This window comes from Sphingomonas sp. PvP055 (assembly GCF_040546365.1).
In the GTDB taxonomy this organism is placed as follows: domain Bacteria; phylum Pseudomonadota; class Alphaproteobacteria; order Sphingomonadales; family Sphingomonadaceae; genus Sphingomonas; species Sphingomonas echinoides_A.
Genome location: NZ_JBEPNS010000001.1, coordinates 2,746,506 through 2,972,871, shown reverse-complemented (window position 1 = coordinate 2,972,871; position 226,366 = coordinate 2,746,506). Strand labels below are relative to the sequence as shown.

Annotated in this window: 202 protein-coding genes, 3 tRNA genes and 8 pseudogenes (2 of these 213 only partly in view); 109 read left to right on the top strand and 104 right to left on the bottom strand. The window is 65.1% G+C overall.

Going from position 1 to position 226,366, the window contains the following annotated elements:
* Positions 1-1,575: the 5' portion of an alkaline phosphatase family protein gene (locus ABIC16_RS13990; protein WP_502958349.1), read on the bottom strand. 78 nt of this gene lie to the left of the window's left edge; only the first 1,575 of its 1,653 coding nucleotides appear in the window; the start codon lies at positions 1,573-1,575; its stop codon lies beyond the left edge, outside the window.
* A gap of 96 nt (positions 1,576-1,671) precedes the next feature.
* On the opposite strand from ABIC16_RS13990, the gene ABIC16_RS13985 reads away from it, so the two are divergent.
* From ABIC16_RS13985 to ABIC16_RS13965, 5 genes are all read left to right on the top strand, one after another.
* Positions 1,672-3,744, top strand: a complete 2,073-nt coding sequence (locus ABIC16_RS13985; RefSeq protein WP_354291559.1) for a protein-disulfide reductase DsbD family protein — start codon at positions 1,672-1,674, stop codon at positions 3,742-3,744.
* The gene (gene bla / locus ABIC16_RS13980) at positions 3,741-4,592 is read left to right on the top strand and encodes a subclass B3 metallo-beta-lactamase (RefSeq protein WP_354291558.1); all 852 of its coding nucleotides are present in this window, start codon (positions 3,741-3,743) and stop codon (positions 4,590-4,592) included. The genes ABIC16_RS13985 and bla overlap by 4 nt, the downstream gene beginning before the upstream one ends.
* A 109-nt stretch (positions 4,593-4,701) precedes the next feature.
* Positions 4,702-6,204: a circularly permuted type 2 ATP-grasp protein gene (locus tag ABIC16_RS13975; protein WP_354291557.1), complete on the top strand. Its 1,503-nt coding sequence runs from the start codon at positions 4,702-4,704 to the stop codon at positions 6,202-6,204.
* Positions 6,204-7,139 carry an alpha-E domain-containing protein gene (locus ABIC16_RS13970; RefSeq protein WP_277968549.1) on the top strand — a complete coding sequence of 312 codons (936 nt, stop codon included), beginning with the start codon at positions 6,204-6,206 and terminating at the stop codon, positions 7,137-7,139. The genes ABIC16_RS13975 and ABIC16_RS13970 overlap by 1 nt, the downstream gene beginning before the upstream one ends.
* Complete coding sequence (locus ABIC16_RS13965; protein WP_277968548.1) at positions 7,139-7,948, top strand: transglutaminase family protein; 810 nt, start codon at positions 7,139-7,141, stop codon at positions 7,946-7,948. Before ABIC16_RS13970 ends, ABIC16_RS13965 begins: the two co-directional genes overlap by 1 nt.
* A 16-nt stretch (positions 7,949-7,964) precedes the next feature.
* On the opposite strand, the gene ABIC16_RS13960 is transcribed toward ABIC16_RS13965, so the two are convergent.
* Positions 7,965-8,768 carry an arginyltransferase gene (locus ABIC16_RS13960; RefSeq protein WP_354291556.1) on the bottom strand — a complete coding sequence of 268 codons (804 nt, stop codon included), beginning with the start codon at positions 8,766-8,768 and terminating at the stop codon, positions 7,965-7,967.
* 178 nt (positions 8,769-8,946) lie between these two features.
* Positions 8,947-10,194, bottom strand: coding sequence for a threonine ammonia-lyase (locus tag ABIC16_RS13955; RefSeq protein ID WP_277968546.1), 1,248 nt, complete (start codon positions 10,192-10,194; stop codon positions 8,947-8,949).
* 149 nt (positions 10,195-10,343) lie between these two features.
* On the opposite strand from ABIC16_RS13955, the gene ABIC16_RS13950 reads away from it, so the two are divergent.
* Positions 10,344-12,020, top strand: a complete 1,677-nt coding sequence (locus ABIC16_RS13950; protein ID WP_354291555.1) for an amidohydrolase — start codon at positions 10,344-10,346, stop codon at positions 12,018-12,020.
* A gap of 16 nt (positions 12,021-12,036) precedes the next feature.
* Here ABIC16_RS13950 and ABIC16_RS13945 read toward each other — a convergent pair whose 3' ends face one another.
* The 4 genes and pseudogenes from ABIC16_RS13945 to ABIC16_RS13930 all read right to left on the bottom strand — a co-directional run bounded on the left by ABIC16_RS13945 (position 12,037) and on the right by ABIC16_RS13930 (position 16,879).
* Positions 12,037-12,714 carry a hypothetical protein gene (locus ABIC16_RS13945; protein WP_354291554.1) on the bottom strand — a complete coding sequence of 226 codons (678 nt, stop codon included), beginning with the start codon at positions 12,712-12,714 and terminating at the stop codon, positions 12,037-12,039.
* Positions 12,714-14,888 carry an alkaline phosphatase family protein gene (locus ABIC16_RS13940; protein WP_354291553.1) on the bottom strand — a complete coding sequence of 725 codons (2,175 nt, stop codon included), beginning with the start codon at positions 14,886-14,888 and terminating at the stop codon, positions 12,714-12,716. The genes ABIC16_RS13945 and ABIC16_RS13940 overlap by 1 nt, the downstream gene beginning before the upstream one ends.
* A gap of 238 nt (positions 14,889-15,126) precedes the next feature.
* Positions 15,127-15,831, bottom strand: coding sequence for a response regulator transcription factor CtrA (ctrA, locus tag ABIC16_RS13935; RefSeq protein WP_277968542.1), 705 nt, complete (start codon positions 15,829-15,831; stop codon positions 15,127-15,129).
* A gap of 146 nt (positions 15,832-15,977) precedes the next feature.
* Positions 15,978-16,879, bottom strand: a pseudogene (locus tag ABIC16_RS13930) (LysR family transcriptional regulator).
* 132 nt (positions 16,880-17,011) lie between these two features.
* Between ABIC16_RS13930 and ABIC16_RS13925 the strand changes: the two are divergent.
* Both ABIC16_RS13925 and wrbA read left to right on the top strand, forming a co-directional pair.
* Entirely contained in the window at positions 17,012-17,710 is a 699-nt protein-coding gene (locus tag ABIC16_RS13925; protein WP_354291552.1) for a pirin family protein, read from the top strand.
* A 40-nt stretch (positions 17,711-17,750) separates the two neighbouring features.
* Positions 17,751-18,353: an NAD(P)H:quinone oxidoreductase gene (gene wrbA / locus ABIC16_RS13920; RefSeq protein WP_354291551.1), complete on the top strand. Its 603-nt coding sequence runs from the start codon at positions 17,751-17,753 to the stop codon at positions 18,351-18,353.
* Positions 18,354-18,443: 90 nt separating this feature from the next.
* Here wrbA and moaC read toward each other — a convergent pair whose 3' ends face one another.
* The 4 genes and pseudogenes from moaC to ABIC16_RS13900 form a co-directional block, all read right to left on the bottom strand.
* Positions 18,444-18,911 (bottom strand): cyclic pyranopterin monophosphate synthase MoaC, encoded by a 468-nt coding sequence (gene moaC, locus ABIC16_RS13915; RefSeq protein WP_354291550.1) that lies wholly within the window; start codon positions 18,909-18,911, stop codon positions 18,444-18,446.
* Positions 18,908-19,693 carry an indole-3-glycerol phosphate synthase TrpC gene (trpC, locus tag ABIC16_RS13910; RefSeq protein WP_354291549.1) on the bottom strand — a complete coding sequence of 262 codons (786 nt, stop codon included), beginning with the start codon at positions 19,691-19,693 and terminating at the stop codon, positions 18,908-18,910. The genes moaC and trpC overlap by 4 nt, the downstream gene beginning before the upstream one ends.
* Positions 19,690-20,687, bottom strand: a pseudogene (gene trpD / locus ABIC16_RS13905) (anthranilate phosphoribosyltransferase). Before trpD ends, trpC begins: the two are co-directional and overlap by 4 nt.
* On the bottom strand, positions 20,684-21,268 hold the full coding sequence (locus ABIC16_RS13900) for an anthranilate synthase component II (protein ID WP_354291548.1): 585 nt from the start codon (positions 21,266-21,268) through the stop codon (positions 20,684-20,686). Before ABIC16_RS13900 ends, trpD begins: the two are co-directional and overlap by 4 nt.
* Positions 21,269-21,391: 123 nt before the next feature.
* On the opposite strand from ABIC16_RS13900, the gene ABIC16_RS13895 reads away from it, so the two are divergent.
* Positions 21,392-21,829 (top strand): hypothetical protein, encoded by a 438-nt coding sequence (locus ABIC16_RS13895; RefSeq protein WP_354292334.1) that lies wholly within the window; start codon positions 21,392-21,394, stop codon positions 21,827-21,829.
* A 57-nt stretch (positions 21,830-21,886) separates the two neighbouring features.
* Here the strand turns inward: ABIC16_RS13895 and ABIC16_RS13890 are convergent, their stop codons facing one another.
* Both ABIC16_RS13890 and ABIC16_RS13885 read right to left on the bottom strand, forming a co-directional pair.
* Positions 21,887-23,410: an anthranilate synthase component I family protein gene (locus ABIC16_RS13890; protein ID WP_354291547.1), complete on the bottom strand. Its 1,524-nt coding sequence runs from the start codon at positions 23,408-23,410 to the stop codon at positions 21,887-21,889.
* A complete protein-coding gene (locus ABIC16_RS13885; protein ID WP_354291546.1) occupies positions 23,394-25,343 on the bottom strand; it encodes a peptidylprolyl isomerase in 1,950 nt (649 codons plus the stop codon). Before ABIC16_RS13885 ends, ABIC16_RS13890 begins: the two co-directional genes overlap by 17 nt.
* A 135-nt stretch (positions 25,344-25,478) precedes the next feature.
* Here ABIC16_RS13885 and tpiA point away from each other — a divergent pair, with 135 nt between their 5' ends.
* Positions 25,479-26,216, top strand: coding sequence for a triose-phosphate isomerase (gene tpiA / locus ABIC16_RS13880; protein ID WP_354291545.1), 738 nt, complete (start codon positions 25,479-25,481; stop codon positions 26,214-26,216).
* 16 nt (positions 26,217-26,232) lie between these two features.
* Positions 26,233-26,871, top strand: a complete 639-nt coding sequence (locus tag ABIC16_RS13875; protein ID WP_354291544.1) for a GNAT family N-acetyltransferase — start codon at positions 26,233-26,235, stop codon at positions 26,869-26,871.
* 10 nt (positions 26,872-26,881) lie between these two features.
* On the opposite strand, the gene ABIC16_RS13870 is transcribed toward ABIC16_RS13875, so the two are convergent.
* The 5 genes from ABIC16_RS13870 to ABIC16_RS13850 form a co-directional block, all read right to left on the bottom strand.
* A complete protein-coding gene (locus ABIC16_RS13870) occupies positions 26,882-27,307 on the bottom strand; it encodes a hypothetical protein (RefSeq protein WP_354291543.1) in 426 nt (141 codons plus the stop codon).
* A complete protein-coding gene (locus ABIC16_RS13865) occupies positions 27,271-28,662 on the bottom strand; it encodes a leucyl aminopeptidase family protein (protein WP_354291542.1) in 1,392 nt (463 codons plus the stop codon). The genes ABIC16_RS13870 and ABIC16_RS13865 overlap by 37 nt, the downstream gene beginning before the upstream one ends.
* Positions 28,659-30,056: a serine hydrolase domain-containing protein gene (locus ABIC16_RS13860; protein ID WP_354291541.1), complete on the bottom strand. Its 1,398-nt coding sequence runs from the start codon at positions 30,054-30,056 to the stop codon at positions 28,659-28,661. The genes ABIC16_RS13865 and ABIC16_RS13860 overlap by 4 nt, the downstream gene beginning before the upstream one ends.
* 72 nt (positions 30,057-30,128) lie before the next feature.
* Positions 30,129-31,460, bottom strand: coding sequence for a 30S ribosomal protein S12 methylthiotransferase RimO (rimO, locus tag ABIC16_RS13855; protein ID WP_354291540.1), 1,332 nt, complete (start codon positions 31,458-31,460; stop codon positions 30,129-30,131).
* A 117-nt stretch (positions 31,461-31,577) separates the two neighbouring features.
* The gene (locus ABIC16_RS13850; RefSeq protein WP_354291539.1) at positions 31,578-33,641 is read right to left on the bottom strand and encodes a M13 family metallopeptidase; all 2,064 of its coding nucleotides are present in this window, start codon (positions 33,639-33,641) and stop codon (positions 31,578-31,580) included.
* A gap of 136 nt (positions 33,642-33,777) precedes the next feature.
* Between ABIC16_RS13850 and ABIC16_RS13845 the strand changes: the two genes are divergently transcribed.
* A complete protein-coding gene (locus ABIC16_RS13845) occupies positions 33,778-35,379 on the top strand; it encodes a carboxyl transferase domain-containing protein (RefSeq protein ID WP_354291538.1) in 1,602 nt (533 codons plus the stop codon).
* A gap of 182 nt (positions 35,380-35,561) precedes the next feature.
* On the opposite strand, the gene ABIC16_RS13840 is transcribed toward ABIC16_RS13845, so the two are convergent.
* A complete protein-coding gene (locus ABIC16_RS13840; RefSeq protein WP_354291537.1) occupies positions 35,562-35,978 on the bottom strand; it encodes an endonuclease domain-containing protein in 417 nt (138 codons plus the stop codon).
* 101 nt (positions 35,979-36,079) lie between these two features.
* Here ABIC16_RS13840 and ABIC16_RS13835 point away from each other — a divergent pair, with 101 nt between their 5' ends.
* The 3 genes from ABIC16_RS13835 (at position 36,080) to ABIC16_RS13825 (ending at position 41,301) form a co-directional block, all read left to right on the top strand.
* The gene (locus ABIC16_RS13835) at positions 36,080-36,568 is read left to right on the top strand and encodes a nuclear transport factor 2 family protein (RefSeq protein ID WP_354291536.1); all 489 of its coding nucleotides are present in this window, start codon (positions 36,080-36,082) and stop codon (positions 36,566-36,568) included.
* A gap of 1 nt (position 36,569) precedes the next feature.
* Complete coding sequence (locus tag ABIC16_RS13830; RefSeq protein WP_354291535.1) at positions 36,570-38,426, top strand: acetyl/propionyl/methylcrotonyl-CoA carboxylase subunit alpha; 1,857 nt, start codon at positions 36,570-36,572, stop codon at positions 38,424-38,426.
* Between the two features lie 148 nt (positions 38,427-38,574).
* On the top strand, positions 38,575-41,301 hold the full coding sequence (locus tag ABIC16_RS13825) for a TonB-dependent receptor (protein ID WP_354291534.1): 2,727 nt from the start codon (positions 38,575-38,577) through the stop codon (positions 41,299-41,301).
* Positions 41,302-41,314: 13 nt separating this feature from the next.
* On the opposite strand, the gene ABIC16_RS13820 is transcribed toward ABIC16_RS13825, so the two are convergent.
* The 3 genes from ABIC16_RS13820 to ABIC16_RS13810 all read right to left on the bottom strand — a co-directional run bounded on the left by ABIC16_RS13820 (position 41,315) and on the right by ABIC16_RS13810 (position 44,900).
* Positions 41,315-42,001 (bottom strand): NAD(P)H-dependent oxidoreductase, encoded by a 687-nt coding sequence (locus ABIC16_RS13820; RefSeq protein WP_354291533.1) that lies wholly within the window; start codon positions 41,999-42,001, stop codon positions 41,315-41,317.
* Positions 42,002-42,080: 79 nt separating this feature from the next.
* A complete protein-coding gene (locus ABIC16_RS13815; RefSeq protein WP_354291532.1) occupies positions 42,081-44,477 on the bottom strand; it encodes a TonB-dependent receptor in 2,397 nt (798 codons plus the stop codon).
* Positions 44,478-44,672: 195 nt separating this feature from the next.
* On the bottom strand, positions 44,673-44,900 hold the full coding sequence (locus ABIC16_RS13810) for a hypothetical protein (protein ID WP_354291531.1): 228 nt from the start codon (positions 44,898-44,900) through the stop codon (positions 44,673-44,675).
* A 215-nt stretch (positions 44,901-45,115) separates the two neighbouring features.
* On the opposite strand from ABIC16_RS13810, the gene ABIC16_RS13805 reads away from it, so the two are divergent.
* From ABIC16_RS13805 to ABIC16_RS13780, 6 genes are all read left to right on the top strand, one after another.
* On the top strand, positions 45,116-45,829 hold the full coding sequence (locus tag ABIC16_RS13805; protein WP_277968516.1) for a response regulator: 714 nt from the start codon (positions 45,116-45,118) through the stop codon (positions 45,827-45,829).
* Entirely contained in the window at positions 45,829-47,136 is a 1,308-nt protein-coding gene (locus ABIC16_RS13800; protein ID WP_354291530.1) for an ATP-binding protein, read from the top strand. Before ABIC16_RS13805 ends, ABIC16_RS13800 begins: the two co-directional genes overlap by 1 nt.
* A gap of 142 nt (positions 47,137-47,278) precedes the next feature.
* Positions 47,279-47,974: a carbonic anhydrase gene (locus ABIC16_RS13795; RefSeq protein ID WP_354291529.1), complete on the top strand. Its 696-nt coding sequence runs from the start codon at positions 47,279-47,281 to the stop codon at positions 47,972-47,974.
* Positions 47,971-49,500, top strand: a complete 1,530-nt coding sequence (locus ABIC16_RS13790; RefSeq protein WP_354291528.1) for a SulP family inorganic anion transporter — start codon at positions 47,971-47,973, stop codon at positions 49,498-49,500. The genes ABIC16_RS13795 and ABIC16_RS13790 overlap by 4 nt, the downstream gene beginning before the upstream one ends.
* A gap of 171 nt (positions 49,501-49,671) precedes the next feature.
* Entirely contained in the window at positions 49,672-50,481 is an 810-nt protein-coding gene (locus tag ABIC16_RS13785) for a TorF family putative porin (protein ID WP_277968512.1), read from the top strand.
* A gap of 103 nt (positions 50,482-50,584) precedes the next feature.
* The gene (locus ABIC16_RS13780) at positions 50,585-51,175 is read left to right on the top strand and encodes an NADPH-dependent FMN reductase (RefSeq protein ID WP_277968511.1); all 591 of its coding nucleotides are present in this window, start codon (positions 50,585-50,587) and stop codon (positions 51,173-51,175) included.
* 9 nt (positions 51,176-51,184) lie between these two features.
* Here the strand turns inward: ABIC16_RS13780 and ABIC16_RS13775 are convergent.
* The 10 genes and pseudogenes from ABIC16_RS13775 to cyoA form a co-directional block, all read right to left on the bottom strand.
* Positions 51,185-52,484 (bottom strand): annotated as a pseudogene (locus tag ABIC16_RS13775) (Hsp70 family protein).
* A gap of 90 nt (positions 52,485-52,574) precedes the next feature.
* Positions 52,575-53,204, bottom strand: a complete 630-nt coding sequence (locus tag ABIC16_RS13770; protein WP_354291527.1) for a glutathione S-transferase — start codon at positions 53,202-53,204, stop codon at positions 52,575-52,577.
* Positions 53,201-53,581 (bottom strand): ribonuclease H family protein, encoded by a 381-nt coding sequence (locus tag ABIC16_RS13765; protein ID WP_354291526.1) that lies wholly within the window; start codon positions 53,579-53,581, stop codon positions 53,201-53,203. Before ABIC16_RS13765 ends, ABIC16_RS13770 begins: the two co-directional genes overlap by 4 nt.
* A gap of 73 nt (positions 53,582-53,654) precedes the next feature.
* Positions 53,655-54,188: a response regulator transcription factor gene (locus ABIC16_RS13760; protein ID WP_354292333.1), complete on the bottom strand. Its 534-nt coding sequence runs from the start codon at positions 54,186-54,188 to the stop codon at positions 53,655-53,657.
* Complete coding sequence (locus ABIC16_RS13755; RefSeq protein WP_354291525.1) at positions 54,178-55,491, bottom strand: ATP-binding protein; 1,314 nt, start codon at positions 55,489-55,491, stop codon at positions 54,178-54,180. Before ABIC16_RS13755 ends, ABIC16_RS13760 begins: the two co-directional genes overlap by 11 nt.
* Positions 55,488-56,189: an SURF1 family protein gene (locus ABIC16_RS13750; protein WP_354291524.1), complete on the bottom strand. Its 702-nt coding sequence runs from the start codon at positions 56,187-56,189 to the stop codon at positions 55,488-55,490. The genes ABIC16_RS13755 and ABIC16_RS13750 overlap by 4 nt, the downstream gene beginning before the upstream one ends.
* Positions 56,186-56,588 (bottom strand): annotated as a pseudogene (gene cyoD / locus ABIC16_RS13745) (cytochrome o ubiquinol oxidase subunit IV). The gene ABIC16_RS13750 and the pseudogene cyoD overlap by 4 nt, the downstream one beginning before the upstream one ends.
* The gene (cyoC, locus tag ABIC16_RS13740; protein WP_277968503.1) at positions 56,585-57,208 is read right to left on the bottom strand and encodes a cytochrome o ubiquinol oxidase subunit III; all 624 of its coding nucleotides are present in this window, start codon (positions 57,206-57,208) and stop codon (positions 56,585-56,587) included. Before cyoC ends, cyoD begins: the two are co-directional and overlap by 4 nt.
* A complete protein-coding gene (cyoB, locus tag ABIC16_RS13735; RefSeq protein ID WP_277968502.1) occupies positions 57,205-59,208 on the bottom strand; it encodes a cytochrome o ubiquinol oxidase subunit I in 2,004 nt (667 codons plus the stop codon). The genes cyoC and cyoB overlap by 4 nt, the downstream gene beginning before the upstream one ends.
* Positions 59,209-59,220: 12 nt before the next feature.
* Positions 59,221-60,279 carry a ubiquinol oxidase subunit II gene (gene cyoA / locus ABIC16_RS13730; RefSeq protein WP_277968501.1) on the bottom strand — a complete coding sequence of 353 codons (1,059 nt, stop codon included), beginning with the start codon at positions 60,277-60,279 and terminating at the stop codon, positions 59,221-59,223.
* Between the two features lie 184 nt (positions 60,280-60,463).
* Between cyoA and ABIC16_RS13725 the strand changes: the two genes are divergently transcribed.
* Entirely contained in the window at positions 60,464-61,798 is a 1,335-nt protein-coding gene (locus tag ABIC16_RS13725) for an MFS transporter (protein ID WP_277968500.1), read from the top strand.
* A gap of 92 nt (positions 61,799-61,890) precedes the next feature.
* On the opposite strand, the gene ABIC16_RS13720 is transcribed toward ABIC16_RS13725, so the two are convergent.
* The 6 genes from ABIC16_RS13720 to ABIC16_RS13695 all read right to left on the bottom strand — a co-directional run bounded on the left by ABIC16_RS13720 (position 61,891) and on the right by ABIC16_RS13695 (position 69,135).
* Positions 61,891-65,004, bottom strand: a complete 3,114-nt coding sequence (locus tag ABIC16_RS13720; protein WP_354291523.1) for a helicase-related protein — start codon at positions 65,002-65,004, stop codon at positions 61,891-61,893.
* 210 nt (positions 65,005-65,214) lie between these two features.
* Positions 65,215-66,087 carry a LysR substrate-binding domain-containing protein gene (locus ABIC16_RS13715; RefSeq protein ID WP_354291522.1) on the bottom strand — a complete coding sequence of 291 codons (873 nt, stop codon included), beginning with the start codon at positions 66,085-66,087 and terminating at the stop codon, positions 65,215-65,217.
* 156 nt (positions 66,088-66,243) lie between these two features.
* Positions 66,244-66,690 (bottom strand): hypothetical protein, encoded by a 447-nt coding sequence (locus tag ABIC16_RS13710; protein WP_354291521.1) that lies wholly within the window; start codon positions 66,688-66,690, stop codon positions 66,244-66,246.
* A 59-nt stretch (positions 66,691-66,749) separates the two neighbouring features.
* Complete coding sequence (locus ABIC16_RS13705) at positions 66,750-68,207, bottom strand: AMP nucleosidase (RefSeq protein WP_354291520.1); 1,458 nt, start codon at positions 68,205-68,207, stop codon at positions 66,750-66,752.
* A gap of 85 nt (positions 68,208-68,292) precedes the next feature.
* A complete protein-coding gene (locus ABIC16_RS13700; protein ID WP_354291519.1) occupies positions 68,293-68,565 on the bottom strand; it encodes a hypothetical protein in 273 nt (90 codons plus the stop codon).
* 90 nt (positions 68,566-68,655) lie between these two features.
* Positions 68,656-69,135, bottom strand: a complete 480-nt coding sequence (locus tag ABIC16_RS13695) for a peroxiredoxin (protein ID WP_354291518.1) — start codon at positions 69,133-69,135, stop codon at positions 68,656-68,658.
* 123 nt (positions 69,136-69,258) lie between these two features.
* Between ABIC16_RS13695 and ABIC16_RS13690 the strand changes: the two genes are divergently transcribed.
* The 11 genes from ABIC16_RS13690 (at position 69,259) to trxA (ending at position 83,621) form a co-directional block, all read left to right on the top strand.
* Entirely contained in the window at positions 69,259-69,819 is a 561-nt protein-coding gene (locus tag ABIC16_RS13690; RefSeq protein WP_354292331.1) for a YqgE/AlgH family protein, read from the top strand.
* Between the two features lie 142 nt (positions 69,820-69,961).
* Positions 69,962-71,377, top strand: coding sequence for an adenosylhomocysteinase (gene ahcY / locus ABIC16_RS13685; protein WP_354291517.1), 1,416 nt, complete (start codon positions 69,962-69,964; stop codon positions 71,375-71,377).
* Positions 71,378-71,543: 166 nt separating this feature from the next.
* Complete coding sequence (locus ABIC16_RS13680) at positions 71,544-73,898, top strand: sensor histidine kinase (RefSeq protein WP_354291516.1); 2,355 nt, start codon at positions 71,544-71,546, stop codon at positions 73,896-73,898.
* A gap of 52 nt (positions 73,899-73,950) precedes the next feature.
* The gene (locus ABIC16_RS13675; RefSeq protein ID WP_277968490.1) at positions 73,951-74,199 is read left to right on the top strand and encodes a type II toxin-antitoxin system CcdA family antitoxin; all 249 of its coding nucleotides are present in this window, start codon (positions 73,951-73,953) and stop codon (positions 74,197-74,199) included.
* Positions 74,199-74,498 (top strand): CcdB family protein, encoded by a 300-nt coding sequence (locus tag ABIC16_RS13670; RefSeq protein ID WP_354291515.1) that lies wholly within the window; start codon positions 74,199-74,201, stop codon positions 74,496-74,498. Before ABIC16_RS13675 ends, ABIC16_RS13670 begins: the two co-directional genes overlap by 1 nt.
* A 1-nt stretch (position 74,499) precedes the next feature.
* The gene (tsaE, locus tag ABIC16_RS13665; protein ID WP_277968488.1) at positions 74,500-74,940 is read left to right on the top strand and encodes a tRNA (adenosine(37)-N6)-threonylcarbamoyltransferase complex ATPase subunit type 1 TsaE; all 441 of its coding nucleotides are present in this window, start codon (positions 74,500-74,502) and stop codon (positions 74,938-74,940) included.
* The gene (locus tag ABIC16_RS13660) at positions 74,937-75,905 is read left to right on the top strand and encodes an aminoglycoside phosphotransferase family protein (RefSeq protein WP_354292330.1); all 969 of its coding nucleotides are present in this window, start codon (positions 74,937-74,939) and stop codon (positions 75,903-75,905) included. Before tsaE ends, ABIC16_RS13660 begins: the two co-directional genes overlap by 4 nt.
* Positions 75,902-76,666 (top strand): nucleotidyltransferase family protein, encoded by a 765-nt coding sequence (locus ABIC16_RS13655; protein ID WP_354291514.1) that lies wholly within the window; start codon positions 75,902-75,904, stop codon positions 76,664-76,666. Before ABIC16_RS13660 ends, ABIC16_RS13655 begins: the two co-directional genes overlap by 4 nt.
* On the top strand, positions 76,659-79,616 hold the full coding sequence (gene addB, locus ABIC16_RS13650; protein ID WP_354291513.1) for a double-strand break repair protein AddB: 2,958 nt from the start codon (positions 76,659-76,661) through the stop codon (positions 79,614-79,616). Before ABIC16_RS13655 ends, addB begins: the two co-directional genes overlap by 8 nt.
* A 171-nt stretch (positions 79,617-79,787) precedes the next feature.
* Entirely contained in the window at positions 79,788-83,234 is a 3,447-nt protein-coding gene (addA, locus tag ABIC16_RS13645; protein ID WP_354291512.1) for a double-strand break repair helicase AddA, read from the top strand.
* 63 nt (positions 83,235-83,297) lie between these two features.
* Complete coding sequence (trxA, locus tag ABIC16_RS13640) at positions 83,298-83,621, top strand: thioredoxin TrxA (protein ID WP_277968484.1); 324 nt, start codon at positions 83,298-83,300, stop codon at positions 83,619-83,621.
* A gap of 220 nt (positions 83,622-83,841) precedes the next feature.
* Here the strand turns inward: trxA and argJ are convergent, their stop codons facing one another.
* Positions 83,842-85,062, bottom strand: a complete 1,221-nt coding sequence (argJ, locus tag ABIC16_RS13635; protein ID WP_354291511.1) for a bifunctional glutamate N-acetyltransferase/amino-acid acetyltransferase ArgJ — start codon at positions 85,060-85,062, stop codon at positions 83,842-83,844.
* A 356-nt stretch (positions 85,063-85,418) separates the two neighbouring features.
* Here argJ and ABIC16_RS13630 point away from each other — a divergent pair, with 356 nt between their 5' ends.
* Together ABIC16_RS13630 and secA are read left to right on the top strand one after the other, a co-directional pair.
* Positions 85,419-85,682, top strand: coding sequence for a hypothetical protein (locus ABIC16_RS13630; RefSeq protein WP_354291510.1), 264 nt, complete (start codon positions 85,419-85,421; stop codon positions 85,680-85,682).
* A 96-nt stretch (positions 85,683-85,778) separates the two neighbouring features.
* Positions 85,779-88,511, top strand: a complete 2,733-nt coding sequence (gene secA, locus ABIC16_RS13625; RefSeq protein ID WP_354291509.1) for a preprotein translocase subunit SecA — start codon at positions 85,779-85,781, stop codon at positions 88,509-88,511.
* Between the two features lie 139 nt (positions 88,512-88,650).
* On the opposite strand, the gene ABIC16_RS13620 is transcribed toward secA, so the two are convergent.
* On the bottom strand, positions 88,651-89,286 hold the full coding sequence (locus tag ABIC16_RS13620; RefSeq protein WP_277968467.1) for a CC0125/CC1285 family lipoprotein: 636 nt from the start codon (positions 89,284-89,286) through the stop codon (positions 88,651-88,653).
* A gap of 278 nt (positions 89,287-89,564) precedes the next feature.
* Between ABIC16_RS13620 and ABIC16_RS13615 the strand changes: the two genes are divergently transcribed.
* Together ABIC16_RS13615 and ABIC16_RS13610 are read left to right on the top strand one after the other, a co-directional pair.
* Positions 89,565-90,155 (top strand): hypothetical protein, encoded by a 591-nt coding sequence (locus ABIC16_RS13615; RefSeq protein ID WP_354291508.1) that lies wholly within the window; start codon positions 89,565-89,567, stop codon positions 90,153-90,155.
* Positions 90,156-90,297: 142 nt separating this feature from the next.
* Positions 90,298-90,372: transfer RNA gene (locus ABIC16_RS13610), tRNA-Asn, on the top strand.
* Positions 90,373-90,538: 166 nt separating this feature from the next.
* Here ABIC16_RS13610 and ABIC16_RS13605 read toward each other — a convergent pair.
* The 5 genes and pseudogenes from ABIC16_RS13605 to ABIC16_RS13585 form a co-directional block, all read right to left on the bottom strand.
* Positions 90,539-91,178 (bottom strand): annotated as a pseudogene (locus ABIC16_RS13605) (phosphoribosylanthranilate isomerase).
* Between the two features lie 102 nt (positions 91,179-91,280).
* Positions 91,281-91,955: an orotidine-5'-phosphate decarboxylase gene (gene pyrF, locus ABIC16_RS13600; RefSeq protein ID WP_354291507.1), complete on the bottom strand. Its 675-nt coding sequence runs from the start codon at positions 91,953-91,955 to the stop codon at positions 91,281-91,283.
* Positions 91,952-92,329 carry a hypothetical protein gene (locus ABIC16_RS13595; RefSeq protein WP_502958315.1) on the bottom strand — a complete coding sequence of 126 codons (378 nt, stop codon included), beginning with the start codon at positions 92,327-92,329 and terminating at the stop codon, positions 91,952-91,954. The genes pyrF and ABIC16_RS13595 overlap by 4 nt, the downstream gene beginning before the upstream one ends.
* Before the next feature lie 21 nt (positions 92,330-92,350).
* Complete coding sequence (locus ABIC16_RS13590) at positions 92,351-94,654, bottom strand: patatin-like protein (protein ID WP_354291506.1); 2,304 nt, start codon at positions 94,652-94,654, stop codon at positions 92,351-92,353.
* Positions 94,651-95,340 (bottom strand): endonuclease/exonuclease/phosphatase family protein, encoded by a 690-nt coding sequence (locus tag ABIC16_RS13585; RefSeq protein ID WP_277968461.1) that lies wholly within the window; start codon positions 95,338-95,340, stop codon positions 94,651-94,653. Before ABIC16_RS13585 ends, ABIC16_RS13590 begins: the two co-directional genes overlap by 4 nt.
* Before the next feature lie 295 nt (positions 95,341-95,635).
* Here ABIC16_RS13585 and ABIC16_RS13580 point away from each other — a divergent pair, with 295 nt between their 5' ends.
* Positions 95,636-96,562 (top strand): alpha/beta hydrolase, encoded by a 927-nt coding sequence (locus tag ABIC16_RS13580; protein WP_354291505.1) that lies wholly within the window; start codon positions 95,636-95,638, stop codon positions 96,560-96,562.
* A 146-nt stretch (positions 96,563-96,708) separates the two neighbouring features.
* On the top strand, positions 96,709-98,781 hold the full coding sequence (locus tag ABIC16_RS13575) for a prolyl oligopeptidase family serine peptidase (protein WP_354291504.1): 2,073 nt from the start codon (positions 96,709-96,711) through the stop codon (positions 98,779-98,781).
* Here the strand turns inward: ABIC16_RS13575 and ABIC16_RS13570 are convergent.
* From ABIC16_RS13570 to ABIC16_RS13555, 4 genes are read right to left on the bottom strand one after another with little or no spacing between them, the layout of a single operon-like run.
* Positions 98,717-99,079, bottom strand: a complete 363-nt coding sequence (locus ABIC16_RS13570) for a DUF3325 domain-containing protein (protein WP_354291503.1) — start codon at positions 99,077-99,079, stop codon at positions 98,717-98,719. The two genes, ABIC16_RS13575 and ABIC16_RS13570, sit on opposite strands and share 65 nt — an antisense overlap.
* Positions 99,076-100,647 carry a PepSY-associated TM helix domain-containing protein gene (locus tag ABIC16_RS13565; protein ID WP_354291502.1) on the bottom strand — a complete coding sequence of 524 codons (1,572 nt, stop codon included), beginning with the start codon at positions 100,645-100,647 and terminating at the stop codon, positions 99,076-99,078. Before ABIC16_RS13565 ends, ABIC16_RS13570 begins: the two co-directional genes overlap by 4 nt.
* Complete coding sequence (locus ABIC16_RS13560; protein WP_354291501.1) at positions 100,644-100,958, bottom strand: hypothetical protein; 315 nt, start codon at positions 100,956-100,958, stop codon at positions 100,644-100,646. The genes ABIC16_RS13565 and ABIC16_RS13560 overlap by 4 nt, the downstream gene beginning before the upstream one ends.
* A gap of 1 nt (position 100,959) precedes the next feature.
* On the bottom strand, positions 100,960-103,122 hold the full coding sequence (locus tag ABIC16_RS13555; RefSeq protein ID WP_354291500.1) for a TonB-dependent siderophore receptor: 2,163 nt from the start codon (positions 103,120-103,122) through the stop codon (positions 100,960-100,962).
* A gap of 102 nt (positions 103,123-103,224) precedes the next feature.
* Here ABIC16_RS13555 and ABIC16_RS13550 point away from each other — a divergent pair, with 102 nt between their 5' ends.
* Positions 103,225-105,357, top strand: coding sequence for a TonB-dependent siderophore receptor (locus ABIC16_RS13550; protein WP_354291499.1), 2,133 nt, complete (start codon positions 103,225-103,227; stop codon positions 105,355-105,357).
* A 165-nt stretch (positions 105,358-105,522) separates the two neighbouring features.
* Here ABIC16_RS13550 and ABIC16_RS13545 read toward each other — a convergent pair whose 3' ends face one another.
* Both ABIC16_RS13545 and ABIC16_RS13540 read right to left on the bottom strand, forming a co-directional pair.
* The gene (locus ABIC16_RS13545; protein WP_277968453.1) at positions 105,523-107,850 is read right to left on the bottom strand and encodes a TonB-dependent receptor; all 2,328 of its coding nucleotides are present in this window, start codon (positions 107,848-107,850) and stop codon (positions 105,523-105,525) included.
* A 457-nt stretch (positions 107,851-108,307) separates the two neighbouring features.
* On the bottom strand, positions 108,308-109,465 hold the full coding sequence (locus tag ABIC16_RS13540; RefSeq protein ID WP_354291498.1) for an FAD-dependent monooxygenase: 1,158 nt from the start codon (positions 109,463-109,465) through the stop codon (positions 108,308-108,310).
* Positions 109,466-109,662: 197 nt separating this feature from the next.
* Between ABIC16_RS13540 and ABIC16_RS13535 the strand changes: the two genes are divergently transcribed.
* The 4 genes from ABIC16_RS13535 to ABIC16_RS13520 are packed head-to-tail and all read left to right on the top strand — an operon-like array spanning position 109,663 to position 114,473.
* The gene (locus ABIC16_RS13535) at positions 109,663-111,324 is read left to right on the top strand and encodes a thiamine pyrophosphate-binding protein (protein WP_354291497.1); all 1,662 of its coding nucleotides are present in this window, start codon (positions 109,663-109,665) and stop codon (positions 111,322-111,324) included.
* A gap of 2 nt (positions 111,325-111,326) precedes the next feature.
* Positions 111,327-112,127, top strand: a complete 801-nt coding sequence (locus ABIC16_RS13530; protein WP_354291496.1) for an aspartate dehydrogenase — start codon at positions 111,327-111,329, stop codon at positions 112,125-112,127.
* A 12-nt stretch (positions 112,128-112,139) separates the two neighbouring features.
* Positions 112,140-113,603, top strand: coding sequence for an aldehyde dehydrogenase (locus ABIC16_RS13525; protein WP_354291495.1), 1,464 nt, complete (start codon positions 112,140-112,142; stop codon positions 113,601-113,603).
* Positions 113,604-113,663: 60 nt separating this feature from the next.
* On the top strand, positions 113,664-114,473 hold the full coding sequence (locus ABIC16_RS13520) for an IclR family transcriptional regulator (protein ID WP_277968448.1): 810 nt from the start codon (positions 113,664-113,666) through the stop codon (positions 114,471-114,473).
* 3 nt (positions 114,474-114,476) lie between these two features.
* Here ABIC16_RS13520 and ABIC16_RS13515 read toward each other — a convergent pair whose 3' ends face one another.
* From ABIC16_RS13515 to ABIC16_RS13480, 8 genes are all read right to left on the bottom strand, one after another.
* On the bottom strand, positions 114,477-115,286 hold the full coding sequence (locus ABIC16_RS13515; RefSeq protein ID WP_277968447.1) for an SIR2 family NAD-dependent protein deacylase: 810 nt from the start codon (positions 115,284-115,286) through the stop codon (positions 114,477-114,479).
* Between the two features lie 276 nt (positions 115,287-115,562).
* Complete coding sequence (locus ABIC16_RS13510) at positions 115,563-116,339, bottom strand: alpha/beta fold hydrolase (RefSeq protein WP_354291494.1); 777 nt, start codon at positions 116,337-116,339, stop codon at positions 115,563-115,565.
* A 100-nt stretch (positions 116,340-116,439) separates the two neighbouring features.
* The gene (locus ABIC16_RS13505) at positions 116,440-117,327 is read right to left on the bottom strand and encodes a VOC family protein (protein ID WP_354291493.1); all 888 of its coding nucleotides are present in this window, start codon (positions 117,325-117,327) and stop codon (positions 116,440-116,442) included.
* A gap of 43 nt (positions 117,328-117,370) precedes the next feature.
* The gene (gene hcaB / locus ABIC16_RS13500) at positions 117,371-118,192 is read right to left on the bottom strand and encodes a 3-(cis-5,6-dihydroxycyclohexa-1,3-dien-1-yl)propanoate dehydrogenase (RefSeq protein ID WP_354291492.1); all 822 of its coding nucleotides are present in this window, start codon (positions 118,190-118,192) and stop codon (positions 117,371-117,373) included.
* A complete protein-coding gene (locus tag ABIC16_RS13495) occupies positions 118,179-119,408 on the bottom strand; it encodes an NAD(P)/FAD-dependent oxidoreductase (RefSeq protein ID WP_354291491.1) in 1,230 nt (409 codons plus the stop codon). Before ABIC16_RS13495 ends, hcaB begins: the two co-directional genes overlap by 14 nt.
* Complete coding sequence (locus ABIC16_RS13490) at positions 119,405-119,728, bottom strand: non-heme iron oxygenase ferredoxin subunit (protein WP_277968482.1); 324 nt, start codon at positions 119,726-119,728, stop codon at positions 119,405-119,407. Before ABIC16_RS13490 ends, ABIC16_RS13495 begins: the two co-directional genes overlap by 4 nt.
* 22 nt (positions 119,729-119,750) lie before the next feature.
* On the bottom strand, positions 119,751-120,305 hold the full coding sequence (locus tag ABIC16_RS13485; RefSeq protein WP_354291490.1) for an aromatic-ring-hydroxylating dioxygenase subunit beta: 555 nt from the start codon (positions 120,303-120,305) through the stop codon (positions 119,751-119,753).
* Positions 120,295-121,488: an aromatic ring-hydroxylating oxygenase subunit alpha gene (locus ABIC16_RS13480; protein WP_277968481.1), complete on the bottom strand. Its 1,194-nt coding sequence runs from the start codon at positions 121,486-121,488 to the stop codon at positions 120,295-120,297. Before ABIC16_RS13480 ends, ABIC16_RS13485 begins: the two co-directional genes overlap by 11 nt.
* A 452-nt stretch (positions 121,489-121,940) precedes the next feature.
* Between ABIC16_RS13480 and ABIC16_RS13475 the strand changes: the two genes are divergently transcribed.
* The 10 genes from ABIC16_RS13475 (at position 121,941) to ABIC16_RS13430 (ending at position 131,008) form a co-directional block, all read left to right on the top strand.
* Positions 121,941-122,888: a helix-turn-helix domain-containing protein gene (locus ABIC16_RS13475; protein ID WP_354291489.1), complete on the top strand. Its 948-nt coding sequence runs from the start codon at positions 121,941-121,943 to the stop codon at positions 122,886-122,888.
* 380 nt (positions 122,889-123,268) lie between these two features.
* Complete coding sequence (locus ABIC16_RS13470; RefSeq protein WP_354291488.1) at positions 123,269-124,471, top strand: MFS transporter; 1,203 nt, start codon at positions 123,269-123,271, stop codon at positions 124,469-124,471.
* A 482-nt stretch (positions 124,472-124,953) separates the two neighbouring features.
* A complete protein-coding gene (locus ABIC16_RS13465; RefSeq protein WP_354291487.1) occupies positions 124,954-125,283 on the top strand; it encodes a recombinase-like helix-turn-helix domain-containing protein in 330 nt (109 codons plus the stop codon).
* Positions 125,280-126,314 carry a Rieske 2Fe-2S domain-containing protein gene (locus ABIC16_RS13460; RefSeq protein ID WP_354291486.1) on the top strand — a complete coding sequence of 345 codons (1,035 nt, stop codon included), beginning with the start codon at positions 125,280-125,282 and terminating at the stop codon, positions 126,312-126,314. The genes ABIC16_RS13465 and ABIC16_RS13460 overlap by 4 nt, the downstream gene beginning before the upstream one ends.
* Before the next feature lies 1 nt (position 126,315).
* Entirely contained in the window at positions 126,316-127,089 is a 774-nt protein-coding gene (locus tag ABIC16_RS13455) for an IclR family transcriptional regulator (protein WP_354291485.1), read from the top strand.
* A 20-nt stretch (positions 127,090-127,109) separates the two neighbouring features.
* A complete protein-coding gene (locus ABIC16_RS13450; RefSeq protein WP_354291484.1) occupies positions 127,110-127,982 on the top strand; it encodes a VOC family protein in 873 nt (290 codons plus the stop codon).
* Between the two features lie 30 nt (positions 127,983-128,012).
* Positions 128,013-128,555, top strand: a complete 543-nt coding sequence (locus ABIC16_RS13445) for a cupin domain-containing protein (protein WP_277968436.1) — start codon at positions 128,013-128,015, stop codon at positions 128,553-128,555.
* A gap of 4 nt (positions 128,556-128,559) precedes the next feature.
* Entirely contained in the window at positions 128,560-129,396 is an 837-nt protein-coding gene (locus tag ABIC16_RS13440) for an alpha/beta fold hydrolase (protein ID WP_354291483.1), read from the top strand.
* 12 nt (positions 129,397-129,408) lie between these two features.
* Complete coding sequence (locus ABIC16_RS13435; protein ID WP_277968434.1) at positions 129,409-130,203, top strand: SDR family oxidoreductase; 795 nt, start codon at positions 129,409-129,411, stop codon at positions 130,201-130,203.
* Between the two features lie 28 nt (positions 130,204-130,231).
* Positions 130,232-131,008 (top strand): SDR family oxidoreductase, encoded by a 777-nt coding sequence (locus ABIC16_RS13430; protein WP_354291482.1) that lies wholly within the window; start codon positions 130,232-130,234, stop codon positions 131,006-131,008.
* A gap of 274 nt (positions 131,009-131,282) precedes the next feature.
* On the opposite strand, the gene ABIC16_RS13425 is transcribed toward ABIC16_RS13430, so the two are convergent.
* The 3 genes from ABIC16_RS13425 to ABIC16_RS13415 form a co-directional block, all read right to left on the bottom strand.
* Positions 131,283-131,358, bottom strand: a tRNA-Thr gene (locus ABIC16_RS13425).
* 34 nt (positions 131,359-131,392) lie between these two features.
* On the bottom strand, positions 131,393-132,277 hold the full coding sequence (locus tag ABIC16_RS13420) for a hypothetical protein (protein WP_277968432.1): 885 nt from the start codon (positions 132,275-132,277) through the stop codon (positions 131,393-131,395).
* Positions 132,274-132,882 (bottom strand): TetR/AcrR family transcriptional regulator, encoded by a 609-nt coding sequence (locus ABIC16_RS13415; protein WP_354291481.1) that lies wholly within the window; start codon positions 132,880-132,882, stop codon positions 132,274-132,276. Before ABIC16_RS13415 ends, ABIC16_RS13420 begins: the two co-directional genes overlap by 4 nt.
* A gap of 105 nt (positions 132,883-132,987) precedes the next feature.
* Here ABIC16_RS13415 and ABIC16_RS13410 point away from each other — a divergent pair, with 105 nt between their 5' ends.
* Positions 132,988-134,190, top strand: coding sequence for an MFS transporter (locus tag ABIC16_RS13410; RefSeq protein ID WP_354291480.1), 1,203 nt, complete (start codon positions 132,988-132,990; stop codon positions 134,188-134,190).
* A gap of 35 nt (positions 134,191-134,225) precedes the next feature.
* Complete coding sequence (locus tag ABIC16_RS13405) at positions 134,226-135,239, top strand: zinc-dependent alcohol dehydrogenase family protein (RefSeq protein ID WP_354292328.1); 1,014 nt, start codon at positions 134,226-134,228, stop codon at positions 135,237-135,239.
* A gap of 83 nt (positions 135,240-135,322) precedes the next feature.
* Here the strand turns inward: ABIC16_RS13405 and ABIC16_RS13400 are convergent, their stop codons facing one another.
* The 5 genes and pseudogenes from ABIC16_RS13400 to ABIC16_RS13380 all read right to left on the bottom strand — a co-directional run.
* Positions 135,323-136,249, bottom strand: coding sequence for a LysR family transcriptional regulator (locus tag ABIC16_RS13400; protein WP_354291479.1), 927 nt, complete (start codon positions 136,247-136,249; stop codon positions 135,323-135,325).
* 68 nt (positions 136,250-136,317) lie between these two features.
* On the bottom strand, positions 136,318-137,082 hold the full coding sequence (locus ABIC16_RS13395; protein WP_354291478.1) for a substrate-binding domain-containing protein: 765 nt from the start codon (positions 137,080-137,082) through the stop codon (positions 136,318-136,320).
* Entirely contained in the window at positions 137,079-138,941 is a 1,863-nt protein-coding gene (locus ABIC16_RS13390; protein WP_354291477.1) for a CocE/NonD family hydrolase, read from the bottom strand. The genes ABIC16_RS13395 and ABIC16_RS13390 overlap by 4 nt, the downstream gene beginning before the upstream one ends.
* Positions 138,942-138,962: 21 nt before the next feature.
* Positions 138,963-139,832: a TonB-dependent receptor domain-containing protein gene (locus ABIC16_RS13385; protein ID WP_354292327.1), complete on the bottom strand. Its 870-nt coding sequence runs from the start codon at positions 139,830-139,832 to the stop codon at positions 138,963-138,965.
* Positions 139,833-141,288: 1,456 nt separating this feature from the next.
* Positions 141,289-141,855, bottom strand: a pseudogene (locus ABIC16_RS13380) (TonB-dependent receptor plug domain-containing protein); the annotation flags it as partial.
* A gap of 323 nt (positions 141,856-142,178) precedes the next feature.
* Here ABIC16_RS13380 and ABIC16_RS13375 point away from each other — a divergent pair.
* The 7 genes from ABIC16_RS13375 (at position 142,179) to ABIC16_RS13345 (ending at position 148,651) form a co-directional block, all read left to right on the top strand.
* Entirely contained in the window at positions 142,179-143,498 is a 1,320-nt protein-coding gene (locus ABIC16_RS13375) for a cation:dicarboxylate symporter family transporter (RefSeq protein WP_502958314.1), read from the top strand.
* The gene (locus ABIC16_RS13370; RefSeq protein ID WP_354291475.1) at positions 143,495-144,055 is read left to right on the top strand and encodes a carboxymuconolactone decarboxylase family protein; all 561 of its coding nucleotides are present in this window, start codon (positions 143,495-143,497) and stop codon (positions 144,053-144,055) included. The genes ABIC16_RS13375 and ABIC16_RS13370 overlap by 4 nt, the downstream gene beginning before the upstream one ends.
* A gap of 28 nt (positions 144,056-144,083) precedes the next feature.
* Positions 144,084-144,902 carry an SDR family NAD(P)-dependent oxidoreductase gene (locus ABIC16_RS13365; protein ID WP_277968422.1) on the top strand — a complete coding sequence of 273 codons (819 nt, stop codon included), beginning with the start codon at positions 144,084-144,086 and terminating at the stop codon, positions 144,900-144,902.
* A gap of 111 nt (positions 144,903-145,013) precedes the next feature.
* Positions 145,014-145,136: a hypothetical protein gene (locus ABIC16_RS13360; RefSeq protein WP_354291474.1), complete on the top strand. Its 123-nt coding sequence runs from the start codon at positions 145,014-145,016 to the stop codon at positions 145,134-145,136.
* Between the two features lie 35 nt (positions 145,137-145,171).
* Positions 145,172-146,107, top strand: coding sequence for an SMP-30/gluconolactonase/LRE family protein (locus ABIC16_RS13355; RefSeq protein WP_354291473.1), 936 nt, complete (start codon positions 145,172-145,174; stop codon positions 146,105-146,107).
* Entirely contained in the window at positions 146,104-146,895 is a 792-nt protein-coding gene (locus ABIC16_RS13350; RefSeq protein WP_277968421.1) for a molybdate ABC transporter substrate-binding protein, read from the top strand. Before ABIC16_RS13355 ends, ABIC16_RS13350 begins: the two co-directional genes overlap by 4 nt.
* 220 nt (positions 146,896-147,115) lie before the next feature.
* Positions 147,116-148,651 carry an OprO/OprP family phosphate-selective porin gene (locus ABIC16_RS13345; RefSeq protein WP_354291472.1) on the top strand — a complete coding sequence of 512 codons (1,536 nt, stop codon included), beginning with the start codon at positions 147,116-147,118 and terminating at the stop codon, positions 148,649-148,651.
* 12 nt (positions 148,652-148,663) lie between these two features.
* On the opposite strand, the gene ABIC16_RS13340 is transcribed toward ABIC16_RS13345, so the two are convergent.
* From ABIC16_RS13340 to ABIC16_RS13305, 8 genes are read right to left on the bottom strand one after another with little or no spacing between them, the layout of a single operon-like run.
* Entirely contained in the window at positions 148,664-149,509 is an 846-nt protein-coding gene (locus ABIC16_RS13340; RefSeq protein WP_354291471.1) for a Pnap_2097 family protein, read from the bottom strand.
* Positions 149,506-150,789: an MSMEG_0569 family flavin-dependent oxidoreductase gene (locus ABIC16_RS13335; protein WP_354291470.1), complete on the bottom strand. Its 1,284-nt coding sequence runs from the start codon at positions 150,787-150,789 to the stop codon at positions 149,506-149,508. The genes ABIC16_RS13340 and ABIC16_RS13335 overlap by 4 nt, the downstream gene beginning before the upstream one ends.
* A gap of 13 nt (positions 150,790-150,802) precedes the next feature.
* Positions 150,803-151,081 (bottom strand): MSMEG_0570 family nitrogen starvation response protein, encoded by a 279-nt coding sequence (locus tag ABIC16_RS13330; protein WP_354291469.1) that lies wholly within the window; start codon positions 151,079-151,081, stop codon positions 150,803-150,805.
* 1 nt (position 151,082) lies between these two features.
* Positions 151,083-152,069, bottom strand: coding sequence for a sll0787 family AIR synthase-like protein (locus ABIC16_RS13325; protein ID WP_354291468.1), 987 nt, complete (start codon positions 152,067-152,069; stop codon positions 151,083-151,085).
* Positions 152,066-152,605: an MSMEG_0567/Sll0786 family nitrogen starvation N-acetyltransferase gene (locus tag ABIC16_RS13320; protein WP_354291467.1), complete on the bottom strand. Its 540-nt coding sequence runs from the start codon at positions 152,603-152,605 to the stop codon at positions 152,066-152,068. The genes ABIC16_RS13325 and ABIC16_RS13320 overlap by 4 nt, the downstream gene beginning before the upstream one ends.
* On the bottom strand, positions 152,605-153,735 hold the full coding sequence (locus tag ABIC16_RS13315; RefSeq protein WP_354291466.1) for an MSMEG_0568 family radical SAM protein: 1,131 nt from the start codon (positions 153,733-153,735) through the stop codon (positions 152,605-152,607). The genes ABIC16_RS13320 and ABIC16_RS13315 overlap by 1 nt, the downstream gene beginning before the upstream one ends.
* On the bottom strand, positions 153,662-154,711 hold the full coding sequence (locus ABIC16_RS13310; protein WP_354291465.1) for a Nit6803 family nitrilase: 1,050 nt from the start codon (positions 154,709-154,711) through the stop codon (positions 153,662-153,664). Before ABIC16_RS13310 ends, ABIC16_RS13315 begins: the two co-directional genes overlap by 74 nt.
* A 2-nt stretch (positions 154,712-154,713) precedes the next feature.
* On the bottom strand, positions 154,714-155,196 hold the full coding sequence (locus ABIC16_RS13305; RefSeq protein ID WP_277968412.1) for an MSMEG_0572/Sll0783 family nitrogen starvation response protein: 483 nt from the start codon (positions 155,194-155,196) through the stop codon (positions 154,714-154,716).
* Positions 155,197-155,524: 328 nt separating this feature from the next.
* Between ABIC16_RS13305 and ABIC16_RS13300 the strand changes: the two genes are divergently transcribed.
* From ABIC16_RS13300 to ABIC16_RS13275, 6 genes are all read left to right on the top strand, one after another.
* Positions 155,525-156,907 carry an aminotransferase-like domain-containing protein gene (locus ABIC16_RS13300; RefSeq protein WP_354291464.1) on the top strand — a complete coding sequence of 461 codons (1,383 nt, stop codon included), beginning with the start codon at positions 155,525-155,527 and terminating at the stop codon, positions 156,905-156,907.
* A gap of 122 nt (positions 156,908-157,029) precedes the next feature.
* Positions 157,030-157,458 carry a DUF983 domain-containing protein gene (locus tag ABIC16_RS13295; protein WP_277968410.1) on the top strand — a complete coding sequence of 143 codons (429 nt, stop codon included), beginning with the start codon at positions 157,030-157,032 and terminating at the stop codon, positions 157,456-157,458.
* On the top strand, positions 157,442-157,774 hold the full coding sequence (locus ABIC16_RS13290; protein ID WP_354291463.1) for a hypothetical protein: 333 nt from the start codon (positions 157,442-157,444) through the stop codon (positions 157,772-157,774). The genes ABIC16_RS13295 and ABIC16_RS13290 overlap by 17 nt, the downstream gene beginning before the upstream one ends.
* Positions 157,775-157,835: 61 nt before the next feature.
* Positions 157,836-159,215, top strand: a complete 1,380-nt coding sequence (locus ABIC16_RS13285) for an aminotransferase-like domain-containing protein (protein WP_354291462.1) — start codon at positions 157,836-157,838, stop codon at positions 159,213-159,215.
* 328 nt (positions 159,216-159,543) lie between these two features.
* Complete coding sequence (locus ABIC16_RS13280) at positions 159,544-159,978, top strand: cupin domain-containing protein (RefSeq protein WP_277968407.1); 435 nt, start codon at positions 159,544-159,546, stop codon at positions 159,976-159,978.
* Positions 159,979-160,183: 205 nt separating this feature from the next.
* A complete protein-coding gene (locus ABIC16_RS13275) occupies positions 160,184-162,565 on the top strand; it encodes a TonB-dependent receptor (protein WP_354291461.1) in 2,382 nt (793 codons plus the stop codon).
* Here the strand turns inward: ABIC16_RS13275 and ABIC16_RS13270 are convergent.
* The gene (locus tag ABIC16_RS13270; protein ID WP_354291460.1) at positions 162,532-162,840 is read right to left on the bottom strand and encodes a hypothetical protein; all 309 of its coding nucleotides are present in this window, start codon (positions 162,838-162,840) and stop codon (positions 162,532-162,534) included. The two genes, ABIC16_RS13275 and ABIC16_RS13270, sit on opposite strands and share 34 nt — an antisense overlap.
* Positions 162,841-162,874: 34 nt before the next feature.
* Here ABIC16_RS13270 and ABIC16_RS13265 point away from each other — a divergent pair, with 34 nt between their 5' ends.
* Together ABIC16_RS13265 and ABIC16_RS13260 are read left to right on the top strand one after the other, a co-directional pair.
* A complete protein-coding gene (locus ABIC16_RS13265) occupies positions 162,875-164,569 on the top strand; it encodes a glycoside hydrolase family 3 protein (protein ID WP_354291459.1) in 1,695 nt (564 codons plus the stop codon).
* Positions 164,566-165,687 carry an alpha/beta hydrolase gene (locus ABIC16_RS13260; protein WP_354291458.1) on the top strand — a complete coding sequence of 374 codons (1,122 nt, stop codon included), beginning with the start codon at positions 164,566-164,568 and terminating at the stop codon, positions 165,685-165,687. Before ABIC16_RS13265 ends, ABIC16_RS13260 begins: the two co-directional genes overlap by 4 nt.
* A 36-nt stretch (positions 165,688-165,723) precedes the next feature.
* Here ABIC16_RS13260 and ABIC16_RS13255 read toward each other — a convergent pair.
* Positions 165,724-167,035, bottom strand: a pseudogene (locus ABIC16_RS13255) (replication-associated recombination protein A).
* 368 nt (positions 167,036-167,403) lie between these two features.
* Here ABIC16_RS13255 and ABIC16_RS13250 point away from each other — a divergent pair.
* On the top strand, positions 167,404-167,940 hold the full coding sequence (locus ABIC16_RS13250) for a PadR family transcriptional regulator (protein ID WP_277968478.1): 537 nt from the start codon (positions 167,404-167,406) through the stop codon (positions 167,938-167,940).
* Complete coding sequence (locus ABIC16_RS13245; protein WP_354291457.1) at positions 167,940-168,254, top strand: DUF2218 domain-containing protein; 315 nt, start codon at positions 167,940-167,942, stop codon at positions 168,252-168,254. Before ABIC16_RS13250 ends, ABIC16_RS13245 begins: the two co-directional genes overlap by 1 nt.
* 196 nt (positions 168,255-168,450) lie before the next feature.
* Here the strand turns inward: ABIC16_RS13245 and ABIC16_RS13240 are convergent, their stop codons facing one another.
* The gene (locus tag ABIC16_RS13240; RefSeq protein WP_354291456.1) at positions 168,451-169,602 is read right to left on the bottom strand and encodes a glycosyltransferase family 4 protein; all 1,152 of its coding nucleotides are present in this window, start codon (positions 169,600-169,602) and stop codon (positions 168,451-168,453) included.
* A gap of 73 nt (positions 169,603-169,675) precedes the next feature.
* Between ABIC16_RS13240 and ABIC16_RS13235 the strand changes: the two genes are divergently transcribed.
* The gene (locus ABIC16_RS13235; RefSeq protein ID WP_354291455.1) at positions 169,676-170,380 is read left to right on the top strand and encodes a glutathione binding-like protein; all 705 of its coding nucleotides are present in this window, start codon (positions 169,676-169,678) and stop codon (positions 170,378-170,380) included.
* Here ABIC16_RS13235 and ABIC16_RS13230 read toward each other — a convergent pair.
* Positions 170,377-170,814 carry a GAF domain-containing protein gene (locus ABIC16_RS13230; RefSeq protein ID WP_354291454.1) on the bottom strand — a complete coding sequence of 146 codons (438 nt, stop codon included), beginning with the start codon at positions 170,812-170,814 and terminating at the stop codon, positions 170,377-170,379. The genes ABIC16_RS13235 and ABIC16_RS13230 overlap by 4 nt on opposite strands.
* 102 nt (positions 170,815-170,916) lie before the next feature.
* Entirely contained in the window at positions 170,917-171,333 is a 417-nt protein-coding gene (locus tag ABIC16_RS13225) for a BLUF domain-containing protein (RefSeq protein WP_354291453.1), read from the bottom strand.
* Positions 171,334-171,496: 163 nt separating this feature from the next.
* Between ABIC16_RS13225 and radA the strand changes: the two genes are divergently transcribed.
* The 5 genes from radA to ABIC16_RS13200 all read left to right on the top strand — a co-directional run bounded on the left by radA (position 171,497) and on the right by ABIC16_RS13200 (position 176,067).
* Positions 171,497-172,867 carry a DNA repair protein RadA gene (gene radA, locus ABIC16_RS13220; RefSeq protein WP_354291452.1) on the top strand — a complete coding sequence of 457 codons (1,371 nt, stop codon included), beginning with the start codon at positions 171,497-171,499 and terminating at the stop codon, positions 172,865-172,867.
* A gap of 70 nt (positions 172,868-172,937) precedes the next feature.
* Positions 172,938-173,513: a CvpA family protein gene (locus ABIC16_RS13215; protein ID WP_354292326.1), complete on the top strand. Its 576-nt coding sequence runs from the start codon at positions 172,938-172,940 to the stop codon at positions 173,511-173,513.
* Between the two features lie 27 nt (positions 173,514-173,540).
* Positions 173,541-173,975, top strand: coding sequence for an iron-sulfur cluster assembly scaffold protein (locus tag ABIC16_RS13210; RefSeq protein ID WP_354291451.1), 435 nt, complete (start codon positions 173,541-173,543; stop codon positions 173,973-173,975).
* Complete coding sequence (locus ABIC16_RS13205; RefSeq protein ID WP_354291450.1) at positions 173,972-175,732, top strand: cation:proton antiporter domain-containing protein; 1,761 nt, start codon at positions 173,972-173,974, stop codon at positions 175,730-175,732. Before ABIC16_RS13210 ends, ABIC16_RS13205 begins: the two co-directional genes overlap by 4 nt.
* Positions 175,729-176,067: a DUF423 domain-containing protein gene (locus ABIC16_RS13200; protein ID WP_354291449.1), complete on the top strand. Its 339-nt coding sequence runs from the start codon at positions 175,729-175,731 to the stop codon at positions 176,065-176,067. Before ABIC16_RS13205 ends, ABIC16_RS13200 begins: the two co-directional genes overlap by 4 nt.
* Before the next feature lie 32 nt (positions 176,068-176,099).
* Here ABIC16_RS13200 and ABIC16_RS13195 read toward each other — a convergent pair whose 3' ends face one another.
* Genes ABIC16_RS13195 through ABIC16_RS13185 form a run of 3 tightly spaced genes read right to left on the bottom strand, consistent with a single transcriptional unit; the run spans position 176,100 to position 177,897 of the window.
* Positions 176,100-176,243, bottom strand: a complete 144-nt coding sequence (locus ABIC16_RS13195) for a DUF2256 domain-containing protein (protein ID WP_277968393.1) — start codon at positions 176,241-176,243, stop codon at positions 176,100-176,102.
* Positions 176,243-177,334, bottom strand: coding sequence for a 3-dehydroquinate synthase (aroB, locus tag ABIC16_RS13190; protein WP_354291448.1), 1,092 nt, complete (start codon positions 177,332-177,334; stop codon positions 176,243-176,245). Before aroB ends, ABIC16_RS13195 begins: the two co-directional genes overlap by 1 nt.
* Complete coding sequence (locus ABIC16_RS13185; protein ID WP_277968391.1) at positions 177,331-177,897, bottom strand: shikimate kinase; 567 nt, start codon at positions 177,895-177,897, stop codon at positions 177,331-177,333. The genes aroB and ABIC16_RS13185 overlap by 4 nt, the downstream gene beginning before the upstream one ends.
* An 89-nt stretch (positions 177,898-177,986) precedes the next feature.
* On the opposite strand from ABIC16_RS13185, the gene ABIC16_RS13180 reads away from it, so the two are divergent.
* The 4 genes from ABIC16_RS13180 to ABIC16_RS13165 are packed head-to-tail and all read left to right on the top strand — an operon-like array spanning position 177,987 to position 181,892.
* Positions 177,987-178,124, top strand: coding sequence for a hypothetical protein (locus ABIC16_RS13180; protein ID WP_277968390.1), 138 nt, complete (start codon positions 177,987-177,989; stop codon positions 178,122-178,124).
* Complete coding sequence (locus ABIC16_RS13175) at positions 178,105-179,997, top strand: hypothetical protein (RefSeq protein WP_354291447.1); 1,893 nt, start codon at positions 178,105-178,107, stop codon at positions 179,995-179,997. Before ABIC16_RS13180 ends, ABIC16_RS13175 begins: the two co-directional genes overlap by 20 nt.
* Positions 179,994-180,932, top strand: coding sequence for a tyrosine-type recombinase/integrase (locus tag ABIC16_RS13170; protein ID WP_354291446.1), 939 nt, complete (start codon positions 179,994-179,996; stop codon positions 180,930-180,932). The genes ABIC16_RS13175 and ABIC16_RS13170 overlap by 4 nt, the downstream gene beginning before the upstream one ends.
* A 12-nt stretch (positions 180,933-180,944) precedes the next feature.
* The gene (locus ABIC16_RS13165; RefSeq protein WP_354291445.1) at positions 180,945-181,892 is read left to right on the top strand and encodes an acetyl-CoA carboxylase carboxyltransferase subunit alpha; all 948 of its coding nucleotides are present in this window, start codon (positions 180,945-180,947) and stop codon (positions 181,890-181,892) included.
* Between the two features lie 102 nt (positions 181,893-181,994).
* Here the strand turns inward: ABIC16_RS13165 and ABIC16_RS13160 are convergent, their stop codons facing one another.
* Together ABIC16_RS13160 and ABIC16_RS13155 are read right to left on the bottom strand one after the other, a co-directional pair.
* Complete coding sequence (locus ABIC16_RS13160; protein WP_354291444.1) at positions 181,995-182,156, bottom strand: Flp family type IVb pilin; 162 nt, start codon at positions 182,154-182,156, stop codon at positions 181,995-181,997.
* Positions 182,157-182,284: 128 nt separating this feature from the next.
* Entirely contained in the window at positions 182,285-182,467 is a 183-nt protein-coding gene (locus tag ABIC16_RS13155; protein WP_277968385.1) for a Flp family type IVb pilin, read from the bottom strand.
* An 87-nt stretch (positions 182,468-182,554) separates the two neighbouring features.
* Here ABIC16_RS13155 and ABIC16_RS13150 point away from each other — a divergent pair, with 87 nt between their 5' ends.
* Complete coding sequence (locus ABIC16_RS13150; RefSeq protein WP_502958313.1) at positions 182,555-182,956, top strand: (deoxy)nucleoside triphosphate pyrophosphohydrolase; 402 nt, start codon at positions 182,555-182,557, stop codon at positions 182,954-182,956.
* Between the two features lie 39 nt (positions 182,957-182,995).
* Here the strand turns inward: ABIC16_RS13150 and ABIC16_RS13145 are convergent.
* Positions 182,996-183,069: transfer RNA gene (locus ABIC16_RS13145), tRNA-Cys, on the bottom strand.
* 212 nt (positions 183,070-183,281) lie between these two features.
* On the opposite strand from ABIC16_RS13145, the gene ABIC16_RS13140 reads away from it, so the two are divergent.
* The 8 genes from ABIC16_RS13140 (at position 183,282) to ABIC16_RS13105 (ending at position 194,473) form a co-directional block, all read left to right on the top strand.
* Entirely contained in the window at positions 183,282-183,947 is a 666-nt protein-coding gene (locus ABIC16_RS13140) for a protein-L-isoaspartate O-methyltransferase family protein (RefSeq protein ID WP_354291443.1), read from the top strand.
* A gap of 21 nt (positions 183,948-183,968) precedes the next feature.
* Positions 183,969-185,483 (top strand): TolC family outer membrane protein, encoded by a 1,515-nt coding sequence (locus ABIC16_RS13135; RefSeq protein WP_354291442.1) that lies wholly within the window; start codon positions 183,969-183,971, stop codon positions 185,481-185,483.
* A gap of 59 nt (positions 185,484-185,542) precedes the next feature.
* Entirely contained in the window at positions 185,543-186,070 is a 528-nt protein-coding gene (locus tag ABIC16_RS13130; protein ID WP_277968382.1) for a DUF2497 domain-containing protein, read from the top strand.
* Positions 186,071-186,199: 129 nt separating this feature from the next.
* Positions 186,200-189,070 carry a valine--tRNA ligase gene (locus tag ABIC16_RS13125; RefSeq protein ID WP_354291441.1) on the top strand — a complete coding sequence of 957 codons (2,871 nt, stop codon included), beginning with the start codon at positions 186,200-186,202 and terminating at the stop codon, positions 189,068-189,070.
* Positions 189,071-189,138: 68 nt separating this feature from the next.
* Complete coding sequence (locus ABIC16_RS13120; protein ID WP_354291440.1) at positions 189,139-190,629, top strand: MATE family efflux transporter; 1,491 nt, start codon at positions 189,139-189,141, stop codon at positions 190,627-190,629.
* A 93-nt stretch (positions 190,630-190,722) separates the two neighbouring features.
* The gene (hemB, locus tag ABIC16_RS13115; protein WP_354291439.1) at positions 190,723-191,715 is read left to right on the top strand and encodes a porphobilinogen synthase; all 993 of its coding nucleotides are present in this window, start codon (positions 190,723-190,725) and stop codon (positions 191,713-191,715) included.
* Between the two features lie 10 nt (positions 191,716-191,725).
* Positions 191,726-192,256: a GNAT family N-acetyltransferase gene (locus ABIC16_RS13110; RefSeq protein ID WP_354291438.1), complete on the top strand. Its 531-nt coding sequence runs from the start codon at positions 191,726-191,728 to the stop codon at positions 192,254-192,256.
* The gene (locus ABIC16_RS13105) at positions 192,257-194,473 is read left to right on the top strand and encodes a fused MFS/spermidine synthase (protein ID WP_354291437.1); all 2,217 of its coding nucleotides are present in this window, start codon (positions 192,257-192,259) and stop codon (positions 194,471-194,473) included. It begins immediately after the preceding gene.
* Positions 194,474-194,485: 12 nt separating this feature from the next.
* Here the strand turns inward: ABIC16_RS13105 and moaB are convergent, their stop codons facing one another.
* From moaB to ABIC16_RS13090, 3 genes are read right to left on the bottom strand one after another with little or no spacing between them, the layout of a single operon-like run.
* On the bottom strand, positions 194,486-195,013 hold the full coding sequence (gene moaB / locus ABIC16_RS13100) for a molybdenum cofactor biosynthesis protein B (protein WP_354291436.1): 528 nt from the start codon (positions 195,011-195,013) through the stop codon (positions 194,486-194,488).
* Positions 195,003-196,793, bottom strand: coding sequence for a lytic transglycosylase domain-containing protein (locus ABIC16_RS13095; protein ID WP_354291435.1), 1,791 nt, complete (start codon positions 196,791-196,793; stop codon positions 195,003-195,005). Before ABIC16_RS13095 ends, moaB begins: the two co-directional genes overlap by 11 nt.
* Entirely contained in the window at positions 196,790-197,359 is a 570-nt protein-coding gene (locus tag ABIC16_RS13090; protein WP_354291434.1) for a uracil-DNA glycosylase, read from the bottom strand. The genes ABIC16_RS13095 and ABIC16_RS13090 overlap by 4 nt, the downstream gene beginning before the upstream one ends.
* 342 nt (positions 197,360-197,701) lie before the next feature.
* Between ABIC16_RS13090 and ABIC16_RS13085 the strand changes: the two genes are divergently transcribed.
* From ABIC16_RS13085 to ABIC16_RS13055, 7 genes are all read left to right on the top strand, one after another.
* Positions 197,702-199,345 (top strand): electron transfer flavoprotein-ubiquinone oxidoreductase, encoded by a 1,644-nt coding sequence (locus ABIC16_RS13085; protein ID WP_354292324.1) that lies wholly within the window; start codon positions 197,702-197,704, stop codon positions 199,343-199,345.
* Positions 199,346-199,357: 12 nt separating this feature from the next.
* A complete protein-coding gene (locus ABIC16_RS13080) occupies positions 199,358-200,182 on the top strand; it encodes a 4-(cytidine 5'-diphospho)-2-C-methyl-D-erythritol kinase (protein WP_354291433.1) in 825 nt (274 codons plus the stop codon).
* 202 nt (positions 200,183-200,384) lie between these two features.
* Positions 200,385-201,119: an N-formylglutamate amidohydrolase gene (locus ABIC16_RS13075; protein WP_354291432.1), complete on the top strand. Its 735-nt coding sequence runs from the start codon at positions 200,385-200,387 to the stop codon at positions 201,117-201,119.
* An 8-nt stretch (positions 201,120-201,127) separates the two neighbouring features.
* Positions 201,128-202,849 carry a dihydroxy-acid dehydratase gene (gene ilvD / locus ABIC16_RS13070; RefSeq protein ID WP_354291431.1) on the top strand — a complete coding sequence of 574 codons (1,722 nt, stop codon included), beginning with the start codon at positions 201,128-201,130 and terminating at the stop codon, positions 202,847-202,849.
* A gap of 19 nt (positions 202,850-202,868) precedes the next feature.
* Positions 202,869-203,213, top strand: a complete 345-nt coding sequence (locus tag ABIC16_RS13065) for a hypothetical protein (RefSeq protein WP_354291430.1) — start codon at positions 202,869-202,871, stop codon at positions 203,211-203,213.
* Positions 203,210-204,619 carry an NAD(P)H-hydrate dehydratase gene (locus ABIC16_RS13060; protein ID WP_354291429.1) on the top strand — a complete coding sequence of 470 codons (1,410 nt, stop codon included), beginning with the start codon at positions 203,210-203,212 and terminating at the stop codon, positions 204,617-204,619. The genes ABIC16_RS13065 and ABIC16_RS13060 overlap by 4 nt, the downstream gene beginning before the upstream one ends.
* A complete protein-coding gene (locus ABIC16_RS13055; RefSeq protein ID WP_277968368.1) occupies positions 204,616-205,797 on the top strand; it encodes a class I SAM-dependent RNA methyltransferase in 1,182 nt (393 codons plus the stop codon). The genes ABIC16_RS13060 and ABIC16_RS13055 overlap by 4 nt, the downstream gene beginning before the upstream one ends.
* Positions 205,798-205,804: 7 nt before the next feature.
* Here ABIC16_RS13055 and ABIC16_RS13050 read toward each other — a convergent pair whose 3' ends face one another.
* The gene (locus ABIC16_RS13050) at positions 205,805-206,380 is read right to left on the bottom strand and encodes a class I SAM-dependent methyltransferase (RefSeq protein ID WP_354291428.1); all 576 of its coding nucleotides are present in this window, start codon (positions 206,378-206,380) and stop codon (positions 205,805-205,807) included.
* Positions 206,381-206,452: 72 nt separating this feature from the next.
* Here ABIC16_RS13050 and ABIC16_RS13045 point away from each other — a divergent pair, with 72 nt between their 5' ends.
* Entirely contained in the window at positions 206,453-206,623 is a 171-nt protein-coding gene (locus ABIC16_RS13045; protein ID WP_277968366.1) for a CsbD family protein, read from the top strand.
* A gap of 57 nt (positions 206,624-206,680) precedes the next feature.
* On the opposite strand, the gene ABIC16_RS13040 is transcribed toward ABIC16_RS13045, so the two are convergent.
* From ABIC16_RS13040 to ABIC16_RS13025, 4 genes are all read right to left on the bottom strand, one after another.
* Entirely contained in the window at positions 206,681-208,312 is a 1,632-nt protein-coding gene (locus tag ABIC16_RS13040; RefSeq protein ID WP_354291427.1) for a thiamine pyrophosphate-binding protein, read from the bottom strand.
* A gap of 202 nt (positions 208,313-208,514) precedes the next feature.
* Positions 208,515-208,847, bottom strand: coding sequence for a Grx4 family monothiol glutaredoxin (gene grxD / locus ABIC16_RS13035; RefSeq protein ID WP_277968364.1), 333 nt, complete (start codon positions 208,845-208,847; stop codon positions 208,515-208,517).
* Positions 208,848-208,852: 5 nt separating this feature from the next.
* The gene (locus ABIC16_RS13030) at positions 208,853-209,092 is read right to left on the bottom strand and encodes a BolA/IbaG family iron-sulfur metabolism protein (RefSeq protein ID WP_354291426.1); all 240 of its coding nucleotides are present in this window, start codon (positions 209,090-209,092) and stop codon (positions 208,853-208,855) included.
* Positions 209,092-209,415 carry a DUF1476 domain-containing protein gene (locus ABIC16_RS13025; RefSeq protein ID WP_277968362.1) on the bottom strand — a complete coding sequence of 108 codons (324 nt, stop codon included), beginning with the start codon at positions 209,413-209,415 and terminating at the stop codon, positions 209,092-209,094. The genes ABIC16_RS13030 and ABIC16_RS13025 overlap by 1 nt, the downstream gene beginning before the upstream one ends.
* 144 nt (positions 209,416-209,559) lie before the next feature.
* Between ABIC16_RS13025 and ABIC16_RS13020 the strand changes: the two are divergent.
* A pseudogene (locus ABIC16_RS13020) lies at positions 209,560-210,994 on the top strand (Nramp family divalent metal transporter).
* 80 nt (positions 210,995-211,074) lie between these two features.
* On the opposite strand, the gene ABIC16_RS13015 reads toward ABIC16_RS13020, so the two are convergent.
* The 7 genes from ABIC16_RS13015 to ABIC16_RS12985 form a co-directional block, all read right to left on the bottom strand.
* The gene (locus ABIC16_RS13015; protein WP_354291425.1) at positions 211,075-212,073 is read right to left on the bottom strand and encodes an NADPH:quinone oxidoreductase family protein; all 999 of its coding nucleotides are present in this window, start codon (positions 212,071-212,073) and stop codon (positions 211,075-211,077) included.
* Positions 212,036-212,665, bottom strand: coding sequence for a 3-isopropylmalate dehydratase small subunit (gene leuD / locus ABIC16_RS13010; RefSeq protein ID WP_277968359.1), 630 nt, complete (start codon positions 212,663-212,665; stop codon positions 212,036-212,038). Before leuD ends, ABIC16_RS13015 begins: the two co-directional genes overlap by 38 nt.
* Before the next feature lie 201 nt (positions 212,666-212,866).
* Complete coding sequence (leuC, locus tag ABIC16_RS13005) at positions 212,867-214,300, bottom strand: 3-isopropylmalate dehydratase large subunit (RefSeq protein WP_354291424.1); 1,434 nt, start codon at positions 214,298-214,300, stop codon at positions 212,867-212,869.
* Positions 214,301-214,417: 117 nt separating this feature from the next.
* On the bottom strand, positions 214,418-215,068 hold the full coding sequence (locus tag ABIC16_RS13000; RefSeq protein WP_354291423.1) for a CoA transferase subunit B: 651 nt from the start codon (positions 215,066-215,068) through the stop codon (positions 214,418-214,420).
* The gene (locus ABIC16_RS12995) at positions 215,068-215,919 is read right to left on the bottom strand and encodes an HAD family acid phosphatase (RefSeq protein ID WP_354291422.1); all 852 of its coding nucleotides are present in this window, start codon (positions 215,917-215,919) and stop codon (positions 215,068-215,070) included. Before ABIC16_RS12995 ends, ABIC16_RS13000 begins: the two co-directional genes overlap by 1 nt.
* A 176-nt stretch (positions 215,920-216,095) precedes the next feature.
* Positions 216,096-216,797, bottom strand: coding sequence for a CoA transferase subunit A (locus ABIC16_RS12990; protein WP_354291421.1), 702 nt, complete (start codon positions 216,795-216,797; stop codon positions 216,096-216,098).
* Positions 216,798-216,867: 70 nt separating this feature from the next.
* Positions 216,868-217,560 (bottom strand): VIT1/CCC1 transporter family protein, encoded by a 693-nt coding sequence (locus tag ABIC16_RS12985; protein ID WP_354291420.1) that lies wholly within the window; start codon positions 217,558-217,560, stop codon positions 216,868-216,870.
* Between the two features lie 159 nt (positions 217,561-217,719).
* Here ABIC16_RS12985 and ABIC16_RS12980 point away from each other — a divergent pair, with 159 nt between their 5' ends.
* The 5 genes from ABIC16_RS12980 (at position 217,720) to nadA (ending at position 222,812) form a co-directional block, all read left to right on the top strand.
* Positions 217,720-218,088 (top strand): BlaI/MecI/CopY family transcriptional regulator, encoded by a 369-nt coding sequence (locus ABIC16_RS12980; RefSeq protein WP_277968353.1) that lies wholly within the window; start codon positions 217,720-217,722, stop codon positions 218,086-218,088.
* Entirely contained in the window at positions 218,085-219,821 is a 1,737-nt protein-coding gene (locus ABIC16_RS12975) for a M56 family metallopeptidase (RefSeq protein WP_354291419.1), read from the top strand. Before ABIC16_RS12980 ends, ABIC16_RS12975 begins: the two co-directional genes overlap by 4 nt.
* A gap of 365 nt (positions 219,822-220,186) precedes the next feature.
* A complete protein-coding gene (locus ABIC16_RS12970) occupies positions 220,187-221,044 on the top strand; it encodes an MBL fold metallo-hydrolase (RefSeq protein ID WP_354291418.1) in 858 nt (285 codons plus the stop codon).
* Positions 221,041-221,724, top strand: coding sequence for a DUF4230 domain-containing protein (locus ABIC16_RS12965; protein WP_354291417.1), 684 nt, complete (start codon positions 221,041-221,043; stop codon positions 221,722-221,724). Before ABIC16_RS12970 ends, ABIC16_RS12965 begins: the two co-directional genes overlap by 4 nt.
* A 77-nt stretch (positions 221,725-221,801) precedes the next feature.
* A complete protein-coding gene (gene nadA / locus ABIC16_RS12960; protein ID WP_354292323.1) occupies positions 221,802-222,812 on the top strand; it encodes a quinolinate synthase NadA in 1,011 nt (336 codons plus the stop codon).
* Between the two features lie 27 nt (positions 222,813-222,839).
* On the opposite strand, the gene ABIC16_RS12955 is transcribed toward nadA, so the two are convergent.
* The gene (locus tag ABIC16_RS12955; protein WP_354291416.1) at positions 222,840-223,568 is read right to left on the bottom strand and encodes a Crp/Fnr family transcriptional regulator; all 729 of its coding nucleotides are present in this window, start codon (positions 223,566-223,568) and stop codon (positions 222,840-222,842) included.
* Positions 223,569-223,837: 269 nt separating this feature from the next.
* Here ABIC16_RS12955 and nadC point away from each other — a divergent pair, with 269 nt between their 5' ends.
* The 3 genes from nadC (at position 223,838) to ABIC16_RS12940 (ending at position 225,886) form a co-directional block, all read left to right on the top strand.
* Complete coding sequence (gene nadC / locus ABIC16_RS12950) at positions 223,838-224,695, top strand: carboxylating nicotinate-nucleotide diphosphorylase (protein WP_354291415.1); 858 nt, start codon at positions 223,838-223,840, stop codon at positions 224,693-224,695.
* Positions 224,696-224,756: 61 nt separating this feature from the next.
* On the top strand, positions 224,757-225,182 hold the full coding sequence (locus ABIC16_RS12945) for a hypothetical protein (RefSeq protein ID WP_277968347.1): 426 nt from the start codon (positions 224,757-224,759) through the stop codon (positions 225,180-225,182).
* Positions 225,179-225,886: a ribonuclease T2 family protein gene (locus ABIC16_RS12940; protein ID WP_354291414.1), complete on the top strand. Its 708-nt coding sequence runs from the start codon at positions 225,179-225,181 to the stop codon at positions 225,884-225,886. Before ABIC16_RS12945 ends, ABIC16_RS12940 begins: the two co-directional genes overlap by 4 nt.
* 13 nt (positions 225,887-225,899) lie before the next feature.
* Here ABIC16_RS12940 and ABIC16_RS12935 read toward each other — a convergent pair whose 3' ends face one another.
* Positions 225,900-226,313: a DUF4112 domain-containing protein gene (locus ABIC16_RS12935; RefSeq protein WP_277968345.1), complete on the bottom strand. Its 414-nt coding sequence runs from the start codon at positions 226,311-226,313 to the stop codon at positions 225,900-225,902.
* Between the two features lie 27 nt (positions 226,314-226,340).
* Positions 226,341-226,366 carry the end of an ABC transporter substrate-binding protein gene (locus ABIC16_RS12930; RefSeq protein ID WP_354291413.1) on the bottom strand. Its footprint extends 1,456 nt past the window's final position, so only the last 26 of its 1,482 coding nucleotides appear in the window; its start codon lies beyond the right edge, outside the window — the gene reads right to left on this strand; it ends in the stop codon at positions 226,341-226,343.

The window sequence follows — 226,366 nt, the reverse complement described above, 5'->3', positions numbered from 1 at the left end:
CTGATTAGCAAGCGTCGGTGCAATATCCACCGTCTCGATCCCGGCGGGATGTTCGAACCCGGTCATTCCCTTGCGCCAGAACAGGATCGGTACGCGGCGATCATAGTCATACGGGCTGCCGTGGGTCGCAACATAGCCCTTGGTCGGATCGGGGATCGGCGTGACGCGCGGCTTGAGCAGGACGAGCAATTCGCCCGAGCGACCGGCTCGGTAAGATGCGCGTGCACGCTGCAACAGGGTCCAGCGCTCCGGCGGTCCTTTCGGTGTCGGGGTGGCCGCAATTTGTGCCGCAGTGAAGACCTCGGCAACTTGCGGATCAGCCTTGTAATAGGCGATTGCCGCGTCCTGTACCGCCTTGCGCTGGGCAGGGGTGAGGTCGCGCGCGATGTAGACGTCGCCGTTGGGAATGTCGCCGAACAGCACGGGCTTTCCGATCCCGAGCTTCGCCGCAATCGCCTTGCCAGCCACCGCGGGCGCGAGGGCGACCCGCGCACGCTGCGCTTCCGGCAAGCCGGCATTGATTTCGCGTTCGGGGATGTCGTTGCCGCCATGATCCGCGGTCAACACAACTTCATAATCGACGCCGGTGGAATCGAGCACGTCGAAAAACGAACCAAGCGTGGCGTCGAGTTGCTGGAGCTGGATGCACATCTCCGCGCCTTCGGTGCCAAAGGTGTGGCCGACATAATCGGTGGCGGAAGCGCCTACGTCGATAATGTCGGTGGTGTCGCCCTGGCCGAGCTTCATGTCTTGCACCAAGCCAGCCGCCAGCGCGACGATCGCGCCGTCGAACGCGGGCGAGGCACGGAAGGCGCTGGCGTTGCCGGCTTCCCGCGCGAAATGGCCTGCGCCCACCGTCTTGCCGGCGCCGATCGGGATGGCGACGTCGTGCGCCTTGCACTGTTGCGGTACCTCGAGCGCGGCTTGCGGCGCGGCGATGCGGGCGGCGATCGCAGCGTTGGCGCGCGCGACGACGGGCGGGGTTGCGCGCCCGGCGTAGCTGACCATCGCCTTGCCGTTCCACCACCAGAGCTCGTCGACATTGTGGCCGCCCATCATAACCGCCGCACGGTCCTTGCCCGCGACCGACACGACTCGCACTTTAGGGTTGGCGGCCTTCATCCGTTCGCCAAGCGTGGGTACGAGCAAATGCTTGTCTGAGACGGTGTAGGTGCCGGTGTGGTCGGTGCCGGGAACGGTTTCGTCTTCCGCGCAGTAGACCTGCTTGTCCTCGCGTGCGACGCCGAGGTCGGTCCAGGTGTTCGCGATGATGCCAGTATGTTCGGGGCGGAAGCCGGTCAGGATCGTCGAGTGACCCGGGCACGTCTCGGTCGCGGCATGGCTTTGATAGCCGCTGGGGAACACTGCGCCCTTCTGCAGCCGTGCAAGACCGCCGGTGAAGCTGCCGCGATACTCGCCGAACAGGTCGGCGGAGAATTGATCGACCGAGATCGCGACGATCAGCTTGGGCGGCGTGTTCGGAGCGGGAGTCGCGGCTGCGGCTGTCTGCGGGGCGGGGGCTGGCGCGGTCTTCGCGGCGATCGGAACACTGGCCAGGCTGAAAGCGATCGCCAGGATGGACGCGTAGCGGTTCAAACGAATTCTCCGAGTTGGACGGCGGGCCGATTTCGCCGCTATGGCCCGAGGGTTCGAGCTCGACAAGGATGTGCGATGCGCTGGTTTCATGACGTCGTTGTTACGCTGCTTGCGCTGCTTGTTTTTAGCAGTAGCGCGCAAGCCAGTGCGGCGACGCTCGATCCGATTGGATCCGGTGCGCATCTGAAGATCACGCTGGTCGCGGAAAGTCGCACGCCGGCCCCTGGGCAGACCGTCACGCTCGCGCTGGAGAGCGTGCCCGCGCCCGGGTGGCATGGATATTGGCAGAATCCGGGCGATGCGGGCTTTCCCGCGAAGCTCGACTGGACGCTGCCGAAGGGCGTGGTTGCGAGCGAGCCCGCCTATCCGGTGCCGGGGCGGCTGATCGTCGCGGACTTGATGAATTACGTCTTCGAAAAGCCCTATGCGCCGCTCGTGACGCTCAGGGTCCCGGCCGGATTGGCGGCCGGCACGGCGTTGCCGGTTCGGTTGAAGACCAACTACCTCGTCTGCTCGGCGGAAGTCTGCGTTCCCGAATCGGCGGAACTTGCGATCGATTTGGTCGTCGGCGACGGCACGATCGCGCCGGATACGCGCGCGCGGTTCGATGCGTGGCGCCGGGCGGTGCCCAAGCCGCTCGATGCAAAAGCGATGTTCCAGTTGAGCAACGGGCGCGTTCGGATCGCGATCCCCTATCCGGCCGGAGCGGCATTGGGGCAGGCGTATTTCTACCCGATCACGACGGGGGTGATGGATTACGCCGCCCCACAGACGGTCACGCAGGACGGCGACCGCATCGTGATCGAGACCAAGGCGGCGGCGAGCCCGGCGGCGAGTACGGGACCATTTCAGGGGGTATTGCAGATCGGCGCCCAACAGGGGTTGGTCGTAACGGCTGGCGCGGGGACGGTTGCCGCCTCCGCAGGGACGCCCGCCACGGCGGCGGGCCTCGGTGGGGCAAGCGTCGTGAGCGCGACGCTGATCGCCTTTGCCGGCGCGATGCTAGGCGGGTTGATTCTCAACATCATGCCCTGTGTCTTCCCGATTTTGAGCCTTAAGGCGCTGAGCCTCGCGCGCGGGCACCTCGACGAGCGGCACGCGCGGCAGGAAGCGCTGGCTTACGCTGCTGGCGTTGTTTCGGTGTGCGTCGGGCTGGGCGGCGTGATCCTCGCGCTGCGCGCCGGGGGGACGGCGGTTGGCTGGGCCTTCCAGTTGCAGGATCCCCGGGCGATCGTCGTACTGTTGCTGTTGACGGTGGCTTTGTCGCTCAACCTCAGCGGATTGTTCGAGATTCCGACGCCTGCCTTCGTTAACCGTAGCGGCGGCGCGGGCGGTGCGTTCGCAACCGGGGCGCTGGCGGCGTTCATCGCGACGCCGTGCACCGGGCCGTTCATGGGCGCTGCGCTGGGGGCGGCACTGGTGCTGCCATGGGGCGCGGCGCTGGCGGTGTTTGCTGGGTTGGGGATCGGACTTGCATTGCCGTTTCTTGCGCTTGGCTTCGTGCCGGCGCTACGGCGGCGCTTGCCCAAGCCGGGCCTATGGATGGAGACGTTCCGCCGAATTCTCGCGATCCCGATGTGGTTGACTGCGATCGCGCTGGCGTGGGTGCTGGGGCATGAGGCGGGCGTTGACGGGATGGCGATCGGTCTGGTGGTCGCGCTGCTGTTCGCTGTGTTGCTGTGGGTTGGCGGTGCGCGGCAGAAGAAGGGGCGGGCGATCGGCGCGGTGATCGGCGTGCTGCTGTTGGCGACGGTTGCCGCTAGCGTCTGGCTGATCGGCGGGCGACGTCCCGATACGGTGGCGTCGGCGACGGTTCCGGGGGGGGCGGAACCCTTCACGGAGGCGCGGCTGGCGGCGCTGCGGCAGGCGGGGCGACCGGTGTTCGTTTACTTCACCGCGGACTGGTGCCTGACGTGCAAGGTCAACGAGAAAGCAGCGATCGAGACCGATGCGACGCGCAAGGCGTTCTCCGATCACAAGGTTGCGGTGCTGATCGGCGACTGGACCAATGGCGATCCGGTGATGGGGCGTTTTATCGAAACGCATAATCGCGCCGGGGTGCCGTTGTATCTCTATTACGCGCCAAATGCTGCCGAACCGCGCGTATTGCCGCAGGTGTTGACGTCTGCGATGCTCGCCGGGCTATGAAACGCCGTCTTCTGTCCGCACTCGTCGCGCCGGTGTTGCTGCTGACCGGCGGCGCGATTGAGTCGCCACCGTCCTGGTCGCAACCGATCAAGCCGTTCCATGTCGCGGGGCCGGTGTGGTACGTCGGCACACGCGGGCTCGCGGTCTATGCGATCGTCTCGCGCGAGGGGACGATCCTTGTTAGCGGGCCGATGGCGGGAGACGCGGGGCAGGTCGAACGCAACCTCGCGACGATCGGGGTGCGGCCGCGGCAAGTGACGTGGATCCTCAACTCGCACGCGCACTTCGACCATGCGGCCGGCTTCGCTGAACTCCGGCGGTGGAGCGGCGCGAAGCTCGTCGCCTCGGCGGGCGATGCGAGCGCGCTGCGCCGCGGGCGGCATGAGGCGGACAATGACAACGGGTACACCCGCTTTCCGCCCGTTCCGGTCGACCGCGTGATCCGCGATGGGGAACAGGTCCGCACCGGGGATGTCAGCGTGACGGCGATGCTGACACCGGGACATACCGCCGGCTGTACGACTTGGCTCTTGCCGATCGTCGACGGACGACGGACGCTTCGCGTGGTGTTTCCCTGCAGCATCACGGTGGCGGGGAACCATTTGTACGGCAACCGGGCCTATCCGACGATCGATTCGGATTATCGCCGAAGCTTTGCGCGGTTGTCCGCAGTCAAGGCTGACATCGTACTGCCGATGCATCCGGAGATCGCCGAAGTCGTTGAGCGGGCCCAACGCCGGGACGCGGGGCAGGCGGACGCGTTCGTCGACCCAACGGTACTTCCGCGAATCGTCGCGTCGGCCAAGGCGGACTATGCCGTTGCCCGCGGGGCGCAACGAAAGCACTGATTGCGCGCCCAGCGCGGTTGAACGCTCTTTCAGACGTAATATCCCCTTGTGCGACGCAACAATCCATCGCAGCATGGAACCGGCACGCAGTTGGAGGCTTTATCGTCAAATGGGGATAAGGCGGGCGTTCGACGAAATCATGGGCAAAAGCGGGAGCATGATCCCGCGATCGGAGCTTGCCGCACTCGGCGAGTGGATCGAGAGCACGCCTTCCAATGAATTGCGCCGTCGACAGCAGTCGGCCGAGGCGACATTCCGCCAGCTCGGGATCACGTTCGCCGTGTATGGCGAGAGCGATGCGAGCGAGCGGATCATTCCGTTCGACATTGTCCCGCGGATCTTTTTGGCCAACGAATGGAACCGGTTGTCCGAGGGTCTTGTCCAGCGGGTCGAAGCGATCAACGCTTTTCTCCACGACATTTACGGCGAGCGGCGGATCCTTGCAGAAGGTGTGCTGCCCGCCGACCTGATCTTCGGTAACCCGCAGTTTCGGCCTGAAATTGCAGGGATTCGGCCACCGCACGACATCTGGGCGCATATCTGCGGGATCGATCTGGTGCGGACCGGACCCGATGACTTTTACGTGCTCGAGGACAATGCCCGGACTCCTTCGGGCGTGAGCTACATGCTCGAAAACCGTGAGGCGATGCTGCGGCTTTGTCCCGAGCTTTTCCGCTCCTTCCGCGTGGCCGCGGTCGACTCGTACCCGGACAAGTTGCTGGAAACGATGAAATCGGTCGCGCCGATCGGGGTTGCCTCGCCGGTGTGCGTCGTGCTGACCCCGGGGCATTACAACTCGGCCTATTACGAGCATAGTTTCCTGGCCGATTCCATGGGCGTAGAGCTCGTCGAGGCGGCGGATCTGGTGGTCGACGACGACATCGTCTGGATGCGGACGATCGCCGGGCTGGTGAAGGTCGATGTCATTTATCGGCGGATCGACGACGATTATCTCGACCCATTGGTGTTCCGGCCGGATTCGATGCTGGGCGTGCCCGGCCTGATCGCGGCCTATGCGGCGGGGAACGTCGCGTTGCTCAACGCGCCGGGGAACGGCATCGCGGACGACAAGGCAATCTACTCGTACATGCCTGAAATCGTTAAGTTCTATTCGGGTGGCGAACCGAAATTGCCCAACGTCGAGACGTGGCGCTGCCGGGAACCGCAGGCGTTGAAGTACGTGCTCGACAATCTGAAGGACGTGGTGGTCAAGCTGGTCGATGGATCGGGCGGATACGGGATGCTGGTCGGCCCGACCGCGACCAAGGCGGAAATCGAGACGTTCCGCGCCGCGCTGATTGCCGAACCGCACCGCTATATCGCGCAACCTACCCTCGCTTTGTCGACGGTTCCGACACTGGCTGACGCCGGTTTAGCGCCACGGCACGTCGATTTCAGGCCGTTTGTGCTGACAGGATCCAAGGGTGTGCAAGTCGTCCCCGGGGGCCTGACGCGTGTCGCGCTCAAGGAAGGATCGCTCGTCGTGAATTCGTCGCAGGGCGGCGGGACGAAGGACAGTTTCGTGCTGATGGACAATGGGGCGGGCGAGCAAGCGCAGGTCTCCGATGCGTTCGGCCAGGCGCAGGTCCAGACGATGGGGCAGCCGCTCTGATGCTCAGCCGGACCGCATCCTCGCTCTACTGGCTCGGGCGTTATGTCGAGCGTGCCGATTTCATCGCCCGACTGGTCGAGGCGACCGTCCGGCTCGACGTCCTGTCGCCGCGTCCGGCGGGGGAGGCCGCCTGGGCCTCCGCGCTGGCGGTGACCGAAACCGACGCGGCGTTCGCCAAGACCGGCCAGTCGATCACCAAGACCAACGTCGCGCGGTTCCTGACCCTCGACGCGAGCCACCCGGGGTCGATCGTCCGCGCGCTCGACATGGCGCGGAACAACGCGAAGGCCGTTCGGACCGCGCTGACGCGAGAAGCGTGGACGGCGATCAATGGCGCGTGGCTGGTGTTCGATCGCCGCGCGAGCGCAGGTAATGCGACCGCGACGCTGAACCTCGTGGAGTCGGTGAAGGCCGAGACGCGCGGTTTTGAAGGCGCGATCCACCGGATGCTGCGCAACCAGACGACCTGGTTCATCCGGCTCGGCCAGGCGATCGAGCGGGCGGACAACACCGCACGGTTGCTCGACGTGAAATACCATATTCTGCTCCCTGAAGGCGAGCGGGTCGGCGGCGTGGTCGATCGCGACCAGTGGACGACGATCCTGCAGACGGTGTCCGCCGTGACGGCCTATCGCTGGTTGTATTCGGAAGGGTTGCGCCCCGCCAATGTGATCGACCTGCTGATCGCGCGGTCGGAACTGCCGCGCAGCCTGGCGGCGTCGGTCGAGGAGGCGGTCGACATCCTGAACTTGCTCGCCAAGCGCACCGGGCTCCACGGCGAAGCGGACCGGATGGCGCGCGCACGCCATGCGCGGATTGCACGAACCCGATCGGGCCAGGTCATCGCCGGGGGGCTGCACCAGTATCTCCAGGGCTTCATCGGCGAAAACGACCAGCTTCACGAAGCGGTCGGTCGCCAGTTCAAGTTCAGTTGATGCGCCTATCCGTCGATCATCGCACGACCTACCATTTCTCCGCGCCGCAAGCGCGATTGACCCAGATGCTGCGCCTCATTCCCGAGGACACGCATGACCAGTCGGTGACGGGGTGGAACCTGCACGTCGATTGCGATGCGCGGATGCGCCACGGACGCGACGGCTTCGGTAATCGCGTCACGATGCTGTATGTCGCCGGTCCGATTTCTGACATCGAGATCGCGGTTTCGGGCGAAGTGCTGACGCATCCGTCGAACGGGATCGTCCACGGTGGGCAGGAGCCGCTTCCGCCAGCGCTGTTCCTTCGCGATACGCCGCTGACGCGGGCCGATGCCGATATTGCCGAATTTGCCATGGCGATTGGCGAAAGCGATCCGGTCGCTTGGCTCCACGCGCTCAACATCGCGATCAACCGGCGGTTCGCGCTGGACCATGGCCGACCGATCGCCGGTCGAACCGCGATTGAGGCGTTTGCGGAAGGATCGGTCAGTTCGCGCGACATGGCGCAAGTCTTCATCGCGTCTGCGCGGGCGACGGGCGTCGCGGCGCGCTATGTCTCGGGCTACAGCCCGGTATGCCAAGCGGAGGCGGATGGCCGGCCAGCGCCGCATGGCTGGGCGGAGGCGTATGTCGAGCGGCTCGGATGGGTCGCATTTGACCCTTCTACTGGCCTTAGTGCGGACACGGCCTATGTCCGCGTCGCGGTCGCGCTGGATTCGGCGGGGGCTGCGCCGGTCGCCGGATCACGGCTGGGGGAGGGTTTTGAGACTCTCGACGTCGATCTGCACGTCGAGCGCGACGGACAATAGCCCCGCGCCTGACGACCTATCGGGTTTCGAGCAGTTGCCCTGCCATCGCCGCATATTTTTCGGTAGGCGGCGCGAACTTGGCGTCTTCGTCGACGAGCAGGTTCCAGCCGGTTGGCCCGAGCGCCTCGATCGGGCGATAGCGGACCTTGTATTGCATCCGGGGCGAGCCCTTCACCCAATAGCCCAGATAGACGTAGGGAAGCCCGACCGCGCGCGAGCGGAGGATATGGTCGAGGATGATGAAATTCCCGAGGCCGCCGCGCGTGGCATGTTCGGTGTCGAAGAACGAATAGATCATCGAAAGGCCATCCGCCTGCTGGTCGGTCAGGCAAGCGCCGACCAGCCGACCGCGCTCCCCATGGCGGGCGGGCTCGCGATATTCGACGATGAAGCTGTTGACCGGCGAATGTTCGACCATGTCGGCATAGTCGCTCTCGTCCATCTCGGCCATGCCGCCGCCGGGATGGCGCGACCCGAGGTAGCGGCTGAGCAGCTGGAACTGCTCGTCGGTCGCCCATGGCCGGCACGCGGTAACTTCGAGATCGCGGTTGCGGCGCAGTTGCTTGCGCTGCGTGGCATTCGCTTCGAAATCAGCCGAGACGACGCGCACCGACACGCAGGCGGTGCACCCCGCGCAGCTCGGGCGATAGGCAACGGACTGGCTGCGCCGGAAACCGATCCGGCCGAGCGCATCGTTGAGGTCGCTCGCCTGTTCTCCGCGCAACTCGGTGAACACCTTGCGCTCCAGCCGATCCGGCAGATACGGGCAAGGCGCCGGGCTGGTCACGAAAAATCGCGGGAAACGAAAAGGCGCAGTCACCGGCGGAAGTCCTCTGCGGCAGGAAGGTGCGGTCTGCATTTCCGGCCTGGCATCGCGTTATGCTTTGTCCCCGTCAGGTTGGAAAGGACGTTTGCCAAGTTTTCCGTCCCATCCCGAGCGACCGACATCATCCGGTGTTAGCCGCATATTCCCCTCAATCCGGTTAACGACCCACGGCTCAGGCGAGTTCTACCGTGGACACGGTATAGCCTGCGACTTGCAGCGCATCGGTCAGCCGGTCGAGATGCGCGCGGTCACGCGTCTCGCACTCCACGTCGAGGAACAGACCCTTGGCCGGAAGCTTCGTGAAGATCCGCTGATGCGACAGTTCGAGAATGTTGACCCGCTGGGCATCGAAGATCCGTGCGACGTTGAACAGCGCGCCGGGCTGATCTTGCAACCGAATCCGGAGCCGCGCGAGCCGTCCGGACCGGGCCAGATCGCGCAACAGCACGTTGGCGAGCAGCCGGGTATCGATGTTGCCGCCGCACAGGACGACTCCGACGGTACGACCGGCGAAGCGTTCGGGATGCTGGAGCAATGCCGCGAGGCCCGCCGCGCCGGCGCCCTCGACCACGGTCTTCTCGATCTGCAGCAGCAGGCTGACGGCCTGTTCGAGACTGCGTTCGTTGACCAGCACGATGTCGTCGACCAGCGCCTCGACCATGTGTGACGTGATCGCGCCGGGTTCCTTGACCGCGATGCCTTCTGCAAGCGTATCGCCGGCGCACGGCATCGTCGTGCCGTTGATGCGGTTGTACATCGATGGGAACAGCTCGGCCTCGACCCCGACGACTTCAATGCGGTGCCCACCGGGCTTGCGGCTGGCCGCCTCGGCGACGACCGCCATGCCGGAGATCAGGCCACCCCCGCCGATCGGCGTCAGGAACGTGTCGATCTGCGGCACGTCCTCGAGCATTTCGAGCGCGACCGTTCCCTGGCCCGCGATGACGCGCGTGTCGTCGAACGGATGGACGAACGTCAGGCCGCATTCCGCCTCGAGTTCGCGGGCATGGGCGTAGGCGGCGTCGAACGTGTCACCGAACAGGACGACCGTCGCGCCGTGGCCTTCGGTCTGCGTGACCTTCACGATCGGGGTGTTGGTCGGCATCACGATCGTCGCGGGGATGCCCAGCCGGTTGGCGTGGTACGCGAGGCCCTGGGCGTGGTTGCCCGCCGACGCGGCGATGACGCCGGCGGTCTCGGGCGGGAGCTGGAGCAGCGTGTTGAGCGCGCCGCGCTCCTTATAAGCTGCGGTGAACTGGAGATTTTCGAACTTGAGATAGACGGTCGCGCCGGTGAGTTGCGACAGCGTGCGGCTGATGAAGCAAGGCGTGCGGACGATCTTGTCCGAAATCCGCATATGCGCCGCCTGGACGTCGGCCAGCAGGACGGGGAGGGGTTCGGACTTCGCTTGCGTCGCCATCGTTCACTTCCGTTCGCCCCCGAGCCTGAGGGGACAGCCTTGCGTTCCCTCGCCTGGAGTGGGCGGTGCGTCGATAGGCTCGGCACGCGGGTGCGTCCGTCGCCTAGACCATCTGGCGCGATGAAGGAACAAGCCTTATCGCGGGGCCTATGCTCACTGTATCCTGCGCTCGCCTTGCCACGTCGCTGCTGTCCGCCGTCGCGCTTTCCAGTTTGATCGTGCCCTGCGCGGCCTGGGCCGACGCGCTGATCGACAACGTCAACGGGATTACGCTCGACAAGGACGGGAAGGTGGTTCGCTTTACCGGCTTGTTGATGTCGCCCGATGGCAAGGTCGTCAAACTGCTGGCGGAGAACGAAAAGCGCCCGGTGAAGCTCGACTGGCGCGCGGATGAGCATGGCAAGGTATTGCTGCCGGGGTTCATCGATGCGCACGGGCACGTGATGGAGCTGGGGTTTCGCGCGCTTGAACTCGACCTGTCGGGCGCGACCTCGCTAGACGACGCCAAGGCGCGGATCGCGGCGTATGCGGCGGCGAACCCGGATCGCAAGTGGATCGTCGGGGGCGGTTGGAACCAAGAGGCGTGGGCGCTCGGGCGGTTCCCGACCGCGGCGGATCTCGACGCGGTGGTCAGCGACCGTCCGGTCTGGTTGCAACGCGCCGACGGCCATGCCGCCTGGGCGAACAGCGGGGCGATGAAGGTCGCCGGGGTCACCGCCAAGACGGTCTCGCCCGCGGGCGGTCGGATCGAGAAGACGGGGACGCTGCCCAGCGGCGTGTTCGTCGATTCCGCGCGCGACCTGATCGAAAAGGCAGCGCCGCAACCGCTCCCCAAGGAGCGCGACTTCGCTTTTCTCAAGGCGCAGGAGGCGCTGCTCAGCCACGGCATTACCGCGACCAGCGACATGGGCAGTTCGCTGGACGACTGGCTCAGCTATCGCCGCGCGGGGGATGTCGGGGCGCTGCGGGTGCGGATCATGAGTTACGCCGCCGGTGTCGAGACCGCAGTAAGGGTCGGCGGTTCCGGCCCGACTCCGTGGTTGTATGCCGACAAGCTGCGGATGGGGGGCGTGAAGCTGTATGCCGATGGCGCGCTCGGGTCGCGCGGGGCGTGGCTCAAGGCGCCGTATAGCGATGCGCCGGGGCAGACCGGGGCGGGGTTCCTGTCCGACGACGTGCTGCGCAACCTGATGAGCCGTGCGGCGGTCGACCATTATCAGGTCGCGGTCCATGCGATCGGCGACCGTGCCAATGCCGAGGTGCTCGGCGCGATCGACGATATGGTCGATACGTACAAGGGCGATCGGCGCTGGCGGATCGAGCATGCGCAGATCGTCGATCCGGTCGATCTTCCGCGCTTCGGCAAGAACGGCATCATCGCCTCGATGCAACCGACGCACGCGACGAGCGACCGGACGATGGCGGAAGCGCGCCTGGGGCCGACGCGGCTTGCGGGGGCCTATGCCTGGGCGTCGATGCTGCGCAACGGCGCGACGCTGGCGTTCGGGTCGGACTATCCGGTCGAGAAACCCGATGCGTTCGCGGGCTGGGCCGCGGCGTTCACGCGACAAGGAGCGGACGGGCAGCCCTACGGCGGCTGGCGTCCCGAGGAGCGGGTGACGCGGGAACAGGCGTGGTGGGCGTTTACCGGGGCGGCGGCCTATGCCGGGTTCGCCGAGGAGAAGTTCGGGCGCCTTGCGGTCGGCCAGCGCGCAGACTTCATCATCGTCGACCGCGATCCGCTGTTGGCGAGCCCGACCGATCTGCGCGCGACCAAGGTGGAACAGACGTGGGTCGGCGGGGAAAAGGTGTTCGTGCGCCCCTAGTTCCGGACCGCGCCGGTCAGTCCGCCTCGATGTCGCGGTTGGCGTCGTTCTTGATGAAGCCGCGATCGTCAGGGACGAACGTCGCGGACGGGATGGTGCGCTGATCGACCGCCGTGACGCGCCACACCGGTGGGCCGCTGGCGGGGGCGATGAGCAGCGGTAGCTTGACCGTATCGTCCCAGCAGATGTGCGTGGTCCGCGCGCCCTCGATCAGATCGTACCAGCGGCATGCCCGTCCGATCCGCGGCATGCCCGCGGGCGGGGTCCGCGCCGCGACCAGGCGATAGGGGCCCTTGGGGTGGCGCAGGCCGTGCCCCAGATCGTACCAGTCGGTGAACTGCCCGATCCGGTACAGGTTGGTCCGCTCGATCACCGTGCTGATCCGGCGCTTCAGGTCGAGCACCTTGAGCGTATAGCCGACTTCCCCGGCCTTGCGCGTCGCGTAGGTCGCCAGCGCGGCATCGGTGACGCGCTTGATCCTGCGATCATGGTCGCGCCACAGTTCCAGCCGGTGGATCGCTCCGTTGGAGGCGTAGAGGATCTGCACGTGGAGGAAGGCGGGTTCGCCGGTCGCCGCGAAAACGGTGTCGAACGTTCCCGCGCGGGGTGCCGTTGCTGCCAGCCCGGGCGCAGCCGCCAGGGCGAGCAGCGGTAGCGCGAGACGCACCGACACGGTCGATTTGCGCATACGCATTACTGGCGAATGGCCTTGGCGTGATCAAAGTAGCGGTAGGTCTTCCCGTCGATCGTCAGATCCTTCACCTGCAGCGTGATGGTGTAGGTGCCGAGCGGGAGCGAGGTGTCGCGTGTCCGGCCGGTCGGATCCAGCGGGGTCTCGAACGCGAGCCCGGTCGCGGGCGCCGTGGGGGAGATGGACGATGCCGCCACCGTTGGGGTCGATCCGCTCGCCGGCGTGGCCAGCGCCTCGTTGATGATACGGCCATCGGCTTGCGGCATCGCCAGGCGCAGCAGATAGGCGACGGTCGGGGCGACATCGACGTTGCCGGTCGGCGTCGTCACGGTCGCGCCCTTGCGGAACGACGGACCCGACGCGATCAGCGTGTTGTGGACGTCGACCGGGCTGAAACTGCCGTGCATCCCGCGCTGCCCGCCCGCGCTTTCGAACTCGATCCCGGCCTTGCCCTGGACGGTTGCCTGATCGTCCCAGTTGAACGACACCACCACATCGGGCTGGCCGTTGCCGCTGCGGGTGGCGTTTTCCAGGTTGACCTGGTTCATCTGCAACGTGCCCGGCAGCGCGCCGTACCGGCTGTCGACGAAGATCGCGCCATATTCCTCGCGCTGCTGGAGGAAGGTGACGAGGTTGCGGATCGTCGTCACGTCGTGGCTGGGGACGTAGAAATAGTCCGACCCCCCGTTCGCCGCGACGACGATGCCGTTGGTCGGCAGGCTGCCGGGGGCGGGAACGCGGAACGTGCCGGTCGCGCTGATCGCCTGATACTTCGTGTTCGCCGCGCCGCAGACCGAGCCGGTCGTGTCCAGACGGACGGGGATGGTCGCAGTCCCCGTTGCCGAGATGCCGTACATCGCGCTGGTCGAGCAGCCCGCACCATCATAGGCGCGGAAACCGCGATAGGTCAGCAGATCGGCCGAGCGGACGTCGCCCGAGAAGGAATAACCCGACGGATTGACCCCGCCGAGGCTCGCCGCACTCGTGCCGCTGGTGGCGCCATTGATCGTGGGACCGTTCGGCGCGGAAGCCGACGGGTTGATCGTCCGCAGCGGATACAGGTTGAGCGGTCCGGAGACGCTGGAATGCGCATGATCGGACACGACGACGACGTTGGTCGTGCTATCCAGACCCTGCGCCTTGAGCGCGGCCATCAACTCGCCCAGCCGCGCGTCCTGCGATTGCAGCCCGGCCTTGGCGTTCGCGCTGCCCGGTCCGTAGCCATGCTCGACGTTGTCGGGGGTACGGAACCAGATGACCGACAGCATCGGCTTCTTCTGGGGCAGGATGTAGGACGTGAAGACGTTCAACATGTACTTGTTGGACGCATCCTCGGGAGCACCCTGCGTTTCGTCGCTGGAGTCGCGCGCAGCGACCGTGATCGTGCCGTTCGGATCGTAGGCGGTGGTGTCGAACGTCACATAGCCGGCACGGGCGGTCGGGGTGCCGTTCGTGCCTGCGAGCGTGACCGCTTCGCCCGCGGTATAATTGTTGACGACGTTCGTCGGGAGCGGAATGTTCGCGGCTTGCAGTTCGGTGACGAGGCTGCGCGGCTGGACGGTGTTCTCGTCGAGGAACACGCCGCCCTTGCCGAGATCCTGGATGAACGCCGCGCCCGACTTGCCGATCGCGGCGGTGGTGAGCCCAGCGGCCTGCGCGGTCGCGAACAGGCTCTTCACCAGCAGCAACTGGCCGCCGTAATAGTCGTTCAGCGTGCTCAGGACCTGATAATCCTCGGTAAAGACCGGGTCGGTGTAGCTTTGGGTGCCGCCCGCGGCGGTCTTGCCCGCCGGGATCGTGTTGCCGGTGCCCTGCGGCGGGGTCCAGAAGGTGTTGCCGTAGAAGCCCGACGTCTTCGGGAAGGACCCGGTCGCAAAGCTCGATCCGTTCATCATCGTGAACGTCGGATAGGTCGAGTGATTGTCCTGGAAATTGACGCCGGCTTGCTGGAGCGCAAACAGGTTGGGCGTATCGGTCGCGTTGACGTCGTCCGGACGCAGACCATCCCACACCATCACGATCGTCCGGACCGCCGGGGCCGAAGGGGTCGGGGTCGGTGAAGGCGTCGGGGAGGGCGCGGGGGTCGGCGCGGTTTGTGTTCCACCACCACCGCCACTGCAGCCGGAGAGGACGAGACTGGTCGCACACAGGGCTGCCAGCGCGGATTGCATCTTCATAGATTTGCCCCAGGACATTGGACTGGCCAGACCGCCGAAGCGCCCGCCGAAACTGGGCGCTAACTGACGATCGTGACGGAAACGTGACTTATGGTAAACGAAATGTCACGCAAATAGTTGTTTTGGCGTCATTAAATTGCGTGCTGTTGCGCGAAATCACAGGCGCGCACGAAGCCGCCGCCGGCGATGATGCGATCACCACCCGGCCAGCCGTACTGCACAGGATCAACGGAACGGGTTAGGCGACTTCCACCGAACCGAGCATGTCTTCGGGTTCGCGCAGCACGTAGCCGCGGCCCCAGACGGTCTCGATATAGTTTTCGCCCTCGCATGCCATGCTGAGCTTCTTGCGAAGCTTGCAGATGAACACGTCGATGATCTTGAGCTCGGGTTCGTCCATCCCGCCGTACAGGTGGTTGAGGAACATTTCCTTGGTCAGGGTAGTGCCCTTGCGCAGCGACAGCAGCTCGAGCATCGCATATTCCTTGCCGGTCAGATGCACGCGCGCGCCATCGACCTCGACCGTCTTGGCGTCGAGGTTGACCGCGAGCTTGCCGGTCCGGATCACGGACTGGCTGTGCCCCTTCGACCGGCGGACAACCGCATGGATGCGCGCGGTGAGTTCTTCACGGTGGAACGGCTTGGTCACGTAATCGTCTGCGCCGAAGCCGAACGAGCGGACCTTCGAGTCCATCTCGTTGATCCCCGAGAGGATCAGCACCGGGGTCTGGACGCGGGCGACGCGGAGTCGCTTGAGAACGTCATAGCCGTGCATGTCGGGCAAGTTGAGGTCGAGCAGGATGATGTCATAATCATACAGCTTGCCGAGATCGAGGCCTTCTTCGCCAAGATCTGTCGTGTAGACGTTGAAACCTTCAGCCGACAGCATGAGCTCAATCGCTTTTGCAGTCGTCGGCTCGTCTTCGATCAGCAGCACCCGCATCTTGCTGTTCCCCGTTTCAAGGGGCCAGTACCTCCCGTGGCCTGACCAACCCTTGTGGTAACTATTAACCTCAACAGTGATGAAGGCAAAAGGTTAATTTGCGATTAAGCCGTGGAAACAACGCGGTAGGGGAGGCAGGAAAAAGGTCATGGCAGGACGCAAATCTGTTTTAGACGATCAGTCAGAAATGCGATGAGACCTTCGACTCGCGCGGGGCGCAACGTACCGGGTGGCGTCATCAGGTGGAGCGCCCCGGTGTGGGGCGCCCAGTCTCCCAGAATCGTTTCGATCCGGCCCGCCTTCAAATCCTCCGCGACGATGAATTCGGGCAGCATCGCGATGCCGAGCCCGCGGCGCAGCGCCGGCAGCATCGCCTCTCCACTATTGGTTGCCAGCGGACCGTTGAGCCGGACCGACACTTCCGTCCCGTCGGCCCCGACGAAGCGCCACGGCGTGGTGACGTTGGTATAGGCGAAGCAACGATGCTCGCCGAGTTGACCGGGATGGGTCGGGCGCCCGTGAAGCGCGAGATAGGCGGGTGCCGCGACCACGTGCATCCGCATGTCGGCGAGCTTGCGCGAGCGCAGCGAACTGTCGGGAAGCGTCGCGATCCGCAGCGCGATGTCGAATCCTTCCGCGACGATATCGACTCGGGCGTCGGACAGGTGGAGGTCGATCTCGATCCCCGGATTGAGCACCAGAAAGTCTGCGATGACGGGCGCGATCGCCAGCAGCCCGAGCGACATCGGCGCGGCGACCCGGACGAGGCCAGTCGGTGCGTTGGCGGCATCGAGCGCGGCTTCCTCGGCGGCGTTGGCCTCGGCGAGGATCCGGGCAGCATGTTCCGCCAGCCCCTTGCCGTTTTCGGTCAGCGTCAGGCGTCGCGACGTCCGGTGGAACAGCGACTGGCCGAGATGCGCTTCGAGCCGGGTGACCGCCTTGGACACGGTCGCCTTCGAAACGCGATCGCTTCCGCCGCGCCGCTGAACGAGCGGTGTTCCACCACGCTTGCGAAGATGGCCCAGGCTTCGAGATCGGGCAGGCGCATCGTTTGTCCCTTCGCGACAGAGAGAGCCGTTTAGCCATGGAAACGATCGGTTTCCAGTGTTTCCATTTACGACGTGATTGAAACGCCTATCATGCACTCAACGGAACGACTGGTTCCTTCTGGAGACATGTCATGATCGAGAAACGGTCTTTCGAAAGCCTTGGGCATGCCAATCACGGCTGGTTGAACGCGCGTCACCACTTTTCCTTCGCCAATTACCACGAGCCGGCCCGGATGGGATGGGGTGCGATCCGCGTATGGAATGACGACGAGATCGCTGCCAACAGCGGTTTCCCGCCGCATCCGCATCGCGACATGGAGATCATCACCTATGTCCGCAAAGGCGCGATCACGCACAAGGACTCGCTCGGCAACGAAGGGCGGACGGGCGCTGGCGATGTTCAGGTGATGAGCGCCGGGTCTGGCGTGCGGCATGCCGAATATAATCTGGAAGCCGAACAGACGACGATCTTCCAGATCTGGATCGAACCGAGCCGTACCGGCGGGTCGCCGTCGTGGGGCGCGAAGCCTTTTCCGAAGGACGATCGCTCGGGTCAGTTCGTCACGTTGGCGAGCGGTTTCGTGGAGGACAGCGATGCGTTGCCGATCCGCGCCGAAGCCCGCGTGCTGGCGGCAATGGTGCGCGCCGGGGAGACGATCACGCATGAAGTGCTGCCGGGGCGGCACGCGTATCTCGTGCCGGCGACGGGCGTGATCGAAATCGCTGGTGAGACGTTCAAGGCGCGCGATGGCGCGGCGATGGACGGCGGCCAGACCGTGACGATCACCGCGATCGAGGATGCCGAACTGGTTCTCGTCGACTCTCAATAAACGTTCACAACCCTATGTTTCCAAACCGAAGGAAGTCATGATGTCTAAAGTTCTCGTGCTCTATTACTCGTCTTATGGTCACATCGAGCAGATGGCCGATGCCGTCGCCGAGGGCGCACGCTCGGGGGGTGCAGAGGTCGACATCCGCCGCGTTGCCGAAACCGCGCCCAAGGACGTGGTCGAGGCCGCGCACTTCAAGACCGATACCGCGCACCCGCTGATCGAAGGCCCCGACGCGCTCGCCAACTATGACGCGATCATCGTCGGTGCGCCGACGCGCTACGGTCGGATGCCCGCGCAGATGGCGTCGTTCTGGGATACGACCGGTGGCTTGTGGTTCCAGGGCAAGCTGATCGGCAAGGTCGGCGGTGCGTTCACCTCGACCGCCAGTCAGCATGGCGGCCAAGAGACGACGCTGTTTTCGATCATCACCAACCTGCTGCACCACGGCATGACGATCGTCGGCCTCGATTATGGCTTCAAGGGCCAGATGGGCGTCGACAAGGTCCTTGGTGGCACGCCGTATGGCGCGACGACAATCGCAGATGGCGACGGCAGCCGTCAGCCCGCGCAGGAAGAACTGGATGGCGCCCGCTACCAGGGCAAGCGCATTGCCGAGACGGCGGCGAAGCTGTTCGGGTAACGAATACGGGGGAGGCTACGAAAGCGGCCTCTCCCATCCGTCGTCGCGGAAGCGGTAGGGGCTAACCCCGCCGCAGGCCGGCACCAGGGTTCAGCGCGCCCAGTCGCCCGACTTGCCGCCGACCTTGGTCAGCAATTGGATGTCGCGGATCGTCATCGTCTTGTCGATCGCCTTGGCCATGTCGTAGATCGTCAACAACGCCACCGTCACCGCAGTCAGCGCTTCCATTTCCACCCCGGTCTTGCCCTCGGTCGCCGCGGTCGCGGTTGCGGCGACCCCGGCCTCATCGATTGCAAGGTCGATCGCGACGCGCGTGAGCGGCAAGGGGTGGCACAGCGGAATCAAATCGCTCGTCTTCTTCGCCCCCATGATCCCCGCGACGCGGGCGACCGCGAGGACGTCGCCCTTGATCGCGCTGCCGTCGCGGATTGCGCGGACGGCCTCGGGCACCATGTCGATCCGGCCACTGGCGACCGCCTCGCGGCGCGTCGGGGCCTTCCCCCCGACATCGACCATATGCGCCGCGCCCGCCGCATCGAGGTGCGTCAGGCCGCTCATCCGACGAGCGCGCGCGTCGCGGCCTCGACGTCGGGCTGCCGCATGAGCGCTTCCCCAATCAGGAAGCAGCGGATGTCCTGTTCCGCCATCGCATCGAGATCGGCGCGCGTCGTCAGTCCGCTTTCGGCGACGAACGTGCAGTCCTTGGGCGCCTTCGACACGAGCTCGCGCGTCCGCGCGAAATCCACGGTAAAGGTGCGCAGGTCACGGTTGTTGACACCGATCAGCCGCGATTTGAGCTTCATCGCGCGTTCCATCTCGCTTTCCGAATGGACCTCGACCAGCACGTCCATCCCGCATTCCAGCGCGCTCGCCTCGATCTCGGCAAGCAAGGTGTCGTCAAGCGCCGCCATGATGAGCAGGATCGCGTCCGCGCCGATCCCGCGCGACTCCGGGACCTGCCACGGGTCGACCATGAAATCCTTGCGGAGCACCGGCAAATTGCACGCCGCGCGCGCCGCGACCAGAAACGCGTCCGACCCCTTGAACCACGCTTCGTCGGTCAGCACCGACAGGCAGGCGGCGCCCCCCGCGGCATAAGCGGTGGCATGCGCCGGGGGATCGAAATCCTCGCGGATCAGGCCCTTCGACGGGCTCGCCTTCTTGATCTCGGCAATGAGCGCGAAGCCCGTCTTCGCACGCGCGTCGAGCGCGGCGCGGAACCCGCGCGGCTTGGTCTGCGTGGAGATGCGCGCATCGAGTTCGGACATCGGGATCGTCGCCTTGCGCGCGGCGACATCGGCGCGCTTGGTTTCGAGGATGCGGTTGAGAATATCGGTCATGAATAAGCGATCCAGCGATCGAGCAGGGCGTTTGCAGCACCGGAATCCAGTGCTTCGGCGGCGATGTCTACACCTTGCGGCAGGGTTTGCGCGGTTCCGGCGACGATCAGCGCGGCTGCCGCGTTGAGCAGCACCGCATCGCGATACGCGCCTCTCTCTCCCTGCAACAGACGGCGCAGCGCGGCGGCGTTATACGCGGGGTCGCCGCCGACGATCGCGCTGATCGGGTGACGCGGCAGGCCGGCATCCTCAGGCGTGATCCGCTCGGGCAGGGTGGTGTTTCCGATGCTGACCGCACGCGACGGGCCAGCGCACGAGATTTCGTCCAGCCCTTCCTCGCCTGACACGACCACCGCGGCTTCGGTGCCGAGCTGTTCGAGCGCGGCAGCATAGGTTGCCGCGTAATCCGGCCTGGCGATACCGATCAGCTGGCGCGTCACACCGGCCGGGTTGGCGAGCGGACCCATCAGGTTGAAGATCGTGCGGCGCCCGATCCGCTGCCGGATCGGGGTGATCCGGCGCATCGCGGGGTGATGATTGGCCGCAAACAGGAAGGCGATGCCAATCTCGTGGAGGCTCGCCTCCGCGTTCGCGCCTGCACGCTCCATGTCGAGGCCGAGGATCTCGAGCGTGTCGGCGGCGCCCGCCTTGGAGGAGGCCGCGCGGTTGCCATGCTTGGCAACGGGAGAACGCCGGTACTCGCTACGACGAGCGAGACCGCGGTCGAGACGTTGAGCGTATGATGCCCGTCGCCGCCGGTTCCGCAGACGTCGATCGCCCCGGCGGGCGCGGAGATCGGGATCAGCCGGTTGCGGAGCGCGCGGGCCGCTTCCGCGATTTCGATGCTCGTCTCGCCCCGCTCCGCCAGGGCGGTCAGGAACGCCGCGATCGCGTCGTCGGAGGCATGGCCGTCCAGCACGTCGACGAACGCCTGCGCCGCGGTTTCGCGGCTGAGTGGGGTGCTCGGGTCCGGGAGCAGCGTAAGGGTGCTCATGCGGCGCCCTTGCGGACGATGCCGGCATCCGACAGGAAATTCGCCAGCAGCGCATGGCCGTGTTCGGTGGCGATGCTTTCCGGATGGAACTGCACTCCGTGGATCGGCAGCGTGCGGTGGCGGACCCCCATCACCGACCCGTCGTCCGCGTGCGCGTTGGCGACGAGCGTGTCGGGCATGTCCTCGACGATCAGTGAATGATAGCGGGTCGCGGTGAACGGCGAGGGCAAGCCGGCGAACACGCCGCTGCCGTCATGCGTGACGGGGGACGTCTTGCCGTGCATCAGACCGCCGCGCACGACCGAACCCCCGAAATGCTGGCCGATTGCCTGATGGCCGAGACACACGCCGAGCAGCGGTCGACCCGCCTCCGCGCACGCTGCAACGAGATCGAGCGAAACGCCCGCTTCGGTCGGGGTCTTCGGGCCGGGCGAAATGAGGAACCCCTGCGCGTTGCTCGCCATGGCGTCGGCGGCGGTCAGCGCATCGTTTCGGACGACCTTCACTTCCGCGCCCAACTCCATCAGATAATGGACGAGGTTCCAGGTGAAGCTGTCGTAATTGTCGATGACGAGGATCATCCTCGCGCCGCTACCGTGTTTGGCGATATACCACAACGGTTACGCGGTCGGACGATCACACGAGCGGTTCAGGGTGGATCAACCTTGCCCCCCGCACGTTGATGAACCTCAGGAGAAATGAACATGTTGCGCACTTTAGCCGTGATTGGATTGCTGGCCGCGCTGCCCGCCACGGCCTTGGCTCAAACGGCCGCGTCCGGCCCTCAGCAACAGGCCGAGTCGGGGAAGCCGCCGCAGCGGATCCGATCGGTGACGATCACGGGGAATCAGGCTTGCCCCAAGTCGAGCGACCCCGATGCCGAGATCGTCGTGTGCGCTCGAGTCGGCGAGCCCTACCGTATTCCGAAGGAGTTGCGTGACGACAAGCCGATTGCCGCGCAAAACCAGAGCTGGGTCAATCGCACGGCCGTGGCGGATGAGGCCGGGCGGCGCGCTGGCGGCTTGCCTGATACGTGTTCGCCCGTGGGATCGGGTGGTCAGACCGGATGCGGCAAACTTCGCGCCGAGCAGTTCGCGGCCGAGCGGGCCGAGGCACGCCGTCAGGCCGAGATCATTCCCTGAGCTCAACGTTCCCCCCGGCTTCGGTCGGGGGGACCGGGCATTCCGCGGGGTAAGACGTTACTGGCCGTACGTGCTCCTTGCAGCGCTTGCGATCGCCTCGCGCGCGGCGGCGAGCAAGGCGCCGGCCTTGGCTTCGCATTCGCGCTGTTCGTACACCGCCTCGCTGTCCGCGACGATGCCTGCGCCGGCCTGAACGTGCATGACGCCGTCCTTGACGACCGCGGTGCGCAAAACGATGCACGAATCCATCGACCCGTCCGGCGAGAAATAGCCGACGCCGCCCGCATAGGCACCCCGAACCGCATCCTCCAGTTCGGCGATGATCTCGCACGCGCGGACCTTGGGCGCACCGGAGACGGTCCCCGCGGGGAACCCGGCAAACAGCGCGTCCAGCGCGTCCTTGTCCGGCGCGAGCCGACCGACGACGTTCGACACGATGTGCATGACGTGGCTGTAGAATTCGGTCGTGTAGCTCGCGGTCACCGTGACGCTGCCAGCCTCCGCAACCCGCCCGACGTCGTTGCGTCCGAGATCGAGCAGCATCAGATGTTCGGCACGCTCCTTTGGATCTGCGAGCAGGCTGGTGCGATTGGATTCGTCTTCCGCCGCAGTCTTGCCGCGCGGTCGCGTTCCGGCGATCGGGCGGATCGTCACTTCGCCGTCGCGCACGCGCACCAGAATTTCGGGGGATGAGCCGGTCAACGCGAATCCCGGCAAATCGAGGTGGTACAGGAACGGCGACGGATTGATTCGCCGCAACGCGCGATACAGTTCGAACGCGGGAAGCGGGAACGGCGCGGTGAAGCGCTGCGCAAGCACGACCTGAAAGATATCGCCTGCGACGATATAGTCCTTCGCGCGCGCCACCATCTCCGCATAGCGACCGGGCGCGAGCGTCGAGGTCAGCGCGATCTCAGCGGCGGTTTCGGTCCGCACCGGGGCGGGGAGCGTCGCCGTCGCCAGACGGGCAGCGACGGCATCGATCCGGTCGAGTCCTTGAGCGACGATTGCGTCTGGATCGCGAGTCGCATCGGGCCAGACCGGCGCCACCATGAACAACGCATCGGCGAGCCGATCGAAGATCAGGATCACGGTCGGGCGCACGAAAATCATGTCGGGCAGGCCGAGCGCGTCGTTGGTCGGACGTGGCAAGCGTTCTACCAGGCCGATCGTCTCATAGCCGAAATAGCCGACCAGGCACGCCAGCGCGCGGGGGAGTTCGGCAGGAACGTCCATCCGGCACGACGCGACCAGCGTGCGCAGCGCGTCGAGCGTCGGTTCGCTGCACGGCGCGAAGGCCTCGCGATCGGTCAGCCACGCGGGGTTGATCTCGGCGGCCGCGCCGTGCGCGCGGAACAGCAGATCCGGCGCTAGGCCGATCAGGCTATGGCGACCGCGCGTCTCGCCGCCTTGGACCGACTCGAGCAGGAAGTCCCCGCGCCCCGGCTCGATCAGCTTGAGCGCGGCAGCGACGGGCGTTTCGGTATCGGCGATCTGGCGCTGCCACAGCAGCGCGGGACGTCCGCTCCCGAGCGCGAGCCGTGCCGCCGCCGCGTCCGGACGATCAGGGCTGGTCGGCACTGGCGACGCCCAGGAGTTCGGCCTTCAAGGATGCGATGGCATTCGCGTTGCGCGATGTGCCGATCGCATTCTGCACGGCCTTGCCGAACTGCGAAACATATTCGCGCCCGACGACGTTGCCGATGTCGCTTTGCGTTCCGGCGATCACCTTGGCGTTGCCTTGCGCGTTGCCGGGCGTGATCGTGTCGAGGTGGACGATGACCCAGCCGGACTTGTCAGGCGCTTCCAGCAGCTTCGTCGTCTTCGCGGGCATGGCGAACATCAGCGCGAGCGGCGGGGGCACGCGCTGCGGGTTGCCGATCAGCGCGGCGCGCGGCCCCGTGACGGGCTGTAGCGGCGGGAGCTTGAGGCCCGTCGCGGCCAGCGCCTGAGGCAACGGCGTTCCCTTGTTGGCGGTGGCGACAACCTTTGCGGCAACCTCGCGCGCGGCGCGTTGCGCGCGGTCGAGCTGGTAGTCCCGAACGACCGTCTCGCGGATCTGCGCGAGCGGACGCGGCGCGGCGGCGATCACCTTGTCCAGCGTCACCAGCGCGAAGCTGCCGTCCTGGCCGAGCGGTACCGTCTGCGGCTGGTCTCCGGGCGATGCGGCGAACGCGGCGGCGAGGATCGGGGTCAGCGCGGGATCGGGCTTGGCGGTCGGCGTATCGATGTTCTGGCCGCTCGCGGTCAGCGCTGGCGTGGTCTGCGCGGTGAGCTGGTTCTTGGTAACCAGTCCGTCGAAGCTCGTCTTGCCGAGCGCATCGTCGAACGCGGCGCGCTTTTCGGTCAGCAGCGCGGTCGTCTTTTGCGGGGCAAGCGACGCCTTTAACTCGGGGGTCGCCTCGGCAAGCGACTTGGCGGCTTGCGTGCGGACCGACGCGACCTTCGCGACGACGAAGCCGAGCGGTGCGCGCAACGGCCCGACGACGTCGCCGGTCTTGGCGGCAAACACCGCATTGGCGATCTCGGGCGAGGACTGGCCGGCGAACGCGGCCTTCTGCGTATCCTTGACCGTGGCGGGCTCGAGACCAGCGGCACGGGCGACTTGTTCGATCGACGCGCCACCGCGCACCTTGGCGGCAAGCGCCGTCGCGGACGCCTTGTCGCCGACGACGACCTGGATGATCGTGCGGAGTTCGGCAGCCGCGTACTTCTGGGCCTGTGCCTTATAGGCGGCGGCGATTTCGGCGTCGCTCGGCGCGGCCTGCGCGGCGAGTGATGCGGGGGTCAGTGTCGCATACCGGACGATACGGCGCTCGGGCAGGCGATATTTGCCGCTGTTGCGCGCATAATAGGTCGTCAGCTCGGCGTCGGTCGGCGCCGGCCCGGCGGGCATGGCTGCTGCGGGGATGAAGCCGATCTGGCCGCTGCGCTTTTCCAGCAGAAGGTTGGCGTAGGGCATGGCGAGACCGACCGGCACCTGCTTCGCCTGGATCGGCGACAGCAGCAACTGCCGAGTCAGCACTTGGTCGGTGGTCTGGAGCCGGACTTCCGCATCGGTCATCCCGATCTGGCGCAGCACCTGCTCGTACTTTTCCTGGCTGAACTTGCCGTCCAGCCCGGCGAGTCCGGGCTGGCTCGCGATCAGGCCGTCCACGGCGCGCTTGCTGACGACCATGCCCTGCTTCTGCGCGAACTGCCGGAAGGCGGTCGAGTCGATCAGCCGTTCCAGCGTCGCTTCATAGCCACCGCCCGCAACGAACTGCTGCGTGTCGAGCGTCGGCTGCTGCTGACGATAGGTGTCGACATCGCGGGCGACGGCGGCGCGCAGTTCGCTGATCGTGATCGTCTTGTTGCCGACCTTGACCGCGACATCGGCCGCATTGACCGTCGTACCGGTCGCCGTGCCGCTGTGGTCCGACAAGACGAAGGCCAGGCCGAGCAAGGCGACGAAGCCGAGCGCAACGGCCCCGCCGAGCGGGTGACGGATCATTCGACGGAAGAAACTGAGCATGGTCGGGGTCGGCCGATCTGTCGTGTAAAAGGAGCGAAGAGCGGTTGCTTTACGGGCAGGGCGGTGTTGCATCAAGCTTGTGCAGCACGCCCGTGGCGCTATCGCTGTCCGCAAGAGCAAACGGAGAGACGCAGAATGATGCGACGCAAGCTGGTGGCGGGCAACTGGAAGATGAACGGCAGCCATGCCGCGCTTTCCGAACTGACGGCGATTGCTGAGGCGGCGAGCGCCGCGAATGCGGTCGATGTGGCGATTGCGATGCCGGCGACGCTGATCGCGCCCGCCGTGGCGTTCGCGCCGGGCTTTGCGTTCGGCGGACAGGACGTCCATTCCGCGGAAAGCGGCGCCCACACGGGATGCCTGTCCGCCGGGATGCTGGTCGAGGCCGGCGCGCGGTTCACGATCGTCGGGCATAGCGAGCGCCGCGCGGATCAGGGCGAGACGAGCCAGGACGCGTGGGCGAAAGCGAGCGCGGCGCATCGCCATGGGCTTTCGGTCATCCTCTGCGTCGGCGAAACCGATGCCGAACGGGATGCCGGGCGCGCTGCGCGGGTCGTTCAGGCGCAGATCGAGAAATCGGTGCCGGACCTTGCGAACGGCGATTGGCTGACGATCGCCTACGAACCGCGCTGGGCGATCGGCACCGGCCGCACCCCGACGCTCGACGAAATCGCCGAGGTGCATTCGATCGCGCGTGCCAAGCTGCGGACGCTGGTCGGGGATGCGGCGGACGGGATCCGCATCATCTATGGCGGGTCGGTGACGGGCGCGAATGCTGCCGCCATCCTAGAGACCGAAGACGTCGACGGCGCGCTGGTCGGCGGCGCGAGTTTGACCGCCGCGAAGTTCGTACCGATCATCGAGGCGGCATGACCCGGCTGGCGCAGGGATGACGGTTGCGTTGACGCCGAACCTGCTCGCGGGCTGGCTGTCGGCACGGTCGATCGCGCGCGGGGTTCCAGCGCCGGTCGAGGATGGTGATGGGTGGCGCGTCGATACCGCGAGCGCGGCGGAGCGCTGTCGGTACGTGTTCCTCGACGCTGACGACGGGTTCCGTGCCCTGGCCGACGCGATCGATACGCCGCGCGTGTTCCTGAAGGCGTGTGCGCCCCCAACGGACGTGTTGACGATCGTTCCGCCACGCTGGACGCTGCAGTCGGTCGCGTGGATGATGCTGCAGGTGCCGCAAGCCACCGATCCTGCGGCGCGGCTACCGAACGGCTATAGGCTTGACCTAACGACGCAAGACGAGGTCCTGTGCGCCGTCGTGCTGGACGCGGCAGGAAATCCGGCGGCGAGCGGCTATTCAGCGTCGGCGGGCGGTGTCTTTTGTTACGACCGGATCGTGACCCAGCCGGATCATTACCGTCGGGGCCTGGGACGGGCGATCATGGTGGCGCTGGGGCAGCATCAACCGGCCGGGACGCAGCGCGTCCTCGCGGCCACCGATGCCGGGCGTGCGTTGTACGCAACGCTGGGGTGGCAGGTCGTTGCGCCGTATACGACGATTGAGATCGCCCAGCCCTGATCGTCGGCGGTCAGGCTGGAGGCGGCGCCAGCCCGATCAGTTTCATCGCGACCGCCTGCGCCACCATCGTCACCAGCCAGAACAGGCTGTCGCGGACGATCTGCCCGGCGCGGGCACCACGATAGCTCTGCGTGATCGCGACGACCGGCAGGACGAACCCGATCCAGATCACCACCGCGCTGCCGACCGCCATGATCCATGGCGCTGCCTTGGGCGGTGCGAGGATCAGCGCGCCCGCGAGGATCGAGGCGAACCAGAATAGGCCGAGTGTGCCGATCACCAGCGTCGACATCCGCAACCGGGGCGCACCCCGGTCGAAGGTCCCGCGATACGCTGCGCCCAACAGCATCCCGATCCCCGTCGCGACGAGGATCGGCGCGAGGTTGAGCAGGATATAGATCACGCCGCCGGATACCGCGCCTTGAGCATCGCCCACGCCGCGCGCAGCCCGAGCGCCTCGCCGCCTTTGGGGCGACCCGGCTTGGCGGACGGCCGCCACGCGAAGGTGTCGAAATGCGCCCAAGGCGTGTTCGCGGGAATGAACTTGCGCAGGAACAGCGCTGCGGTCACCGACCCGGCAAAGCCGCCATCGGGCGCGTTGACCATGTCCGCGATGTCGGAGGCGAGCATCTCGTCATACCCGTCCCACAACGGCAACCGCCACAGCGGATCGCCGGTCGCGGTCCCGGCGGCGAGCAGCGCCTCGGCCAAGGCGTCGTCGTTGGCGAAGGTTGCGGGCAGATCCGGGCCGAGCGCCACGCGCGCCGCACCAGTCAGCGTCGCGAAATCGAGGATCAGCGTGGGGGCGTCCTCTCCCGCGCGCGTGATCGCGTCGGCGAGGACGAGGCGCCCCTCCGCGTCGGTGTTGGTGTTCTCGACGGTCACGCCCTTGCGGGTCGCGAGCACGTCGCCCGGGCGGAAGGCGTTGCCCGAAATGCTGTTCTCGACCGCCGGGATCAGCAGATGCAGCCGAACGGGCAAACGCGCGCCCATGATCAGCGACGCCAGCGACAGCGCATGTGCCGCACCGCCCATGTCCTTCTTCATCAGGCGCATCCCCGACGACGGCTTGATATCGAGCCCGCCCGAATCGAAGCACACACCCTTGCCGATCACGGCGATCCGCGGATGCGCGGGGTTGCCCCATTCGACTTCGATCAGCCGGGGTTCGCGCCCCTTTGCCGCAGCCTGGCCGACCGCGTGGATCATCGGATAGCCCTTCACCAGCGCGTCGTCCCGCGTGACGCTCAGCGTGCCGCCGTGCGCCTGCGCGAGCGCGGCGGCTTCCGCCTCCAGTTCTGCCGGGCCCATGTCGGCGGCGGGGGTGTTGACGAGATCGCGAACTTTGGCGACCGCCTGTGCGATCTGGAGGGTTTCCGCGATCCGCGCGGGCTCGCCCGTCAGCAGGACGCGCGGGCCGTCCGCCGCGTCATCCTTGCGGTAGCGGTGGAAGCCATGCTGTGCGAGCACCCAGCCGAGCATCGCGGCGCCGGGTTCGCCATTGGCAAGGCGGTAGGTGCCGGCGGGAAGCTGCGCGCCGAGCGAGGCGATCCGCCACGGCGAATCGAGGCTTTCGTTGCAGACCAGCAGCATCGACCAGTCGTCCGCGCCATCACCCGGCAACACCGCACGATTGCCGGGCTTCCCGGTCACGCGGTGCGCCGCCACGGTGCTGCGCACGCGCGGCGGTTGCGCGGTCAGCCACGTTTCCCACGCATCCGGGTGGACAACGTGGATCGTGCGCGCGGGTTGGCCGCGATCGGGTTGGAGCAGGGGGGCGAAATCGGTCATTGCGTTGGGGCCACGATGAATTGCTCCAGCTTTCCGTTGGTGCCGGGCTCGGCATAGGTGCTGATCGACAGGGTCGCGTCGGCATAGCGCACCCGGTACGACCGGTTGACGAAGCCGCCGCGCAACCGGGACTTGCCGGTCTGGACGATCGCGACGGGCGCGCCGAGCGGGGCGAGGCTTGCGCGGTAATCGCCCAGGGTGGTCGGGGTGAAATAGAAGTTCGCGTTCTCGGTCAGCATCGTGCGATCGAGCGACCCGTCGCGTAGCTGATCGAACACACGACGCACCCGCGCCAGCGCGGTAGCGTCGGCGGGATCGGTCGCAGACGGGCTTAGTACGATCCCGGCGAGCTTCTGCGCTATCGTCTGATACGCATTGCTCGACCAGCTGTTGGTCAGCACGACAATCGCGGCTTTCTGGTCGGGATAGACGATGTTTTCCGACAGAAAGCCGACCGCCTCGCCACTATGTTCGATGGTCCGTCGTCCGTCCGAAGTGCCCACAGAGACACCGAGGCCGTAGCCGCTAGTGCTTCCATCGGCGAGCTTGACCGGGGTTTCCTGTGTCGCCCAGTCCTCGGGCGCGAGCACGGTGTGGTCGAGCCGCGCCACATCCCATGTCGCCAGCGCGCGCGCGCTCATCGCGAGTTCGCCGGCGGCATAGAGCCACCCACGCGCGGGTGGCTGGACCGGGCGGACCGGTCCGAGCGCTGCGCGGCCATAGCCTTGCGGGAAGCCCGGGCCGACCGCCAGATCCTGATCGTAAACGGTCACGCCGAGTGGCTTGAAGATCCGGGCCTTGAGAAACTCGAGCAGCGGCTGTCCCGACACCTTCTCGACGATCATGCCTGCGACGACATAGCCGGTATTGGAATATTGCCACTGCGTGCCGGGTGTGAAATCGAGCGGCGTCTTCGCCCAGCGATCGACGATCTGCTGCGGCGTGACCGGGGTCGCCATCGCCTTGAAGCTGTAATCCTGCGGCCAGTAATCGCGCAATCCCGACGTGTGGCTGAGCAACTGGCGGATCGTGATCGTGTCGCCGTCGGTGATGCCGGAAACGTATTTCGAGACGTGATCGTTCAGGCTCAGCTTGCCCTCGCGCTGGAGCAGCAGGATCGCGGCGGCGGTGAACTGCTTCGAAACAGATGCGATCTGGTACGGTGCCTCGTCGCGCGTCGTGCCGGTCTCGGCCTGCTTGCCATAGGCTTTGGCGTAAACGATTTGCCCGCCGCGCACGATCGCGACCGACGCCGAGGGAATGCCTGATTTGGCGAGCGTCGCGGTGACGGCCTGGTCGACCTGGGCGGTTTCCGCCGGGGTCAGCGACTGCGCTGCGGCGGGGGCAGCGACCAGCAGAAGGCCGGTCGCCAGCCAGGAAGGAGCGAGCTTCACGGGAGCGGGATCCTCAACGAGACACGGGCCGATATGTCACCGTCCCGCCCCCAAAGGGAAGAGGTGCCCGCGTCAAACGGTCGGGACGCCGTAAAGATCATGCTCGTCGGCATCTTCGATCGAAACCGCCACGATATCGCCGACGCTCAGATGCCCGGCGTCCCGCAGGAACACCTCGCCGTCGATCTCGGGCGCGTCGGCCTTCGATCGGCCGGTTGCGCCGCCCTCGTCATCGACCGCGTCGATGATGACGTCGAGCGTGCGGCCGACCTTCGCTTGGAGCTTGTCCGCCGAGATGCGTGCGGTCAGTTCCATCAGGCGAGCGTAGCGCTCCTCCTTGATCTCCTCGGGCACGTGGTTGGGCAGGTCGTTCGCCGCAGCGCCTTCGACCGGCTCGAACCGGAACGCGCCGACGCGGTCGAGCTGCGCTTCTTCCAGCCAGTCCATCAGATAGGCGAAATCGTCCTCGGTCTCGCCGGGGAAGCCGACGACGAAGGTCGAGCGGATCGCGATATCGGGCGCGATCGTCCGCCAGGTCTTGATACGTTCGAGCACCTTGGTCTCGTTCGCGGGGCGCTTCATCAGCTTGAGCACGTTGCGGCTGGCATGCTGGAACGGGATGTCGAGATAGGGGAGGATCAGCCCCTCGGCCATCAACGGGATGACCTGATCGACGTGCGGATACGGATAGACGTAGTGGAGCCGCACCCACGCGCCGAGCTTGCCGAGCTCGCGCGACAGGTCGGTCATGTGCGCGCGGACTTCGTTACCGTGCCACATCCGCGGCTGATGCCGGATGTCGACGCCGTAGGCCGAGGTATCCTGGCTGATGACGAGCAGCTCGCGCGTGCCCGCTTCGATCAGCTTTTCAGCTTCGCGCAGGATCGCGTCGGGACGGCGGCTGACGAGGTCGCCGCGCAGACTGGGGATGATGCAGAAGGCGCAGCGGTGGTTGCAGCCTTCGGAAATCTTGAGATAGCTGTAGTGCCGCGGGGTGAGCTTGAGTCCGCTTTCGGGGACGAGATTGAGGAACGCGCTCGGCGGCATCGGGGCGGCGGTGTGGACCGCGCCAACGACTTCCTCATATTGATGCGCGCCGGTGACCGCGAGGATGCCGGGGAACTTGGCGCGGATCATCTCCGCTTCCTTGCCCATGCAGCCGGTGACGATGACGCGACCGTTCTCCGCGATCGCTTCGCCGATCGCCTCAAGCGATTCTTCCTTCGCGGAATCGAGGAAGCCGCAGGTGTTGACCAGCACGACGTCCGCCCCCGCATAATCGGGCGACATGGCATAGCCATCGGAGCGCAGCTTGGTCAGGATCCGCTCGCTATCGACCAGATTCTTGGGACAGCCGAGCGAGACCATGCCGATTTTCGGCGGGGAGGGGAGTATTGTTGCCATGGGAATGGCGGCATGTACGCGCGTTCGCGGGAATTTTCTAGCCAGTTGCGTCAGCGCGTCGATCGCGGCCGACGCGACGACCCCCCGGCCTGAACCTGGGAACCGTCGCGGCGGGCTTTACCAGACGTGGACCCGGTCGGCCGGCGCGAGATACAGCTTGTCGCCGGGCTGGACCTTGTAGGCGGGATACCAGGCATCGAGGTTGCGGACCGTTAGGACGCGGAACATCGCTGGGGCGTGGACGTCGGTGGCGATGCGGGCGCGGAGCGCCTTGTCGCGCATCTTGGTGCGCCAGCTCTGCGCGAACGCGAGGAAGAAGCGCTGGTCGCCGGTCATGCCGTCGATCACCGGTGGTTCCTTGCCGCCATAGGATGCGCGATACGCCTCGTAAGCGGCTGTAAGACCAGCGGTATCCGCGATATTCTCGCCGAGTTCCTGGCGGCCCTTGAGCTTGAGGCCCGGGAGCGCTTCGTAGGCGTCATATTGCGCGATCAGCGCCGAGCCTGCCTGTTCGAACCGCTTCAAGTCGGCGGGCGTCCACCAGTTGCGATACTTGCCGGTCGAGTCGAAATCAGCGCCGAGATTGTCGAAACTGTGGCTGATTTCGTGCCCGATTACCGCACCTATAGCGCCATAATTAGCAGCCGAGTCGTATTTTGCGTCGAAATACGGCGCCTGCAAAATCGCCGCGGGGAAGTTGAGTGCGTTCTGGAGCGGCAAATTGACCGCATTGACGGTTTGCGGAGTCATCCACCATTCGGTCCGGTCGGGGGCCTTGCCGAGCTTGCCCACCTGATAGCGATAGATCGCTAGATCGGCGCGTTCGAGATTGCCGATCGGGTCCTTCGCATCGACCGCGAACTTCGGGAAGGCGCGCCAGTGATCGGGGTAGCCGACGCCGACGTACAGCACCGAAAGCTTGCGACGTGCCTCGGCCTTGGTCGCGGGGGCCATCCAGTCGAGCTTGCTGATCCGCTGATCGAACGCTCCGACGATGTTCTTGACCATCGTCTGGATCTCGGCCTTCGACTGCGCCGAGAAATAACGCGCCGCATACAGCCGACCGACTTCATCGCCGAGCGCTGCGTTGACCGCCGCGATGCTGCGCTTGTCGCGGGTTTGCTGTGCCGGGGTGCCGTTCAACTGCTTGCCGTAGAAGGCGAAGCGCGCGTCGTCGAACGCCTTTGGCAGGACCGACGCGACCGCAGAGATGCGATGCGCGGTCAGCCAGTCCTGCCACGCGTCGAGCGGTTCGCTGGCGACGAGCGCGGAGAGCTTGGTGATCGCTTCGGGCTGCCACGCGATGAAGTCCTGCTGGCCGGCGGGGATTCCCGCGGCGGTCCAGTAGGTCGCCCAGTCGATCCCCGGGGCTTTCCGCGCGAAATCGGCGCGGGTCCACGGGTTGTCGCCCTTGCTGGCGTCCTGACTTGCCTCGATGTCGGTCTGTGCGGCGGCGATCTTCATTTCCAGCGCGAAGACGCGCGCCGCGCGGGCGGCGGGGTCGCTCAGCCCGGCGAGGCCGAAGATCTGTGCAAGATACGCCTTATAGCCCTCGCGGAGTTCCGTCATCTGCGGGCTTGGCGACAGGTAATACTCGCGGTCCGCGAGGCCGAGGCCGCCCTGCATCAGATAGGGCACGTTGCGCTTGGGCTGGTTGAGATCCTGCGAAACGAACAGGCCGAACAGGTTGGTCGTGCTCGCGTAATTGTTGTTGTTGAACGGGTCGGTGTCGGCGCGCATCTGCGCGCCCATCACCTTCGCCAGCGCAGCCTTGTCGCGTAGCGCGTAATAAGGCGCGATCAGCGTCTTGAGCGGAGCAAGCCCACGCGCTTCGATCGCGGCGGCGTCGTGATAGCCAGCGTAATAATCCGCGATCAGCCGCTGGCTGCTGCCCGGGGCGGCGTTCGCCTTGGCGGCATCCTCGATGATCGTCGCGTTGCGCATCTCGGCGACCTTCGAGACTTCGACGCCGACACCGGTCGAGGAGCGCGCGGGCTCGATCTCGGCGGTCTTGCGCCAGGTGCCGTTGGCATAGTCGTCGAAATTGTCACCCGGCTTGACGCTTTGGTCGATCAACGCCTTGTCGACGCCCGATTGCGTGCCGACCGCCTGCGCTGCGAGCCCGGTGCCGATCGCCGAGGTCGCGAGCAGCGCGATGGAAAAGACGGTCAGGCGTTTCATGGACAAGTATCCTCGGTAACTATCACGTTGGGCGGCGATAGACCCGCGCCACGGTTCTGCCAATCGGCTTTCCTTCGCCCGCCGGGGTCGCTAGGCAGTTTCAAATGCAACGGATACTGCAAGCAGGAAACCGCCCTTGAGTGCCCCCGTCCTAGACTCCAAGATCAGCGTCGACAGCGACACTTTCAACGCCAATGCCGCCCATAATCGCGCGCTTGTAGAGCGGCTGGCGGCGGACGTCGCGACCGCCGCGCTGGGGGGCAATGCCAAGAGCCGAGAGCGCCATACCGCGCGCGGCAAATTGCTTCCGCGTGAGCGGGTCGAGCGGCTGCTCGATCCGGGGTCGCCGTTCCTCGAGATCGGCCAGCTTGCGGCGAACGGCCTGTATGATGACGAGGTGCCGGGCGCGGGCGTGATCGCGGGGATCGGGCGCGTGTCGGGGCGGCAGTGCATGATCCTGTGCAACGATGCGACCGTGAAGGGCGGGACCTATTATCCGCTGACCGTGAAGAAGCATCTGCGCGCGCAGGAGATCGCCGAGGCGAATCATCTACCGTGCATCTATCTGGTCGACAGCGGCGGCGCGAACTTGCCGCATCAGGCGGAGGTGTTCCCGGATCGCGATCATTTCGGGCGGATCTTCTTCAACCAGGCGAACATGTCGGCGAAGGGCATTCCGCAGATCGCCTGCGTGATGGGAAGCTGTACTGCGGGCGGGGCGTATGTGCCCGCGATGTCGGACGAGACGATCATCGTGCGCGGGCAGGGGACGATCTTCCTCGCCGGGCCGCCGCTGGTTAAGGCCGCGACGGGCGAGGTGATTTCGGCCGAGGAGCTCGGCGGCGCGGATACGCATGGGCGGAAGTCGGGGGTGGTCGATCATGTCGCGGAGGATGACGATCATGCTTTGACGATCGTGCGCGACATCGTCTCGATGTTGCCGCCGCAGACTGAGGGTGCGGTCAATTACGTCGAACCGCGGTTGCCGAAGTTTGCTGCCGAGGAATTGTACGGGATCGTGCCTGCAGATGTGCGTGCGCCGTATGACGTGCACGAGATCATCGCGCGGCTGGTCGACGGGTCGGAGTTCCACGAGTTCAAAGCGTTGTACGGGACGTCGCTGGTGTGCGGGTTTGCGCATATCTGGGGAATTCCGGTCGCGATCCTCGCCAACAACGGCGTGCTGTTTTCGGAGAGCGCGCAGAAGGGCGCGCATTTTATCGAGCTGGCGTGCCAGCGGAAGATTCCGCTGTTGTTCCTGCAGAACATCTCGGGGTTCATGGTTGGCGGGCGATATGAGGCGGAGGGGATCGCCAAGCATGGCGCGAAGCTGGTTACCGCCGTTGCGACCGCTACGGTGCCCAAGATTACCGTGCTGATTGGGGGGAGCTTCGGGGCGGGGAATTACGGGATGTGTGGGCGGGCGTATTCGCCGCGGTTCCTGTTCAGCTGGCCCAACAGCCGGATCTCGGTGATGGGGGGCGAGCAGGCGGCTTCGGTGCTGGCGACGGTGCACCGCAATGCGGAGGGCTGGTCTCCGGATGAGGCGGAGGCGTTCAAGGCACCGATCCGGCAGAAATATGAGGATGAGGGCAATCCCTGGTATGCGACCGCGCGATTGTGGGATGATGGGATCATCGATCCGGCGCAGACGCGCGACGTGCTGGGGTTGGCGTTCGCGGTGACGCTGAATGCGCCGATCCCGGAGCGGCCGGCGTTTGGCGTGTTCCGGATGTGATGGGGGTGCACGCTTTTCAATCCTCCCCCAACGGGGGAGGGGGACCGCCAGTCTTCTTCAGACTGGTGGTGGAGGGGTTTGCGCGACCGCAGACGTCGCACCCGGCATCCACCCCTCCACCGTTCGCTGAATGCTCACGGTCCCCCTCCCCGAGCAGAGCTCGGGGAGGATTTAGGAGAGAATCATTCCTTCCCGAGCTCGTTTCGGGGAGGGGGACCGCCCGGCGCAGCCGGGGGGTGGAGTGGTGTGCGCTCCGTAGCGTGCGCAACGATGGCCCGCAGGACTGCATCGAGGTCGCGCAGGATGTCGATTGCCGGGATTCGCAGCGTGACGATCCCCTGTGCTTCGAGCCAGGCGTCCCGTCTGGCATCGCGTTGCGGCCGGTCGCCGCGATTGTGTGCCTCGCCGTCAACCTCGATGCAAAGCCGCGCAGCATGGCAATAGAAATCGAGCGAGTAGTCGCCTGCGGGATGTTGCCGCCGCCATTTGTGCCCCGTGCCGCGTTTGCGCAACTGCTGCCACAGCAAGACCTCGGGCAAGGTCATCTCGCGCCGCGACGCGCGCGAGCGGCGAAACGCGTCGGCTGTGCCCCTGATCATGCTGCTCGCTCCCCCAAGCGTCGCGCCAACCCCTCCACCATGCTTCGCATGGTCCCCCTCCCCGAGACAAGCTCGGGGGGGAATTTGCCGGAGTCTTTGCCATGTCGATGATTTTCGCCCTTCTCGCCGCGCAAATGTCGTCGCAAGTGACGCCGGTGCAGCCGATACTCAAGGGCACCGGCCTGCCGCCCCCTGCGACCGAGGAAGGACAGGTCCTCGCCCCCGTCACCGCGCTGCTCGCCGGGATCGGCGCGCGCGATGCTGTGCGGATCGGCGAGGTGATGCGCCCGGATGCGACCGCCACCGCAGCGACGGAAAACGCCGACGGCACGCGCACCGTAAAGCACATGACTCGCGCCGAGCTGCTCGCGCGTTTCGCCCCCGGCGCGGAGCGGTATGAGGAGAAAATCGCCACCCCCGCGATCGAGATCGACGGCGACATCGCGATGGTGTGGGCACCCTATACCTTCAGCATCAACGGCGTGCGCCACCATTGCGGCTACGATCATTTCGATCTGGTCCGCGAGAATGGCCGCTGGCTGGTCCAGAACATCACCTGGTCGTCGCGGACGACGGGTTGCGAGAACTGACGTGATCCAGTCGCTGCTCATCGCCAATCGCGGCGAGATCGCTTGCCGCATCATCCGCACCGCACGCCACATGGGGGTGCGGACGATCGCGGTCTATTCGGATGCGGATGCAAACGCGCTGCACGTGCGCGAGGCGGACGTGGCGGTCCACATCGGGCCGAGCCCGGCGCGCGAAAGCTATCTGGTCGGCGACAAGATCATCGCGGCGGCACGCCAGACCGGCGCGGAGGCGATTCACCCGGGCTACGGCTTCCTCTCGGAGAATGCTGATTTCGCGCAGAGCGTGATCGACGCGGGGCTGATCTGGGTCGGACCTAATCCCGACAGCATCCGCGCGATGGGGCTGAAGGATGCCGCCAAGGCACGGATGATCGAAGCGGGTGTCCCGGTGACGCCGGGCTATCTTGGCGAGGACCAGTCGCCCGAACGGCTTCGCGCCGAGGCGGATGCGATCGGCTATCCGGTGCTGATCAAGGCGGTCGCAGGCGGTGGCGGCAAGGGGATGCGACGCGTCGAAAGCGCAGCCGATTTCGCCGACGGGCTGCTGTCGTGCCAGCGCGAGGCGGCGTCGTCGTTCGGCGATGCGCGCGTGCTGATCGAGAAGTACATCCTGTCGCCGCGGCATCTCGAGGTGCAGGTGTTCGGCGATACACAGGGCAACGTCGTCCATTTGTTCGAGCGCGACTGTTCGCTCCAGCGCCGCCACCAGAAGGTGATCGAGGAAGCGCCGGCCCCCGGCATGACGCCCGCAACGCGTGACGCGATCTGCGCGGCGGCGGTGCGGGCGGCGAAGGCGGTCGATTATGTCGGCGCAGGCACGATCGAGTTCATCGCGGACGCGAGCGAGGGGCTTCGCGCCGACCGCATCTGGTTCATGGAAATGAACACGCGGCTGCAGGTCGAGCATCCCGTTACTGAGGAAATCACCGGGGTCGATCTGGTCGAGTGGCAGCTTCTCGTCGCCAGTGGCGAGCCGTTGCCGCGGCAGCAGAACGAGCTCAGCATCAACGGCTGGGCGATGGAAGCGCGGCTCTATGCCGAGAATCCGTCGACCGGCTTCCTGCCCTCGACCGGGCCGCTCGATCATCTCGTCCTGCCCGAGGACGCGCGGGTCGAGACCGGGGTCGAGCAGGGGGGCGCGGTGTCGCCCTTCTACGATCCGATGATCGCCAAGCTGATCGTCCACGCGCCCACGCGCGTCGCCGCGATCGACCGGCTGTGGGACGCGACCACCGATGTCGAGGTGTGGCCGGTCCAGACCAACGCGGGGTTCCTCGGGCGGTTGTGCAGCGATCCCGATTTCCGGTCGGGCGCGGTCGACACCGGGCTGATCGCGCGGCGCGGGGATGCGCTGACGCAACCGCCGGAGACCGAGCCTGCGGCGTTGCACGCGGTCGCTGCCGCGCTGGTGTGCGCGGACGAGAGCGCGCCGTGGACGGCGGGTAGCGGGTTCCGGCTGAATGGCGCGCCACGCCGGACCGTGCGGATCGTCGATCAGGCGGGGACGGTCCATGCGATCGAAAACGTGATCCCGGACGACGATCTGGCGGAGGACGAAATCACGCTGTTCGCGCTCGGCGAGGCGCGGTCGTATCGGTTGTGGCGGCCGTACGGCACCGCGTCCGGGCCGGCGGCGGATGGCGCGATCCTGTCGCCGATGCCGGGGCGGATCATCGCGGTCGATGTCGCGGCAGGGGATGTCGTGACCAAGGGGCAGAAGCTCGTCACGCTCGAGGCGATGAAGATGGAGCACAGCCTGACCGCGCCGTTCGACGGCACCGTCGCCGAGCTGTCGGCGGCGAGCGGCGGGCAAGTGAGCGAGGGTACGGTGCTGGTGCGGATCGCGCGGGCGGACTGAGGGGCAGTTCTCCACCTTCGTCATCCGCGCTTACCGCCGGGATGACGGCGCAATTGTTTCGCCCGGCGCAATCCCCGGCACAATCTTGCGACACTTGCGCCGTACCGGGGGCATGCACCCTGCGCCACTGCACTACACCGGAACCCCAATGACGCGATCGACTGTCCTGCTTACGCTCGCGCTTGCGGCGACCCCAAGCTTCGCCCTGGCGCAACAGGCGACCGTGCCCGCGCAGGCCGCCCCGCCCGTTACCGAGGCAGGCGAGGGTGGCACCGATGCGGGCGAGGACGGCCCCGATATCGTCGTGCAGGGCGCGCGTCCGCCTGGATCGGTGGTCGGCGACATTCCGCCCGAACAGCAATTGAGCCCGGCCGACATCCGCTCCTACGGCGTCGGGTCGGTGACCGAATTGCTCGCTGAGCTTTCCCCGCAGATCCGCAGCGATCGGGGCAGCGGCGGCGCGCCGGTGGTGCTGATCGACGGCAAGCGCATTTCGGGGTTCCAGGAGATCCGCGACCTACCGACCGAGGCGATCCAGCGCGTCGATATCTTGCCTGAGGAAGTCGCGCTCAAATACGGTTATCGCGCCGATCAGAAAGTGGTGAACTTCGTCCTGCGCAAGCGGTTTCGCGCGACGACGGTTGAACTGGCCGACCGGCTGGCGACCGCGGGCGGTCGGAATGCGCCGCAAGCCGAGCTCGACCTGCTCAAGATCGCACGGACCGGCCGCCTCAACCTCCACCTCGAATATCAGGGCGCGAATGCGCTGACCGAGGACGAGCGCGGAATCGTCCGCACGCCGACACCGTTCGCGCTCGGCGGCAATGTCGTCGGGCTTGGCGGCGCGGCGATCGATCCGGCGCTTGGCACCGCGACGATCGCCGGCGTGCCCGGCACGACCCCGACGCTCGCGGACTTCGCGGGCACCGCCGGGCGCCCGAACAGCACCGACGTGACGCGGTATCGCACGCTGTTGCCCGAGACGCAGACGTTCAACGCCAACGCCACCTACGCCCGGTCGATCGGCAAGGTGTCCGCGACGATCAACGGCACGCTGGGGACGACGACCAGCGATTCGTTGCTCGGGCTGCCAACGGTCGCGTTGACCTTGCCGGCGGGGAATCCGTTTTCGCCGTTCGCCAACACGGTGATGGTCGATCGCGCGCTGAGCGGGGACTATCTGCCGCTCAGCCAGCATGCGTCGACCGTCGCGGCACACTTCGGGACGGTGCTCAACGGGACGGTCGGGTCGTGGCAATGGTCGGTCACCGGGGGTTATGACCATAGCGAGGCCAAGACCTTCACCAATACCGGGCTCGACGCGAGCGGGTTCCAGGCCCGCCTCTCGGCCAATGACCCGAGCGCTAATCCGTTCGGGTTGCTGACCCCCGGCATGATCGGTCCGCTGCCGTCCAATTTCGGCTATTCGGTATCAAACGATACGCAAGTCGATGCGCTGTTCACCGGCAGCCTGTTCAAGCTGCCCGCAGGCGACGTGACCACCAGTATCCACGTCGGCGGCGACATCACCGATTTCAGCAGTCGTTCGTTGCATGCCGGGCTGACCTCGACCGGGGCGGTTTCGCGCAAGACCGGGAGCGGGCAGCTCAACCTCGACGTGCCGATCGCCAGCCGGGCAAAGGACGTGCTCGGCGCAATCGGGAGCCTGTCGGTCAACGGCAATTTTGCGCTGGACGAGCTTTCCGACTTCGGGACGCTCAAGACGATTGGCTATGGCCTCAATTGGTCGCCGGTGGTGCCGCTGCGGATCATCGCGTCGGTGACCGATCAGGACGGCGCGCCGACCCCGCAGCAACTCGGCAACCCGCAGATCACCACGCCGAACGTGGCGGTGTTCGATTACGTGCTTGGGCAGAATGCGGTGGTCATGACCTTGTCGGGTGGCAACCCCAATTTGCGCGCGAGCAACAGCCATACGGTCAAGGTCGGTGCGACCTTGAAGCCGTGGAGCACGAAGCAACTCACGCTGTCGGCCAATTACGTTCAGGCGCGGGTCGAAAATCCGATCGTGGCTTTCCCGACCGCGACCGCAGCGATCGAGGAGGCGTTTCCGGATCGCTTCCTGCGCGACACGAGCGGTGTGCTGCAACGCCTTGATACGAGGCCGATAAACTTTGCCGAGACGAGCCGGTCCGAGTTGCGCTGGGGAGTCAATTTCTCCGCGCCGCTCAAGTCCAAACTTCAGAAACAGATCGAGGCCTTCCGGGCCGGGACCGGGCCGAACCCGTTCGCGGGGATGCGTCGCCCCGGTGGCGGCGCGGGCGCGGGCGAGGGTCCTGGGGCGGGTCGTGGTCCTGGTGGTCCTGGTGGTCCAGGTGGCGGCGGTGGTGGTCGGGGCTTTGGCGGCGGCGGACGCGGCAATGCCGGGGGGCGGTTGCAGTTCGCGCTGTATCACACCTGGCACTTCACCAATCGCGTGCTGGTTCAGCAAGGCGGCCCCGCGCTCGACCTGCTCAACGGCGATGCGATCGGCGCGAGCGGCGGGCAGCCGCGGCACGAGCTCGAAGGGCAGGCGGGGTATAACAACAACGGTCTCGGGGTGCGCATGTCGGCCAATTGGCAAAGCGCGACCGACGTCAACGGCGGGACGATCGGGAACCCGCAAAACCTGCGGTTCTCGGGGCTCGGCACGGTCGGCGTGCGGTTTTTCGGCGATCTCGGGCAGCGGCTCGATCTCGTCAAGGCGCACCCGTGGATGCGGGGCATGCGCGTGGCGGTGTCGGTCGACAACCTGTTCGACACGCGCCAGCGCGTGACCGACGCCAATGGCACCACACCGGTTGCCTATCAGCCCGGCTATCTCAACCCGCTCGGACGGACGGTGCGTCTCTCGATCCGGAAACTGTTTCTCTAACGAGGCCGCCCGGTCACTCCGCGATCGCGAACGTTCCGATCGCACGTTGCGCGCCGATGGCGTGACGTGCGGCGGCGAGCGTGCTGCAAAGCTTGCGCGCGTTGTGCTCGACGGTCTCGAGCATTTCGCGCGCATATTGCGGGTTGAGATTTTCGACGACCGCCTCGAAATGCGTGTGCCCGCCATCGGCCATGGCGAAGATCGACAACAGATAGCGGTCGAACGCCTGATGGAGCGATTGCCACTGGCCCTGTTCTTCCAGCCAGGCGCGCGTCGTGGCGGAGGTCGAGAAGGTCGCGAAGGTTCGACCATTCAGCACCGCATCCGGAACGTTGTGCACGATCGCATCCGGGGTCAGCGCCGCGCCGAGGACACGGTCGACATAGCCCTTGATGATCGCGGGCGGCATGCCGAACCACAAGGGATAGACGAAGACCACGACGTCCGCTTCCCGCAACAGCCCGAGTTCGCGCGAGACATCCGACGACAGATGGTTGCTGACCGATCCGGGGCGATGTTCCGCGCGAAGGCGCGGGTCGAAATCGAGCGCGTACAGGTCGCGCAGAACGACTTCCTGTCCGCACGCGCGAACCGTTTCGCAATAGCGTTCGGCAATGGCGTGGTTGAAGCTGTCGGGTGACGGGTGGCCAAGCACGACGACGTGGCGAAGCGACTGCGCTCTACTGGTACCATGCGCCACGACTGATCTCCGATAAGGGACGTTCGGGGCAGTGTGCTGTCGGCGTCCGGTGTGCGCCATCCGTAGTGTTACGCAGCCCTTATTGCCGCGCGCGCCATGTTATGCCGATCACGCGCGGTTCGCTTGGCGTGCCAAGAATGAGCCCGGAGTTGCCGGCCTGGATCGTCACGTTCTGGATGTAGTTCGCGTTGAACAGGTTGCGTGCAAATAGAAAGACTTCCAGTCCCTTTGCGGCACGGAATCCGAGGCTTGCGTTGGTCTGGTTATAGCCTTGGATCAGGGTGAAGCGGGACAAGGTCGGATCGCCGTAATAGCGCGACCGGAAGTTGGAATCGGCGTGAAGCACGATCGTGCCAGACCCCAGGGGAAGCGCATAATCGACGCCGATCGTCTCCGACCATTTCGACAGCCCCGCCAGCGGTCGCCCGGTGAGGTCGCACGCGGTGGTCGCGTTGGTTTGTCGCTCCAGCGGGCAGGGGCCGGCGGGATAGGCGCTGTAGCGCCCGTCCGCAAAGGCAAGGTTTGCCCGGAAGTGAAACGCAGGCGTCACTTGCGCGGTGAGATCGGCCTCGACCCCCTTGACCGTCACTTTCGGAATGTTCGACAGATATCCCCGAAGCGCGACGGTCTGCGAACTGTCGACCAGCGTTGCCTGGAAATCCCGAACGTCCGTCAGATAGGCAGCCAGGTTCGCGGTCAGGCGCCGATCGAAAACCTGCGATTTCAGCCCGGCTTCGTAAGTCTGGTTGCGTTCCGGGCGGATGACGGCGGTGGTCAGCACGGGCCGATTCTGCGCGTCGAGCGGCAAGCCGGACAGGTTGATCCCGCCCGATTTGAACCCCCGCGCGTAACTTGCGTAGGCGAGCACCTGATCGGTGACTGTCCACGCGAGGTTCACGCGGCCCGAGGTATTGCTCTCGGCGTTGTGCGCATCGTAGCTTTGTGGGCGCAGTACCCCGAGTTTGGCGTTGAGCAGCGCCGCGTTGGTCGTCTGCAATCCGCCGAAGACGAAGCTTGCGTAGCTGCCGTCCTTGATCTCACGCGTGTAGCGCACGCCGCCGGTGAGCGTGACTCGTGGGACGATCCGGGCATTGACCTCGGCAAAGGCGGCGTAGCTGTCCTGCGTAAGTTGGGTCTTGCCATCGGTGCCGTACCCGTCGAGCAAATTCACAGGCACCCGCACGGTATTCGTGCCGGTTCCGGTGGTCGGCCCGATCAGCCAATAAGCGGCCTGCGACCCGTAGACACTGTTGGGCCGGCCGACGATCTTCTGATCGAAGACATACAGGCCAGCGACATAGTCCAACCGGTGATGGCCGTTGGAGGCGAGCCGCAGCTCCTGGCTGAACTGGTCCTGCCGTGACGGGATGTGCTGAATCAGCTGGATCGGAATGCCAGTGTAATCGCGATCGTTGGCCGCATCCCAGTTCCAGAAGCGCCAGGCACTGACCGACGTCAGCGTCGCGAACCCGAGGCTCCAGTCCACGATCGCGGAGACGCCGCCTTCGCTGGTGTCGACGGACAGGGGTGCATCGATGTTGGTCAGCCGGTCGTATGGGTTGGTACTGGGCGGCGCGTAGTGGAGCCCCGCCGCGAGCGCTGGATATTGCCGTGCGGCGGGTCGCAAGCTCTGCCCGAAGCGCAAATAGACCTGGGTGCAGCATTCACTTTCAAAGTTCGAAAAATCGGCGGTTAGCCGCACCGAGAGATCGGTGGTCGGCCGGAACAGCAACTGGCCGCGGATCGCCTGATTGTCGATGCCATTCTGGCGCGCGCCGGTCGCGACGTTGCGGATATAGCCGTCGCGCCGCGTAACCACACCTGACACCCGGAAGGCGAGCGTGTCGCCAATCAGTGGTCCGGACGCTGCGGCCTTGGCCTGGACGAAACCGCTGCTGCCGACCGACAGTTCCTCGCTGGCCTCCGGGGTGAAGGTGGGTGCGCGAGTCACGATGTTGATGGCGCCCGCGGTGGTGTTCTTGCCGAACACGGTGCCTTGCGGCCCGCGCAGGACTTCGATCCGTTCGATATCCGAGAAATCGAACGCGGCGGTTGCCGGGCGCGCGTGATAGACCTGGTCGACGTAGAAGCCGACACCCGGTTCGAGCCCATCGTTTGCCTGACTGACTGCGACGACGCTGCTGCCCAGCCCGCGGATCGTGAAGGCGGTGTTGCGCGGATTGGCCGAACTGTAGGTCAGGCTCGGCACCAGCAGCGCCAGTTGCTGCGTGTTGACCGTGTAGGACCGGTCGATCAGCGCCTCGCTAACGACGGATACGGCAAGGGGAACGGTCTGGGCATTCTCGCTGCGTTGCCGCGCCGTGACGACGATTTCTCCATCGGGCGATGCGCTATCGGGTTCGGTCGCCCCTGTGCGGTCGGATGGTGTCTCACGGGCGGCAGCGGATGTGGGAGTGGCAACTATCGCAATCAGTGCTGCCGTCAATGTCGTCGCGGCGCATGTTCTGGTTGGCATGACGTCCCCGTGATCTCGCCATCAAACTGGCGACTCGCTATATTCTGCCAGATATAGCGGGGGACGTTTTGTGTCTCGACGAAAAAGCCGCCGGACAAAAAAGAAGCCCCGGTTTCCCGGGGCTTCCAAGTCTGTTCTGAACCGTCGAGGATCAGGGTGGGGGGAACGACGGTCCCTCGGGTCGCTGAGGCTGCCTCAGTCGAGCCCAACTCCGCGCGAAGCCAGGGGAAGCTTCGGCGAAAGATTGGCAGTCTCGACACGGGCGATCTGGCGGCAATTCTGCGGCTGGAAGATCAAGCCCTTGCCCGACTGCATATGGGGTTGGCGAAGTTGGCACCGCGCGAAGGCGGTTTGTTCGGCCTTGCTCATCGACGATGTACCCTCCGCGACGGCGGGGGCGGCTGCGATGAGGAGTGCCGGCATGGCGGCGACCGTTAATGCAAGGCGAAGCATGATGCAGTCTCCGAAGAAATGGACTGCTCAGGATATATGGGGGGCGATTGTCTCGCCCTTCGCTCCACTGTGATGAAACGTTGCTCTTCAAACCCCCTTGCGGCAGGCTACGGTGCCGCGTTGACCGCGCTGGTCGCCGTCCGTACCGAAGCCCCTCCAACCCTCAACGGTTAGACGTGACGCTTATGACAACTCCCCCCACGATCGTGCTTGTCGAGGACGACCCAGCATTGCGCACGCTCACCACGCGAGCGTTGCAGGAACACGGCTACCTCGTCCGCCCCGCCGCCTCGGCGCCGGAGATGTGGCTGGCGATGGAGGCGGGGCCGGTCGATCTGGTCCTGCTCGACATCATGCTGCCCGGGACCGACGGGATCGAATTGTGCCGCAAGTTGCGCCAGCAGAGCAACGTGCCGATCATTTTCGTCAGCGCGCGCGGCAGTGAAACCGATCGCGTGGTGGGCCTGGAACTGGGTGCGGACGATTATCTGGCGAAGCCGTTCGGGACGCGCGAGCTGACGGCGCGGATCCGTGCGGTCCTGCGCCGCGTCGATGCGCCGCGCGAGACCAAGGATCGCGAGCAAGGGCTGATCACCTTCGACGGCTGGACGGTGAACTTGCCCAGACGCGAATTGCGCGCGCCGAGCGGTGCCGTGGTCGATCTGACCGGCGCGGAGTTCGACCTGTTGACGAGCCTGCTCGATCACGCGGGGCGGGTGATTGCGCGTGAACGGCTGATCGAATTGTCGCGGACGCGGATGGGCGACAGTACCGATCGCAGCGTCGACGTGCTCATCAGCCGACTTCGGCGCAAGCTTTCGATCGACGACGGCCCGCCGCCAATCGTGACCGTCCGCGGCGTAGGCTATATGTTCAACGCGACCGTCGAGCGGTCGTAATGCCGATCCCATCGCCCTCGCTCGGACTGATCGGGCGAGTGGTCGCGATCCTGCTGTTCGCCACGCTGGTCGAATTCGGCATGAGTACAGTGCTGTACGAGCGTGCGAGCCAGTTTTCGGTGCGCGACGACGAAGGGCGGCGGCTGGCCGAGCATCTGGTCATCGCGAGGCGCCTGATGGCGGAGCACCCGCGCGAGGGACGCGAAGCGATGGCGCGCTCGGTCTCCACCGCGCATTACGCGATGGCGTGGCATACCGTTGCGCCACCCCCGAGTGATCCCGCGCTGTCGGAAATGCGCGCGAAGGTGCTCGCTTGGGAACCCGTGCTGCAATCCTCCCCACTCCGGATGCGGCTCGAACCTGCGACGACCGGCTCCTACGTGTCTGGCGCCGCGCAGTTGCCGGATGGCAGCTGGCTGTATTTTCGGACCGCCGAGGCGATCGACAGCCTGGATCAGTCCCGCAACCGGATCCTGATCGCCTTGGGGATTGCGGGCGTCGTGATGACGCTCGGCGGCGGGTTGATCGGTCGAGCCTTGCGGCCGATGCGCCTGCTCGCCAGTGCCGCGGACCGGTTCGGAACGGCCGAAGCCGCGCCGCTGGCGGAGGAGGGGCCGACCGAAGTCCGGCGCGTGATCACCGCGTTCAACCGGATGCAGGCGCGGATCCAGCAGCTCATCACCGATCGCACGCAGGCGCTGGCGGCGGTCGGGCATGATATTCGCACGCCCCTCGCGCGGTTGCGGTTGCGCGCGGAAAGCATCGCGACCGAACCGGTCCGGGACGAAATCCTGGAGGACGTCGCCGAGATGGACGCGATGGTGGGATCGTTGCTGGCGTTCCTCGGCGGCGAGGATGATCCGGAAAAGCCCGTGCTGGCGGATCTTGCGGTCCTTTGCGCGACACTGGCCGACGATGCCGCCGATCATGGGCGCGCGGTCACGTATGTCGGGCCCGATCATCTGGAACACGTGTTCCGCCAGCTTGGCGTTAAGCGCGCGGTTTCGAACCTGGTTGAGAACGGCCTGCATCACGGCGAGCACGTCATCCTAGGGCTGTGCCGTGAACCGGACTGCGTGATCGTGCGTGTCGAGGATGATGGTCCGGGAATTCCCGAAGACTTGCTGCAGAGCGTGCTCGAGCCGTTCGTTCGGCTCGATACGGCGCGACGGCGCGATACGCTTGGGCTCGGGTTAGGGCTCGCGATCGTGTGCCGTGCGGTCGAGCTCGAGAAAGGCAAATTGACGCTCAGCAACCGCCCGGAAGGTGGCTTGTGCGCGGAGATTCGGTTGCCGCGACCCGACTGACCGACAGTGCCGTGACGCCGGTTTGCCCCTGACCGGCAATTCTTTTTTACAATGCTGCCGCATCGCAGCAAGCCCCGCCGTGTATTCGGTCCTGTGAAATCCGCGAGTTCCATAAGCGGAAGCAACAGCAGGAGCATAGTGCATGAACGAGCTCATCGGTCGGGTCTTCGACTTCCAGAAGAACGTCTTTCCCCAGAAGAGCGCGCTCTATCAGAACCTGGCCGCCAACGGGCAGAGCCCGAAGGCGCTGATCATTTCCTGCTCGGATTCGCGAGTCGTCCCCGAGGAAATCCTCCAGGCGAACCCAGGCGATCTGTTCGTTTGCCGCAACGCCGGCAACATCGTCCCGCCGTTCAGCAACGCAAATGGCGGTGTTACGTCGACGGTCGAGTTCGCCGTGATGGTGCTCGGTGTGCGCGACATCATCATCTGCGGCCATTCCGACTGCGGCGCGATGAAGGCGCTGATGAAGCCGGGTTCGCTGGCGAGCATGCCCAACGTTGCCGCGTGGCTGCGCCACAGCGATGCCGCGTTCAGCGTCGTGCGGGACGGTTATCCCGAGCTGTCCGGGCCTGAGCAGGCGCGCGCGGCAGCGCTCGAGAACGTCGTCGTGCAGCTTGCGCACCTGCGCACGCACCCGTCGGTTGCCTCGGGCATCGCGCGTGGTGAGATCGCACTCCACGGCTGGTTCTTCGACATCCACCACGGCGTCGTGCTTGCGCTGGACGGCGCGAGTGGCCGGTTCGAGGAAATCGACGCGAGCCGCCCGATGCCGGTCGCGTTGGCCGCACAGAAGCGGTTCGCTGCCGGTGAACCTCTCCTGGAGGCTGCGGAATGACCAAATTCGGTGTGAAGCTCCCCACGATGGCCGTGGCAACGCGTGACTTCACGGCGTCGATCGTCGTGTTTCTCGTCGCGATGCCGTTGTGCATGGGCATTGCGGTCGCGTCCGGCGTTCCGCCGGAAAAGGGGCTGATCACCGGTATCATCGGCGGCATTGTCGTCGGTGCGTTTTCAGGTTCCCCGTTGCAGGTCTCCGGACCGGCGGCGGGGCTTGCCGTCGTCGTGTTCGAACTCGTTCGCGACAAGGGTCTCTCGGCGCTCGGGCCGATCCTCATTCTCGCCGGGCTGATCCAGCTCATTGCGGGCATTGCGAGGCTTGGTGGATGGTTCCGGGCAATCTCGCCGGCGGTCGTTCACGGGATGCTGGCCGGGATCGGTGTGCTGATCGTCGTCGGCCAGTTCCATGTGCTGTTCGATGCGCGCCCCTTGCCGAGCGGGTTGCAGAATCTGGTCGCGGCGCCCGAACGGTTGATGGGCCTGTCCCCGCTCAACGTCAGCAACGTCGAGCATGCGTTCATGATCGGTGTCCTGACGATCCTGGTGATGCTGGGCTGGGAACGCTTCCGTCCCGCCGCGCTCAAGCAGGTTCCTGCCGCACTGATTGGCGTGCTGGTCGGAACGCTCACGGCGTTTGCGCTGGGGCTTCAGATCAATCGCGTCGACGTCCCGCAATCGATCGTCTCGGCAATCGCGCTGCCGGGGCCAGAGTTCCTCGCGAAGTGGGTCGATCCGTCGATCATCGTCGCGGCGATCGCGATCGCGTTCATTGCGAGCGCGGAGACGTTGCTGTCGGCGGCAGCGGTCGACCGGATGCACGATGGCGTCCGGACTGATTACAACAAGGAGCTTCGCGCGCAGGGCATCGGCAATCTGCTGTGCGGCGTTGCCGGAGCGTTGCCGATGACCGGCGTCATCGTCCGCAGTTCGGCGAACGTCCAGGCAGGCGCGACATCGCGGATGTCGACGATGCTCCACGGCGTCTGGATCCTCGGCTTCGTTGCGCTGCTGCCATGGCTACTGCGCGAGATTCCGATGGCGGCGCTCGGTGCGGTACTCGTCATCACGGGCGTGCGGTTGGTAAGCCTCGCGCACGTCAAGCACCTGTTCCACAGCTATGGGATTCTCCCGGCGTTGATCTGGTTCGTGACGCTCGTCACGGTGGTGACGCAGGATCTGCTGACCGGCGTGCTGGTCGGGATCGCGCTTTCAGTGCTGGAACTGGTCCCGCACGCCCGGCGGTTGGGTCTCAAGGTGGATCGGGACCATGTCGCCGCCGGGACGGACATGGCCCTGTCGGGCAGCGCGACCTTCGTGACGCTGCCCAAGCTCTCGGACACGCTGGAATCGCTTCCGTTGCGCGGGACCGACCACCGCACGGTGCGGATGGATGTCTCCGGGCTGACCAAGGTCGATCACACCTGTGCCGAACTGCTCAAGGAGTTCCTCGTGCGTCGTCGCGCAGGCGGCAATCCGATCGAGGTCACCGGCGCTTCCCCAAAATTGGCGGCAATGATTGCCTGACGAACTCCGGCATCAGCAATGTTTTGTTACGAAGTAGCAAGGTAGCGGTGATGTCCGGTTGGTAGAGGATGCGGGTTCGAGTGGACCGCCCACCGTTGCTCTTTGGGGCAGTGAGATGCGCGGCAACTCGGCCCCAGGCGGGAACCTTTCCTTGGATCAGAAGGGTATCCCATGTATCGCTACTATATTGCATCGACCCTTTGCCTCGTCGCCGTTCCGGCGACCGCACAGGAAACCGCACCACCGCCACCGGTGACGGTCACCGGCAACGTTGCGCTCGTTTCGGATTATCGTTTCCGAGGCGTTTCCCAATCCGATGAAGAAATCGCCGTCCAGGGTGGCGTGACGATCACGCACGAAAGCGGCCTTTACGGCGGCTTCTGGGGATCGAACCTTGCCGGTTGGGGGACGTTCGGCGGCGCAAACATCGAACTCGACGTGATCGGCGGCTACAAGCGCACGATTGGCAACGGCACGGTCGACGTCGGCCTGACCTGGTACATGTATCCGGGCGGCGCGGCGCTTACCGACTTTGCCGAGCCCTACGCCAAGGTGAGCGGCACGCTCGGGCCAGCGACCTTGCTTGCCGGCGTTGCCTATGCGCCCAAGCAACGTGCGCTCGGCAATTTCTCGAACACCCCTGAAAGCCGCGGGCAGAGCCAGGACAATCTGTATCTGTGGGGCGACACGAGCGTGGGCATTCCGTCCACCAAGATGACCGCGAAGGCGCATATCGGCTATTCTAAGGGTAATCCGGGCCTCGGTCCCAACGGGACGAGCGTCGCTCCGACCGGGAAATATTGGGATTGGCTGATCGGCCTCGATTATGTCGTCGGTCCGCTAACCTTTGGTGCTGCTTATGTCGATACCGACATCAGCCGGGCGGAGGCGGCATATTTGCAGCCCAACTTCTCGCGTACCAAGAACGGGGAATCGATCGCGAACGGGAAGGTCCTGTTCTCGATCACGGCAGCGTTCTGACGCACGGGCGGCAGGACGGCTGAAGCCGGGACACGGACGCGTGCGGTGTGATAGCACCGCCGCGTTCCGCATCGGTGTTGGACCGTGGCTGTTGGAGTGACGCATGAGCGACCGTATCCTGATTTTCTACGGCTCCTACCGATCGGACCGGTTGGGCATTCGTCTCGCCCAATATCTCGTGACCGCGTTCGCCGAGCGTGGGGCCGCCCCCGAACTGATCGACGCAAAGGCCATCGGCCTTCCGATGCTCGATCGCATGTACAAGGAATATCCCGCGGGTACCGCCCCGGCGGCGCTGGAAACGCTCGCGGGCAAGATCAAGGCGGCGGACGCGTTCGTGTTCGTCGCGGGCGAGTATAATTGGAGCGTCCAGCCCGGGCTCAAGAACCTTACCGACCATTTCCTCGAGGAATGGTTTTGGCGTCCCGCGGCGATCGCTAGCTATTCCGCGGGACGTCTGGCCGGCGTGCGCTCGGCGACCGCATGGCATCCGATCCTGTCGGAAATGGGCATGGTGATCAGTCCTACGCCGCTGTCGGTCGGCGGAATCGGTAAGGCGTTCGATGCCGAGAACACCCCGGTCGGAGACGGGGGCGCGGCGGTCGTCAAGGCGTTCCCGCGCTTTGCCGACGATCTCGCGTGGTGGACCGAAGCCGCGCGTGCACAACGCGACCGGCGCGACCCGCCGTACTGAGCGCCTGCGTTACGCTGCCCAGGCGGCGAGGTCGTCCTGCTCGCCGATGAGGGCGAGCCCATGCGCGATGGACGTCAGTTCGCCCCCCGTCGCGATGCGATCGTCACCGAACCGGTCGGTGAACATCCGGCGGACGCGCGGCGTCAGCGACGATCCGCCCGTCAGGAACACGCGGTCGATGCTCGTCGCAGGTGTTGCCGAAACCTCGAGCACGCGATCGACCGCAGCTTCGATCCGCGCAATGTCGGGGGCGATCCACGTTTCGAAGGCGGCGCGCGTGACATCAGCCTCGATCGACAGGCCACCGCCTTCGAAGCGGAAGGTTGCCTGTTCCGCAGCGGACAGGTCGCGTTTTACCCGACCGACCGCTTCGTGCAGCTGGAAGCCGAGTTCTTCCTCGATCACCGCGATCATCCGGCCGATCGCATCCGGATCGAGCGCCGATTTGCGCAGCTTCTCGAGTTCCGCGATCGTCCTGCGGTTGCGCATCAGCGCGAGCCGCGACCAGTCCGCAAAATCGGCGAAATAGCCGCGCGGAATTTCGAGGATCTTGTCGAACGAGCGATACGACCCGCCCTTGCCGAGCAGGGGCATGACGAGCTGGTCGACAATCCGCGCATCGAACCGGTCGCCCGCGATGCCGACCCCGGCGTGGCCGAGCGGAACGCACCGCCGCGCGGCGCCCGGCGCCTCGATCCGCACCACCCGAAAAGTCGCTCGTTCCGCCCCCGAAATCGGCAACGAGGATGGTCGCGGGGTCGCTGATCCGCGAGGCGTAGCTGAACGCCGCGCCAAGCGGTTCGTAGACGTAATGGACCTCCGCGCCGAGCTTGGCGAACATCAGGTCGTAGCGTTGCCGCGCCAGCGCGTCGTCCGGGCGATATCCGGCGTATTCCACCGGACGCCCGACGACGATCCGCGCGGCCCGGTCGAGCATGCCGCCCGATCGCGCCGCCATCTTGGCGAGGAAGGTCTGGCCGAGATCCTCGAACCGATAGCGTCGCTCGAAGATCGTTGCGTGTTCGAACGCGGCGTTGGCGGCGACCGACTTAAACGACTGAAGGAAGCGGCTGCCTTGCGGATATTCTAGATATTCGGCGATCGCCCATGGCCCGGCCTCCGCTGCGATGCCGCCTTTGACCGAATCCTCCTCCCAGAAGCACAGGGCGGACCGGAACGCGGCGTCGGGCCCACTGGGGGATTCGAGCGCGAGCAAATCCGACGTCCCGTTCCGCGCGACTGCGGCGACCGAGTTGGTGGTCCCGAAATCGAGACCGAGCGTGAACGGAGCGGAGCGCGGATCAGACATGCGCATTGCCGCTACACAGGACGGTGCATGAGCGCAAAGCCGTTCGGGCCGGATCGTGGTGGCTTCGTCGCGGATTGCGCCTTGTCGACTTCAAGTTGGCCAAAGGACCGTTGCGGAGTCCGGCTCCCACGGTGCGTACCGCGCCATGACTACCGCGAAGAGTGGCGATCGAATGTGGCGTTCGAGCCATGTCTGGACCCGCGGCAAGGGTTCAGCGGCGAACCAAGCTGGATCGATCGCGGCAAACTGGCGGACGAACGGAAAGATTGCGGCATCGGCCAGCCCACGCGCCGGACGGCAGAGGTTGTCGTGCCGGTTCAGACGCTCCTCCAGGTGCCCGAGCCACTCCAACCCCGCTGCGCGGTGTACGGTCGGGTCGGAGGCGTGGCGTTCGGGATATTTGGTCCGGTCGAGGTGGAATTTGAAGTGGTCGTCGCAACTGGCGATCAGGGCAGGGTCGTCCCCGTCCAGCCACGCTTCCGGATCGTACTGCGCCAGCGCCCAGCGCATGATGTCGAGGCTTTGATCGATTACGACGCCGTTGGGCGGGATCAGCACGGGCACCGTGCCCTTTGGGGAGGCCACAAGCATCGCGGCGGGTTTGGTGCGGAGCACCACCTCGCGCAGTTCGACGGAGACGCCGGCCACGGCAAGCGCGAGGCGGGCGCGCATCGCATAGGGACAGCGCCGGAAGCTGTAGAGGACTGCAGGCGCGGTCACCGGCCCGCCCGCCGCGCCAGCGCGATCCCGGCAAGATTTTGCGATCGCTTGATGTAGCGGATCGGCGGAGCGACCCCGCCTGTCATTTCGTGGAGCACCGCAAGATGCGCCGCACCCGATCCGCGACAGCGATGCCCGCCGGTCGCTTGCGCAATCACCGCCGCCGCATCGCCGAGCAGGACGTATGTGCTGGATGCAAGGCCCAAATCGCTGGCAACGCGCTGGGCGGCGACGAGCGCATGCCATTCGGCGTCCATGCTCGCCCCTTCGCCGAGATCGAAGATCCGCACCTTGCCCTGAACGACGACCGCGACTTCCATGCGACCGGGGTTAGGGCGACACCCGCCGTCGAAGTAAATTTTGATCCGCGATCCCATCGGCCTCGGTTACGCGCAACGCGCCAGGTGCGCGAGTCCGTCCTGCGTGCGGTTGGTGCCAACTATCGTCTGATCAGCTGATCCGCCGTTTCTCGAGTTTTCGCGCGAGCGTGCGGCGGTGCATGCCTAAACGCCGTGCGGTTTCCGAGACGTTGAAGCCGGTTGCCTCGAGCGTTTCGTTGATTCGCTCCCACTCGATCGTCTTGATCGATGTCTGGCGATCGCCGATCGGGACGTCCGCGTCGCCCAGCGTCATGCCGAACGCGCGTTCGATATCGTCGGTGTTGGCGGGCTTGGCCAAATAGGAGGTGGCTCCGAGCTTGATCGCCTGCACGGCGGTTGAAATGCTGGCATATCCCGTAAGGACCACGATGACGGTGTCAGGGTCGTGCGCGCGCAGGGTCTCAACGCAGGCCAGGCCGGAACTTCCGGCGAGCTTGAGGTCCACCACAGCATAATCCGGCGTGCGTAGCGCGAGCAGGGCGGGCAACTCGCCAGGGCCTTCGGCCAGCACGACCTCGTAGTCACGACGCTGGAACGAGCGTTGCAGGGTCCGCGCGAAGGCCGCGTCGTCCTCGATGATCAGCAGCACGGGATTAGTCGACATCATCGTCTCCACCCAGCGCGATCGCAGCCAGCGGAAGGCGAAAGGTCACTTCGGCACCGCTGCCGGGCTGGTTACGCGCGGTCAACGCGCCATCGAGTTTACGGGCCACGTTGCTCGCGAGGAACAGGCCCATGCCGCGACCGAGCTCATGCCTGGTGCTGTTGTACGGCTTGCCGATGTTCGCAAGCTGCTCCGCGGCGAAGCCGGGGCCGGTATCTCGGACGATCAACATCATCGCCTCCGCCTCTCGGGCCAACGTGATGCTGATCCGCTGCGGGGAGTATTCGGCGGCATTGTCCAGCATGTTGAAGACGGCTTGCTGGAGGACGACGTCGGAAACGATCGGCAGGTCCTCCCCGAAACGATCCTCATAAGTCGCGTTGGCAAAGCCGCGCGCGGCGATCCAGTCCGCCACGACTCGGTCTACGAAAGCGCGCACTGTCGTTGCAGCTGAATTCTCCCCACGGGCATCACCCGAGGAGAGCAGGATGCTGGTGACGATCGCCTTGCAACGGTGGACCTCCGCCTGCATTTCCTCGATGTCGCGCATCAGTTCCGCGTCGCGCGCGACGGTCGGGTTGCGGCGCCAGTCCCCGAGAATGACCGACAGCGACGACAAGGGGGTGCCCAGTTCATGCGCCGCGCCGGACGCGAGCATCCCGATCCGGACGATGTGCTCCTCCTCGACCGCATGGCGCTCGATATCCGCGAGGCGCATGTCCTGTGTGCGGAGGTTGATGTTGATCCGGCCGACGAATGCCACGAGCAGCACGGCGACCAGCGCAAAGCAGACCCACATCCCCTGGACGTGCAGCGCGAACAACGATCGGTCGAAGCCCGGGGGCAGGATGATCGGGCGGTAGAAGGCGGTGAGGATCACGAACGACAGACTGGTCGCACCAACGATCGTCCAGGCCGACCAGCTCGCCAGCAGTACTGACCCGAGTACGACCTGCAGCAGGAAAAGCGAGACGAACGGGTTGGTCGCGCCCCCGCTGAAATAGAGTTGCGCGCTGAGCGCGAGCACGTCGAGCAGCAAGCCGCCGAACAGCGTCTTGTTGGTGATCGGCGATTCCAGCCGAAGCCGCAGCAGGCTCGCGGCGTTGAGCACGACCAAGCCGGTCAGCACGCTCAACATCGGCATCATCGGCAAGCGGATGCCGAACACGACGTGTGTCAGCAGGATCGTCCCGAGCTGCCCCGCTACCGCCATCCAGCGCAGTTCGACGAGTTGCAGCATGTTGGCATGGCCCGCGGTCTGCGAGACCGGGACACCACGCCAATTCGCCACCCGCGGACTCATGCCGGGCGGTCGGGGCGTTGCCGTTCCTGACGGAGCCAATACGCGAATCCGGCGGTGCTCATGAGCGCGAGAATGTACCATGTGACCGCATACGCAAGATGGCTGTTGGGGAAGTGGATCACCGTCAGGCCGCCAACCGGTGCACCCGCGCGCGTGTCGCTCGCATCGGCATCGACGAAATAGGGCAGGGCGGGGGAAAGACCGCGGCGCTTGGCGATCGCGCCGACGTCGCGCGAATACCAGCGTTCGTCCGCCGGTGCATTGTTGCGCAAGAACCCGCCGCGTGGCTCGTCAAGCCGAAGCAGGCCGGTCACCGTGACCGCTCCCGGAATTGGTGACACCGCGGCGCGCGTGGGGACGTACCCGCGATTGATCAGGAGGATCGAGCCGTCGTCCCGCCGCAGCGGGGTCATCGCCCAGAAGCCCGGTCCGCGCACGGTCGATGCCTGGACGAAGGTTTCCCGGCCGGGGAGATAATACCCGGTCGCCCGGACCCGGCGATAGGCATCGTCGGTACCGGCAGTGGCGGGCGCGGGGACCGGCGTGGCGTGAACGCGCGCGTCGACGCGCGCGATGAGGTCCAGCTTCCACGCCCGCCGCTGGACCTGCCAAGTGCCGAGACCGAGCAGCGCGACGATGACAAACAGCCACGCAACCGCGACCGCGCCCCGCCGTACGCGCCGACCCGTGTTGCTCACCCCATCTGGCTCATGTCTTGGGTCGGCATCATGTTCGCGTTCATGTGGTACATCACCCACAGTGATCCGCTCAGCGCGATCCCGACGATGACGATCGTGAAGATCAGCGCCATCATCGACCAGCCGCCTTCCGCACGACGGTTCATGTGCAGGAAGAAGATCATGTGGACGACCATTTGCACCGCGGCGAACGCCCATGATGATCAGCGCGGTCGCCTGGTTGGTCAGCGTCCGCGTCATCACCAGCCAAAAGGGAATGGCGGTAAGGATGACCGACAGGCCGAATCCGATCGCGTAGCTCTTGTACGAACCGTGCGACTCTTCGTGCAGATGCGCGTCGTGATCGTCATGGCCGTGGCCGGCATGATCGTGCGCGGCGTGGTGGAGGTCAGCGCTCATCGCAGCATTCCCAGCAGATAGACAAAGGTGAAGACGCCGATCCAGATGACGTCGAGGAAGTGCCAGAACAGGCTGAGGCACATCAGGCGGCGCTGGTTGGCGGGGATCAGGCCCTTGACCTGGATCTGCACCATCAGCGTGAACAGCCAGATCAGCCCGAAGGTGACGTGGAGCCCGTGCGTCGCGACCAGCGTGAAGAAGGACGACAGGAACGCACTCTTCTGCGGGGTCGCACCTTCATGGATCAGGTTGGCGAACTCGTAGAGTTCGATGCTGATGAAGGCCATGCCGAACAGCGCGGTGACGAACAGCCACAGCTGGGTCTGGCGCACCTTGCCGTTGGTCATCGCGAGCATCGCGAAGCCATAGGTGATCGACGAAAACAGCAGCATCGCCGTGTTGACCGCGACCAGCGGCAGCTCGAACAGCTGCTTGGGGCCGGGGCCCCCCGCATAGCTCGTGCCGAGCACGCCGTAGGTCGCGAACAGCATCGCGAAGATCAGGCAGTCGCTCATCAGGTAGAGCCAGAAGCCGAGCATCGTGCTCGACCCCTCTGCGTGATGCGGCTCCTCGGCGAGGTGGAACGTGTCGATATCGTAATCGGACGTGGACGCGCTCATGCCTTTGCCTCCGCGAGGGCCGCCGTGCGGGCGTCCTCCTTTGCGGCGACGGTCGCCTTGGGGATGTAATAGTCACGCTTGTAGATGAACGTGTGACCGATCGAGACGCCGAGGATGGCGACGAAGCTGACCGCGGCAAGCCACCAGACGTACCAGATCATGCCGACGCCGAAGGCGACGCACAGACCGGCGAGGATGACACCCGATCCGGTGTTCGAGGGCATGTGGATGTCCTTGAAGCCAGTCGTCGGACGCTCGTAGCCGCGCGTCTTCATGTCCGCCCACGCATCGCCCTGATGGATGACCGGGGTGAACGCGAAGTTATAGTCTGGCGGCGGCGACGAGGTTGCCCACTCAAGCGTACGACCGTTCCACGGATCGCCGGTGGTATCGCGCAGCTTCTCACGATCGCGGATGCTGACCGCGAACTGAAGGAGCATTGCACCGATGCCTGCGGCGATCAGCAACGCACCGATCCCGGCGATGATGAACCAGATCTGCAGGCTCGGGTCATCGAAGGTGCGCAGACGACGCGTAACGCCCATCAGGCCGAGTACGTAGAGCGGCATGAATGCGAGGTAGAAGCCCACGACCCAGCACCAGAACGACACCTTGCCCCAGAAGTCGTTCAGGCGGAACCCGAATGCCTTCGGCCACCAGTAGTTGATGCCGGCGAAGGCACCGAACACCACGCCGCCGATGATGACGTTGTGGAAGTGGGCAACGAGGAACAGCGAGTTGTGGAGCACGAAGTCGGCTGGCGGCACCGCGAGCAGGACGCCGGTCATGCCGCCGATCGTGAAGGTGATCATGAACGCGATCGTCCACATCATCGGCAGTTCGAAGCGCACCCGGCCACGGTACATCGTGAACAGCCAGTTGAAGATCTTCGCGCCCGTCGGGATCGAGATGATCATCGTGGTGATGCCGAAGAACGAGTTGACGCTCGCGCCCGACCCCATGGTGAAGAAGTGGTGAAGCCAGACGAGGTAGGCGAGCAAGGTGATGACCATGGTCGCATACACCATCGAGGTGTAGCCGAAGATGCGCTTGCCCGAGAAGGTCGAGGTCACCTCGCTGAACACGCCGAACATCGGGAGAATCAGGATGTAGACTTCCGGGTGGCCCCAGATCCAGATCAGATTGACGTACATCATCGGGTTGCCGCCGAGCGTGTTCGTGAAGAACGCGGTGTCGACGTACCGATCGAGGCTGAGCAGTGCGAGCACCGCGGTCAGGACCGGGAATGCTGCGACGATCAGGATGTTGGTGCAGAGTGCGGTCCAGCAGAAGATCGGCATCTTCATCATGGTCATGCCCGGCGCGCGCATCTTGACGATGGTGGCGATCAGGTTGACGCCCGACAGAAGCGTGCCGACACCCGCAATCTGGAGCGACCAGATGTAATAGTCGACACCGACGCCGGGGCTGTAGCCGATCCCCGACAGCGGCGGCATGGCGAGCCAGCCGGTCTGTGCGAACTCACCGACGAACAGGCTCATCATGATGATCACCGCGCCTGCGGTCGTCATCCAGAAGCTGAAGTTGTTGAGGAAGGGGAAGGACACGTCGCGCGCACCGATCTGGAGCGGGACGACGTAGTTCATCAGGCCCGTCACGAACGGCATCGCGACGAAGAAGATCATGATGACACCGTGCGCGGTGAACACCTGGTCATAGTGGTGTGCGTTGAGATAGCCTTCGTTTCCGAACGCCATCGCCTGTTGTGCACGCATCATGATCGCGTCGGAGAACCCGCGCAGCAGCATGACGATGCCGAGGATCATGTACATGATCCCGATCTTCTTGTGATCGACGCTGGTGAACCACTCCTTCCAGAGGTAGCCCCACAGTTTGAAGTAGGTGAGGGCCGACAGCAGCGCGATCCCGCCGAGTGCGACGCCACAGAAGGTGGCGACGACGATCGGTTCATGGAGCGGCAGCGACTCAAGCGTAAAGCGGCCGAGGATCGGACTGACGTTGAGGGGTGAAGCTTGCATGGTACTGGCCATTTAGAGGGGGCGCTGCTTGGGCGTGTTGGACTCTTCGGGAGTCGAAGGTCCGCGTTGCGGTACGTCGGACGGGCTTTTCGGCGGTGCCTGTCCGGCGCTGCGCGTTGTCAGCGGGGACGAAGAGCGTTTGCCTTCAGCGTTGCCGCTGTTGGGCATGCCTTCCATCGCCGCGCTGTCCTGCATATCCTTCTTCATCATGTCGCTCATGCACGTCGTACCGGGGCGGATGCACTGGTTGACGACGGCGCTGTAGATCGTCGGATCGACGTTGGCGAAGCGCATCACCGGAACCTTCTCCGACGGCTTTTCGAGCTTGAGATAGTCAGCGCGGGTCAGATTTCCACCCGCCGCTTTGTTCCGGGCAACCCAGGCGTTGAAGTCGCCTTCGGTCATTCCGTGGAAACGGAACTTCATGTCCGAGAAGCCCGCGCCCGAATAGTTGGACGAAAAGCCCTCGTAATTGCCGGGCTTGTTGATGACTGCGTTGAGCTGCGTTTCCATCGACGGCATCGCGTAGATCATGCCGGCGAGCGTCGGGATGTAGAACGCGTTCATGACCGACGACGATGTCAGACGGAAATGGATCGGCCGGTCGACCGGCGCCGCGAGCTCGTTGACGGTTGCGAAGCCGTATTGGGGATAGACGAACATCCACTTCCAATCGAGCGCGATCACTTCGACCTCGAGCGGCTTGACGTTGGCTACCAGCGGCTTGCCCGCCGCAACGCGCCCGATCGGACGATAGGGGTCGAGCAGATGGGTCGCGGTCCAGGTCACCGCGCCGAGGCAGATGACGATCAGCAGCGGTGCCGCCCAGATCAGCAACTCGAGCTGCGACGAGTGATCCCAGTCAGGATCGTAATCGGTCGTCTCGTTGCTGGCCCGGTATTTCCAGGAGAACAGGCAGATCAGACCGATGACGGGCAGCACGATCACCAGCATCAGCGCGGTCGAGAAGACGACGAGGTCGCGTTGTTGCAGGGCGATGTCGCCGGCGGGGTTCATGACGACCATGTTGCAACCCCCCAGCAGCATCGCGAGCATGCCAGCGGCAGCCAGTTTGCGAATCGGGCGGCGGAGAATCGGGGTGTGACGGAGGGAGGACATACCGGCGCGCTATACACAGATGCTGCGGTGCGACATTGGACATTTTGTCCAATCCCATTGGGTCATGTTATGCGGCATACCGCCCGTAATGATTGCACCAATGACCGATCGTTCCCGGTCCAGGAAAACGCCAACGATGACTGTACAAACTGCATCCCATAACGCCGAGCGCGATGCACGTGCGATCAACGCGCGCCACGCGCATGGCGATGGCCATGTCGACCCGAACGAAATAGCGATCGGCGTGGTCATTGGCCGCACGTCCGAGTTCTTCGACTTTTTCGTTTACGCGATCGCATCGGTGCTGGTGTTCCCGGCGCTGATCTTTCCGTTCGTGGATCGGTTGACGGGCACGCTTTACTCGTTCGGCATCTTCGCGCTGGCGTTCATTGCCCGCCCGATCGGTTCGCTGATCTTCCTCTCGGTCGATCAGGTGCTCGGACGTGGAACGAAGCTGACAATCGCCTTGTTCCTGCTCGGCGGGTCGACCGCGGCGGTCGCGTTCCTGCCGGGTTACGAGACGATCGGCGCCTGGGCGATCGTGCTGCTCGCGCTGTTCCGAATCGGCCAGGGGATCGCGCTCGGCGGGGCATGGGATGGCCTTGCATCGCTGCTCGCGCTCAACGCACCCGAGAATAAGCGCGGCTGGTATGCGATGATCCCGCAGCTAGGCGCGCCGCTCGGTCTCATCGTGGCAAGCGCTTTGTTCGCGTTCTTCCTGAGCACCTTGTCGCCGGCGGACTTCCTCGATTGGGGCTGGCGCTATCCGTTCTTCGTGGCGTTCGCGATCAACGTGGTGGCACTGTTCGCCCGGCTTCGCATGGTTTCGACGCCGCATTACGCCGCGATGTTCGAAAGCCGTGAGCTGGAGCCGTCGCACGTCTTGGAGACGATCAAGAGCGACTGGCGCAACATCATCATCGGCGCGTTCGCGCCGCTTGCCAGCTTTGCACTGTTCCACATGGTCACGGTGTTCCCGCTGTCGTGGGTCCACCTCTTTACCGACCAGAGCCCTGAGCGTTTCCTGTCGATCGAGATTTTCGGCGGTATCGTCGGCGTGATCGGCGTGATCGCGTCGGGCCTGATCGCGGATCGGGTCGGTCGTCGCTACCTGTTGGGCGTCACGGCTGCCGGAATCGCGGCATTCAGCGGCTTCGCGCCGCAGTTGCTCAGCGCTGGATACACCGGCGAGTTGACGTTCGTGCTCGTCGGCTTCGCGCTGCTTGGTGTGGCGTTCGGTCAGTCGTCGGGTGCGGTCGCCGCAAACTTCGGCAGCACGCGCCGCTACACGGGTGCTGCGCTCACGTCGGATCTGGCATGGCTGGTCGGCGCCGGGTTCGCACCGCTGGTCGGCCTGCTCCTCGCGAGCAACTTCGGCTTGATCGCCGCCGGTGGGTATCTGCTGTCGGGCGCGCTTGCCACGCTGATCGCGCTGGGCGTCAACAAGGAACTGGGTCGACGGATCTCGTAACCATCCGAAGAAACGCCCCCCGGCATCCGTGCCGGGGGGCGTTTTTGATTCCTGAGGGTAGGGGGTTGTGGCGGAAGGGACGTAAAGCCGTGTCAGCCGACCAATTCCTCCAGTAGCGCCTGAACCCTGGCGGTTCGAGCCGCATCGTCGGTAGGTTCTGCGAGCAGATACCGACCGTTCTTCTCGGTGAGCCCGGCGTCTGCGACGTCCGCGTCGAAATCGCGGCGTGGTGTCAGCGCGATCGCCGCAGCGCCCGCATCGATCCGCTCCACCCGTGCCGACCGCGCGAGCAATCGAACCCGGGCACGCATGAGCAGCGCGGCAGCATCGTCCGGCAGGGCGCCGAAGCGATCGACCAGTTCGTCCTCGAACGCATCGAGCGCTGCATCGTCCGTCACGCGACTGAGCCGGATGTACAGCGACAGCCGCACGTCCTCTTCCGGTATCCAGTCGGCGGGGAGACCGCCGCCCGCGCCCAGATTCAGTTCGGGAGTCCAGCGTTCGACGTCCTCGCCACGCGCCTGCCGCAATGCACCACCAAGCAGATGCTGGTACAGATCGATCCCGATCAGCTTGGTGTGCCCCGCCTGAGTTTCCCCAAGCAGGTCGCCGGCACCGCGCATATCGAGATCCTGCGCGCTGATATCGAACCCGGCGCCCAGCCGGTCGAACGTCGCGAGCGTCCGCAACCGCTTGATCGTGCGGTCCGCGATGGCATCCTCCGAGTCCGTCAGCAGAATGACCTGGCCGCGCCGGTTTCCACGGCCTACGCGCCCGCGCAGCTGGTGCATCTGCGCCAACCCGAACCGATCCGCGCGCCAGACGATCATCGTGTTTGCACGCGGCACGTCGAGCCCCGCCTCGATGATATTGGTCGCAAGTAAGACGTCGCCTTTGCCGTCCGAAAAAGCGACCATGACGTCGTCGATCTCCGAAGCCGGCATCTTTCCGTGCGCTTCGACGATCGTCAGGTCCGGAACGGCTCGGCGCAGCTTCGCTCCCACGCCAGCCATGTCCTCGATCCGCGGCACGACCACGAAGCTTTGCCCACCGCGCCCTTTTTCGCGCAGCAGGGCCGTCCGGACCCGCGCTTCGTCATATTGGTCCAGGCTGGTCCGGGTCGGTTGGCGACGCGCGGGCGGGGTGGCGATGATCGATATCTGCTGCAACCCGACCAACGCCATCTGCAGCGTTCGAGGGATCGGCGTCGCGCTGAGCGTCAGCAGGTGCACGTTCCCCGATCCGCGCAGCCGCGCCTTGTCCGCAGCACCGAAGCGCTGTTCCTCGTCGATGATGACCAGACCGAGGTTGGCATAGCGAACCCCCTTGGCCATCACCGCGCCAGTCCCGATCACGATCCGGATCGATCCGTCGGCAAGGCCTGCCTTTGTCGCCTTCTTGTCCGCTGCGCTCGACAGCCGTGACAACCCGGCAACCTTGATCCCGGCGGCTTCGAACCTTCGTCGGAAGCTGTCGAGATGCTGGCGGACAAGCACGGTCGTCGGCGCGGCGATGACGACCTGATAGCCGGCGAGTGCCGCAATCCCCGCCGCCCGCATCGCAACTTCGGTCTTGCCGTACCCGACGTCGCCCACGACGAGACGATCCATCGGTCGCCCGCGCGCAAGATCATCGCGGACTGCGTGGATCGCGCGCGCCTGATCGGCGGTTTCGTTGAACGCAAATCCGTTGGCGAAGCGCTCATATGCCGCCGGGTCGGGGGCGAGCACTGGCGCCTCGAGCGTCTCGCGTGCCTTCGCCAGTTCGGTCAGGCCACGCGCGCTTTCCGCGATCGCGGCGTCGATGTCGCCGCGGCGTTTCTGCCACGATGAGCCGTCGAGTTTGTCGAGCGTGACTGCGTCGGCATCCGCACCATACCTCCAGATGCGATCGGCGTCGTCGATCTCGACCAATCGCCGCGCCCCCCCGGCGTATTCGAGGGCGATCATTTCGCCCGAAGTGGTTTCAGCGCCCGGTGCCGGCTGGAGGCCGAGCACGCAACCGATGCCATGATCTTCGTGCACCACGACATCGCCGACGCGCACTTCGGTGGTCCCGGCGAGCGGGTTGGCAATGTCGGGCTGGACGTTACCGAGCAGTGCGCGACTGCCAAGCAGATCCGATGCGGCGATCACAAGCATCTTGTCGTCGACGAACCCAGCATCGACGGGCATTTCAACAATGGCGGCCTGGCCTGCGGGAAGATCGCGGAGGGCCTCCCAATCCGGCACCGTGGAGAAGGTTACGTCGAGCCTTTTCGCAACTCGACCGCGGAGGAAACGCAGGTCACGGCGGCTTCCGGCCAATACCAGCGCATGGTCGGCAAGCAACGGCTTCGCAAACCGGACCAGCTTTGCAAGTGGCGCCTTGACCTCGGCAAAGCGCGGAACTTCGGCTGCCGCACCACCCAGATCGGTCGTCTCCCAACCCTGCAGCGCGCGCTGCCATTGCTTGTCTTCGATCGCATCGATCTTGCCGGTCCCACGATTGGCGACGTCGCTCGCCAATTGAAGAAAGCGCAGGCGACGCTGATCGGCTTTGGCTGAGAACGCGACCTTACCGGGGACGAGGTGATCGAGAATGGCCACCGGGTCCGTCATCGCAGGTTCCGACGCACGGCCGATTTCCAGCGTGTCGAGCGTATCCAGGGTGCGCTGCGACGCTGGATCGAAACAGCGGACCGCGGAGATGCGACCCTCTACTACGTCGATGCGAGCGGGACGGGTCGCATCGGCGGGGAAAATGTCGACTACCTCTCCACGCACCGCAACCTCGCCCGGTTCGTCGACGCGGTCGTCCGCGACATAGCCGAGTTCCTCGACCATCGGTGCGAAGGCTTCCAGATCGATTGCGTCGCCAGTCCGCAACGCGGGCGGCGCGCGATCGAAGGATGCGGGGGAAGGGTATCGTCGAGCGGCGGCCTCCCCACTGAGGATCAGCGCTATTCGGTCACGATCGGCCTTTGCCTGAGCGAGACGCAGCGCGTGCAGCGTCGCCACCCGCCGCCCGGCGTTCGCCGGAGACGCAGGCGCAATATCGCCGGGTAACGTATCGCTGGACGGCAAGAAGAAGACCCGTGATCGCGCCGTGATCGCCTCCAGCGCACAGGTGATTGCCTCGGCTTGCTGGTCGTCGTCAGCGAGGAAGATAAGGTCGTCCGTCCGCAGCGCTTCGGCGATGCGGGTTGCGATATGCGCGATATTCATGCCGCGCGGCACCAGTAGGGGCTTTGGCGAGCATAGGGTCCAGCAGGCGGGAGCATTCCAGAGCGGTCGATCATCGTAGCGGCAAGCGCGATCGGTTCGGCGATGTGTTCCAGCTGCGTATCCTTCGCAATTCTAACCCTTGAAGGCAGAACGCGCCGTCGCTTTATCGTTTCATGGTTCCGGGGGAATTATCGGCCTGATCCAGAGCAACTACTGGCGGGCGGAGAATTGGGCGATCAGCCAGCTACGGACGAGGCTGATCGTCGGATCGGCAAGGTCGTCGGGGCGTAGTTTGAGGTAATAGCCGAAGCCGTCGTCAATTGCCGCATCATAGGGAACGACCAGTTGGCCCCCAGCAATTTCGGGGGCGAACATTGCCAGATCGGCGAGTGCGACACCCCCCGATTGCATCGCGTAATGCACTGCGAGCGACAGCGTATCAAATGCGTGGCCACGGTTCGTGTCGATCGCGACACCGGTCGTTCGCGCAAACGTGCTCCACAGGAGTCCGCGTTCCTCGCCTTCCAGCGTAACGTGAAGCAAGTCATTGTCGGACAGGAAATCTTCGATCGACTTGCCAGCGTGGCGTTCTGCCAGTGTGGGAGAACAGACCGGAGAAACGCGGACCATCCACAACAGATCGGTAATGCGATCATCGATGTTGGGCCGGTCGAACACAATCGCCATGTCAGTCTCGGTATTCGGCAATCCCGTTACTGGCGCGCTGGACACATCGATCCGGACATTCGGATGGGTTTGGTGGAACGTGCGGAGCATTGGCATGACGACTTGCTGCAACAGCGACGGCGGGATGTGGATACGGATCGGTCGGCCATTCAGCGGATCCTGGCTGACCGCTGTCATCGTCTGCTCCAGCAGATCGAACGCGCGGCGGACTTCCGGCAGCAGTGCCGCGCCGGCCGCGGTCAGGACGAGGCGCTGACCAGAACGATCGAACAGTTTCTGTCCGAGCGCTTCCTCGAGGCTGATGACGTGCCGGCTGACCGCGCTTTGAGAAACCTCGAGCGCTTGTGCGCCCGCGGTGAAACTCATGCGTTGGCCCACCGCATCGAAGGCGCGCAAAGCGTTGAGCGGGAGCCAGCGACGGCTGATGATCTTCGACGAAGCGATCGCCTGTACTCCGGAAGCGTGCGGGCCATGAGTGCCCCGCTCGCTTCAATCCGCTTTTCTTGCCAAACGCAATCCGCTCCGCCGACCGGCAACGCCTTCGTCGCTTGCTTACTCCGGGATCGTCCCCTCATCGGCGATGCCGGCTTCGAACGAAGCGCTCGAATTCTTGCCGTCTGCCTGATGCGCGCGCTTGCCGCGGTTGGGTTTGGCAATGTCCGGCGTGCTTCCACGCAGCGCGAGCAGCGCGGCGACGGTAGCGCCGACTGCGGCAATTCCACCGACGACGGCGGCTGCACCCCAGCGCTTTCCGGTAGGAACGGGGTGAGGCGCCGGGGTGGCGGGCTTGACGATAGGCTTGCCGGGATTGACCGGCCGTCCGGACGCGGCGCTGCGCGGTTTGGCGGGCTTGCGAGGCGCAGGCACCTTGCCTGCGGTCGCTGCCTTTTCGCTAGCGGGTTTTCCCAGTTTTGGTGGCTTAGGCGGCTTCGGCGAGGCGGTCGCTTCGGTTTCCGTGTCGGTATCGGTATCGGTCGGCTTTTTCGGTGGCATGGCCATCGTATCATCCTTGAATTGGTAGCGACCTCAACGCGTGACGCGGCGCCGGTTTCCGTGCCTTACCGGAATGGCGGCTCATTGAATGCACGCAATTTGCGCGAATGGAGTTTGTTGCCTTCCCGGCGCAGTTCCTCGCACGCTTCGATTCCGATCCGCATATGCTCGCTGATCGCGCGTTCGTAGAAGCGGTTGGCTTGGCCGGGGAGCTTGAGCTCGCCGTGTAGCGGCTTGTCCGATACGCAGAGCAAGGTCCCGTAGGGGACGCGGAAACGGTAGCCTTGTGCCGCAATCGTTGCCGATTCCATGTCGATTCCGACCGCTCGAGACAACGAAAAGCGCAGAGCGGAGCGGGAATACTGCAGTTCCCAATTGCGGTCGTCGGTCGTCACGATCGTGCCCGTGCGCAAGCGGCGCTTGAGCTCGTCGCCGGTCTGGCCCGAGACCGTTTCGGCAGCACGCGCGAGCGCGAGCTGGACCTCGGCGATCGCTGGAACCGGGATCTCGGGCGGGAGCACGTCGTCGAGGATGTGGTCGTCGCGCAGATACGCATGCGCCAACACATAGTCGCCGATCCGCTGGCTCGGGCGGAGCCCGCCGCAATGGCCGATCATTAGCCATGCCTCTGGGCGCAACACCGCGAGATGGTCGCAGATCGTCTTGGCGTTGGAGGGGCCGACGCCGATGTTGACCAGCGTGATCCCGGTGCCGTCCTCCGCCATCAGGTGATAGGCGGGCATCTGGTGCCGCCGCCATGCGCTTGTGTCGGCGAGCATCGCCTCGACATCGTCGCCTGCGCGCATCATCACGCCGCCTGCGCCCGAGACGCCGACGTAGCGGCTCGGCGTGCCGTCCGCCTGCGGTTCGAGTTGCGCGCACGCCCAGCGGACGAATTCGTCGACATAGCGGTGGTAGTTGGTGAACAGCACGTAGCGCTGGACATGCTCTGGCGGCGTGCCCGTGTAGTGCCGCAGCCGCGCGAGCGAGAAGTCCGTGCGCAGGCCGTCGAACAAAGCGAGCGGACGTGGCCCGCCGTTGAGAACGGCGTAACGGCCGTCCGCGATCTCGTCGCCGATGTGCGCGAGTTCGGTCGCGGGGAAGTGTCGCGACAGATCGACTGCCGAGACCGCATCGAGGCTGAGCGCGTGGCCCGGATCGATCACATAGGGGAACGGTATTTCCTGCCGCCCCGGAACCGCCTCGACCGTGACGTCGTAATCCTCGATCAGCAACGTAAGCTGTTCGGTCAGATAGTCGGCGAAGATCGCGGGCTTGGTAACGCTGATCGCATAGGCGCCCTCGCTGACGAGGCGTCCGAACGAGCGCGCGGGAACGGGTCGATCCTCGCCGCCGCGATACTGCAGCCGGATTTCGGGATAAGCGAAACTGCCATCCTTCCGACTCTCGGGGGCGGGGGGCTGGCCGCTGGTGATATAGGTCGTGAGCGCGGCCTGGAGCCGCTCAACCGAAGCGCGATAGAGACGATCGAGTTCGGCGACGATGTCGGATGCTTGCGTCATGCACAGCGGCTAATGCGGTATCGTTACACGCGCAAGACCGGGCAGGGATTGGGGCACGCGCCGCGGTGGCGCGTGCCCGATCGCATTACTCCTTGAGCGCCGGAATGACGTCTTCGCCTTCGCGGAGCTTCTTGACGCCGTAAACCGTGCCGGCCACTGCGGCCGCCGCACCGGTTGCAATCGCCGCCGCCGCGACCGGATGTTCCTTTACGGCTTCGACGGTTGCGTTGAAGGCGTCGGTGACTGCCTCCTGCGCTTGCGTAAGAATCGAGGGGTCGACCACTTTCTTCACTTCGCTCGCAGCCTTGTTGCCAAGGTCCTGCGCGGTGTCGGTGGCCTGCTTGATCGTATCCGTCATGATGATCTCCCTTCGCATAACGACGTGTTACGGGAAGGAAACGAAGTGCGGCCACGGCTGGTTCCGTCGCCGCACTCGTTTCGTCGTACGTTAGATTTCGCTCAACAGATGTTCTGCCGACGAAACCTTGAATTCGCCGGGGGCCTCGACGTTGAGCTGCTCGACGACGCCGTCATTGACGAGCATCGAATAGCGCTGGCTACGCTCACCCATGCCGAACTTCGATCCGTCGAAGGTCAGGCCGACCGCCTTGGCGAACTCTGCATTGCCGTCCGCCAGCATCGTGATGTCGCCCGCGTCGCTAGCCTTGCCCCATGCGCCCATCACGAACGCGTCGTTGACCGAGGTGAAAGCGATCTCGTCGATGCCCTTGGCCTTCAAGTCGGCCGCCTTGTCGACGAAGCCGGGGAGGTGGCGCGCCGAGCAGGTCGGCGTGAAAGCACCAGGGACCGCGACGAGCGCGACCTTGCGGCCCTTGAAGAAATCGTCCGAGCTGACCTGATCCGGGCCATCGGGCGTGACCTTGGTGAGCATGGTGGTAGGGACGCGGTCGCCGACGTTGATCGTCATGGGGAATCTCCTGATGCCGCCGCTCCGACACGGGATTGGGGAGCAGCGTAGCGCTACGTCGGCCAGCCACGGCCAAATTTCAAGCGTGGCGAGGCTTGGTTCGCGCGCCTATGATGCGGGATGATGGAGTCGACGACATATCTTACCGGCCAGTTCCTACTGGCGATGCCCGGGATCGGCGATCCCCGCTTCGACCGTGCGATCATCGCGATGTGCGCGCACGACGCGGAAGGCGCGCTTGGGATCGGCATCGGCGACACGATTCCGGGCGTCGGTCTGCATGCGGTGCTCGGCCAGCTTGATATCGATCCCGGCGTGGCACCGGATGCACCGGTCCATATCGGCGGTCCAGTCGAGCCGCAGCGCGGGTTCGTGGTGCACAGCCAGGATTGGGGCGGGCAGGATACGGTGAGTGTCGCGAACCGCTGGGCGTTGTCCGGCACGACCGACGTGCTCCGCGCGATCGCCACGGGGACCGGGCCGTCACGCTGGATCGTCGCGCTCGGCTACGCTGGATGGGGGCCGGGGCAAGTGGATTCGGAGATGACGCGGCACGGCTGGTTCAGCACGCCTGCCGATCTCGAGCTTCTCTATGACACAGACGCCGATCTTCGTTGGGAGAGTGCATTCAGCGCCGCGGGAATCGATTCGCGATTGCTGGTGAGTGGTGCCGGGAATGCATGACGGGTCGCGACCGATTACGAATGGACGCTTGCCGGATGCCACGGATGTCCGCTGACGGACCGTCATATAAAGACATCTTTATATTTGATCCGGGCAGCATTCGCGACTAAAGGCGCGGCATCAACTTTTCCGGAGAAGCCCCGTGGCCACCGTTCTCGACAAGCCGACCGACTATGTCGTCGCAGACATTACCCTCGCCGATTTTGGTCGCGCGGAGATCAACATTGCCGAGACCGAGATGCCCGGCCTGATGGCGCTGCGCGAGGAATTCGGCACGGCCAAGCCGCTCAAGGGCGCGCGCATCACCGGTTCGCTCCACATGACGATTCAGACCGCCGTTCTCATCGAGACGCTGACCGCGCTCGGCGCCGACGTCCGCTGGGCGACGTGCAACATCTATTCGACGCAGGACCATGCCGCTGCCGCGATCGCCGCGTCGGGCGTGCCGGTGTTCGCGATCAAGGGCGAGAGCCTTGCGGACTATTGGGACTATGTCGGCAACATCTTCGACTGGGACAATGGCGATGGCCAGACCTGCAACATGATCCTCGACGATGGCGGCGATGCGACGATGTTCGCGCTCTGGGGCGCCAAGCTCGAAGCCGGCCATTCGTTCGGCGAGCCCGAGAATGAGGAAGAAGTCGAGATGCAGCGCGCCGTGAAGGCGTTCATCGCGAAGAAGCCCGGCTACCTCACCGAGACCGTCAAGAACATCAAGGGCGTGTCGGAAGAGACCACGACCGGCGTTCACCGCCTGTACGCGATCGCCAAGAAGGGCGAGCTGCCGTTCCCCGCGATCAACGTCAACGACAGCGTGACCAAGTCGAAGTTCGACAACCTCTACGGCTGCAAGGAGTCGCTGGTCGACGCGATCCGTCGCGGCACCGACGTGATGCTCGCGGGCAAGGTTGCCACGGTTGCCGGCTTCGGTGACGTTGGCAAGGGTTCGGCGCAGTCGCTCCGCAACGGCGGCGCCCGCGTGCTCGTGACCGAAGTCGATCCGATCTGCGCGCTGCAGGCGGCGATGGAGGGCTTCGAGGTCGTGACGATGGAAGAGGCGGTAACCCGCGCAGACATCTTCGTGACCGCGACCGGCAATGCCGACGTGATAACCGCCGACCACATGCGCGCGATGAAGAACATGGCGATCGTCTGCAACATCGGCCACTTCGACTCCGAGATCCAGATCTCGGCGCTGTCGAACTACAAGTGGACCGAAGTGAAGCCGCAGGTCGATCTCGTCGAGTTCGACGACGGCAAGCAGATCATCATCCTGTCCAAGGGCCGCCTGGTGAACCTCGGCAACGCGACCGGCCACCCGTCCTTCGTGATGTCGGCAAGCTTCACCAACCAAACGCTGGCGCAGATCGAACTGTTCACCAACCCCGAGCAGTATAAGAACGACGTCTACGTCCTGCCGAAGCACCTCGACGAGAAGGTCGCAGCGCTGCACCTCGAAAAGCTCGGCGTGAAGATGACCCAGCTGACCAAGAAGCAGGCCGACTACATCGGCGTGCCGGTCGAGGGTCCGTTCAAGCCGGATCACTACCGCTACTGATTTCACTGCGACAAACGGTGTGCAGGAAAGGCGGCGAGCATTGGCTCGCCGCCTTTTTTGTTGATCTCTGCGATGGATCGGTCGCACGCTCTGTCAACGTGGTGGTACCAGTGGTAGCGCTGCGGGGAGCGGGGGTACGGACGATGCGCCGTCGCAAAGGGTTGGAATGATCGGTCTGGTGCAGAGCTCGCTGCTGCTGAGCGGGGTAGGGTTGGCGGTTCTGCTGACGGGCGCTTCGGTGATCCTGTACGGCGGCCTGCGCGCGCGGCGTGAGGCTTCCGCGACGTTTGCCGAGAATGCGCGCCTGTCCGCAACGCTCGCATCTGCACCGGCCTTGGCGATGATCGTCCGGGCGGATGGCCGAGTCGATTGTTCCGAACGTCTCGCCGACTGGTTCGGGCTGACCACGCCGCCGCGCTATCTCAACGACCTGGCGGTCCCCGACGCAGGGTTGTCGCCCGAGGACTTCACCGTGCTGGCCGCGGAAGTCACCGCCGCCCAGAAATCGGGCCGGGCGTTCTCGCTTGCGGTGCGGGCGATGGGATCGTCGCGGGCGCTGATGATCCGCGGCAGCCGCGCGGCGCGCGACGTACGCGTTCCGGGCGGAGTGATCGTGTGGGTGTTCGACGCGACCGACAGCGAAGCCGAGATCGCGCAACTGCGCGCGGCGGTCGACGAAGCGACGACGCACTATGATGAATTGAGCGGCATCATCCAGGCGGCGCCAATGCCGATGTGGTACCGCGGTGCGGATCTTCGGTTGGCAATGGTCAACTCGCATTATGTCGATGCGGTCGAAGGGGCTTCCCCGCAGGACGTCGTCGAGCGCGGGCTGGAACTGGTCGAGGGGTCCGGCGTCGGTGGCCCGCTGGCGAGCGCGGTGATGGCGCGCGACGCGAAGGCGATCCAGACACAGACGCTGCCCGCGACGATCCGCGGCGAAAGGCGGATGCTGCGCGTATACGACGCGCCGCTGTCGGCGGGCGGAGTCGCAGGGTTCGCGATCGATATCGAGGATCTCGAGCAGGCGCGCGCGCAGCTCAAGCGGTTCGACGATGCGCAACGCGCGATGCTCGATCGCGTCTCGGCGGCAGTCGTGCAGTTTGGCCCCGACCGCGCGCTGGTCTTCTGCAACCAGCCGTTTCGGCGGATCTTCGCGATGAAGCCCGAATGGCTCGCCGATCGTCCCGAGTTCGACCGTGTGCTGGAACGGATGCGCGAGGCGTCACGCTTGCCCGAGGTGCGCGACTTTCCGGGATGGAAGAACGAGCGGCGCGAATGGTTTCTCGCAGCGGACGGCGCGATCGAGGAGGAATGGCATCTGCCGGGCGGGGTCCATCTCCGCGTGGTTGCACAGCCTTTGCCCGATGGCGGATTGCTGTTGATCTTTGAGGATCGGACCGAACAGGTCCAGCTCGCCAGCGCGCGCGATACGCTGCTGCGGGTCCGCACCGCGACGTTCGACAATCTGTACGAAGCGCTGGGGGTGTTCGCCGCGGATGGGCGGCTGCAACTGTGGAACAACAAGTTCCGGACGCTGTGGGGCTTCGAGGAGGCGTTCCTTGCGACGCACCCGCGTGTCGACGTGCTTGCGGAGGCTGCGGCGAAGCAGCTCGCCAACCCCGCGCGCGCCAGTTTGATCGGCGATCTCGTGCGGGCGGCGACGGTGGAGCGTCAGCAACGGGCCGGACGCGTCGCCTTCGCCGACGGTCGCCATTATGAATTCGCCGCGGTGCCGCTGCCGGACGGCAATGGGCTGTTCACGATGCTCGACATCTCCGACAGTCGCCGGATCGAACGCGCGCTGCGCGACCGCAACGAGGCGCTGGAGGCTGCCGATCGCGTCAAGACCGCGTTCGTCGCGACGATGAGCTATGAGCTTCGGACGCCGCTCACTTCAATCAGCGGGTTCGCGGAAATGCTCAACGAAGGTTATGCGGGCGCGCTGAGCAAGGCCGCGGAAGGCTATGTCGAGGCGATTCTCGAATCGGTCGATCGGCTGGGAATGCTCGTCGACGAAGTGCTTGATCTGACCCAGGCGGAAGGCGGTACGGTTACGCTCGACAAGCGCGACGTCGATCTGGTTGTGACGGCGCAGGCGGCGGCGGCGTCCGTTTCGCCGCTGGCGGCAAAGCGCAAACTCGATTTCGTGGCGGACCTGCAGCCGTCGACCGGGCACGTCCTGGGCGATGCTCGCCGGCTCCAGCAGATGATCGAGCATTTGTTGCGTCACGCGATCGCAGGGACGCGCGAGGGCGGGCGGATCGTGCTGCGAGTCGACGGCACGGCGGCGGCGGTCCGCCTGATCGTCTCGGACGACGGGATCGGAATGACCCGGCAAATGGTCGAACGCGCGTTCGATCGGTTCGGCCAGCCTGGGATCACCCGCAACGGCGAGCGGGCGCTCGGGCTGGGGCTGCCGCTTGCACGGCAATTCGTCGAGGCGCATGGCGGGGAAATCGAGCTGATGTCCGAACCTGGTCGAGGGACGGTCATCACGGTGCGCCTGCCACGACGCTGACTTGCGGCGGCAGATCTATGCGCATAGGTTCTGCGCATATCGGGAGGAAGCGATGGGACGTGTTCGGGAGGATCGGACCGCATTTCGTCGGCCGACCAATGTGACGCTGGACGAGCAGCTCGTCGCGTCGGCGAAGGAACTCGGCATCAACGTATCGCGCGCTTGCGAACAGGGCTTGAGCGACGCGGTCAGTGCCGAGCGGAAGCGCCGGTGGCAGGAGGACAATCGCGCGGCGCTGGAGGCATCCAACGCCTACGTTGCCGAACACGGGTTGCCGCTTGCCAAATATCGTCCGTTTTGATGGCGCGGTTCGATGTGTATCGCGGCGCGCCGGGGCAGGGCTATCTGCTCGATTGCCAGACGGACTCTCTCTCCGGCCTCAATACCCGGCTGACGGTGCCGCTGTTCCTGCGGGACAGTTTCCCGCACTACGCGGCACGTCTCAATCCGGTGTTCCAGGTCGAGGGGAATGCCGTCGTCATGCTCACGCAATATGCATCGGCGATCGAGACGCGCCATCTTGGCGAGCACGTCACGTCGCTTGCGGATCAACAGGATGCGATCATGAACGCGCTCGACATGCTGCTGACGGGATATTGAGATGATCCTTGCCGATCCCGCCGCGACCGAGGCGCTGGGCGCGCGGCTGGCGGGCCTTGCCCGACCCGGCGATGTCATCACGCTGGAAGGGCCGCTCGGCGCGGGCAAGACGAGCATTGCGCGCGGGTTGCTCGCGGCTCTTGGGCTGGTGGGCGAAGCACCGTCGCCGAGCTTCGCGATCGTCCAGCCCTATGCGCCGCCCGAGGTGCGCTTTCCGGTGTTGCACGTCGATCTCTACCGGATCGACGACGCGGACGAGATTGCCGAACTGGGTCTGGACGAAGCCGAAAGCGATTCGCTGCTGCTGATCGAATGGCCCGAACGCGCGCCCGGTTACTGGCCCGATGCGCTGATGCTGACGCTGGCGATCGAAGAAGACGGGCAGCGTCGCTTGACAGCCGCCGTCCCGCCGGGCTGGAGAGAGCGATGGCAGCAGATATGACCCCACCCGCCGCCGCCGCGGCATTCCTCGCGGCGCACGGCTGGTCCGACGCGACGATCGATCCGGTTGCGGGCGATGCGTCGTTCCGGCGATATTTTCGTGTGCGCGCGGGGGATCGCAGCGCGATCCTGATGGATGCGCCGCCGCCCGAGGAGGATCCGCAGCCGTTCATCGATATCGCACGCTGGCTCACCGAGCGCGGGTTCGCCGCGCCCGCGATCCACGCGACCGATCTGGCGACGGGGCTGGTCCTGCTCGAGGATTTCGGCGACGTGCGGATGCGCGAGACGATCGATGCGGATCCTGCGCGCGAAGCGGGGCTGTACCGGTCGGCGATCGATACGCTGGTCAGGTTGCAGCGCGAGGACGCGGCACCCGTGCCGCGCTACGATCTCGCGGTGCTCCACCGCGAGGCCAATCTGATGACCGAATGGTATTGTCCCGCGATCGGCGTAACGCCGGATCAGGCGGCGTATGATCAGGCGTGGGATGCTGTGCTGGGCACGACGCTCCACGGCACGATGGTGACGGTGCTGCGCGATTACCACGCCGAAAACCTGATGCTGCTGGGCGACGGCGATGCGCTCGGGCTGCTCGATTTCCAGGACGCGCTGGCGGGGCATCCCGCCTATGATCTGGTGTCGTTGCTCCAGGATGCGCGTCGCGATGTCGCCCCGCCGGTCGAGACCGAGATGCTCGCTTATTACCGTGCCGCGTCCGGCGCTGGCGAGGATTTCGATACCGCTTATGCCGTGCTCGGCGCGCAGCGGAACGCGAAGATCGTCGGCATCTTCACGCGGCTGTGGCAGCGCGACGGCAAGCCGCGTTACGCCGCTTTGTGCCCGCGGGTGTGGGCCTATCTCGACCGCGATCTCGCGCATCCTGCGCTCGCGCCGGTCAAGGAATGGTTCGACGCGACGATCCCGCCTGAGCTGCGCGGCAACCCGATGGAGCTGTCGGCGTGATTGGACCCAAGCGGACGTTGCACATCCGGCCCGATCCGGGGGGCAAGGTGCCGAAGACCGCGATGGTGATGGCGGCGGGGCTCGGCAAGCGGATGCGCCCGCTCACCGCGACGCGGCCCAAGCCGCTGGTGGTGGTCAACGGTCGTGCGCTGATCGATCATGTGTTCGACCGGCTCCGCGCGGGCGGGGTCGAGCGCGCCGTCGTCAACGTGCATTATCTCGCGGACACGCTGGAAGCGCATCTCCACAACCGCGTCGCGGGGATCGACGTGGTCGTCTCCGACGAACGCAAGCAGCTGATGGAGACGGGCGGGGGGATCGTCCAGGCGCGCGCGCTGATCGGCGACGATCCGTTCCTCGTCGTCAACAGCGACAATCTGTGGGTCGATGGCCCGAGCGACGCGATCCGCATGCTCGCCGCGCGGTGGGACGACGCCAAGATGGACGCGCTGCTGCTGATGGTGCCGCTCGCGCGCGCCAATCATCATGCCGGGCAGGGTGACTTCCGGCTTGCCGCCGATGGCAAGATCATCGGGCGGCGGCAGCCGGGCAAGCTCGCGCCGTTCGTCTATACCGGCGTCCAGATCCTGTCGCCGCGCGTGATTGCGGACTGGCCCGAGGGCCCGTTCTCGACGATGCTGTTCTGGGAACGCGCGATCGCGGCGGGGCGTGCGTACGGGCTGGTGCACCAGGGCCTGTGGTTCGACGTCGGCACGCCAGCGGCGGTCGGCAAGACCGAGGTCATGCTCGCGGATGGCTGAGCCCGTCCGGCCAAAAGTCTTCACGATCCCCGCGCACCGCGCCTTTGCCGATGCGCTGGCGGCGGGGCTGATCCGTCAATTCGGGCCAGATGCCAAGGGCGATGATCTCGGGCTCGCGCGCGGGTTGGTGCTGCTCCCCAACAATCGCGCCAAGCGCGCGCTGACCGAGGCGTTCGTCCGCGCGAGCGACAACGGCTTGCTGCTCCCGCGGATGGTCGCGATCGGCGATCCGGCGCTCGACGAAGGCGTGGGCGCGGCGCTCGATCCGGCGGATAGCGCGGAGCCGATCCCGCCTGCGGTCGAGCCGCTCGAACGGCGGATGATCCTCGCGCGGCTGATCGGCGAGGAACGCCAGCGCGGCGGGCAGCCGATCGATGCGGCGGAAGCGGTGCGGCTGGCGGGCGATCTCGCGCGCACGCTCGACCAGTTGCTGGTCGAGGACGTTGCGCCGATCCGGTTGCGCCAGATCGAGCTCAACGAAGCGATGTCGGCGCATTGGGAACGCGCGCTCGCGCTGTTCGAGATCGTGCTCGACCGTTGGCCGGGCGAACTCGCGCGGATCGGGCGGATCGATCTGGCGGACCGGCGTGCGCGGTTGCTGCGGCGGCTGGCGGAGCGGTGGGACGCGGTGCCGCCACCGGGGTTTGTCTGCGCGGCGGGGATCACCGACAGCGCGCCCGCGGTGGCGCGGCTGCTGCGCTCCGTGGCTGACAGCCCGCGCGGGATGGTCGTGATGGCGGATCTCGCGATCGGGATGGACGAGGGCGAATGGCAGGCGCTCGGGCCGCACCGGTTCGATCCCGACACCGGCAGCACGCGCCGCTCGATCGAGACGCATCCGCAATTCCATCTCAAGCTGCTGCTCGAGCGGATGAGCGTCAACCGCACCGAAGTCCGCCAGTGGCGCGACGGCAGCGACCATGACGCGACGGTCGCGCGCGGCAAGGCGGTGGCGAATGCTTTGGCGGCGGCGGAGGCGACCGCCAAATGGACGTCGCTGCCTGCCGAACAGCGGCGATTGAGCGGGATCACCGCCGCCGAACTCGCGACGCCGGGGGAAGAGGCGCAGGCGATCGCGCTCGCCTTGCGCGAAGTGGTCGAGATGCCGGGCCGCACCGCCGCGCTGGTGACGCCCGATCGCGGGCTGGCGCGGCGCGTGGCGGCACATTGCAAGCGGTGGAACATCACCGTGGACGATTCGGCGGGGCGGCCCTTGTCGATCCTGCCGCCGGGGACGTTGCTGACCGCGCTGGCGGAGGCGGCAACTCAGCGGTTCGCGCCGCTCGCCTTGCTCACGTTGCTCAAGCATCCGCTGGTGCGCTCGGGGCCGGAGCGGACGGCTTGGCTGGACGGGGTGCGTTCGCTCGACCGCGTTCTGCGCGGGCCGCGTCCGGCGGCGGGGCTGGCCGGGATCGACGCACATCTACGACAGGCACGGCGCGCTGGTGACGCGACCGCGTGGTGGCCCGAGGCGCGCGCCTTGCTCGAGCCGCTCGAACCGTTGTTCGCACGCGCGGCCCCGCTGGCGGCGCTGGTCGCTGGGTTGCGCGAGACCGCGCAGATGCTGTGCGGGGATGCGCTCTGGGCTGGCCCCAACGGTCGTGCTGCGGCGGAATTGCTGCGCGGGATCGAGGATCACGCGGGCGAGGGGCCGGCAATGGTCGACCCGGCCAGCCTTGCGCCGTTGCTCGCGACGTTGATGGACGAAGTCGCGGTGCGTGCGCAGCAGGGCGGGCACCCACGTATCGCGATCTATGGATTGATCGAAGCGCGGTTGCAGACCGCCGACGTGATGATTCTCGGCGGGCTCAACGAGGGGACTTGGCCGGGCCTGCCCGCGCCCGATCCGTGGCTTGCGCCGCGCATACGAATCGAACTGGGGCTTCCCGGGCTGGATCGTGGTGTCGGGATGGCGGCGCATGATCTCGCGCAGGCGTTGGGCGCGCCGAGCGCGCTGATCACGCGCGCGCGGCGTGGGGGCACGCAACCCGCGATCGCGTCGCGTTTCTGGCTGCGCTTGCAGGCGCTGGCGGGCGAGCGGTTCGAGCGGGCTGCCGCGCTGGAGGGTTGGGCGCGCGCGCTCGATGATCCGCGCGAGCATCTGCCGGCCACGCGCCCGGTGCCCGTGCCGCCCGCGGAGCGCCGCCCGACGACGATCGCGGTGACCGATGTCGACCGGCTCAAGGCCGACCCTTACGCTTTTTACGCCAAGCGCATCCTGGGGCTGGTGCCGCTCGATCCGGTCGATGCCGATCCGAGTGCGGCGTGGCGCGGCACCGCGGTCCACGCGATCCTCGAGCAATGGGCGCGCGAGGATGCGTGCGCGCTCGATACGCTGCATGGCCGCGCGCTCGCGATGTTCGACGGCGCGCATCCGATGCAGCGCGCTTTGTGGCGACCGCGGCTGATGGAGGCGATCAACTGGATCGTCGCGGAAATGGGCAAGCAGGCGGATGCGGGGCGGAGCGTGCTCGCGGTCGAGCAGTCGGGCAAGGTCGCGATCGCGGGTGTCACGCTGACCGGCAAGTTCGACCGGATCGACCGCAACCCGGACGGGACGCTCGCGATCATCGATTACAAGACCGGCAAGGCCCCCTCGGCGGCGGCGGTGCGCGAGGGGTTCAGTCTGCAGCTCGGGCTGCTTGGGCTGATCGCGGAGCGCGGAGGGTTTGAGGATATCGCGGGGATCGCGCGCGGGTTCGAATATTGGTCGCTGACCAAGAATGGCGATGCGTTCGGCAAGGTCTCGTCCCCGGTCGATCCGGCGGGCAAGCTCGACAAGGTGCTGCCCGAGGATTTCGTGACTCTCGCCGCGCGGCACTTCAGCGATGCGGCGGGGGAATGGCTGACGGGGATGCGCGGGTTCGAGGCAAAGCTGCACCCGGATTATGCGCCGTTTGCGGAGTATGATCAGCTGATGCGCCGGGATGAATGGTATGGGCGTGAGTAGTGGCGTGGGGCATTACAGCAGCTTCTCAACTTTGACCGCTTCCCCGGCGAAGGCCGGGGCCCAGTCGTGCTGGCTGAGGGCTGGCAACGCTGCGCTATCAAATTTCTCGCTCACTACTGGGCCCCGGCCTTCGCCGGGGAAGCGCAGTGATGTAGTTGGAAGCCACGCCCGATGAGCGAACCCAAAGGCCACCGCCCACTCCCGATCCTCAAGGACGCCCAAGCCCGCGCCAGTGACCCCGGTGGGCACGTCTGGCTGTCCGCCTCGGCGGGCACGGGCAAGACGCAGGTGCTCACCGCGCGCGTCTATCGTTTGCTCCTGCGCGGGGTCGATCCGGCGGCGATCCTGTGCCTGACCTTCACCAAGGCGGGCGCTGCCGAAATGGCGGGGCGGATCGGCGAGCGGCTCGCGGCGTGGGTGCGGATGGCCGAGCCCGATCTCGCGCGCGACCTCCATGCGCTGGGCGAAGACCCGTCGCCCGAGCTCAAGCAGCGTGCGCGGACGTTGTTCGCGCGTGTGCTCGATTCGCCCGGCGGCGGAATCCGGATCCAGACGATCCACGGTTTCTGCCAGAGCCTGCTGTCGGGCTTCCCGGTCGAGGCAGGCCTCGTTCCCGGTTTCCGCCCGATCGAGGCGCGCGAGGAAGCGGTGATGGCGCGCGACGCGCTCGCCGAGATGCTCGTCGCCGCCGAGACCGAGGGCCGCGAGAAACCGATCACCACCGTCGGCGCGCTGAGCCTGCGGCTGGGCGAGGGCGAGGCGGAACGCTATCTGCTCGCCTGCGCGCGTGCGCCCGCCGCCATGGCGGAGCTGCCGATGGGCGATGGCGTCCAGCCCTTCATCCGCCGCGCGCTCGACTTGCCGACCGGCGATATCGAGGCGGTGTTATGCGCGGCGTGCGACGACAGCGAGTTCGACGTCGACAGCGTCGCGCGGCTCGCGGCGGCGAACCGCGCGTGGGGCACCGCGACCGGCGGCAACCATGCCGATATCGCCGAATGCTGGGTCGAGGCGACGCCCGAAATGCGCGTGCGGATGCTCGGTGACCTGATCGGCGTGCCGTTCACTGCCAAGCGCGAACCGCGCAAATATTCGCCCAAGCTGATCGCGGCGGACGAGGACTATGCCGGCATCGCGATCGAGGTCGGCGAAGCCTGCGCGACGCTTCTGGGTCTGCGCGAGCGTGCGGCTTATGCCGATCTGCTCGCCGATGCGCTGATGGTCGGGCGCGATTACGCTGCGACCTATGACCGCGCGAAACACCGGCTCGGCGCGGTCGACTTCGACGATCTGATCCGCGCGACGATCGCGTTGCTGCAACAGCCGGGCATGGGCGAATGGGTCCGCTACAAGCTCGACCAGGCGACCGAACACGTGCTGATCGACGAGGCGCAGGACACCAACCCCGAGCAATGGGCGATTATCCGCGCGCTCGCCGAGGAATTCTTCGCGGGCGACGGCAGCCACGGCGAGCGCGTCCGCACCTTGTTCACGGTCGGCGATTTCAAACAGGCGATCTTCGGCTTCCAGGGGACCGACCCGCGCTACTTCGGTGCGGCGGAACTCAGTTTCGGGCGGCTGGCGGAGGCGGCGTGGGACTCCGACAGCGCGGAACGTGCGCGCACTGGCGAAATGCGCGCGCGGCCGTGGCATCGGCTGTCGCTGACCCAATCGTTTCGCTCGACCCGGCCAGTGCTCGAATTCGTCGATTCCGCGCTCGAACTGCTGCCCGAACCCGGCATGGGGCTGATCGCCGACCGCGAGCGGCACGCGAGCGAAGTCCCGGGGCCGGGGACGGTCAGCTTGTGGCCGCTGGTGATCGCAGGCGCGGGCGACGAGGACGAAGAGGGCTGGATCGGCGACGCGACCCGCGCGCTTGCTGGGCAGATCGCGCGGACGATCAAGGGCTGGGTCGGCACGCTGATGCTCGAGAGCAAGGGGCGCACGCTCCAGCCCGAGGATATCATGATCCTCGTCAAGCGGCGTGGCGACCTCGCGTCGCTGATCGTCGCGCGGCTGTATGCCGAGGGCGTGCCCGTCGCGGGGGTCGACCGGCTGCGGCTCAACGCGCCGCTGTCGGTGCAGGATCTGCTGTCCGCGATCCGCTTCGTGTTGCAGCCGGAGGATGATCTGTCGCTGGCGTCGCTGCTGGTGTCGCCGTTGATCGGGTGGAGCCAGGACCAGTTGATGGATGCCGCGCCCAAGCGCGCGGTCAGCCTGTGGCGGCATATCAGCAAGACCATGCCGCGCGCCGATCTCGTGCCGGTCTATGCGATGCTCGATCGCGCCGATTTCGCGACGCCGTATCAGTTCCTCGAGGAACTGTTGTCGGGGCCGCTCGGCGGGCGGCGCAAGCTGCTGCGGCGGCTTGGGCAGGAAGCGCGCGATCCGATCGAGGAATTGCTCAGCGCCGCCCTCGATTTCGAGTCGCTGGGCACGCCGTCGCTGCAACGCTTCCTCGACTGGTTCGATCGCGGCGAGGTCGAGATCAAGCGCGATCCCTCCACGCCGCATGATTCGGTTCGCGTGATGACCGCGCATGGCGCGAAGGGGTTGCAGGCCCCGCTGGTGATCCTCGCGGACGCTGCGGTCGATCCGACGCGCTCGCCGCGCTCGACGCTCAAATGGACCGCGGGCGACATGGCGGCGATCCCGATCATCCGCCCGCGCAAGGGCGAGGCGACCGGGCCGCTCGCGGAGCTCGTCGACGACGCCGCCGCGCGCGACCTGGAGGAGCATTGGCGGCTGTTCTATGTCGCTGCGACCCGCGCCGAGGAACGGCTGGTGATCGCCGGATCGGTCGGGCCGAGCGCGAAAAGCGTCGCCCCCGAGGCGAGCTGGTACGCTGCCGCCGACCGCGCGATGACCGCGCTCGGGTTGCCCGCAGAGACCGCGCCGCGCGATTTCATCGGCCATGCGCCGCAAAAGCCCGTGCCGCTGGTGCGCGCGAAAAGCGGCGAGGGGCGCGATCCGGTCACGGTGCCCGACTGGGCACTGCGCGACGCGTCGGTCGAATCGCGCCCGCCGCGGCCGCTCGCGCCGTCGTCGCTGGGCGATGACGTCGTGTCGGACGCGCCGCCGACTCCTGCAATGCGTGACGCCGCTGAGCGCGGGCGGCTGATCCACGCGCTGTTCGAACGGTTGCCGCCGGTTGCGCCCGAAGAGCGCGCGGTGGCGGCGGATCGCTGGCTCGAGCGGAGCGGGGCGGTGGCCGATCCTGCGGTGCGCGCGGCGATTGCCGACCCGGTGTTGACGGTGCTCGACGATCCGCGCTTTGCCGAGGCGTTCGGGGAGCGGTCGCTCGCCGAGGCACCGATCGCGGCGGTGCTGCCCGACGGGTTCGTCGTGTCGGGGACGGTCGATCGCCTGCTGGTCGAGCCCGAGCGGATCCGGATCGTCGATTTCAAGACCGGGCGCAGCGTGCCCGGCAGCGATGCCGAGATCCCGCCCTATCATATCAAGCAGATGGCGGCCTATGCCGCGGCGCTGCGGGTGATCTTCCCGGGGCGGGCGGTGGAGGCGGCGCTGCTCTATACCAGCGGGCCTACGCTGTACCTGCTGTCGCCCGAGGCGCTCGCCACGCACAAGCCCGGCTTTGCGAGCGCGGAGCAAAGCTAGGCTTCGTGCGCTTGAGGTGCGAGGGCGACGACCTTACGTTCAGCCCAACACAAGGAGACAGACATGCCGACCAAGAAGATCACCGACGCAAGCTGGGATGCCGACGTCACCAATGCGCAGGGCGCGGTGCTGGTCGATTTCTGGGCGGAATGGTGCGGCCCGTGCAAGATGATCGGGCCGAGCCTCGAAGAGATTTCCGAGGAATTGGGTGAGCAGGTGACGATCGCCAAGCTTAATATCGACGAGAACCCCGATGCGCCGGGCAAGTATGGCGTGCGCGGGATTCCGACGATGATCCTGTTCAAGAACGGGCAGCCGGCGGCGACCAAGGTCGGGGCTGAGCCGAAGAGCAAGTTGAAGTCGTGGCTCGAGGGTGAGCTGGCGTAACGGTGTGGGCCTCCGGATCGAATGACCCGGGGGCCTTTTTACGGGATAGCGCATCCAAACCGAGCCGCTTCCCCGGCGAAGGCCGGGGCCCAGTAGTGAGGCCTGAGTAATTGAGCGCTTTGCCCAGTTGGAAAAACCTCCGCTACTGGGCCCCGGCCTTCGCCGGGGAAGAAAAAGTTTTGGCAGTGCTCGCGTTGAGAAGCGCCAGCAGCAACCTCCCTCAACTCCGATAATCCGCGTTGATCGAAATATACCCGTGCGTCAGGTCGCACGTCCACACCGTCGCCGCGCCGTCGCCAAGCCCGAGATCGACCCCGATCTCGATGTCCTGGCCCTTGAGATGCGCCGCGACCGGCGTTTCGTCATACCCCGTCACCGCCAGCCCCTCGCGCGCCACCTGCGTGTCGCCAAAGCGGATCGCGAGCAGGTCGCGCTCGGCAGGTTCGCCCGCCTTGCCGACCGCCATCACGACGCGGCCCCAATTCGCATCCTCGCCCGCGATCGCGGTCTTGACGAGCGGGGAGTTGGCGATGCTCAGCGCGATGCGGTGTGCGCTGCGGTCGCTCTCCGCGCCGGTCACCGCGACTTCGATGAACTTGGTCGCGCCTTCGCCATCACGCACCACCAGATGCGCGAGCTGGCGGCACAGGTCGCCGAGCGCCGCACGGAACGCGTCTGCGCCGTCGTCCTCGGCGGCGGTGAGCGGCGGATTGCCCGCCTTGCCGGTCGCGAAGGCGAGCACGCTGTCGCTGGTCGAGGTGTCGCTGTCGACCGTGATGCACGAGAAGGTCGCACGATTGGCTTCGGTCAGCGTCGCCTGGAGGAACTCGGCGGAGACCGCCGCGTCGGTAAAGATATAGCCGAGCATCGTCGCCATGTCGGGCGCGATCATCCCCGAACCCTTGATGATCCCCACCAGCGTTACCGTGCGCCCGCCGACCATCGCGGTCGTCATCGCGCCCTTGGCGAAGGTGTCGGTCGTGCCGATCGTGTTGGTGGCGTCCTCCCAAGAACAGGGCGCGGCGGCGAAGGCCGCGTCGAGCCCGGCTTCGGCCTTGTCGATCGGCAACGGCACACCGATCACCCCGGTCGACGAAACGAACACGTCGGACGGCTTGCACGCCAGCGCGCCCGCCACCTTGGCGGCGATCGCCTCGACCGCGGCGCGCCCGCGCCCGCCGGTGAAGGCGTTGGCGTTACCCGCATTGACGACGACCGCGCGCGCTTCGCCGAGGACGAGCACCGAGCGGCACCATTCGACTTCGGGCGAGGGGCATTTGCTTTGCGTCAGCACGCCCGCGACGGTGGTGCCAGGGTCGAGCGTGATGAAGGTGAGGTCGTTGCGCTCCCATGGCTTGTACCCGGCGCGCGCGACACGCGGCGTGACACCTGCGATCGCGGGCAGAGCGGGGAAGGGGCGAGCGAGCGGGGAGCGGTCCATGGTGGGGCTGTAGCAGATCGCTACCGTGTCTCAAGCGGTGGTGCCGGTTGCTCTCCCCTCCCTAGAAGGAAGGGGAGCGCGCGGTTTCGGGCGTCTCGCTTGGGGCGGTGCTTCGACTTCGCTCAGCACGAACGGACTCTTTCGTTCAGCACGAACGGACTCTTTCGTTCAGCACGAACTGAATTCAGCGCAGTTCCTTCTGTCGACCTTTCGGGCGCGGGTTGCTCGTCGGAACCATCCTCCTCCGTTCGCACTGAGCGAAGTCGAAGGGCCCTCTCCGCACGAACAGCCCCCCACGACGAGCGGTGTTTGCCGATAGACGAAGTGCGTCGCAGCCATTACATGCCGGGGTACCCATGGAATGGCTGTTGTTCTTTTCTGCGATCCTCTCCGCGCTGACCGGCGTGGTGACGGGCGTCCGCGCGCCGGACGTGCAGGTCGAATGCCAGTCGGTCGCGGCGGCTCGTGCGCAGATCGCGCTCCCGGCGCGGGTCCTGCGGATTGCGGGCCATCTGCATCTCGCCGGCGGCTTCATGGAAACGCCGGTCTTCTCGGTCAGCAGTCTTACCCTGCCGGTGATTGCAGCGCCTCGCCTGTACCTGGATCGCCCGCGGGCTTGATCCGGTGGCGCCTGCCGCGCTGCCCTTCTTAACGACATCTTTCGGTGGCCGCGTGTAGCGCGCCGCTCATCCCCTTTGAAAATACAGGAATTGCCCATGTTCGGCGGCATTGCCAAATCGCTTTTCGGCTCGTCCAACGACCGCTACGTCAAGTCGCTCGGCGCGGTCGTGACGAAGATCAACGCGTTCGAACCGACCATCTCCGCCATGTCCGACGGGGAGCTGTCGGGCCAGACCGCGCGCTTCCGCGAGCGGCTGACGGCGGGCGAAGACCTCGACGCGCTGCTGCCAGAAGCGTTCGCCACCGTGCGCGAAGCCGCCAAGCGCGCGCTCGGGCAACGGCATTACGACGTCCAGCTGATCGGCGGCATCGTGCTCCACCGCGGCGAGATCGCCGAAATGCGTACGGGCGAGGGCAAGACGCTCGTCGCGACGCTCGCCACTTATCTCAACGCGCTGCCGGGCAAGGGCGTCCACGTCATCACCGTCAACGACTATCTGGCGGCGCGCGACGCGGGTTGGATGGCGCAGGTCTACAACTTCCTCGGCATGACGGTCGGGGTGATCATCCCCAACTTGTCGGACCAGCAGCGGCTCGACGCCTATGCGGCCGACATCACCTACGGCACGAACAACGAGTTCGGGTTCGATTACCTGCGCGACAACATGAAGTATGAGCGCGAAACGATGGTCCAGCGCCCGTTCGCGATGGCGATCGTCGACGAGGTCGATTCGGTGTTGATCGACGAGGCCCGCACGCCGTTGATCATTTCCGGTCCGACCGACGACAAGTCCGACCTGTATCGCTCGGTCGACCTGATCGTGAAGCAGCTCCAGCCGACCGATTACGAGAAGGACGAAAAGCAGAAATCGATCATCCTGACCGAGGACGGCACCGAGAATATCGAGCGGCTGCTCGAGACCGCGGGGCTGCTCGAGGGTGCGAACCTGTACGATTTCGAGAACACGCAGGTGGTGCACCACACCAACCAGGCGCTGCGCGCGAACATGATGTTCCGGGCGGACATCGACTACATCGTCAAGGACGGCAAGGTGATCATCATCGATGAGTTCACCGGCCGCATGATGGACGGCCGCCGCTGGTCGGACGGTCTGCACCAGGCGATCGAGGCCAAGGAAGGCGTTGAGATCGAGCCCGAGAACCAGACGATGGCGTCGATCACCTTCCAGAACTATTTCCGCATGTATCCGAAGCTTGCGGGCATGACCGGGACGGCAGCGACCGAGGCGGCGGAATTCTACGACATCTACAAGATGAATGTCGTGACGATTCCGACGCACGTGCCGGTCCAGCGCGTCGACGAGGAAGACGAATTCTACAAGGACACCGCGGACAAATTCCGCGCGATCGCCAAGAAGATCAAGCATCACGCCGATCTCGGCCAGCCGGTGCTGGTCGGCACCGTATCGATCGAGAAGTCCGAATTGCTCAGCGAATTCCTGGTGCAGGAAGGCGTCAAGCATGAGGTGCTCAACGCACGTCAGCATGAGCGCGAGGCGCACATTGTCGCGCAGGCGGGGCGCAAGAGCGTGGTGACGATCGCGACCAACATGGCGGGCCGCGGCACCGACATTCAGCTCGGCGGCAACCTCGAATTCCGCGTCAACGACGAGCTGTCGGCAATGGCCGAGGGGCCGGAGCGCGAGGCGGCGGTCGCTCGGATCAAGCAGGAAATCGCGGTCGAGAAGGCCGAAGTGCTCGCGGCGGGCGGGCTGTTCGTGCTCGGCACCGAGCGGCACGAGAGCCGTCGGATCGACAACCAGCTGCGCGGGCGTTCGGGGCGTCAGGGCGATCCAGGTCTGAGCCGCTTCTACCTCAGCCTCGACGATGATCTGCTGCGCATCTTCGGGCCGGACACTTTGTTCGCCAAGATGATGCGTTCGAACATCGGCGACGGCGAGGCGATTGGCAGCAAGTGGCTGTCCAAGGCGATCGAGACCGCGCAGAAGAAGGTCGAGGCGCGCAACTACGACATACGCAAGCAGGTCGTCGAATATGACGACGTGATGAACGACCAGCGCAAGGTCATCTACGAGCAGCGCAGCGACATCATGGACGCGTCGACCGTTGGCGACGTGGTCGAGGACATGCGGTCGGAAACGGTCAACGGCATCGTCGGCGCGGCGTGCCCTCCCGGCACCTATCCCGAGCAGTGGGACATCGCGGGGATGAAGGAGCAGTTGGCGACGACGCTCAACCTCGATCCGCAGATCGAGGCATGGCTCGAGGAAGAGGCGATCGATCCCGAGATCATCGAGGAACGCGTCCGCACGCAGGCCGATGATCTGGTCCGTGAAAAGGCCGAGTCGCTCGATCCGGAGACGTGGGTGCGGGTCGAAAAATCGATCCTGCTGCAGAACCTTGATCATCACTGGAAGGAGCATCTCGCGACGCTCGACGCGCTCCGCCAGGTCGTCCACCTGCGCGCCTATGCGCAGAAGACGCCGATCAACGAGTATAAGCAGGAGGCGTTCTCGCTGTTCGAGCGCATGCTCGGGAGCATCCGCGAGGACGTGACACGGACGATCGCGTTCGCGCAGTTCAACGTCGAGCCAGCGCCGTCGCTGCCGACGTTGCCCGACTTCATCACCAACCATTTCGACCCGTTCACTGGCGACGACGATACCTACGATCAGGACGGCGCGAGCGGCTTGATCACCACGCGTCTGCCGCCGCTGTCGATCCCGCGACCGGAAGGTCAGGAGCTTGGACAGGATCCGGCCGATTGGGTCGGGAACGTCAGTCGGAATGCGCCTTGCCCGTGCGGGTCGGGGAACAAGTACAAGCACTGCCACGGCGCGGTCTGACGACCGCTTCTGGCGTCATCTCGCGCAGGCGGGGTGACGATCAGTGGGCAAGTTCTGCCCTTTGGTCCGAGCGCAGATCGCAGACAAAAAAAAGCCCCCCTTCCGACCAGCGGAAGGGGGGCTTTTCTGTACCGCGAGCTTATTTGGGCGTGACGATACTCGGCCCGAGGTTGCGCAGAACCTCGCGTGCATCGAACGCACGGATGTTGTCCTTCGGCTTGGGGCCCTTGCCAACAACGATCTCGGCGTTGGCCTCGTACTTGTCGATCGTGTTGATATCGATCCCGCGGTCGAAGAATGGATCGCCGATGAAGGGATCCCACGAACGCCAGCCGAAGCCGCGACCGCGATAGCGCCAGCTGGGGCCCCAATAGCCGCCGCCGAAGCCGCCGCCATAACCAAAGCCGCCGCCATAGCCCAAACCGCCATACCCCCCGCCAAAGCCACCCAGACCGGGCGTGGCGTACGTACGCGTGCTCTTGTCGACGTTACGGTCAGCAAAGACGAAGTAGTCGAAGCCACGTTGAACGGTCAATTCCGCGGCGCGGAACAAAAGATACTTCTCTACCGTGTCGCGCGACGTGTAGCTATTGCCCGAGAAACTGACCTGGAAGCGGTTGTCCTCGATCTGGCGATCGCTGTAGCCGGATCGCGAGAAGCCGTTGCCAACGGCGGGGCGATAGGTCGATTCGGATGCGCAGGCCGTTAGTAGGGTCGATGCCGCAAGCGCCACAACAAGCGCAGATCGGCGGAAATTCGGCGGGAACTTGGGCATTTCGGTCTCCAGTGAACTGGTCTGTGCGGCGAGCCGTGCCGTCGAGGCCATGAAGCGCAGAACGATCGATCCGGTGCAAGGCTCCGGTGTTCGGTCAGAACTACGACCTTGTAAACCGTTGGAGATGAACGGAGACTGACGCGCGACGAGCCGTGCCAATTTAGGCCTCCAAATCTATTTCTCTTTAAGATCGATATGCGACACATTGTAACTGTCGAGGTGCCCGATTTGCGCTTATGTTGCGGCGGGGCGAGTGGCGACGCACAAAGGGGGCGTTAATGCGGATCATTGGGGGGATTGCTGCAGGTCTGATCGCCGCCGCGACGCTGTCCAGCGTCGTTCACGCGGATCCGGGTGTCTTATCGCGCGAATCGGCGGCCAAGATGGTCGGAAAACTGACGCCTGTGGAGGCGCGGGTGACACCGGATTTTCGCATTCGTCTCGCAATGGTCACGACCCCCATGGAGGCCGATCAGCTGATTGATCCGGACGGAGCGATGAAACACCGCTTTGCCAGTTCAATGATCGACTATTACCCGTTCAATGGCAGCGGCCTCCATCTGTCGGGCGGAATGAAGTTCTTCTCGGTCGCCAATTTTGTGCGGGACGCCGAGAAGGCCACCGGCGGGTTGCTGTACATACCGCGCCTGCCGGGTGCCGGCACCGGGGTGCGGACCGGTTTCAACCGTCGTACGCCCGCAGCGACGGTAGGATACAGTGGGCAGTATAAGAACGCGTTGTTCGGGGTCGAGTTGGGCACGCTCGTCGGCTCGGCCAATGCGGATCTACCGCGCTCCTATCGTGCGTTGGGCGAACGACGCGGGGGATTGAACCCGATTGCGAATCTCGTTGTCGGCATGAAGTTCTGAAACGCCGCACCCAAACAAGGCGATCTCGATCGATGTCGTAGAAACCGCAGAAAACCGCCGTTTTCTCAGTAATATAAAAAACCTGCGACACAGCGCTTGCATTGCCGCGCAACCCGTTGCTATAGGCGCGCCTCCGCGATGTTCCCTGATAGCTCAGCGGTAGAGCTCTCGACTGTTAATCGAGCGGCCGTAGGTTCGAATCCTACTCAGGGAGCCACTTTTCGCAGGACGATACGACCCCGGCGGGGCGTATCTTACGAACCCCAAAATGACAGGCGCCGTGGTGCCATTGTGAAATGTCCATCCCCATGGGGTGCGACGACGCGCACCTCGACGCTTATAAGGGTCTGCGGGGCGGAGCCGGGTCTATCGACCCGGTCCTATCAGTATGATGCTACGGCGTGCAGGAACGCGGAGATCCGCGTCGGGTCCTTGATCCCCGGGGCGCTTTCTAGCCCCGACGACACGTCCACCAGCGTCGCGCCGGTTATCCGGATCGCCTCTGCCACGTTGTGCGCATCCAGGCCGCCTGACAGCGCCCAGGGCTGCACGTGACGGACACCCTGAAGGAGCGTCCAGTCGAAGCGTACGCCCATCCCACCGGGCATCGCTGCACCAGGGGGTGTCTTCGCGTCGTACAGGATGCGGTCCGCGAGGCCGTGATACGGCAGAGCGTCAGCGAGATCGGCGCGAGTCCGTACCGCGACGGCACTCCAGAGCTCCAGGCCCGGTTCGCGCCTTGATCGCCGCGGTGCGCGCTGGCGGCGTTTGATGCAGTTGCAGAACACTGAGCCGCCCAACCGCGATCGCCGCGTCCAGCGTGGCGTCGTCCGGGTCCACGAACACCCCCACGCGTGCCACATGATCGGGGACACGCGCCGCGAGCTGCTCGGCTCGGTCGCGTCCGACGTGGCGGGGCGATGGTGGGAAAAACACTAGCCCAACGTGGCTTGCGCCCCCGGCGATCGCACAGTCGAGCGTTTCCGGTGTGGAAAGTCCACAGATCTTGGCGGTAACGGGCATGCAGAAGTCCTTGGCGGTCGTCGTGATGCGCGCAAGCGGTAGCACGAAGGGCTTAACTTCAGCCGAACGAAGAGGTGCACCACGCTGCGGTGACTGGCTCGATTACAGCGTGGCTTCGATTGCGCGGGCAGCCTCGTTTGGATCAGCCGCCTGGGTGATCGGGCGGCCGATCACAAGGACCGATGCGCCCGCGTCGATCGCAGCACGGGGCGTGACGACGCGTTTCTGATCGCCAAGCGCGCCGTCCGCCGGCCGAACACCGGGCACGACGAAAAACCCTTTCGGCCACAGCGCATGAGCCGCTGCCACCTCGGCCCCCGAGCAGACGATCCCGTCGATTCCAGACTCTTTGGCCAGTTCGGTCAATCGCAAGACCTGGTCCTGTGGAGACCCGGGAACACCAATGGATGCAAGGTCCTCTGCGTCGAGGCTGGTCAGCGTCGTCACCGCGACGACTTTCGTCCCGGTGGGGGCCGCTGCCTTGGCGTCTTCCAGCATTGCGCGGCCACCCGCTGCGTGCACGGTCAGAATGGCGGGATCGATCCCGTGCAACGTCATGATGGCTTTGGCGACTGTGTTGGGGATATCGTGGAGTTTTAGATCGAGGAAGATCGGCAAGCCAACGTTGGCCATGCTGCGAATTCCAGCCTGCCCGTTAGCGAGGAAGAACTCGAGACCGAGCTTGATGCCGCCGACATGATGGCGAACGCGCTCCGCCATTGCATGCGCCTTGGCCAGATCGGGTGTGTCGAGCGCAACATATAGACGGTTGCTCACAAAATCGCTCCACTGGCTGAGGATGCCTGCGCGGAGGCAGAGATCGTTCCTGGTGGATCGGCTGGAAGCGGGGCGGGTGGTGCCGCCGCAATCTGCGGAGACATTGCTGCACGCATGTCGGCCAACGTCCGTTCTGCATTCGCCAACCGCGCGCGCAGGCGCCAGCGCAACGTCGAATGCCATGCGAGAGTCGGCAGAAGCCCCGCCAGGAAAGTCACGAGCAGGAGCAACGGCAGATTCACCAGCGCTTCCATCCCGCCCCACAGGCGGATCGCGACACTTGTCCAGTTGGCGACGGTGAACACTGCGGCGATGAACGCTAGCAGGCACCAGAACAGGATCTTGAGGAATTGCATGACGGTGAGGCTACTCAAAACCGTGCGGCTTGACCAGTGTCAGCCAATCTCGCGGCGCAGCGTCTCGAACAGGCCTGGAATTGCGGAAAGCCGGCCGGCTTCCTCGTCTAGAATAGCGAGGAACGCGGCGCGCTTGATCGCGGCGGTTCTGCCGGGTTTGAGCCGCTGGTCCCCCTCCAGCACCGACAGCACGATGTCGATCATCCGCTCCGCGCCGTGGAGGCGCCCCCACAGATAGTCGTTCTCGCGGTAGGCCCGGCTGAAGAACGCGCCGAAACTGTTGAACTGTATGCCTTTCAACGTGGCCTCGGCACCGCCGGAACGAATCGACGTCGCATCGTCGGGCGCGATCCGATCGACCTTGATCGAGTCGAACTCGTCGAGTCCTTCGCCTTGCAGCAAGGGCAGGGTGGCGACGTCATAATAGGGGAAACCCAGATAGGTCAGCAGGATCGGTCGCTTTACGTCGCGCGACAGATGGGTGAGCGCGGTTGCCAGGCGCGTGTCGGTCGCGGTGTCCAGGTCCCGCAGCGCCATAGCAGTTCCAAGGCTGTCGAGCAGGGCGGCGGCGTCCCCGTCCGGTGCGCGCACATCCGGGCAGAGCCCCGCGTACAGATCGGTGCGCTTGCATTCCAGATAGTCGGCCAAGCTTGCATAGACCGCCTCCCGGATTGGACCGAGTTCGCTTTCCGGGTGATCACCTTCCATTTCGGCGATGCGCCGCGCCACGAGACGCAACCGGCGCAACCGGAACCCAAGATCGAACGTGCGTAGGAAAACGATCATAGGCTGTCCGGCACCGCCTACGAAGCCCGTCCGGGGTTCGCCAAAGCCTTGAGAGGCAACCGCCTTTTCGACACGTTGCCGAATTGGGGCAATGCTGTGGGGGCGCGCATCGCCGCCCACCCCGTCCAGCAGCGCGACGATTGCGTCGATCACACCGGTCAGCTTGAGATGCCCATAGGCGGTATAGGCGTAGCCCGAACTTTTCGCCGCCGCGATCTGTGCGCGCTGGCGCCACGCGGCGAGGCGCGACGGGGTCGGTGAATCGAGAAACAGGGTATAGCCGAACAACGCCTCGACCTGCTTTTCGACTTCCGGACGGATTCCGGCGATAATCGTTCGCATCCGCTCGATTCGGCGCGATCGTTCGGCGATGTCGTCCAGATTGTCGCGGATCGGTTGCTGGCGCGGCAATTCCGACATCGCGCCGATGATCGTCTGGAAAAAGCCGGGGGGTTTGTCGCCGCCGCCGACCAAACCGAAGCTGCCGCGCGGATGCGGGTCGATATAGACGAACCGGCGGTCGATCTGGCGTTGCGCAGGACGCTCGCGCAATGCGTCGATTGCGGGACGGAATGGTGCGTTGTTGAGCACGGATCCGTCGATCAGGACGGCGCTTTCGGCAGCATTGACGGCGTATTGCCGCGGCAAAATCCGCGCGAGAAAGGCGTCGCGTCCGCGCCATGCCGCAGATCGGGACTCAAGAACCCGGTCGAGTTCGCCGACCATGAACGGCGGGAACGCGCCCGGGAAGCACGAGGTCGCGCGCGCCGCGAACGCCAGCTCCGCGGGATCGGCGAGCGTCTCGCACGCGACGCCGTGATCGCTGAACGGAACCACGACGCGGTGTTCCGTCTCGACCACTTCCGGGGGCGAATGGAGCGTCAGGCGTTCCGGATGCCCCCGGAAATCGGTGACGGTGACGAACAGATCGAGCGGCTGGCCGGGGGGAAGCAGCCGCGGGGTGCGGGGCGCGGCGGCCATCGCCTCCAGCGCATCGAGGATCAGCCCGGTGAACCGTTCGCCCCCGAACGGCGGTTCGAACCAACGGGACCGGATGAAATGCGACAGCTTGGCGCGCACTTCGTCACGCGCGTCAGAATCGACGGTCGCGTCGACGCCGTCGGCACTCCGTGCCGCGACCCAGGCCAGCGGAAGCGCCCACGCCTTCGAAAAGCGCGTCGTCGGTGCTTGTCGTTCGTCGATCAGCGCTTCGACATCGGCCGACTCGAGCCACAATTTGGTGAGGGGTTCAAGGCTTTGCCCGCTGCTGATCGCTTGCCCGAGGAAAACGCCGTTGATGCCGCCCGCGCTGGCGCCAGCGATGATGTCGACCAGAACGCGCAGGCGCACCCCGGTCTCCGTTTCGATCTCGTCGAGCAGGGCCCGGTAAATGCCAGCGCTTCCGGTTTCGGCGTCCGGTCGAGGTGCGCCGCCATGGAACGCCTGGCTCGCGCACGCAAGCCGCCAGATCTCCTTGGTAATTCCGTGCATGTAGACGGCAAGGCTGATGCCGCCGTAGCACACCAGGGCCAGGCGCAACTCCTTGTCGTGCGTCATTGCGGTTCGATCAGCGCCCAGATCGGCAAGTGGTCCGAGGCCTTGCGTGCGAGCGTGCTCGTATGGACTCCGCAGTCCGCCACTCGAAAACCGCGCGTCATGATCCGGTCGAGCCGCCCGATTGCGCGGCGCGCGTGAAAGCTCGGGCCAGTCGGCGCGATATCGAACGTGTGGCGGAAATCATGCAGGCAGCCGCCATTGGGGGTCCATTCGTTGAGATCCCCCATCATCACCGTCGGCATTGGAGGCGCGCAGTCCTCGACGTGCGTCAGGATGGCGCGCGCCTGGCGGCGTCGCCACAGTCCAGACAAGTCGAGGTGCATTCCGAGGACGCGGACCGGCTGCGAGTCGATCGCCACGTCGACCCGGATCGCGCCCCGGGGTTCCAGCGCTGGGATGTGGAGCGCGGTCGAGCGCAGCACGTCGCAATCCTTGCGGACGAGCAAGGCATTGCCATGCCAGCCCATGCTCAATCGGTCATGAAGCGGCACCGCACGCCACGGGGTGTGCTCCTCCAGCAGGCGATGCGGGATGATCGCCGCGCGCGTGCCGTGGCGCAGGTCCGCCTCCTGCAACGCGATGACGTCTCCGTCGATTTCGCACAGCACGTCGAGGATCCGACGCGGGTCGCGGCGACGGTCTAGCCCGACTCCCTTGTGCATGTTGTAGCTGACAACCTTGATCACCCCTGCGCTATCGGGCGGATCGCTTCGTCATGCAATCGTACGGATTGATCATGCGTCCGACGCGAGCGAAATTTGCGTCCGGCTGCGGCTTGCCAAAACCGGCTCGGGATCTGCAGAATTTCGGCTTTGTCCGATCGCATAGCGCTACCATTTGAAGGCGTAAACTACGCGAAATGAACTTTCTGAGCTGCCCGTATTGCACCATGGTAACGGTACCGATAGGCTTGCTCGAAAGAACGATAAACACGGGAGAGCGATGATGAAATCTGCACAAGGTATTCTTGCGTCACATTGGTTGGGCAGGCCGGTTCGCAGCTGTCTTGCGACGTGCAGCATCGCGGCCGCGGTTGCGCTGGCAGCGCCGCTGCAGGCGCAATCCGACAAGATGGCCGGCATCCCGATCCCAGCCCAGCCGTCCGCGATCGAATTGGGGACCGGGACCTTGCCGAACGCCAAGGCGCCGGAAGCCTGGCACAGCCAATATGGCAGCGTGTTCGCGCGGAACGTGACCGTGGCGACGCTCACCCCGTTCCTGCCCGATCCCTCCAAGGCGACCGGGGCGGCGGTAATCGTGGCGCCGGGTGGTGGCTTCCAGACCTTGTCGATGGAGAATGAGGGCTGGGATGTCGCGCGTGCGCTTGCGGCCAAGGGCGTTGCCGCGTTCGTGCTGAAATATCGGCTCAACCAGACTCCGGAGGACATGGCCGCGTTTCAGCGCGGATTGGGTCCCGGCGCAGGTCCCCGTCCTCCGCGGCCAAGCCCCGAAGCGATGATGGCGAATCTCGCTCCGCAAATTGCGGATGCGCGCGCGGCGTTCGCACTGGTGCGGAAGCGGGCAGGCGAGTGGCATGTCGATCGTGACCGGATCGGGATGGTCGGCTTCTCGGCGGGTGCCATGCTGACGATGGCGACGACGATGGTCGGTCAGGACGCGAAACCCGCGTTCATCGGCGATATCTACGGGCCGGTCACTCCGATGACGGTGCCCGCGGATGCGCCGCCGCTGTTCGTCGCGCTGGCGGCGGATGATCCGCTGTTCGGCAACGCCGGGTTCGGGCTGATCGACAGCTGGCGCGCCGCCAAGCGTCCGGTCGAGTTCCATCTGTTCGAACAGGGTGGTCACGGGTTCGGCATGTACAAGAAGACGACGACGAGCACCGGTTGGTTCGACGCGTTCGCGCGTTGGCTCGACATGCACGGCTATCTGAAGCCCGCCGCCTGACGGACAGGTGCCGACCGTTCGCGCGGTCGGCACCGTTTCGGTCCGGATGGCGTGGTGCCCGCGACCGTCGAACGGCGGATCTTGCCACACCCTTGCATAGGGCACGCGATCGGGCATGACGGCGGTCGATCTATCCGGAGACCCGCATGCGCCTGTCCCTTGCTATCGCCCTCATCGTCGCGACCCCCGCCGCCGGAATCGCACAGCAACAACAGAATGCGTCGCCTGCGGAGGCGCCGACGCGGGCGTTCACCGGCGCGGACCTGTTTGGCCTCGCGATCGCAGCGGACCCGCAGATCAGCCCGGATGGCCGCACGATCGTCTACGTCCGGCGCAGCGCCGATGTGATGACCGACCGGATGCAGTCGTCGCTGTGGCTGATCGATGTGGCTTCGGGGCGGCAGACGCCGTTCGCGACACAGGGATCGAACCCGCGCTGGTCTCCGGATGGTACACGCGTCGCTTATGCCGCCGCCGACGGGGATCGATCGCAATTGTTCGTTCGGTGGCTGTCGTCAGGAAGCAGCGCGCGCGTGACGAGCTTCCCCGGCGACCCGCAGGCGCTCGCCTGGTCGCCTGATGGACAACAGCTCGCTTATGTCGCGACGGTCGCGGGCGAGGCGACGACGCTCGGCAAGGCGCCGCCCAAGCCAGAGGGCGCGAAATGGGCGGAGCCGCTGACGGTGATCGACCGGATCAACTACCGCAACGACGGACCCGGTTACGTCAAGCCGGGCCGCGACCATCTGTTCGTCGTGGCGGCGGACGGCGGCGCGGCGCGTCAGCTGACGTTCGGCGCGTTCGACGACGGCGGCCCACTATCGTGGACGCCGGATGGCCGATCGATCATGTTCGCGGCGATTCGCGGACCCGAGGCCGATCGGCAAGTGATGAACTCCGACGTGATCGCGGTGGACGTGGCCAGCGGCGCTTTGCGGACGCTGACCAGTCGTGACGGCCCCGACGCCAAGCCGATCGTCTCCCCGGACGGTGCGCGGATCGCGTGGATCGGGTTTGACGACAAGCGGCGTAGCTATGAAAACGCGCAACTCTATATCGGCGATCGCAACGCTGGCGGTGCAAAGTCGCTGACCGCGACGCTCGATCGCGGGATCGAGGATGCCGCGTGGGCGGCGGACGGTCGCAGCCTGTTCGCCAGTTACGACGACCGCGGACAGCGCAAGGTCGCGCGGATCGGTCTGGACGGGCGTGTAACGCCGCTGGTCGACAACGTCGGGGGCGACGGGCTCGACCGACCCTATACCGGCGGCGAATTCTCCGTCTCGCGCAACGGCACGATCGCTTATACCGGCGGCGATGCGAGCGCGCCGGCGGACGTCTGGGTATCGAGCGGTGGCAAGGCTCGTCGCCTAACCCAGCTCAACGCGGGATTGGCGACGGCGAAGGCGCTCGCGCCGGTGCGCAAGATCGCGGTGACGGCACCGGATGGCCGGTCGATCGACGCGTGGATCGCAATCCCGCCGGGCCGACCTGCCGGGAAACGCATGCCGTTGATCCTCGAGATCCACGGCGGCCCGAACAGTGCGTATGGCCCGAGCTTCGCGACCGACGTGCAATTGTACGCGGCGGCGGGCTATGCGGTGCTGTGGACCAATCCGCGCGGGTCGACTTCCTACGGCGCCGAGTTCGCCAATCTGATCGACAAAAAATATCCCTCCGCCGATTATGACGACCTGATCGCCGCGGTCGATGCCGCGATCGCGGATGGCACGGCTGATCCCGACAATCTGTTCGTCACCGGCGGATCGGGCGGCGGCGTCCTCACCGCGTGGATCGTCGGAAAGACCAACCGGTTCAAGGCTGCGGCGACGCAGAAGCCCGTCATCAACTGGGCGAGCGAGGCGCTGACGATGGACAATACGCTGTTCACCTCGCGCTACTGGTTCACCAAGCTGCCGTGGGAAGACCCGATGAGCTACTGGAACCGTTCGCCGCTGAGCCTCGTCGGCAACGTGAAGACACCGACGCTGGTCGTGGTGGGCAGCGACGATTATCGCACGCCGGTTTCGGAATCGGAGCAATATTACGCCGCGCTGCAGATCCGCGGCGTGCCGACTGCGCTGGTCAAGGTTCCCGGCGCGAGCCACGGTGGCTTTACGGCGCGTCCGTCGCAATCGGCGGCGAAGGCGTCGGCTATTCTTGCGTGGTTCGATCGGTATCGTACCGGCGCGGGGGGCGATGTGGCGCCGAAACCCTGACGTTCGCGCGTAGGATGCGGCGGTTGTCGCGTGCGACCTTTCGGTTGAGCCCGATCAGCACGAGTGCGGCACCTGCCGTCAAGTGGCCGCACCACGCCACCGCGCCGTAGCCGCTACCGAGGACGATCATGTCCACCGCGAGCGCGAATAGCAGGGAGAGTGCGCCAGCGATACGAAACCGTCGCGCGGATCGAACGGTCAGCGCGTGGCCGAGAAGGTCCTTTTGGTGTCGCACCATCGCCGCGCAAAGGCAGGCGAATCCGACAACCGCGACAATGATAGCCAAGGCGTGGATCATGCTGCCGCCATGTTCTGCATGGTGCGCATGCCGCGAGCGGGTTTGGCATTGACCGTCGACGCCTTGCGCGCTGCCCAGCCGAAGCCAAGGGCAAATAGGAGCATCGCGATGTCAAAGGCGACGAACAGCCAGTCGCCCGTCATCACGCCGGTCAGCATGTTGCGCGAGACGGTTAGGGCATTCACCACTGGCACCGATGCGAACAGGCCGGCGGCCAGCGCGAGGCTTTCTATCCAGGCGCGACGGTAGGGCCGGGCGATCGCCCAGAGCAGCACGGCTGCCCATGTCAGGAAGAGACTGTGGATCTCCCATTCTGCGCGAGCCGTCATGCCGGTCGGCAGCAGCCGGTTGGCGAGGAAATAGGCAGCGATGCCTGCCGGTAGACCAGCGATCGCGGCGATGTTGAGCCGTTCTACGAGGCGGAAACCGAAATGCGGACGGGTGGGGTCTGGCAGCTTCGCGCGGCGCTTCACCGTCCATAGGACGAGCCCGCTGCCGACCATGATCGTTCCGCCGATGCCCGACAAGAAGTAGAGCCAGCGCAGACCCCAGCCGGCGTAGCGACCGGCATGAAGCCCGATCATCACACTTTGGGTGGCCATTGCGCCGCCTTCTGGCGCGCCGCCGCGTATCATCCTGCCCGTGGCACCGGCAAAGACCATGCTTTCACCGCGCGCGCCGATGGCGGTGTCCGCCGCACGGCGGAGCGTAATGGTCGCGCTGACGTCGTTCGGATTGGCAATCTGGACCGAGCCCACTGCCGCCCCGGCCCATTCCCGTGTCGCGACTGCCATCAGTGGTCCGATGGGTACCATCGCCGCGGCAGTGCCGGTCCGTTGCGTCTCTCCGCCGTTCGGAAACACCTCGGCGAAGAAAGTCTCGGGGGACGCGTAATTGGCGGCGATCCCCCATGGCATGTACAACGTCGCCAACGTGACCAGCCCGGTATAGGTGATCATCAGGTAGAAGGGCAGAGCGAACACCGCCGTGACGTTATGCACGTCGAGCCAACTGCGTTGCCCCTTGCCGAAGCGCAGCATGAAAAAATCGGCAAAGATCTTCTTGTGCGTGATGATTCCGGACAGGATCGCGACGAGCATGAACATCGCGGCGGCACCGACCAGATATCGCGCCCACAACACCGGCATATAATGCAGGTCGAAATGGAAGCGGTACAGAAAGAAGCCGCCGCGCGTCTCGCGCGTTGTAACGACACGTCCATTCCCGTCGAGCGTTGCGCTGGTGTCGTTCCGGCGGCGCCGGGCATGCTGCTCGCCTTCCACCGTCCGGGGTTGCCAAAAGACCTCCGTCGCAGGGTTGCGCGCGGATGGCGGGGTGATGAACCAGCTGTCCGCGTCAGGTTGGGTCTTTTGCAGCCATGCGATTGCGGCCTGCGTCGCCGGCGCCGGGGCGGCGGTGGCGACTACCTCGGGCCGCATCCACCGGCTGATCTCTTCCTGAAAATAGGCGGCGGTGCCGGTGACGAACATCGCGAACAACAGCCAGCCGAACAACAGTCCCGTCCAGGTGTGCAGCGCCGCCATCGATTGGCGAAAACCGTTCTTCACAATCGACCTCCCGTCAGAATGGACCAGTAGAGGGCGGCGCCCAGCAGAAGCGCGGCAGCCGTTAGCCACAGCCAGATGCGCAACACCGAGCGGGCGGAGAAGATCGCGACGATGATACCGGCATAGATGGCAAACGACGCGAGGGTGGCGGCGACGCTGGCCTCGGCCGCGCGCATCGGCAGGATCCGCGCGAGGCAGGCGACTGCGAGCGACGTGACGCCATAGCCGCCGACGATCGCGCCCAGGATGCGTAGGGGCAGGCTGATCCGGGCGGCAAGGCTCTCCGGGGCTGCGATCCGTTTACGTGCCATGTCAGAAGTGCCGCTGGAGTGCGACCTGGACGGTCCGCGGTTCGCCCGGCGTCGTGCGGGTCAGCGAGGCGGTGGGGAAATAGCGTGCGTTGAAGATGTTGCGAACATTGGCCTGTGCCGACCAATCGCCGAAACCGTAAAAGAGCGCACCGTCGACCAGGGCATAGCCATCGAGATAGAAGGGCTCCGTCGCCCCCGGCACGGCCGATGCCGTACTGGCAACGCGGTTGCTTTCATGATGAACGCCTGCGCCAGCACCCAGTTTGGCCAGCGGGCCATCCTGGATCGTGTAGCGCGCCCAGAGATCGACGATGTGGCGAGGGACGCTACCGAGCCGGGATCCGACGCGGAGCCGGTTGTCGGCGGTCACCTTCGCGTCGAGATAGGTATAGGCAGCAGTAAGGTCGATGCCGCGTGCCGGTCGCCATGCGCCTTCCGCCTCGATGCCGCGCGTGCGCTGTTCCCCGGTCAGGACATAGACGTTGGGCAGCACCGCATCGGCCGTGGCGACATTGGCGCGGGTCAGCGAGAAGAGGGTCAGCATGCCAGTCAACCGGCCGTCGCCGCGCGCGACCTTCACCCCGCCTTCGTAATTGACGCCGCGTTCGGGCGGCAGCACGCGCTGGTTGACGTCGCGGTAACTGAACTGCGGAGTGAAGGATTTGGAATAGTTCACATAAAGCGACGACCAGTCGTTCAGCGCCAGCGTCGCGCCAGCGCGCGGGCTAAACGCTCTCGCGCTGGTTTTCGGACCGGGTACGCCGCCATTCAGATTGATCGCCGAAGCATCGTCCCAGCGACCGCCGACCGTGACTGCCAGAACCTCGCCGAGCTTGATGTGATCTTGGACGTAAAACCCCAGTTGCTTGGTTCGGCTACCTGCACTGGACGTGGGAACTGCCGGATTATGGTTGCTGACCGTGCCATAGACCGGCGCATAGAGATCAAGATAATAAGGCTTGCTGGTGTCGTAGAGATTGATGTTGTCCGCCTTGCGACTTCCGTAATCGACACCTGTCAGGACATAGTGGTTCAGCGGTCCGGTGTTGAAACGCGCGCTGGCGTTGGTGTCGACCCGGAAATAGGTGCCGTTCTCCTCATATGGCCCGTAAAAGGCCCGGCTGATCCGCCGGTATGCGGGGATCGCAGGGGTGGTGGCAGTCGCCGGAACGGCCTGCGCGTTGATGCCGGTGACGAACAGCCAATTGTCCCAGCCATTATGGAAATCCTGATAGCGCAGCGACTGGTGGAGCACGATTGCGCTACCGATCCGGTGATCGACGACGTAACCAACGTTCCAATAATCGTTCTTTTGCTTGGCGGGATACGCGGTGTCATTGATCGACAGGTCGACCGGCAGCGGTCCGTTCGGATTGGGAAGAGCGGTGCCATAGGCCGTGGTAGGCGACCATGGCCGGATATCATCCTTCTGATAGCGGGCCAGCAAAGTCAGCGTCGTGCTCGGCGCGATTTTCCAACTGAGTGAGGGAGCGAGGAAGATCCGTTTCTGGCCCGAGGACTGCACGAAGAAATCCTGATTGCGGTAGATCCCTGCCAGCCTCGCCGTAACGGTGCCGTCGCGTGTCAGCGGGCCGTTCGCGTCGGCCCGCAATTCTACCAGGTCATAAGACCCGGCGCTGGCCCCGATATCGAGGAAGGCTTGGTCCTGCGGACGCTTGCTGACGAGGTTGACGATGCCGGATAACGGCCCCTGTCCGAACAGGCCGGAGGCCGGCCCCTTGACCACCTCGATCCGTTCCAGCCCGGTCATTTCGGACGTGCCCATACCGGTATCGTCGAGCAGACCGTCGAGATAGGTTGCACCCGACGAGGCGTTGAACCCGCGGATGTTGAAGCCGTCGAAAAAACCGTAGGTGTTGTTGCGCGAGACGCCGGCAACCCCCGCCAACGCGTCGCCGAGCCGCAGCACGCCACGGTCGCGCAACGTCTGTTGCGACACACTTGAGATCGCCTGCGCTGTTTCCAGAGGCGGTATCTCCGCCTTGGACGCGATCAACGCTCCGCCGACCTGGTGTGCGGTGACGATGATGTCGTTTTGCTTCTCTTCCGCCTCGGATGCCGTCTGCGCCCACGCTTCCGCTGGCAGATCGAGCGTCGACGCGAACAGCAAGGCTCCGGTCGTCCGCGCAACAATCTTTTTCAACGTGTCCCCCTGTCATTCGTGAGGAGCCTATACGCACAGTTGAGATTGACTCGCAATAGCAATGCAAATAGCGGGCGGCTTCAATCTTTGGGGGACAACGTCATGTGCAAATTCGTCGGATCACTTCTGTCAGCATCGATCCTGGCAGGCGTGTCGCTGTGTCCGGCGGCACATGCGCTCAGCCTCGATCCTCCGCAGGAAGTTAATCCGCGCGACGCGCAAGAGGAGAAATCCGACATCGTCGTGACCGGCCTGAAGTCCGACGACGGCCAGGGCAGGGTCACGGAGGGCGGCGCCCTGGGTCCAAAAACCCTCTTGGACACGCCATATTCGATCACGGTCGTAGACAAGGACGATATCGCCAAGCGACAAGCCAACAGCATCGCGCAGATCTTCGTCAACGACCCGTCGGTGTCGTCATCCGCACCGGCCGGGACGACCAACTGGTGGGGCGCGCAAATCCGCGGACTGGGCGTGCGCAACTACTATATCGATGACGTCCCGCTGCTGCTGTACTGGGGCGGCGATTTCCCGCTGGAGCCGATCGAGAGCGTGACGGCGCTGAAAGGCCTGACCGGTTTCATGTACGGCTTCGGTTCGCCGGGCGGGGTCATCAGCTATCGCACCAAGCGGCCGACCGCAGCCCCGCTGCTGACCACGGAAATCGGTTATCGCACCAACAGCATCTTTTACGGCCGGATCGATGCGGGCGGTCCGTTGAGCAAGGATGGCAGGCTGGGCTATCGCCTCAACCTGGCTGGGGAAAAGGGTACGGCCTACAATAGGGCCGGGGTCAATCGCCTGGTGGGGTCGCTCGCGCTGGAATATGCCGTCAGCTCCAAGCTGAACTGGTATGCGACCGCGACCTACGAGGATAGCGACCTGCGGCACGAACCGTTCCAGGTCTATTGGAGCGGCTATGCCGATACCGTCCTGCCGAAGGTCAGCTATGATTATGGCAAGCTGAACATTGCCAACAGTTTCTACCGAACCAAAACGCTGTCGACCGCGACCGGGCTGCACTGGTCTTTTGCCGATGGCTGGTCGGCAAAGCTGACCTACGGCTATACCAGCAAGCTGCATCATTCGAACAAGATGTTCGTCTACATGCTGAATCAGGCGGGGGATTATGAGGGGAACGCCTATAATTTCGCCCAACTGGACAGGAATCATTTCGCCCAGGCGATGATCCAGGGTGCTTTCACGACCGGTCCGCTGCGCCACGAACTCGTCGCCGGGGCGGCGTATCAGAGCAGCCCTACCAAATTCGGGCTGACCGACTATCACTGGGGCAACGATTTCAACGGCAATATCTACCAAGACCAGCCGTTCCGCGTGACCCGCACCATTCGGTTCGGCACGGATGGGTCGCCGTCGCGGGACCGGCAGGAGGCACTGTTCCTGAGCGATACAGTGCATCTGGGCGATCATGTCCAGGCGATGCTTGGCGCGCGCTACACCCGCTACCGGCTGTTCGACCTTGACGCGGATACGACAACAGACTCGGGCTATCGTACTTCGGCCGTGACGCCGACGGTCGCGCTGATCTACAAGCCTGTGCCGTTCCTCTCGATCTATGGCAGCTTTGTCGAGGCCATGGAGCCGGGCAGCCGCGTCGGCGGCGAATATGCCAATGTCGGCGAAGTGCTGAAGGCGACGATCAGCCGGCAATATGAGGTAGGGGCTAAATACGAACATCGCGCGCTGAGCCTGACCACTGCCGCCTTCCGCATCGAACGCGCGAACACGATCGACAGCATCGTTGCAGGGGCGCGCCGACTGACCCAGGACGGACTGACGGTATACAAGGGCGTGGAAGCGATCGCCGGATATCGCGTGACGTCGGACCTGAAGCTGGGACTGGGCGCCGTCCATCTCGATCCGACGATTCGCGACGTGTCTGCGGGCAACGAAAACCTACTTGGCCATATTCCCGGCGGTGCATCGAAATGGCAGATCGTTGGCAACGGCGAATATCACGTCGCTGCCATTCAGGGGTTCAGCCTCCACGCCAATGTCCGCTATTTCGGCAAGGCGCCGACCGACGATCGGAATCTCCTTTTCATCCCGGCGCGCACGCTTGCGAACGCTGGTTTTCAGTATGAGACGGGAATCGGCGGTCGCACGGTGACCTTTGTCGGCAATGTGAACAACATGCTGAATGCGAAATATTGGACACAGACGAATGTCGGTGAGGGTATCAACGGGTCGCTGAGCGCGCGCGTCGCTTGGTAGTAACATCGTTAGGCGGCAGCCGCTTACCACTCCCGCGCGTATGTCCCGGTCGGATCCACGGAAGACCGTGGTTCCGACCGGGAATAATGGCCCTGACTTTGGTCTGCCACGCGTTGAGCAAAACGGCCTCTGTTGGATGGGCCTATCCATCCAACAGAGGGTGGGTCAGAAGCTGTAGCGCAGGCGAACACCGTAGGTGCGCGGCGGAGCAAGGACGCCGTTGATCGGGTAACCGGTCAACGCAACCGACTGATATGCGGTGTCGGCGGTCTTTTCGTTCGTGATGTTGTTGATGAATCCGATGATCTTGTATCCGGCCACCGCCTCATAGGCGAGCGACACATCGGCCTTGCCGAACGACGGCTGCGAGATTGCGGCGACGTTGAATTCGTCGAAAAAGACCTTCGACGACCAGTTGCCCTGTACCCGTGGCACGATCGTCCCATGGGCGATGGCGATCCGGTATTCCACGCCGGCGTTGGCGGTGAAGTCGGGCGCTTGCGGCATCCGGTTCCCCGACAGATCGAGCAGCCCGAGCGACGGCCGTCCCGGATCGGTGTTGAAGAAGTCCGTGAAGCGCGCGTGCATCCAGCTTCCATTGAGATTGAAGCGCAGTTCGGGGGTAGGATCGAAGTTGGCTTCCGCCTCTACGCCATAAATCCGCGCCGCTGCGGCGTTGGTCAGCTGTGCCGCGGTGCCGACCAGTTTTGACAACTGGAGATCGGAATAGTCGTAGTAGAAGCCGGCGAGATTGAGTCGCAACCGGTTGGAAAGACCGCGTACCTTCAGGCCCGCTTCATAGGCCCAGACCGATTCCGGTTTCACCGCAGGGTTCGACAGGATCACGCCCGTGCTCGTCGGGATCACCTGTGTACCGCCCAGATTGAACAGGCCCGCCTTGAAGCCCTTTGACACCGACGCGTAGAGTAAGGTCTGCGGATTGACCTGGAAGTTCACGCCGAACTTAGGCGTGAACGAATTGAAGCGTGCCGAAACGCGGTTAGGGGCAGCAAAGGGCAGCTTCGGATTGTTGAGATCGGCCGGTGCCAGGAACGCCCCCGACCGGACGAAATCGGTGTAGAGATCGTCGTCCGTTTTCTTTTCCGTGCTGTACCGCGCGCCGACGATAAGAGTCAGGCGATCCGTGGCGTGGTACGAGCCCTGGCCGAAGACCGCGACACCGCGTGTCTTGAGGTTTCCGCCGGCGGCATAAGTGCCGACATAGGTTCCTGGAACATAAGGGAAGCCAAAAACAGCAGCGTTGGCTGGCGACCATTGCGTGCCGAACAGATCCTCTGCGAAGAAATAGGCGCCGGTCGTGACGTCAAACCGGTTCCCGGTGTAGTTGACGTTGAGTTCCTGCGAATAGGTATCCGACTTCTCGTTGGTGATCGCCCGTGCAATCGGTGCACTGGTCGAGTCGATATCGGCGTTCAAATAGACGTCGGTGTGGCGCCATGCGCTGACCGACCTAATCGAAAATGCACCGAGATCGAGTTTCGCGTCAACCACCACGCCGCCGGTTTTCCGATCGTACCGCGTATCCATGTCGTTCGCGACGTTGTAGCTGCGCTGGAGGGCGACACCGCCCAGAGCAACGCCCAACAGCGGCTGTCCGGTGACGCCGACTTCGCCGGTCAGACCGCGCGCGCCGATCAAGTTTGGCTGACTTGAGTTGTCCTTCTGCCGACCAATATCGCCGATGACGGTGATGGCGAGGTTGGGGGCAGGGCGCCAGAGCGCGGTCAAGCGCGCGCTGCGGCTCCTGACGTTGTTGACGTCGTTGCCGGTGACGATGTTTTTGCCATAGCCATCGCGGGTCTGGCTGAACACGGCCATACGAATGCCGAGCGTATCAGTAACGGGTCCGCCCACCGCACCCTCGGCGATCAGGTCGTTGTAATTGCCGTACGAGACCTGGCCGTAACCGGACCACGAATTGGTCGGCCGGTTGGTGTAGATGTTGACCGCGCCGCCGGTGGCGTTGCGGCCATACAGCGTTCCCTGCGGGCCGCGCAGAACTTCGACGCGGCTGACATCGTAGAAATTGCCGATCTGGGCGGCGGGGCGGGAGACGTACACATCGTTGAGGTTGTACGCGACACTGCCTTCGGCCCCGGCGGCCGTGTTGCTGAAGCCGATCCCGCGGATGTTGAGTTTCGCCGAACCCAGAATTTCGCTGTAGTTGAAGCTCGGGATGCTCGTTGCGAGACTTGCAATCTGGATGATGCCGGCTTTGGCGAGCGATTCACCGGAAATCGCGGTGATTGCGATTGGCACCCGTTGCACGCTGGACTCGCGCTTGTCCGCGGTGACGATGATGTCGTCGCTGTTTCCTTGAACGGGCGCGAGGGAGGCCGCGGCTGTCGGCTCCGGTGCGGCCTGATCTAGTGCGGGCGCGGTTTGCGCTACGGATGGTACCGACCATAGCAGAACGGCGGACGACGCCGCGAGCAGCAGGTTCGTCCGGAAGTTGCAGGATATATAGGTCATAGCCTTCCCCCTCTTTAGTGTTGCCGGCTGCGCAGGACGCGCGGAGCCGAGAAAGCGTTCGCGCGTAAGCGTGCGAACCGTGGGGCAGGGTTGTCCTGATATTCGGGATCAACCTGCCGGTCGAATACGAAGTCCGTCGAGCCGCGCACGCTCTGGTGGTGCCGCCCGTCGCTTCCTTCTGCGGGAGTATGAAGGCCTGTCGGGATGGTGCGTTTGTCGCCGGCCTTTGCCGGTCGCTGGAAAATGATGGAACAGGCCACGGCACGCCGCTGCCGCAAGGTTTCCGAAATGCCTCCTCGTGCTCTCATTTCGCGCTCCACTCCCGACCTTTGGCCGTATCGACATCACGCCATTTCGGCTGTCTCGATTATTTGTAGGTGAAACATCCGTTGTAATGCGAACTATGTCAAGCCTGTTGAGTCGAGCGTCGAAAAGCTTTGAAAAGCCCGGACAACGATCAGATCGGTTCGGCCATTCGGGTGTAGAAGCTGTCCACTGCGGCTTGCGCGTTGAGCTTCATTCCTTCGTTCCTGCGAACGCATGCAGCGGCATCTTCCTGGCCGCCGCGCTCACCGACCTTGCGCGACTCTTCCTGGACGAAAGTGCAACGTTCGACTCGACGCTCGTAGAAGGCGGCAAGACAGGCGGGAATGTCGGTTGCCTGCCCCAGCATCTCTGCCAGGACGACCGCATCTTCCAGGGCCATGGCACCGCCTTGGCCCATGAACGGGGAGGAGGCGTGCGCGGCATCCCCGATTAACAGGGTGCGACCCTTGTTCCACGGCATCGGTAACCGCATCTCCTCGACTGCCGTATAGAGTACCTGTTCGGGGCGCTGGATCTCGGCGAGGAGGGGCGCGGCCGGCCCTTCGAACTCGCCGAATTTGGCCACCATTTCGGTGTGAAGCGTCGCGGGATCGTAGTAGCGATCCTTGGTCTCGTTCGCGGTGGCGAAAACATACAGCATATCATTGCTGATCGGCATGATGCCCAACCGTTTGCCAACACCCATCATCATGATCTTATTGGTGATTGCTGCCGGCTTTCGGTGGATGCTGCGCCATACGCCAAAGCCGGAAAAACTGGGTTCAATCGCGCCGTAAAGCTTCGTTCTGGTCGCGGAACGGATGCCATCCGCGCCAATCACGGCGTCATAGCGACCGAGGCTTCCGTCGGAAAACGCCACTGAAACGTGATCGCCAGCATCGTCGATCTGTTCGACGACGGTGCCGAGTCGAATCGGAACGCGATGCGACTCCAGCGCCGCTGCCAGAACGCGGTGCATTTCGGAGCGCTTGATGCCGAGAATCGGTGGAACATGACTGCCGCCGATGCGGGGATAGACGGTTGAGACAATCGTTGTCCCATCGGCGTTGTAATACGGATTGACGCCGTCTTCGCTCGACCAGCCAGCGTCCAGAATGTCGGCAAGGACGCCGATGCGGTCCAGCGCCGCCAGCCCGTTGGCATAGACGAAAATGCCCGAGCTCGAGGGCTGCCACACCGCCTGTTTCTCGACCAGTGTGGGCTCGATGTTCTCGCGGGCAAGCGCGATTGCGAGCGCTGCCCCGGCAATGCCGCCGCCAATCACCAGGACGCTTTTAGTCGAATGCATAGATCCAAACTCCAACCTGTGGTTCATGTTCTCATTTAAACCACTTGCCTCACATATAAACAAGCGATAGATCGAAATCACCTCATCGATCGGGACGCCTGCGGTCAGCCGCTACTGCCAGGTCAACCTTGGTAGAACGTGCGCGCTCGCGTCTTCCCGCAGAAGCAAGGTTAGAAATGATCAACGTCGAGACTGAAATGAACCCCACGATAGAAGCACAGGCTGAGCAGGCTAGCGTGGGCGAGGTCATCGTGCGCCTGCTCGAACATTGGGGCGTGACCTACGCTTTTGGCGTGATCAGCATCCACAACATGCCGATTCTCGATCCGCTGGGCGTGCGCGACAATATCCGCTTTGTGGCGGCGCGCGGGGAAGCGGGCGGCTTGAACATGGCGGATGCCTATGCGCGGGTGTCGGGCTCGCTGGGCGTGGCGTTCACCAGCACTGGCACCGCGGCAGGCAATGCGGCCGGCGCCATGGTCGAAGCCCTGACTGCCGGATCGCCGGTAATGCACATCACAGGCCAGGTCGAACTCGAGCATCTCGACCGGGACCGCGCCTATATTCACGAAGCGCCGCGCCAGTTGGAAATGCTGCAAGCGATTTCCAAGGCGGCATTCCGGATCAGCTCGCCAGACGAACTGGTGGCGACGATGGTGGAAGCCGCGACGGTCGCGCTTTCCGCGCCGACCGGCCCGGTCAGCATCGAGATTCCGGTGGACGTGCAGGCGGCATTGATGTCGGTTCCTGCCGTCCTGCCCGAAATCGAACGGCGCGTGCTGCCGACCGCGCAGAGCGATATCGATGCGCTGGCGGCCATGCTGCGTGCAGCCCGGCGCCCGATGGTGCTGCTGGGCGGTGGTGCGCGTGGGGCGGAAGCCGAAGCGACGCAGCTCGCCGATTTGGGTGTGCCGATCGTCACGTCGACCAACGGCCGGGGCATCGTGCCTGAAATGCATCCGTTGTCGCTGGGCGCGTTCAATTGCACTCCGCAGATCCAGGCTCTGTATGAAGAGGCGGACTTGCTGATCGTCGCAGGATCGCGGCTCCGCGGCAACGAAACCTGGACCTACAAGCTGCGCCTGCCGGCGCGTGTCGCAGTGATCGATTGCGATGTAACGGCTGATGGTCGCACCTATAGCAACGACCTGTTCGTACACGGCGATGTGCGCACTGCGCTGGCTGGGCTGGTCGACGCGGCGGCGGAAGGGCTGGAAATCGAACCCGCGTTCGTCGCCAAGATCACCGCCGCGCGCGAAGCCATGCCGGCGAACCTGCGCGCCGGCTTGGGCGACTATGCCGAATTGGTCGATGCTGTGCAGGCGGCCATCCCCGCCGAGGCGGCATGGGTGCGCGACGTCACCATTTCGAATAGCACCTGGGGAAACCGCTATCTTCGCGTCGGCCACTCGCGCGCCGGCGTTCACGCAGTGGGCGGCGGCATCGGCCAGGGATTGCCGATGGCGATCGGTGCGGCGTTGGCGTCTCCGGCGGGCGCGTTCGCGTTGTCCGGCGATGGCGGTCTCAGCCTGTGTCTGGGTGAATTGATGACGCTGGCGGAAGAGCAGCCGGACGTGACGCTGATCCTGATGAACGACCTGGGATATGGCGTGATCCGCAATATCCAGGACGTGGAGTATGGCGCGCGCAAGTTGTTCTCCAACATCCTGATCCCCGACTTCGGCGCACTCGCCGTCGCTATGGGGTTGCGGCATGAGAAGGTTAGCGACGTGGGCGACGTGGCCGCTGCGCTGGCGCGGGCACGGTCCAAGCCCGGCGCTGCTATCATTGAAGTCGATATGGTGGCGATCGGGCCGTATCCCGTGCGCTTCGCAGGCCCTCCCAAGCTGGCGAAGTGACCATGTCGGCCCGTCCCCCCCTTGGCATCGGTTTCATTGGTGACGGTGGCATTGCGCATTCGGTTCGCGAAGCGCTGACCGCATGCGGCGATGTGCCGTATCGTACTGTGGCGATCCTGACGCGACCGTTCGTGCTCGATGGCGATCGCCCGATCGTGGAGGATGTGGCAGCGCTGGTTGCTGCCCGACCGGACATCGTGGTGGAATGCGCCGGTCACAGCGCCGTGTCCGAATTTGGCGAGGCGGTCCTGCGCGCGGGGATTCCACTGATGGTCGTTTCCATCGGATCGCTTGCCGACGATGCATTGCTGGCACGGTTGCGCACCGCAGCGGACGATGGCGGCAGCCGGGTCATTCTTGCCGCGGGGGCGATGGCCGGGATCGACGCGCTGGCCGCGGCACGGCTGGGGGGGCTGTCGCGTGTACGGTATATCGGACGCAAACCGCCGATGGCCTGGGCTGGAACCCCGGCCGAGGAACTGGTGGACTTGTCGAACCTGCAGGCGCCGGCCACGTTTTACGTCGGCAATGCGCGGCAGGCGGCGCTGGAATACCCGAAGAATTCCAACGTGGCGGCGACGATCGCGTTGGCCGGGATCGGTTTCGATCAAACCGAGGTCGAACTCGTGGCCGATCCGAATGTAGCCAAGAACGTCCACGAGCTGATGTTCGAGGGCGGCGATGGCCGCTTCGAGATCAGCATTTGCGGGGAACCCTCGCGCGCCAATCCAAAGACTTCGGCGCTGACGGCGCACAGCATCGCTCGACTGCTTTCGGGCATGGCTTCCCCCATCGTCATCTGATCGGAAACGGGCATGGACTTCACGAAGATCTTCGTCGGCGGCGACTGGCGCACCGGCCGGGGCGGCTTGGTCGATAGCATCAATCCCGCCGATGGCAGAGTTGTCACCCGTTATGGTACCGCCGGCGTGGACGACGTGAAGGACGCGGTCGCCGCAGGTCAGCGCGCTGTCGCCGATCCCGAATGGCGCGCAATGTTGCCCCACCAGCGTGCCCGCATCCTTACCCGGATTGGCGACGCGATCGAGGCCGATGTCGACACGATTTCCGTATTGCAGACGGCCGATACCGGAAAGTCGCGCGCCGAAACGCGGGCGCTGGCGCTCTCCGCTGCAAGCACGTTCCGCTACTTCGCCGCAGCGCTGGAAACCATGGACGAAAGCCTGACCAGCCCGCGCGGACGCTATTTGACGCTGTCCTTGCACGAACCAATCGGCGTGATCGGCGCGATCACGCCGTGGAACTCGCCGATTGCCAGTGACGCGCAAAAGATCGCGCCCGCGCTCGCTGCGGGCAATGCGGTGGTGCTGAAGCCAGCGGAATGGACGTCGCTTGTGTCGCTTCATCTGGCAGGCATTATCGCCGCCCAAGGGCTGCCCAAGGGGTTGCTGTCGGTGTTGCCGGGGCCGGGGCGCATCATCGGAGAAGCGATCGTCCGCCACCCCGGAGTGGGCAAGATCCTGTTTACTGGAGGTACCGCCACCGGTCGTCGTATCGCCGCTGCTGCTGCCGAAAAGCTGATGCCGGTTTCGCTCGAGTTGGGCGGCAAATCGCCGACGATTGTACTGCCCGATGCGGACATCGACCAGGCGATCGCCGGCATTCTGTTTGGGATCTTCAGCTCATCCGGCCAATCCTGCATCGCCGGGTCTCGCCTGTTTGTCGCACGATCGCTTTATGACGCGTTCGTGCCGCGCCTCGTTGAACGGACCAAGGCGCTGCGAGTTGGGCCGGGTACCGCGCCGGATACGCAGGTCGCACCGCTCGTCTCCACCCTTCACCGCGACACCGTCGCAGACTTTGTCGAGCGCGCTTTGGCGGACGGGGCAACGTTGCTGTGCGGCGGCGGTCGACCGGAAGGCGCGCTGTATGACAATGGCGCCTATTATCTCCCGACAATCCTGGCTGGCGTCACCAACGACGCCGCGATCTGTCGCGAGGAAGTGTTCGGGCCGGTACTGGTGGTAATGCCGTTCGACGACGAGGCCGACCTCATCGCCCAGGCGAATGACAGTGTTTATGGTCTGGCCGCTGGGATCTGGACCCAGAACTTTCCCCGGGCCTATGCGCTTGCCCGGCAGTTGGAAGTCGGGACGGTGTGGATCAACACGTATAAGCAATTCAGCATCTCGACGCCGTTTGGTGGCTGGAAAGACAGCGGTCTTGGTCGCGAAAAGGGGCGGGACGGGATCCGGGCCCACATGCAGCAGAAAAGCGTCTATGTCGGGTTGGATCCTTCGCCTTTGCCTTGGGCGTGAACCAATTGTGGTTTGCTGGCGCATCGGTATAGGCTGGGCTGAAGGATAAGAGGGCTCCCGATGTCTGACGAAGAACAACCCGATGCGCTGGATGAGCGGTACATCGTGCCCGGCCTGGCGCGCGGGCTGCAGATGCTGCAGTCGTTCACTCGCGATCGGCAGGAGCAAACTATCGCCGAGATGGCGCGGCATGCCAGCGTCACCCGTTCGAGCGCGTTTCGAATCGTGTACACGCTGGAGGCCTGCGGTTTTCTGCGGCGCGGACAGGATTCTCGGCGGTATCAACTCGGGTCGCGCGTGTTGGAGTTGGGGTACAGTTTCCTGGCGGGCAAGGACCTTATCGAAGTCGCCACGCCGATCCTCCGGAAGTTGCGCGATGACACGCAGACATCCACCCATCTTGCCGTGCGCGAAGGTTGGGAAGTCGTCTATGTCGCCCGGTTCCAGGGAAACACGTCGCTGATCAGCGCAATGACGGTGGGCACCCGGCTGCCTGCCCATGCCACGGCACCGGGCCGCGTGTTGTTGACCGGCCTGCCGCTGTCCGAGGTCGTGGCGCTGTACGAATCCTATAATTTCCAGACGTTCACGCCGGAGACGCCGGACAGCATCGGTGCTCTGGTTGATCTGGTCGAACGCGCCCGGCGCGAAACCAGCGTGGTCAGCTGGGGCTTCTTTGACCGCGACGTGGCGAGCGTTGCCGCGCCCGTGTTTGGGGCCAGCGGCAAGCTGGAAGCGGCAATTTCGGTAAGCTGCCCGATCACCACCTATGACCGGGAAAACTTTTCTACCACCGTGCGCAGTGCGGTTGAAGCCGCGGCTGCAGAGATCTCGCGCGGCATGGGCTATCGCAAGATGGAGGCGGCCTGAGGGTCAGCCCTCGTCAACGGCGGCTTTGAGCTTGGTCAAGAACGCTAGCATCGATGCGGCGGGATCCTCGCCCTTTTCGTGGAGCACGGTGATTCCCCATTGTTCCAGCACCGCATCCTGCACAGGATCTTCCTTGGCGGTGAACACGAAGGACGAGGGGCGATCGCGTTCGCGGCCTGAATCCCGCCAGGTCTGCCACATGCGATACAGGGTCAGCCGGATGTTCAGGTCCGACATGCTGTAACCGACGAAGATCAGCGTGCGACCGAGCGCATCGGCCTTGAACTTGGTATCGAGCGGTGTCTCGAATGCGAGCCGCTTAAAATAGTCGGTCTCGGCGATGACCAGCGATTCATCGTCATCGAAATCGCCGTGGAATTTGACGATCTGCGGCTGGCCGACATCGGCGTTGACGATGTCGCTGGTGTTGGCGACCTTCGCGAACGGCTTGCCGTGGATCTGATACGCGATCTCTAGATTATTGTCGTAATTGGTCGTGTAGATGATCGGGAAATCGAGCTGGACAATGAGTTCGTGGATACGCGATTCCGCTACACGGTCAGCCGATACGCTCCAGGTGCGGTCCATCCAGCTGCGCAATGGGCCGATGCTCCCGTGCTGTAGCCGGTAATATTCGGCCAGCGTTTGATAACTCCAGTTGCCCGGCTGGTCCATCAGTCCGAGTTCGCTGCGCATGTGATCGATCAACTCAGCCCAGGAGGGCAGGCCGACGCTCATCGACACGCCTGCGCCCGCGAACAGGATCGCGCGTCGATCGCGAACGGCGTTGGCGAGCTTTGCGAGCGACGTCATGCGGCGCGGATCAAAAACGAGCCGAGGCTGAACATGCCCGGCACGATCCGACCATCCTGTGGGTTCGTCAACCCCGTAGGACGGGTGTTTAGGGGCGGGGTTTAGGCAAGAGGTAGATGTCACCGCATCGGCCCGGGCGGCAAGGATCAGCTCGGTCATAAGGATCACGAAGGCTTCCCATTTCGTAGAAGTCATGTGCGCGGCGACAGTGCGGCAAAGCCCTATGCCAGCCTTGGGGGGCATAGGGCTCTGCGAGGCAGGCGAGACTTGGTCCGGTCAGGCGGTCTCGTCGGACAGGAAGGTTTCAACCAGTCGGTTAAACTCGTCAGCGCGCTCGACCTGCGCCCAATGCCCGCATTGCGAAAAGACGTGCAGATCCGCGTTCGGCATAAGACGCAACAGGATTAACGCCGTATCCCACGGTACTACCCGGTCGTCGCGGCCGTAGATAAGCAGCGTCTTGTGGGGGATGTCGCCGGCACGGCGCCACAACGTCCGCATCCAATCCAGGTTCGGCTTCGAATGCACCAGCAGTTCGCGTGCGACGGAAGCCTCGAAGCGGCGTTCGACCATTTCCGGCGTGATCCGGTCCTGGTCGAACACCATGCCGCGCAGGATGCGTTCCAGTTTTTCCTTGGTTGGTTCGTCCTTGTAAAACTCCGTCATGTTCCGCGCGCCTTCGGTCGGAAGCGGGGAGAACATTGGCAGCGATCCCGCCGTTCCCATCAAGATCAGGCGATCGACGATTTCCGGCCGCGCCAGAGCGACTTCGATGGAGACGCTGCCGCCCACGGAATTGCCGAGGAAATGCGCAGATGGGATCCCCATCGCGTCGAGCATGTCGATGATGACGGTCGCGTACCAAGCGACGTCCATATAACCGTTGGCCGGTTTGCCGGATTTGCCACAATGCGGCAGGTCGATCGCCAGGACGCGATATTTCTCCGCATAAATAGGCAGATTGGAACCGAAATTGCCCCATGCGGAAGCGCCGGGCGCGGTGCCGTGCAGTAGAACCAGCACCGGGCCCGATCCCGCTTCGTGATAGTGCATCGTGGTGCCCTGCACCTCGATCGTGCGGGACGTGCTTTCAGCCGTATGGGTTGAGACCGTCATTGTGTTCTCTTTTCGTCGAAAGGGGTAGGGGGCAGGATCAATGCCGCGCGGGCGGATTGAACTTGTGACCCCAGACGCTCGGTTCCGTGTGGTGCGTGACGTGCCACGTCTCATCGTCCACGCTGAGGCTGCCCCAGCCGAACTCGACCGCCCATCCTGACGGTGTGAGCACGTAGAAGGAAACGACGTTGTCGTTGGAGTGACGACCCAGATCCATCAGGATATGCGCGCCCGCCTTTTTTGCACGATCCAGGGCAAAGCCGACTGCGTCGAGCGTGGTCACCTCGAGCATCAAATGGTTGAAGCGGCGCGGCAGGGGCCAATTGCCGAGGGCCAGCGAATGGTGGCGGCTGTTGACGTGGAAGAAGGTGAGGTGTGCGATGCGATCCGGCAGGGCCAGATCGTTATAATCGCTGATCTTGAAGTCCAGCGTCTTCTGGTAGAACTTGACCTGAGAGTCATAGTCGTCGGTCCCCAGCACGATATGGCCAAGGCCCTGCTCACCGGTCAAGAAGCCGACGCTCTTGGGCGACTGGAACGGATCGTGCCGGACTTCCGTCGCACCGTAGAAGGCCTCGACGCGGTTGCCGTCTGCATCCCTGAAATGGAAGAACGACAGGACGCGCCGCTCCTTGGCTTCTTCAGGCGTGCCGTCGGTGATGGCGACGCCCGACGCCTGCAGGCTTTCACGTAGCGACTGAAGATCCTCGAGCTTGGTGGTTTCCCAGCCGGCGTAGAGAATGTCTTCGCTTGGCCCCGGCTTTAGAAAAATGCGGGCCTGATAGCTGTCGTTGCGCAGTACCAGCGTGCCATCGGCCAACTCTTCGCCGATCTGGAGACCGAGGATCTCCGTCGCGAAATGCTTCCATTCATCAAATTTGACGGTTTCGAACGCCAGGTAACCTAGGGTGCGGATCTGTGACAATGGTGCTCTCCTGTGATCGAGGGGAATGGGGTGTCGGCGGCACTCAGGGATCGAACCGCTTCGCCAAGCCATGACCCCCCGCGACGGCAGCGAGGCCTCTGACGCCGATTCCGCCATCGACATGAATGACCGTCCCTGTCGCTGCGGCGCCATCGCGACGCGAGGCGAGCAGCAAATAGGGGCCGACATATTCGCTGACGTCGGGCAGTCGGGCGAGTGGCACGCCGACCTCCAGCCAATCCGCCAGCGGGAATGCGTCGATTGACTTGTCCGACTGGCCCAGCGCGGCGGGGCCGCGCAGGTTGGTGGAGATGGCGCCCGGGGCGACTGCATTGACGCGGACAAATGGCGCCAGTTCGTGCGCCGCCTGGCGCATCAGACCGAGATTGGCGTGTTTGGTTGCAGTGTAGATGGTCCCGCCGCCGCCGCGATAAAAAGCGGCGTTGCTCAGCGTCATGACGACGCTGCCGCGGCTGCGCACCAATGCCGGGATGGCGGCCTTCAGCGCGAAGAAATAGCCCTTGGTGTTGATCGCGAAGAGCTCATCGAACGCCTGTTCGAGCACGTCATCGGCGATATCGACCAGCGCGGCGTTATAATCCCAGATGCCGGCGTTCGCGATCAGGCAGTCGAGCTTACCGAAGCGTTCGCAGGCAAGGTCCACCGCCGCCTGGTTTGCCGCCAGGCTGCGCACGTCGCCGGTGATCGTCGCAACCCGATCGCCTGCCAGCGCGCCAAGCGCTTCTGCGTTCATATCGAGGAGGGTCACCGATGCGCCTTCCTCGAGGAAACGCGCGGCGATCGCGCGACCGAGGCCCGAGGCACCGCCGGTGATGAGGACAGATTGACCGTCAAGCTGCGCCACGAACACGTTCCTTACCTAGTTTGCGCAGATCCTGCGTGGGGTCGCTCAGCACGTCGTGCGATGGCGTTACGCCGCGTTCGATGAGCCGCATGGCGCCGCGAACATCGTTCGCGCGGTTGAGCGTAACGGCAGCGACCAGCGCGCCGTCGCGCAGGTGGAACACGGTGGCGCTTCCCGAAGCCGGATCGCCACGCAGCACCGCTTCGTCGCCCGGGCGCGCAAGGCCGCAGCCTTCGAGGTGATGCGTATATTGATCCGTCCAGAACCACGGGAGCTCGTGATAGGGCTCGCCACGGCCAAGCATCGCGCGGGCTGCGGCGGCGCCCTGTTGCTGGGCGTTACGCCAATGCTCCAGCCGACCAGCGACTGGCATGTAGCGCGACTGATGCCGCGCCACGTCGCCGGCAGCATAGACCCCCGGCGCCGACGTGGCGCAGAACGGATCGACCAGAATGCCGTTGTCGACGGCCAGTCCGGCGGCTTCCGCAAGCGCGGTTTCCGGCACGATGCCGATCCCGACGACCACGATGTCCACCGCGATCTGGCGGCCGTCGTGCAACTCCACCGCTTCGACCGCAGTATCGCCATGCAGGCGGACCACGGCTGCGTTGCTGTGGATGCGGACACCATGGCCGCGGTGCACCGCCATCATCGCGTCAGCCAGGGGTGCCGGCAGGACGCGTGCAAGGCAGCGATCTTCCGCCTCGATCCAGTCGACTTCGCACCCCGCCTGAGCAGCGCTCGCCGCCACTTCCGCGCCGATCAATCCGCCACCGATCACCGCAACGCGCATGCCGGGCCGTAGTCCGGTATGGATGGCCAGGCCATCGCGCGCGTTGCGGACATAATGCAGCCCGTCCAATTCTGCGCCCGGCACGGGCAGATGTCGGGGCTTGCCGCCGGTTGCCATCAGGAGCCGGTCGAACGTGATGGACTCGTCTTCGCCGAGCAGCACGCGCCCGCCGGTCAGATCGATTGCGGTCACCGTAACGCCGAGACGCAGATCGATCCGAAGCTCGGCATAGCGATCCGCCGTCAGGATCGGCGGGACCGTCCCAGCCAGCAGCAGTTCCTTCGACACCGCCGGCCGATCATAGGGCAGCTGTTCTTCCGCACCGATCAGGACGATGTCGCCGATATGCCCTTCATCTCGCAAAGTCATGGCGGCCGCCACGCCGGCCGCACTGGCCCCGATGATGACAATGGTGCCGATCATGTGTCTGTCCCATCGGGCACACCGACCAGTATGCGACCGTCGTCGACGCGCACGGGATAGGTCGTGAGCGGAATGGTCGCGGGCAGGGTGCGCGCCTTGCCGGTGCGGATGCAGAAGGTGCCCGCATGCAGCGGGCATTCGATCCGCCCGTCTTCAACAAACCCTTCCGCCAACGAAGCCACTGCATGGGTGCAGATGTCCTGCGTCGCAAAATACCCGTCCTCCAGCCGATACACGGCGATCGGACCCGCTGCCGATTCGATGCGCATTACATCGTCGATCGCGAGATCATCGCCCCCGGTAACTTCCAGCCACTGCATGTCGATCACGTCCGCACCGCGATCAAAAGAACAGCACGAGGTTGTTGGACGCGATGACCGACTGGTCCCCCGTCACCAACCGTCCGGCGATCCGCCAGCCATCCGCCGTGAGCCGCAGCACATCATTGCGCCGGCCGGAGAACAGCGACGGCGGTTCATCCATCCGTGAGATGTAGACGAGGAACGCCGATGTCACCTTGATCTCGTCCGGCTGGTCGCCGGCGGCGATCTGGACGTTGGAAATCACGTGCCGCGCGCGGGCGCGGGGGTCATCGGACCAGGCGGTGCCGGACAGCAGGCGCTTTACCCGCGTTGCCATCCGCTTCTTGTTGTCGTCGAAGATCATGATCTCGTCGCCCGACTTGAAGCGACGTTCGTCGCGCCGGGTACGATCGATCCGCAGCGGCATCTGATACACGATGTCTTCCGCCATTAGGTCGAGCCAGTCGTTATACTGGCGATCATCCAGAATGCAGGCTTCGTGATAATAGAACTGCTCGATTTCCCATTGCAGGCGCAGCGGATCACTTTCGATGTCGATCGGCGCATCCAGCGCTACGGCGGCTTCAGCGGACATTTGCGAGAACCTCCTGCTTTGTGGCGCCGGCTTCCAGCGCTTCGTTCGGCTTCGTCACCAACTCCAGCCAGCGGGCGTAGAAGTTGCGGGCCGATACTTCCGTCAAATCCGGGCCGGTGAGACCCGGCCAGTCGTCGTACGACTGATAGCCGCCCATCTGCATGTTCAGTTCGGACGTGCGCGCGATCGCCCCGCTCAGCGGCCGCTGGATATCCACCCAGTTGGCGCTATCGTCCTGCTCGAAGATGCCAGCGGGACCGAACGTCATCGCCGTCACTTTGCTGCGCAGTTCGACGACTTCCTCGGGCGAGTTGCGATCGTACAGAACCCAGGCCCAGATCTCCATCTCGTTCGGGCCGCGCGGAATCCACACATTGATGCGGCGATTGGCGTGCAGATAGCCGAAAGTCGGGAAGAAGTTGCAGTAGACCGGGTAGAAATCGGCCCATTGTTGACCGAATTTGGCGGCGACGCCGGGCTGTTCGATCTGAGTGATATAGTCCGCACCGATCTGACCGGTTGTCGTCATCAACTGCGCAACGAACGCCTCCTGGCCCGCCAGGAAACCGCCGCCATGCCCCTCGACGCTGGTGAAAATACGCCCTGGCTCCCCATCGAAGGGCGGAGCTTCGCCTTCGATCAGGGCTGTGATCGCGGACGAGTGAGAGGTCATGAAGTGAAAATTGTCGCTGGTCAGCTGTTCGGCGCCCAGCTTCCAATTGCACTGCACCCGCCATTTATACACACCGCCATACGCTGCCATGCCGCCTTCGGTTCGACCGAAGTTAAGGTCGAAATACAGCGCAGCGTCACCAAGCGAGGTGCGGAAGTCCGGCGCGTTTTCGTCCCAGTTGCCAAAGACTAGCCCGTGATGGACCTCGACCTGCGGCACACGGCGCGCGCTCCATTTCTTGCGATCGAGCGGTTCCTTGTACGAGAATTCTTCCCGTGGAACGTTGGTGAGGGTGCCGGCCGTGTCGTACGTCCAACCATGATAGGTGCAGGTGAAATTGCGGGTGTTGCCGGATTCCCCGCGACACAGCGTGGCGCCGCGGTGGCGGCACTGGTTGAGAAAGGCCGCGATCGTGCCGTCCGCCTGGCGGACGACGATTACGGGATCTTCGCCCATATAAGCGACGAAATAGTCGCCGCTGTTCGGAATCTGCGAATCCGGGCAAAGCATGATCCAGCTCCGCGCGAAGATTCGTTCGAGCTCGAGCTGATAGATTTCGGGATCCGAGTAGACCGAGGCGTGGATTACGCCGGCATCCGGCTGGACGAGGTTTCGGATCTTTTCCTCAAGATCGCTTGATCGTCCACTAACCTTCTCGCGATCCATCCTATCTCTCCCGACTGATGTTCGAACGCGGCAGAATTCTATCGCCGCAAGCGCTTGCTCGCTTGGGCGGTGTTCCGGTCTGCCTGCGGCATCTTTTGGCGCGATGATCGGCCAACCCAGGTAGCCTATGCTGATCCAGGGTCTTCGTCATTGATCGTTCGTTTGCTCTTTTTTACCGAGCGTTTTGGTGCGATCGTGCTGCGGAGCCGTCACAATTGAAACAGAGTTACGCAGTTATGCCGATGGCGCTAACAAAGAACCGGTTCGCTGAGAACCCGACGAATTACCGACCGGAGATGCCGATCGACGATCTGTTGCGCATGATCCGGTTGACCGGCGTGCTGCAGGTGCCGTCGATCATGACGGAACCCTGGGGCCTGGCGTGCCCGCGACAGGACGATTCTGTTACGCTACATTTGATCATGAGCGGCCACTGCCTCGCTTATCTCGATGACAAGAAGGATCCGGTCCGCCTGAACGAAGGCGATGCGCTACTGGCCGTACCGCCGCTGGCATACACGATGGCGGACAGCGTCACGACGGAACCCGTCGCGCTCACCGACGTGATGCTCGCACAGATGGACGAAGCCGACTCGCCCGATGCTTTCCTGGCCAGTCTGTTTACGACATGGACGCGGCATGGCGGGGACGGACGTTCCGCGCAGCTGCTGACGCTGCGCATGTATCTGGATCGCCGCTTTCCATCGGCTGTGTTGCGCAATCTGCCGCGCTTGTTGCGCCTTCCGGGCTTCATCGGACGCAGGACTCCGTTCGTGCAGGACATTACGACGCAAATAGGAGAACTCGGACGCCAAGGGTTCATGGGCCACTCGATCGCGACCCGGCTTGCCGAAGGCGTGTTGGCGGCTTGCATCAAGGACCATTTCGACCACGCGTTTAGCGGGATCGATGTGAAACGCGGGCTCAATGACCCGCTGATTTCGCGCATCCTGCACGCCATTTACGAAGATCCCGCGCAGGATTGGAGCATCGCGACGTTGGCGGAGCGCGCCTGTATGTCACGTTCGGCGTTCATTTCGCGCTTCACGCGCGTTACCGGCCAGACGCCGAACGGGTTTGTAACATCGGTGCGGATGATGCGTGCGACCGAGATGTTGGAACAGACCGCAATCCCGCTTGCGCAGATCGCGATCGACACGGGATACGGATCAGAAGCGGCTTTTTCGCGCGCGTTCCACCGCTGGACCGGCAGAACGCCTGGCACATTTCGCCGTCGCGGGTAAGGGGGAGGACGACTCCCCCGCTACGTGAAGGGATTGATTCGCGTTAAACAACAATGTGCGCGGCTGACGAAGTTCCATTCGCCAAGCGTGCGCCTTTAGGAACATCTCACAATTTGGGAAGAAAGGTGCCTCCCAAATTGCATGACCGTATGGCGCTGGTTAGCTCTTACCCGAAGGGGAGACGTTCATGTCTTCCTGCTCGATCCCGAAAAGGCGAGCGTGGGATATGACGTCGATAACGTGCGCGATCCGGTTCGAACTCGGGCGGCGGCGCATGGTGGATAGCCGGAAGAGAAGACCGTGGCACTCGATCTCGTCGGTGCCGAACGCGCCAACGCAACGCCCGCCTGAGCGGGCCAACCTAAAAATGGATTTCGGCCATGGTTGAGTACGCCAACACCGCGCCCCCGCAACGTTCAGCAACGGGTGGAGGTGCACGCCACGCCGTAGTGCTGATCGCTGCCAGCCTGATGCCGGTGCTGGCGATTCTCTCGTTGGTCCCGGTGCTACCGGCGTTGACCCGGGAATTCGCGGCGACGCCGGGAGCGCTGTATCTAGTGCCGGTAGCGTTGACACTGCCGGCCCTGTGTATTGCCCTGTTCTCGCCAGCCGCCGGATGGTTGGCGGATCGTATCGGGCGGAAACGTCTGCTCGTCGGCGCTTTGGCGCTGTATGGCGTCTGTGGCGTGGCGCCGTTGTTCCTGCACAGCATTACCGCGCTGCTGGTCACGCGCTTCGGTGTCGGCGTGTTCGAAGCAACGGTGATGACGCTCGCCTTCACGCTGCTGGGTGATTATTACGAAGGCGAGGCACGCCGACGTTGGTACGCGATCCAAGTCTTGTGCAGCAGCTTGTGCGCGATCGTGGCAGTGGCGCTGGGCGGACTGATGGGCCAGCTGCTCGGGCCGCGCGGCCCATTCTGCCTCTACTTCATCGCGCTTCCCGTCGCATTGGCGTGCGCGCTGATCCTGTTCGAACCGCTCCGTCGTCACGTCGCCAAGGCCGCGGGCTTCCCGATGACACGCAGCTTTGCATCGCTGCTCGGACTTACCGTCCTTGCCGGTCTGTTGTTCTACGCCGTCCAACTCGGCCTCGGCCAGATCTTGGAAGGCGTGGGCGTATCCGCGCCATCCAAAATCGGGCTGATCGGCGCTACCGACGGGGTGGCGATCGCGCTGGGTTCGCTCCTGTTCAAGCGCTACGCCAAAATCGGCACGCCACGCATGCTGATGGCGGGGTTCGGCAGCGCCGCGATCGGCTACGCCATGATCGGGCTGTCGCACACCCCGGCGGTGGTGGTTGCGGCATCGATCGTCACCTGTTTTGGCGGCGGCATCCTGCTCCCGACTCTGCTGACCGCGGCGATGAGCACGCTAAGCGACGAGAATCGCGGACGTGGCACAGGCATGTGGCTCAGCGCATTCTATTTGGCGCAATTTATCACGCCGCTGCTGATGATCGCGTTGGCGAACCTTTTTGGCGGAAATAATCAAGCGCTGCTCTTCATGGGCCTGTTGGGGGGCGCACTTGCGGTTTCGATGGGGGCCTGGATCGCGCGGCCAAGGTCGGCGGTGCCAGCCTGATCGCGTCGATTTCTTTACCCGAGTGCACGCGCGCCGCGCCCAGATTGTGCTGGTCGTCGGTCCGAACGGCCTGACGATGGGGAAGTCCTAGAGCTATCCCGACGCCATTGCGAACGCGCTACCGGACCATCTTGGAACCGGTGCGTCGGAGCGAACTTTGCGCACGCGTCATAATGTGAAACGGAAAATCTCGTCTCGGATATTCTGCTGATCCTTGGTCACCGACGGTTTGATGGCACTCTTCGAGCACCGCGATCCTCTCTGCCTTCTGACGCACGCGGACCACTCGCTCGCGGAACGCAACTGCAGCATCGATTATAGAGTCCGGACTTACACTTAGCGTTGTTCACATATGAAGCAGATTTCGCAATTTCGAACAAATTTGCGCTAAGAGCGCTGATAATAGCAGAATACCGTTGACTGGTGGAGCTGTTGAGCGCTATGAGCCCCCTTATACCGGAACAATGTCTTATAGGTGAACTGTGGCTCTGTTGCACAATCCCTATCTTGGTGCAGATTTGCGATCGGACACCAAAGGGTCCGAGGCCACGGTGGAAGATCCGCGCACGGTTCAGAACATCCGGACCCAAACGGCCGGCGGCCCGCTTGATCCTTTCGAAGATCGACTTGCCGACGAACTGATGACGGTGTTTGGGGCGGGGGCAGAGGAAATTGACGATGTCGTTGCCGCGCTGAACGCCGCAGGCAGCCGCGATCAGTCAGGCGCCGCATGGAACGAAGCCAGCTTTCGCGCCCAGATGGCCGCCTCGAGCGCGGCACTGTTCGCCGTTGAGAAGAGGGATGCGCAGTGACCGTCTCTCTGGAAGAATGCGAACGTCGCGCGAACAGCGGCTTGCTGAACCGGTGGTATCCCGTCGTGGCCAGCTGGCGCCTAGCGAACGCGCCAATCGGCATCACCCGGTTGGGCGAACGGATCGCGATATGGCGTGACCACAAAGGCCAAGTGCATGCGGTGGAGGATCGTTGCCCGCATCGCGGCGCACGGCTTTCGTTAGGGTGGAGCAAGGACGATCGGATCGCCTGCTGGTATCACGGTGTGGAAGTTGACGCCGGCGGGCATATGGCGGCGGTTCCGGCGATCGGCCGGTGCGAGGCCGAAAAACGCGCTCGCAACAAGGCGTATCCGGCGGTGGAACGAGCCGGAACGATCTTTCTGTGGTTCGGTTCACCTGGTGTCGAACCCACGCCGCTCGTGCTTCCGGAAGAGTTGGAAGGTGGCGAATGGGGATCAATCCTGTGTGTCGCCCACTGGAAGTGCAATTATCGCTACGCGTTGGAAAACGTGTTGGACCCGATGCACGGCATTTATCTGCACGCCGCTTCCCACTCGATGGCCGAAGGCGAGAAAATGGCGACGCTTCGCCAGCGCGAGACCGAAACCGGCTTCGTGTTCGAAAAGGTTGGGCAGACCGGAGTCAATTTTGACTGGGTGGAACTCGCCGATACCGGTGCGTTTTGGCAGCGACTGACGATCCCGTATCGCAAGAATGCGGGGCCGGGTGGTCCGTTTGGCATCATCGGGATGGTAACGCCCGTCGACGATACCAACTGCCTCGTCTTCTTCTGGCGGTGCCGCAAGGTAGACGGCTGGAAACGCGATGCCTGGCGCTTTCTGTACCGCGCTCGGCTTGAACAGTTGCATTGGCACGTGCTGGAGCAGGATCGTGTCATCCTGGAATCCATGCTCGACACAGCGCGGGACGACGAGGCGTTGTACGCCCATGACGCCGGACTGGTGCGCCTGCGCCGGATGTTTCTAAAGACAGCGCAGGACCAGATCGAGGCGGAAACGCGCGTCAGTCAGCCTCAGGCGGCGGTTTGACATGAGCGTTCCCGCCCTTGAGCGCGGCATCGCAATCCTGCGGCTGTTCCGCCGCGATCGGACGACGATCGCAGCGAGCGAGATCGCGGCAGAACTTGGACTTGCGCGCTCCAGCCTGCACGCGCTGCTGGCTGCGCTGACTCAGCTTGGGTTGTTGCGGCGGCTGTCGAGCGGGCATTTTGCTCTGGATGCGGGCGTACTGGCGATAGGGTTCGAATATTTGGGGTCGTTGCCGATTACGGAATTGGCGGCAGGGGTGCTGGAACGGCTGCGCGACGAGACTGGTTGGTCGACCCATCTGGCCATCCTGCAGGGGCGATCGATCCTGTATCTCAGCCGCTTTGGCAGCCGTCATGTGCTGACTCGCAACGTCACGGTGGGCAGCTTGCTCCCAGCTCACACGACTGCGCTGGGGCGGGTGATGTTGTGCGATCTTGAGCCGGAAGTGCTGCGTACGATGTACGCTGACGATCTGTTGGGCGGGGCAAAGGCGTTCGCGCAGTTTGCCGCCAGACTGCGCGACGACCGTGCGCGCGGCTTTGTTGCAGGGCCTGGCTATCACGAACCCGGTATTCAGGTCGTTGCGGCCCCGGTGCGCGATGCGTCGCTGCGGGTGGTGGCTGCGATCAACGCGGTCGCCGTCGAGCAGCCGGACAATGATCTCGCGAGCATCACGAGCGCAGTGGTGACCGCGGCGCACGAGCTCTCGCGCATGCTGGGCGCACCGCATGTCCTGCCGAACATGCACGAACCTTTCCTGGAGAAGCAGTTATGACATTTTGCGGTATCGACAGCGTGACCTTCGGTGTCAGCGACATGGCTGAGGCGCGGCGGTTTCTCGAAGACTGGGGCCTGGAAAACAACGGCAGCAGTGACGATTGCCTGCGCTATCGCACGCGTGATCGCACCGATGTGCTGGTGCGCCATACGGCGGATCCCGTGCTTCCGCCTGCCATGCAGGAAGGCGCAACGCTGCGTCAGGTAACTTGGGGCGTCGCGGATGCAGGTGCGCTCGCAGCTTTGCAGGCTCGGCTTGGGACGGACGGCGCACTAGCCGATCCTAGTGGTCTTTCGCACGCCTTCCGTGTCAGTGTCCGCGTTGCGGTTCAGGCCGATGCGCAGGACGTTAACGGCCCCGGCATCACACGGCGTGTCGATGCGCGCTCACCTGTTTACGAGCGGGCAATTCCCATCTCGATCGGTCATGTCGTACTGTTCGTCGACGATCTTGATGCGACCATGGACTTCTTTGTCGGCAAGCTTGGCTTCGCGATCAGCGATTCTTACCCCGGTCATGCCGCCTTTCTTCGGGCGCGAACCCCAGGCCCGCACCACGATGCGTTCGTACTGCGCCGTCCCGGGAAACCCGGGCTCAACCATGTCGCCTTCACCGTCAGCAATATCCACGAAGTGTTCGGCGGTGGATTGGCGATGAGCCGCAAGGGTTGGGAAACCGACATCGGACCGGGCCGTCACCCGATTTCCTCGGCCTATTTCTGGTATTTCAAAAGCCCGTTCGGCGGCAGCCTGGAATATTATGCCGACGACGACTGGTGCACCGAGGCGTGGCAGCCCAGCGATTTCGAGCGGAAGCCCGAACTGTTCGCCGAATGGGCAGTGGCCGGTGGCATCGACGGCAACACCCGGCGCCAGTCCCGCGCCGCCTGATATCCTTGATCCGACCACGGAGCGACCATCATGACCGATACGATCGACGCAACCCGCAAGAACGCCATAGTGCCTGAAGGCCGCACTCTGTCCGACTGGATAGAAAGCCGAACTGCACGCTACGAAACACGCAACCTCGACTGGAACGCGCTCAAATTCCAGGCGGATTACGACCCCAAGTACAAGCGCGCGCAAATGCGCTATGTCGGCACCGGCGCGACCGGCGTTTCCGCCGACAGCAATACGGTGCCGGCCGAACATTTCACCTTTTCCACCATGGTGTTGCCCGCTGGTTGTGAAGGTCCGCTGCATCTGCACGACGATGTGGAGGAGGTGTTCTTCATCCTGAAGGGCAACAAGGTGAAGCTGATGTTCGAAGCCAATGGCGAATATTGCGAAACCTATGTGAAGGAACGCGATCTCGTCTCTGTTCCCGCCGGGGTCTACCGCGGGCTGATCAACGAAGGCATCGAGGAGGCGCTGATGATCATCTGTCTTGGCACCAGCGTGCCGGAAACGCCGACCTATCCACCGGAACACCCGCTGTCGAAGATCAAGCGTGTAAAGACCTGAGCGCGTGCCGTCAGACCTGTATCTGGAACCGCCGCTTTCCCTGGTGGCCGTAGGGGATGAACAACGCATCGCTGTACGGCAGGCAGGGGGCGGCGATGGCACGCCCTTGGTGCTGCTGCACGGGATCGGTTCCAATTCCAGCGCCTGGGCCGGGCAATTCGCCGGGTTTGCGCCCACTCGACGGGTGATCGCTTGGAATGCACCCGGATATCCGGGCAGCACGCCGCTAACTGCGCGATCGCCAACCGCCGGGGATTACGGCACACGCGTGATTGCGCTGCTGGATGCATTGGATATTGAGCGCGCGGTGCTGGTCGGCCAGTCGCTGGGCGCCATCATGGGCACGGCGGCAGTATTGCTCCAGCCCGAGCGGTTCGTTTGCGCCGTGCTTGCAAGCCCAGCCAGCGGCTATGCGACGCCCGAGGGTGCTCCAATCCCTGCAAGCGTCGCCGAACGCTTGGACGAAGTGGCGCGCACCGGCCCGGCCGGGCTCGCTGAACGCCGTGCGCCACGGCTGCTGACCGAGCGGGCATCCCCCGAAGCGCGCGCCATCATCCACCGTGTGATGAGCGAAGTGACGGTGGAGGGGTATGCACAGGCTTCCCGCATGCTCGCCCATGCCGATCTGACAAGCGACGTTGCACGCTTGCGGATCCCAACGCTGGTGATGTGGGGAGACGAAGATATCGTGACGCCCCCCGCTGGATGCGCGCGGATCGCGGCAGCGGTGCCGGGTGGGCAGCACCGTGTGATCCCTCGCGTAGGGCATGGTTTCGCGACGGAAGCGCCGGCACTGTTCAACGCAGCACTCGCCGATTTCCTGTCGCAGATCGAAGATTGAGAAGGACGTACCATGGATCTGGGACTTCGTGACAAGACCGTATTGGTCACCGGCGGATCTTCGGGGATCGGGTTGGAGACGGTACGCCAGTTCTTGAAGGAAGGCGCGCGCGTGGCGTTGTGTGCCCGAGGGCAGGGGGAGCTACACCGAGCCGCCGCCTCGCTCCGCGGAGAAGGGTTCGGCGACGATCGTATCCTGTCGATGGCGGCGGATGTGCTGGATCAGGACGCGGTTTCGCGGTTGGCCGAAGCGGTGGAAAACAAGTTCGGTGGGCTCGACATCCTTGTCGCCAATGCCGGACAGGCGCGCATTTCCACCTTCGCTTCGACACTGGATGCGGATTGGGAGGCGGAACTTCATCTGAAGGTCTTCAGTGTCGTTCGCCCGGTTCGTACCTTCCTGCCGATGCTGCAGGCCAGCGATGCTGGCGCGATCGTCGTCGTCAATTCGCTGCTGGCGCGCCAGCCCGAACCGCATATGGTATGTACGTCGGCGGCGCGCGCTGGCGTGCAGAATCTGGTGAAGTCGCTGAGCGTCGAGCTGGCGCCGCGGGTTCGTGTGAATTCGATTTTGCTCGGCACCGTCAACAGCGGCCAGTGGGAACGTCGCTACAAGGAGCGCGCACGGCCTGGCCAGAGTCTGGACGATTGGCTCGCCGAACTTGCCGCTGAAAAGCACATCCCAGTGGGACGGTTCGGCCGCCCCGAGGAGCCTGCTGCAGCGATCGTCTTTTTGTCGGCGCCAATCTCGGGTTTCACGACCGGGGCCGCATTGGAAGTGGCGGGCGGCGTCTCCCGCTTCGCCTGATTTTCCCTTTACCTCCGGACACCATCCCATGAGCGTCATTAAAGGTACCATCGACTTGGCCGGACGTACCGTCCTGGTCAGCGGCGCGGCGCGCGGTCTGGGTGCGGCCTTCGCCGAGGCGTGCGGCCGGGCGGGGGCTCGGGTGATCATCGCCGACATCCGTACTAATCTGGCCCAGGAAACGGCGCAGGGGCTCTGCGGTGAGGGGCTGGACGTTGCGAGTTATGCTGTCGATCTTGCGGACCCGGGATCGGTCGAGCAACTCGGCGCGGACATCGTGCGCGATTATGGTTGCCTGGACGGACTGCTCAACAATGCCGCGTTGGCGACCGGCATTGGGGGAAAAGGTCTGGACGAGATCGACATCGAGACGTGGGACCGCGTGATGACGATCAACGTACGTGGCACCTGGCTGATGACCAAGGCCTTCGCACCGCTGCTCAAGGCATCCAGCAGGGGCGGCCGGCTGGTCAATTTGGCGTCGGACACGGCATTGTGGGGGGCGCCTAACCTGCTGCACTATGTGAGCAGCAAGGGTGCCGTGATGGCCATGACCCGCTCGCTATCGCGCGAGCTCGGCCCGTTTGGCGTTACGGTGAATGCAATTGCGCCTGGCCTCGTACGGGTGGAGGCAACCGACTACGTGCCGGAAGAGCGCAAACAATTGTATGTCGACCGTGCCGCAATTCCCCGTGCCCAACTGCCGGCGGACGTAGTCGGCACCGCCGTGTTCCTTTTGAGCGACGCATCCGGCTTCGTATCGGGGCAGGTGATCCCAGTGAACGGCGGCTTTATTGCGGCCTGAGCGCGGGGATCGCAGACGGTAAGAGCCATCGGCTGAGGGGGATGCAAAACCGTTCAAACCTCCCACCTTCGAAGGCCGCTGACCATGTTCCAGCGTTCTGGTTTCAACAGAGTTGGGCAATGCTTTGCCAAGGCGGAGGTGCTCGTTACTGTTCGACCATCCTCAGATCGGCACACGATAAGACGTCGAGATCTGCGGGAGTGGGGGAATGGTCAGAGTGCCCTGTTATCTTTCTACATCAACGGGGCAAATCGACTGCGCATGCCCACGAGGATGGTGCCGGTTGCAGGAATCGAACCCGCGACATCCAGTTTACAAAACTGGCGCTCTACCAACTGAGCTAAACCGGCCCGGAGGACGCCGTCCTCGCGCGCATTCCATGCGTCAAGACACGCCGAAGGTCCAGCCCTCTGTGCGCGCGATCGTGCGCGTCATTGCTGGCGGGTTCCACAAATCGTCGCGGGTGGCGTTCGCGCGCAGCCACGCCGCGGTCAGGATCGCGTCGGTCGCGTGATCGGTGTAGCGTGGCATCGGCAGGTGCGGCGCACTGCCGATCGCGGCGAGCGCGGAGTCGAGCGCGGCAGCGTCGCGCACCTTGCTCAACCCCTTGCGGAGACCGGCGGCGCGCGCGGCGATCGTCGTGTAGATTTCCACGACGCAGGGCCCGTGCTGCGGCGCGGGGTCGAATGGCCACACCGGGATCGCCGGATCGAGATGGTGGAGCAGCCGCATTCCGGCGAAACTGGCCTTGGCCACCTGTGCCGCGCCGATCGCGTCATAAACGGTCGAGGCCTTGCCGCCGCCGTTGGCGTTAAAATGTGCTTCACATCGCCGGTAGTGCAGAAAGTGCGCTTTTACACCGTCCGCCGCGCCGAGGTAGAAATGCCGCCCCCGGCGCGCTTCCAGGAAGGACGCTGCGCCCAGGTCCGCATCGGTGCTGTGCCGATCGACATAGGCCCATAGCGCGCGCGGATCCGTGGCGTCGGTTTCCCCCGGTAGATACGCGCCCCGTTCCACGAACGGTGCGGAAAAGCTGAAATCGAACCCCACCAGCAACGGGTCTTCGGCGCGCTCGTGTAACCAGTGCAGGATGTCGGTCCTGGACCAGACGCCACGCGGCGGCTCGACCAGAACCGGCGCTTCAGGACCGCTTTCGCAAATTGCCAGCGCGATCCCGGGATGACGCAGGCCCTTCGCTCCGGACCAGTCGATCGCGGCGAAGCGCGTGAAGTGACGCGGTGTGAGCGTGCGTCGCGGAGGCGCCGTCACGGTTTCACACTTCCAGACCACGCCGCCAACGCAAATCCGATTCCGGAGCGGATCGTGCTCGGCGCGAGGCCGTCCCGAGCCTGGATTGCAATTCCGAGCAACAGGCCATCGTACAAGGCGACGAGACCCGCAACGTCCGTCGCTGGATCGAGATCGCCAGACTGCACGCCAGCAGTGATGCATCGGTGCAACGCCTGTCGCGTGGCGCAGCGTTCGGAATGCGTCAGCGCTTTGATCGATGCGCTGGCATCGGAGCAAATCGTTGCTGAAAGCGTGACCATGCATCCCTTTGGATGCGCTTCCCCAGTCTGAACCGTAGCCGACGCCAAAAGAGCCTGTTCAAGCCGCGCACGCGGCGGCAGACGTTCGTCGTCGAGCGCGCTGATGACACCACCGTGAAGGCCGAGATAGCGAGTCAGTGTCTCGCGAAACAAGGCTTCCTTCGAACCGAAGGCCGCGTAGAAACTTGCCGAGGAAATGTCGCCCATCGCGTGCCGCAACTCGGCCAGCGACGCGCCTTCATACCCGTGTTCCCAGAACAAGTGCATCGCGCTGTCCAGCGCTGCGCTTCGGTCGAAACCGCGCGGTCGTCCGCTCCGTGCCATAACTCTCCGTTTCCAGATTTGTGGACTAAGCGATCCATTATTCGTTGACAAGCCGCGCTGGGTCGTCGAACGAACTGGACCAGTCGATCCAGAAGTGAGTATGCCGTGCATTCAAGATCAAGTCAGACCAGCGACGGCGCGCGGGAGACGCTCCCGATTTCCGCGTTGCTGGCATTGGCGATGACCGGCTTTACCGCGATTCTCACCGAGACGCTGCCAGCCGGGTTGCTGCCGCATATGGCTGCGGGGTTGGCGGTATCGGAGCCGCTCGCCGGGCAGACGATCACGGTCTATGCGGTCGGATCGGTGCTCGCGGCGATTCCACTGACGCTTTACACGCAGGGGTGGCGGCGCAAGCCGACGTTGCTCGTCGCGATCTTCGGCTTCCTGATCTTCAATTGCGTGACCGCCGTCTCGACCTCCTACGCGCTGACCTTGTTTGCGCGGTTCATGGGCGGTGTCGCGGCAGGGCTCGGTTGGGGGATCATCGCGGGCTATGCGCGGCGGATGGTCGTCCCGCAGTTGCGCGGTAAGGCTTTGGCGATCGCGATGGTCGGGACGCCGATCGCGCTGTCGATCGGCGTTCCGTTGGGTGCAATGCTGGGCACCACGCTGGGCTGGCGCGCGGCGTTCTGGCTGATGTCGGTCACGACGGTGACGCTGATCGGCTGGGTGCTGTGGCAAGTTCCGGACTTCCCCGGACAACCGGCGGAGCAGCGCTTGTCGATCGCGCGGGTGTTCCAGATGCCGGGGGTTCGCACGGTCCTCCTCACACTGTTCGCGTGGATCACCGCGCACAACATTCTCTATACGTATATCGCGCCGGTCGCGGCGCTGGCTGGAATTCAGCAGCGGCTCGACCTGTTGCTGCTCGGGTTCGGGCTTGCCGCGCTGGCGGGGATCTGGATCACGGGGGTCTTGATCGACCGCGCCTTGCGGCCGCTCGTGCTGGGCAGCCTGACGGTGTTCGCGGCGGTGGCGGTGGCGTTCGGGGTGTTCGCCGCCGTACCCGAAACGACGATCGTCGCGACGCTGCTGTGGGGGCTGTCGTTCGGCGGTGCGGCGACGCAACTTCAAACCGCTTTGGCCGATGCTGCGGGCGAAGGCGTCGACCTTGCCAATGCGATGCTGACCACGGTGTGGAACGGTGCGATCGCCGCGGGCGGGATCGTCGGTGGCGTGATCCTGGAGCGTTCCGGCGCAGGATCGCTCGCCTGGGCCGTTCTCGCGCTCACGCTGGTCGCGCTCGTGCTTGCGTTCAGCGCGGATCGGTTCGCCTTCAAGCCCGGTCCGAGGGCTTTCACCTAATGTGCGGAACGCGCGCCATACCGGAGAACATTTTGATGAAAGCCTATCAGATTGGCAGCCAGAACGGCATCGACGGGCTCGTTCCGACGACACGCGCCACGCCGGTCGCGGGGCCTGGCGAAGCGCTGGTCGCGCCGCGGCTCGTCGGCCTGATCAGCCGTGACGTCCAACTCCTCCGCGGCACCTACGGGCCACGTCAGTCGGAAACCCGCATCCCGATGTCCGAAGGGGTTGGCGAAGTCGTGGCGGTCGGCGCAGGCGTCACCGAAGTCGCGGTCGGCGACCGCGTCGTCTGCGGTCATTTCGCCACGTGGCACGACGGGACGTTTCGGTCGGACGTCTTTGCGCACGACATCGGGATCACGCACCATGGCTGGCTGGCCGAGCGTGTCCTCTTGCCCGCCGCAGCGCTGATCCGGGTGCCCGACGCCCTCGCCGACGCCGACGTCGCTGGGCTTGCCTCGGCCGGGCTGACCGCTTGGAATGCGCTTGTCGAGGTTTGCAAGGTCAAGGCCGGCGACACGGTGCTGTGCCTTGGCACAGGCAGTGTGTCGCTTGCCGCGTTGAAGATCGCCAAAGCGTATGGTGCCAAGGTCGTCATTACATCGTCGCAAGACGCAAAGCTCGAGACGGCGCGGAGCCTGGGTGCGGACATGACGGTCAACTACCGTACGTCGCCAGATTGGGCGGCCGACGTGATCGCGCAGACCGACGGCAAGGGAGCCGACATCGTGATCGAGACGGGCGGCGTCGATACGCTGGGGCATTCCATCGCGGCGGCGGCAACCAACGGCCGGGTCATCGTCATCGGCGTTTCACCGGGCGAGGGGCCCGCCATCCCTGATTATCTGTCGCTCATCCTGAAGAACGTGACGATCCGTGGGATCGCCAACGGCAGTCGTGCGATGTTCGTCGATCTGCTCGACGCGATGGTCGCGCACCGGATGACGACCGTGGTGGACCGGACCTTCGCGTTCGATCAGGCGCCGGAAGCGGTCCGCTATTTCGCGGCGGCGGACCATCTTGGGAAGGTAATGATCGCGTTGTGAATCGAACGGCGGGAACGGAACGGCGGGGAACGGTCAGGATGGGGGCATGATGGTCTCGACCGCCGTCCGCCGACCGCATCCCGTCAGTCGTCCCCCCAGATCGCCTTTCCCTTCCAGGCGCCATCCAGCGCGAGGGTGCGGAGTTCATCGGTCAGGATCTCGACCCAACTCCCCGCCAGGGGACTGTCCCGCAGTTCGCGCAGGGTCGCGACGCCGACATGCGACCGGAGCGACGGACGCTCGATCTGGTGCGACGTCACAATTCCTGCGTCGACTGCGGGCTGAATGGCGAGCTGCGCGGTGATCGAATAGCCCAAGCCGTCCGCCACTAGCTGGCGAGTTAGCGCAACACTGTCGATTTCCATGATGACCCGCAGCCGCACGCCGTTCTGGGTCGCCATTTGTTCGATCAGGCGGCGGTTGCTGTGGGGCAGGGCCGGGAGGATCAAGGGGAGATCGGCAAGGTCGACGAACCGCAGCGTGCGCGGCGGTTCACCGGGCGGCGCGACCAGCACCATCGGCTCGCTGAACAATGGCCGGACCTCGAACGCTTCGAGCAGCGGCTGATTGTAGACGACCGCCGCCTGCACGCTGCCGTCCAGCAACCATGCCTGGAGCGAGGTACTCAGGCCTTCGCGAACGTGGAGCATCGCCTTGGGCCATCGCGCGCGGAACCGCCGCACCATGTTCGCTCCAACCGCCAGGCCGATCGCCGGGGTCAGCCCGACCGCGAGGTGACCGCGTTCCTGCGGATCGTCGTCCCGCACATATTCGCTCGTGCCGTTCAAATAGTGGAGCATCATCTCCGCCCGATCCAGCAGTCGTGCGCCCGCAGGCGTCAGGACGACGCCACGCGCGTGCCGGACGAACAGCGCGACCTTGAGCTCCTCCTCCAGCTTGGCGACGTGCCGACTGAGCGCGGGTTGCGCAATGCGCAGCTTCTCGGCTGCTCTGCTGAAGCTGCCGGTATAGGCGACGGTGGAAAAGGTACGCAGCTCGCGAATGTCCATAAGACGTTACTTAGGCCCTTTCGGGCGCGGCGTCATACCGAATGCGCCGGGGGTGGTTGCGGGGTCGATCAGCGGGCGGGAGACGTCTGGGCGGACAAAGGGACCAGTCCGCTGTTTCGCAACGGCAAAACTGCGGCCGGCGAGGTCAGGTAGCGCAGCAAACGGGCCCCCGCTTCGGGATTGGGCGCGCGGGCACCGACGAAGGCGGTCAGGATGGAGCGATGCTGCAAGGCAGGCGGCAACGGACCGACCACGGTCAGGCCGCGGATGTGCAACATCTCGCTGCATTGGGAAAAGGCGATGTCCACGTCGCCCGCCACGGTCGCCTTGGCGATTCCGACCTGCCGCGCGACGCGGGCCATCTGCCGGGTGATCCCCAGCTTGGGGAACATCGTGCGGGTGACATAGTCCCCGCTAAGGCTGTTCGAATAGCCGACCGACCGCGCCGCCAGCAGCGCACGACGGACCTCGGCGGATGTGTCGATCTTCGGTGCCGGACGGTTGGCGGGCACGACGACGCAAATCGGCGAGGCGGCCAACGGGACGACGCTGCCGGGAAGCGCGTGACCACTCGCGACGAGGCCGTCGATCACCTTCGCCTCGGCGATGACGACATCGGTCGCCTCACCGGCTGCCACGGCAGGACCGATATCAGCGGAGCGATCGATCTTGATCGCCAGCGTGTCGCCACTGCGAGTCTGATAGTCGCCGCGCAGCGCATCCAGCGCGACCGCGATCGCGCCGGAGGCGTGGACCTTGACATCGCCTGCCATCGCACTGGAGGGAAAGGCGATCCCGGCCAGGGCCAGCACGGGCACCAGCACCCGGATCATCGCGGTGCCGCCGGTACGATCGGCAGGACGATCATCGAGGGGTGCGCAGGATCGTGCAGGATCGCCGAATGCGCGACTTGCTGGCGGGTGTGATGCTGGATCGGTTCGCCGGTATTAGGATTGACGTCGAACTTCGGGAAATTGCTGCCGGCGATGTCGAGCCGGATGCGGTGGCCCTTCTTGAACACGTTGCTGGTCGGCGGCACCTCGATCGTCATCGTGTAGGTCTTGCCGGGCGTGAGCAGCGTGGCCTTGTCGAGCGTATCCCGGTAGCGTGCGCGTCGCAGCGCATCGGACAGGATCAGCGCGACCCCATCGGGGTACGCGGCGGAGGCCGGATATTCGTCGATGAGTTTGACCGCGAAATCAGTGTCTTTCACGTCGGTGCGGAAATGCAGCGTGACGCTGACCGGCCCGGTTACCTCGACGTCGCGATCCAGCGGCGCGGTGCTGAAGCTCTTCACGTCGGCGCGCGCATTGAGCGGTCGGGAGTCGGTACACCCCTTGTAGGTCGGCTTGCACCGCTGATCGAACGCCCCGCCGATCCGCGTGTAGATCGTCGGAACCGGATGCGCAGGATCGGCGATGAGCCCGGTGGAGGTCGTGGACGTTGCGGGCGACGAACCGAGCAGGCCGTTGCCCTGGAGATAGAAGGACGTCGGTTTCGCGCGTGCGAGCGGATAGGCGGCTTCGTCGCGCCAGTATCCGCCGTGATAGATCAGGCCCTCCGCCGTGCGGTGGCCGTCGCCGGTGCCCATGACAAATAACCGGACGGGGGAGGCCGGAGTCGTCGGTTGCTCACCCTTTAGATATTGCCGGAACCACGCATCGGCAGCTTCCAGCGGATGGCCTTCGCCGTCCGGACCGAATTCGGCGTCGCCGTTGCGCGATACCGAGCGGCCATGATCCCAGGGGCCGGAAATCATGCGCGTTTCCGACCGGTGCGCCGCTTTCAGCCCAAGATACGCCTTCAGGAACGGCCGCTGCATGTGATCGTACCAGCTGCCGTAAAACAGCATCGGAATGTCGGGATAGTCGCGATAGCGATCGGGATTGATCCCGTAGCCTTTCCAATAGGCATCATAGTCGGGATGCGCGAGCCACTCGCTGAACCAGCGCTGGGCGGGGGGCGAGAAGGCGAGCAGTTTCGCCTGCTCGGCGGCCGGAAGCGCCAGCACCCGGTCATAATCCTTGCGCAACGCCTCTGCCTGCGCCTTCACTGCCGGCTTGTCGGCATTGTCGTGCATCGTCAGGATCGCGCCGAGCGTGTGCGAAAGGTTGTGATCGCCCAGCCACGCGCCCTGGCTCCAGGCGCCGCCACCGTCGTGATAGTCGGTGACCGCATTGATGAGGAACTGCGCCTTCAAGTGCGGCGGCTTGCCAAGCGCGGTGTTGAACTGCGTGTGCCCGCCGTAAGAGATACCATAGGTGCCGATTGCGCCGGTGGACCAGGGTTGCGTCGCGAGCCATTCGACCATGTCATGCCCGTCGCGCGGATCGTTGACGGGGTCGTGCATGTAATAGACGCCCTCGGAATCATTGTTCCCGCGCATGTCGGACGAGACGAAGACATAGCCGTGGCGGGCGAACCATTCGCCCGTCGCCGCCGTATTGTTGGCCTTGCGGCCATACGACCAGCGTTGCAGCACGACGGGGAAGCGCTGCCCCGCCGCCGCGCCCGCCGGCATGTAGAGATCGACGGCAATGCGGATGCCGTCGCGCATCGGAACCATCACCTTTTCCCGGACCGCGATGTCCGTCGGCTGCTGCGCCGCCGGAGCCGTCGATTGCGCGCTGGTCGCAACCGGGGCGGTGACGAGTGCGATCGCCGCGGAGAGGAACAGGTGATGGTGCTTCATGGTCGATATCCCTCGCGACGATCAGTACTTGAAGCGGAAGCCGACCACGAAGGTCCGCCCGACGGCATCGTACAGGTCGAGGTTGGTGTTGGTCGAACTGATCGTATTGTTCGGGTTGATCGGGGGTGCCTGATCGAACAGATTGTTCACGGTCATGAACAATTCGCTGTTGCTCCCACGGCTTCCCCCGCGATTGTCGATGCGGAGCCGCGCCGTGAGGTTCGTATAGAACCGCGACGGAATGTTGTTGAACTCGTCGGCAAGATCCTTCGACGTGTAGAGGACGTTATACTTGCCGCTGCCGACATAGCGTTCCTGGACGACGAGGCTGAACGGGCCTTGCGAATAGATGCCGGTGAACTGCCCGCGCCAGTTCGGCGTGTTGCCCGTGGGGGTTCCGACGTCGCCGGCACGATCGATCGCAATGCCGCCCGCCGTCGACGAGATGAACGTGTCGACGTAATTGGCCAGCACGCGAAGCGACAGGTCGCCCGTCCCGATCCGGGTCCGATAGCCTGCCTCGAAGTCGAGGCCGCGCGTCTTCAGCGAGGCGAGGTTGAGCCGCGGCTGGAGCAGGTTGGTGATCCGGCCGGAGGTCGGATCGCGCGTGATGAGCGCGCAGGTGACGGCCGATCCGGCGAGGCACTGGGTGAGTGTGTCCTGCGCGGTGAGCGTCGTGATCGCGCCCGAGATGTTGATGTCATAAGCATCGACCGAGATCATTGCACCGCGCAGCCATTCCGGCTGGAAGACCACGCCCAGCGTCGTGGTATTGGCGCGTTCGGGCGCCAAATTGGGATTGCCGAGGCCGAACGGCTGGATGTTGTAGCTGATCCCGCCGACGACCGGATCGATGACGGTGGCGAAGCCCTGCGACGGGCCGGTGAACAGCTCGATGATGTTGGCGGCGCGAATGTCGCGCGAGCGTGCCGCACGCAGCCGGGATTTCGGAGGTCGGCTCGTAGGTTGCGCCGATCTTCCACGTGGTGACGCCGCCGCTGGTGCTGTAATCGGTGTAGCGGGCCGCCGCGTTGAGTTCCAGACTGTGGCCGAGCGCGGAATCCTTGAAGAACGGCAACAGGACTTCGCCGAACGCTTCCTTCGTATCGTAGCTGCCGTTGAGTGGCTGCGTGTTGGTCAGGAAATAGCCGCCGGTGAAACCCGTGATCGGGTTCTTGCCGGTCGCGACGTCGTCCGAGACGCCAACCGCTTTTTCCTTGCGATAGCCGACACCTGCGGCGACCGCGACCGCGCCACCCGGCAGGTTGAACAGGTTGCCGGTGACCTGCGCTTCCGCGACGCGCTGCGACAGGCGCAACCGGTTGTAAAGATCGCCGTGGACATAGGCTTTTGCTGCCGCGGACGGGCTGTCCTCGCCCAGGATGTTAAGCGGCACGCAACCGTCGGACGGGTTGGTCAGGGTCGACCGGCAGACGATCGCGCCCGTGCCCGGATTCCGCACGGCGTCGAGCGCCTGATAGAATTTCGAGAGGACGATGTTGTTGCGGCTGCGATAGATCTGTGTGGTCTGGCCGCCCTCGCCATGGACCGACCATTTCCAGCTGCCGCCGAAGCTGCCCTTAGCACCGAAGGCGGTGCGCCAGGTGTTGTTGGTGTTCTCCGGCGAGATGATGCCCAAGCCGCGACCGTAATAGCCGATCGGCAGCGTCGTCACGCCCGCCGTGACCATCCGTGCCCGGACGGAATCCGGGAGGAACGGATTTTCCCGCCGGATCGTCAGGCCGTTGCCGAGGAAATAGGGATATTGGCTGCCGTAACGCGAATGGGTGTGCGCCAGCGAAAGTTCGGCGAAGACATTGATATCGCTGGTAACGTCATAATCGGAGTGCAGGAACCCGACGACCCGCTCGAGCGGCGCGAGCAGCCCGACGCGCGGCAGGATGTTGGGGCCGTTGCCGCCCGACATGCGCTGGCTTAGCGTGTTGGCATATTGGCCATAGCCGAATTGGGTTGGCGTACCGTCCCGCGCGAAATCCAAGCCGCGCAGCGGGCCGGAGGTGACGAGGCCACCCCAGCTCGCGACCGAAATCCGCGCATCGGGAATGCGGATGAAGCGCGGCGCGCCGCCGGGGTTGGGAATGACCTGATACGGAACCGCATTCCAACCGCGATCCGTAATCGGATCAGTGTCATACGCGAGGATGCCCTTGTCGTTGGCATATTCGACCGACCCGATCAGATGGCCGCGACCGCTGGAGAAGCCGGTGCCGAAGGCGATGGATGCGGCCAAGCTCTGCGCGTCGCCGCGCTGCGAAATGCCGCTCTGCACGCTGCCCTTTACCCCGGTGAAGCGCGTATCCAGCACGAAGTTGACGACGCCCGAGACCGCGTCCGACCCATAAGCCGCCGATGCGCCGCCGGTGACGACGTCGACACGCTGGATCAGCGCCTGGGGAAGGAGGTTGACGTCGGTGGTGCCCGACCCGCCGGACGGAACGAAACGGCGTCCGTCGAGCAGGACGAGGGTGCGCGATGGGCCGAGGTTACGCAGGCTGAGGTAGTTCTGCCCGCCGCTGTTGGTGGTCGACGCCTGCGATTGCGGCTTCTGCGAACCCGCGAACGATGGCAGTTCGTTGAGCGCAGTCGCGATCGTGGTGGGGGAGGAGGCGGAGAGCTGTTCCGCGCCGACGACGGTCACCGGCGTTGGCGCGGTCGACCCGTCGCGGACAACGCGCGATCCGGTCACGACGATATCGCCGCCGCCGACGTCGGGGGCGGCCTGTTCCTGGCTTACCGTGTCGAGCGCGGGCGGGGGCGCGGCTTCGGGGGCGCTCAGCGAGGGTGGGGTGACTGTCTGTGCGCCGGCTGATCCGGCGAAGGCGATAGCCAGGATGCTGCAACCAAGCAGGCGGAACGACTTAGCGCGCGATCGTTGTGAGACGGACAGACCCATCGAAACATACCCTCCATGAACGAGGCCGCTCTTCGGGCGGCACTTCTGAAGGCTGGGTAGGCCGTGGATACAGCTAGATCAAAAACCGTTTCAACATAGCTAACCATCCATTTTCGGCATTGGTCGAAAATCCGAGGTAACTCGATCTATTATGCCGTGCCGGCATAGGATGGCATATCGAAACGGTTTTTGATCTAGATATCGATCCCGCCTAGGACCTCCGGACAGACCAGGCCAAGGCCTTGTGTGGAGAAGGGCCGATCGCTTGTACGCAGCCGCCAAGAGCCTGCGGCAGACTGGCGTGTCGGTCGGAGAGGACAGTCTTGAAACACCTGAAAGAGCTGCACGTTCAAGTATTGATCGCCCTGGTTGCGGCGGTCGTGCTGGGGATTGTTGCGCCGCAGTGGGCGGTTGCTTTTCGCCCGCTTGGTCAGGCCTTTATCGCCCTTCTCAAGATGATGCTCGCCCCGATCATTTTCCTGACCCTGGTGCATGGGTTGACCCATGTCTCCGACATGCGCGCGCTTGGCCGTATGGGCATCAAATCGCTGGTATATTTCGAAGTGGTCAGCACCCTGGCGATGGTCGTCGGACTGGTGGCGGTCAATCTGCTGCAGCCCGGCGTCGGTTTGCATGCCACCAATCTGGTCGAGCCCGATGCGGCGGTGGCGGCGGGGAAGGTGAACGTTACCGATTTCTTCCTGCATATCATTCCGAATACGCTCGTCGGGGCGTTTGCCACCGGCGATATCCTGCAGGTTCTGCTCGTTTCGATCCTCGCCGGGGTCGCGATCAATCGGGTGTGCGGGCCTAACTCGTTGACGGTGCGCGGGATTGAGGAAGCGCAGGCGGTCCTGTTCAAGATGCTCGGCTTCTTGATGAAGCTCGCCCCGCTCGGCGCATTTGGCGCGATGGCGGCGGCGGTGGGTAGCTATGGCGGGGCAACGCTCCTATATCTGCTCAAGCTGATCGGCGTTTATTATCTTGCGTCGTTTGTGTTCGTTTTTGTCGTGTTTTGGACCATTTCGTGGTCGATTGGCCTACCGTTTCTAGCGGTTTTGCGCCTGATTAGCGACGAAATGCTGCTGGTTTTCGGCACCGCATCGGGCGAAGTCGCCTTTCCCCGGCTGCTCGAGAAATTGAAGCGCAGTGGCTGCGATGATGTCGTCGTCGGGTTCGTGCTTCCCGCCGGATATAGCTTCAATCTGGATGGCACCTCGATCTACATGGCGGTCGCGATCGGCTTCATCGCGCAGGCGACCGATACGGCGTTCTCGCTGTGGCAACAGATAGGGTTGCTCGCGATCCTGGCGCTGACGTCCAAGGGCGGCACGACCGTTGCAGGCGGGGCGTTCATCAAGCTGGCGGCGACGTTGCAATCGGTGCGATCGCTCCCGCTGGGTGGGCTGGGCCTGTTGTTCGGGATCGACCGGATCATGGCGACCGCCACCGCGCTCACCAACATCGTCGGCAATACGATCGCGGTGTTCTTCATCGCGCGCTGGGAAGGCGGGTTCGATCCCGATGCCTTTGCCCGCGAGACCGGGCAGCAGCCGGGTCGCAGCTGGGTGCGCGGCCCTGCCGTGCCGATCGCGCGCGCCACCCCTTCAACACTCCCTAGTCCAACCAAAGGTCCCGCATGAACCGCCTTCCGCCCGTTACCCCCGAGACGCTGACCGATGCGCAGCGCCCCGTGTTCGATGCCATCGCCACCGGCCCGCGCAAGGGCGTGCGGGGGCCGCTCGCGATCTGGCTGCACCGGCCCGAACTGGCGCAGGCCGCGCAGGCGTTGGGGCAATATTGCCGCTATGACAGCAGCGTCCCGGCGCGCCTGTCCGAGCTGGTGATCCTGTCGATGGGGCGGCACTGGCTCGCCGAGTACGAGTGGGCCGCGCACAAGCCGTTCGCGCTGGAAGCCGGGCTGAGCGAAGCGGTGATCGATGCGATCCGCGACGGACGCGATCCGCCGTTCGAGAGCGAGGACGAGCGCCTCGTCCATCGCTTCGTCCGCACGCTGCATGCCGAACGCGGCATTCCGGACGAACTCTACCAGGCGCTCGCCGCGACGCTGGGGGAAACCATGCTCGTCGATCTGGTCGGGATCGCCGGATATTACACGCTGATTTCCATGACCATCAAAGTGTTCGATGTGCCGCCCCCCGCCGGCGTCGCCCCTGAACTTCCCACGACCCTCGCCTGAAATGGCATTGCACGCACAAGGAACGCCCATGTCCGAAGAACTCCCTGCCAGCGATCGTCTGCGCGGCAAGGTCGCCATCATCACCGGCGCCGGGTGCGTCGGCCCCGGCTGGGGCAATGGCCGCGCCGTCGCGGTCCTGTTCGCGCGCGCGGGCGCCAAGGTGTTCGCGGTCGACCGCGATATGTCCGCGATGGACGAGACGCTGTCGCGCATCCGCGCGCATGGCGGCGACGTGACCGCGCATGCCTGCGACGTGACCGCCAATGACGCGGTCGAAGCGATGGTTGCGGCGTGCGTCGCGGCTTATGGCCGCGTCGACATCCTCGTGAACAACGTCGGCGGCAGCGCCGCGGGTGGCGCGGTCGCGCTGTCCGAGGACAAGTGGAACGCGCAGATCGACCTCAACCTGAAAAGCGTGTTCCTGACCTGCAAGCATGCCATCCCGGAAATGGAGAAGGCCGGGGGCGGCGCGATCGTCAACACCGCGTCGACCTCGGGGATCCGCTTCACCGGATCGCCGCAGGTCGCTTACGCCGCGACCAAGGCGGCGGTGATCCAGCTCGGCCGGGTGACGGCGGTGGAATATGCGCCGCGCGGTATCCGCGTGAACACCGTGGTGCCGGGCCAGCTTCACACCCCGATGGTGGAGGCGCGGCTGGCCGGGCAGCGGACCGGCGGGAATATCGATGCGTTGCTCGACAGTCGGTTGAAGCGGATCCCGCTCGGCTTCATGGGCGATGGCCGCGATACCGCTTATGCCGCGCTGTACCTCGCGAGCGACGAAGCGCGCTTCGTGACCGGCACTGAAATCGTGGTCGATGGCGGCATGACCGCACGCTGCGACTGAGCCGATGCGCCCGCCGATGCCCTTGCCCGTCAACCGCCGCCGCGTGATCGCGGTGGGTCTGGTCGCGGAAGCGGCATCGGCGGGCCGCCGGATTGCCGTGCGAAAGATCCCATGATGACCGATCGCGCCATTCCGGCGAGGGCCGCGTTGCTGCGCTGCATCCGCGCGGTTTGCGAGCGCGCGGCGGCGGCACAGGCGGCGCTGGTCGACCACGCGCAGCGGCTTTACGCGTGATGGAGGCGCCCGCCGCCTTTCCCTGGACACCGTCCTTGCGCGTACCCGATCCTGCCGTGCGCGTGCTCGATCCGCGGTTCGAACGCTATCGCCTGCCGCATGCCCGGCTGGAGCGGCTGGGGGGCGGGATGCGCTGGGCGGAGGGGCCGGTGTGGTTCGGCGATGGCCAGTTCCTGCTGCTGACCGATCTGCCCGAGGATCGCATTCTGCGCTGGGATGCGGTGACGGGCGCGCTGACGACGTTCCGCCAGCCCGCCGGAAAGGCGAACGGCCTGACCCGCGACCGGCAGGGGCGGCTGATCGCGTGCGAACATGGCGAGCGCCGTGTCACGCGCACCGAATATGACGGCCGCATCACCGTGCTGGCCGACGCCTTTGCCGGCGAACGGCTCAATTCACCCAATGACGTGGTGGTCGCCGCCGACGATGCGGTCTGGTTCACCGATCCGCCGTTCGGGCTGGCCAGCGACTATATGGGGCGGCGCGGCGCGGCAGCGTTGACCGCCAACGTCTATCGCCGCGATGTCACGGGACGTCTCGTTTGCATGGCGGAGGACCTGGAAGGGCCGAACGGCCTGGCGTTCTCGCCCGACGGCACGACGCTGTACCTCGTCGAATCGCGCGCGCGGCCGTGCCGCATCGTCGCTTATGCCGTCGGGGTCGACGGTGCCTTGTCCGACCGTCGTGTCCTGATCGACGCCGGGGAAGGGCGCCCCGACGGGCTGCGGATCGATGCCGACGGCAATTTGTGGTGCGGCTGGGGCGGCGGCGCGGGGCTGGACGGGGTGCGCATCTTCGCGCCGGACGGCACCGCGATCGGCCACATCGACTTGCCCGAACGCTGCGCGAACCTGTGCTTCGGCGGCCCGCAGGGGAACCGCCTGTTCATGGCCGCCACCGGCTCGCTCTACGCGCTCTACGTCAACACCATGGGGGCGCAATGGGCCCCTTTCGAAGGAGAGTATCAATGACGATCAAACGGATCATCGCGATGACGATGGCGACGGCTGGGCTCGGGGTTTCGGGCGCAGCGGCGGCCGAGGACGTCCATGTAATCGCCACCGGCGCGCTGCAGGGGGCGATGAAGACGCTCAAGCCCGCGTATGAAAAGAAGACCGGCAACACGCTGGTGATCGCCTGGGGGCCGTCGTTCGGCACCTCGCCCGAAGCGATCCCGGAGCGGATCCGCAACCGCGAGCCGATGGACGTGACGATCGGCACCGAGGAAACGCTGGATGCCGTGGCGAAGAGCGGCGTGTTCGATCCGACGAGCCGCAAGGTCATCGCGCTGTCGCAGATCGGGATCGCGGTGCCCAAGGGACAACCGCACCCCGACGTTTCGACCGAAGCCGCCGTGCGCCAGGCGCTGCTGTCCGCCAAGCGGGTGGCCTATTCGCAAGGCGCGAGCGGCGTCTACATCAAGACGACCATGCTGCCGAAGCTGGGGATCGCCGACCAGATTGCCGCCAAGACGGTGGTTGCCGAGGGCCGCGAGCTGGTCGGTACGGTGCTTGCGCGGGGTGAGGCCGATATCGGGATGCAGCAGGTCAGCGAGCTGAAGGTCACGCCCGGCGTCGACTTTCTCGGGCCGCTTCCCGCCGGGATCCAGAAGGTCAGCCGCTTTGCCGGGATGGTGAGCAAGGACAGCCGCAATGCGAAGGCAGCGCGCGGGTTCCTCGCCTATCTGGCAAGCGCCGAGGCGCGTCCGCTGATCGAAGCGAGTGGGCTCGATCCGGTGCGGCCGACCAAGCGGCGCTGAGCGACGGTCTTACGGACGGAAACGATGATGACCCGGATCCGCCGCCGCCGATGCGCTGCGATTATGCAGCGACACGGCGGGGCGTATCCGCGGGGGACGCGGCGATGGTGACCGCGGTCGTCCTCTTCGCCCGCCGGGCATCCGCCGGATGACGGCGCGGCGGGGGCGCGATCTGCCCCCGCGCTTCTGCGGCACGTCGCCGCACTGATGGAAAGAGCTTATGCTGAACATTCTCGTCCGCCGATCCGCGGTCGGCCTTGGCGCGTGCGCGGTGCTGGCCGGTACCGGTGCGCAGGCCCAAACCGCTGCCCCTCCGGCGTCCACCGATCCGCAAGTCCTGATCCAGGCGCAACAGCGGCGGATCGACCAGCTGGAGGCGCGATTGCGCACGATGGAAGCGCGGCTGGCGATCGCCCCGGCGCCGGCTATCGCGCAGCCGGTTGCGCCGGTCGCCCCCCAAGTCGCGGCGCCCGTGGTCCCGCCCGTCGCCGCGCGCGTGCCGCCGGTTGCGGTCGCGGACATTCCAGAGCGGGTGGCGCGTCCGCCGGTCGTCCGCATCGTGCAGCGGCTCACCGATTCGGAAGCGTCCCCACCGCCTGCAACCGGCAATGGCGAGAAGGCGGGCGTCGTGTTCGTGAACGGCCTGCCGCGGGTGAATTCGGTCGACGGCCATTGGTGGTTCCGGCCGCGCGGGCGGCTGTTCCTCGATGCTTCCACCACCACCGGCGCGTTTGCGGGGCGGAACATCACCGGCACCACCCTGGGGTCGGCGCGATTGGGGATGGAGGGCGCGGTCGGCAACGTGTCCTGGGCGCTGGAAGGCGAGTTCGCCGAAAATCAGGTCGTGTGGAAATCGGCGTTCGTCAACATCCGCCACCATCTGCTCGGGCTCGAGGCGGACGGGTCGATTGGCAACCGCTTCAACGACCGGACGATGGACGGATCGGTCGGGCTCGGCACGACGCCGTTCACCGATTTCAACACGGTTGCGGCGACGATCCTGCCGCGGCGCGGGTTCTGGGGCGTTGGCTTGCAGGAACGGCTCTACGGCCCGAACTGGCATGCGTCGGTACAGGTGACGGGCGAGGACCCCAACAACATCGGCGATGGCGACGACGGTTTGACCGTCGTGTCGCGGATGCACTGGAACCCGATCAAGTCGAAGGGGCTGACCGTGCATCTCGGCGGCTGGGGCTTCCATGAGCGGTTGGGGGGCGAAACCGGATCGCTGGTTCGGGCGAGTGCGATCGCGGGCGGGTTCAACACGCTGGTCCGCGCGCAGCCGGGGCCGGTCACGGGGGTGGACAGCGACACCGGTTACGGCGCCGAGCTGGCGGTGATCACGGGGCGTTTCTGGACGCAGAACGAATGGGGGCGCCGGACCTTGCACCGCGCCGGCGGCACCGACCTTTCGCACGATGCCTTCAGCCTATCCGCCGGGTGGTTCGTGTTCGGGACGACCTCGCCCTATGACGCGCGGCGGGGCACCTGGGCGCGCGCGCGGATCGAGGATCCGGTGACGACGGGCGGCTGGGGCGCGGTCGCGTTGCGGGCGCGGTACCAGGAGGTCGACTATCGCGGACTGCCGCTGGGCGGGCTGGGACGATCGACCACGATCGGTGGCACTTGGTACATCAACAAGATCACGCGCGTCCTGCTCGATGTGACCGACTGGCACATCGCCAATCCCGGCAACGCGCCCGGCAGCATCGATTCGGGGCAGACGGTGAACCTGGGGCTGCAAGTCCAGTTCTGATCGCGCTGGCGCCTAACCGGCGGGAGCCCGTTGCGCGGGCAGGCGATCGGTGAAGGCGATGGCGATCAGGCTGTCGTCTTCCCGGCGCAATTCGATCCAGTGCGAAACCGCAGCGTCGACCGCGTGCACGCTGCAGAGGACGGCGGTGACGCGGTCCCCCAGTTCGATGTTGCCGAGATAGGCGATCCGCCGGGCGTGCGTGGTGAGGGGCGGGTCCAGCCGCCGGAACCACGTCCATTCCGCGCGATCGATGAGCGCGGGGAAAGCGGCGAAGTAGAGGAAATCCGCGCCGTTGAAATCCTCGTGCGGGTTTGGGTCGAGCGTCAGCCGGGCCAGGTCTTTGCGGTCCTCGCGGCGGAACGGACCGTGGTGCTCCCACCCCTGCGCGCGGAAGGGCGGTTGCGGGTCGGCGGGTGGCAACAGGCGGCACGGCCGCGCGACCAGCCCGCGAGTCGCGGATCGATTGCGGCCCGCTTCCCGCCTGCCGACGAACGCGCTGTCCAGCGTCAGCCGCGCGACCGTCTCGTCCTCGACCGAGAGCGTGACGGTGCTGCGGAAACGGCTGCGGCCGGTCCGCGACAGGGTGACGGCGAACGCGAGCCGATCGTGTTCCGCGACCTGGTCGAGCCGCCCGTCTTCCAGCGCGACCCCGGTGAAGGCGGCGTAGAGGCGCGCGCCGCTCGCATCGCGGAAATCGGGGCGATCCAGGCCGTGCGCTTCCGCCAGCGCCAGCCAGTGACGGTGCCCCGCCGCCTTCCACATCCAGCCTTCCGACAGCCCCGCCCGGCAGAGCTCGGGCATGCCGATGCGCAGCGACTCCTGCGCGGCGACAAGGCTGGCGGCGGCGCTGGCGATCATCCCGCCGCAACCATCCGCTGCGCCGGGGCGAGCGACGCTGCGATGTGGTCGACGATGTGCGCGGCGTCGCGCGCCACCGCGTGGAAGCGGCCCGATCCCCAGGTGTTGAGCCAGGGCAGGCCGATGAAATACAGCCCGGGGTGCGCCGAGACGCCGCGATGATGATCGGGATAGCCGCGCGCATCGAACACCGGCGCCTCGATGAACGAGAAGTCCATGCGGAAGCCGGTGCACCAGACCACGCTGCCGATCCCTTCCGCCGCAAGATCGAGCGACAGCGGTTCTTCGGGCGGCGACCAGCACGGCACGTAGGGATCGGCGGACGGTGCATCGATGCCCTCGCGCGCGATATAGCCGTCGATGGTCGCGCGGATCCGGTTGAACGTCGCGTCCGCGCGGTCGAGATGCTCCGACAGGTCTGGTTGGAACCGGACGACGCCCTGGTCGACCCCGGCGAGCATGCCGTACAGCTTCATCCCCTGCGTCGCGAACAGCCGCAGATCGATCTCGCGCCCGCCGTCGCGGCCGGTGAGATAGTGGTTCTCGTTCTGGCGGACCTTTTCGCTCATCGGATGGTCGTCGATCGGCAGGTCGTAATGCCCCATCTCCTCGAGCCATTCGGTCGAATCCTTGCCGCGATATTGGCGCGGCGCGCGCGGCGCATCGCCGACCGCGAGATGGACCTGCCGCCCGGCGAGGTGGAGATCCTCGGCGATCTGGCACCCCGACTGGCCGGAGCCGACCACCAATACGGCCCCATCGGGGAGGGCATCGGGGTTGCGGTAATCGAGCGACTGGATCTGCGTCACGCCGACGGGCATGCCCTGGCCGACCCGCGGGACGATCGGCACGTGATAGCCGCTGATCGCGATGACGACGCGGTCCGCGGTGTAGACGCCGTCGGTGGTCTCAACCAGATAGCCCGCACCCTCCGGCACGATGCGCGTGACCGCCACGCCTTCGCGAATCGGCGGTTTCACCTTCTTGGCATAGCCTTCGATAAAGGCGACGATCTCGTCCTTGACCATGAAGCCGTGCGGATCGGTGCCGCCATGATCGGCGCCATAGTCATAGCCGGGCAGGCGGCAGTGGTGGTTGGGCGTGACCAGGCAGAAACTGTCCCAGCGCTCGTCGCGCCAGCTGTGCCCGATCCGGTTCTTTTCCAGCACGACATGGTCGATCCCCTCTTGCTGGAGCAGATGGCTGAGCGACAAGCCGCCCTGGCCACCACCGACGATCAGCACGGAAACATGGGTACGCGGGACGGGCGTATCGGTCATGGCAGGGTCCTCCTCAGGATTCGAAGCGTTCGATGTGGACCACGGCGTCCGCGCGATCGGCGAAGCGGCGTGCGGTATTGGTGATCTGCTGCGACTGCTGCATCGCGTGGCCGCAGCCCATGCCGTAGCGGGCGCGAACCCGATCGCTGGCTTCCTCGAGCGCGGCGGTGGCGTCGCGCACGAAATCGGCGAGCGGATAGTCGATGCCCGCCGTCAGCCGCTCGGCGATGATGGTCGAGGGCGAGTAGCAGCGTTCGCGGTGGCCATCCGGCCAGCGGACGACGAAGCGCATTTCAGGCATGGATGAAGGGCTCCGATGCGGTAGCGGGACCGCCGATGAAAGGGGTGCCGAAATCCCACACGGTGGCGCTTCCGCCGCCCGTGACGATATTGGCGCGGCGTTCGTCGGTGACGGTCCCGGCGACGGCGGCGGCGATGTCGCGCGCGGCGAAGCGGGCGAGCACGGCGTCGGTGTTCTCCGGTGCGACCGCGAGCACGAAGCCGAAGCTGGGGAAGGCGGTCAGCCAGCGATCGATCGGGACGACAGCGGGGCGGGGCAGGCGATCGAGGTCGATCTCGACACCGACGCCGGACGTCTCCGCCAACATCATCGCGGTGCCGACGACGCCGGCCATGCTGATGTCCTTGCCCGCGCGCAGCAGCCCTTCGGCAGCAAGCGCGGGCAGCAGCGCGAGATCGGCGCGCAGACGTCCGGCGTCGGCGGTGCCGGTGCTGGCATCCCACCACGGAAACGGATCGCGGAACCGGCCGCGCAGATCGGTGACGACGATCAGCGCGTCTCCGGGGCGGGCCGCGAAGCTGGTGACGGGATGCTCCGCTTCCCCCACCACCGCGACGGCGAGTTGCGGCGCGGTCGCCTTGAGGTTGGTATGCCCGCCGACGATCGGTACGCCGTAGCGCGCGGCGGCTTCGCGCATCCCCGCCAGGATCTCGGCGGCCTGCGCTTCGCCCGCGCTCCACAGCGCATCGACCACGGCGATCGCGCGACCGCCCATCGCGGCGACGTCGCTGAGGTTGACCATCACCCCGCAATAACCGGCGAACCACGGATCGGCGGCGACGAAATCGGCGACGAACCCCTCGATCGCGAACAACAGATTGCCGCCGTTCGGGTGCGGGATCACCGCGGTATCGTCGCCGACCGGAACCGCATCGCCGGCGCCGATGCCGAGCTGCGCGATGACCGGCGCGATATCGCATTTATGTGCGACGCCGCGGCTCTCGCGGATCAGCGTGGCGAGGCGCGCCGCTTCGCTCATGCCGCCCGCCGCGCGGCGTGGAAGCCGATCGTGCCGTCGGCGATCGGAGGATAATAGGCGAGATCGGCCTGCATCAGCAGATGCTCGCGGCCATGCAGCGCGAGCTGCTCGATCTTCGCCCAGTGGAGGCGGCGGAACAGCAGCTCGTTGGGCGACTGGACGTGCGCGAAGAAGCGGACGCAGCCCATCGCATGCGCGCTCGACACCGCCAGCCGGATCAGCGCGGGGCCGATGATCCCGACGCGCCGATAGGCCGGTGCGACGGCGAGCCGCGATCCCCACCAGATGCCGGGCGCGCTTTGATGGATGCGCACGGTGCCGATCACTTCGTCCGGCCCGCCCGCGAGCGTGGAAAGCGCGACGATCGTGGTCGCCACCGCATCGGTCGCGTCGCGGTCGTCATGGTCGAATACACCCTGTTCGGTACAGAAGACCTGGCGGCGCAGCTCGGCGGCGCCCGCGGCTTCCCAGCGTTCGCTGGCGAAGCGTACGATATAGTCACTGGCGAGAAAGGGCGGGGGGGCGACGAGGTCCATCACGCGGCTTCCCGCACCGGAAGCAGCTTTTCGAAGGTCGACAGCGCCGAACAGGCGCCGCAGCGCGCGCACCCGGCCTTGACCGATTCCGCGGCAAGCCCGCCATCGCGCAGCATTTGCGCCAGCGGCTGGAGCACCGATGCCATGAAGACGGGATCGGGCGAGGGATGATCCTCGAGCGGCGTGCCGGAAATCGGCACGAACGGCACGATGAACGGATAGACCCCCAGCGCGATCAACCGCGCCGAAATGTCGAGCAACGTCTCGCGCGTATCGCCAAGCCCGGCGAGGATATAGGTCGACACCTGGCCGCGCCCGAACACCGGCACCGCGGCTTCGAACGCGGTCATGTAGCGTTCGATCGGGACGCTGGCCTTGCCCGGCATGATGCGCTGGCGCAGCGCGGGCGTCACCACTTCCAGATGCATGCCGAGCGTATCGATCCCGGCGTCGCGCATCCGGGTAAACCAGACGTCGTCGTTCGGCGGCTCGCACTGGCCCTGGATCGGCAATGCGACGGCGGCCTTCACCGCGGCGGCGCTGTCGCACAACACCGCGGCGCCGCGATCGGTGGCGTTGGGCGTGCCGGTGGTCATCACCATGTGCCGCACGCCATCGAGGGCCACCGCTGCCTTCGCGACTTCGGCAAGCTGGGCCGGGGTCTTGTGCGCCACCGTGCGCCCGGCCGCGAGCGACTGGCCGATCGCGCAGAACTGGCAAGTCTTGGTCCGGCTTTGATAGCGGATGCAGGTCTGGAGGATGGTGGTGGCGAGCACGTCGCGCCCGTGGAGCGTCGCGATGTGCGAATAGGGAACGCCGTCCGCCGTCTGCAGATCGTAGAAGCGCGGGCGGGGCGGGAAGCTGAGCGTGCCGACGCTGCGACCGTCGCACGTCACCTCCACGCTGCCGTCGGCGGCGGGGGCGCTGGCCTTGAACGGGCTGTCGAAGGCGGTGGCGGTGTGCACCGGCACCATCACGGTTATGCCGTCGATCGTCATCGCCTTGTGGTCCGAAGGCCCCGCGCCGCCGCGGCGGCTGGCGACGCCCGCCTTGGGATCAGCCAGCCGAATCCCGTGCGACTGCAGATCGGCGATCATCGATGCCGTCAGGGTGCTGGGTTTCGGTGGCATAAGGGAACTCCCGGTCGGAATGGGCGGCAGGACTTGCGCGGTGGATGGCGGGTTTTGGGCGGTCGTCCAGGTGGAGCGAAAGCAGTTCCGGGCGGGCGTAATGGCCGACCGAGTCCATCATCCGCTTGCGCTTGGTGACGAGCGCCATGTCGCAATCGGCGATCAGCAACCCCTCGCCGGAGGTCAGCGGGGGGACGACATTCTGCCCTTCGGGCGAAACGATCGCGGTGTGGCAGCCGCCGGAAATCGCGCGACGATGCGCTTCGTCCGGTGCGATCGCCGCGCGCTGTTCGTCGGTGAGCCAGCCGGTCGCGTTGACCACGAAGCAGCCGCTTTCCGCCGCATGGTGGCGGACGGCGGCTTCGATCTGGTCGTGGAAGACCTGGCCGACCATCGAGCCGGGGAACTGGCTGGCGTGGATTTCCTCGCCGTCAGCCATCAGCGCGTAGCGGGCGAGGGGGTTGTAATGCTCCCAGCACGCCAGCGCGCCGACCCGCCCGACCGCGGTCTCCACCGCGCGCAGTCCCGAGCCATCGCCTTGGCCCCAGATCATCCGCTCATGATAGGTCGGCGTGATCTTGCGGCGCTTGAGCGCGAGCGTGCCATCGACATCGAAGACGAGCTGGGTATTGTAGAGCGTGCCGCCGTCGCGTTCGTTGACGCCGACGACAAGCACCATCGCATGGCGCCGCGCCGCACTTGCTAGCGCCTGGGTGACCGGGCCGGGAACGACCACGGCTTCGTCATAGAGCGCGAGGTGCTTTGCGCCGATGCGATAGGGCGGGTCGATGAACGAGAAATAGGGATAATAGGGCAGGAAGGTCTCTGGAAAGACCATGAAGCCCACGCCCTTTTCCCCCGCCTCGTCGATCGCCGCGAGGACGCGATCCAGCGTGCCACCGGGGCGATCGAGCACCGGCGCGATCTGCGCGGCGGCGACTCGTACGATCCGGCGGTCGTTCATCGACCCGGCCATCGTCAGAGGGTCCAGGTATCGAGGATGAAGGCGTTGTCCTTGCGGTGCAGCAGCATGATGTCGAGCACATCCTGCGGCGCAATCGGCGTGATGCCGGGGATCAGCGACGGTTCGCCATGCCCGTACAGCGCCTGGAGCGCGAAGCGGCAGGCATAGACCTTGCCGCCTTCCTTCATGAACTTCTCGATCTGGTTGTTCACCGCCATGTGGCCGGGGAACGCCTCGTCGCCGAGCGTCGGGAAGCCGCGCTGGATGCCGAGCGTGACGCCGGGGCCATAGAGCAGCACGCTGGTTTCGAAGCCCTTGCGCTGCAGGCGGGTCGCCTGGAGCATGTTGACCAGCCCGATCGAGCCTTCGAACGCGACGGTGTGGAAGGTGACCAGCGCCTTTTCGCCGGGATCCGCCTTCACATCCTCGAACACCTTCTGTTCGTAATCGACGAAGAAATCGCCCTTCTGGTGTGGCGCCTTGGTGACGGTCGGCATGCGAATCTCCTTCGTTGCAGTGCAATATGCACAGTCAATAGGATGGAGCATTAGGCGTCAATGATCGCATTCATTACAGAACGTAAAATGCGGTCAATATCCTGATGATGCACGGTAAGTCGTTTGGTTTAAGCGGTGAACCGGTGGTCATGGCGGCGGTCAGCTGCATAGGGGAGATGCGGCAGAGGTTCATTCGACGTACGAATGCAGTCAATGTAGGGCGAAAGCATCACTCGGCTCCGGATCGTTTTAATCGCGAGCCGCCTGTGACGGTCGCGTGATTGACCTGAGGGGTGGCGCAATCCTAAGCAGGGGCGGGGAGCGATGCATGACCGCGCAACACTGGACGCCGAACCTCGAACCGTTCGGGAAGCCGCACTATCGCGCGATTGCCGACGCGATCGCCGACGACGTGCGCACGGGCGGCTTGCGGGTCGGGGATCGCTTGCCGCCGCAGCGTGAGCTGGCGGACCGGCTTGGTCTCAATTTCACGACCGTCGCGCGCGGTTATGTCGAGGCGCAGCGGCGCGGGCTAATCGCGTCGCGCGTCGGGCAGGGCACCTTCATTGCGGGGCAGTCGCAACGGCCGCATGTCGCCGCCCGTCCGTCTGTCGTCGATCTGACGATGAACGTCCCGCCCGAGCCCGAGGAACGCGCGCTGCTCGATCGGATGCAGGCGGGGCTGCAGAAGGTCGCGCACGATCTCCCGACGCTGATGCGCTACCAGGGGTTTGGCGGCACGTATGTCCAGCGCGAAGCGGCGACGCATTTCCTGCGGCAGCGCGGGGTGGTGGTCGAGACCGAGCGGCTGGTCATCTGTCCGGGGACGCATGTGGCGTTCCAGGCGGTGCTGCAATCGCTGACCCAACCGGGCGACACGCTTCTGTGCGAAGCGCTGACCTATCCGCCGATCCGGGCAATCGCGCAGCGGCTGGGGCTGAAACTGGTGGGCGTGCCGATCGACGCACAGGGGATCGACCCCGATGCGTTCGAGGCGTTGTGCCGCGACCATGCGCCCAAGGCGTTGTACCTCAACCCGACGCTGCTCAATCCGACCACCGCGACGATGCCCGAGGACCGGCGGTTGCGCATGATTGCGGTCGCACGGGCGCATGATGTCGTGATCCTGGAGGACGATGCCTATGGCGCGCTGCTGCGCCGCCCGCCCGCCGCGTTCGTGACGTCTGCGCCCGACATCACCTTCTACGTCGCGAGCCTGTCGAAATGCGTCGGTGCGGGGTTGCGGATCGCCTATCTCGTCGCGCCCGACCAGCGGCGGTTGTGGCCGGTGAACGGGTATCTGCGCACTACCTGCGTGATGGCGTCGCCGATGACGACCGCGCTCTCCACGTTGTGGATCGAGGACGGCACCGCCAACGCCGTGGTGGAGGCGGTGCGGCGCGAAACCGCCGCGCGGCAGAAGATCGCGGCGCAGGTGCTCACGGGTGTGGCGCACCAGACCGATCCGCATGCCTTCCACATCTGGCTGTCGCTCCCCGAACCGTGGCAGCGCTCGGCGTTTGCCGCGAAGATGCGCGCGTCCGACCTCAGCATCGTCGTCAGCGATGCGTTTACCGTGACGGGGCCGCCGACCGAGGCCGTGCGAATATCGCTGGGCGGCGTGCTCAGTCGCGCCGAATTGCGCACTGCGCTCGATTATCTGATGCATGTGATCGAGAATGAGGTTGAGGAAGGCGCGCACTTCGGGTGAGCCGGGGAGCGCGCCCGGATGGTTTTGGCTGAACCGGCGCTTCCGATATTTGCATGCATATACCCTCGACAATCCATACATAAATACCTATGTACGGATCAGTGATTCGTGGTGGTACCGATATGTCTGCTGAAATTTTGCCGAACACGTTCGAATGGATCCTGAAGAGCGGCTGGAAGGGCTTGTGTCCGCGCTGCGGCAAGGGGCACATGTTCGATTCATGGCTCAAGGTGACCAAGACGTGTGACAACTGCGGGCTGGATTACCGCTTCGCGTCGCCGGACGATGGCCCCGCATTCTTCTCCTTGTGCCTCGTCGCCTTCCCGCTGATTTTCGCCGTGGTGTGGATCCAGGCGGTGTATGAGCCAGCGTGGTGGTTTCACCTGTTCGTGTCGCTGCCGTTCATGCTGATCGGATGCCTGTTGCCGTTGCGACCGATCAAGGGCTGGCTGGTCGCGTCGCAATACGTCAACCGCGCGGTGGAAGCGGGGACGACGAAGCTGTGGAACAAGCTCGATGGGCGCGAGGACGACAATGTCTTTGACGATTGAGCGCCGGGCGACGGACCATGTCGCCGCAGCGCGACGGGCCGCGGCGGACGTATTGGAGCGCAGCGGACGACACGTCGACGCCGGGATCGTGCGGCGCGGCGGGGGCGACGATTTCGCCGAAGTCCAGGCCGCGCTACAGGCGGTGTCCGCCGCTTCCGCACAGGTCGCGCGGCTCGAGCGCGCGCTGCGATGCTATGCCGACGAAACCTTCTGGGAAGCGGTCGCGCATGGGGACTCGCTCGCGGCGCACGATGCTGGCGAGATCGCGCGGGCGGCGCTATCCGGCAAGGAGATGTTCCAGCAGCATCGCGACTGACGGATTGCGGCTTTTGGGCGCGTCTCTGGTCATTGTATGGGTAATCGGGTAAGAAATTTACATGCAAACGTGGAAACCCGATCTCGCGGCGCTCGCCGGGCCGAAGTATCTCGCGATCGCGCAGGCGCTGGCCCGCGACATCGCGGCGGGGACCTTGAGCGCGGGGGATCGACTCCCGCCGCAGCGCGTGCTGGCCGAAACGCTTGGCGTCGACCTGACGACGGTCACGCGCGCTTATGGAGAAGCGCAGCGCGTCGGGCTGATCGAGGGCGAAGGCCGGCGTGGCAGCTTTGTAAAGGACAAGCGGCAGGCGCCGTCTCCAAGCGGCGTGGATCACGACGATCCAGGGATGAATGCACCGCCGCTGGTCGTCGGTGGATCGCTTGCGGATGCGTTCCGCAAGACCGCGGGGGCGCTGCTGGCGTCCGACGGCGGCGCCGCGCTGCAATATCAGCAGAGCGGTGGCATGCCGCCCGTGCGCGAGGCCGGGGCGAATCTTCTCCGGCGACGCGGGGTCGCGGCGCATGAGGATTCGGTGCTGGTCGCGGCAGGGGGGCAGCATGCGCTGCACGCGATCTTCAGTGTCGAGCTGAAGGCGGGGGACCGGCTGGTCGTTTCGGGCTTCGTCTATCCCGGTCTCCTCTCGCTTGCGCGGCGGTATGGCGTGAGCTTGCTGGCGGTCCATGCCGATGCGGAAGGGATCGATCCCGATGCGCTGGACGCCGCCTGTGCGGCCGAAGACGTGCGCGCCGTCTATCTGGTGCCGACGAACGACAACCCGACCACCGCCACGATCGGCCTCGATCGGCGCAAGGCGATCGCCGCGGTGGCGCAGCGTCGCGGGCTGATGGTGATCGAGGACGATGCCTATGGCTTGCTTCCCGAATCGCCCTTGCCGCCGATCGCGGCGTTCGCCCCGGAGATGACGTGGCATATATCGAGCGTCTCGAAGATCCTTTCGCCGGGGTTGCGTGTGGCATGGCTCCGCGCGCCGGACATTGCCAAGGCCTGGCGGCTCGCAGCGGACATGCACGAGACGGCGATCATGGCGCCGCCGCTCAATGCGGCGGTGGTCGCCAACTGGGCTGGCGACGATACCTTCGCGCGGCTGGTCGGCGAGGTTCGCGCGGAGGCGCGCGTGCGGCAGGCGCTGGTCGGCAAGTGCCTGCCGGACGACAGTTTTCGTGCACATGCGGACGGCTATCATCTATGGGTGCCGCTGCCGCGGGACGTGGATGCCGCGCCGATTGCGCAAGCGCTTCGGCCGCACGGCATCTCGGCCATTCCGGGCGATGCCTTCGCGGTCGATCGGGCGGCGGCGGGGCCAGCGCTTCGGGTGTCGATTGGCGGCATGCTGGCGCGCGATCGGCTCGAACGCGGACTGAACCTGCTCGGGGCGTTGATCGGCCCGGGAGCACCCCGAAAAATCTCGCTCGTCTGACCGCGGTTAGGGCGCGGACGTCACAACCAGTGCGCCTTTCTTGAGGTGCGGTGGGGCGCGAACGTGCGACTTTGGCTCGATCAGGCCGCCACGAATTCAACCGATCGAGCCCGTCGCGCTCCCATGCCGATCCGGCATGGCAAACTATAAAAATATAGTTTTTGATCTAGATGTGGATCAAGCGCTAGCACTGCGGTGACGAGCGAGACCGATCGCCGTCCCACGATCCTTGAGCCCATCCACGCACCGACGAGACAGGGTCTCGTCTCGATGCGCGGGCGAACATCGCGGCATCTATGAAACGGTCGGGATAGGGGGATGTATGCGCGTGGGGTCTTATCCTGGCTTGGGAATGCGCGGGGGGCTCGCCATCTGTGGCGCGGCCTGGGTCATCGTCCTTTCCTTCGTGTCGCTCGGCGTCGTCGTCGCGCAAGGGCTGCCCAAAGAAAAGACGGGGGTTTCGAACGTCGAGACCGCAGCGGTGCCGCTGGCGCCGGACTTCGCAATGACGCACGGCAGGACGCTGCGGATGCGCAAGGTCACCATCCTTCCCGGCGGCGCCTTGCCAATGCATCCGCACGTTGACCGGCCCTCGGTATCCTACGTGCTGAGCGGCACGCTGACCGAATATGTCGCGGGGAACGATACGCCGCGCACCTTGGACGCGGGCGCTTCCAACGCGAGCTTCACGCATGCGCATGCCTTGCTGAACCGCGGCACGACCCCGGCAGTGTTCATCGAAGTCGATCTGCCGGAAAAATAATCAGAATTCGACTGTCTGTGGATCGAGACAGTCGCGGTTCGTCCGGACCCCGGACGATCGAAAGACGAGATCCGGAATACCGAAAACATAAAAGACATCAGGGTGTGTAACGCCTGCCGGTAACAGCCGCGCAGACGATCAGATAAAACAGGGGATTGGAATGAAGTACCGGATTTCAACGGCCGCGTTGGCGTTTGCCTTGGCCATGCCTGCGAGCGCGCAGGCGCAAACGGTCGAGACCGCGCCGCTCCAGGATCAGCAGGTTGCGCCCGCCGCACCGGCAGAAGAGGCGGAAAGCCAGGGCAGCGATATCGTCGTGACCGCGCAAAAGCGCTCCGAACGCTTGCAGGATGTTCCGCTCGCGGTGACCGCGCTCAGCGCCGATGCGCTGCAGAGCCGCCAGATCAACGATACGCAGAGCCTGGTTCAGGCCGTCCCCTCGCTCACTTTCCAGCAGGGTACCAACCCGTCGAACACGACGTTCCGGATTCGTGGCATCGGCACGCAGTTGTTCAGCCAGGGCGTCGAATCCGCAGTGGCAGTGGTCGTCGACGGCGTGGTTGCCGCGCGGCAGGCGCAGGGCTTTGCCGACTTCGCCGATCTGGAACGCGTCGAAGTGCTGCGCGGGCCGCAGGGTACGCTGTTCGGTCGCAACGCGACCGCGGGCGTCCTCAACATCACGACCGCGCGGCCATCATCTACCTTGACCGCGCGCGGCGACGTGACGGTGGCGGAGCATCAGGAATATCGCGCGCGCGGCACGGTTTCCGGCCCGATCAGCGATACGTTGCGGGCCCGCCTGACCGGCTTTTACAACAACGTCGGCGGCATCACGTATAATTATGCGACGGACTCGAAGGTCAATGGATCCGAAAGCTGGGGCTTGCGCGGCAAGCTCGACTGGGATGCGACCCCCGACCTCAATTTCCGGCTGACGGTCGATCATCGCGATACCAAGGCGGATTGCTGCGCGCAGGTTCTGATCAGCGCGGTAAACCCGGTGATCGCGCAGTTGACCGCCCCCGTGGTCGCCTCGCGCCGCAACCGCAGCATCAACGACGAGACGCTGACCTTCGGCGATTCGCGCCAGACGACGGCATCCTTGCAGGCGGATTGGGATCTTGGCGCGGCGACGCTGACGTCGATCTCGGCGTATCAGGACTATCAGCTCGACGCGAACCAGTCGGTCGATCGCATTCCGTCGCAGCCGGTGCGTTTCGTCAGCCCCAGCTTCGCCTATGCGCACTGGCCGCTTGGTGGCGGCGGGGTCGGGCTCGGCAACTTCACACAGGAGCTGCGGCTGTCGTCCAGCGGCCAGCATGACCTCAACTACGTCGCGGGGCTGTTCTACTCCGATCTCAACATCGACCGCGACTTCACCCGGCGCCGCGCGACCTGTTCGGCAGGCGTCATCGGCCAGCCCTGTACGGGAACCTCGGTGGTACAGTCGGCCCGCAGCGACGCGCATCTCGACGGCGAGAGCATCGCGGCGTTCGGCCAGGTGGATTATCGCATCGTCGGCGGGCTGAAGCTGCTCGGCGGCGTGCGCGTTCAGCGCGAAACGGTCGCGGTGCGCGGCGTTCGCGTCTCGCCGGTGACGACCGGGGAAGTGCTGTTCCCGGGCAGCGGCCCGATTTCGGGCAGTCAGCGCGTGCGGGATACCGCGGTTACGGGGAAGGCCGGACTGCAGTATGAATTCAGCCGCCGCGCGCAGCTCTACGGATCGTATTCGCGCGGGTACAAGGGACCGGGCTTCGACACCGAGATCACGGCGAACTTCGCCAACCAGGCGCCGATCCAGCCCGAATATGTCAACGCCTATGAAATCGGCTTCAAGGGCCAGACGAGCGATCGCTCGCTCAGCCTGAACGTTGCGCTGTTCCTCTCTGATTACAGCAACTTGCAGGTGCAGGCCAACCGGTCCGACCCGGCGACCGGCGTCACCCAGTTCGTCACGACGAATGCGGGTTCGTCGCAGAGCAAGGGGTTCGAGATCGAGGCGGTGATGCGCCCGGTCGACGCCTTCACGGTCAACGCGTCGTTCACTTATGCCAAGGCGACGGCGGATATCGACGGGCTCAACTGCGCGTTGCAGTTCCAGGGAGCGGCTCCGATCCTGACCGGCAACTTCCCGGTCAACCAATGCTATCGCCGTCGCTCGGTGGTGGGCGGCACGACGGTGACGTCGGGTCCGTTGCAGGACGTGCGGAATGGCACGCTGCCGGCATCGCCGCGCTACCGCATCAACATCACGCCGCGCTATGAGGACGTGATCCCCGGGACTTCGCTGACCGGCTTCGTCCAGACTGCGATCAACTTCCAGAGCGCCCAGAACTTCTCGCTCGAGCAGGATCCGCTGCTCGGCCAGCCGTCCTACACGCTGGTCGATCTGGCGGTCGGCGTGCAGACCGAGGACAAGCGCTATTCGCTCACCGTCTTCGTCAAGAACCTGTTCGATACCAACTACCTGACGTCCATCAGCCACAATTCGCTGCTGGCCACCACCGCCACGCCGTCCGATCTCATCGCCAATTACAGCAAGGATGCGGATCGCTATGCCGGGGTGACGTTCGGGGCACGGTTCTGATCGGGCGGACCCCAAGCGCTCGGGCGAGCGCCGCGATCCTGCTGGCCGGGATCGCAGCGTCGCTCGCGCCGTCGCCCGCTGCGGCGGGGGAGCGCCAACCCGTGTTGGCGGATCGCGACGTCCCCGTGCTGGTGCGGCACGGCCTGCGCTTTCGCGATCTCGATCGCGACGGGCGGCTGTCGCCGTTCGAGGACTGGCGGCGATCGCCCGCGGCGCGCGCGGCGGATCTCGTCGGGCGGATGACGCTCGACGAAAAGGCGGGGACGATGGTACACGATGCCGCCCCGCTGGCGGCGGATGGTCGCGGTTATGATCCGGTGGGCCGCGACCGCGCTGATCCGGGATGGGCATATGACCAGCCTGATCACGCGGCTTGCGGCGTCGGGCCGGACGCTGGCCGAGCAGAACAACGCGCTGCAGGGCATCGCCGCGGGCGCGCGGATCGCGGTCCCGCTGACGATCAGCACCGATCCGCGCAACCATTTCCAGGTGCTGGACGGGGCGAGCGTGGCGGGCGTCGCTTTCTCGAAATGGCCCGAGGCCACCGGCTTCGGCGCGATCGGCGATGCTGCGCTGGTCGAGCGGTTCGGCGACATTGCGCGGCAGGAATATCGCGCCGCCGGGATCCAGCAGGCGCTGTCGCCGATGGCCGACCTTGCCACCGAGCCGCGCTGGTCGCGGATCAACGGCACCTTTGGTGAAGATCCCGACCGGGTCTCGCGGCTGGTCGGCGCGTATGTGCGCGGCTTCCAGCATGGCGCGCACGGGTTGATGCCGGATGGCGTGTCCGCCGTCGTGAAGCATTGGGTCGGCTATGGCGCGTCGGAAAAGGGATATGACGGGCATAGCTGGTACGGCCGCTATGCCGCGCTGAGCGATCGCACGCTGGCACTGCACACCGCCGCGTTTCGCGGGGCGTTCGCCGCCGGGGTGACGGGGGTGATGCCCACGTATGCCATCGTCAAGATTGCCGGACGGAACGACGGTCGCCATCCCGCGGTCGGGGCGGCGTTCAGTCCGTATCTGCTGACCGATCTGTTGCGCGGGCAGTATCGCTTCGGCGGCTTCGTGCTGTCCGATTGGGGTGTGACGCGGGATTGCGGGGCGCTGTGCCGGGATGGTTTTCCGGCGAAGACGCTTCCGACGCGCGAGGGGTTCTCGACCGCCTGGGGCATGGAGTCCGTGACGGTCGAGGACCGCTTCGTGCGGGCGATCGCGGCGGGGGTGGATCAGTTCGGGGGCACGACCGATGCGCGCCCGATCGCCGCTGCGGTGCGCGCGGGGCGTTTGCCGCTGGCGCGGATCGATGCTTCGGTGCGGCGGATGCTCGCGCTCAAGTTCCGCATGGGCCTGTTCGAAAACCCCTATGTCGATCCCGCCGCGGCTGAGCGGATCGTCGGTGCGCCGGGTTTCCGTGCCGAAGGGCTGCGCGCGCAATCGCGCGCGCTGGTGGTGCTCAAGGCGGATGCCGTCCGGCTGGCGAGCGGAACGCGAGTCTATCTCGTCGGGGTCGATCCCGCCGTTGCGGTGGCGCACGGGCTGGTTCCGGTCGCGCGGCCGGAAGACGCGGCGCGTGCGGTGATCCGCCTGGCGGCGCCGTGGCGCGGCGAACATACTCAATATTATTATGGCGCCAAGCAGCATGAGGGCAGACTGTCCTGGGCCGCCGACGACCCCGCCCTGCGGACCTTTATGGATCTGGCGGCAAAGGTGCCGACGATCGCGGTGGTCTATCTGGATCGCCCGGCGATCCTGACGCCGCTATTGTCGCGCGCGGGCGGACTGGTGGCGGACTTCGGCGCGAGCGACGCCGCGCTGCTGGATGCGCTGACCGGACGGGTTGCACCGGAAGGGCGCTTGCCGTTCGAACTCCCATCGTCCGAGGCGGCGGTGGATGCACAAGCGGGCGACGTGCCGCATGACAGCCAGAGCCCGCTATTCCCGATCGGATTCGGCCTGACGCTGTCGGGCACCCCGCTTCGGCCCCTGGAAGGACCACGATGATGCGACGCCTGTCCCTATTGCTGTTGCCGCTGTTGATTGCGGCGGCGCCCGATCGTCCGGCGCCGCCCGCGCTCGCCACGCAGGGGAGCTTCTATGTCGGCGGGCGCGACGTGGAACAGGGCGGGACGATGCTGCGCGTCGACAGCATGTATGTCGAATATCGCGTGCCCGCGCGGCGCACCAAGAAGACGCCGATCGTGCTGGTGCATGGCAATTACCAGAACGGCACCGCCTTCACCGGAACGCCCGACGGGCGCGAGGGGTGGGCGGACCTGCTGCTGCGGCGCGGCTATGCCGTCTATATCGTCGACCAGCCGATGCGTGGGCGATCGCCGTATCATGCCGCGATCGACGGCCCCGCCACCACGATCCCCGCCGCGCAGATGGAGCGGCTGTTCACCGCGCCGGAGCGCAGCTCGCCGGTCCCGCAGACCAAGAAGCACGATCAATGGCCGGGCACGGGGCGCGTGGGCGACCCGGTGTTCGAGCAGCTCTACACCTCGCAACAACCGACCGTGACCGCACCCGGAGAGCGGATCGACTCGGTCGTGCGCGCTGCGCTGGGGGCGTTGCTCCACAAGATCGGGCCGGCGATCCTGCTGACGCATTCGCGCGCGGGCACGTTCGGCTGGGAGGTCGCGGACGACGTCCCCGAGCTGGTGCGTGCCGTCGTCGCGATCGAGCCGAACGGCCCGCCATTCTATGATCCCGCTTCCGCCGACGGCAAGACGCCCGAGAAGATGACGCGGCCGTGGGGCCCGACCTACGACACGCTCACCTATGCGCCCGCGGTCGCCGATCCGTCCGAGCTGCGCGTCGCGCGGCAACCCAGCGCCGAGGGGCGGGACTTGCTCCCGTGCTGGCTGCAGACGGGGACTCCGCGCACCTTGCCGCGGCTGGCGCATGTCCCGGTCATGATCGTCGTGGGCGAGGCGTCCTATCACGCGCCGTACGACCATTGCACCGCCCGCTTCCTGAAGCAGGCCGGGGTGCCGGTCGATCTGGTGCGGCTCGAGGATCGGGGAATTCACGGCAACGGGCATCTGATGATGCTGGAGAAGAACAACGCGCGCATCGCCGGGGTGATTGCGGATTGGCTGAACACCGCGGTACGCTGACGTGGTTAGCGGATCGGTGCGATGATCGGACGGGGTTCAGGCCTCGTCCGCTTTCCCCTGCTGCTTGCGCCGTGCCCAGAACTCCAGGCGCTTGCGGACGTCGCGCTCGAAGCCGCGTTCGTTCGGCGCGTAGAAGACCGGTTTCGTCTCTGCCAGCGCTTCGGGGAAGAAGTCCTGCCCGGCATACGCATCGGGATGGTCGTGATCGTAGCGATAGCCCTCGTGATAGCCGAGTTCCTTCATCAGCTTGGTCGGCGCGTTGAGGATGCGGCGCGGCGGGGGAAGCGATCCCGTCGACCTGGCAAGCGCATAGGCCCGGTCGTACGCAAGATACGACGCGTTCGATTTCGGCGCGGTTGCGACATAGTTGATCGCTTGCGCGATGAAGAGCCGCCCCTCCGGCAGCCCGATCCGCTCGAACGCTTGCCAGGCGGTGATGACCTGAACGAGCGCCTGCGGATCCGCCATGCCGACGTCTTCGGACGCGGCACAGGCGAGCCGCCGGAACACAACCGTCGGATCCTCGCCGCCGGACAGCATCCGCGTCGCCCAGTAGAGTGCGGCGTCGGGGTCGCTGCCCCGCAAACTCTTGTGGAAACAGCTCAGGAGATTGAAATGCTCCTCCTGTCCGCGATCGTAGAGCGGGGCGCGGCGCTGGACCAACCCGGCGAGCGTCGGCGTATCCATCTGGTCGATGTCGCCGGACGACAGGATTTCTTCGCACATGCCGAGCAGATAGCGCGCATCACCGTCGGCCATCTCGACCAGCGCGTCGCGGGCCTCCGCGGTCAACGGCAGCGGCTTCCCGATATGCGCCTCGACCCGGTCGACCACGCGGCCCAGCCCGTCCTGGTCCAGACGATTGAGCGTGTAGACCTTGGCGCGCGACAGGAGCGCGGCGACGAGGCTGAAACTCGGGTTCTCCGTGGTCGCCCCGATCAGCACGATCGTCCCGTCTTCGACGGCGGGCAACAGCGCATCCTGCACCGGGCGCGAAAAACGGTGCAATTCGTCCACGAAGACGACCGTCGACGTGCCCGACGCATCGCGGTGGTTCGCGGCGTCGGACATGGTCTTGCGCAGATCCGAAATGCCGGTCGACACCGCCGATAGCTGGAGGAAGCGATACCCCACCTCGGCGGCGACGAGCCGGGAGATGGTCGTTTTTCCGACCCCGGGCGGGCCCCACAGAATGAAGGGAACTCAGGCGCCTGGCCGCGATCATCCGGCCGATCGGTCCGGTCGGCCCCAACAGATGATCCTGGCCGATGACGTCGGCGATCCGCCGGGGACGAAGCTGCTCCGCCAGCGGCGATGGGGCTTGGGCGCTGAAAAGAGTCTCAGACATGAAGATCGTCCTTCGGGGGTAGGACGGCGTCAGCCGCTACGGTTACGGCTGGTTGCCAGTGAAACGGAGCCGCATCCTATGGGGGAGGCGCGTGCCCCTTCGGCGGTTGCGACCGTTCGGTGCGGAAGCCGCCCGGTCGCGGCGAAGCGGTATCACCGTGGAAGATAGGGTGGAGCACAAAATTTTGCACAGCCCCACTTGCGCTCCGTACTTCAAGATATATCTTAGTGCCATCGAAGATAGAAAGAGACAGTATGTTTAGACATGAGAACGAACAGAGCCACGGTCGCCATCAGCATGGAAACCAGCACGGGCATGGACAGGGGCGTGGCGGACACGGGGACGGCAGGGGCGGCATGGCGGGCATGATGCGCGGCGGCGGACGCGGCTTCGGTGGCGGTGACCATCCGGAAGGCCGGTTCGGGGGCAGGGGCGGTCCGCGCGGGCGGCGCATGTTCGATGGCGGCGAATTGCGGCTGGTGTTGCTCAAGCTGATCGCGGACGAACCGCGCCACGGCTACGACCTGATCCGCAGTATCGAGGAGCTGACCGGAGGTGCCTATGCGCCGAGCCCGGGTGTGGTCTATCCGACGTTGACGCTGCTCGACGACATGGATCTGATCGCGGCGCGACAGGCGGACGGCGCCAAGAAGCGGTTCGAGGCGACCGAGGCGGGTGTGCAGCATCTTGCCGAGAATGCCGAGGTGGTGACCGCGCTGCTTGCGCGGCTTGCCGAAGTGGGCGCGGAACGGGCGCGGACCGACAGCGCTTCGGTGCGCCGCGCGATGGGCAATCTGCGCGAGGTCCTGATGCATCGATTACGGGATGAGCATGTCTCGATCGAGACGATCCACGCCGCCGTCGCGCTGATCGACGATGCCGCGCAGAAGATCGAGCGGCTGTGATGGCGTATGTGGCAATCGCCCGCGTGCCCACTGCGCATGCCAGCAAATATCTGCAGCAGACGTGCAAGCATTGGGAGCATAACCTGACGGTCACTTTTTCTGCTACGCACGGCACCGTGGTGTTCCCGCGCGATGCCCGGGGTGCGGATCATCCGGGCGATGCGACCGTCACGTTCGATGCCGAGCCGGAGGTTCTGGTGGTGCGGATCGAGGCGACGTCGGCGGAGCAACTGGACGGGCTGAAAGGGGCGGTCGCTCGCCACGTCGACCGGTTCGCGTTCCGGGAGGCACCGCTCGTTTACAATTGGGGCTAAGGTTCGCCTCCCCCCAGCCGCCGTCATGCTGAACTCGTTTCAGCATCCACCGTGCTACGGGTGCGGTCCGGATTTGCTGCGCTGTGGACCCTGAAACAAGTTCAGGGTGACGCCGGGTGTGGGGAGAGTGCAGCGCTAGTACCTACCGTTAGGCAAGCGTGGGGGATGACGGCGTCGAACCGTCGTCCCCCAACCGTTACCGCGCCGCCCGCCGCGCGAGGACGCGGAGATAGGTGTCGAGCACCGTCTGGTTGATCGTGTCCCATTTGTAGCCCGCCGCCTTGGCGTGGCCCGCAGCGCCCGCCGCGCGGCGGAAGGCGTCATCCTCGCAGAACCGCTGCAGCGCATCGGCATAGCCCTGGATGTCGGTCGGCGGGACGATCAGCCCGGTCACGCCGTCGTCGATCAACCCGACCGCGCCGGACGCGCGCGCGGCGACGACGGGTACGCCCGCCGCCATCGCCTCGAGCGTCACGTTGCCGAACGTCTCGGTGATGCTGGGGTTGAAGAACACGTCCATCGACGCGACCGCACGGCCGAGATCGTCGCCCGACTGGAAGCCGGCGAATACCGCATCGGGCACTTCCTTGGCGAACCAGTCGCGCGCCGGACCCTCACCGATCACGAGCGTCTTGTGGCGCACCCCGCGGCGGTCGAGCGCGTGCATCGCCTCGGCAAAGACGTCGAGGCCCTTTTCCTTGACGAGACGCCCCAGGAAACCGACCGCGATCTCGTCGTCGGCGATGCCGAGGCTGCGGCGCCACGCGAGATCGCGTCGGGCCGGGGTGAAGCGATCGTGGTTCACCCCGCGGGACCAGCGGCTGACCGAGGTCGGCACGCCCCATTCGCGCAGGATCTCGCCCATCATCTGGCTCGGCGCGAGCACTTCGTCGACGCGCGAGTAGAATTTCGCCTGGATCCGCACCAGCGTCCGGACGAGGAACCCGAGCCCGTAGTAGCTCATGTAGGTCTCGAACCGCGTATGGTAGGAGGCGACGACCGGGATATCGTGCTCCTCGCCATAGCGCACGGCAGCGTGGCCCAGGATGTCGGGGGCGGACACGTGGATCAAATTGGGCGCGAACGCTTCCAGGTCGCTGCGGAGCCGCGCGTTGAATCCGCGCGAGATCTTATACTCTCCGCGTCCCGGAAACTTGAACGACGGGGCGCTGACGAGGTCGCCGGTCGGGGCGAATGCGGGCCGTCGGCTGGTGGGGGCGTAAATGCGCACGCTCGCACCCTTTTCCAGCAGGTGCCCGACCAGCAGGTTGAGCGCCTGGTTCGCACCATCGCGCGTGTAATTGTAGTTGCCGCTGAACAGGGCCACGCGGAGATCGGTTGCGTCCATCGCCGCGGCCATAGCGAAGCCTATGGGGGATGACTATCTCCCACGAAGCCACCCCTTAGCCCGGAGTCCCGCCATGACCGATCTTTCGCGTTTCCCGATCACGCAGCAATGGCCCGCGCAGCATCCCGACCGGCTGCAACTCTATTCGCTGCCGACGCCCAACGGGGTGAAAGTGTCGATCATGCTCGAGGAAACCGGGCTTCCGTACGAACCGCATCTGATCGATTTCGCTAAGGACGATCTAAAGACGCCCGCGTTCGTGTCGCTCAATCCCAATGGCAAGATTCCCGCGATCCTCGATCCGGACGGCCCGGGCGGGGTTCCGCTAGGGTTGTTCGAATCCGGTGCGATTCTGCTGTACCTTGCGGAAAAGACGGGCAAGTTCCTCCCGACCGACCCGGTGGAGCGGTTGCACGCGATCCAGTGGGTGATGTTCCAGATGGGTGGGGTGGGGCCGATGTTCGGGCAGGTCGGCTTCTTCGTGAAGTTCGCTGGCAAGGACTATGAGGACAAAAGGCCGCGCGATCGGTACGTCGCCGAGGCCAAGCGGTTGCTCGGCGTGATGGACGCGCATCTGGCGGGGAAGACGTGGTTTCTGGGCGACGCCTATACGATCGCGGATATCGCGATGATTGGCTGGGTCCGCGGTCTCGTCGACTTTTACGGCGCTGGCGATCTGGTCGGGTTCGAAGCGTTCACCAATGTGCGCGGCTGGCTCGACCGGGCGCTGGCGCGGCCTGCGGTCCAGCGCGGCCTGGAGATCCCTGCGCGCGGTTAGGGCGCGCGCGATTCGAGGATCGCCGCGATCTCCTTTGCGAAACGCTGCATCGTCGCGATGACTTCGGGCCGGTCGACCTTGGCCGGCGCGGGGTCCAGCGCGCAGATCGTCCCGAAGAACTGGCCGTCGGACAAGGTGATCGGCAGCGAGATGTAGCTCTCGAACCCGTAGAGGATCGGGGTGGGGTGCATTTGCCAGTCGCTGTCGTTCGACGCGCTGTCGAACGCGACCGGTCTGCCATGATCGCGAATTTCGTTGCAGATCGTGGTCTTGAGATCGAGTTCGTCGCCCGCGTCGAGGCCGAACTCGACTCGGTCGATGACATGACAAGCGGTCCACGTCTGGTCGGTTACATGCGCGACGGCAGCAAACCCCATGCCGGTGAGTTCGCAGACTTTTGCCAGAATTTCGGCGACATGTGGATTGGCCGCCAAGGCAACACGACAATCGTCAATATTGTGCATCGCTATGGGTCCCCGGCGGCTGCTATACCTGTTCCACCAAACCGGACAAGCGGCGTGCACGGGACGGACCGGTCAGGCAGCCGCGTGGAGCGCCGCGAACGACGTGAACTCCGCACGGAGCGTGACGTCGTCGATCGGCTCGACGAGGCGCTCGACGATCGTGCGCAGATCGTCCGTTTCGAAACTGTCGCCAGGCGTCCGTGCCGGGCGATAGCCCATCGCCCATTCGCCGAACATCCGCGTCTCGATCGTCTTGCGCGACAGTTTGACGACCGCAAAGTGGCGCGGGTCTCGCGCAATCCGATCGAACACGCCAGCGACAGCCGGCTCGGGCCCTTCCAGCGCCTGGAGAAATCGCCGTCCCCCGAACAGGAGGAGGCCGGTAACCCCCGCCGCTGCATTGTTTCGCCGCGACGCGCGCAGAATGCCGTCCAGGGCGGCGGTATCAAAGTCGCTTCGGGCGGTGCTGATGTAAAGGATACGCTGCATGGGGAACTCCGAGGTCTCATCTGAAAATTGCTCGAAAATCCAAATGTTTCGTTAATTTTCCTGTGAATACCTTCCTGATCTGGATCTGGTGCGGACGGAGAAGGGACCGCGTGCAGGCGGGAACCCTGTTCCCTTAACGTTCCGATTGCGCTAAGCCGCGGCCATGGCGAAACCTCAAAAGCGTTACGTGTGCCAGTCCTGCGGTTCGGTCTCGCCGCGCTGGGCGGGGCAGTGCGGTGACTGTTCCGAATGGAACACGATGGTCGAGGATGCGGGGGCGACCGTTACCCCGTTTCAGGCCAAGCATAATCTCATCGGCGGCGGGCGGTCGATCCAGCTCGTCGGGCTGGATGCCGAGATCACGCTGCCCGAACGGATGGCGTCGGGGATCGCCGAGCTCGACCGCGCGCTGGGCGGCGGCTTCGTCGAGGGGTCCGCCACGCTGATCGGCGGCGATCCCGGGATCGGCAAGTCGACGCTGCTGTTGCAGGCCGCGGCGAAGATGGCGATCGCCGGGCTGCCGGTGGCCTATGTGTCCGGCGAGGAAGCCGCGGATCAGGTGCGCTTGCGCGCACGACGGCTGGGGCTTGGTAACGCGCCGGTGATGCTCGCCGCGGCGACGTCTGTGCGCGACATCCTGACGACGCTGTCACAAGCGACGCCGCCGGCCTTGTTGGTGATCGATTCGATCCAGACGATGCATTCCGACCTGATCGAAGGCGCGCCCGGGACGGTCAGCCAGGTTCGGGCGTCGGCGCAGGAACTGATCCGCTTCGCCAAGGAACGCGGCACCGCGGTGGTCCTGGTCGGGCACGTCACCAAGGACGGCAGCATCGCCGGGCCGCGTGTGCTCGAACATATGGTCGACACCGTGCTCAGCTTCGAAGGCGAGCGCAGCCACCAGTATCGCATCCTGCGCGCGATCAAGAACCGCTTCGGCGGCACCGACGAGATCGGTGTGTTCGCGATGGTTGCTGAGGGCCTGACCGAGATTGCCAACCCCTCCGCGCTGTTCCTCACCCAGCGCGAGGAAGGCGTGACGGGCACCACCGTCTTCCCCGCGCTCGAGGGAACCCGCCCGGTCCTGGTCGAGATCCAGGCGCTGGTCGTCCGCCTTGCCAGCGGCGCGACGCCGCGGCGTGCGGTGGTCGGGTGGGACAGCGGTCGGCTCGCGATGGTGCTCGCGGTGCTGGAGGCGCGCTGCGGGCTCAGCTTCTCGGCGTGCGAAGTCTATCTCAACATCGCGGGCGGTTACCGCGTGCAGGATCCGGCGGCGGACCTCGCGGTCGCGGCGGCGCTGGTGTCCGCACTCAGCGAACGCCCGGTCCCGGTCGATGCGGTCGCGTTCGGGGAGATCGCGCTGTCGGGCGAAATCCGGACGGTCGCGCATTCCGCGCTGCGGTTGAAGGAAGCGGGCAAGCTCGGGTTCGAACGCGCACTGTTGCCATCGGCGGTGACCGACGAGAAGAGTTCGCTCAAGCTGACCGGATTTCGCACGCTGGGGGCCTTCGTCGAGCATATGCTCGGGAAGTGACCTGTCGGATCCGGCGCGTTCGGATAGCGCGCCCTCGACTCACCCCATGCGGTGCGGATATGGCGCGATCATGAACCTGACCGCGCTCGACATCGTCGTCCTCATTGCCGTTGGCGGCGCGGCCATGTTGGGCGTGGCGCGGGGGTTCGTTACCGAATTCCTGTCGCTGTTCGCCTGGGTAGCGATCGTCTTCGCGGTCAAGCTGTTCCACATACCCTTGACCCACGCGCTGACCGGCATCGTCGGCACGACCGCGGGGGCCGCGGTCCTGGCGTTCGCGCTGCTCGCGGGGGGAACCTATATCATCGGTCGGATGATCGCGAATGCCGTCGGGGCACGAACCCGCGACTCGATCATCGGGCCGATCGATCGTGCACTCGGGTTCGGCTTTGGCGCGGTGAAGGGGCTGATCCTGGTCAGCCTGGGTTTCCTGCTGGTCGTGCTGGTGACCGACACCATGGGGGGCGGACCGACCCAACGCCCGATCTGGCTGAAATCCGCGCGCGTCTATCCGCTGCTCAACGTGACGAGCGCCGGGATCGCCGATTTCGTCGATCGTCGGCGCAAGGGGCTGCCGCTGTTCGAACCGACATTGGGGCGCACCGAGCCGGCGCGTCGAGTGAAAGATACCAAGCGGGGTGACTGAGGCGCTTGCGCTGCCTACATACGGTGCATGACCGCGCCGCTCTACAATACCGAAATCCTTCGCCTCGCCGCGACGATCCCGCATCACGCCCGCTTGCCCGATCCGATGGGGAGCGCGGAAAAGCGTTCGCCGATCTGTGGCAGCCGGGTGACCGTCGACGTCGCAGTGGATTCTGCGGGGCGGGTTTCCGATCTCGGCATGTTGGTGCGGGCCTGTGCGCTCGGGCAGGCATCGGCGTCGCTGCTCGGTGCGGAGGCGATCGGCAAGTCGGCCGACGAACTGTCTGCGGCGCGCGATGCGGTCGCGGCCTGGTTGGCAGGCGAGGGGCCCGTGCCGGATTGGCCGGGGTTCGAGGTGTTGACCCCCGTTTTGCCGCATAGCGCGCGCCATGCGTCGATCCGCCTCGCGTTCGAGGCGGCCGCCGACGCTGCACACGGCGCGACCGCAAAGACGCCGGCATGAGCGAATCGCTGCTGTTCGACGGTGTCGTCCTTGGCGGTTTCGCTCTCGTTTTCGTTCTCATCTTCCGGCGGCTGGGGCTCGGCGCGACGCTGGGCTATCTGGTCGCCGGCGCGGTTGCCGGGCCGCAGGTGCTCCATCTCGTCGGCAACGCGCAATCCAAGATCGGTGTCGCCGAGCTCGGCATCACACTGCTGCTGTTCATCGTCGGTCTCGAACTCAATCCGTCGCGACTATGGGCGCTAAAGAAGGAAATCTTCGGTCTGGGTGCGCTGCAAGTCGTCGCGTGCGGCCTTGCCGTGACCGCGGTCGTCTGGGTCGCGACGCATTTCTCGGGCGCGGCGGCGCTCGTGCTCGGGCTTCCGCTGGCGTTGTCGTCGACCGCGCAGGTGCTCCCCATGCTGCAATCTGCCGGGCGCATGCGAACCCCGTTCGGCGAACGGGCCTTCTCGATCCTGCTGTTCCAGGATCTGTCGATCGTCCCGCTCATCACGATCGTGACGGTGCTGTCGCGTAACCCCGCCGATGCCAATGGCCCGCCGGGATGGTTGCTGTTCCTGTACACCGTCGGGGCGGTCGCGGGACTGGTGCTGGCGGGGCGGTTCCTGCTGCGTCCGTTCTTCCGCATCATCGGCAATCTCGGCGAGCGCGAGATGTTCGTGTTCGCGGCGTTGTTCACCGTCGTCGCGGCGGCGGCGATCATGGAGGCGCTCGGCTTGTCGACCGCGCTCGGCGCGTTCGTCGCGGGCGTCATGCTCGCCGACAGTCCGTACCGGCACGAACTGGAGGCCGATGTCGAGCCGTTCCGCTCGATCCTGCTCGGCCTGTTCTTCCTCGCGGTCGGCATGATGCTCGACCTTCATGCGATCGCAGAGCGGCCGTTCTTCGTGATCGGCATGGCGCTCGCGCTGATCGCGACCAAGGCGCTGATCATCTTCGGCATCGGCATGATCTTCCGCATGACCTGGCGGAGCGCGCTCGCGCTGGGCCTGCTGCTCAGCCAGGGCGGCGAGTTCGGCTTCGTGCTGTTCGCGCAGGCGCAGAAGGCGTTGCTGGTTGCGCCCGAAGCCGCCAGCCTGTTCGGGGCGATCGTCACGCTGTCGATGGCGACCACGCCGTTCCTCATGTCGATCACGCGCCGCATCCGCGAGGAACCGGTGCAGACCGGCGACCGCGACGGACCGCAGGCGGATGGCGCGAACGCGCTGATCGTCGGTTATGGGCGGTTCGGGCAGACCGTCGCGCAGATGCTGATCGCGCAAGGCATCCCGGTGACGCTGATCGACAACGATATCGAGATGATCGACATCGCGGGAGAGTTCGGCGCCAAGGTCTATTATGGCGACGGCACGCGGATGGACCTGTTGCGGCAGGCGGGCGCGGGGGAGGCGGAACTCATCATGTTCTGCATCGACGGCGATCAGCTTTCGGCGGATCTGGTCGAGGGGGTCCATCAGGCGTTCCCCAATGCCGCGATCTTCGTTCGCGCTTATGATCGTCGCGCGGTGATCAAGCTGAAAGGCGCTCCAGTCGACGGAATCGTGCGCGAAGTGCTCGAATCCGCGGTGAGGATGGCTCGTCTTGCGTTGTTGCAGGTCGGGGTCGACCAGGCCGAGATCGATCGTAGCGAGGATCGCTATCGCCGCGAAGATCGCGAGCGGCTCAAGGCACAGGTCGAGGCAGGGGACATTCGCGTCGCCCGCGACCGGATCATTACCCAGGTCGCGCGCGAAGGCCCGAGCGAGGCGTTGGGCGGATGAACGTGTTGGCGATGCTGGCCGCTTTATGCGGCGCGATGGCGGTCGGGGCGGGGGCGTTCGGCGCGCATGGCGCGACGGGCGATGCCGCCAAGTGGCTCACCACCGGCGCGCACTATCAGATGATTCACGCGGTTGCCGCGCTGGTCGCGTTGCAGATGGCGGCGCGCGGCCCGGCGTGGCTGTTCGTGGTCGGGGGTCTGATCTTTGGCGGGACGTTGTACCTGATGGCGCTGGGTCTGCCGCGCTGGCTCGGCGCGATCACGCCGATCGGGGGTGCGTTGCTGATTGCCGGGTGGCTATGGCTGGCGTGGCGGGCGATGCGCGTGGGCGTGTGACGGCAACGTCACCGCCCCACCTTGAACGCTAACTACCCCTTCGCCATCCGGCACTTGTCCGAACAATAGACGACGTTGTCCCAGTCGCGTTCCCACTTCTTGCGCCACGCGAACGGGCGCTGACACACCGGGCAGACCTTGGTGGGAAGATCGCGTTTGGCGACGCCGCGCGGCATCAGGCGGCCAGAAAGGCGCGGACGTCGGCCAGGTCGACCGACTTGTCGAGGAACGTCCGTCCAATCCCGCGGGCGAGCAGGAACGGCAGCGTGCCGGCGTCCATCTTCTTGTCGTGGAGCATGTGATCGACCAGCACGTCCGCACTCGCCGAAATCCCCGCCGCGCCGACGCCATCGGGCAGCCCAATCGCGCGCAGATGCGCCGCCACGCGCTCGGCGTCGGCGCGTGGTGCCAGATCGTGTTTGGCGGAATAGTGGAACGCGAGCGCCATCCCCGCCGCGACGCCTTCGCCGTGGAGGAGCCGGTCGGAGAACCCTGCTTCGGCTTCGAGCGCATGTCCGAAGGTATGGCCGAGGTTGAGCAAGGCGCGCTTGCCGGTGGTCTCGCGCTCGTCCTCGGCGACGATCCGCGCCTTCGCGGCGACCGAGTGCGCGATGGCATAAGCGCGCGCGGCCGGATCGCCCGCGAGCAGCGCGGCGGCGTTGGCCTCGCACCAGTCGAAGAAGGCGGGATCGTCGATCAGCCCGTATTTGACGACTTCGGCATAGCCCGCGCGCACCTGCCGCAACGGCAGGGTATCGAGCACGTCGGGATCGATCAGCACCAGCGCCGGCTGATGGAACGCGCCGATCAGGTTCTTGCCCGCGCGGCTGTTGATCGCGGTCTTGCCCCCGACCGACGAATCGACCTGCGCGAGGAGCGTGGTCGGGATCTGCACGAAATTGCACCCGCGCTTCAGGATCGCGCACGCAAAGCCGACGAGGTCGCCGATCACGCCGCCGCCTAGCGCGATGACATGATCCCCGCGTTCGATCCCGAGATCGAGCAGCTTGTCCGTCAGCGCTTCGAGCTGCGCCCAGCTTTTGGTGGCTTCTCCGGGGGTTAGGACGATCGCTTCGCTCTCGACCCCAGCAGCGGACAGCGACGTTTGCAACGTTTCCAGGTGCGGCAGAACGTTCGAGTCGGTCACGATCGCCATCGTGCGCCCGCGCGACAGCGGCGCGAGCCAATCCCCCGCCCGCGGCAACACACCGGCCTCGATCACGACGTCATAGCTGCGCGAACCGAGCGAAACGGGGATCGTGGTCATAGTGTTCCAAGCGCTTTCAGAATGGCATTTACGGTCGCATCGTGCGGGGCCCGGTGACTGGAAACCCGCAACGGCGCCATCGCGTAGAACGGGTTGCGCACGCGCGCCAGTTCCTCGAGCACCTTGAGCGGGTCCTTTCCGCGGAGCAGCGGCCGGGTATCGCGTCGCGACACGCGGTCGGCGAGCACGGCGGGTTTGGCATCGAGCCACACGGCGAAGCCCTGCGTCAGGATCGTCTCGCGCGTCTTGTCGTCGACGAAAGCGCCGCCCCCGGTCGCGATGACGCGGCGTTCGCCATCCATCAACCGCGCGATCACGCGGCGTTCGCCGTCGCGGAAATAGGCTTCGCCGAATCGCGTGAAAATGTCGGGGATCGACATTCCGGCAGCGGTTTCGATTTCGGTATCGGCATCGACGAACGGCAGGCCGAGCCTGACCGCGAGCCGACGCCCGACGGTGGATTTGCCCGCGCCCATCAGCCCCACGAGCACGATCGGCGGGCCGTTCCACAGGAACGGGTCGGGCAGGGCGGTATCCTGCGGAGGTGGCGGGCTTTGCAACATTGAAACGGGGGCTATACAGCGCACCGTCGCATCGGGCAAAAGCTCGCTTGCGCCGCTTTTGTCTTTTTGGTCCGTTACAGGTCTTGCCCATGCCCCGCTTGCTCATCGTGCTTCTCGTCGTCGTGGCCGTCCTGGTCGGCGGCCTGTTCGCGCTGTCCGGGGTGGCGCGCGAAAAGCCGCTGAAGCATGTCGAGAAGGCCGTACCGCTTGCGAACCTTCAGAAGTAGCCGCGCGCTACCGGCGATCCTCGCGACCGCCGTCCTTGCGGCGACGCTGACGATTCCGGCGGCGGGGCAAAAGGGGCCTGAATCGATCCTGCCGCCCGGGTTTGGCGACCCGAACCCGCCGCCGCAACCGGTAGCACCCGCGCGTCCGCGTCCGAAATCCACGCCGCAGTCGGCGCCCGGAACGCCGTCGACCGCGACCCCGGCGCCCCGTCCCGCGGCGCCGGTCGGTCCGGAGGTCGGATCGCCGATCGCCGCGCCTACGCCGTCGGTTCCGGCCTTGCTTCCAACCGAGGTGCCCGAGTTCGGCGCAACACCGTCGCCGGTCGCGACCCCGCCGTCCCCCACGGACTTCGGGGCGTTCGTGCGCGCCGACATGCCGAGCTATGCGCGGCGGTCGCTAGCGCAGGTTGGCGTCGCGGGGCCCGCAGAGGGGGCGATGGCACCGAGTGCATTTGGTCGCGCCGACGGACGCTATCTCGAGACGCTGATGCGGCGGCTGCGCGCCCCGATCGCGTCGCGATGGGTATCGATCGCGCTGCGCCGCGCGTTGATGGCGCGAATCGATACGCCCCGCGGCGTCAACGGTGCGGATTTCGCGGCCGAGCGCGCGTGGTTGCTCGTCCGGATGGGCGAGTCGGTCGCCGGACGCGCGATGGCGCAGGCCGTCGACACCGAAGACTATACGCCCAAGATGTTCGAGGCGGCGATGCAGGCCGCGCTCGCATCGGGCGATCCTGCCGCGCTGTGTCCGGCGGCGGAAGATGGCGCCGCCCTGGGACGCGAGCGCGGCTGGGTTCTTGCGCGAGCGATGTGCGCTGGGTTGTCGGGAACCGCCACCAAGGCGAAGCCGCTGTTCGATGCTGCGCGCAAGTCGCGGGTTGCGGGCGGGATCGATCTGATGCTGGCGCAGAAGGTCATCGGCAACACCGGTCGGGCGCGACAAGCGACGACGATCGAGTGGGACAGCGTCCCGTATCTGACCGCCTGGCGGTACGGGCTGGCGATGGCGATGGGCGTCGAAATCCCGGAACGTCTGCTCGAGACCAGCGCCCCCGCTGTGCAGGGCTGGCGCGCGCTGTCGCCGAGCCTGACGCCGGGTGCGCGCGCCGGTTCGTCCGAGATTGCTGCCGCGCGCGGGATTCTTTCCAGTGCGGCGCTGGTCGATCTGTATGCCGCGATCGATGCCGGTGACGATCAACCCCCCGCCGCGGCCAGCGTCGCGCGGAACCTGCGCGCCGCGTATGACGGCACCGATGCCGATGCGCGGATTACGGCGCTCGCGAAATTGTGGGACGAGCCCAAGGGGTATGAAGCGCGCTACGCTCGGCTGATCCTGACGGCGGGCGCGGCGGCCCGTATCCCCACGTCGATCGAAAAGCCCGATGTCACGCGGCTGGTCGCGGCGATGTTGAGCGCCGGGTTCGACACGCCCGCGCTGCGGTGGCGCGAGAAGGCGGTCCGCGGCGGAGACGCCTGGGCGATGCTGACGCTGATCGATCCTGCGATGTCCACGGTCTCCTACGGTGATGTCAGCGGATATGCCGGGGAGAACGACACGACGGGGATGAAGCGGCGGATGCTGTTTGCCGCGCTGGCGGGGTTGGGACGGTTGTCCGCGGCGGATGTCGCACAGGGTGCCGAGGCGCTCGCGGTGCGGGTCAACCGGTCCGACAGTTGGACACGCGCGATCGCCAAGGCGGCGCTGGACGACCAGCCCGGGACGGTCGTCCTGCTTGCGGCGACCGGATTGCAGTCGCCATCCTGGCGCGGGGTTCCACCCGAAGCGCTCTACCATATCTGCGCCGCGCTTCGCGCTGTCGGGATGGTCGGCGAAGCCCGGATGATCGCCGCCGAGGCGATCGCGCGGCTTTGACCTCCGATCCGCGCGGGGTAGGTGACGACCGCGCGCTGATCGAGCGGTTTCTGGAAATGATGACTGCGGAGGCCGGCGCCGCGAAGAATACCGTGGCGGCGTATCGCAGCGATCTGCTGCTTGCGTCTGGGGTGCTGAACGGTGGACTGACCGTCGCATCGGCGGACGATCTCACGAAGGTGGGCACCGAATGGCTCGGCCTGTCGAAAGCCAGCGTGGCGCGAAAGTCGGCGGCCTTGCGGCGGTTCTTCGGGTTCCTTGCGGAGGAGGGGCATCGTCCCGATGATCCCGGCGCGGCGTTGCCACGACCCGGCGCGTCGCGTGGGTTGCCCAAGGTTCTCGACCATGCGGACATCGATCGATTGTTTGCCGCGATCGCAGAGCGGATCGGACGGGACCCGCCTGATCCAAACGATCTGCGCCTGTCGGCGTTGGTCGAGTTGCTGTATGGATCAGGCTTGCGCGCGACCGAACTGGTTTCGCTGCCACGGCGTGCGGTCGCGCCCGACCGGCCGTATCTCATCCTTCGCGGTAAGGGCGGCAAGGAACGGCTCGTTCCCTTGTCCGATCGAGCACGGGCGGCGGTGGCGGCGTGGCGGGCGCATGTCGCCGACGACAGCCCGTGGCTGTTTCCCTCCGGAAAGGCGTATCTGAGCCGTATCCGATTGTACCAGTTGCTCAAGGCGCTCGCGGCCGAGGCCGGGATTCCCCCGGAGCGAGTCAGCCCGCACGTGCTGCGCCATGCGTTCGCGACGCATCTGCTTGCGGGCGGGGCGGATCTGCGCGCGTTGCAAGCGATGCTTGGGCATGCCGACATCGCGACGACCGAGATCTACACGCACGTCGAGGCGAGCCATCTGGTCGCGCTGGTGAACGCGCGGCATCCGCTGGCGGACGAGACACGCCGCGTTGACGCGAAGACGCCTGAGGCTTAACCGCCGCAGCGTATGGCAACCTTTCTCGATTTTGAAAAACCGATCGCCGAACTCCAGGGCAAGATCGATGAATTGCGGGAAACCGCTTCGGACGGCACCGTCGACCTGAGCGCGGAAATCGCGCGATTGCAGGCCAAGGCGGACAAGCTGCTGCGGGATACCTATGCGAAGCTGACGCCGTGGCAAAAGACCCAGGTCGCGCGCCACGGCGGTCGTCCGCACTTCAAGGACTATGTCGCAGGCCTGTTCGACGACTGGATGCCGCTGGCCGGGGACCGGGCGTTTGGCGACGACCAAGCGATCATGGGCGGCTTTGCGACGTTTCGCGGGCGCCGGGTGCTCGTCATCGGCCATGAAAAGGGCGATGATACCGCGAGCCGGCTGCGGCACAATTTCGGCATGGGCAAACCCGAAGGCTATCGCAAGGCGATCCGGTTGATGCAGCTGGCCGACCGGTTCGGTCTGCCGGTGGTGACGCTGGTCGATACGTCCGGTGCGTTTCCCGGAATCCAGGCGGAGGAACGCGGCCAGGCCGAGGCGATCGCCCGGTCGACCGAGCAGTGCCTCGCGCTGGGCGTCCCGATGGTCGCGGCGGTCGTTGGCGAAGGCGGTTCCGGTGGCGCGATCGCGCTTGCGGCGGGCAATGCGGTGCTGATGTTCGAGCACGCGGTCTATTCGGTCATTTCGCCCGAAGGCTGCGCATCGATCCTGTGGCGGACCAGCGACAAGGCGGCGGATGCGGCCGAAGCGATGAAGGTGACCGCGCAGGATTTGAAGGGGCTCGGCATCATCGACACGATCGTCTCCGAGCCGTTGGGGGGCGCGCAGCGCGACGCCGGCAAGGCGATTGCCGCGCTAGGCGATGCGATCGACGCGGCCTTGACCCGATTGGTCGATCACTCGCCCGCCGAGTTGCGGCGAATGCGGCGGGAGAAGTTCCTGGCGATGGGGCGCCTTTAACCGGCTCCCCGCATCGGCGGACCGACCGTCGCGTGGCGCAGAAAAGGGCGGCGGAACCATGGTTCCGCCGCCCTCTCGTTTAGCGCAGGTCGGCCGAAACGATTACTTCAGGGTCGACGATACGTTGGTGAACGTGCTGCTCAGCTTCGTGCCCAGGCCGGACATCGCGGTGATCGCGGCAACGGCGATGAGCGCAGCGATCAGGCCGTACTCGATTGCAGTGGCGCCCTTCGAGTTCTTGATGAGGTTGCGAACGGTCTTCATGATTCGGTCTCCGTAGGATGGCTTCAGTACCCGGTCGGACCGGTGCGCCGGCCAACTCCGGAAGATTTATGCGCTGTCGGGTTTAGAAAGATTTAAACTGGCGAAGAATTTTAGAGCGTTGGAGCCGATCAACCAACCGGAACGGCGATCACCGCCGTACTAATATTTTTCCACATGCTTGTCGTGCCATGGCCAAGCTGGACCATGGCCGCGAGCGACGCGATGACGACCAGCGCGACGATCAGTCCATATTCTATCGCGGTTCCAGCTTTTCGGTCGGCAAGCAGCCGTTTTATCATTCCGACGAGCATGTCGGCAGCGCCTCCGGTCGGTGTAGGAAGCGGACAGCGTTACTCGGAGAGCCTTACCGAATGCCTAAGCAACACCCTGATATGCCTATGATGCTCGTCGTCGCGGCGGCGCTGACGAATCACGAAGGACAGGTGCTGGTCCAGCAGCGTCCGCTCGACACCACCTTGGCCGGACTGTGGGAATTTCCCGGCGGCAAGGTCGAGCCCGGGGAACAGCCAGAAGCGGCTTTGGTCCGCGAATTGCGGGAGGAACTGGCGATCGAGGTCGATCCGGCCGCGCTGACCGCCCTGACGTTCGCGAGCGTGCCGCTGGCCGATCGGCATCTGCTCTTGTTGTTGTATCTGTGCGGCGAATGGCGCGGCGTACCACAGCCGCTCGCCGCAACCGGCCTGGCGTGGCACCATCCCTTAGCGCTTCGGGAGATCGCGATGCCGCCGGCCGACATACCGTTCATCTCCGTGCTCGAGGCCGCTCTGAAGGCACGGTAGGAGCGCGAAGCATCCCGCCGCGCCGAACGAATGGAATTCTGGAGGCCCGACCGGGAATCGAACCCGGGTGCGAGGATTTGCAGTCCTCTACGTCACCACTCCGCCATCGGGCCGGAGAGCGGCGCAGATGCAAGCGGATCGCTTCGGTGTCAACTCTTGCAGTCAAAAAAACGGCAATGCGGTTAACGGCCTGTTTACCGAAAGCGACCAGAGACGGAATTGAAACAAGCGCTCGCTTGGCGAAGCAGAGGACGCACGGTAGAAGCGGTGCATTGACGATGAGTGTATTGTTGCACTATAACAGTACCGCGACGAGGGTGGCATCATGAATTTGGATTTGCGCGAGCACGATATGACGGCCATGCGCCATGCGATGGTGGCAAGCCAGTTGCGGACCAACGCGGTCAGCGACCCGCGCGTGGTGGCGGCGATGGACCTGGTTCCGCGCGAGGCGTTTCTTCCCGAAGCCGTGGCGAGGCTCGCATATCGCGACACCGCCGTCCCATTGACCCACGGGCGTGCACAGAACGTGCCGATCGCGACCGGGCGCCTGTTGACGCAAGCCGAGTTGCGCGCGACCGATCGGGTGCTGCTGATCGGCGCGGCCGGCGGGTACACTGCGGCGGTTCTCTCGGAACTGGTCGCATCGGTCGTCGCGGTCGAGAACGATCCGGCCTTGTTGACGATCGCCCGGGCGGCGCTGTCTGCGTACCCCAACGTTTCGGTGGTCGACGCACCGCTGTCGGAAGGGCATGCCGCCGAGGGGCCGTATGACGTGCTGTTCATCGATGGCGCGGTCGAAGCCGTACCACAGGCCCTGGTCGATCAACTCGCGGTCGGTGGTCGGATCGTCGGTGGCCTTGCAGATCGCGGCGTCACCCGGCTGGCTGCAGGGCGTCGTACCGCAGGCGGGTTTGCTCTGCTCGACTTCGCCGACATCGATTGCGTGCCTTTGCCGGGCTTTTCGAGCCCTCGTACTTTCACTTTCTGACCAAGAAAAGAGCCGCCTGCAATGCGATTTCTGTCCCTTCTGAGCGGCTCTGCAGTGGTGATGGTAATGGCGACGCCGCTGTCGGCGGAAACGCTGCGCGATGCGCTGATCAAGGCGTATACGAGTAACCCGACGCTGGCGGCACAGCGCGCCAACCTCCGCGCGATCGACGAGAACGTTCCGATCGCGCGGTCGCAGGGCCTGCCCGGCGTGCAGTTGCAGAGCAGCTACACCGAGAACGTCGTCAAGGCGGCGAACAGCTTCGTCGCTCCGGACCGAAGCGGGACGGGCAACGTCACGCTGACGGTCCCGCTCTATGCCGGGGGCGCGGTGCGCAACGCGGTCCGCGCCGCGAACACGCGGGTCGAGGGCGGACAATTGGGGCTCCGCGGGACCGAGTCGGATCTGTTTTCCGCGGTTGTCGGATCCTATATGGACGTCATTCGGGACGAGGCGATCGTCGGGCTAAACACGCAGAACGTTCGCGTGCTCGACGTCAATCTGCAAGCAAGCCGCGACCGCTTTCAGGTCGGGGATTTGACCCGGACCGACGTTGCGCAATCCGAGGCGCGGCTGGCGCTGGCCCGGAGCCAGTTACAATCGGCGCAGGCGCGACTGATCTCCAGCCGGGAGAGCTATATCCGTCTTGTCGGTGCCGTTCCCGGTCGACTGGACTTGCCGCCGAGTTTGCCCAACCTGCCTGCCAACCCGGACAATGCTGTGGCGGTTGCGCTCCGGAACAACCCGACTTTGCTTGCGGCGGCAAAGGAACGTGATGCTACCGGGTTCGATATCGGTGTCGCACGGTCGAACCGCTTGCCGCGGATCAGCGCGAGTGTCGGCGGCAACTACTACAATTATTTCGGGTCGCTGGGTTCGGGGACGGGGGTTGCGATCGGCCAGTCCGGGAAATCCGCGACCGTCGGGGTCGGCCTGACGCTCCCGCTCTACCAGGGCGGCCGCCCCGCGGCACAGATCCGCCAGGCGCAGGACGCGCGCGCGCAGTCGATTGAACGCGTGACCGAGACGGAGCGCAGCGTCATCGCCCAGGCGCGGTCCGCTTATGCCGTGTGGAAATCGTCGCTCGAGGTGATCGCGTCGAGCGAAATCGCGGTCAACGCTAACAAGCTTTCGCTGGAAGGGGTGCGGGCGGAAAACAGCGTCGGCAACCGGACCATCCTCGACATCCTCAACGCTGAGCAGGAATTGCTCAACTCGCAGGTGACGTTGGTGACCGCGCGGCGGGATGCGTATGTCGCCGGGTTCGCGCTGCTTGCATCCATGGGGCAGGCCGAAGCGCGCGATCTGGGCCTCGATGGCGGGCCTTTGTATGATCCGGTCAAACACTATGAAAGCGTTCGCGGAAAGATCTGGGATTATTCGTCTCAGGCCGATCCGGCGGTGACGGGGACCCGCACGACCGATACGCCCGCACAGAACGCAGCCGTGACGCGCGCGCTCGACCCGATGCTCGACTCGGCACCAGTTGACAGAAGCGCGCCGATTACCGCAGGTGAGCAGACGAAGAACCGCTGACGCGGCGTATATGTTTATTCGCGGGGGTTTTGATGGCGGACTTGGGCGGAGAGCCATCGATGGAAGACATTCTTTCGTCGATCAAACGCATCATCGCCGAGGAAAGCGATACTCTCCCAGGCCGAGCCAAGCGCAGCGATCGGGCGGTCCCGCGCCGACCTGAAGGCGACGCCACCGTCCGGGACGATATTCTGGAATTGCGCGAAGCGGTTCAGGCGGCAATGCCTGATCAGATCGCACGGCGCACCGACGCCCCGGTCGCTGGGCCGGCCGAGACGGCGGCTGCTACGCCCCCGACTTCACTCCCCCCGACTTCACTCCCCCCAACGCCTCCGCCCGCTCCGGTGGCGCCCCCGGTACCCGAGACGCCGAATATCCTGTCGCAACGGACCGCCGCCGCATCCCGTGGGCCGCTGGACACCTTGTCGCGCCTCATCGTCAAACCCGAAGTCGCGGGGAGCGACACGCTCGAGGCGATGGTCCGGGAAATGTTGCGTCCCATGTTGCGCGAATGGCTCGACGCCCATCTTCCGCAGATGGTGGAAGCAATGGTGGCCAAGGAAATCGACCGGATCACCGGGAAGTAATCGCGCGCGGCGACCGTCAGACGCGATCGCGGACGGATCGCCGGCGCGTTCAAACACCGTCGATCGCGCTGCCAGGACGGACGGAGTGCCCTTTCTTTTTGCGCGTCCCCGGCTAAAGCCGATGGCATTATGAGCGAACTTCCCAAAACCTTCGATCCCGCCGAACTCGAGCAGCGCTGGTACGCGCATTGGGAGGCGACCGGCCAGTTCCGGCCTGATCGCCCCGGTGCCGAACCCTGGACGATCGTCAACCCGCCGCCCAACGTGACGGGCTCGCTCCACATCGGGCATGCGCTCGACAACACGTTGCAGGACATTCTGACGCGCCACGCGCGGTTGAAGGGCAAGGATGCCTTGTGGGTGGTCGGGACCGACCACGCGGGCATCGCGACGCAGATGGTGGTCGAACGGCAGATGGGCGCGCTCACCCCGCCGGAGAAGCGTACTGACTTCACGCGCGAGCAGTTCGTCGAGAAGGTCTGGGCGTGGAAGGAAGAGAGCGGCGGGGAGATCACGCAGCAGCTCCGCCGGCTCGGGTGCTCGATGGACTGGGCGAACGAACGCTTCACGATGGACGAGGGCTTCTCGAAGGCCGTCCTCAAGGTGTTCGTCGATCTTCACAAGGAAGGGCTGCTGTACCGCGACAAGCGGCTGGTGAACTGGGATCCGGGTCTTGGCACCGCGATCAGCGACCTTGAGGTCGAGACGCGCGAGATCAAGGGGAGCTTCTGGCACCTGCGCTATCCGCTGGCGGACGGGTCGGGGTTCATCGAGGTTGCAACGACGCGGCCCGAGACGATGCTCGCCGATATGGCGGTCGCGGTGAATGCTTCGGACGCGCGCTATACGGCGCTGGTCGGCAAGCAGGTGCGGTTGCCGATCACGGGGCGGCTGATCCCGATCATCACCGACGATCATGCCGATCCGGAGCTTGGCTCGGGCGCGGTGAAGATCACGCCGGGACATGATTTTAACGACTTCGAGGTCGGTAAACGGGCGGGGATTGCGGCGGGCGCGATGCTTAACATGCTCGATGCCAAGGCACGGGTGGTGCAGGTTGCGGACGGGCTGATCCCTGACGGGTTTCTCGGGCTGACCACCGCGGAGGCGCGCAAGGCCGTCGTCGCGCAGCTGAAGGTGGAGGGGTTCCTGATCCCGCACGTCGACAAGGACGGCGCCGAGCACGACGCCGAGCCGCGCACGATCCAGACGCCCTATGGCGATCGCTCGGGCGTGGTGATCGAGCCGTGGCTGACCGACCAATGGTATGTCGACGCGGCGACGCTGGCGAAGCCTGCGATCGAGGCGGTGCGGTCTGGGGCGATCAAGATCGTGCCCAAGACGTGGGAGAAGACGTTCTTCAACTGGATGGAGAACATCCAGCCGTGGTGCGTCTCGCGGCAGCTCTGGTGGGGGCATCGGATTCCGGCGTGGTTCGCCGAGGATGGGTCGGTGTTCGTTGCGATGAGCGAGGCCGAGGCGCAGGCGCAGGCAGGTGAGGGCGTTGCTCTCACGCAGGACAGCGATGTGCTCGACACGTGGTTCTCCTCCGCACTGTGGCCGTTCGCGACGCTCGGGTGGGACGGCACTTCTTCTCCTGCTTACCCCTCCCCTTCAGGGGAGGGGCCAGGGGTGGGGGATGCCTCGCAGAGCACTCCGCTTGCTGGACGGCCCCACCCCAACCCAGTGTCAGGTCGGTCAGGCTCCCAGCCTGACCTGAATAGCCCGGGGGGCTATTCACCTGACACTCCTGAAGGGGAGGGGCTCAAGGACACGCTCCACGGCCGCTACCCCAACGACGTGCTAATTTCCGGCTTCGACATCCTGTTCTTCTGGGATGCCCGCATGATGATGCAGGGTTTGCACTTCATGGGCGATGTGCCGTTCAAGACCCTGTATCTCCACGGTCTTGTCCGCGCGGCAGACGGCGCAAAGATGTCCAAGTCGAAGGGCAACGTGGTCAATCCGCTGGGCCTGATCGACCAGTATGGCGCAGACGCGCTGCGCTTCTTCATGGCGGCGATGGAGAGCCAGGGCCGCGACATCAAGATGGATGAGAAGCGCGTCGAGGGCTATCGCAACTTCGCGACCAAGCTGTGGAACGCCTGCCGCTTCGCACAGGGCAATGGCATCGGGGCAAGCAAGACGCTCGAAGCGCCGGTCGCCAACCTCGCGGTCAACAAGTGGATCATCGCCGAGACCATCGCGACCGTTCAGGCGGTCGATCTGGCGCTCGCCGACCTGCGTTTCGATGGCGCGGCGAATGCAGTGTATCAGTTCGTATGGAGCCGCTTCTGCGACTGGTATCTCGAGCTGATCAAGCCCGTGCTCGGCCAGATGGATGCGCCCGCGACCGGACCGGACGCAGACGAAACGCGCGCAGTCGCGGGATGGGTCATCGACCAGATCCTCGTCCTGCTCCACCCGTTCATGCCCTTCATCACCGAGGAGCTGTGGAACGCGATGGGACCGCGCGAAACCAACCTGATCGTCGCGCATTGGCCGATCGCGGATGCGCGTGCGCTCGATCCGGCGGCAAGCCAGGAAATCGACTGGCTGATCCGGCTGATCGGCGAAGTCCGCGCGGCGCGGACCGAGCTGAACGTATCGCCGGGCACGCGGATGCCGGTGCACGTTCGTGATGCTGGACTCGAAACGCTGGCGCGGCTCGATCGGCAGGCAAGCGTGATCGCGCGGCTCGCGCGGATCGATCTGGCGACCGGGGATGCGCCTGCCGGTGGTGCGGTGCAGGTCGTCGTCGACGAGGCGACGTTCGTGCTGCCGCTCGCGGGAGTCATCGACCTCGACGCCGAACGCGCACGGCTGACCAAGGGGATCGAGGCGGCAAGCAAGGAGCGCGACGCGCTGGCCGGCCGCTTGGGCAACGCAAGCTTCGTCGAACGTGCGAAGCCCGAGGCGGTCGAGAAGGCGCGCGCGGATCACGCGGAAAAAGCCGCGGAAGCCGAGCGACTAGGCGCCGCCCTGGCGCGTTTGGGGTGAGATAGCCGGCGCATGCTGGCGGACACACAATCCCCCTCCCGTTTGCGGGCGGGGTCAGGGGAGGGCCTGTGAGCGACGTCGTTGAGAGAACAGCCCCCCCCTCCGCCCCTTTGTCAAATGCGAGGGGCGCCAAACAGCGCGACCTGACCACCGGCCCGATCGCGACGACGTTGCTCGCCTTCGCGCTCCCCACGCTGGGGTCGAACATCCTGCAATCGCTCAACGGGTCGATCAATACGATCTGGGTCGGGCGGTTCCTCGGCGAAGGCGCGGTCGCGGCGACCGCCAACGCCAATACGATCATGTTCCTGATGTTCGCCGCAGTTTTCGGTTTTGGCATGGCCGCGACGATCCTGATCGGACAGTCGATGGGACGGCGCGACGTCGAGGCGGCGCGGCGGGCGTTTGGCGCGTCGATCGGTCTGGTGATGGGTGGCGCGGTCGTCATTGCAGCGCTGGGCTGGATCTTCGCCCCCGATATCCTGACTAACCTCGCCACCCCGCCGAGCGTGCAGCCGCTCGCGCTGGCGTATTTGCGGGTCATCTTCCTCGGGCTTCCCGCGACGATGCTGCTGGTGCTGCTGGGCATGGCGTTGCGCGGGGTTGGGGATTCGGTGACGCCCTTGTGGTTCACGGCGTTGAGCGTGCTGCTCGATAGCGGGCTCAACCCGGTCTTCATCAGGGGGTGGTTCGGTATGCCGGAGATGGGGATCGCCGGGTCGGCGGTGGCGACGCTCATCTCGGTTCACGTCGCGGCGCTCGGCTTGCTCGCGTATATCTATCGCCGCGACCTGCCGATCCGGTTGCGCGGGGCGGAGCTTGCCTATCTGATGCCGTCCGCGGCGCTGGCGCGCACGATCCTGCTGAAAGGCCTGCCGATGGGGGCGCAGATGCTGGTCGTATCGGTCGCTGCGCTGACGATGACGGGTCTGGTCAACCGCTATGGCGTCGATACCACTGCTGCGTACGGGATCTCGATGCAATTGTGGGGCTATATCCAGATGCCCGCGCTGGCGGTCGGTGCGGCGGTGAGCAGCATGGTGGCGCAGAACATCGGTGCTGGGCATTGGTCGCGGGTCGACCGCATTACCGTGGCGGGGCTGGTGTTCAGCGCGTTGCTGACGACGACGATGGTGATCGCGATCATCGCGTTCGACCGGCCGGTGATGCTGCTGTTCCTAGGCGGCGAGAGTGCGGCGTTGCCGATCGCGCGGCATATCCAGGTGCTGGCGAGCTGGAACTTCATCGTGTTCGGCATGACGATGGTGTTGTTCTCGACCGTGCGGGCAAACGGCGCGGTGTGGGCGCCGCTGACGATGCTGTTCATCGCGATGTATCCGGTGCGGCTCGGTTTCGCGCTTGCGTTTCAGCCGACGCTCGGGGCCGACGCCCTGTGGTGGAGCTTCCCGCTAGGGTCGGTCGCCAATTTCGCGATGGCTGTAATCTATTATCGCTATGGCGGGTGGCGCAAGCAGCGGCTGGTGGTGCCAGCGGACGAGGCGCACGATCAGAGTCCGAACCCTGCGGAACCGGGTGGGCGGCTGCATCCGGCGGGTTGAGGGGCTCGCACACGGTTGGACCGACCGTGACGGCTGCGCCCCGCCACGCGCTAACCCTTGCGCGACCTTCGCTGAAGTTCCAGAAAGCGGCGCATGACCGCATCCTATCCAGCGCTTCGCCTTCGTCGTACTCGCGCCAGCACGTGGAGCCGCCGACTCCATGCCGAGACGGTGCTCACCCCCGCAGATCTGATCTGGCCGTTGTTCATTGCCGAGGGGCATGGGGTGGAGGACCCGATCGCGTCGCTGCCAGGCGTTTCCCGCTGGTCAATCGACGGAATCGTCGCGCGCGGTCGCGAGGCGCGCGATCTGGGGATACCGTGTATCGCGCTGTTCCCGAACACGCCGTCGCATCTCCGCACGGACGATGGGCGCGAGGCGCTCAATCCCGACAATTTGATGTGCCGTGCGATCCGCGCGCTCAAGGATGCCGTTCCTGAAGTCGGCGTGCTGACCGATGTCGCGCTCGATCCCTATACGACGCATGGGCATGACGGCCTCGTCGATGCGGCAGGGTATGTGGTCAACGATGCGACGTCCGAGGCACTCGTCGGGCAGGCGCTGACTCAGGCCGAGGCGGGCTCCGACATCATCGCGCCGTCGGACATGATGGATGGCCGGATCGGCGCAATCCGGACCGCGCTCGAAGACGGCGGGCACCACAACGTCCAGATCATGTCCTATGCCGCGAAATATGCGAGCGCGTTCTACGGTCCGTTCCGCGACGCGGTCGGCAGTCGTGGATTGCTGAAGGGCGACAAGAAGACCTACCAGATGGATTCGGCCAACGCCGAGGAAGCGCTGCGCGAAGTCGCGCTCGACTTGGCGGAAGGCGCGGATAGCGTGATGGTCAAGCCCGGGATGCCGTATCTCGATATCATCCTGCGCGTGAAATCAGAGTTCCAAGTCCCTGTTTTCGCTTATCAAGTTTCCGGTGAATATGCGATGATCGAAGCCGCTGTCGCAGCGGGCGCGGCGGACCGCGATGCGATGGTGCTCGAATGCCTGATGGCGTTCAAGCGCGCTGGCACGTCCGGCGTCCTGACGTATCATGCCGCACACGCAGCCCGTCTCCTCGGTAAATGAGCGTCTTCGCGTGATCGAGACCGAGCGACTGATCGTGCGGATGGTCGAGCCGCGCGATCGGGCTGCGTTGTGGGACCAGTGCCGCGATCCCGCCGTGATGCAGTACCTGCTTCCCGTCGTTGACGAGGCTGCGCTCGATGCGATGATCGCGCGGATGCACGCTTCACAGGCTGAGCACGGTTTCGCCTTCTGGATCGTGGAACGCCGAACGGACGGTGCGTTGCTTGGGATCTGCGGTCTCAAGCCCGGTGCGCCCGATACGCCGATCGAGGGCGCGCTGGAAATCGGCTGGCGGTTCTCGCAGGCCTATTGGGGGCAGGGATATGCGCGGGAAGCAGCGCAAGCGACGCTCGACTGGGCATGGGCACATCTCGCCGCTCCGCAGGTCGTGGCGATTACCGTGCCTGGGAACACCGCCAGCTGGGGGCTGATGGAGCGGCTGGGGATGCATCGCGTCGTCGATGGCGATTTCGACCACCCGCTGGTCGCCGATGGAAGTCCGCTCAAGCGCCATATTCAGTATCGCATCGACAGGCCTTGAATGACACCCCTGCGTAAGCGGCGCGGTGTCGTGCGCCCGCTGTTCGTGCTGACGATCCTGTCGAGCGCGTTCTTGCTGTTCCTGGTTCAACCGATGGTTGCGCGAATGGCTCTGCCACGGCTCGGCGGAGCCCCGGCGGTGTGGAACTCGGCGATGCTGGTGTATCAGGCGTTGCTGCTCGGCGGGTATGGCTATGCGCACTGGTTGGGGCGGCTCGAGCCGCGTTTGCAGGGTCGCGTGCATCTTGGCGTGCTGCTGGTGGCGGCGCTGTGGTTGCCGATTGGATTGGGCGGATTGGCACCCGGTGCGGGCGTCGCGCCCGCCTTCTGGGTCCCGTGGCTGTTCGTCCTCTCGATCGGTCCGTTGTTTTTTGCGGTCTCGGCGCAATCGCCGCTGTTGCAACGTTGGTTCAGCCTGGCGCGGGAGGGACAGGATCCCTACGCGCTGTACGCGGCATCCAACCTTGGCAGTTTCGCGGGATTGATCGCCTATCCGTTGCTGGTCGAGCCAGCCATGACGCTGTTCGATCAGCGAATCCTTTGGAGCAGCGGGTATATTATTCTAGGCGTAATGGTCGCCTTGTGCGCGGCGACACTCCCGCGCGACCGTCCCTTGCAGGCGGTTACGCCGATCCTGTCCGCGCCGCCGGGGCGGAAGCGGATCGCCCATTGGATCCTCCTCGCGTTCGTTCCGTCCGGGTTGATGCTGGCGACGTCGACGTACATCACCACGGACATCGTCGCGATGCCGCTGCTGTGGGTCATTCCGCTCGCGTTGTACCTGTTGAGCTTCACGATCGCGTTTGCGCGCGATCGCGCCGCGGCGGACATCCAGACCCGAGTCGCGCCGATCGCGATCCTGCTGTTTGGCGGAATCCTCGTCAGCGGCATGCCTGGGTTGCCGTATCTCGGGGCGATCATGGCGCTTGCGCTCTTGTTCCTGGTGTCGGTCGCCTTGCATACGGCGCTGTATCGATTGCGGCCCGAGCCGGATCGGTTGACCGGGTTCTACCTCGCGATGTCGCTCGGTGGAGCGCTGGGTGGAGTGTTCAGCGCGCTCGTGGCGCCGCTGCTGTTCAACTGGACCTATGAATATCCGATCCTGATCCTCGCGGCAGGCGTGCTGACGCCGCATGCCTATCTTCTCGCGCCGTTGCAGCATGTCTGGGAGGGCAACCCATCGCGTCGCCGTGTGCTGATGCTAAGCGTTGCGCTCGTCGTGACAGCGCTGGTCGCCATCATCCTCATCAACAATGGTGGTGGCGATACGCCGTCGCAGCTTCAGCAAATCGTGATGCTCGGGATCGTCGCGATCGGTGTCCTTTCGATCGGGGCTCCGCTTGCGTTCGGGGTCGCGTTGCTCGGTGTATTGGTTGCCTTTGGGGGATATCAGGCAATCCTGATTTCGCTGGAGCCGGGGGCTCGGACGCGCAGCTATTTCGGGATCTATACGGTGCACAGTAGCCCCGGCGTGCAACAGCTTGCGCACGGGACGACGGTTCATGGGACGCAGCTCCGCGGCTCACCTGCGCGCGAACGGACGCCGACGGCCTATTATGTGCCGGATTCGGGGATCGGACAGGCGATGCAGGCACTGCCAGACCTGTACGGTCGGCATGCGCGCGTCGGTGTCGTGGGGCTGGGGACGGGAACGCTCGCCTGCTATGCCAGACCGGGGCAGGACTGGCGGTTTTACGAGATCGACCCCGCGATCGTCCGCATCGCGCGGGACAGCGGTCAGTTCAGTTTCCTGTCGCGCTGCCTTCCGAAGCCCACGATCGTGCTGGGCGACGCCCGTCTCAATATCGCGGCAGAGCGACGGGATAGCCTCGATCTGCTGGCGCTTGACGCCTTCTCGTCCGATTCCGTCCCGATGCACCTCATGACGCGCGAGGCATTTGCCAGCTACGGGCGCGTTCTGTCGCGCCGCGGGCTGTTGCTGGTACACGTGTCGAACCGCTTCCTCGATCTCGAGCCGGTGGTGGCCGCCGCCGCAACGGCGGGTGGATGGCACGCGACCACCCTGTTCTACACACCGCCGGCTGATGCCCGCGAGGCCGCGACGATGTCGCAATGGATCGCGCTGTCGCGCGATCCGGCGGTGATACGGGTGCTGCAATCCCGCGATTCAGGATGGAAACCGATCCGTCACCGTCCCGGCTTCGTACCGTGGACCGACGGCTATTCGACGGTGCTACCGCTGATCAAGGGGTACTGACGGCGCAGCGGTTCAGCGTTCCCGCAACCGGGGCATCAGTTCAACGAAATTGCAGGGCTTGTGCCGGCTGTCGAGCTGGTCCTTGAGAATTCCGTCCCAACCATCCTTCACCGCACCCGTCGATCCCGGCAGCGCGAAGATATACGTGCCGCGCGTTACGCACGCACAGGCGCGCGACTGCACCGTGGAGGTGCCAATCGATTTGAAACTCAGCCAGCGGAACAGTTCGCCAAAGCCCGGGATCATCTTCTCCGCGATGTGTTCGATCGCTTCGGGCGTGACGTCGCGGCCGGTGACGCCGGTGCCCCCGGTCGTGATCACGCAATCGACGGATTCGTCGTCAATCCAGCGATGCAATACGGCGATGATGAGCGCCACGTCGTCCTTCACGATCTCCCGATCGGCGAGCACGTGACCCGCGTCGCCCAGCCGCGCGACGAGCGTGTCGCCTGACCGATCCTCGGCAAGACCGCGCGTGTCGGAAACGGTGAGGACCGCGATCCGAACCGGTTGAAAGGTTGCGGTCAGATCAATTGGCACTGGCGACCGCCTGGCGACTGTTGCTCGAACTCAGCCGAACCGCGCTCGCGCCCGGCATTCCGGGGAACCGTGGCCACAAGCCCTGCGCCAACGCCGCCCGGCTGGCCGACGCACGGCGCCCGGTCTGCGCCTCATACACCCAGTAATTGCGCAAGACCGTCGTGACATAGCCGCGCGTCTCCCAATAGGGGATCGATTCGATGTACAGAAGCGGATCGCCACCGTCATGCGCCTGCGCATTCCATGCCTGAACCGGACCGGGGCCGGCATTATACGCTGCGATCACCTTGGGCAGCAGGCCGTTGGTGCAGCTCTGATCGCGCAGTTGTTCGAGATAGCTTTGGCCGACCTCGATATTGGTGCCGGGTCGCGACAGCGCGGTACGATCGAAGATCCGGCCTTGCTTGCGCGCAATGTCGGTGGCCGCGCTCGGCATGACCTGCATCAGGCCATAGGCGCCGGCTTTGCTGACGACATCGGTCCGGAACCGCGATTCCTGCAGCGTGTGCGCGTAGACCAACGCCTTGTCGACGCGCCAGCCGCCGTCGGGCGTCCAGTTCGGCGCAGGGAAACGTGCCTCGACCGGGGGCGCCGCGCCGACCGGGCCGTTATGCGACAGCCAGACGAGCGTCGACGGGAGATCGAGCGCAGCCGTCAGCCGGACGAGCGATGGATATTCCGCCGCATTCCCGATCCGCGCCTGTTGCTTGATTACCTGGTCAGCGAGAGCGTTCTCGCCGATCTCGACCAGGGCAGCCGCGACGTGGATGTTGGGGCGATGCTCCAACGCTTGCCAGTCACCGGCAAACACCTTGGCGCTCGACTTCAAGGGTGCGTCCTTGATCGCGAGCGCCTGCCGCGAAAGAAGCCCGTAGAAGGTCTCGCGATACTGCGCGGCGTTCTTGAGACGGCCTTCCACCTTGTCGGGACGCCCGCACTGCATGTCCGCGCGCGCTGCCCAGTACAGGCCGGCCGCGCGCATATCGACATCGCCCGCCCGTGCAGCGACGTTCTGGAAGGCGTCGCCAGCAGCGGCGCAATCGTGCTGACGCCACGCTGCAAGCGCGCCGACCCACATCGCCTCGACCGCGAAATCGCCGTAGCCGGTCATTGCCTTCGCGGCCATCGCGCGCGCGTTATTGTCGTCCCCCGCGAGATAGTACATCCACGCGATCTTGCGCTGCCACTCGGTGATCGAATCCTGCGACAGCCCATAGGTCGATTCAAGCAAAGCCTGCGCTTCCGAGCCAAGATCCTCCTTGACGTATGGCTGCATCTTGATGGCCAGTTCGGCAGCGATCATGTCGCCCGCGACCAGGCTCCTGGCGCGCTTGCGCGCTGGGGCGCCATCGATCCAGATCAACGCGCGCGCTTCGGGGAGTGCGGGGAGGCCGACTCCCCCGCGCGACGCAGCCATCGTCGCCAGCTGACGCGCCTGGGGCAACTCGGGCGCTTCGGAAAGCAGCTTGAGCAACGGATCGAGATCCGCCTTGGGCGAGCCCTTGGCAGTGAGAAGTTCAGCGCGTGCAATCGCGTGCAACGGGCCCGGTTTCATCAGGTCGAGTGCTAGCTGCGCATCGAGCCACTTCTGTGCGCGGATAGCGCTGAACACCGCACGATAGCCTTCGCGCTGTTCGGGATCGAGCTGCGGCGGGATGGCCGGGCGGGCGTTGGCCGTTTCGACACTCGCTGGCTCGACGGCGGCATGGGCGATCCCCGGTACGATCGACAGGACGCTCGCCAGCGTTAGGGGTACCGACAGAAATTTCTTTGCGCTCATGCGCCTAACCCCGCGATAAGCATTTGTAAGTCCTTCCAGGCACGTGCCTTTTCCGCCGGCCGTTCGAGCAGCAGTCGCGGATGAAAACTGGCGACGGCTTCGACGGCGATGGATTTGCCGGATTGTCCAACTTCCACATTAACCCATTGCAAACGTCCGCGCGCTCTCGGCACATCGGCCCCGATAAGCGCACGGCTTGGCGCGTTCCCTAACACAAACAGCCGCTTCGGTTCCACTATTGCGACGTGGTGCCGGATCAGCTCGCCGAGCCGTTGTTCGATCTCGGGCGCTATACGCCCTGCCACCGGCCGAATCGTGCACATCGGCGCGATATAGACCGAGCTTCGGTCCCGTCCGATCGCGGCGAGCATACGGTCAAACAGCCGTCCCGCCGCGCCGCTGAGCAGCGTTCCCGATTCGGCGTCGTCGCGATCCGGAACGTCGGTGACGATCATGATGTCAGATTTTGGATTTCCGGTCGCCAGGATCGACGATCCGCTCCACCCGCTTTCGGGAGCCTCCGAACCACCACGCCAGGTCGAGAACGCTTCCAGATCGGTCGGCAAGGGGGCGACGATCGGCGCTTTGGGTTCCGCTACGGCGTGCCGCTTCGTTTCGCGAACGACCGGTGCCGGGATCGCGGTCCAGTCGCGCGGCGCCTCGTCCGCGAGCGAGTCTACACCCGCGTCACGCCACCATTCGAGCACGCTCGCTGCGGCGATTTGCCAATCGATATTCTGGTCCGCCCCCATGCCGTCCTTAGAGTCCTATGTTGACGCGAAGGTCAATTCACTGGCACTCGGTTTTTATAGCGATGGGGCCGGACGTTCCGCGGGCGCGACGAGACTGCGCTGCCCCAACCGCAGTGGAGAGACACCGTGAGCGAGACCGAAACCCAGCGCGAGTCGATGCCCTATGACGTTGTGATCGTCGGCGCGGGGCCTGCCGGCCTGTCCGCCGCGATTCGACTGAAACAGGTGGCGGCCGAACGCGACCTCGAATTGTCGGTGTGCGTGCTGGAAAAGGGGTCGGAAGTCGGCGCGCACATCCTGTCGGGCGCGGTCATCGATCCGAAATCGCTCGACGAGTTGCTGCCCGACTGGCGCACTATGGGATGTCCTCTGGCCGAAGTCCCCGTGACGGACAATCAGCACTGGATGCTGTCCAAGCGTGGCAAGCGCGCGGTCCCGCATTTCATCACACCCGGCTTCATGCACAACAAGGGCACCTACACCGGCAGTCTGGCCAATCTGTGCCGCTGGCTGGCGGGGCAGGCGGAGGAACTGGGGGTGGAGATCTTCCCCGGGTTTGCCGCCGCCGAAGTCCTGTACAATGAAGATGGCTCGGTGAAGGGTGTCGCGACCGGCGATATGGGCGTCGCGCGCGATGGCTCGCACAAGCCCGATTATACGCCAGGTCTGGAGATCCACGCGAAGTACACCTTCCTGAGCGAAGGCGTGCGCGGATCGCTGTCGAAGCAGATCATCGCCAAGTTCGACCTTGCGCGGGACAGCCAGCCACAGGTGTACGGGATCGGCATCAAGGAGCTGTGGGACATTGCACCCGACAAGCATGTCCCCGGTCGTGTGATCCATACGCAGGGGTGGCCGCTCAACGAGACGCCCGGGTCGAACGGGGGCGGCTTTTTGTACCACCAGGCGAACGGTCAGGTCGCGCTCGGGTTCGTGACGTGGCTGAGCTATACCAATCCGCACCTGTCGCCGTTCCACGAGATGCAGCGCTGGAAGACGCACCCTGCGATCGCGGAGATTCTGCAGGGCGCGAAACGCGTGTCGTATGGCGCGCGCGCGATCAACGATGGCGGCTTGCAGTCGATCCCCAAGCTGGTGTTCCCGGGCGGCGCGCTGATCGGGTGTTCGGCCGGGTTCCTCAACGTGCCGCGGATCAAGGGCACGCATACCGCGATGAAGTCGGGCATGATGGCCGCCGAAGCCGCGGTCGAGGCGATCGCATCGCAGCGCCAGCATGACGAACTTGCGGCGTATCCGGCGGCGTTCGAGGAAAGCTGGGTCAAGAAGGAGCTGTCGATCGTCCGCAACGTCGTGCCGCTGGTCGAGAAGTTCGGCGAGCTGATCGGCTCCGGGCTCGCCAATGCGACGATGTGGCTGGAAAGCTGGGGCGTGAAGATGCCGTTCACGATGAAGCATCACGCCAACCACAAGACGCTGTGGCGCAAGGATCAGGTCCACCCGATCCAATACCCCAAGCCCGATGGCGTGCTGACGTTCGACCGGCTGTCCTCGGTATTCATCTCGAATACCAATCACGAGGAGAACCAGCCGGTTCACCTGAAACTTGCGGACCCGGATATTCCGGTGAAGTACGATCTTCCGCTCTACGACGAACCCGCGCAGCGCTATTGCCCGGCGGGTGTGTATGAAATCGTAGGCGAGGAAGAGGGCGACCCCAAGTTCGTCATCAACGCGCAGAATTGCGTGCATTGCAAGACGTGCGACATCAAGGATCCGACCCAGAACATCACCTGGGTCGTGCCGGAAGGTGGCGGGGGTCCGAACTATCCGAACATGTGATAGCGGGGCTCCATGATTGTCGAATCGGCTCCGGCCAAGATCAACCTGGCGCTCCATGTCCGTGCGCGACGTGCGGACGGATATCACGAACTGGAAACGCTGTTCGCGTTCGTCACGGACGGGGACACGGTGACGCTGGCGCCGGGTCCGTTGTCCTTGACCATCACAGGACCGTTTGGGGCGGGGCTATCGGGCGAGGGCGATAATCTCGTCTTGCGCGCCGCGCGCGCGTTCGCCGAGCGGTTCGGGACGAGCGTCAGCGGTGCGTTCACCCTCGACAAGCATCTGCCCGTCGCATCCGGAATCGGCGGCGGTTCGGCTGATGCCGCCGCCGCGCTGCGCGCGCTTGCCCGGGCCAACGAAGTTGCGGTCGATGATCCTCGCCTGTTCGAGATCGCCGCGGTTCTCGGGTCGGACGTGCCCGCGTGCCTGTTGGGGCGTACGGCGCTGGGATCGGGCCGCGGCGAGCATCTGGAGCCGCTCGATGGTCCGTCAGGGATGCCCGTGTTGCTGGTCAACCCGGGAGTGGCGGTATCGACGGCGGCCGTCTTCCGGGGATGGGACGGCATCGATCGCGGACCGATGCCGGACGGCGACGTCTTGTCCCTTGCGCGTGCCGGACGAAACGATCTCGAAGCACCGGCCCGCGCCGTGGCGCCTGAAATCGGCTCGGTGCTTGATTCCCTGAATGGGGGTAACCATGTCCTGGCACGGATGTCGGGGTCTGGCGCTACCTGTTTCGCCCTCTACGCAACCGTCGCGGATCGCGCAGCGGCAGCCACTGCAATAATGGCTGCAAAACCGGACTGGTGGTGTCTTGAAACGGCACTCGCATGACACTTTACCGTATCAAACCGGGACGGAATTGCCTCATTCGGCGGCGAAAAGCACGGCGTTCCGCGTTTGGCGCGAACTTTGCTGAGATGGTCGTCAGTGGGTCCGCTGCTACCCGTGGTTCGCCCATCGATGGTCCGTGGCTTCGCCACGCGTCATCCAGGCCGAGGGGCGGCAAGGGCAACCTTGCCGCCCCCACCTGCGCATGAGCATACCCGAGACCCTCGATGGCGCGTCGGGCGGAATCCTCCTGCTGTGCGACCATGCGTCCAACGTGGTTCCCGCAGGCGTAGACCTTGGAATTTCACCGGTTATTCTCGACAAGCATGTCGGCTTTGACATCGGAACCGCCCCGCTGACGAGGGCATTGTCCCACGTGCTCGGGGCGCCGGCTGTACTGGCGACGGTATCGCGGCTGGTCATCGATCTTCACCGCCAGCCCGATCATCCCGGGCTGATCCCGCAAGTCAGCGACGGCCATCCCATTCCCGGCAACGTCGAGATCGACCGAGACGACCGGATCGCGCGGTTTTACAGGCCGTATCACCGCGTGCTGGACGAGACCATTAGAGCCGTGAAACCGACGCTGTTGGCCGCGATCCATAGCTTCACCCCGCAACTGGAAGCCGGTGAGAATCCGTTACGCCCATGGGATATCGGGATTCTATCCAACCGCGATCGGCGCGCCGCCGATACTGCATTGCCCTTGTTACGTGAGCTTGGCCTCGTCGTTGGCGATAATGAACCCTACTCGGGCCGCCTGCTCAACGCGACGTTGAACCGGCATGGCGAGGGTCGGGGAATCCCTGGCATTGCGATCGAAATCCGCAACGATTTGCTGTCTGACGAAGCCGGCGTCCAGCGCTGGACCGACATTCTGGCGCCAATCCTCCTCGAAATACGTAATAGACTTGCGCGAGAGGGGCGTCTCGCGACATAGGCGCGCGCATGACACGCACTTTCGACAAATCGAAGCTCCCCAGCCGTCACGTTTCGGTCGGGCCCGAGCGCAGCCCGCACCGTAGCTATTATTACGCGATGGGGATCGCCGAAGAGGACATCGCCAAGCCGTTCGTCGCCCTGGCGAGTGCCGGTAACAATTCGGCACCGTGCAACACGACGCTGGATTCGCAAGCGGATGCCGCCCAGGCGGGGGTCATCAGCGGTGGCGGAATGCCGCGTCGGTTCAACACGATCACCGTTACCGACGGGATCGCGATGGGCCATCAGGGCATGAAGTCCTCGCTGGTCAGTCGAGAAGTCATCGCCGACTCGGTCGAGCTGTCGGTCCGCGGCCATTGCTATGATGCGCTGGTCGGCTTTGCCGGGTGCGACAAGTCGCTGCCCGGGATGATGATGGCGATGCTGCGGCTCAACGTGCCGAGCATCTTTGTTTACGGCGGGTCGATCCTTCCGGGGCGTTTCCACGACAAGGACGTCACCGTCGTCGACGTATTCGAGGCGGTCGGCAAATATGCTGCTGGCGGTTGTCCGCTGCAGGAACTGATCGAGCTCGAGAAAGTCGCCTGCCCCGGCCACGGTGCATGCGGCGGCCAGTTCACCGCGAACACGATGGCGTGCGTCGGCGAGGCAATCGGGCTTTCGCTCCCCAACTCCAACATGATGCCCGCGCCGTATCGCGGCCGCGACGAGATTGCGATCGCTGCGGGCGAGCAAGTGATGGCGCTGATCGAAGCCAACATCAGGCCGCGGGACATCTGTACCCGCGAAGCCTTCGTCAACGCAGCGCGCGTCGTCGCGGCGACTGGCGGCTCGACCAACGCTGCGTTGCATTTGCCGGCGATGGCTAGCGAAGCGGGGATCGCGTTCGACCTGTTCGACGTTGCTGAAGCCTTTAAATCAACGCCTTACATCGCAGACCTCAAGCCAGGCGGGAAGTATGTCGCCAAGGATATGTACGAGGCCGGCGGCGTGTACATGCTGATGAAGACGATGCTTGCGGGTGGATTCCTGGACGGCAACTGCCTCACGGTGACTGGTAAGACGCTCGGCGAGAACATTGATCAGGTCACGTGGAACCCCGATCAAAAGGTGATTTACGACGTCAAGACGCCGCTGTCGCCAACCGGTGGTGTCGTCGGCCTGCGTGGTTCGCTTGCGCCCGATGGCGCGATTGTCAAGGTCGCGGGGATGCATCGGCTCCAGTTCGAAGGTCCGGCGCGGGTGTTCGACTGCGAGGAGGATTGTTTCGCTGCGGTGGAGGCGCGCGCCATCAACGAGGGCGAAGTGATCGTCATTCGCTACGAAGGGCCGAAAGGTGGTCCCGGGATGCGCGAGATGTTGTCGACCACGGCGGCCCTGTACGGGCTCGGACTTGGCGAGAAGGTCGCACTGATTACCGACGGCCGGTTTTCGGGTGGGACGCGCGGGTTCTGCATCGGGCATGTTGGTCCCGAGGCGGCAGAAGGCGGTCCGATTGCGTTGGTGCAAGATGGCGACACGATCCGAATCGATGCCGAGGACGGGACGATCGACCTCGACGTCGCGCCGGAAACCCTCGCGGTGCGCAAGGCCGACTGGGTGGCGCGGATCAACGATTACCAGTCTGGCGCGTTGTGGCGCTATTCGCAGACGGTCGGTCCTGCCTATAAGGGTGCGGTAACGCATCCTGGAGCAGCAACCGAACGTCATGTTTACGCGGACATCTAAGTCGGTCTGTACGCTGCTGATGGCGCTGGCGGTGTCATTGGGGGCGTGTGGCCAGCAGCCGATCCCGGAAAGCGAAGCCCCGAAAGGCGACCCCATCGCCTGTTCGGAAGCCGGGGTCGGTCTTGCGGCAACTTGTACCCTTGAAGTGATGCAAACCCGCGAGGGGCTGGCCCTCACCGTGCGTCATGCGGATGGCGCGTTCCGCCGGATGATCGTGCCTAGGGACGGCCATGGTGTCGTTGCCGCCGATGGCGCGGAACCGGCGGTCTTGCGCGTGTTGAACGCCGTGGCAATAGAGGTCGCGATTGGCCGGAACCGGTATCGTCTGCCGTCGAAGATCAAGGGCGTAAGGCTCATCGAATGACCCCGATCGACGGAACCTCCATTCTGAGCGCCGCAGAAATGCGGCGTGCCGAGGCGAGGGCGATGGTCGACGAGGTTACCGTAGACAGTCTGATGCATGCCGCTGGCGTGGCAGTGGCGAAGGCAGTTCGGCGCCTAGCGGGGGAGTCGGAGATTCTCGTCGCCTGCGGAGCCGGGAACAACGGCGGCGATGGGTACGTTGCGGCGCTCGCATTACGCGACATGGGCTTAGCGGTTCGGGTCGCAGCCTTGGCCGATCCGAGCAGTGATGCAGCAATTGCCGCTCGCGCGCACTGGCGTGGTCCGGTCGAGCCATTGAATGTGGCGGCGCCCGCGCCCGTCTTGCTCGATGCCGTGTTCGGCACGGGTCTTACCCGACCGGTCGATCCGGATCTTGCTGAGAAAATGGCGCGGCTTTCCAGCCCGGCGCGCCTCGTCATTGCGGTCGACCTGCCAAGTGGCGTTGATACCGATACAGGTGCAGTGCTCGGGGCGGCGACGGTCGCGGACGTGACACTGGCCTTGGGTAACGTGAAACCAGCGCATCTGCTGGTGCCCGCAGCCACGCATTGCGGGAAAATACTTTTATTAGACATAGGTCTAGGGCCGCAATCCGATACGAAGTGGCAAGTTGTCCAGCGTCCCACGTTTCTCCAAGCGCCGGGAGCTGCAGCACACAAATACACGCGTGGCATGGTCGCGGTCATTGCAGGCGCGATGCCTGGCGCCGCAGAGCTCTCAGCGGAGGCGGCGTTGCGCGCCGGGGCAGGGTATGTGCTGCTGCTGGGGGAAACACGAACGACAGTGCCGCATGCGATCGTACGGCGACCGTATGAACCGGATGCGCTTGGCGACGTTCGGATCGGTACAATCGTGATCGGTCCCGGGCTTGGCCGCGATGCCGCGGCTGGAGCGATGCTGGACCGGGCGCTCGACGTCGACACTGCGCTGATCATCGACGGTGATGCCCTGCAGTTGATCGATAAACGGCGTATGGCGTCAATCCGCCGCCGTACCGCGCCGACAATACTGACACCCCACGCTGGCGAGTTCGATGCCGTATTCGGGGCCAGCGACACCCCGCGGATCAAGCAGGCGACGGCTGCGGCGCAAACCGCAAAGGCAATCGTCGTGCTGAAAGGAGCGAGCACGATCATCGCCGGGCCGAATGGTGCTGCGATCGTGACCCAACCCGCAAACAGCTGGCTTTCGACGGCAGGAACGGGAGACGTGCTGACTGGGGCAATTGCTGCAATGGTTGCCGCGAAAGATCTTGCAGCCGTTCGGATGATCGATCGCGTCGCCGCTGGCGTATGGCTCCACTCGGAGGCGGCGCGACGGTTGTCCGGTCCTTTCCTCGCCGATGATCTTGCGCACGGGCTCGGTGCCGCTAGGGCGTCGATATGACCGATACGATCGTGAAAGTAGCCGCACGCGGCGATGGCGTGACCGGCGACGGCCGTCATGCAAAATTTGCCGCGCCAGGCGACCGATTGACGGCAGACAATGTCGTCGAGCCTGGGCCGCATCATCAAATACCACCTTGCGGGCATTTTCCAGTGTGCGGCGGTTGCCAGCTCCAACATCTCGACGACGAGAGCTATGCCGTTTTCCTTGTCGATCGGATCGCGGGGGCGTTGGCAGCGCATGCCTTAGTGACCGATATTCGGCAACCGATGCTATCGCCGCCCCAAACACGGCGCCGTGCGACGTTGCACGCAGAGGTTAAGGGCGGAACGATCAAGCTGGGGTTCAGTGCGGCGGCAAGCCACGAGATCGTGGACTTGAAGGAATGCCATGTCCTCACGCCTGCGCTCTTCCAGATGCTGGCACCGTTACGGAAGCTCTTGTCGAAGTCTTTGAAGGGACGGGCGCGGGTCCATCTGACCGAGATCGATCAGGGCATAGACGTGCTGATAGAAGGGACGCTCGCGGAAAGTCTTGCCGTTGCCGAAGCGTTAACCCGATTTTGTGCTGATCACGCGATAGCGCGGCTGGCGGTGGACGATGGTCTCGGGCCTGAAACCCGTTGGGAACCCGAGGGCGGTACGATCACGTTTGGCGGCGTTCCTGTGCCGTTTCCCCCGGCGTCGTTTCTTCAGGCTACGCGCGAAGGACAGGAAAGCCTGATCGCTTCGGTCCGCGAGGCGGTTGGAACGGTGCGCGGAGCGACCGCCGACTTGTTCGCCGGACTTGGCACATTCGCGCTTTCTCTGTCGGGAAAGGTTTATGCAGCCGAGGCCGGTCGCGACGTGATCCTTGCGCTTCAGGCCGGAGCCAGTCGCGCCGGGCGAACGCTCTTTACCGAGCATCGCGACCTTTTCCGCCGACCGTTGACAAGCGCGGAATGCTCGCGCTTCGCCGCCGTCGTACTGGATCCGCCGCGGGCAGGCGCACGGGAGCAGGTTGCTCAACTGGCCGCGTCGACCGTACCTGTAATTGCTTATGTATCCTGCAATCCGAGTAGCTTCGCCCGGGACGCGGAAACGTTGTGCAAAGGTGGGTACCGACTGGAATGGATCCAGCCCATCGGACAATTCCGGTGGTCGACGCATACCGAGTTGGCTGCGCTGTTTCGGCGGTGACGTCGGTCTAGAGTTTCTCGGCGAGCCATATTCCGGCGTCATCGCAGCTTGGGTCGGCGGTCATATGCGCGATCAGGCGCAGCCCGCTATCGGCGATCGCGTCGGAGTAATTCGTCGCTTCGAGGTCGAATCGGTATGGCGACCCGTCGCGATAGTCCTTTCTGCTTGGGTCGAGATCCGCAGGCGCATTGAAGAGCATACGGCCTTCAGGCTTGAGCCAGGCGGCAGCACGGCGCGCCATGACTGCGCGGTCATCATGGCTGAGCCAGGTCAGCGAATTCCACGCGATTACCGCATCGAAAGTTCGATCGATCGCTACCGTCCGCATGTCCGCCTTGATCCACTGGCCTCGGGGGAAGCGGGTGGTTGCCAGCGCGATGACCGATCCTGCGGCATCAACCCCCGTGAGGGCGAAGCCACGATCCATCAAATATCGCGCAATCGGCTGTCCGTCGCCGCAACCCAAGTCGAGGATAGTGCTTCCCGTCGCCAACGGAGCGACGAGACGGTCGATCCACGCTTTGCCGACGAAGCTGCCCGCGGGTGCGTTATCCGTCATGAGTTTTTGGGAACCGGTATGCAAAATAACCGTTTAGTTGGTGGGAGTAGCGGATGTCGGTTTGCGACATCACCTAGAACCGAAAGGATAAGTGCCATGGGCGAACTCATCGACAAGATCAAAGGCAACGTCAACGAGGCCGTTGGCAAGGTTAAGCAGGAAAGCAACAATCCTGAGACGCAGGCAGACGGCGCAGCACAGGAAGCCAAGGGCAAGGCCCAGCAGCTGGGTGGCAAGGTCAAGGGCGCGCTCGGCGACGACATCTGATTAGATCGTTGTAAGTTGCGTGGGCCGCTCCGGGAAACCGGGGCGGCCTTGCTATGTCTAGAGCATGCCTCCGGACGTGATCACCCGTACGTCGGTTTTGAGGTGAAGAACCCTGACCCCAGTCTGCGCCATGGCGCGTCCAAGGGCCGGGGCGAACGAACCGGTCGTTTCGACAGTTTCCGCCCAACAACCGTACGCGCGGCCCAAGGCTGCGAAATCCGGATTATTCAACGTTGTCCCGCTGATACGAGAGGGAAATGCGCGTTCCTGATGCATTCGAATCGTACCGTAGGCGGCGTTGTCGACGATTATGACCAGCATGTCGGCTTTATGGGCAACCGCGGTCGCGAGTTCCTGACCGTTCATCAGAAAGCAGCCGTCCCCCGCAAGCGCGACAACCATCCGGCCAGGATATCGCAGTGCGGCGGCGGTGGCGGCCGGGACGCCGTAACCCATGGCACCGGCAGTTGGCGCCAGCTGGGTCCCAGGTCCGTCATACCGCCAATAGCGATGCCACCAGCCTGAGTAGTTTCCCGCGCCGTTGCATATGATGCTGTCGGCGGGCAGCTGCGCGCGCATCTCGGCGACGCACGGTCCCAAATCGAGCGTTACGTCAGGTCGTGGCAACGGTGTCGACCACGCAAGATACGCATCGTGCGCTTCGGTACCGTCCCGCGGTCGGCAAGTAATCGAGTGAAGCGCCTCGGCGAACGATCCCATGTCCGCGCAAATCGCGAGATCGGTACGGTAGGTCTGGCCCAGTTCAGTCGCATCCGGGTGAACGTGCACGAGCCGCTGGCCAACGTGGTCCGGCGTGACGAGCGTGTAACCGTCCGTCGTGGCCTCCCCCAGTCGCGGGCCGACGACGAGCAGCAAGTCAGCCTCTCGAACTCGCTTTACGAGGGCGGGGTTGGGCCCATATCCAAGGTTGCCGGCCCAGACCGGCGACGTATTGGGCAGCGCATCCTGACGACGAAATGCGGCAGCAACCGGAAGTGCGCTCCGTTCCGCCCAAATGCCGAAGGATTCGGCAGCTCGCGCGCTCCACCCAGCGCCGCCGATGATGGCAAGTGGCTGCTGTGCCTCCTCCAGCATTTCTGCCAAGACATGGAGCTGAAACGGGTCACAAGCCTGTACGACTGGCGCAACCCTTGGACGGTCTACAGTTTCGACGACGTCGAGCAGCATGTCTTCGGGCAACGCCAAGACGACAGGTCCAGGACGACCAGACATAGCAACGGCGAAAGCCCGGGCAACATACTCGGGAATACGGCGAGCATCATCGATCTTGGCCGCCCATTTCGCGATCGGCGCGAACATCGTCGGAAAGTCGATTTCCTGAAAGGCCTCGCGATCCCGCGTGCCGCGGTCGACATCGCCAATGAACAAGATCATCGGTTGCGAATCCTGCATGGCGACGTGAACGCCGATCGACGCGTTGGTAGCGCCCGGACCACGGGTCACGAACGCAATGCCCGGTCGCCCGGTCAAGGCGCCATCTGCGCACGCCATGAACGCCACGCCACCTTCCTGCCGGCAAACGGTAAGGTCGATCTGCGGTGAATCGTACAACGCATCCAGAACCGCGAGAAAACTTTCCCCCGGTACGGTGAAGATGCGGTCACACCCCTGCGCCAGAAGATTGTCGACCAAAATCCGGCCACCGGTGCGAGGAGAAAGCGATGTCATGGCGTGATCTTAGCGATGCTTCGTCAGCAGCGCAAAAGGGCCGTGACGGTCGCCGGGGAGCCCCTTGCTCGGGCTTCATATTGTCCCGTCAGACGGAACGTTGGTTGCAGATGATCCAAAACTTTTGTGGTCAGCATGCGCCGGGCGATGCCCCAACAGAAGGGTGGGCTTCGGCGCGACCGCGAAGACCCACCCGACCGGTTTAGTGCGCCTTCGCGACGCCTTGTTCTTCCATGAGCGAAGCCAATTCGCCGCTCTCGTACATTTCCATCATGATGTCGGACCCGCCCACAAATTCACCCTTTACATAGAGCTGCGGGATCGTAGGCCAGTCAGAGAAAGCTTTGATGCCCTGACGGATGCCTTGGTCCTGCAAAACGTCGACACTGTCGAACTCGACGCCGACATGGTTGAGGATTGCGATCGCACGGCTCGAAAAGCCGCACTGCGGGAAGAGGGGGCTGCCCTTCATGAACAGCACAACGTCGGACTTGCCGACTATCTCGGCGATACGGGTGTGGGATTCGTCGGTCATCATCATTACTCCTGAACAGGAACGGCAGTGGAGAGCTGCAGTGCATGGAGCACGCCCCCCATGCGATCGCCCAACGCGGCGTAAACGGCGCGCTGTTGCTTCAACCGCGGCATGCCGCGGAAACTTTCTGCGGTGACACGTGCGGCCCAATGGTCGCCGTCGCCCGCGAGATCGGTCATCTCGACTCGAGCATCGGGAATACCGGCGACGATCAGCGCTTCAATTTCGTCAGCAGACATTGGCATCATTCGGATCCCATCAACTGGCGACGTGCCTCGATCGTCTTCTCTTCGATCGTGCGACGAATGGTGGCTTCGTCGATCGCGATATTAGCGGCGGTCAGATCGCTGACCAGCTTGCGGATAACGTCTTCGTCGCCGGCTTCCTCAAAATCAGCCTGGACGACCGCGGTCGCATAGGCGTCAGCCTCCTCCTTGGTCAGCCGCATCTCCGCAGCCGCCCAATGCCCCAGCAAGCGGTTGCGCCGGGCGATGATGCGGAAAGCCATCTCTTCGTCACGTGCAAATTTGGTTTCGAATGCGCGCTCGCGATCGTCGAAGCTGCTCATGTGACGTTGGTCCCCGGAAACGGTAAGAAATGATGTAACGGAGATAGGGGCAGCGTCGCGCTGGTGCAACGCATCGCTGTCGGAACGTTCGTCGTGCAAAACCGGGTCGGAGAATCATCGGAGTTCGGTTAGGGCTTTCTAGGCATGGCATCTTCTCCCCCGAAACGTCCCCTGTTCGAGCGGCTCGGTGCACCGGCCGACTCTGCCCACGCCACACGGTCGCTGCCGGAAGCGCATCGCAGCGTGAAGGTTTGGGAGTCGGGAGACCCAAAGCGGTCGCGCTTCCGGCAGTGGCTGGCGTTCGCGGGCCCGGGTTTTCTCGTTTCGGTCGGCTATATGGATCCCGGCAATTGGGGCACCGATCTCGCCGGGGGCAGTCAGTTCGGCTATACGCTGCTGTGGGTCATTCTCGCATCGAACCTAATGGCTATTTTCCTTCAGGTGTTGTGCGCGCGGCTTGGGATCGTCACCGGTCGCGACCTCGCTCAATCCTGTCGGGACTATTACGCACGTCCCGTAGGGATTGCCCTATGGTTGCTGTGCGAGATTGCAATCATCGCGTGCGACTTGGCGGAAGTGATCGGGTCTGCGGTCGCGCTCAACTTGCTGTTGGGGTTGCCGCTGGTGTGGGGGGTGGTCCTGACCGGTCTCGATGTCTTGCTCTTGCTGTTGCTGGTCAACCGCGGGTTTCGCAAGATCGAGGCAATCATCATCGTTCTGGTGGCGACCATCGGGCTGTGTTTTGCGTACACGATCGTGCTGGCCAAACCGGACTGGAACGCAGTCGTGTTGGGGGCGGTGACGCCCGCGATACCTAATACCGCGGCGCTGTTGATCGCCTTGGGGATTCTCGGCGCGACGGTCATGCCGCACAATCTGTATCTGCACTCGTCGATCGTCCAGACCCGCGCATTCGGCGCGGGGAAACGCGACGTCAAAGCGGCTCTGGCGTTCAACACGATCGACACCATTCATTCTCGCGCTGGGCATGGCGTTTTTCGTCAACGCGGCGATCCTGATACTGGCTGCAGCGGTCTTCTGGCGGAACGGTATGGTCGTGTCCGAATTGCAGGAAGCGCATCAGTTGCTTCGTCCGGCGCTGGGTGGTGCCGCGGCAACTGCTTTTGCGCTGGCCCTGCTTGCCTCGGGTCAATCCAGTACCATCACCGGGACACTGGCGGGGCAAATCGTGATGGAGGGTTTTCTCAACATCAGGGTGGCCCCGTGGCTGCGACGTCTGGTGACGCGTGGACTGGCGATCATTCCGGCCCTGATCGTCATTTCCGCGACGGGCGGGAAAGATACGGTGGAATTGCTGGTCGTGAGCCAGGTCGTGCTGTCGATGCAGCTCCCGTTCGCGATCTTCCCGCTGATGATGGTGACGAGCAGCCCGGTGCGGATGGGGGAATATGCCAATCCGCTGTGGGTCAAGCTCGTGGGTTTCACGATCTGCACTGCGATCGCTGGGCTCAACGTCTACCTGCTGTGGGAGACGATCGGGCCGATCTGGGTGGGATTGATCGGTGCCGCGATACTCGGATTCGCTGGCTACGTGCGGTTCGTCTACCGCCCGACCTGAGCCGGCCGAAAGAATTTTCGAATGCGGAAGTGTTGCGATACCGTGGGACGAGCGGATGCCCGTCCCACGTGTCGCTGCTATTATGCGACCGTAACCACGAGTTTGCCGATCGCTCCCCGCGCGGCCATTTTCGCGATTGCCTTGCCACCGTCCTCGAACGCGAACGTCTCGGTTACGCGTGGCGCGATCTTGCCATCCTGCCAAAGCCGGAAAAGACGGTCGATATGAGCTCGGTTTGCCTTGGGGTCGCGTGCCGCAAATGCTCCCCAGAACACGCCGCAGACGTCGCAGCTTTTGAGCAGGGTCAGGTTGAGCGGCAGTTTCGGGATGCCGGCGGGAAAGCCGACCACGAGGTAACGGCCCTCCCAGCCGATCGAGCGGAGAGCGGGCTCGGCGTAATCCCCCCCGACCGGATCGTAGATCACGTCGTAGCCGCCTGCGCCGCCCGCCGCCTTGAATTGCTCGGCGAGCGCCTTGGACTGATCCTTGTCGAACGGTGCCCGGGCGTAGATGATCGTTGCGTCGGCACCGGCATCGCGGGCGGCCTGCGCCTTTTCCTCCGACGAAACCGCCGCGACCACGCGTGCGCCGAACGCCTTGCCCAGTTCGATCGCAGCGAGCCCGACTCCGCCGGCCGCGCCGAGGACGAGCAGGCTTTGCCCCTCAGCCAGGCGGCCGCGATCGATCAGGGCATGGATGGTGGTGCCATAGGTCAGCAGTAGCGACGCGCCCTCGGCGAAGCTGCGCCCTTCCGGGAGCGCGAACAAGCTGGCCGCAGGCAGAGCGACTTTTTCGACCAGCCCGCCCGAGCCGGTGGTCGCAATCACGCGGTCGCCAGGTTTCCAGTCGGTAACACCAGGGCCGACACTCTCTACGACACCAGCAATTTCGCTGCCAGGCGCGAACGGGCGAGGTGGCTTGAACTGATACTTGTCCTCGATGATCAGGACGTCGGGGTAGTTGATCGAGCACGCCTTGACCGCGACCACCACCTGACCCGATGCCGCCACGGGATCGGGCAGCGTGTCCATGATTAGCGTTTCAGGTCCGCCCGGCGCTTTCGACAAGAGTGCTCGCATCCGCCCGTTCTCCGCTCATCCACGGCCGGTGTTCGCTTACCCCGGCTTCGTATTTCGAAATCGCGGTATCTCTTGCCAGTGTCAGGCCGATCTCGTCCAGCCCTTCCATCAGGCACTGTCGGCGGAAGGCATCGAGCTCGAACGAAAAGCGGTCCTGATACGGTGTCGTGACGGTCATCGTTTCCAGATCGATCGTCACGGGTTGATCCTGTGCGACTTCCAAAAGCCGATCGATCGCCGCCTGCGGCAAAACCACGGCGACAATTCCGTTCTTGAACGCGTTGCCGGAAAAAATATCGGAAAAGCTTGGTGCAACCACGGCGGTGATCCCCAGGTCGGCAAGCGCCCACGCCGCATGTTCCCGACTCGATCCGCAGCCAAAATTGTCGCCAGCGATCAGGATCGGGGCGCCGTGGTAACGGGGATCATCGAAAATGTTGCCGGGTTTAGCGCGCACTGTCTCAAACGCGCCCTTGCCGAGGCCTTCGCGCGTCACCGTCTTCAACCAGTGCGCCGGAATGATGACGTCGGTATCGACATTTTTCTGGCCCCACGGGTAGGCCGTGCCGGAAACTTGCGTGACGGGCTGCATCGCTTAATCCTATGGTCTGTCGCGTCAGGCGGGCGCACCGGAGCCGGGGAAAACGGCACCAGTCTGCACAGGGGTCACCGGTCTTTGGCGGCAATCGCGTCGTTCGCGCTGGTGCGCGCAGTTGCGGCGTAAGCGGCGATGCCGCTTGCCAATGTGCCCATCACCAACAAAATCAGAACACGCTTCATGGTTTGTCCCCCCTTACGCCGTTACAAATTCGCGCACGTCACTCAATCGCCCGGTAACGGCGGCTGCCGCCGCCATGGCCGGCGACACCAGATGCGTGCGCGCACCCGGCCCTTGACGCCCTACGAAATTGCGGTTCGAAGTTGAAGCGCAGCGGAGACCAGGCGGTACTTTATCGGGGTTCATTGCAAGGCACATCGAACATCCCGGTTCGCGCCATTCAAAACCGGCTGACACAAAAATGCGGTCGAGACCCTCTGCCTCCGCCTGACGCTTGACCAGTCCGGAGCCTGGAACGACCAGCGCATGGACGCCATCCGCAACGTGCCGACCTTTGGCGACTTGAGCCGCAGCTCGCAAATCCTCGATGCGGCTGTTCGTGCAACTGCCGATAAACACGTAATCGATCCCGACGTCCTGCATCGCCGTGCCCGCCGTCAACCCCATGTACTCGAGCGATTTGCGGGCCGCGTCGCGCTTTGCCGGATCGGCGAAGCTATCGGGGTCGGGAACGGTGCCCGTGATCGCGACGACGTCCTCCGGGCTCGTACCCCACGTCAGCAACGGGGCGATGTTGGTCGCGTCTAGCGTGACCGTGCGGTCATAGCGCGCGCCGGGGTCGGTCGGCAGCGTACGCCAATAGGCGACCGCGCGATCCCAATCATCGCCCTTCGGGGCCATTGGTTTGCCTTTAAGATACGTGAACGTCGTATCGTCCGGGGCAATCAGACCCGCGCGGGCGCCCCCTTCGATCGACATGTTGGCAACCGTCAGTCGGCCCTCGATCGACATCTCCCGGATGATCGACCCGGTATACTCAAGCACATGGCCCGTTCCGCCCGCAGCGCCGATCTTGCCGATGATCGCGAGGATGACATCCTTAGGTGTGATCCCGAAGCCGAGCGTGCCGTCGACGCGGATCTCCATCGTCTTCGATTGGCTCAGCAAGAGGGTCTGGGTTGCGAGAACGTGTTCGACCTCGCTCGTCCCGATCCCGAAGGCGAGCGCACCGAGCGCGCCATGCGCCGAGGTATGGCTGTCGCCGCATACCAATGTCGTGCCGGGAAGGGTGAAGCCTTGCTCCGGGCCGACGACATGGACGATCCCTTGCGCCGCTGCGATCGCGTCGATGTAATCGATGCCGAACTCGCGCGTGTTGCGCTCGAGCGCATCGAGCTGCTGTACGCTTTCGGGATCCGCGATTGGCAGGCGCGCGCCGCTGGCATCGCGACGCGGCGTGGTCGGGAGGTTGTGGTCCGGAACCGCGAGCGTGAGATCGGGGCGACGGACGCTTCGTCCGTTAGCGCGCAGACCGGCAAACGCTTGCGGGCTCGTAACTTCATGGACGAGGTGGCGGTCGATATAGATCAGGCAGGTCCCATCGTCGCGGCGTTCGACCACGTGATCGGCCCAAATCTTTTCGTACAAAGTCAGGGGTTGGCTGGACATGTTGCGCGCTTTAACTGAAAAATGCGTGAATGCAATGTTACGCACCGCGTTTGTTGCGCAGTGGCTACGTCATTTTGTCGACGTCGAGCGCCTGACCGTAGCCCCGCGAAGGTGGTACTACAGGACGTAGTAAGCGGTCGTTTTGCTCGCGATCTCGTCGTTGCTTACGCCGGGTGCGGTTTCCACCAGTTTGAATGGAGACTTGTGATCCACGCGTTGGAACACGGCCAGATCGGTAATGATCATATCGACCACGTTCTTACCGGTCAGCGGCAGGGTGCAGCCGGGAATGAACTTGGGGTCGCCGTTCTTGGACGTATGCTCCATTACGACGATGATCTTCTTGACGCCCGCGACGAGATCCATCGCGCCGCCCATGCCCTTGATCATCTTGCCCGGGATCATCCAGTTGGCGATGTCGCCATTCTCGGCGACTTCCATCGCGCCAAGGACGGTCAGGTCGATGTGGCCGCCACGGATCATCGCGAAGCTATCGGACGAGCTGAAATAGGCGCTTTGCGGCAATTCGCTGATCGTCTGCTTGCCAGCATTGATAAGGTCCGCATCTTCTTCGCCCGCGAGCGGGAAGGGGCCGATCCCGAGCATTCCGTTCTCGGATTGCAGTGTCACCTCCACACCCGGCGGAATGTGGTTGGCGACCAGCGTGGGAATGCCGATGCCGAGATTGACGTAGAACCCGTCCTGCAGCTCCTGCGCAGCGCGGGCGGCCATTTGGTCCCGGGTCCAGCCTTTTGCCTGATCGGCCATCACTTGTCTCCTGCGGGCGGGGCCCAGCGTTTGTCGTGCGGGAAAACGTCGTCGAAGCTGCCCTTGAGCGCGCTGCCGTACACCGGGTTTGGCAGGATGAACCAGCCGGCCCCGAATTTGGCTGCAATTGGCTCGCGCTGGACAGCGGCGCGCCGCGCGGGCGGAGTGAGGGCAGTGTTGAACAGGTCGCTGAAATCGCCGAGCTGGTCTCCGCCCATCGCGACCACGCAGAACTTGGCCGCGATCGTGGCGCGGCGGCCATCCTTGCGGCTGCCCATTGCATCGTCGCCTGCGAGGTAGAGCGTTTCGCCATGCACCGCCGGCCCGAGCCCGGCGCGCTCGATCGTCGCGCGGGTTACGTCGGCATGGGCTGCCGAGCGATTGGTGTTGAATATCACGGTCACGCCCAAGCGGCGGAGCGCGTCGAGCGCCTGTACTGCGCCGGGTTGTGGGGCGACCTTGTCGAGGTCGGTCAGCTCCCAGGCGTCCCATGTCTTTTGGTCATACGGCGCCGGGTGTGCGGCGTCGTTCGCCTCGAAGCCGAGGTTGAGGAGAACGGTTTCGTCGACGTCGAAGACGGCGGCCTTTGGCTTGTTGCCGCAGGGCACCCATTTGGGTGCGGCGAGCGTGGCGTCGGGGGCGAGGACGGCGGAGTCGGTCGGGGCTTTTGCAACTTCCCCCGCGGCGAATTGCGTCAGCTGTTGCCAGGTCTGGAGCGCTTGCGCTGCGGCTTCGCCCGAGCCGTAGAGATATTGCATCCCGGGTGGGACAGCGGGGCTGCTTAGCGGCGCGACCGCGACGGGCGGCGTCGTCGTCGTGCAGGCTGAGAGCGCCAGTGTAGCCAGTATCAAGCCCCTCCCCTTCAGGGGAGGGGGTGGGGCTGTGCCTCGCAGAGAGTCGGGTCTTGTTGGACTTCCCCACCCCAGCCCAGCGCCGGGTCGGTCATGCTCCCAGCATGACCTGAACAGCGCGGGGCGCTGTTCACCCGGCGCTCCTGAAGGGGAGGGGCTAAATGAAAGCCCCTTCTTCACGCGGCCTCACGGACGGTGCGGAATTCAATCTTCTTGTCATACGGCGCGCCGAGCACGAGGCGCTGCACATATACGCCCGCCAAGTGGATCGCGTCTGGATCGAGCGCACCGACGGGCACGATTTCCTCGACCTCGGCGACGCAGACCTTGCCAGCCGTCGCCATCGGTTGGTTGAAATTGCGCGCGGTCTTGCGGAAGATCAGGTTACCGCTCTCGTCCGCCTTCCACGCCTTGATGATCGCGAGATCGGCGCGGATGCCGCGTTCAAGGATATAGTCCTCCCCGTCGAAGCTCTTCACTTCCTTGCCCTCGGCGACGAGCGTGCCGACGCCCGTCTTGGTGTAGAAGCCGGGGATACCCGCGCCACCTGCGCGGCACCGCTCGGCCAGCGTCCCTTGCGGACAGAATTCGACCTCTAGTTCGCCCGCCAGATATTGCCGTTCGAATTCCTTGTTCTCGCCGACGTAGCTCGAGATCATCTTCTTGATCTGGCGGGTGCGGAGCAGCTTGCCCAGGCCCTCGCCGTCGATCCCAGCGTTGTTGCTTGCGATCGTCAGGTCCTTGGTGCCGGCGTCGCGGATCGCATCGATCAGGCGTTCGGGAATGCCGCAAAGGCCGAAGCCGCCCGCGCAGATCATCATGCCGTCGTGGAGCACCCCTTCCAGGGCGGCGGCGGCATTGGGATAGATCTTGCGCATGAACGGTCCTTTCGGAGGATGTGCCCCGATTAGAGCGGGGTGAGGCGGAGGGTCAACCCGCGTGGAGAGCTCAGACCTGCGCGCCGACCAGATGGCCGATCCCGGCCGTCACCGCCATCGCCAGCGCGCCCCAGAACAGCACGCGCAGCGCGCCGCGCCCGAGCGGTGCGCCCCCGATCCGCGCACCGGTCGCGCCGAGCAAAGCGAGCAAAACCAGCGTTGTCATGACGACCGCCTCGATCAAGGCGGTGCCGCGGAACAGGAACGCCATCAGCACGGGGAAAATCGCCCCCAGCGCGAAGCTTGCGGCGGACGCCAGCGCAGCCTGTACCGGACGCGCCTCCATCACCTCGTGGATGCCCAGTTCGTCCCGCATGTGCGCGCCGAGCGCATCGTGCGCCATCAGTTGCTGCGCGACCTGGAGCGACAGGGCGGCATCGAGCCCGCGGTGGCGGTAGATCGCCGCGAGTTCGCGCGTCTCGGCCTTGGGATCGTCATCGATTTCGGCGGCTTCCCGGCGGCGATCGGCGGCTTCTGTGTCGGATTGCGAACTGACCGAGACATATTCCCCCGCCGCCATCGACATCGCCCCGGCGACCAGCCCGGCGACGCCCGTCAGTACGACTTCGGAGGGCGCCCGCGCGGCGGCGGCGACGCCGACGATCAGGCTGGCGGTCGACAGAATTCCGTCGTTGGCGCCGAGGACGGCGGCGCGGAGCCAGCCGACGCGCTGGACGAGGTGCTTTTCGGGGGGGCGGATCATGTCCGGGGCGTAGCGCGGTTGGCGGTGGCAAGCCAGACGCTTGGGACGGCGCGTCGACGGCAAAAGTCGCGAAGGTTGCCTACAGCGCCCGCGGTACGGCTCTTGACTACGGATGTAATCGATACGATTACAGCTGTAATCAGTACGGAGGCGACTCGAATGCCAGAGAAGATCAGCGATGCCGAGCATACCGTCATGGAAGTGCTGTGGGACGAAAGCCCGCTGACCGCGCAAGACGTGGCCGAGCGGATTCCCGCGACGCGCGACTGGACCGCCAATACCGTCAAGACCTTGCTGGGCCGGTTGCTTGCGAAAAACATCATTGCGCATGAAGCGGATGGCCGACGCTATTTGTACCGGCCGCTGGTGCAGCGTACGGATTATGTCGCAGGCGAATCAAAACGCTTGATCGACCGGTTGTTCGGCGGGAAACTGACCCCGCTGGTCGCGCATCTTGCCGAACGCGATGAACTGACCGCGCAGGATATCGCGGAGATCGAGGTTCTGTTGAAGGGACTGAAGGGATGATCGGGCCGGTCGGAGCAAGCTGGGCAATCGAGGCGCTGATCGCGTCGAGCGTCCTGATGATCGTGGTGCTGGTGTTGCGCGAACCCGTGCGGCGCGCGTTCGGGGCCAATGTCGCTTATGCGTTGTGGGCACTGCCGGTGCTACGACTTGTCCTGCCGCCGCTGCCGGCCGCGTGGACCGCCGCAGCACACGTCCTAATGCCGCAAGCGGCCGTCGTTCCGCTGCACTTTAACGCCGATACGGTCGGTTTGCTGCTGGCCGAACACAGCGCACAGGCCACATCGGCGGCGGGCAGCGCGTGGATCCTGCCGATGATCGCGCTGGTGTGGCTGGTCGGGGCCGGCGGTTTTTTTGTGTGGCATGCGCTGTCGCATCGCCGGTTCTGCAACCGGATGCTGTCGAGCGTGTCGCAACAGATCGAGCTGGACGGCGTCCGCGTGATCGAAAGCGATGCGGCGAGCGGCCCGCTCGCCTTCGGGGTGGTGCGGCGGTACGTCGCTTTCCCGCGCGATTTCGCGGCACGGTATGAGCCCGAGGAACGCGATTTGGCGCTCGCGCATGAGCTTGGCCATCATGCGCGCGGCGATCTGATCGCGAACTGGATCGCGCTCGGCGTGCTCGCGGTCCATTGGTTCAATCCGGTCGCGTGGCGCGCCTTTCGCGCGTTTCGCGCCGACCAGGAAATCGCCAACGACGCGCGGGTGCTCGCGGGGATGAACCCGATGCGCCGCCACACCTATGCCTGCGCGATCGTCAAGGCCGCGCATCCGGCGCTGTATGGCACCGTCGCCGCGACCTGCCATCTCAACACCGTCGACGACCTCAAGCGGCGGCTGCGGATGCTGACGACGCGGCGCACCTCGCGGCTCCGGCTCGCGGGCGGCGGCGCGCTGATCGCGGTGCTGACGCTCGGCGGGCTCGGCCTGACCGCCTCGGGCAGTGCGGCAGCGGCGCGGGTTCGCTCCGACGTGGAACGCGCGACCGGCGTGGACATCGCTGCGCTCGTGCCGCCATCCGCACCGGACACCCCGCAATATCCGGATGCAGCACTCCCAACCGTGCCGCCGACCCCCGAAACGCCGGAAACGCCCGACGTCCCCGGCGAAGTGGTAGCGGCACGCCCGGCGATCGCTGCGCCCGAAACCCGTCCGGACCAGAGCTGGGCCGCGCAGCCGCCCCAAGCCCCGCAGGCACCGCACGTTCCCGTTCCGCCGCCTGTGTGGGAGGGGAAGGGGGGAACCACCGTCGTCACAGTCGACGAGAACGGCAAACGCGTGGTGCGGCACGGCAAGTACGTAAAGCTCGGTCGCGACGGTCAGTCGACGCTGATCCAGCAGGACGGCACGGTCGTGCACCTGCCGGCGCCACCCGCGATCCCGGCGGTGCCGAAGGTTCCCGAAGTCCGCTCGATGGCGTGCGGTACGCGGGGCGATCCCCGCCGGATGACGCTCGAGGAAGAACGGGGCGGCCGTCGGCAGATCACGGTGTGCACCGATCGGATTGCGGCAGCCGAGGCGCGGGGGGCTGCGGCGGCGGCAAGGGGCGCGCAACTGGCAATGAACGGGCGTCTGATGGAACAGCGCGCGTATCGCCAGGCACTCGACGGGTTGCGGACGGCGCGGGCGCGGATGCTCGTCAACCGCAACGTGCCAACCGAGGCGCGGCGGTCCGCGCTGGATGCGATGAATACGTCAATTGCGGAACTCGAAAGCAACGTAGCGCGCGCGCGGTGATCCGATCCATCCCCGGAGGCGTTGCCTCCGGGCATGGAGATTGCGCGCAACCGGAGGCGTGCTCCGGGGAAGCTGAGGGCTTCGAACAGTTGCGCGCCGCCTCTGCCGTGTCCCAAGAGGCAGGACGACTGGCGCTTCCCGAGCGGGACGCGGTTTTCCTGCGGAGGCAGGAACCCAGCCAGGCAATCCAACCCTGCGCGGCGCGTGTGACTCCTGGGCTCTTGCCTTCGCAGGAGAACGGACAGCGGTTCGCCGGAGGTCTCGCCCCCACGGGGAGCCGCAAGGGCTGCAGGCGGAGGCGCTTTCGCCGGGGCCGCACGCGGCGCGGGGTTGCGCGCCACGCCGCGAGCCGCCATTTCGATGCGATGAGCGAGCAACAGACCGGGGTGCCCGAACAGCGCGAACCTCTTGTGGCACGCGTGCTGGCGCCGAACCCGTCGCCTTTCACCTATACCGGGACGCAAGTGCATCTGGTCGGGACGACCGACCTTGCGATCATCGACCCCGGACCCGACGACCCCGCGCATATCGCCGCGCTGGTCGCGGCGATTGCGGGGCGGCGCGTCACCGCGATCGTGGCGACGCATACCCACCGCGACCATAGCCCGGCGACGCGTCCGCTCGCCGCGATCACCGGCGCGCCGATCATCGGCTGCGCACCGCTGACGTTGCAAGATCTCGGGCCGCGCGCGGATGCGGCGTTCGACACGGAATATGTGCCCGATCGCGTGCTGCGCGAAGGCGAAAGCATCAGTGGGGAAGGCTGGACGCTGACCGCGATTCCGACGCCGGGCCACACCTCCAACCACCTCGCCTTTGCCTTGCCCGAGACGAAGGCGTTGTTCTCGGGGGATCATGTCATGGGCTGGTCGACGAGCATCGTCTCCCCGCCTGACGGCGACATGGGCGCCTATATGGCGAGCCTCGAGAAGCTGCTCCCGCGCGACGACCGGATCTATTATCCGGGGCATGGGGACCCGATCGAGAGCCCGCAGCGGTTGGTGCGTGGGATGCTCGGGCATCGCAAGCAGCGCGAAGGACAAGTCCTGCGGATGCTGCGCACCGCGCCCGAGACGGTCCCGGCAATGGTCGGGCGAATGTATGTCGGGATCGACCCGCGGCTGTTCCCCGCCGCCGAACGCTCGGTCCTCGCGCATCTGATCGATCTGGCGCAGCGCGGGCAGGTTCGGTCGGCGGGCGACGTGTGGAGCGTGGTGGCATGAGCTTTCTAGGGAAATTCGCGGGCGCGCTGGCGCTGCTCGCGCTGTTCGTGCTCGCGCTGTTCTGGGGCCTTGGGGCGATGGTCGAGCACAAGCTGGCTGGCCCCGACCCGGTGACGATCGTGAGTGGATCGTTGCAGGGGCTGCGCGAGCAGAACCGGCTTTCCGCCTTTGCGGCGCGCTATGTCGCGGTGTCCACCTCGACCCAGTCACAATATGGCCTGACGAGCCAGAAGACGCTGATCATGCCCGGCAATGTCGAATATCGCGTCGACATGGCGAAGCTGACCGCGCGCGACGTGACGTGGGACGCCAAGACCCGGACGCTGGGCGTGACGCTCCCGCCGATCGAGGTTTCCCCGCCGCAGATCGACCTGACGCAAATCCGCGAATATGGCGAGGGTGGTCTGCTGTCCGCGATCAGCGACGCGGACGCCAGATTGCAGGCGGCGAACCGGGCCGCCGGGCAGCGCGAATTGATTCGCCAGGCGCATGAGCCGGTGCCGATGAAGCTCGCGCGCGATGCGACCCGCCGCGCGGTGGAGCGAAGCTTCGCGCTGCCGTTGAGCGCCGCTGGCCTGGACGCGACCGTGAAGGTGCGTTTCGCCGACGAGGCGCACGACAATAGCGAAGTTTGGGACACCACGCGCTCGATCGCGGAGGTGCTGGGTAACCGCCGCTAATCATGGGTGTACCGTGATGGGTTGATCGCCGCCGCCGCCGGGGCCATGTGCAGCGCTGTAAAGGCGGGAGGATGCTCATGGACGCACGCGGTGGTATTGGCGGAACGTTGACGGGTCTCGACCTGCGTGCGGAGATCGACCGGTTGCGCAAGGATCGCAACGCGGTGATTCTGGCGCATTATTATCAGAAGCCCGAAATTCAGGACCTGGCGGATTTTGTCGGGGACAGTCTGGACCTGTCGAAGAAGGCGGCGGCGACCGATGCCGACGTCATCGCGTTCTGCGGCGTGCGCTTCATGGCGGAAACCGCGAAGATCCTCAGCCCCGAGAAGATCGTCGTGCTCCCCGATCTGGATGCCGGGTGCAGCCTGGAGGACAGTTGCCCGCCCGACCAGTTCGCCGCGTTCCGTGCCGCACATCCCGATCACATCGCGCTGACCTACATCAACTGCTCGACCGAGGTGAAGGCGCTGTCGGACGTGATCGTCACGTCGTCGTCGGCCGAGAAGATCCTCAGCCAGATCCCGCTCGACCAGAAGATCATCTTCGGGCCGGACAAGAACCTCGGCGGGTATCTCGCGCGCAAGACCGGGCGCGAAATGCTGCTGTGGCCGGGCGTGTGCATCGTGCACGAGGCGTTCAGCGAGACCGAGTTGCTCAAGCTGCAACTGCAGCATCCGGGCGCGCCGGTCGCGGCGCATCCCGAATGCCCGCCGTACATCCTCGATCATGCCGATTATGTCGGGTCGACCAGCGGGATCCTCGCGTTTGCGGATACGATGCCAGGCGATACGCTGATCGTCGCGACCGAGCCGCATATCATCCACCAGATGGAGAAAGCGGCGCCGCTCAAGAACTTCATCGGGGCGCCGGGGGCGGACGGCAACTGCAATTGCAACATCTGCCCGTACATGGCGCTCAACACGATGGAAAAGCTGTACGTCGCGCTTCGCGACCTCAGTCCGCGGATCGAGATCGAAGAAGGTCTGCGGCTGCGCGCGAAGAAGAGCCTCGACGCAATGCTCGCGATGGCGAGCGGGACGGTCGGGATGGGCGACCTTGGCCCGCTGCGCGTATCGGGGGACTGACTCGCGCGGCCTCTGGGAACGGTTCGGTCAGGGCAGGGGCAGGTGCAGGTAGCGCGGGTTGAAATCGCTCGCGTCGCGCAAGCCGGCCCAGTCGATGATCCGGATCTGGCGGCGGTCCCGCTCGATCAGCCCGCGTTGTGCAAGCCCTTTAAGCACGCGGTTGACGTGGACCGCCGTCAATCCGACGGCGTCGCCGAGCTGTTCCTGCGTCATCGGAAGATAGTCCGACTGGTCCCGCGGAACCCCGGCGACGGCGCGTCGCAGCGAGAATTCGCAAAGCAGATGGCCGACTCGCGTGTGCGCATCCCGTCGCCCGATGTTGACGATCCATTCGCGTAATCGTGAGGATTCGGTGAGCGTGATCCGCCATAGTACCCGCGCAATCGCGGGGCGCGTCGAGGCGAGATCCCGGAGCGCCTGAATGTCGACGTGGACCACTTCCGCACGCGTGAGCGCCTGGGCGTTATGATCGGATTCGTCGAACCACAGGTTTTGTAAATCGACAAAATCGCCCGGAATCTGGAGCGATATGACTTGGCGGGCGCCGGTTCTGGTCAACCGTTGGCAGTAGGTGAATCCCGACAGGATAAACGCGCAATGCAGCGGCTTCTCCCCATCGCGCACGATGTAAGCGGATGCGTCAATCTGGCGCGTCGTCAGGAGCAATTCGCGAATCGCGGCATGATCGGTTGGATCAAGTGTTCCGTAGCGCGAAAGTTGGGTAATCAACACGTCATGTACCGAGGGATCTGTCATTACGTCCCAGTAGGAAAAATGAGGTTTAAACTGTAAGCAATTTAAGTTTACGTAGTTGTTACAACAGCTTTCGACAATGCCAAACCAAATGCACTATTTAATGAAGGCTGCCGCTCCGCATGAAAACATGCGTTTGGTACCGCGTGATTATCGAATGTTAAATACCGTCCGTCAGCCGCTCGGGATCGTGCTGCGGGTGCGATACAACGGTGTGGGATACGGCGTGATTTTCAGGCTGACCGGCACGGCCGTTTTGGCTACGCAAGGGTATGACCGACCATTCCTTTACGCTCGACGGCTTCGACCTCGGCACTTTTGTCGCGGCCACGCTGGCTGAAGACATGGGCGACGCGGGGGACATCACCGCGCAGGCGGTAATCCCGGCGGACGCGCGCTTCACCGGGGTGATGGACAGCCGCGAGGCGATCGTCGTCGCGGGGCTGCCGATCGCCGAAGCGGTGTTCCGCGCGCTCGATCCGGGCGTGACGATCGAACGGTTGGTCGAGGATGGCGACCGGGTCGCGGCGGGGAGCGACGTGCTGCGCCTGTCGGGCAACGCCCGCGCATTGCTCACCGCGGAGCGCTCCGCGCTCAACACGGTGCAACATCTGTCGGGGATCGCGACACTGACGCGGACCTATGTCGATGCGATCGCGGGGACGGGCGCGACTTTGCTCGACACGCGCAAGACCATTCCGGGGCTCCGGCGGCTCGAGAAATACGCGACGCGGATGGGCGGCGCGACCAACCATCGTATGGGGTTGTGGGACGCCGCGATGATCAAGGACAATCACGTCGCGGTCGCGGGCGGGGTTGCCGCCGCGGTGGCGCGGGCGGTGTCGGCGGGGATCGCGCGGATCATCGTCGAAGTCGACACGCTCGACCAGATCGCCCCCGCGCTGGATGCCGGCGCGACGCATCTGCTGCTCGACAACATGGACACCGCGACCCTCGCCCGTGCGGTTGCGCAGGTTGGCGGACGCGTGCCGACCGAGGCCTCCGGCGGGGTGCGGCTCGACACCATTCGCGCGATCGCCGAGACGGGGGTGACCTTCATCAGCGTCGGCAGGCTGACCCAGTCCGCGCCCGCGGTCGACCTGGGGCTGGACTTCACCGCGCAGCCGTAACCGCTGGCGCTGCCACACGATCGCGCTAAGCTGGCCGTCATCGTTTTGGGGGAAACGACTCATGCAACGACCTATCTCCATCGTCTGGTTCGAGCGATGCTATCTCGGTGCCGTCGTCATCGGGCTGATCAACATGGCTCTCTCGTGGGACCAATCAATCGGCCGGCTGGTGGAAAACCCCGGGGCGCGGCAGTTGGGGCCTGGGTTCGCCCTTTCGATGCTGTTGATCGGCACTGCGATCAGCATCGCGATCTCGCTGACGCTGTGGTTCTTCGTGGCGCGGCGCCGCGCGGTCGTCGCGAAGTGGATCGTCACCGCCTTCTTCGCGCTGGTGCTCGTCACGATGCTCAGTGCCGCTGGGACCGGGAAGATGCAGCCTGGCGTCTCGGGCGTGCTTGGGATCGTTGGATTGGTGCTCAACGGAATTGCGGTCTGGCAGATGTTCAAGCCGGACGCGCGCGCATGGTTTGGAGAAACCGCAGCATGAAACTCGTTCTGATCGCCGTCGCGATGCTCGTCGCACCCGGCGTCGCTTTTGCGCAAACCGAGCAGTGCCGCGTTCCTGCGACGCTCCCGCGACCGCATCCCGACGTGGCGACGGAGAGCCAGCCGCAGCGGATCCTCCCGATCGGCGGGTATACGCTCGCGCTCACCTGGGCGCCGGAATATTGCCACTCCAACGCGCGCGACCCGCAAGCGCTCTTCCAGTGCCGTAGCGGCAACCGCTTCGGGTTCACGCTTCACGGGCTGTGGCCCGATGGCGTGGGCAAGGATTGGCCGCAATATTGCGCCGCGACCCCGGTGCTGCCCGCCACCCTGATCCGCCGTACCGTCTGCGCGACGCCCTCGCCGCAACTGATCCAGCATGAATGGGCGAAGCACGGCACGTGCATGGGAATTACGCCCGATGCTTATTTTGCGCGATCGACCGGGCTGTACGGCAAGCTGCGCTTTCCCGACATGCGCGCGATGTCTCGTGGTCCGTTGAACGCCGGACAGATTGCGGCGGCGATGGCGCGCGCCAATCCCGGCCTGCCAGCCGAGGCCGTGCGGGTGACGGTCAACAAGCGCGGGTGGCTGGACGAGCTGTGGCTATGTCTCGACAAGCGCTTTGCGTACGAGCCGTGCCATGCGAACTCTGGCGGCGTGCCCGCTGGGACCGCCGTCAAAATATGGCGGGGGAAAGCCTGAAGCGCCGCGTCGCTTACGCCTGATCGACGACCGCAAGGGCGGGGTGGTGCTTGTCGAGATGGCGCTTGATGATCTTCAAATTGCGCGTGTTCGAGCGGAAGATGAGATCGGGTACCGCGCCGATGAACGGAACGAGCCCCAGCGCAAAGTCGATCCCGACATTGCCGAACATCCGCGCCATCTGCGTCTTGCTCATGCCGAGGTTGCGCGCTTCCCACACGATCCAGCTGCCCATCGCCGCGCCGACGATGTCTCCGCCGATCGGCAGGATGTTGAGCATGAAGTCGAGGCCAACCTTGCGGTTGAGCCCCGGGATGGTGAACAGCCCTTCGAGCAGCCGCTCCATCGCCTCGATCCGCTGGCGCACCGCCGCTGGATCCTTGCTGGCATAGCGCGCAGCCATTTCAGCGATGTGCGGGGAAGACATGCGTGTCGTGTTCTGGACCATAGCGTATCAATTGGTGTCTGGGCGAAGATGAT

What these genes read in the sequence shown, in the direction of transcription:
- ABIC16_RS12965 (WP_354291417.1), top strand. Translation starts at nt 221,041, where the DNA reads ATGAGCTTTCTAGGGAAATTCGCGGGCGCGCTGGCGCTGCTCGCGCTG.
- ABIC16_RS13495 (WP_354291491.1), bottom strand. Translation starts at nt 119,408, where the DNA reads ATGATCGGCACCATTGTCATCATCGGGGCCAGTGCGGCCGGCGTGGCG.
- ABIC16_RS13895 (WP_354292334.1), top strand. Translation starts at nt 21,392, where the DNA reads ATGTTGCGCACTTTAGCCGTGATTGGATTGCTGGCCGCGCTGCCCGCC.
- argJ (WP_354291511.1), bottom strand. Translation starts at nt 85,062, where the DNA reads ATGGACCGCTCCCCGCTCGCTCGCCCCTTCCCCGCTCTGCCCGCGATC.
- ABIC16_RS13305 (WP_277968412.1), bottom strand. Translation starts at nt 155,196, where the DNA reads ATGCCGACCGTCACCAAGGCGCCACACCAGAAGGGCGATTTCTTCGTC.
- ABIC16_RS13300 (WP_354291464.1), top strand. Translation starts at nt 155,525, where the DNA reads ATGACCGCGCAACACTGGACGCCGAACCTCGAACCGTTCGGGAAGCCG.
- ABIC16_RS13825 (WP_354291534.1), top strand. Translation starts at nt 38,575, where the DNA reads ATGACGCGATCGACTGTCCTGCTTACGCTCGCGCTTGCGGCGACCCCA.
- trpC (WP_354291549.1), bottom strand. Translation starts at nt 19,693, where the DNA reads ATGACCGATATTCTCAACCGCATCCTCGAAACCAAGCGCGCCGATGTC.
- leuC (WP_354291424.1), bottom strand. Translation starts at nt 214,300, where the DNA reads ATGTCCAGCCAACCCCTGACTTTGTACGAAAAGATTTGGGCCGATCAC.
- ABIC16_RS13520 (WP_277968448.1), top strand. Translation starts at nt 113,664, where the DNA reads ATGTCTGACGAAGAACAACCCGATGCGCTGGATGAGCGGTACATCGTG.
- ABIC16_RS13225 (WP_354291453.1), bottom strand. Translation starts at nt 171,333, where the DNA reads ATGCAGCGTATCCTTTACATCAGCACCGCCCGAAGCGACTTTGATACC.
- ABIC16_RS13475 (WP_354291489.1), top strand. Translation starts at nt 121,941, where the DNA reads ATGCCGATCGACGATCTGTTGCGCATGATCCGGTTGACCGGCGTGCTG.
- moaC (WP_354291550.1), bottom strand. Translation starts at nt 18,911, where the DNA reads ATGAGCGGCCTGACGCACCTCGATGCGGCGGGCGCGGCGCATATGGTC.
- ABIC16_RS13320 (WP_354291467.1), bottom strand. Translation starts at nt 152,605, where the DNA reads ATGGACCTCGTCGCCCCCCCGCCCTTTCTCGCCAGTGACTATATCGTA.
- ABIC16_RS13725 (WP_277968500.1), top strand. Translation starts at nt 60,464, where the DNA reads ATGACTGTACAAACTGCATCCCATAACGCCGAGCGCGATGCACGTGCG.
- cyoC (WP_277968503.1), bottom strand. Translation starts at nt 57,208, where the DNA reads ATGAGCGCGTCCACGTCCGATTACGATATCGACACGTTCCACCTCGCC.
- ABIC16_RS13850 (WP_354291539.1), bottom strand. Translation starts at nt 33,641, where the DNA reads ATGAAACGCCTGACCGTCTTTTCCATCGCGCTGCTCGCGACCTCGGCG.
- ABIC16_RS13040 (WP_354291427.1), bottom strand. Translation starts at nt 208,312, where the DNA reads ATGACATCGCTTTCTCCTCGCACCGGTGGCCGGATTTTGGTCGACAAT.
- ABIC16_RS13210 (WP_354291451.1), top strand. Translation starts at nt 173,541, where the DNA reads ATGACCGCGCCGCTCTACAATACCGAAATCCTTCGCCTCGCCGCGACG.
- ABIC16_RS13015 (WP_354291425.1), bottom strand. Translation starts at nt 212,073, where the DNA reads ATGCGAGCACTCTTGTCGAAAGCGCCGGGCGGACCTGAAACGCTAATC.
- ABIC16_RS13970 (WP_277968549.1), top strand. Translation starts at nt 6,204, where the DNA reads ATGCTCAGCCGGACCGCATCCTCGCTCTACTGGCTCGGGCGTTATGTC.
- ABIC16_RS13525 (WP_354291495.1), top strand. Translation starts at nt 112,140, where the DNA reads ATGGACTTCACGAAGATCTTCGTCGGCGGCGACTGGCGCACCGGCCGG.
- ABIC16_RS13285 (WP_354291462.1), top strand. Translation starts at nt 157,836, where the DNA reads ATGCAAACGTGGAAACCCGATCTCGCGGCGCTCGCCGGGCCGAAGTAT.
- ABIC16_RS13615 (WP_354291508.1), top strand. Translation starts at nt 89,565, where the DNA reads ATGCGGATCATTGGGGGGATTGCTGCAGGTCTGATCGCCGCCGCGACG.
- ABIC16_RS13075 (WP_354291432.1), top strand. Translation starts at nt 200,385, where the DNA reads ATGAGCATACCCGAGACCCTCGATGGCGCGTCGGGCGGAATCCTCCTG.
- ABIC16_RS13700 (WP_354291519.1), bottom strand. Translation starts at nt 68,565, where the DNA reads ATGACGGATACGATCAAGCAGGCCACCGACACCGCGCAGGACCTTGGC.
- ABIC16_RS13345 (WP_354291472.1), top strand. Translation starts at nt 147,116, where the DNA reads ATGCTGAACATTCTCGTCCGCCGATCCGCGGTCGGCCTTGGCGCGTGC.
- ABIC16_RS13185 (WP_277968391.1), bottom strand. Translation starts at nt 177,897, where the DNA reads ATGTTGCAAAGCCCGCCACCTCCGCAGGATACCGCCCTGCCCGACCCG.
- ABIC16_RS13395 (WP_354291478.1), bottom strand. Translation starts at nt 137,082, where the DNA reads ATGATCCGGGTGCTGGTGCCCGTGCTGGCCCTGGCCGGGATCGCCTTT.
- ABIC16_RS13780 (WP_277968511.1), top strand. Translation starts at nt 50,585, where the DNA reads ATGAGCGACCGTATCCTGATTTTCTACGGCTCCTACCGATCGGACCGG.
- nadC (WP_354291415.1), top strand. Translation starts at nt 223,838, where the DNA reads ATGACCGACCATTCCTTTACGCTCGACGGCTTCGACCTCGGCACTTTT.
- trxA (WP_277968484.1), top strand. Translation starts at nt 83,298, where the DNA reads ATGCCGACCAAGAAGATCACCGACGCAAGCTGGGATGCCGACGTCACC.
- ABIC16_RS13705 (WP_354291520.1), bottom strand. Translation starts at nt 68,207, where the DNA reads ATGACGCAAGCATCCGACATCGTCGCCGAACTCGATCGTCTCTATCGC.
- ABIC16_RS13160 (WP_354291444.1), bottom strand. Translation starts at nt 182,156, where the DNA reads ATGAAGACCGTTCGCAACCTCATCAAGAACTCGAAGGGCGCCACTGCA.
- ABIC16_RS13885 (WP_354291546.1), bottom strand. Translation starts at nt 25,343, where the DNA reads ATGCTCAGTTTCTTCCGTCGAATGATCCGTCACCCGCTCGGCGGGGCC.
- ABIC16_RS13325 (WP_354291468.1), bottom strand. Translation starts at nt 152,069, where the DNA reads ATGAGCGAAGCGGCGCGCCTCGCCACGCTGATCCGCGAGAGCCGCGGC.
- radA (WP_354291452.1), top strand. Translation starts at nt 171,497, where the DNA reads ATGGCGAAACCTCAAAAGCGTTACGTGTGCCAGTCCTGCGGTTCGGTC.
- ABIC16_RS13275 (WP_354291461.1), top strand. Translation starts at nt 160,184, where the DNA reads ATGCCTGCGAGCGCGCAGGCGCAAACGGTCGAGACCGCGCCGCTCCAG.
- ABIC16_RS13430 (WP_354291482.1), top strand. Translation starts at nt 130,232, where the DNA reads ATGAGCGTCATTAAAGGTACCATCGACTTGGCCGGACGTACCGTCCTG.
- ABIC16_RS13575 (WP_354291504.1), top strand. Translation starts at nt 96,709, where the DNA reads ATGCGCCTGTCCCTTGCTATCGCCCTCATCGTCGCGACCCCCGCCGCC.
- ABIC16_RS13200 (WP_354291449.1), top strand. Translation starts at nt 175,729, where the DNA reads ATGAACGTGTTGGCGATGCTGGCCGCTTTATGCGGCGCGATGGCGGTC.
- cyoB (WP_277968502.1), bottom strand. Translation starts at nt 59,208, where the DNA reads ATGCAAGCTTCACCCCTCAACGTCAGTCCGATCCTCGGCCGCTTTACG.
- bla (WP_354291558.1), top strand. Translation starts at nt 3,741, where the DNA reads ATGAAACGCCGTCTTCTGTCCGCACTCGTCGCGCCGGTGTTGCTGCTG.
- ABIC16_RS13690 (WP_354292331.1), top strand. Translation starts at nt 69,259, where the DNA reads ATGGAGTCGACGACATATCTTACCGGCCAGTTCCTACTGGCGATGCCC.
- ABIC16_RS13030 (WP_354291426.1), bottom strand. Translation starts at nt 209,092, where the DNA reads ATGCCAATGTCTGCTGACGAAATTGAAGCGCTGATCGTCGCCGGTATT.
- ABIC16_RS13370 (WP_354291475.1), top strand. Translation starts at nt 143,495, where the DNA reads ATGAACCGCCTTCCGCCCGTTACCCCCGAGACGCTGACCGATGCGCAG.
- ABIC16_RS13365 (WP_277968422.1), top strand. Translation starts at nt 144,084, where the DNA reads ATGTCCGAAGAACTCCCTGCCAGCGATCGTCTGCGCGGCAAGGTCGCC.
- ABIC16_RS13535 (WP_354291497.1), top strand. Translation starts at nt 109,663, where the DNA reads ATGAACCCCACGATAGAAGCACAGGCTGAGCAGGCTAGCGTGGGCGAG.
- ABIC16_RS13680 (WP_354291516.1), top strand. Translation starts at nt 71,544, where the DNA reads ATGATCGGTCTGGTGCAGAGCTCGCTGCTGCTGAGCGGGGTAGGGTTG.
- tpiA (WP_354291545.1), top strand. Translation starts at nt 25,479, where the DNA reads ATGATGCGACGCAAGCTGGTGGCGGGCAACTGGAAGATGAACGGCAGC.
- ABIC16_RS13290 (WP_354291463.1), top strand. Translation starts at nt 157,442, where the DNA reads ATGTCTTTGACGATTGAGCGCCGGGCGACGGACCATGTCGCCGCAGCG.
- ABIC16_RS13400 (WP_354291479.1), bottom strand. Translation starts at nt 136,249, where the DNA reads ATGGACATTCGCGAGCTGCGTACCTTTTCCACCGTCGCCTATACCGGC.
- ABIC16_RS13165 (WP_354291445.1), top strand. Translation starts at nt 180,945, where the DNA reads ATGGCAACCTTTCTCGATTTTGAAAAACCGATCGCCGAACTCCAGGGC.
- ABIC16_RS13205 (WP_354291450.1), top strand. Translation starts at nt 173,972, where the DNA reads ATGAGCGAATCGCTGCTGTTCGACGGTGTCGTCCTTGGCGGTTTCGCT.
- ABIC16_RS13000 (WP_354291423.1), bottom strand. Translation starts at nt 215,068, where the DNA reads ATGGCCGATCAGGCAAAAGGCTGGACCCGGGACCAAATGGCCGCCCGC.
- ABIC16_RS13490 (WP_277968482.1), bottom strand. Translation starts at nt 119,728, where the DNA reads ATGCAGTGGCTGGAAGTTACCGGGGGCGATGATCTCGCGATCGACGAT.
- hemB (WP_354291439.1), top strand. Translation starts at nt 190,723, where the DNA reads ATGACCGCATCCTATCCAGCGCTTCGCCTTCGTCGTACTCGCGCCAGC.
- ABIC16_RS13155 (WP_277968385.1), bottom strand. Translation starts at nt 182,467, where the DNA reads ATGCTCGTCGGAATGATAAAACGGCTGCTTGCCGACCGAAAAGCTGGA.
- ABIC16_RS13095 (WP_354291435.1), bottom strand. Translation starts at nt 196,793, where the DNA reads ATGAGCGCAAAGAAATTTCTGTCGGTACCCCTAACGCTGGCGAGCGTC.
- ABIC16_RS12935 (WP_277968345.1), bottom strand. Translation starts at nt 226,313, where the DNA reads ATGTCTTCCCCGCACATCGCTGAAATGGCTGCGCGCTATGCCAGCAAG.
- ABIC16_RS13835 (WP_354291536.1), top strand. Translation starts at nt 36,080, where the DNA reads ATGTCGATGATTTTCGCCCTTCTCGCCGCGCAAATGTCGTCGCAAGTG.
- ABIC16_RS13235 (WP_354291455.1), top strand. Translation starts at nt 169,676, where the DNA reads ATGACCGATCTTTCGCGTTTCCCGATCACGCAGCAATGGCCCGCGCAG.
- ABIC16_RS13415 (WP_354291481.1), bottom strand. Translation starts at nt 132,882, where the DNA reads ATGGCACGGAGCGGACGACCGCGCGGTTTCGACCGAAGCGCAGCGCTG.
- ABIC16_RS13540 (WP_354291498.1), bottom strand. Translation starts at nt 109,465, where the DNA reads ATGCATTCGACTAAAAGCGTCCTGGTGATTGGCGGCGGCATTGCCGGG.
- ABIC16_RS12990 (WP_354291421.1), bottom strand. Translation starts at nt 216,797, where the DNA reads ATGCGCAAGATCTATCCCAATGCCGCCGCCGCCCTGGAAGGGGTGCTC.
- ABIC16_RS13150 (WP_502958313.1), top strand. Translation starts at nt 182,555, where the DNA reads ATGATGCTCGTCGTCGCGGCGGCGCTGACGAATCACGAAGGACAGGTG.
- ABIC16_RS13695 (WP_354291518.1), bottom strand. Translation starts at nt 69,135, where the DNA reads ATGACGATCAACGTCGGCGACCGCGTCCCTACCACCATGCTCACCAAG.
- ABIC16_RS13135 (WP_354291442.1), top strand. Translation starts at nt 183,969, where the DNA reads ATGCGATTTCTGTCCCTTCTGAGCGGCTCTGCAGTGGTGATGGTAATG.
- ABIC16_RS13815 (WP_354291532.1), bottom strand. Translation starts at nt 44,477, where the DNA reads ATGCCAACCAGAACATGCGCCGCGACGACATTGACGGCAGCACTGATT.
- addA (WP_354291512.1), top strand. Translation starts at nt 79,788, where the DNA reads ATGAGCGAACCCAAAGGCCACCGCCCACTCCCGATCCTCAAGGACGCC.
- ABIC16_RS13480 (WP_277968481.1), bottom strand. Translation starts at nt 121,488, where the DNA reads ATGCTTTGCCCGGATTCGCAGATTCCGAACAGCGGCGACTATTTCGTC.
- ABIC16_RS13130 (WP_277968382.1), top strand. Translation starts at nt 185,543, where the DNA reads ATGGAAGACATTCTTTCGTCGATCAAACGCATCATCGCCGAGGAAAGC.
- ABIC16_RS13140 (WP_354291443.1), top strand. Translation starts at nt 183,282, where the DNA reads ATGAATTTGGATTTGCGCGAGCACGATATGACGGCCATGCGCCATGCG.
- ABIC16_RS13560 (WP_354291501.1), bottom strand. Translation starts at nt 100,958, where the DNA reads ATGGCACGTAAACGGATCGCAGCCCCGGAGAGCCTTGCCGCCCGGATC.
- ABIC16_RS13360 (WP_354291474.1), top strand. Translation starts at nt 145,014, where the DNA reads ATGATGACCGATCGCGCCATTCCGGCGAGGGCCGCGTTGCTGCGCTGC.
- ABIC16_RS13245 (WP_354291457.1), top strand. Translation starts at nt 167,940, where the DNA reads ATGGCGTATGTGGCAATCGCCCGCGTGCCCACTGCGCATGCCAGCAAA.
- ABIC16_RS13240 (WP_354291456.1), bottom strand. Translation starts at nt 169,602, where the DNA reads ATGGACGCAACCGATCTCCGCGTGGCCCTGTTCAGCGGCAACTACAAT.
- ABIC16_RS13720 (WP_354291523.1), bottom strand. Translation starts at nt 65,004, where the DNA reads ATGAATATCGCGCATATCGCAACCCGCATCGCCGAAGCGCTGCGGACG.
- ABIC16_RS13510 (WP_354291494.1), bottom strand. Translation starts at nt 116,339, where the DNA reads ATGCACTATCACGAAGCGGGATCGGGCCCGGTGCTGGTTCTACTGCAC.
- ABIC16_RS13080 (WP_354291433.1), top strand. Translation starts at nt 199,358, where the DNA reads ATGATTGTCGAATCGGCTCCGGCCAAGATCAACCTGGCGCTCCATGTC.
- ABIC16_RS13250 (WP_277968478.1), top strand. Translation starts at nt 167,404, where the DNA reads ATGCGCGGCGGCGGACGCGGCTTCGGTGGCGGTGACCATCCGGAAGGC.
- ABIC16_RS13840 (WP_354291537.1), bottom strand. Translation starts at nt 35,978, where the DNA reads ATGATCAGGGGCACAGCCGACGCGTTTCGCCGCTCGCGCGCGTCGCGG.
- ABIC16_RS13485 (WP_354291490.1), bottom strand. Translation starts at nt 120,305, where the DNA reads ATGTCCGCTGAAGCCGCCGTAGCGCTGGATGCGCCGATCGACATCGAA.
- ABIC16_RS13925 (WP_354291552.1), top strand. Translation starts at nt 17,012, where the DNA reads ATGATCGAGAAACGGTCTTTCGAAAGCCTTGGGCATGCCAATCACGGC.
- nadA (WP_354292323.1), top strand. Translation starts at nt 221,802, where the DNA reads ATGGACGCACGCGGTGGTATTGGCGGAACGTTGACGGGTCTCGACCTG.
- ABIC16_RS13405 (WP_354292328.1), top strand. Translation starts at nt 134,226, where the DNA reads ATGAAAGCCTATCAGATTGGCAGCCAGAACGGCATCGACGGGCTCGTT.
- ABIC16_RS13795 (WP_354291529.1), top strand. Translation starts at nt 47,279, where the DNA reads ATGAACGAGCTCATCGGTCGGGTCTTCGACTTCCAGAAGAACGTCTTT.
- ABIC16_RS13800 (WP_354291530.1), top strand. Translation starts at nt 45,829, where the DNA reads ATGCCGATCCCATCGCCCTCGCTCGGACTGATCGGGCGAGTGGTCGCG.
- ABIC16_RS13755 (WP_354291525.1), bottom strand. Translation starts at nt 55,491, where the DNA reads ATGAGTCCGCGGGTGGCGAATTGGCGTGGTGTCCCGGTCTCGCAGACC.
- ABIC16_RS13805 (WP_277968516.1), top strand. Translation starts at nt 45,116, where the DNA reads ATGACAACTCCCCCCACGATCGTGCTTGTCGAGGACGACCCAGCATTG.
- ABIC16_RS13670 (WP_354291515.1), top strand. Translation starts at nt 74,199, where the DNA reads ATGGCGCGGTTCGATGTGTATCGCGGCGCGCCGGGGCAGGGCTATCTG.
- secA (WP_354291509.1), top strand. Translation starts at nt 85,779, where the DNA reads ATGTTCGGCGGCATTGCCAAATCGCTTTTCGGCTCGTCCAACGACCGC.
- ABIC16_RS13620 (WP_277968467.1), bottom strand. Translation starts at nt 89,286, where the DNA reads ATGCCCAAGTTCCCGCCGAATTTCCGCCGATCTGCGCTTGTTGTGGCG.
- ABIC16_RS13865 (WP_354291542.1), bottom strand. Translation starts at nt 28,662, where the DNA reads ATGACCGATTTCGCCCCCCTGCTCCAACCCGATCGCGGCCAACCCGCG.
- ABIC16_RS13045 (WP_277968366.1), top strand. Translation starts at nt 206,453, where the DNA reads ATGGGCGAACTCATCGACAAGATCAAAGGCAACGTCAACGAGGCCGTT.
- ABIC16_RS13515 (WP_277968447.1), bottom strand. Translation starts at nt 115,286, where the DNA reads ATGACGTCGCTCGCAAAGCTCGCCAACGCCGTTCGCGATCGACGCGCG.
- ABIC16_RS13875 (WP_354291544.1), top strand. Translation starts at nt 26,233, where the DNA reads ATGACGGTTGCGTTGACGCCGAACCTGCTCGCGGGCTGGCTGTCGGCA.
- ABIC16_RS13315 (WP_354291466.1), bottom strand. Translation starts at nt 153,735, where the DNA reads ATGCCACCGAAACCCAGCACCCTGACGGCATCGATGATCGCCGATCTG.
- ABIC16_RS13060 (WP_354291429.1), top strand. Translation starts at nt 203,210, where the DNA reads ATGACCCCGATCGACGGAACCTCCATTCTGAGCGCCGCAGAAATGCGG.
- ilvD (WP_354291431.1), top strand. Translation starts at nt 201,128, where the DNA reads ATGACACGCACTTTCGACAAATCGAAGCTCCCCAGCCGTCACGTTTCG.
- ABIC16_RS13965 (WP_277968548.1), top strand. Translation starts at nt 7,139, where the DNA reads ATGCGCCTATCCGTCGATCATCGCACGACCTACCATTTCTCCGCGCCG.
- ABIC16_RS13940 (WP_354291553.1), bottom strand. Translation starts at nt 14,888, where the DNA reads ATGAAGATGCAATCCGCGCTGGCAGCCCTGTGTGCGACCAGTCTCGTC.
- ABIC16_RS12945 (WP_277968347.1), top strand. Translation starts at nt 224,757, where the DNA reads ATGCAACGACCTATCTCCATCGTCTGGTTCGAGCGATGCTATCTCGGT.
- ABIC16_RS13550 (WP_354291499.1), top strand. Translation starts at nt 103,225, where the DNA reads ATGTGCAAATTCGTCGGATCACTTCTGTCAGCATCGATCCTGGCAGGC.
- ABIC16_RS13310 (WP_354291465.1), bottom strand. Translation starts at nt 154,711, where the DNA reads ATGGCCGGGTCGATGAACGACCGCCGGATCGTACGAGTCGCCGCCGCG.
- ABIC16_RS13435 (WP_277968434.1), top strand. Translation starts at nt 129,409, where the DNA reads ATGGATCTGGGACTTCGTGACAAGACCGTATTGGTCACCGGCGGATCT.
- ABIC16_RS13470 (WP_354291488.1), top strand. Translation starts at nt 123,269, where the DNA reads ATGGTTGAGTACGCCAACACCGCGCCCCCGCAACGTTCAGCAACGGGT.
- wrbA (WP_354291551.1), top strand. Translation starts at nt 17,751, where the DNA reads ATGTCTAAAGTTCTCGTGCTCTATTACTCGTCTTATGGTCACATCGAG.
- addB (WP_354291513.1), top strand. Translation starts at nt 76,659, where the DNA reads ATGGCTGAGCCCGTCCGGCCAAAAGTCTTCACGATCCCCGCGCACCGC.
- aroB (WP_354291448.1), bottom strand. Translation starts at nt 177,334, where the DNA reads ATGACCACGATCCCCGTTTCGCTCGGTTCGCGCAGCTATGACGTCGTG.
- ABIC16_RS12985 (WP_354291420.1), bottom strand. Translation starts at nt 217,560, where the DNA reads ATGATCCGCCCCCCCGAAAAGCACCTCGTCCAGCGCGTCGGCTGGCTC.
- ABIC16_RS13900 (WP_354291548.1), bottom strand. Translation starts at nt 21,268, where the DNA reads ATGATCCTCGTCATCGACAATTACGACAGCTTCACCTGGAACCTCGTC.
- ABIC16_RS13590 (WP_354291506.1), bottom strand. Translation starts at nt 94,654, where the DNA reads ATGACGCACGACAAGGAGTTGCGCCTGGCCCTGGTGTGCTACGGCGGC.
- ABIC16_RS13985 (WP_354291559.1), top strand. Translation starts at nt 1,672, where the DNA reads ATGCGCTGGTTTCATGACGTCGTTGTTACGCTGCTTGCGCTGCTTGTT.
- ABIC16_RS13025 (WP_277968362.1), bottom strand. Translation starts at nt 209,415, where the DNA reads ATGAGCAGCTTCGACGATCGCGAGCGCGCATTCGAAACCAAATTTGCA.
- ABIC16_RS13765 (WP_354291526.1), bottom strand. Translation starts at nt 53,581, where the DNA reads ATGGGATCGCGGATCAAAATTTACTTCGACGGCGGGTGTCGCCCTAAC.
- ABIC16_RS13265 (WP_354291459.1), top strand. Translation starts at nt 162,875, where the DNA reads ATGATCCGGTGGGCCGCGACCGCGCTGATCCGGGATGGGCATATGACC.
- ABIC16_RS13065 (WP_354291430.1), top strand. Translation starts at nt 202,869, where the DNA reads ATGGCGCTGGCGGTGTCATTGGGGGCGTGTGGCCAGCAGCCGATCCCG.
- ABIC16_RS13215 (WP_354292326.1), top strand. Translation starts at nt 172,938, where the DNA reads ATGAACCTGACCGCGCTCGACATCGTCGTCCTCATTGCCGTTGGCGGC.
- leuD (WP_277968359.1), bottom strand. Translation starts at nt 212,665, where the DNA reads ATGCAGCCCGTCACGCAAGTTTCCGGCACGGCCTACCCGTGGGGCCAG.
- ABIC16_RS13195 (WP_277968393.1), bottom strand. Translation starts at nt 176,243, where the DNA reads ATGCCGCGCGGCGTCGCCAAACGCGATCTTCCCACCAAGGTCTGCCCG.
- ABIC16_RS13675 (WP_277968490.1), top strand. Translation starts at nt 73,951, where the DNA reads ATGGGACGTGTTCGGGAGGATCGGACCGCATTTCGTCGGCCGACCAAT.
- ABIC16_RS13085 (WP_354292324.1), top strand. Translation starts at nt 197,702, where the DNA reads ATGCCCTATGACGTTGTGATCGTCGGCGCGGGGCCTGCCGGCCTGTCC.
- ABIC16_RS13710 (WP_354291521.1), bottom strand. Translation starts at nt 66,690, where the DNA reads ATGGCCATGCCACCGAAAAAGCCGACCGATACCGATACCGACACGGAA.
- ABIC16_RS13785 (WP_277968512.1), top strand. Translation starts at nt 49,672, where the DNA reads ATGTATCGCTACTATATTGCATCGACCCTTTGCCTCGTCGCCGTTCCG.
- ABIC16_RS13660 (WP_354292330.1), top strand. Translation starts at nt 74,937, where the DNA reads ATGACCCCACCCGCCGCCGCCGCGGCATTCCTCGCGGCGCACGGCTGG.
- ABIC16_RS12940 (WP_354291414.1), top strand. Translation starts at nt 225,179, where the DNA reads ATGAAACTCGTTCTGATCGCCGTCGCGATGCTCGTCGCACCCGGCGTC.
- ABIC16_RS13260 (WP_354291458.1), top strand. Translation starts at nt 164,566, where the DNA reads ATGATGCGACGCCTGTCCCTATTGCTGTTGCCGCTGTTGATTGCGGCG.
- grxD (WP_277968364.1), bottom strand. Translation starts at nt 208,847, where the DNA reads ATGACCGACGAATCCCACACCCGTATCGCCGAGATAGTCGGCAAGTCC.
- rimO (WP_354291540.1), bottom strand. Translation starts at nt 31,460, where the DNA reads ATGGCAACAATACTCCCCTCCCCGCCGAAAATCGGCATGGTCTCGCTC.
- ABIC16_RS13105 (WP_354291437.1), top strand. Translation starts at nt 192,257, where the DNA reads ATGACACCCCTGCGTAAGCGGCGCGGTGTCGTGCGCCCGCTGTTCGTG.
- ABIC16_RS12980 (WP_277968353.1), top strand. Translation starts at nt 217,720, where the DNA reads ATGCCAGAGAAGATCAGCGATGCCGAGCATACCGTCATGGAAGTGCTG.
- ABIC16_RS13180 (WP_277968390.1), top strand. Translation starts at nt 177,987, where the DNA reads ATGCCCCGCTTGCTCATCGTGCTTCTCGTCGTCGTGGCCGTCCTGGTC.
- ABIC16_RS13630 (WP_354291510.1), top strand. Translation starts at nt 85,419, where the DNA reads ATGGAATGGCTGTTGTTCTTTTCTGCGATCCTCTCCGCGCTGACCGGC.
- ABIC16_RS13955 (WP_277968546.1), bottom strand. Translation starts at nt 10,194, where the DNA reads ATGGCGACGCAAGCGAAGTCCGAACCCCTCCCCGTCCTGCTGGCCGAC.
- ABIC16_RS13810 (WP_354291531.1), bottom strand. Translation starts at nt 44,900, where the DNA reads ATGCCGGCACTCCTCATCGCAGCCGCCCCCGCCGTCGCGGAGGGTACA.
- ABIC16_RS12970 (WP_354291418.1), top strand. Translation starts at nt 220,187, where the DNA reads ATGAGCGAGCAACAGACCGGGGTGCCCGAACAGCGCGAACCTCTTGTG.
- ABIC16_RS13055 (WP_277968368.1), top strand. Translation starts at nt 204,616, where the DNA reads ATGACCGATACGATCGTGAAAGTAGCCGCACGCGGCGATGGCGTGACC.
- ABIC16_RS13975 (WP_354291557.1), top strand. Translation starts at nt 4,702, where the DNA reads ATGGGGATAAGGCGGGCGTTCGACGAAATCATGGGCAAAAGCGGGAGC.
- ABIC16_RS13950 (WP_354291555.1), top strand. Translation starts at nt 10,344, where the DNA reads ATGCTCACTGTATCCTGCGCTCGCCTTGCCACGTCGCTGCTGTCCGCC.
- ABIC16_RS12955 (WP_354291416.1), bottom strand. Translation starts at nt 223,568, where the DNA reads ATGACAGATCCCTCGGTACATGACGTGTTGATTACCCAACTTTCGCGC.
- ABIC16_RS13445 (WP_277968436.1), top strand. Translation starts at nt 128,013, where the DNA reads ATGACCGATACGATCGACGCAACCCGCAAGAACGCCATAGTGCCTGAA.
- ABIC16_RS13455 (WP_354291485.1), top strand. Translation starts at nt 126,316, where the DNA reads ATGAGCGTTCCCGCCCTTGAGCGCGGCATCGCAATCCTGCGGCTGTTC.
- ABIC16_RS13295 (WP_277968410.1), top strand. Translation starts at nt 157,030, where the DNA reads ATGTCTGCTGAAATTTTGCCGAACACGTTCGAATGGATCCTGAAGAGC.
- ABIC16_RS13530 (WP_354291496.1), top strand. Translation starts at nt 111,327, where the DNA reads ATGTCGGCCCGTCCCCCCCTTGGCATCGGTTTCATTGGTGACGGTGGC.
- ABIC16_RS13340 (WP_354291471.1), bottom strand. Translation starts at nt 149,509, where the DNA reads ATGATCGCCAGCGCCGCCGCCAGCCTTGTCGCCGCGCAGGAGTCGCTG.
- ABIC16_RS13125 (WP_354291441.1), top strand. Translation starts at nt 186,200, where the DNA reads ATGAGCGAACTTCCCAAAACCTTCGATCCCGCCGAACTCGAGCAGCGC.
- ABIC16_RS13570 (WP_354291503.1), bottom strand. Translation starts at nt 99,079, where the DNA reads ATGATCCACGCCTTGGCTATCATTGTCGCGGTTGTCGGATTCGCCTGC.
- ABIC16_RS13790 (WP_354291528.1), top strand. Translation starts at nt 47,971, where the DNA reads ATGACCAAATTCGGTGTGAAGCTCCCCACGATGGCCGTGGCAACGCGT.
- ABIC16_RS13390 (WP_354291477.1), bottom strand. Translation starts at nt 138,941, where the DNA reads ATGAAGCACCATCACCTGTTCCTCTCCGCGGCGATCGCACTCGTCACC.
- ctrA (WP_277968542.1), bottom strand. Translation starts at nt 15,831, where the DNA reads ATGCGGGTGCTGCTGATCGAAGACGAGCCGACGACTGCAAAAGCGATT.
- ABIC16_RS13330 (WP_354291469.1), bottom strand. Translation starts at nt 151,081, where the DNA reads ATGCGCTTCGTCGTCCGCTGGCCGGATGGCCACCGCGAACGCTGCTAC.
- ABIC16_RS13545 (WP_277968453.1), bottom strand. Translation starts at nt 107,850, where the DNA reads ATGACCTATATATCCTGCAACTTCCGGACGAACCTGCTGCTCGCGGCG.
- ABIC16_RS12975 (WP_354291419.1), top strand. Translation starts at nt 218,085, where the DNA reads ATGATCGGGCCGGTCGGAGCAAGCTGGGCAATCGAGGCGCTGATCGCG.
- ABIC16_RS13760 (WP_354292333.1), bottom strand. Translation starts at nt 54,188, where the DNA reads ATGTCGACTAATCCCGTGCTGCTGATCATCGAGGACGACGCGGCCTTC.
- ABIC16_RS13945 (WP_354291554.1), bottom strand. Translation starts at nt 12,714, where the DNA reads ATGCGTATGCGCAAATCGACCGTGTCGGTGCGTCTCGCGCTACCGCTG.
- ABIC16_RS13350 (WP_277968421.1), top strand. Translation starts at nt 146,104, where the DNA reads ATGACGATCAAACGGATCATCGCGATGACGATGGCGACGGCTGGGCTC.
- tsaE (WP_277968488.1), top strand. Translation starts at nt 74,500, where the DNA reads ATGATCCTTGCCGATCCCGCCGCGACCGAGGCGCTGGGCGCGCGGCTG.
- ABIC16_RS13335 (WP_354291470.1), bottom strand. Translation starts at nt 150,789, where the DNA reads ATGACCGATACGCCCGTCCCGCGTACCCATGTTTCCGTGCTGATCGTC.